The organism is Pelagerythrobacter sp. (assembly GCF_041912895.1).
Taxonomy (GTDB): Bacteria; Pseudomonadota; Alphaproteobacteria; order Sphingomonadales; family Sphingomonadaceae; genus Pelagerythrobacter.
In genome coordinates this window covers 56,848-224,192 of the sequence record NZ_JAYSGI010000004.1, presented here as the reverse complement: position 1 = coordinate 224,192, position 167,345 = coordinate 56,848, and the positions used below count along the sequence as shown (strand labels likewise).

General features: G+C 68.8%; 156 protein-coding genes, 2 tRNA genes and 1 pseudogene (1 of these 159 running past the window's edge). 69 read left to right on the top strand and 90 right to left on the bottom strand.

Annotation, left to right across the window (positions count from 1 at the left end; genetic code table 11):
- On the top strand, positions 1-1,526 hold a 1,526-nt coding region (locus tag ACE3QC_RS13045), incomplete at its 5' end, for a phosphoenolpyruvate carboxylase (RefSeq protein ID WP_374408915.1).
- Positions 1,527-1,677: 151 nt separating this feature from the next.
- On the opposite strand, the gene ACE3QC_RS13040 is transcribed toward ACE3QC_RS13045, so the two are convergent.
- The gene (locus ACE3QC_RS13040; protein WP_374408913.1) at positions 1,678-2,691 is read right to left on the bottom strand and encodes a LacI family DNA-binding transcriptional regulator; all 1,014 of its coding nucleotides are present in this window, start codon (positions 2,689-2,691) and stop codon (positions 1,678-1,680) included.
- 129 nt (positions 2,692-2,820) lie between these two features.
- Here ACE3QC_RS13040 and zwf point away from each other — a divergent pair, with 129 nt between their 5' ends.
- From zwf to ACE3QC_RS13020, 4 genes are all read left to right on the top strand, one after another.
- On the top strand, positions 2,821-4,260 hold the full coding sequence (zwf, locus tag ACE3QC_RS13035) for a glucose-6-phosphate dehydrogenase (protein WP_374408911.1): 1,440 nt from the start codon (positions 2,821-2,823) through the stop codon (positions 4,258-4,260).
- Between the two features lie 177 nt (positions 4,261-4,437).
- Complete coding sequence (edd, locus tag ACE3QC_RS13030; RefSeq protein ID WP_374408909.1) at positions 4,438-6,246, top strand: phosphogluconate dehydratase; 1,809 nt, start codon at positions 4,438-4,440, stop codon at positions 6,244-6,246.
- 1 nt (position 6,247) lies between these two features.
- The gene (gene eda / locus ACE3QC_RS13025) at positions 6,248-6,862 is read left to right on the top strand and encodes a bifunctional 4-hydroxy-2-oxoglutarate aldolase/2-dehydro-3-deoxy-phosphogluconate aldolase (protein WP_374408907.1); all 615 of its coding nucleotides are present in this window, start codon (positions 6,248-6,250) and stop codon (positions 6,860-6,862) included.
- 82 nt (positions 6,863-6,944) lie between these two features.
- Positions 6,945-7,652, top strand: coding sequence for a L,D-transpeptidase family protein (locus ACE3QC_RS13020; protein WP_374408905.1), 708 nt, complete (start codon positions 6,945-6,947; stop codon positions 7,650-7,652).
- Between the two features lie 4 nt (positions 7,653-7,656).
- Here ACE3QC_RS13020 and tilS read toward each other — a convergent pair whose 3' ends face one another.
- The 5 genes from tilS to ACE3QC_RS12995 all read right to left on the bottom strand — a co-directional run bounded on the left by tilS (position 7,657) and on the right by ACE3QC_RS12995 (position 13,149).
- The gene (tilS, locus tag ACE3QC_RS13015) at positions 7,657-8,538 is read right to left on the bottom strand and encodes a tRNA lysidine(34) synthetase TilS (RefSeq protein ID WP_374408904.1); all 882 of its coding nucleotides are present in this window, start codon (positions 8,536-8,538) and stop codon (positions 7,657-7,659) included.
- Between the two features lie 88 nt (positions 8,539-8,626).
- On the bottom strand, positions 8,627-9,556 hold the full coding sequence (locus ACE3QC_RS13010) for a tol-pal system YbgF family protein (RefSeq protein ID WP_374408902.1): 930 nt from the start codon (positions 9,554-9,556) through the stop codon (positions 8,627-8,629).
- A gap of 153 nt (positions 9,557-9,709) precedes the next feature.
- Entirely contained in the window at positions 9,710-10,540 is an 831-nt protein-coding gene (locus tag ACE3QC_RS13005) for a helix-turn-helix domain-containing protein (RefSeq protein WP_374408900.1), read from the bottom strand.
- A 134-nt stretch (positions 10,541-10,674) separates the two neighbouring features.
- Entirely contained in the window at positions 10,675-12,945 is a 2,271-nt protein-coding gene (ptsP, locus tag ACE3QC_RS13000) for a phosphoenolpyruvate--protein phosphotransferase (protein WP_374408898.1), read from the bottom strand.
- Between the two features lie 48 nt (positions 12,946-12,993).
- Positions 12,994-13,149, bottom strand: coding sequence for a YdcH family protein (locus tag ACE3QC_RS12995; RefSeq protein ID WP_374408896.1), 156 nt, complete (start codon positions 13,147-13,149; stop codon positions 12,994-12,996).
- A gap of 164 nt (positions 13,150-13,313) precedes the next feature.
- Between ACE3QC_RS12995 and ACE3QC_RS12990 the strand changes: the two genes are divergently transcribed.
- Positions 13,314-13,511: a YdcH family protein gene (locus ACE3QC_RS12990; RefSeq protein ID WP_374408895.1), complete on the top strand. Its 198-nt coding sequence runs from the start codon at positions 13,314-13,316 to the stop codon at positions 13,509-13,511.
- A gap of 139 nt (positions 13,512-13,650) precedes the next feature.
- Positions 13,651-14,112 carry a DUF1465 family protein gene (locus ACE3QC_RS12985; RefSeq protein WP_374408893.1) on the top strand — a complete coding sequence of 154 codons (462 nt, stop codon included), beginning with the start codon at positions 13,651-13,653 and terminating at the stop codon, positions 14,110-14,112.
- Between the two features lie 4 nt (positions 14,113-14,116).
- Here ACE3QC_RS12985 and glpK read toward each other — a convergent pair whose 3' ends face one another.
- Entirely contained in the window at positions 14,117-15,580 is a 1,464-nt protein-coding gene (gene glpK / locus ACE3QC_RS12980) for a glycerol kinase GlpK (RefSeq protein ID WP_374408891.1), read from the bottom strand.
- Between the two features lie 78 nt (positions 15,581-15,658).
- On the opposite strand from glpK, the gene ACE3QC_RS12975 reads away from it, so the two are divergent.
- The 5 genes from ACE3QC_RS12975 to ACE3QC_RS12955 all read left to right on the top strand — a co-directional run bounded on the left by ACE3QC_RS12975 (position 15,659) and on the right by ACE3QC_RS12955 (position 21,830).
- Entirely contained in the window at positions 15,659-16,531 is an 873-nt protein-coding gene (locus ACE3QC_RS12975) for an MBL fold metallo-hydrolase (RefSeq protein WP_374408889.1), read from the top strand.
- A complete protein-coding gene (locus ACE3QC_RS12970) occupies positions 16,516-17,226 on the top strand; it encodes a DUF4230 domain-containing protein (RefSeq protein WP_374408887.1) in 711 nt (236 codons plus the stop codon). Before ACE3QC_RS12975 ends, ACE3QC_RS12970 begins: the two co-directional genes overlap by 16 nt.
- A gap of 64 nt (positions 17,227-17,290) precedes the next feature.
- The gene (nadA, locus tag ACE3QC_RS12965; protein ID WP_374408885.1) at positions 17,291-18,280 is read left to right on the top strand and encodes a quinolinate synthase NadA; all 990 of its coding nucleotides are present in this window, start codon (positions 17,291-17,293) and stop codon (positions 18,278-18,280) included.
- A gap of 83 nt (positions 18,281-18,363) precedes the next feature.
- Positions 18,364-20,478: a prolyl oligopeptidase family protein gene (locus ACE3QC_RS12960; RefSeq protein WP_374408883.1), complete on the top strand. Its 2,115-nt coding sequence runs from the start codon at positions 18,364-18,366 to the stop codon at positions 20,476-20,478.
- A gap of 38 nt (positions 20,479-20,516) precedes the next feature.
- The gene (locus tag ACE3QC_RS12955; protein WP_374408881.1) at positions 20,517-21,830 is read left to right on the top strand and encodes a DUF2254 domain-containing protein; all 1,314 of its coding nucleotides are present in this window, start codon (positions 20,517-20,519) and stop codon (positions 21,828-21,830) included.
- On the opposite strand, the gene ACE3QC_RS12950 is transcribed toward ACE3QC_RS12955, so the two are convergent.
- Positions 21,827-22,744 carry a DMT family transporter gene (locus tag ACE3QC_RS12950; RefSeq protein ID WP_374408880.1) on the bottom strand — a complete coding sequence of 306 codons (918 nt, stop codon included), beginning with the start codon at positions 22,742-22,744 and terminating at the stop codon, positions 21,827-21,829. The genes ACE3QC_RS12955 and ACE3QC_RS12950 overlap by 4 nt on opposite strands.
- Before the next feature lie 53 nt (positions 22,745-22,797).
- Here ACE3QC_RS12950 and ACE3QC_RS12945 point away from each other — a divergent pair, with 53 nt between their 5' ends.
- Positions 22,798-23,901, top strand: a complete 1,104-nt coding sequence (locus ACE3QC_RS12945; protein WP_374408878.1) for an alkene reductase — start codon at positions 22,798-22,800, stop codon at positions 23,899-23,901.
- A 2-nt stretch (positions 23,902-23,903) separates the two neighbouring features.
- Here ACE3QC_RS12945 and ACE3QC_RS12940 read toward each other — a convergent pair whose 3' ends face one another.
- Together ACE3QC_RS12940 and lipB are read right to left on the bottom strand one after the other, a co-directional pair.
- Positions 23,904-24,239, bottom strand: a complete 336-nt coding sequence (locus ACE3QC_RS12940) for a hypothetical protein (protein ID WP_374408876.1) — start codon at positions 24,237-24,239, stop codon at positions 23,904-23,906.
- 2 nt (positions 24,240-24,241) lie between these two features.
- Entirely contained in the window at positions 24,242-24,913 is a 672-nt protein-coding gene (lipB, locus tag ACE3QC_RS12935; protein ID WP_374408874.1) for a lipoyl(octanoyl) transferase LipB, read from the bottom strand.
- Positions 24,914-24,981: 68 nt separating this feature from the next.
- Here lipB and ACE3QC_RS12930 point away from each other — a divergent pair, with 68 nt between their 5' ends.
- A complete protein-coding gene (locus tag ACE3QC_RS12930; RefSeq protein ID WP_374408872.1) occupies positions 24,982-25,797 on the top strand; it encodes a hypothetical protein in 816 nt (271 codons plus the stop codon).
- 46 nt (positions 25,798-25,843) lie between these two features.
- Here ACE3QC_RS12930 and ACE3QC_RS12925 read toward each other — a convergent pair whose 3' ends face one another.
- Entirely contained in the window at positions 25,844-26,470 is a 627-nt protein-coding gene (locus ACE3QC_RS12925) for a class I SAM-dependent methyltransferase (protein ID WP_374408930.1), read from the bottom strand.
- Between the two features lie 122 nt (positions 26,471-26,592).
- Here ACE3QC_RS12925 and ACE3QC_RS12920 point away from each other — a divergent pair, with 122 nt between their 5' ends.
- Entirely contained in the window at positions 26,593-27,969 is a 1,377-nt protein-coding gene (locus tag ACE3QC_RS12920; RefSeq protein WP_374408870.1) for an MFS transporter, read from the top strand.
- On the opposite strand, the gene arsC is transcribed toward ACE3QC_RS12920, so the two are convergent.
- Positions 27,966-28,310 (bottom strand): arsenate reductase (glutaredoxin), encoded by a 345-nt coding sequence (gene arsC, locus ACE3QC_RS12915; RefSeq protein WP_374408868.1) that lies wholly within the window; start codon positions 28,308-28,310, stop codon positions 27,966-27,968. The genes ACE3QC_RS12920 and arsC overlap by 4 nt on opposite strands.
- A gap of 2 nt (positions 28,311-28,312) precedes the next feature.
- Positions 28,313-28,867 carry a (2Fe-2S)-binding protein gene (locus tag ACE3QC_RS12910; RefSeq protein WP_374408866.1) on the bottom strand — a complete coding sequence of 185 codons (555 nt, stop codon included), beginning with the start codon at positions 28,865-28,867 and terminating at the stop codon, positions 28,313-28,315.
- A gap of 79 nt (positions 28,868-28,946) precedes the next feature.
- Here ACE3QC_RS12910 and ACE3QC_RS12905 point away from each other — a divergent pair, with 79 nt between their 5' ends.
- From ACE3QC_RS12905 to ACE3QC_RS12830, 16 genes are all read left to right on the top strand, one after another.
- Positions 28,947-30,293, top strand: coding sequence for an MATE family efflux transporter (locus ACE3QC_RS12905; protein ID WP_374408864.1), 1,347 nt, complete (start codon positions 28,947-28,949; stop codon positions 30,291-30,293).
- Positions 30,294-30,352: 59 nt separating this feature from the next.
- On the top strand, positions 30,353-32,701 hold the full coding sequence (locus ACE3QC_RS12900) for a chemotaxis protein CheA (protein WP_374408862.1): 2,349 nt from the start codon (positions 30,353-30,355) through the stop codon (positions 32,699-32,701).
- Positions 32,701-33,135 (top strand): chemotaxis protein CheW, encoded by a 435-nt coding sequence (locus ACE3QC_RS12895; protein ID WP_374408861.1) that lies wholly within the window; start codon positions 32,701-32,703, stop codon positions 33,133-33,135. Before ACE3QC_RS12900 ends, ACE3QC_RS12895 begins: the two co-directional genes overlap by 1 nt.
- 52 nt (positions 33,136-33,187) lie before the next feature.
- The gene (locus tag ACE3QC_RS12890) at positions 33,188-33,553 is read left to right on the top strand and encodes a PleD family two-component system response regulator (protein WP_374408859.1); all 366 of its coding nucleotides are present in this window, start codon (positions 33,188-33,190) and stop codon (positions 33,551-33,553) included.
- 11 nt (positions 33,554-33,564) lie between these two features.
- Positions 33,565-34,668 (top strand): chemotaxis-specific protein-glutamate methyltransferase CheB, encoded by a 1,104-nt coding sequence (cheB, locus tag ACE3QC_RS12885; RefSeq protein WP_374408858.1) that lies wholly within the window; start codon positions 33,565-33,567, stop codon positions 34,666-34,668.
- On the top strand, positions 34,659-35,537 hold the full coding sequence (locus tag ACE3QC_RS12880) for a protein-glutamate O-methyltransferase CheR (RefSeq protein ID WP_374408857.1): 879 nt from the start codon (positions 34,659-34,661) through the stop codon (positions 35,535-35,537). The genes cheB and ACE3QC_RS12880 overlap by 10 nt, the downstream gene beginning before the upstream one ends.
- A gap of 71 nt (positions 35,538-35,608) precedes the next feature.
- Positions 35,609-37,144, top strand: a complete 1,536-nt coding sequence (locus ACE3QC_RS12875) for a putative bifunctional diguanylate cyclase/phosphodiesterase (protein WP_374408856.1) — start codon at positions 35,609-35,611, stop codon at positions 37,142-37,144.
- On the top strand, positions 37,141-38,502 hold the full coding sequence (locus tag ACE3QC_RS12870; RefSeq protein WP_374408855.1) for a methyl-accepting chemotaxis protein: 1,362 nt from the start codon (positions 37,141-37,143) through the stop codon (positions 38,500-38,502). Before ACE3QC_RS12875 ends, ACE3QC_RS12870 begins: the two co-directional genes overlap by 4 nt.
- Positions 38,503-38,593: 91 nt before the next feature.
- Complete coding sequence (locus ACE3QC_RS12865) at positions 38,594-39,706, top strand: ABC transporter ATP-binding protein (protein ID WP_374408853.1); 1,113 nt, start codon at positions 38,594-38,596, stop codon at positions 39,704-39,706.
- A gap of 41 nt (positions 39,707-39,747) precedes the next feature.
- Positions 39,748-40,779, top strand: coding sequence for a LacI family DNA-binding transcriptional regulator (locus ACE3QC_RS12860; protein ID WP_374408851.1), 1,032 nt, complete (start codon positions 39,748-39,750; stop codon positions 40,777-40,779).
- Positions 40,779-42,035, top strand: a complete 1,257-nt coding sequence (locus ACE3QC_RS12855) for an extracellular solute-binding protein (protein WP_374408849.1) — start codon at positions 40,779-40,781, stop codon at positions 42,033-42,035. Before ACE3QC_RS12860 ends, ACE3QC_RS12855 begins: the two co-directional genes overlap by 1 nt.
- Positions 42,032-42,934 carry a carbohydrate ABC transporter permease gene (locus ACE3QC_RS12850; RefSeq protein WP_374408847.1) on the top strand — a complete coding sequence of 301 codons (903 nt, stop codon included), beginning with the start codon at positions 42,032-42,034 and terminating at the stop codon, positions 42,932-42,934. Before ACE3QC_RS12855 ends, ACE3QC_RS12850 begins: the two co-directional genes overlap by 4 nt.
- Positions 42,931-43,743: a carbohydrate ABC transporter permease gene (locus ACE3QC_RS12845; RefSeq protein ID WP_374408845.1), complete on the top strand. Its 813-nt coding sequence runs from the start codon at positions 42,931-42,933 to the stop codon at positions 43,741-43,743. The genes ACE3QC_RS12850 and ACE3QC_RS12845 overlap by 4 nt, the downstream gene beginning before the upstream one ends.
- A 2-nt stretch (positions 43,744-43,745) precedes the next feature.
- On the top strand, positions 43,746-44,480 hold the full coding sequence (locus ACE3QC_RS12840; protein ID WP_374408843.1) for a hypothetical protein: 735 nt from the start codon (positions 43,746-43,748) through the stop codon (positions 44,478-44,480).
- Positions 44,477-45,832, top strand: a complete 1,356-nt coding sequence (locus ACE3QC_RS12835) for a GH1 family beta-glucosidase (RefSeq protein ID WP_374408841.1) — start codon at positions 44,477-44,479, stop codon at positions 45,830-45,832. Before ACE3QC_RS12840 ends, ACE3QC_RS12835 begins: the two co-directional genes overlap by 4 nt.
- Positions 45,829-46,698 carry an endonuclease/exonuclease/phosphatase family protein gene (locus ACE3QC_RS12830; RefSeq protein WP_374408839.1) on the top strand — a complete coding sequence of 290 codons (870 nt, stop codon included), beginning with the start codon at positions 45,829-45,831 and terminating at the stop codon, positions 46,696-46,698. The genes ACE3QC_RS12835 and ACE3QC_RS12830 overlap by 4 nt, the downstream gene beginning before the upstream one ends.
- 1 nt (position 46,699) lies before the next feature.
- On the opposite strand, the gene ACE3QC_RS12825 is transcribed toward ACE3QC_RS12830, so the two are convergent.
- Together ACE3QC_RS12825 and ACE3QC_RS12820 are read right to left on the bottom strand one after the other, a co-directional pair.
- Positions 46,700-48,202 (bottom strand): glucoamylase family protein, encoded by a 1,503-nt coding sequence (locus ACE3QC_RS12825; RefSeq protein WP_374408837.1) that lies wholly within the window; start codon positions 48,200-48,202, stop codon positions 46,700-46,702.
- Positions 48,203-48,269: 67 nt separating this feature from the next.
- Positions 48,270-51,299 (bottom strand): TonB-dependent receptor domain-containing protein, encoded by a 3,030-nt coding sequence (locus tag ACE3QC_RS12820; protein ID WP_374408836.1) that lies wholly within the window; start codon positions 51,297-51,299, stop codon positions 48,270-48,272.
- A 212-nt stretch (positions 51,300-51,511) separates the two neighbouring features.
- Between ACE3QC_RS12820 and bglX the strand changes: the two genes are divergently transcribed.
- The 3 genes from bglX to ACE3QC_RS12805 all read left to right on the top strand — a co-directional run bounded on the left by bglX (position 51,512) and on the right by ACE3QC_RS12805 (position 57,380).
- Positions 51,512-53,842 (top strand): beta-glucosidase BglX, encoded by a 2,331-nt coding sequence (gene bglX, locus ACE3QC_RS12815; protein WP_374408834.1) that lies wholly within the window; start codon positions 51,512-51,514, stop codon positions 53,840-53,842.
- 4 nt (positions 53,843-53,846) lie between these two features.
- Positions 53,847-55,514 (top strand): sulfatase/phosphatase domain-containing protein, encoded by a 1,668-nt coding sequence (locus tag ACE3QC_RS12810; RefSeq protein ID WP_374408832.1) that lies wholly within the window; start codon positions 53,847-53,849, stop codon positions 55,512-55,514.
- A 72-nt stretch (positions 55,515-55,586) separates the two neighbouring features.
- On the top strand, positions 55,587-57,380 hold the full coding sequence (locus ACE3QC_RS12805; protein WP_374408830.1) for a diguanylate cyclase: 1,794 nt from the start codon (positions 55,587-55,589) through the stop codon (positions 57,378-57,380).
- Here ACE3QC_RS12805 and ACE3QC_RS12800 read toward each other — a convergent pair.
- Both ACE3QC_RS12800 and ACE3QC_RS12795 read right to left on the bottom strand, forming a co-directional pair.
- Entirely contained in the window at positions 57,325-58,734 is a 1,410-nt protein-coding gene (locus tag ACE3QC_RS12800; protein WP_374408828.1) for an MFS transporter, read from the bottom strand. The genes ACE3QC_RS12805 and ACE3QC_RS12800 overlap by 56 nt on opposite strands.
- Before the next feature lie 239 nt (positions 58,735-58,973).
- Entirely contained in the window at positions 58,974-61,007 is a 2,034-nt protein-coding gene (locus ACE3QC_RS12795) for a glycoside hydrolase family 97 protein (protein WP_374408826.1), read from the bottom strand.
- Between the two features lie 161 nt (positions 61,008-61,168).
- On the opposite strand from ACE3QC_RS12795, the gene ACE3QC_RS12790 reads away from it, so the two are divergent.
- The 3 genes from ACE3QC_RS12790 to ACE3QC_RS12780 all read left to right on the top strand — a co-directional run bounded on the left by ACE3QC_RS12790 (position 61,169) and on the right by ACE3QC_RS12780 (position 64,927).
- On the top strand, positions 61,169-62,458 hold the full coding sequence (locus ACE3QC_RS12790; protein ID WP_374408824.1) for a sugar MFS transporter: 1,290 nt from the start codon (positions 61,169-61,171) through the stop codon (positions 62,456-62,458).
- 157 nt (positions 62,459-62,615) lie between these two features.
- Positions 62,616-63,842, top strand: a complete 1,227-nt coding sequence (locus ACE3QC_RS12785; RefSeq protein WP_374408822.1) for an acyl-CoA dehydrogenase family protein — start codon at positions 62,616-62,618, stop codon at positions 63,840-63,842.
- A gap of 14 nt (positions 63,843-63,856) precedes the next feature.
- A complete protein-coding gene (locus ACE3QC_RS12780; protein ID WP_374408820.1) occupies positions 63,857-64,927 on the top strand; it encodes an acyl-CoA dehydrogenase family protein in 1,071 nt (356 codons plus the stop codon).
- Positions 64,928-64,991: 64 nt separating this feature from the next.
- Here ACE3QC_RS12780 and ACE3QC_RS12775 read toward each other — a convergent pair whose 3' ends face one another.
- A complete protein-coding gene (locus ACE3QC_RS12775; RefSeq protein WP_374408818.1) occupies positions 64,992-66,227 on the bottom strand; it encodes a TetR/AcrR family transcriptional regulator in 1,236 nt (411 codons plus the stop codon).
- A gap of 67 nt (positions 66,228-66,294) precedes the next feature.
- On the bottom strand, positions 66,295-68,049 hold the full coding sequence (locus ACE3QC_RS12770; RefSeq protein WP_374408816.1) for a class I adenylate-forming enzyme family protein: 1,755 nt from the start codon (positions 68,047-68,049) through the stop codon (positions 66,295-66,297).
- Positions 68,050-68,361: 312 nt separating this feature from the next.
- Between ACE3QC_RS12770 and ACE3QC_RS12765 the strand changes: the two genes are divergently transcribed.
- Together ACE3QC_RS12765 and ACE3QC_RS12760 are read left to right on the top strand one after the other, a co-directional pair.
- Complete coding sequence (locus ACE3QC_RS12765; protein ID WP_374408814.1) at positions 68,362-69,597, top strand: serine hydrolase domain-containing protein; 1,236 nt, start codon at positions 68,362-68,364, stop codon at positions 69,595-69,597.
- Between the two features lie 11 nt (positions 69,598-69,608).
- The gene (locus tag ACE3QC_RS12760) at positions 69,609-71,648 is read left to right on the top strand and encodes a 3-hydroxyacyl-CoA dehydrogenase NAD-binding domain-containing protein (protein ID WP_374408812.1); all 2,040 of its coding nucleotides are present in this window, start codon (positions 69,609-69,611) and stop codon (positions 71,646-71,648) included.
- 20 nt (positions 71,649-71,668) lie between these two features.
- On the opposite strand, the gene ACE3QC_RS12755 is transcribed toward ACE3QC_RS12760, so the two are convergent.
- From ACE3QC_RS12755 to ACE3QC_RS12720, 8 genes are all read right to left on the bottom strand, one after another.
- A complete protein-coding gene (locus ACE3QC_RS12755) occupies positions 71,669-73,258 on the bottom strand; it encodes an FG-GAP repeat domain-containing protein (RefSeq protein ID WP_374408810.1) in 1,590 nt (529 codons plus the stop codon).
- The gene (locus tag ACE3QC_RS12750) at positions 73,255-74,583 is read right to left on the bottom strand and encodes a spinster family MFS transporter (protein WP_374408808.1); all 1,329 of its coding nucleotides are present in this window, start codon (positions 74,581-74,583) and stop codon (positions 73,255-73,257) included. Before ACE3QC_RS12750 ends, ACE3QC_RS12755 begins: the two co-directional genes overlap by 4 nt.
- 34 nt (positions 74,584-74,617) lie before the next feature.
- Positions 74,618-76,249, bottom strand: a complete 1,632-nt coding sequence (locus ACE3QC_RS12745; RefSeq protein WP_374408807.1) for a carboxylesterase/lipase family protein — start codon at positions 76,247-76,249, stop codon at positions 74,618-74,620.
- A gap of 121 nt (positions 76,250-76,370) precedes the next feature.
- Complete coding sequence (locus ACE3QC_RS12740; RefSeq protein WP_374408805.1) at positions 76,371-77,264, bottom strand: SDR family NAD(P)-dependent oxidoreductase; 894 nt, start codon at positions 77,262-77,264, stop codon at positions 76,371-76,373.
- 94 nt (positions 77,265-77,358) lie between these two features.
- Positions 77,359-78,054 carry a TetR/AcrR family transcriptional regulator gene (locus tag ACE3QC_RS12735; RefSeq protein ID WP_374408803.1) on the bottom strand — a complete coding sequence of 232 codons (696 nt, stop codon included), beginning with the start codon at positions 78,052-78,054 and terminating at the stop codon, positions 77,359-77,361.
- Between the two features lie 56 nt (positions 78,055-78,110).
- Positions 78,111-79,658 (bottom strand): long-chain-fatty-acid--CoA ligase, encoded by a 1,548-nt coding sequence (locus ACE3QC_RS12730; RefSeq protein WP_374408928.1) that lies wholly within the window; start codon positions 79,656-79,658, stop codon positions 78,111-78,113.
- 11 nt (positions 79,659-79,669) lie between these two features.
- Entirely contained in the window at positions 79,670-81,331 is a 1,662-nt protein-coding gene (locus ACE3QC_RS12725; protein WP_374408801.1) for a carboxylesterase/lipase family protein, read from the bottom strand.
- Positions 81,332-81,360: 29 nt separating this feature from the next.
- Complete coding sequence (locus tag ACE3QC_RS12720; protein ID WP_374408799.1) at positions 81,361-83,658, bottom strand: TonB-dependent receptor; 2,298 nt, start codon at positions 83,656-83,658, stop codon at positions 81,361-81,363.
- Positions 83,659-84,018: 360 nt separating this feature from the next.
- On the opposite strand from ACE3QC_RS12720, the gene ACE3QC_RS12715 reads away from it, so the two are divergent.
- Genes ACE3QC_RS12715 through ACE3QC_RS12705 form a run of 3 tightly spaced genes read left to right on the top strand, consistent with a single transcriptional unit; the run spans position 84,019 to position 89,496 of the window.
- Positions 84,019-85,008, top strand: coding sequence for an efflux RND transporter periplasmic adaptor subunit (locus ACE3QC_RS12715; RefSeq protein ID WP_374408797.1), 990 nt, complete (start codon positions 84,019-84,021; stop codon positions 85,006-85,008).
- Positions 84,998-88,099 carry an efflux RND transporter permease subunit gene (locus tag ACE3QC_RS12710; RefSeq protein WP_374408795.1) on the top strand — a complete coding sequence of 1,034 codons (3,102 nt, stop codon included), beginning with the start codon at positions 84,998-85,000 and terminating at the stop codon, positions 88,097-88,099. Before ACE3QC_RS12715 ends, ACE3QC_RS12710 begins: the two co-directional genes overlap by 11 nt.
- Entirely contained in the window at positions 88,096-89,496 is a 1,401-nt protein-coding gene (locus tag ACE3QC_RS12705; protein WP_374408793.1) for an efflux transporter outer membrane subunit, read from the top strand. Before ACE3QC_RS12710 ends, ACE3QC_RS12705 begins: the two co-directional genes overlap by 4 nt.
- A 9-nt stretch (positions 89,497-89,505) precedes the next feature.
- Here ACE3QC_RS12705 and ACE3QC_RS12700 read toward each other — a convergent pair whose 3' ends face one another.
- From ACE3QC_RS12700 to ACE3QC_RS12670, 7 genes are all read right to left on the bottom strand, one after another.
- Positions 89,506-90,369 (bottom strand): ferredoxin--NADP reductase, encoded by an 864-nt coding sequence (locus ACE3QC_RS12700; RefSeq protein ID WP_374408791.1) that lies wholly within the window; start codon positions 90,367-90,369, stop codon positions 89,506-89,508.
- A 38-nt stretch (positions 90,370-90,407) separates the two neighbouring features.
- The gene (locus ACE3QC_RS12695; RefSeq protein ID WP_374408789.1) at positions 90,408-92,084 is read right to left on the bottom strand and encodes a glycosyltransferase family 2 protein; all 1,677 of its coding nucleotides are present in this window, start codon (positions 92,082-92,084) and stop codon (positions 90,408-90,410) included.
- A gap of 18 nt (positions 92,085-92,102) precedes the next feature.
- A tRNA-Lys gene (locus ACE3QC_RS12690) sits at positions 92,103-92,178 on the bottom strand.
- On the bottom strand, positions 92,169-92,705 hold the full coding sequence (gene folK / locus ACE3QC_RS12685; protein ID WP_374408787.1) for a 2-amino-4-hydroxy-6-hydroxymethyldihydropteridine diphosphokinase: 537 nt from the start codon (positions 92,703-92,705) through the stop codon (positions 92,169-92,171). Before folK ends, ACE3QC_RS12690 begins: the two co-directional genes overlap by 10 nt.
- Positions 92,690-93,541: an N-carbamoylputrescine amidase gene (aguB, locus tag ACE3QC_RS12680; protein ID WP_374408785.1), complete on the bottom strand. Its 852-nt coding sequence runs from the start codon at positions 93,539-93,541 to the stop codon at positions 92,690-92,692. Before aguB ends, folK begins: the two co-directional genes overlap by 16 nt.
- A 10-nt stretch (positions 93,542-93,551) precedes the next feature.
- Positions 93,552-94,307, bottom strand: coding sequence for an SIMPL domain-containing protein (locus tag ACE3QC_RS12675; RefSeq protein WP_374408783.1), 756 nt, complete (start codon positions 94,305-94,307; stop codon positions 93,552-93,554).
- 7 nt (positions 94,308-94,314) lie between these two features.
- Complete coding sequence (locus ACE3QC_RS12670) at positions 94,315-95,169, bottom strand: class I SAM-dependent methyltransferase (RefSeq protein WP_374408782.1); 855 nt, start codon at positions 95,167-95,169, stop codon at positions 94,315-94,317.
- A gap of 109 nt (positions 95,170-95,278) precedes the next feature.
- On the opposite strand from ACE3QC_RS12670, the gene msrA reads away from it, so the two are divergent.
- Positions 95,279-95,818, top strand: coding sequence for a peptide-methionine (S)-S-oxide reductase MsrA (gene msrA, locus ACE3QC_RS12665; RefSeq protein WP_374408780.1), 540 nt, complete (start codon positions 95,279-95,281; stop codon positions 95,816-95,818).
- A gap of 55 nt (positions 95,819-95,873) precedes the next feature.
- Here msrA and ACE3QC_RS12660 read toward each other — a convergent pair whose 3' ends face one another.
- Complete coding sequence (locus tag ACE3QC_RS12660) at positions 95,874-96,755, bottom strand: OmpA family protein (protein WP_374408778.1); 882 nt, start codon at positions 96,753-96,755, stop codon at positions 95,874-95,876.
- Positions 96,756-97,043: 288 nt separating this feature from the next.
- Positions 97,044-98,282, bottom strand: a complete 1,239-nt coding sequence (locus tag ACE3QC_RS12655; protein ID WP_374408776.1) for an RsmB/NOP family class I SAM-dependent RNA methyltransferase — start codon at positions 98,280-98,282, stop codon at positions 97,044-97,046.
- A gap of 55 nt (positions 98,283-98,337) precedes the next feature.
- Between ACE3QC_RS12655 and ACE3QC_RS12650 the strand changes: the two genes are divergently transcribed.
- A complete protein-coding gene (locus tag ACE3QC_RS12650) occupies positions 98,338-98,496 on the top strand; it encodes a DUF1674 domain-containing protein (protein ID WP_374408774.1) in 159 nt (52 codons plus the stop codon).
- A gap of 57 nt (positions 98,497-98,553) precedes the next feature.
- On the opposite strand, the gene ACE3QC_RS12645 is transcribed toward ACE3QC_RS12650, so the two are convergent.
- The 4 genes from ACE3QC_RS12645 to ACE3QC_RS12630 are packed head-to-tail and all read right to left on the bottom strand — an operon-like array spanning position 98,554 to position 104,269.
- A complete protein-coding gene (locus ACE3QC_RS12645) occupies positions 98,554-99,957 on the bottom strand; it encodes a cytochrome P450 (protein WP_374408772.1) in 1,404 nt (467 codons plus the stop codon).
- Between the two features lie 42 nt (positions 99,958-99,999).
- Positions 100,000-101,022, bottom strand: coding sequence for a ferrochelatase (gene hemH, locus ACE3QC_RS12640; protein WP_374408770.1), 1,023 nt, complete (start codon positions 101,020-101,022; stop codon positions 100,000-100,002).
- The gene (locus tag ACE3QC_RS12635) at positions 101,019-103,301 is read right to left on the bottom strand and encodes a molybdopterin cofactor-binding domain-containing protein (protein WP_374408769.1); all 2,283 of its coding nucleotides are present in this window, start codon (positions 103,299-103,301) and stop codon (positions 101,019-101,021) included. Before ACE3QC_RS12635 ends, hemH begins: the two co-directional genes overlap by 4 nt.
- Positions 103,302-103,303: 2 nt before the next feature.
- Entirely contained in the window at positions 103,304-104,269 is a 966-nt protein-coding gene (locus ACE3QC_RS12630) for an Mrp/NBP35 family ATP-binding protein (RefSeq protein ID WP_374408767.1), read from the bottom strand.
- A 74-nt stretch (positions 104,270-104,343) separates the two neighbouring features.
- On the opposite strand from ACE3QC_RS12630, the gene hflK reads away from it, so the two are divergent.
- From hflK to ACE3QC_RS12615, 3 genes are all read left to right on the top strand, one after another.
- Positions 104,344-105,507: a protease modulator HflK gene (gene hflK / locus ACE3QC_RS12625; RefSeq protein WP_374408765.1), complete on the top strand. Its 1,164-nt coding sequence runs from the start codon at positions 104,344-104,346 to the stop codon at positions 105,505-105,507.
- Position 105,508: 1 nt separating this feature from the next.
- Positions 105,509-106,354 carry a protease modulator HflC gene (hflC, locus tag ACE3QC_RS12620; protein ID WP_374408763.1) on the top strand — a complete coding sequence of 282 codons (846 nt, stop codon included), beginning with the start codon at positions 105,509-105,511 and terminating at the stop codon, positions 106,352-106,354.
- An 85-nt stretch (positions 106,355-106,439) separates the two neighbouring features.
- Positions 106,440-108,005 carry a Do family serine endopeptidase gene (locus ACE3QC_RS12615; RefSeq protein ID WP_374408761.1) on the top strand — a complete coding sequence of 522 codons (1,566 nt, stop codon included), beginning with the start codon at positions 106,440-106,442 and terminating at the stop codon, positions 108,003-108,005.
- Positions 108,006-108,073: 68 nt separating this feature from the next.
- On the opposite strand, the gene ACE3QC_RS12610 is transcribed toward ACE3QC_RS12615, so the two are convergent.
- The 5 genes from ACE3QC_RS12610 to ACE3QC_RS12590 all read right to left on the bottom strand — a co-directional run bounded on the left by ACE3QC_RS12610 (position 108,074) and on the right by ACE3QC_RS12590 (position 112,483).
- Positions 108,074-110,269, bottom strand: coding sequence for a PBP1A family penicillin-binding protein (locus ACE3QC_RS12610; protein WP_374408759.1), 2,196 nt, complete (start codon positions 110,267-110,269; stop codon positions 108,074-108,076).
- A gap of 97 nt (positions 110,270-110,366) precedes the next feature.
- Positions 110,367-110,765: a peptide-methionine (R)-S-oxide reductase MsrB gene (gene msrB / locus ACE3QC_RS12605; protein WP_374408757.1), complete on the bottom strand. Its 399-nt coding sequence runs from the start codon at positions 110,763-110,765 to the stop codon at positions 110,367-110,369.
- 44 nt (positions 110,766-110,809) lie between these two features.
- Positions 110,810-111,481 carry a glutathione S-transferase family protein gene (locus ACE3QC_RS12600; protein WP_374408755.1) on the bottom strand — a complete coding sequence of 224 codons (672 nt, stop codon included), beginning with the start codon at positions 111,479-111,481 and terminating at the stop codon, positions 110,810-110,812.
- A gap of 79 nt (positions 111,482-111,560) precedes the next feature.
- Positions 111,561-112,025 carry a hypothetical protein gene (locus tag ACE3QC_RS12595; RefSeq protein WP_374408754.1) on the bottom strand — a complete coding sequence of 155 codons (465 nt, stop codon included), beginning with the start codon at positions 112,023-112,025 and terminating at the stop codon, positions 111,561-111,563.
- Positions 112,026-112,105: 80 nt separating this feature from the next.
- Complete coding sequence (locus ACE3QC_RS12590; RefSeq protein ID WP_374408752.1) at positions 112,106-112,483, bottom strand: hypothetical protein; 378 nt, start codon at positions 112,481-112,483, stop codon at positions 112,106-112,108.
- A 107-nt stretch (positions 112,484-112,590) separates the two neighbouring features.
- Here ACE3QC_RS12590 and ACE3QC_RS12585 point away from each other — a divergent pair, with 107 nt between their 5' ends.
- The 5 genes from ACE3QC_RS12585 (at position 112,591) to ACE3QC_RS12565 (ending at position 116,879) form a co-directional block, all read left to right on the top strand.
- Entirely contained in the window at positions 112,591-114,021 is a 1,431-nt protein-coding gene (locus ACE3QC_RS12585) for an NAD-dependent succinate-semialdehyde dehydrogenase (protein ID WP_374408750.1), read from the top strand.
- 140 nt (positions 114,022-114,161) lie between these two features.
- A complete protein-coding gene (locus ACE3QC_RS12580; protein WP_374408748.1) occupies positions 114,162-115,274 on the top strand; it encodes an S-(hydroxymethyl)glutathione dehydrogenase/class III alcohol dehydrogenase in 1,113 nt (370 codons plus the stop codon).
- 23 nt (positions 115,275-115,297) lie between these two features.
- A complete protein-coding gene (locus tag ACE3QC_RS12575) occupies positions 115,298-115,696 on the top strand; it encodes a VOC family protein (protein WP_374408746.1) in 399 nt (132 codons plus the stop codon).
- A 3-nt stretch (positions 115,697-115,699) separates the two neighbouring features.
- Positions 115,700-116,554 (top strand): S-formylglutathione hydrolase, encoded by an 855-nt coding sequence (fghA, locus tag ACE3QC_RS12570; protein WP_374408744.1) that lies wholly within the window; start codon positions 115,700-115,702, stop codon positions 116,552-116,554.
- A 13-nt stretch (positions 116,555-116,567) separates the two neighbouring features.
- On the top strand, positions 116,568-116,879 hold the full coding sequence (locus tag ACE3QC_RS12565; RefSeq protein WP_374408743.1) for a YdeI/OmpD-associated family protein: 312 nt from the start codon (positions 116,568-116,570) through the stop codon (positions 116,877-116,879).
- Positions 116,880-116,938: 59 nt separating this feature from the next.
- On the opposite strand, the gene ACE3QC_RS12560 is transcribed toward ACE3QC_RS12565, so the two are convergent.
- From ACE3QC_RS12560 to ACE3QC_RS12550, 3 genes are all read right to left on the bottom strand, one after another.
- Positions 116,939-117,763: an alpha/beta fold hydrolase gene (locus ACE3QC_RS12560; protein ID WP_374408741.1), complete on the bottom strand. Its 825-nt coding sequence runs from the start codon at positions 117,761-117,763 to the stop codon at positions 116,939-116,941.
- Positions 117,764-118,182: 419 nt separating this feature from the next.
- Positions 118,183-118,776, bottom strand: a complete 594-nt coding sequence (gene metW, locus ACE3QC_RS12555; protein WP_374408739.1) for a methionine biosynthesis protein MetW — start codon at positions 118,774-118,776, stop codon at positions 118,183-118,185.
- Positions 118,769-119,869, bottom strand: coding sequence for a homoserine O-acetyltransferase (locus ACE3QC_RS12550; protein WP_374408738.1), 1,101 nt, complete (start codon positions 119,867-119,869; stop codon positions 118,769-118,771). Before ACE3QC_RS12550 ends, metW begins: the two co-directional genes overlap by 8 nt.
- A 113-nt stretch (positions 119,870-119,982) precedes the next feature.
- Between ACE3QC_RS12550 and hisC the strand changes: the two genes are divergently transcribed.
- The gene (hisC, locus tag ACE3QC_RS12545; RefSeq protein WP_374408736.1) at positions 119,983-121,083 is read left to right on the top strand and encodes a histidinol-phosphate transaminase; all 1,101 of its coding nucleotides are present in this window, start codon (positions 119,983-119,985) and stop codon (positions 121,081-121,083) included.
- Entirely contained in the window at positions 121,080-121,985 is a 906-nt protein-coding gene (locus ACE3QC_RS12540) for a prephenate/arogenate dehydrogenase family protein (RefSeq protein ID WP_374408734.1), read from the top strand. Before hisC ends, ACE3QC_RS12540 begins: the two co-directional genes overlap by 4 nt.
- On the opposite strand, the gene ACE3QC_RS12535 is transcribed toward ACE3QC_RS12540, so the two are convergent.
- Genes ACE3QC_RS12535 through ftsE form a run of 4 tightly spaced genes read right to left on the bottom strand, consistent with a single transcriptional unit; the run spans position 121,979 to position 124,861 of the window.
- Complete coding sequence (locus tag ACE3QC_RS12535) at positions 121,979-122,677, bottom strand: lysophospholipid acyltransferase family protein (protein WP_374408733.1); 699 nt, start codon at positions 122,675-122,677, stop codon at positions 121,979-121,981. The two genes, ACE3QC_RS12540 and ACE3QC_RS12535, sit on opposite strands and share 7 nt — an antisense overlap.
- Positions 122,674-123,201: a YdcF family protein gene (locus tag ACE3QC_RS12530; RefSeq protein ID WP_374408731.1), complete on the bottom strand. Its 528-nt coding sequence runs from the start codon at positions 123,199-123,201 to the stop codon at positions 122,674-122,676. Before ACE3QC_RS12530 ends, ACE3QC_RS12535 begins: the two co-directional genes overlap by 4 nt.
- Positions 123,198-124,130, bottom strand: a complete 933-nt coding sequence (locus tag ACE3QC_RS12525) for a cell division protein FtsX (protein ID WP_374408729.1) — start codon at positions 124,128-124,130, stop codon at positions 123,198-123,200. Before ACE3QC_RS12525 ends, ACE3QC_RS12530 begins: the two co-directional genes overlap by 4 nt.
- Positions 124,127-124,861 carry a cell division ATP-binding protein FtsE gene (gene ftsE, locus ACE3QC_RS12520; protein WP_374408727.1) on the bottom strand — a complete coding sequence of 245 codons (735 nt, stop codon included), beginning with the start codon at positions 124,859-124,861 and terminating at the stop codon, positions 124,127-124,129. The genes ACE3QC_RS12525 and ftsE overlap by 4 nt, the downstream gene beginning before the upstream one ends.
- Before the next feature lie 156 nt (positions 124,862-125,017).
- On the opposite strand from ftsE, the pseudogene ACE3QC_RS12515 reads away from it, so the two are divergent.
- The 3 genes and pseudogenes from ACE3QC_RS12515 to ACE3QC_RS12505 all read left to right on the top strand — a co-directional run.
- Positions 125,018-125,113, top strand: a pseudogene (locus ACE3QC_RS12515) (MJ0042-type zinc finger domain-containing protein); the annotation flags it as partial.
- Positions 125,114-125,221: 108 nt separating this feature from the next.
- Entirely contained in the window at positions 125,222-125,809 is a 588-nt protein-coding gene (locus ACE3QC_RS12510) for a thioredoxin (protein ID WP_374408926.1), read from the top strand.
- Between the two features lie 129 nt (positions 125,810-125,938).
- A tRNA-Leu gene (locus tag ACE3QC_RS12505) sits at positions 125,939-126,025 on the top strand.
- A gap of 57 nt (positions 126,026-126,082) precedes the next feature.
- Here ACE3QC_RS12505 and ACE3QC_RS12500 read toward each other — a convergent pair.
- Positions 126,083-127,366 (bottom strand): multidrug effflux MFS transporter, encoded by a 1,284-nt coding sequence (locus tag ACE3QC_RS12500; RefSeq protein WP_374408725.1) that lies wholly within the window; start codon positions 127,364-127,366, stop codon positions 126,083-126,085.
- 64 nt (positions 127,367-127,430) lie between these two features.
- Here ACE3QC_RS12500 and dinB point away from each other — a divergent pair, with 64 nt between their 5' ends.
- Positions 127,431-128,576: a DNA polymerase IV gene (gene dinB, locus ACE3QC_RS12495; RefSeq protein WP_374408723.1), complete on the top strand. Its 1,146-nt coding sequence runs from the start codon at positions 127,431-127,433 to the stop codon at positions 128,574-128,576.
- Here the strand turns inward: dinB and ACE3QC_RS12490 are convergent.
- From ACE3QC_RS12490 to ACE3QC_RS12470, 5 genes are all read right to left on the bottom strand, one after another.
- The gene (locus ACE3QC_RS12490; protein ID WP_374408721.1) at positions 128,571-129,038 is read right to left on the bottom strand and encodes an NUDIX domain-containing protein; all 468 of its coding nucleotides are present in this window, start codon (positions 129,036-129,038) and stop codon (positions 128,571-128,573) included. The genes dinB and ACE3QC_RS12490 overlap by 6 nt on opposite strands.
- Entirely contained in the window at positions 129,026-129,646 is a 621-nt protein-coding gene (locus ACE3QC_RS12485; RefSeq protein WP_374408719.1) for a 6-phosphogluconolactonase, read from the bottom strand. The genes ACE3QC_RS12490 and ACE3QC_RS12485 overlap by 13 nt, the downstream gene beginning before the upstream one ends.
- Before the next feature lie 70 nt (positions 129,647-129,716).
- Positions 129,717-130,178, bottom strand: coding sequence for a Dps family protein (locus tag ACE3QC_RS12480; protein WP_374408717.1), 462 nt, complete (start codon positions 130,176-130,178; stop codon positions 129,717-129,719).
- A gap of 101 nt (positions 130,179-130,279) precedes the next feature.
- Positions 130,280-130,843, bottom strand: a complete 564-nt coding sequence (locus ACE3QC_RS12475) for a hypothetical protein (protein WP_374408715.1) — start codon at positions 130,841-130,843, stop codon at positions 130,280-130,282.
- A gap of 15 nt (positions 130,844-130,858) precedes the next feature.
- A complete protein-coding gene (locus tag ACE3QC_RS12470) occupies positions 130,859-132,184 on the bottom strand; it encodes an alkaline phosphatase PhoX (RefSeq protein ID WP_374408713.1) in 1,326 nt (441 codons plus the stop codon).
- A 211-nt stretch (positions 132,185-132,395) separates the two neighbouring features.
- Between ACE3QC_RS12470 and ACE3QC_RS12465 the strand changes: the two genes are divergently transcribed.
- On the top strand, positions 132,396-132,827 hold the full coding sequence (locus tag ACE3QC_RS12465) for a hypothetical protein (RefSeq protein ID WP_374408711.1): 432 nt from the start codon (positions 132,396-132,398) through the stop codon (positions 132,825-132,827).
- Here the strand turns inward: ACE3QC_RS12465 and ACE3QC_RS12460 are convergent.
- The 19 genes from ACE3QC_RS12460 to ACE3QC_RS12370 all read right to left on the bottom strand — a co-directional run bounded on the left by ACE3QC_RS12460 (position 132,794) and on the right by ACE3QC_RS12370 (position 148,551).
- Positions 132,794-133,429 carry a response regulator transcription factor gene (locus ACE3QC_RS12460; RefSeq protein WP_374408709.1) on the bottom strand — a complete coding sequence of 212 codons (636 nt, stop codon included), beginning with the start codon at positions 133,427-133,429 and terminating at the stop codon, positions 132,794-132,796. The genes ACE3QC_RS12465 and ACE3QC_RS12460 overlap by 34 nt on opposite strands.
- Before the next feature lie 164 nt (positions 133,430-133,593).
- Positions 133,594-133,968: a flagellar protein FliS gene (locus ACE3QC_RS12455; protein WP_374408708.1), complete on the bottom strand. Its 375-nt coding sequence runs from the start codon at positions 133,966-133,968 to the stop codon at positions 133,594-133,596.
- Positions 133,969-133,972: 4 nt separating this feature from the next.
- Complete coding sequence (fliD, locus tag ACE3QC_RS12450; protein WP_374408706.1) at positions 133,973-135,394, bottom strand: flagellar filament capping protein FliD; 1,422 nt, start codon at positions 135,392-135,394, stop codon at positions 133,973-133,975.
- 30 nt (positions 135,395-135,424) lie between these two features.
- Positions 135,425-136,558 carry a flagellar biosynthesis protein FlhB gene (locus tag ACE3QC_RS12445; protein WP_374408704.1) on the bottom strand — a complete coding sequence of 378 codons (1,134 nt, stop codon included), beginning with the start codon at positions 136,556-136,558 and terminating at the stop codon, positions 135,425-135,427.
- A complete protein-coding gene (fliR, locus tag ACE3QC_RS12440; protein ID WP_374408702.1) occupies positions 136,555-137,340 on the bottom strand; it encodes a flagellar biosynthetic protein FliR in 786 nt (261 codons plus the stop codon). The genes ACE3QC_RS12445 and fliR overlap by 4 nt, the downstream gene beginning before the upstream one ends.
- A complete protein-coding gene (locus tag ACE3QC_RS12435; RefSeq protein WP_374408700.1) occupies positions 137,337-137,612 on the bottom strand; it encodes a flagellar biosynthetic protein FliQ in 276 nt (91 codons plus the stop codon). Before ACE3QC_RS12435 ends, fliR begins: the two co-directional genes overlap by 4 nt.
- A 10-nt stretch (positions 137,613-137,622) precedes the next feature.
- Complete coding sequence (gene fliP, locus ACE3QC_RS12430; protein ID WP_374408699.1) at positions 137,623-138,378, bottom strand: flagellar type III secretion system pore protein FliP; 756 nt, start codon at positions 138,376-138,378, stop codon at positions 137,623-137,625.
- Entirely contained in the window at positions 138,375-138,662 is a 288-nt protein-coding gene (locus tag ACE3QC_RS12425; RefSeq protein ID WP_374408697.1) for a flagellar biosynthetic protein FliO, read from the bottom strand. Before ACE3QC_RS12425 ends, fliP begins: the two co-directional genes overlap by 4 nt.
- Positions 138,662-138,988, bottom strand: coding sequence for a flagellar motor switch protein FliN (gene fliN / locus ACE3QC_RS12420; protein ID WP_374408695.1), 327 nt, complete (start codon positions 138,986-138,988; stop codon positions 138,662-138,664). Before fliN ends, ACE3QC_RS12425 begins: the two co-directional genes overlap by 1 nt.
- The gene (locus ACE3QC_RS12415) at positions 138,985-139,899 is read right to left on the bottom strand and encodes a FliM/FliN family flagellar motor C-terminal domain-containing protein (protein ID WP_374408693.1); all 915 of its coding nucleotides are present in this window, start codon (positions 139,897-139,899) and stop codon (positions 138,985-138,987) included. Before ACE3QC_RS12415 ends, fliN begins: the two co-directional genes overlap by 4 nt.
- Positions 139,896-140,495: a flagellar basal body-associated protein FliL gene (gene fliL / locus ACE3QC_RS12410; protein ID WP_374408691.1), complete on the bottom strand. Its 600-nt coding sequence runs from the start codon at positions 140,493-140,495 to the stop codon at positions 139,896-139,898. Before fliL ends, ACE3QC_RS12415 begins: the two co-directional genes overlap by 4 nt.
- Positions 140,496-140,530: 35 nt before the next feature.
- A complete protein-coding gene (locus tag ACE3QC_RS12405) occupies positions 140,531-141,871 on the bottom strand; it encodes a hypothetical protein (protein ID WP_374408689.1) in 1,341 nt (446 codons plus the stop codon).
- A gap of 32 nt (positions 141,872-141,903) precedes the next feature.
- Entirely contained in the window at positions 141,904-142,329 is a 426-nt protein-coding gene (locus ACE3QC_RS12400; RefSeq protein WP_374408687.1) for a hypothetical protein, read from the bottom strand.
- 2 nt (positions 142,330-142,331) lie between these two features.
- Positions 142,332-143,642, bottom strand: coding sequence for a FliI/YscN family ATPase (locus ACE3QC_RS12395; RefSeq protein WP_374408924.1), 1,311 nt, complete (start codon positions 143,640-143,642; stop codon positions 142,332-142,334).
- 14 nt (positions 143,643-143,656) lie between these two features.
- Complete coding sequence (locus ACE3QC_RS12390) at positions 143,657-144,259, bottom strand: FliH/SctL family protein (RefSeq protein ID WP_374408685.1); 603 nt, start codon at positions 144,257-144,259, stop codon at positions 143,657-143,659.
- Complete coding sequence (gene fliG, locus ACE3QC_RS12385; RefSeq protein WP_374408683.1) at positions 144,252-145,268, bottom strand: flagellar motor switch protein FliG; 1,017 nt, start codon at positions 145,266-145,268, stop codon at positions 144,252-144,254. The genes ACE3QC_RS12390 and fliG overlap by 8 nt, the downstream gene beginning before the upstream one ends.
- A complete protein-coding gene (gene fliF, locus ACE3QC_RS12380; protein WP_374408681.1) occupies positions 145,268-146,905 on the bottom strand; it encodes a flagellar basal-body MS-ring/collar protein FliF in 1,638 nt (545 codons plus the stop codon). Before fliF ends, fliG begins: the two co-directional genes overlap by 1 nt.
- Positions 146,906-146,908: 3 nt before the next feature.
- The gene (gene fliE, locus ACE3QC_RS12375) at positions 146,909-147,289 is read right to left on the bottom strand and encodes a flagellar hook-basal body complex protein FliE (RefSeq protein ID WP_374408679.1); all 381 of its coding nucleotides are present in this window, start codon (positions 147,287-147,289) and stop codon (positions 146,909-146,911) included.
- On the bottom strand, positions 147,286-148,551 hold the full coding sequence (locus ACE3QC_RS12370; protein ID WP_374408677.1) for a sigma-54 interaction domain-containing protein: 1,266 nt from the start codon (positions 148,549-148,551) through the stop codon (positions 147,286-147,288). The genes fliE and ACE3QC_RS12370 overlap by 4 nt, the downstream gene beginning before the upstream one ends.
- A gap of 230 nt (positions 148,552-148,781) precedes the next feature.
- Here ACE3QC_RS12370 and ACE3QC_RS12365 point away from each other — a divergent pair, with 230 nt between their 5' ends.
- The gene (locus ACE3QC_RS12365; protein ID WP_374408675.1) at positions 148,782-149,846 is read left to right on the top strand and encodes a flagellin; all 1,065 of its coding nucleotides are present in this window, start codon (positions 148,782-148,784) and stop codon (positions 149,844-149,846) included.
- A 957-nt stretch (positions 149,847-150,803) separates the two neighbouring features.
- Here the strand turns inward: ACE3QC_RS12365 and ACE3QC_RS12360 are convergent.
- From ACE3QC_RS12360 to flgB, 13 genes are read right to left on the bottom strand one after another with little or no spacing between them, the layout of a single operon-like run.
- A complete protein-coding gene (locus ACE3QC_RS12360) occupies positions 150,804-151,634 on the bottom strand; it encodes a flagellar motor protein MotB (protein WP_374408673.1) in 831 nt (276 codons plus the stop codon).
- Position 151,635: 1 nt separating this feature from the next.
- Entirely contained in the window at positions 151,636-152,499 is an 864-nt protein-coding gene (motA, locus tag ACE3QC_RS12355) for a flagellar motor stator protein MotA (RefSeq protein WP_374408671.1), read from the bottom strand.
- A 28-nt stretch (positions 152,500-152,527) separates the two neighbouring features.
- Positions 152,528-153,439, bottom strand: coding sequence for a flagellar biosynthesis protein FlgL (locus tag ACE3QC_RS12350; protein ID WP_374408670.1), 912 nt, complete (start codon positions 153,437-153,439; stop codon positions 152,528-152,530).
- 4 nt (positions 153,440-153,443) lie between these two features.
- Positions 153,444-154,772, bottom strand: coding sequence for a flagellar hook-associated protein FlgK (gene flgK / locus ACE3QC_RS12345; protein ID WP_374408668.1), 1,329 nt, complete (start codon positions 154,770-154,772; stop codon positions 153,444-153,446).
- A 2-nt stretch (positions 154,773-154,774) separates the two neighbouring features.
- Entirely contained in the window at positions 154,775-155,104 is a 330-nt protein-coding gene (locus tag ACE3QC_RS12340) for a rod-binding protein (RefSeq protein ID WP_374408666.1), read from the bottom strand.
- A complete protein-coding gene (locus ACE3QC_RS12335; protein ID WP_374408664.1) occupies positions 155,101-156,198 on the bottom strand; it encodes a flagellar basal body P-ring protein FlgI in 1,098 nt (365 codons plus the stop codon). Before ACE3QC_RS12335 ends, ACE3QC_RS12340 begins: the two co-directional genes overlap by 4 nt.
- Before the next feature lie 11 nt (positions 156,199-156,209).
- Positions 156,210-156,878 carry a flagellar basal body L-ring protein FlgH gene (locus tag ACE3QC_RS12330; protein WP_374408662.1) on the bottom strand — a complete coding sequence of 223 codons (669 nt, stop codon included), beginning with the start codon at positions 156,876-156,878 and terminating at the stop codon, positions 156,210-156,212.
- Positions 156,879-156,901: 23 nt separating this feature from the next.
- On the bottom strand, positions 156,902-157,690 hold the full coding sequence (gene flgG, locus ACE3QC_RS12325) for a flagellar basal-body rod protein FlgG (RefSeq protein ID WP_374408661.1): 789 nt from the start codon (positions 157,688-157,690) through the stop codon (positions 156,902-156,904).
- 28 nt (positions 157,691-157,718) lie between these two features.
- Complete coding sequence (locus tag ACE3QC_RS12320; protein WP_374408659.1) at positions 157,719-158,459, bottom strand: flagellar basal body rod protein FlgF; 741 nt, start codon at positions 158,457-158,459, stop codon at positions 157,719-157,721.
- Positions 158,460-158,464: 5 nt separating this feature from the next.
- Positions 158,465-159,277: a flagellar hook-basal body protein gene (locus ACE3QC_RS12315; protein WP_374408657.1), complete on the bottom strand. Its 813-nt coding sequence runs from the start codon at positions 159,275-159,277 to the stop codon at positions 158,465-158,467.
- Between the two features lie 19 nt (positions 159,278-159,296).
- Entirely contained in the window at positions 159,297-159,581 is a 285-nt protein-coding gene (locus tag ACE3QC_RS12310; RefSeq protein WP_374408655.1) for a flagellar hook assembly protein FlgD, read from the bottom strand.
- Entirely contained in the window at positions 159,578-159,985 is a 408-nt protein-coding gene (gene flgC, locus ACE3QC_RS12305; RefSeq protein WP_374408653.1) for a flagellar basal body rod protein FlgC, read from the bottom strand. Before flgC ends, ACE3QC_RS12310 begins: the two co-directional genes overlap by 4 nt.
- A 2-nt stretch (positions 159,986-159,987) precedes the next feature.
- Positions 159,988-160,341, bottom strand: coding sequence for a flagellar basal body rod protein FlgB (gene flgB / locus ACE3QC_RS12300; protein WP_374408651.1), 354 nt, complete (start codon positions 160,339-160,341; stop codon positions 159,988-159,990).
- A 189-nt stretch (positions 160,342-160,530) separates the two neighbouring features.
- On the opposite strand from flgB, the gene ACE3QC_RS12295 reads away from it, so the two are divergent.
- From ACE3QC_RS12295 to ACE3QC_RS12255, 9 genes are all read left to right on the top strand, one after another.
- The gene (locus ACE3QC_RS12295; protein WP_374408922.1) at positions 160,531-161,175 is read left to right on the top strand and encodes a MotA/TolQ/ExbB proton channel family protein; all 645 of its coding nucleotides are present in this window, start codon (positions 160,531-160,533) and stop codon (positions 161,173-161,175) included.
- Complete coding sequence (locus ACE3QC_RS12290) at positions 161,172-161,648, top strand: hypothetical protein (protein ID WP_374408650.1); 477 nt, start codon at positions 161,172-161,174, stop codon at positions 161,646-161,648. The genes ACE3QC_RS12295 and ACE3QC_RS12290 overlap by 4 nt, the downstream gene beginning before the upstream one ends.
- A gap of 5 nt (positions 161,649-161,653) precedes the next feature.
- Positions 161,654-162,163: a flagella basal body P-ring formation protein FlgA gene (locus ACE3QC_RS12285; protein ID WP_374408648.1), complete on the top strand. Its 510-nt coding sequence runs from the start codon at positions 161,654-161,656 to the stop codon at positions 162,161-162,163.
- Between the two features lie 78 nt (positions 162,164-162,241).
- A complete protein-coding gene (locus tag ACE3QC_RS12280) occupies positions 162,242-162,532 on the top strand; it encodes a flagellar biosynthesis anti-sigma factor FlgM (protein ID WP_374408646.1) in 291 nt (96 codons plus the stop codon).
- Entirely contained in the window at positions 162,529-162,870 is a 342-nt protein-coding gene (locus tag ACE3QC_RS12275) for a hypothetical protein (RefSeq protein ID WP_374408644.1), read from the top strand. The genes ACE3QC_RS12280 and ACE3QC_RS12275 overlap by 4 nt, the downstream gene beginning before the upstream one ends.
- A gap of 120 nt (positions 162,871-162,990) precedes the next feature.
- Positions 162,991-163,806 (top strand): lytic transglycosylase domain-containing protein, encoded by an 816-nt coding sequence (locus ACE3QC_RS12270; protein WP_374408643.1) that lies wholly within the window; start codon positions 162,991-162,993, stop codon positions 163,804-163,806.
- A gap of 26 nt (positions 163,807-163,832) precedes the next feature.
- Entirely contained in the window at positions 163,833-165,911 is a 2,079-nt protein-coding gene (locus ACE3QC_RS12265) for a flagellar biosynthesis protein FlhA (protein ID WP_374408920.1), read from the top strand.
- The gene (locus tag ACE3QC_RS12260; protein ID WP_374408641.1) at positions 165,908-166,636 is read left to right on the top strand and encodes a sigma-70 family RNA polymerase sigma factor; all 729 of its coding nucleotides are present in this window, start codon (positions 165,908-165,910) and stop codon (positions 166,634-166,636) included. Before ACE3QC_RS12265 ends, ACE3QC_RS12260 begins: the two co-directional genes overlap by 4 nt.
- A 34-nt stretch (positions 166,637-166,670) precedes the next feature.
- Positions 166,671-167,345, top strand: partial view of a sensor histidine kinase gene (locus tag ACE3QC_RS12255; RefSeq protein WP_374408639.1) — the 5' portion only. Its footprint extends 1,593 nt past the window's final position; only the first 675 of its 2,268 coding nucleotides appear in the window; the start codon lies at positions 166,671-166,673; the stop codon falls past the right edge of the window.

Here is a 167,345-nt window from a genome sequence, read left to right as displayed (position 1 = left end):
CCACCGTGCTCGCCGCGCTCTATTTCGCGCGCCTGTTCGGGATCGAGGACAAGGTCGACGTCTCGCCGCTGTTCGAGACCGAGACCGCGCTGGAGCACGGGGGCCGCTTCCTCGACGCGCTGCTGGCCGAGGACATCTACCGCGATTACGCGAAGGCGCGCGGCCGGGTGTGCATCCAGACCGGCTTTTCCGACGCGGGGCGCTTCGTCGGCCAGATCCCCGCCAGCCTCGCGATCGAGCGGCTGCAGGGCCGGTTGGCGGAAGCGATGGCGGCGAACGGGCTGACCGATGTCGCCGCGCTGATCTTCGACACGCACGGCGAAGGCATGGGCCGCGGCGCGCATCCGGGCGGGTTCGCCGACCGGCTCGAATGGCCGCTCTCCCCCTGGGCGCGGCGCCGGTTCGCGCGCGCCGGCATCCGGCTGGAGCCTGAGGTGAGCTTCCAGGGCGGCGACGGCTACCTGTTCTTCGCCAATCCCGAACTGGCGCTCGCCACGCTCACCCGTATCGCCGAACTGCGCCCGTCCGAAACCGACGCCGGGGCGCCCGCCGATCCGTTCTACCGCCGCACCGACCTCAGCCTCGATTTCTACCGCGCGATCCGCGATCACCAGCACGAGCATCTGGAAAGCAAGACCTACAGCCGCGCCGTCACCGCGTTCGGCCTCGGCCTGCTGAACGCCACCGGCAGCCGCGTGGCGCGCCGCCAGTCGGACCTCAACGCCGACCGCGAGATGAGCCTGCGGCAGATCCGCGCGATCCCGCACAACGCGATCCTCCAGCAACTCGGCTATCCGGTGAACGTGATCGCCGGGCTCGGCAGCGCGGCGGACAGCAACCGTGAGGAAATCGCCGAACTGCTGGGCGAAAGCGCGCGCGGGCGGCAGATCGTGCGGCTGGTGCGCGCGTCGAACGCCCTCGCCAGCATCAAGACCGTCGCGGCCTATGGTGAACTCTACAACTCGGCCTATTGGGCCAGCCGGACCTATCGCGGGACCGAGGGGCACCTTGCCGAAGCCTGCGCCGCGCTGGCCGAATATCTGGTGAAGGACGACCGCGCGGGCGTGTTCCGCCGCCTCGCCTCGCGCCTCAGGATCGACGCGCTCAAGCTACACAGGCTGCTCGGCCTGCTGCCCGACGAAGCGCCGATGGCGGGTCGGGAAGACGTGCGCCGCCGGATCGGCGTGCTCCAGGCGCTGCGGCTCGCGCTGCTCCAGCACATGTTCCTGCGCGCGGTGGCGGTGCCCGCGTTCAGCCGCGCGAACGACATCAGCCGCGGCGACGTGATCGAGATGGTGCTGACGCTGCGGGTGGACGAGGCGCTGGCGCAACTGCGCCGCGCGTTCCCCACGCGCTTCCCCGCGCCGTCGGACTACGTGCTCGACGAGCCTTCGGACTACCCCGATCACGGCGCGGGCGGTTACGCCACGATCGAGAACGCCTTCATCGCTCCGATCGAACGCGCCCATGCGCTGAGCCTGCGCATCTCCACCGCGATCGCCAACGAATTCGGCGCGCACGGGTAACCCTCGATCCTCCCCATCGACTTGCGATGGGGAGGTGGCAGCGAGCGCGCCAGCGCGCGATGACGGAGGGGCGAAGTAATACGATACCCCTCCACCCCGAGCCGCTTCGCGTCTCGCGGTCCCCCTCCCCATCGCCAGACGATGGGGAGGATCAGGAACGGGCCGTGCTGCCTCGTGCGGTCAGCGACACCGGCACGCGGCGCGGTGCATCGTCGCCGTTGGCGAACAGGGCATCGACCAGCAGCGAACCGGCCGCCGCCGGGTCCGGGGCGATGGTGGTGAGCGAAGGCTGCGCGAAACGGGCCGCGGGCAGGTCGTCGAAGCCGATCAGGCCGATCTCGCGCGGCACCGCCACGTCACGGCGCGCCAGTTCTTCGAGCGCGCCCAGTGCCATCGCATCGCAGGCGGCGAACACCGCGTCGGCCTGCCCGCCCCGCTCCAGCCAGCCGGCCATCGCTATGCGCCCTTCCTCCTCGCGCGTGGCGCCGTCCTGCGTGACGACGAGGCTCGGCGTCAGCCCGGCGGCGCGCATCCCCTCGCAATATCCTTCGTAGCGTTCGGCGAACTGGTGCTGCGGCGAATCGATCGCGCCGAGGAAGCACGGCGCGCGGTAGCCCTGCGCAAGCAGGTGCTCGACCGCCATGCGCCCGGCGGCGACGTTGTCCGAGCGGACCCATTCGAGATCGTCGAACGGCCCGCCCCAATAGACCACGCGCCGCCCTTCGCGCTCCAGCCCGCGGAAATAGTCCCACGCCGCGCGGTTGGTGGTGGTGCCGATCACCACCAACCCGTCCGCCCAGCCGCGTTCCTCGTAATGGCCGAAGAAATTCTCGTCGCCCGCCTGGAAGGATACCAGCGTTTCGAAGCCGCGCTCCGACGCGGCGAGGCAGACGCTGCCGAGCAGCATGTAGGAGAAGGGGTTGATGTCCGCCGCGGTCTGGCCCGGCCGGCAGATCACCACGACCGCCAGCGTACCGGTCGATCCGCGCCGCAGCCGCGCGGCGCGCTCGTCGACGAAGTAGCCGATTTCCTCCGCCGCGCGCAGCACGCGGGCGCGGGTCGCCTCGGTAATGACTTCGGAGCCCGCCAATGCGCGCGAGACGGTGGACTGGCTGACGCCCGCCCGCTCCGCCACGTCGATCGAGGTCGGCCGCCGTTTGCTCATCGCGCCCCTATCGGCAAGAGCGCGGAAAAGCGCAACCCGGCGAAGGCACGAAGCTGAATATGTATGCGGCGCACTGGCACCGCGCCGCGCGCATGCCTAGACAGGTAAGATGAGCGAGAGGCGCGCAGCATGAGTTTCACTGCGGACCGGCTGGTCCTGTTCGGCGCAACGGGCGACCTGGCGCAGCGGATGCTGCTGCCTTCGCTGTGCGCCCTCGACCACGACGACTTGCTCGCAGATGATCTGAAGATCGTCGGCACCGCGCGGTCGGACATGAGCGATGCCGAATTCCGCAACTTCGCGCGCGAGGCGCTGGAGAAGTTCCTGCCCGCCGGGCGGCGCGGCGGGATGGCCGATTTCCTCAACCGACTGACCTACCAGCCGCTCGATGCGACCACGCTGGAAGGGTACGAGGAACTGGCGGCCAAGGTCGGCTCGCCGAAGCGCGGCACCGCGATCTTCCTCTCGACCGCGCCCAGCCTGTTCGAGCCGACGATCCGGGGGCTTCAGCACGCCGGGCTGGACGGGCCGAACGTGCGCATGTGCCTCGAGAAGCCGCTCGGCACCGATCTCGCGACGAGCTGCGAGATCAACGACGCGGTCGCCGCGGCCTTCCCGGAAGAGCGGATCTTCCGCATCGACCACTACCTCGGCAAGGAAACGGTGCAGAACCTGCTGGCGCTGCGTTTCGCCAACATCCTGTTCGAACCGCTGTGGAACGCGGCGCATATCGACCACGTGCAGATCACCGTGGCCGAAACCGTCGGGCTGGAAGGGCGCGTGGCGTTTTACGACGATGCCGGGGCGCTGCGCGACATGGTGCAGAACCACATGCTCCAGCTGCTCGCGCTGGTGGCGATGGAACCGCCTGGCAACTTCGACGCGACCGCCGTGCGCGACGAAAAAGTTAAGGTGCTGCGCGCCTTGCGCCAGGTGGCCGAGGGCGAGACGGTGACCGGCCAGTACCGCGCGGGCGCGATCAAGGGCAAGTCGGTCCCCGGCTACGACGAGGAACTCGGCAAGGATTCGGGCACGGAAACCTTCGTCGCGATCAAGGCGCATGTCGACAACTGGCGCTGGAAGGGCGTGCCGTTCTACCTGCGCACCGGCAAGCGCCTGCCCGAGCGGACGACCGAGATCGTGGTCCACTTCCGCCCGATCCCGCATTCGATCTTCGAGGACAAGGGCGCGCGGGTCCACGCGAACAAGCTCGTCATCGGCATCCAGCCCGAAGAGAACATCACCCTCTCGCTGATGACCAAGGTGCCGGGATTGGACCGCGAGGGCATCCGGTTGCGCTCGGTGCCGCTCGACATCGCGATGCCGCACGCCTTTTCGGGCGCGGTGCGGCGGATCGCTTACGAACGCCTGCTGCTCGACCTGATGGAAGGCGACCAGACGCTGTTCGTCCGCCGCGACGAGGTGGAGGCACAGTGGGACTGGATCGACGCCATCCGCGCCGGATGGGACGAGCAGGCGCTGGAGCCGCGCACCTACGCCTCGGGCACCTGGGGCCCGAGCGCCGCGATCGCGCTGGCGGAGCGCGACGGGGTGACCTGGCATGAGTGATTGTCGGATCACGCGGAGACGCGGAGGCGCGGAGGAAGTGCGCTCCCCGCTCCCCTTGTCATCCCCGCGAACGCGGGGATCCAGGGTCCGCCGTTCCTCCATGGATTCCCGCGTTCGCGGGAATGACAGAAAGGATAGGGACGCCCCCGCGCACCCAAGCAACCGAAAGGAGGCCGCATGACCCTCCACGACACCGTCCACCGCGTCACGCAGCGCGTGATCGCCAATTCGCGCGACAGCCGCGCCGACTATCTCGAACTGATGGCGCGCGAGGCGGACAACCGCCCCGATCGCGGGCAGGTCTCGTGCTCCAATCTCGCGCACGCCTACGCCGGCGCGCTGGAGGATCAGGAGGCGCTGAAGGCCGATCGCGGGCCGAACATCGGCATCGTCACCAGCTACAACGACATGCTCAGCGCGCACCAGCCCTACGGCCGCTATCCCGAGCGGTTGAAGATCTACGCGCGCGAGGTGGGCGCCACGGCGCAGGTCGCGGGCGCGACCCCGGCGATGTGCGACGGGGTGACGCAGGGCGAGACGGGCATGGAACTCAGCCTGTTCAGCCGCGACGTGATCGCGCTCTCCACCGGCGTCGCGCTCTCCCATGCGATGTACGACGGGGTGCTGACGCTGGGCATCTGCGACAAGATCGTGCCCGGCCTGCTGATCGGCGCGCTGCGCTTCGGCCACCTGCCGTGCATTTTCGTCCCCTCCGGCCCGATGCCGAGCGGGATCGCCAACAAGGAAAAGCAGCGCGTCCGCCAGCTCTATGCCGAAGGCAAGGTCGGGCGCGACGAACTGCTCGAAAGCGAGCTCGGCAGCTATCACTCGCCGGGCACCTGCACGTTCTACGGCACCGCCAATTCCAACCAGATGATGATGGAGATGATGGGGCTGCACATTCCGGGCAGCGCCTTCGTCCAGCCGGGCACCAAGCTGCGCCAGGCGCTCGACCGCGAGGCGGTGCACCGCGTCGCGGCGATCGGGCAGGACGGCGAGGACTACCGCCCGCTCGCGCGCTGCGTCGACGAGAAGGCGATCGTCAACGCCGCGATCGGCCTGCTCGCGACCGGCGGATCGACCAACCACGCGATCCACATTCCGGCGATGGCGCGCGCGGGCGGCATCGCGTTCGACTGGGACGACCTGTCCGAACTGTCGACCGCCGTGCCGCTGCTCGCGCACGTCTATCCCAACGGATCGGGCGACGTGAACGCGTTCCACGCGGCGGGCGGCATGGGCTACGTCATCGGCGAACTGCTCGAAGCCGGGTTGGCGCATCGCGACCTGCTGACGGTGAGCACGGGCGACCTGTCGGGCTATTCGCTCGAGGCGGGGCTCGACGGCGACACGCTGGCGTGGCGCGATCCCGGCCCCAGCGGCGATACCGAAATGCTGCGCCCGGCCGCCGAGCCATTCCAGCCCGATGGTGGGATGCGGCTGGTGCAGGGCAACTTGGGCCGGGCGTGCTTCAAGTCCTCCGCGGTGGAGCGGGAGCGCTGGACGATCGAGGCGCCGTGCCGCGTCTTCCAGACGCAAAAGGAGGTTGCCGAGGCGTTCAAGGCGGGCGAGCTCGACCGCGATGTCGTGGTCGTGGTGCGCTTTCAAGGCCCGCGCGCCAACGGCATGCCTGAACTGCACAAGCTGACCCCGCCGCTGGGCGTGTTGCAGGACCGCGGCTACCGCGTCGCGCTCGTCACCGACGGGCGCATGTCGGGCGCGAGCGGCAAGGTGCCGTCGGCGATCCACTGCACGCCCGAGGCGCTGGGCGGTGGGCCGCTCGCCAGGCTGCGCGACGGCGACGTGGTGCGCCTGTGTGCCGCCACCGGCGAGCTTTCGACCGATGCCGACCTCGACGCGCGCGATCCCGCGCCCGACCCGTCGCCCGACATGGGCACAGGGCGCGAGCTGTTCGCCATGTTCCGTAATTTCGCCGACGGCGCCGAACGCGGCGGCTCGGCCATGCTCGCCAGTGCAGGACTTTGACATGACCGATATCGCCACCCTGATGAAGACCGCGCCGGTGATCCCGGTGATCGTGATCGACGACGTGGCCCATGCCGCGCCGCTGGCCGAGGCGCTGGTCGCGGGCGGGTTGCCGGTGCTCGAGGTCACGCTGCGCACGCCCGCCGCGCTCGACGCGATCGCCGCGATGAAGCGCGTGCCCGGCGCGATCGTCGGCGCGGGCACGGTGACCAATCCGCACGAGCTCGACCAAGCGCTGGCGGCAGGCAGCGAATTCATCGTCTCGCCCGGCCTCACCGAGCCGCTCGCGCGCGCGGCGATGGAGCGCGGCGCGCCGTTTTTGCCCGGTATCGCCAGCGCGGGCGACGTGATGCGCGGGCTCGACCTCGGCCTCACGCATTTCAAGTTCTTCCCCGCGATGGCGGCGGGCGGACTGCCCGCGCTGAAGGCGCTCGCCGCACCGTTCGGCCAGTGCCGCTTCTGCCCGACCGGCGGGATCGGGCCGGACAACGCCGCCGAATGGCTGGCGTTCGATCCGGTGCTGTGCGTCGGCGGGAGCTGGGTGGCGCCGCGCGGCGCGCCCGATGGTGCGGAGGTCGAGCGGCTGGCGCGCGCGGCGGCGGCGCTCGCGCGTTAACTTTTGCCCGGTCCGCGTCCCCCAGCGGGACGCTTGAACCGCGGGGCTGGTGGTTAACGGGGCGGCGGCGCATAGTCGCCGCATGGACCCGATGCTCAAATGGATCGGCGGCGCGACCGCCGCACTCGTTCTCCTCTTCGGCGGCGCTGCTCTGGCGAGCGGCATGATGGAGCGACCGGAGACCGCGACCGTCGCGGCCGACAAGGCTCCGTCGCTCGAACAAGCGATCCCGGTGGATGCGGCGGCCATCGCAACGGTGGCGGAGAACGGTCCGGCCCAGGTTCCGGTGGAAACGCCGCAGCCGGTTGCAGCCGCCGCGGCTAGCGACACCTTGGTCATCAAGCGCATCCTGCCGATCGAGGGCCCGATCAAGTACGGCGAGTGGCATTGGGACGACGAGGGCGTGCCCCCCGGCCCGCTGGTCATCACCGTGGACCTCGATGCGCGCGTGATCTCGGTGTTCCGCAATGGCTACGAGATCGGCGCGGCGGCCGCGATGCTCGGCACCGATGCCCATCCCACTCCGACCGGCACCTTCCCGATTATCAGCAAGGAACGCCACAACGTCTCGGAGAAATACGGCAACGCGCCGATGCCGTGGACGCTGCGACTGACGCATGACGGGATCGCGATCCACGGGGGTTCGCAAGTCGAAAACGGCTATGCCAGCCACGGCTGCATCGCCATCCCCGACGAACTCGCCAGCCGCCTGTTCGCGGTGGCGAAGAAGGGCGACAGGGTCGTCATCACCCGCGGCGAGACACTGGCGATGGGCGATACGATTATCTGACCGCCTACCCCTGAGCTGCACTCCTCGGCGGTTCGGGCACGATCAGCCAGCCGCCCTCGGCGCAGCGCGCGGCGGCGCCGCCGCAGTTGCCGGACGCGCCCCGCATCAATGCATCGTCGAGCGCGGCCACCGCGCTCCCACGCGGAGCGCCGCCCAACAGGCCGATCGCGCGGGCGAGCACGCGCAGGCGCACCGCGCGCGGGGCTTGGGGGCGATAAAGATAGCCCCTACGCGACTTATCCTTCCGCTCTTCCACCCGCTCCGCCCACTCGCGCTCGGCCGCCCAGCGCAGCGCGTCGTCGGCATCGGCCAGATGGTCCGCGCTGCGTGACAGCGCCAGCGGGTCCAGCCAGTCCGCATCGGCGAGCGCGCGGCGGATGCGGACACGGTCGAAGCGTTCGTCGCGATTGGAGGGATCGTGTGCCGGTTCCAGCCCGGCAGCCTGCACCACCGCGGCCAGTTCGGCGCGCCGCCAGCCGAGCAGCGGACGCAGCAGCGGCAGGTCACCGCCCGGAACCCGCGTCGTCGCACGCACGCCGGCGAGGCCCGAGACTCCGCTCCCCCGGTTGAGCCGCATCACGAGGGTTTCCGCCTGATCGTCGGCATGGTGCGCGGTCGCCAGCGCGTCGAGCCCGCGCCCAAGCGCCCACGACTCCAGCGCGGCGTAGCGCGCCTGCCGGGCGGCATCCTGCACATTGCCGCGCGCGAGTTCGACGCGCAGCGTATCGTGATGGATGCCGAGCCGGGCGCAGACTTGCCCCACCATCGCCACTTCGCTGGCGCTTTCGGGGCGCAACCCGTGATCGACCGTCGCCGCTGCGATCGCGCCGGGCATCGCCGCGTGGGCGAGCAGCAACAACGCCAGACTGTCGGGCCCGCCCGACACCGCGACCCCGAGCCGCGCGGCCCCATCGGGCGCGACGCGGGCGAGGTCGGCGCGGAAGCGCTCTACGAGGGTCGGATCGATCGCCGCGTCAATTGCAGGTCACCTTGCCCCGGTTCGCCTCGTACTGGCTCGACAGCCGGCCCGACGCGATCGCCGGGTAGGTGTCGGCGAATTCGGCCAGCGCGATGCAGGCGCGGCTGGTGTCTTGCGAAGCGATCATCGCCTCGGCGAGATAGAGGAGACTGTCGGGCGCGCGCGCGCCCTGCTTGTCCGACTGGTAATTGCGCAGGAACCACGGCGCGGCCTCGGCCGGCTTGCCCCCGTCGAGATAGGCGCGGCCGAGCAGGTTGCGCCCGTAGGTCGCGCGCCAGTGATTGGGATACTTCTCCACGAACAGCGCGAGCTGCTGTTGCGCCTCGGGGTAATAGCCCGCTTCCCACAGCCGGAAGCCGTAGGAATATTCATCGTCCGCGGCATCGTCGGTCTGCGGCTTGGCGATCGCCTGCACCGCGGCAAGGCGTTGTGCGCTCGGCCCGGTCGCCGCGGGCGGCGGCGGAGGCGGCGGCGGTGTGGAGGCGCCACCGGTCATCGCCGAGAGATTGCCCTGCGAAGCACTGGGCGCAGCGTCGATGCTGGGCGCCGGCGCGGTGCGCGTCACCTCCAGCGCGGAGAGCCGCGTTTCCATCTCGTTCAGTGAGTTGGCGTTGCTCTCGGTCTGCGCGGTGAGCGACTGGATCTGCGATTCGAGCGCATCGAGCCGCGCGAGGATGTCGGTGACCGCCGTGGACGTCGGTGCGGCGGCTGTCGGCTGCGCGGGTGCGGTGCCCGAAATCTCGGGCTGGAAGAACCGCCCGTTGCTGCCCGGGAACACGCTGCGCTGGAGCGCGCGCACTTCCGCCTCGATCTTGCGCAGGCGCGCTTCCGCGTTGCCGTCCTGCGCCAGCGCCGGGGCCGACGTCGCGCCGACCGATACGATGGCCAACGCACCGAAGAATGCACGGGTCGTGCGGTTGATCATGGTTAACGCGCTCCTGTCCTTAAACCCCCGACATTCAGCCACCAAGCGCCCGAACGGCCGCTGAATGAGGGCGATTCCTGCCGCATGCGCGGCGCAGTGTCGAGGGTTTTGCAATGGTAAATCGTGGGAAAGTCGGTCCGGCTTACCCGCCGATCAGGGCTGACCGGCCTCCGCCGGGCCTGCACTTCCCTCTCCGGCCTGCGCTGTCTCGCGCTCCAGCAGCGCTTCCGCCGTCACCGGCACATCGCGCACGATCTCGTCCACTTCGGACAGTTTCGGCACGCTGCGCCCGCCCACGGTGATCGCCAGCGCATAGGGGCGGCCGGTCCAGATTTGCGGGCCTTCGGCATCGGCGGGGACGGTGTAGGTCTCGCCTTGCGCCATCTGCTTCTGCATCAGCTGCTCGCCGTTGGCGTCGTAGAACTTGACCCAAGTGTCGGGCTGCAAGGCGGTGAACACGACCGGGCCCGACGGGGCGGGCGCGGTTGCCGGAGCCACCGCTGCCGCCTGCTGCGGTGCCTGCGCCTTTTCGGGAGCCTTGAGCGGACCGGGGCCCGCACCGGGATAGAAGTAGTCCTTGAAATAGGCGAACCCGCCGGCGACGAGCAGGATCGCGGCGAAGGCGCTGAACCAGGCGAGCCCGCGGGTCGGCACGCGTGCCGGATCGCCCGGCTCGAAGCTGCTGGTGCGGACCGCTTCGCGCGTTTCGGACATGCCGAGCTCTTCGCGCACCTCCCGCGCGATCTCGCGCTGATCCAGCCCGACCGCCTTGGCATACGTGCGCGAGAAGCCGATCGCGTAGGTCCGCGCCGGCAGGGCCGCAAAATCGCCCTGCTCGATCACTTCGAGATGGCGCAGCGGAATGCGCGTGTCCGCCGCGAGCTGATCGAGCGAAAGCCCCGCCTGCTCGCGTGCACGGCGCAAGCGCTGGCCCGCCCCATCCAGCGGCAGTTCCCCTGGATTTTCGTTTGTTTCGTCCGACATGCCGTCCCTAAGCGTACCCGAGTATCGCGGCGTGTTCACCTTTAGCGCGAACAAGGGAGCATGCGCTACCCTGTCAAGCCGACCTTTTTCACCGGCGCGCGGTTTGCGACGGGGCGGGCCTCACGCACGGCGGATCAATCGAGGTCGATGCCGTGCCCGACCGCCCATTCGGTCATCGCCGCGCGCATGTCGGGCGGCGGGGTGGCGAGCCACCCCTGCATCGCCTTCTCCAGCTCGCGCAAGTCGACCTGGCGAACCAGTTCCTTGATCGGCCCAACAGAAACCGGCGTGATCGAAAGGCGCCGGAAGCCGAGGCCGAGCAGTGCAAGGGCCTCCAGTCGCCGCCCGCCCATCTCGCCGCACACCCCGAGATCGACCCCGCTGCCCACCGTCGCCTGCGAAATGCGACGAAGGAAACGCAGGATCGCCGGGCTCAGCCAGTCGTAACGCTCGGCGAGCTTGGGATTGGCGCGATCGGCGGCGAACAGGAACTGCGTGAGATCGTTGGTCCCGATCGAGAGAAACGAGACGCGCGGCAGAAACAGGTCGAGCACTTCGGCGAGCGCAGGCACTTCGAGCATGGCGCCATAGCGAATCGCTTCGGGCAGGAGCTTCTTGCGCCGGCGAAGATAGGCGAGCTGGCCGTCGAACACCGCTTTGGCCGCGTCGAATTCCCACGGCTCGCTCACCATCGGGAACATGACGTAGAGCGAGCGCCCGGCCGCCGCCTCGAGCAGCGCGCGCGCCTGCGCCTTGAGGAGCCCTTCACGCTCCAGCGCGACGCGCAGCGCGCGCCAGCCCATCGCCGGGTTCTCGTCGTGCTCGAACTCGGTCTCGCGCAAGTAAGGCAGCGCCTTGTCACCGCCGATGTCGACGGTGCGGAAGACCACCGGCTTGTCGCCCGCGGCATCTAACACGTCGCGATAGAGGCGGAACTGGCGCTCGCGCTGCGGCAGCGTGGCCGAAACGAGGAACTGGAATTCGGTGCGGAACAGGCCGATCCCGTCGGCGCCGACCAGCGCGAGCGACGAGATGTCGTCGCGCAGCCCGGCGTTCATCATCACCTCGATCCGCGTGCCGCAGCGGGTGAACGGTTCGACGGCGCGCAGTTCGGCGTAGATCGCCTGGCGCTCGCGCGACTTGGCGAAGCGCGTGTCGAACGCCTCTATCACCTGCTGCGCCGGGCGGGCCACGGCATTGCCGTTGTCGGCATCGAGCAGGACGAAATCGCCTTCCTGCACCACCCCGCGCAGGCCGCGAACCCGCCCGAGCACCGGCACGCCCATCGCCCGCGCCACGATCACCACGTGCGCGGTGAGCGAGCCTTCCTCGAGGATCACGCCCTTCAGACGCCGGCGATCGTATTCGAGCAGCTCGGCCGGGCCGAGGTTCTTCGCGATCAGGATCGCGTCGCCGCGCAGCCCCTGCGTCGCGGCGGTGCCGAGCTGGCCGGAGACGATCCGCAGCAGTCGGTTGGAGAGATCCTCCAGATCGTGCATCCGATCCTGCAGCAGCGGATCGTCGATCTCGCGCATGCGCATGCGGGTGCGTTGCTGGACACGCTCGATCGCCGCTTCGGCGGTGAGGCCGGCGTCGATCGCCTCGTTGATGCGCCGGCTCCACCCTTCGTCGTAGGCGAACATCTTGTAGGTCGCGAGGACCTCCTCGTGCTCGCCCCCGACGCCGAATTCGGCGCGGTCGGCCAGGTTGTCGATCTGGTCGCGCATCCGGTCGAACGCGCGATAGACCCGCTGGCGCTCGACCTCGATATCCTCGGCCATGACCTGGTCGATGGTGATGCGCGGCTGATGATAGACCGCGGTGCCGCTGGCCAGCCCCTTGACCAGTTGCAGGCCGGTGATCGTGGCCGGCCCGGTATCGACCGGGACGAGGCCGCGCGCCTCCTCCTCGTCGATCAGCTCGTTGTTGGTGATGAGCTCGGACAAGACCATGGCGGTGGTCTGCAGCGCCTCGATCTCGATATCCTCGTAGCGGCGCGGATCGACGTGCTGCACGCACAGCGCACCCACCGCGCGCTCGCGATAGACGATCGGCACGCCCGCGAAAGAGTGGAACTTCTCCTCGCCCGTCTCGGGCCGGTACTGGAAGTCGGGGTGCGCCTTGGCCTCGGCGAGATTCAGCGTCTCGACGTTTTCCGCCAGCGTGCCGACCAGCCCTTCGCCCACCGCCATGCGGGTGACATGGACCGCCTCGGCATTCAGCCCGTGCGTCGCGAACAGCTCGAGCATGCCCTCGCGCAGGAGGTAGATCGAGCAGACCTCGCTATCGAGGCACTCCGCGATGATATCGACCACCTGGTCGAGCTTGCCCTGCGCATGGAGGCGCGAGGCCATGACCTCGTGCAGGCGGGTCAGGATCTGGCGGGCTGCTGCGGCGGCGCTCATGCGAGCGGCCTATAGCACCGCAGCCCCAATAGGAAGCGCCTCGCGCGGTCAGCTGACCGACAGCTCTTCCTTGATCCTCAGTTTCTGCCGCTTGAGAGCCTGGATCGTCGCCGCGTCGGGTGATGGCCGGTTGAGTTCGGCGCGAAGCTGGGCTTCGAGACCGGCATGCTTGTTCTGCAGGGCGCTGGCGTGGGACGATACCATTTGGCTCTCCTTGGTTGTGCGACCGGGGAGCGACTCGCTTTCGCGGGCGAGCCGCGTGATGTCATAAGACCACAACGCGCGCGGCTTGCGAAGTCCCGAGATTGCGCATTCCGACAGGACCGGGCAGATGCGCGATGAACTGATCTGGCGGGAACGGGGCCCGGATGAACGAGCACGAATTGCGCAAGCGCCTGGCCACGCTCAGGATCGAGCACCGCGACCTCGACGCGGCGATCGACGCCTTGCGCGCGAGCGGATCGACCGACCAGCTCCAGATCGCGCGGCTGAAGAAGCGCAAGCTGCAACTGCGCGACCAGATCGCCGCGGTCGAGGACGAGTTGCTGCCCGATATCATCGCCTGACCGCGCGCAACGGCGATCGCCGGAATCTTAATCATCGGCGGCAAAACCGTCCCGCGATGGCACAGTCTCGAAACGGGAAGGGATAACCCCAACGCAGCCGCTGTTCGCGCGTGCGCCGGTGCGATAGCCGTGCACGACCATGGGGGCACATGCGGACATCGGCCAGGCGATCATCGAATCGCTCTATTGCGAGGCGCTGCTGCTCGCGGACGACGTGCGCGCCGCGTTCGACCTCTCCCGCCGGGGCGCCTCCGTGCCCGACGACGACATGCTGCGCCTTTCGCTATCGGTGGAAGGGCTGCGCACGACGACGCGGGTGATGCACGTGCTCGCCTGGCTGCTCAACCAGCGCGCCTATTACAGCGGCGACATGAGCGAATTCCAGCTGCGGCGCCACGGCCGGCTGCCCGAAGATCGCCTGGCCGATCCCGAAAACCTCGCCTGGCTCGAACCCGATATCTGCGCGCTGATCCGGGCGAGCGAGAGGCTCCATGCGCGCGTGGCCCGGCTCGACCGTGCCTGGCGCGACAGCTTCGCGATGCATCCCGCCGCGGTCCTGCGCCTGCGCGAACGGCTGGGCCGCGCGGTGGGCGGAAGCTGACCGGCTAGACTGCGGCGAGCGCCTTGCGCCAGCGGACCAGGCGTTCTTCCCTGACTGCGCCAGCCATCGCCGGTTCGAAGCGGCGCACCTTGCCGCGCATCGCGCCCGCCGCATCCTCCAGCGAAGCGTGCAGCCCCGCGCCGACAGCCGCCAGCATCGCCGCGCCCAGCGCGGTGGTCTCGACGAAATCGGGCCGTTCCACCGTGACCCCCAGCATGTCGGCCAGGTCCTGCGCCATCCAGTCGTTCGCGCTCATTCCGCCGTCGATCCGCAAGGTCTGCCACGCCGTGCCGTCCGCCGCGAAGGCCTCGGCGAGATCGTGCGTCTGGTGCGCCATCGCCTCCAGCGCCGCGCGCGCGATCTGCGCCCGGCCGCTGGCGAAGCTGAGACCCGCGATCACGCCGCGCGCCTCGGCCCGCCAGTGCGGCGCGCCGAGGCCTGACAGCGCGGGCACGACCGTGACCCCGCCGCTGTCGGGGATCGAACGGGCGAGCGCCTCGGTCTCGGCGGCGGTCGAGATCAGGCCGAGCGTGTCGCGCAGCCACTGCACGAGGCTGCCCGCGACGAACACCGAACCCTCCAGCGCATAACGCCGCTCGCCGCCGCGCTGGGTCAACACGGTGCCGAGCAGGCGGTGTTCGGAGCGGGGCGGCACATCGCCTTGGTTGGTCAGGACGAACGCGCCGGTGCCGTAAGTGGCCTTAGTCTCGCCGGGCGAGAGGCACGCCTGCCCCACGGTCGCCGCCTGCTGGTCGCCCGCCAGTCCGCAGATCGGGATCGCGCTGCCGAATAGCGTGGTCTCGGCGAGTGCGCCGTGCGTATCGACGACTTCCGCCAGCGCCGCCTGCGGCACTTCGAACAAGTCGCACAGCCCGGCGTCGAACTGCGCGCCATCGAGTGGCAGCAGCAGCGTGCGGCTGGCGTTGCTCGCATCGCTGACGAACGCGCCGCCCGACAGCTTGAACACCAGCCACGATTCCACCGTGCCGAGTGCCAGTGCCTTGCGCTCCGCCGCCGCGCGCACCGCCGCGTCGTTGTCCATCAGCCAGCGCATCTTGGTGGCCGAGAAATAGGGATCGAGCAGCAGGCCGGTGCGGCGCTGGACCTCGCCCTCGTGCCCCGCGTCCTTCAGCGCGGCGCACAGATCGGCGGTGCGCCGGTCTTGCCACACGATCGCGCGGGCGAGCGGTTCGCCGGTGTTGCGATCCCACGCGACCACCGTCTCGCGCTGGTTGGTGATGCCGATCGCGGCGATCGCATCCGCGCCGCCCGCCTTCTCCACCACCTCGCGCGCGCAAGCGAGCGTGCGCTGCCAGATCTCGCCCGCGTCGTGCTCGACCCAGCCCGGCTGCGGGTAGTGCTGCGTCAGTTCTCGCTGGGCGACGTGGTGCAACGCGCCGTCCGCGCCGAACAGCATCGCACGGGTCGAGGTGGTTCCGGCGTCGAGGACGAGGATACGGTCGGACATGCCGCTATCTTAGCCACGGAACGCAGCGCAGAGCCAGCCGCCTCGACAGCCCGCCTTGCGCTCCCCATATGGCTTCGCATGGCAGGCCCGCCCCCCAAGCCCTGGCCGACCGGCGAGGTCGAGCGCCCCGAACCGCTGGTGCGCCGCGTGCTCGCACCCAATCCCTCGCCCTACACCTATACCGGCACACAGACCTATATCGTGGGCGACGCGGACCGGGTGGCGGTGATCGACCCCGGCCCGGACGATCCGCGCCATATCGCCGCAATCCGCAGCGCGCTCGGCGATGCGGAAATCGCGGCGATCATGTGCACCCACACCCACCGCGACCATTCGCCCGGCGCGCGACCGCTCGCTGCCGAAACCGGCGCCCCGGTGGTCGGCTGCGCGCCGCTGGTGCTCGACGATTCGGGTCCGCGCGCCGATGCTTCGTTCGATCGCGACTACGCGCCCGACCGGGTGCTGGAGGATGGCGAGGCGATGACCGGCCCGGGTTGGACGCTCACCGCGCTTCACACCCCCGGCCACACCTCGAACCACCTGTGCTTCGCGCTGGAGGAAAGCGGCGCGCTGTTCACCGGCGACCACGTGATGGGCTGGTCCACCAGCGTCGTCGTCCCGCCCGACGGCGACATGGGCGCCTACATGGCGAGCCTCGAGCGGCTCCACGCGCGCGAAGACCGGGTCTATTATCCGGCGCATGGCCCGGCGGTAGAGAAGCCGCGCCAGCTCGTGCGCGGGATGATCGGCCATCGCCGCCAGCGCGAGAACCAGATTCTGCGCATTCTGGGCGAAGCGCCGCATTCGGCGGCAGACTTCGTGCCGCGCATGTACAAGGGGCTCGACGCCCGGCTGCACGGCGCGGCGGAGATGAGCGTGACCGCGCACCTGCTCGATCTGGAACGGCGCGGGCTGGTCGGCCGTTCGGGAGACGTATGGCAAACCCTCTGAAACCCCGCAGCCGCGAGCGCGACGGCATCGAACCCGAAGTACGCCGCGAGCGCCCGCTCGCGCTGGTGCAGGCCGTGCCGCGGCTGATCGTGATCGGCCTCATCGCGCTCGCCGCGTGGCTCGGCTGGCGCGCGTTCTTCTATCAGGAGGAAGGTGATCCGGTCGGCAGCGCCATGCTCGCGTTCGAGAAGCAGAACTCGCTCACCGTGTTCTCCTCGCGCTTCGAGGTCGTAGCCGAAAGCGAGGACACGCGCGGCGTGCTCGGCCTGCCGGTGCTGCGCTCGCGGCAGGCGATGATCCTGCCCGCCTCGGTCGAATACCGCGTCGATCTGTCGCAGATGGATCGCGAGCGAATGGCATGGAACCCGCAGACGCAGCAGCTTTCCGTACGCCTGCCGCAGCTCCAGACCACGCGCCCCAACCTCGACGAAGCGCAGGCGCGGGTGTTCCAGGACGGCGTGTTCATCACCCGCGACGCCTCGCGCGATCTTAGCCGCAACAATTCGCAGCAGGCCGAACGCAAGGCGAGCGAGTTCGCGAAGAACCCGGAAATCCTCGCCCTCGCCCGCACCGCCGCGCGCGAAGCGATCCGCCAGAACCTCGCGATCCCGCTGCAGGTCGCCGGCTACGACCGCGCGACCGTGACCGTCACTTTCGATGGCGAGCAGGCGCCGGCGGCCCTGCCCGCGCAATGAACGCGCTCGCCATGCCCGCCTTCGCCACTATATGCGCGCATCGACGCGCCTTTCGGGACGAACCATGACCGCACTCGACACCAGCCTGCCCACCGGCACCGACCTGCTCGCCGAGATTGATCGCCTGCGCAAGGAGCGCAATGCGGTGATCCTCGCGCATTACTACCAGACGCCCGACATTCAGGACTTGGCCGATTTCGTCGGCGACAGTCTGGAACTGAGCCGCAAGGCGGCCGATACCGACGCGGACGTGATCGTGTTCTGCGGGGTCAAGTTCATGGCCGACACCGCCAAGATTCTCAGCCCGGAAAAGATCGTCGTGCTGCCCGATATGGACGCCGGGTGCAGCCTTGAGGATTCGTGCCCGCCGGAAAAGTTCAAGGCCTTCCGCGAAGCGCACCCCGACCACATCGCGCTGACCTACATCAACTGCTCGACCGAGGTGAAGGCGCTCAGCGACGTGATCGTCACCAGTTCCAGCGCGGAGACGATCATCAGCCAGATCCCCGAGGACCAGAAGATCATCTTCGGCCCCGACCGGCACCTCGGCGGTTATCTCAGCCGCAAGTTCAACCGCGACATGCTGCTGTGGCCGGGCGTGTGCATCGTGCACGAGGCGTTCAGCGAAACCGAATTGCTGAAACTTCAGGAGCAATATCCGGGCGCGCCGATCGCCGCGCATCCCGAATGCCCGCCGACGATCATCGACCATGCGGACTATGTCGGCTCGACCAGCGGCATCCTCCAGTTCGCGCGCACGTTCGAGGGCGATACGCTGATCGTCGCGACCGAGCCGCACATCATCCATCAGATGGAAAAGGCGATCCCCGAGAAGAATTTCATCGGCGCGCCGGGCGCGGACGGCAACTGCAGCTGCAACATCTGCCCCTACATGGCGCTCAACACGATGGAGAAGCTCTACGCCTGCCTGCGCGATCTCGAACCGCGCATCGAGATCGAGGAAGGCCTGCGCCTCAAGGCCAGGCAGAGCCTCGACCGGATGCTCGAAATGGCCAGCGGCACCATCGGCAAGGGCGATCTGGGGAAAGTTTGAGCGGCCGGAGTTCGCCGCCGCCATTGCCCTGACCCGCGCATCTGCCTAGCAAGGCGGCGAATTTCCCCGAGGAGAGCCGCCGCATGATCGCCCGCCTGACTTTCGCCGCCCTGGCGATGACCTCCGCCACCGCGCTGATCGCGCAGGATGCGGCGAGCGACGATCCGTATATCTGGCTCGAGGAAATCCAGGGCGAGCGCGCGCTGGCCCAGGTCGAGGAATGGAACGCGGAGACCGAGGCCAAGCTGGTCGGCGAACCCGAATTCGCGATCGCGCAGGCATGGGCGCGGCAGATTCTCGACGACGAGCGGCAGATCGCCATGCCCACCGCGATCCAGGGCGATCAGGTCACCAATCTGTGGCGCGACCAGGACAACCCGCGCGGGTTGTGGCGCATCGCCGCGCTCGACGGCTATCTCGCGGGCGAACCCGAATGGCGCGTGCTGATCGACGTCGATGCCCTCGGCAAGGAAGAGGGAGAGAGCTGGGTCTGGCACGGCGCCAACTGCCTTGCGCCTGAATACACCCGCTGCCTCGTCTCGCTCAGCCCCGGTGGGACCGATGCCGACGTGGTGCGCGAGTTCGACGTGACCACCGGCGCGTTCGTCGACGGCGGCTTCACCCTGCCCGCGGCGAAATCGAACGTCGCCTGGTTCGACGCCGATACGCTGATGGTCGGCACCGACTGGGGTGAGGGGTCGATGACGACCTCGGGCTATCCGCGCCAGATTCGCCTGTGGCAGCGTGGCGCCGATCTCGACGCCGCGCCGCTGGTGGCCGAGGCGCCCGAAGACGCGGTGAGCGCGGGCGGCTTCTCGATTCTCGACGGCGAGACTCGCTGGCGCTTCGCCAACGTCTCGCCCAGCTTCTGGACCAACACCGTCAGCCTCGTGCGCGAGGATGGCGAGACGGTCGCCCTGCCGCTGCCCGAGGATGCCGAATTCCAGGACGTGCTGGGCGGGCGGATGATCGCCAAGCTGAACTCGGCGCTGGAGGCAGGCGGCACGACGTTCCCCGCCGGATCGCTTGTCTCATGGCCTCTGGCGGAGATCGCCGCGGGCGGCCAACCCGCGCCTTCGCTGGTGTTCACGCCGAGCGATTCTCAGGCGCTGGAGGAAGTCGCCGCCTCGGACAGCAAGCTGTGGATCAAGCTGCTCGACGACGTGTCGGGCAGGCTCGTCGCGCTGACGCCCGGCGCGAACGGGTGGACGCGAGAAGCGATCGAGCTGCCCGACAATTCCACTCTCTCGCTCGCCGCGACGGCGGGCACCAGCGACATGGCGCTGGTGACGGTCGAGGGAATGCTCACACCGCCGACGCTCTACGCCGCGACGCCGGGCGCCGCGCCCACGGTGGTCGATGCGATGCCCGCGCAGTTCGATGCTTCGAAGTTCACGGTCGAGCAGCGCTTCGCCACCTCGAAGGACGGCACCAAGGTGCCCTACTACATCGCCCGGCCGAAGGACGCCGAGGGGCCGCTGCCCACGCTGATGCATGCCTATGGCGGCTTCCGCGCGGCGCAGACCCCCAAGTATCTCACCGCCGAGCCCTATCGCAGCGGCCCGCTGTCGCTGTTCTGGCTGGAGGAAGGCCATGCCTATGTCCTCGCCAACATTCGCGGCGGTGGTGAATACGGGCCGCGCTGGCACGAGGATGCCCTGCGCGAGAAGCGTCAGAACAGCTTCGACGACCTCCACGCCGTGGCCGAAGACCTGATCGCCAGCGATCTCGCGGTGGCGGACGGGATCGGCATTTCGGGCCGTTCGAACGGCGGCGTGCTCGTGGGCGCGGCGGCGAACCAGCGGCCCGACCTTTACGGCGCGGTCATCTCCGGCTCGCCGCTCGACGACATGAAGCGCTACAACCAGCTGCTCGCCGGCGCTTCGTGGATGGCCGAATACGGCAACCCCGACGTGCCGGAAGACTGGGCGTTCATGAAGGACTGGTCACCCTATCAGAACCTGCGCGCGGTGGAGGGCTATCCGGCGACGTTCTACTACCTCTCCACGCTCGACGACCGGGTGCATCCGGGCCATGCGCGCAAGATGACCGCACGGCACCATGAACTGGGCCAGACGGTCTATTTCCACGAATACCGCGAAGGCGGCCACTCGGTCGGCGCGGACCATGCCGAGGATGCCAAGCGTGCCGCGCTGCTGCTGACGTTCCTCAACAAGGAACTGGCCGGGATCGACTAGGGGCAACCGATCGCCTGTCGGTGCGTTGAGCGCGCATGATGGCGGACATTCGCTGGTTGTGGTCGCGGATCAACGCGAACTACTGGTTCTATCCCGCGCTGTTCTCGATCGTCGGGGCGGTGCTGGCCTTCGCGTTGATCTTCGCGGACCGGGCGGGGGCGGCGGATCTGCTCAACGATTCGGAGTGGATCGTCGCCGCGCGGCCCGAAGGCGCGTCCAACATGCTGACGGTGATCGCCGGATCGATGATCGGGGTCGCCTCCACCGTGTTCTCGATCACGATCGCCGCGGTCGCATATGCCAGCGGCACTTACGGCCCGCGCCTGCTGACCAATTTTATGGAGGACAAGGGCAACCAGCTGAGCCTGGCGACTTTCATCGGCACGTTCGTCTATGCGATCACCGTGCTGCGCACCGTGCGCAAGGAGGACGAGGCGACGACCGCGGCGGGCAATGCGGCGGATGCGCTGCCCGGCTTCGTGCCGCAGCTCTCGCTGCTGGTCGCCTATCTGTTGATGGCGCTGTCGGTGGCGGTGCTGGTCTATTTTTTGAACCACGTGCCCGCCAGCATCCGCATCAATTCGGTGCTGAAGGGGATCGGCAACCGCCTGCTGCGCGATATCCGCGACAACTATCCCGAGGACGGCGATGGCGGGGAGCTCGAGCCGGGGCCCGACGGCACGCCGCTGCCGACCGAGAGCACCGGCTACGTCCAGCTGATTGACTTCGCGGAGCTGGAGGACGTCGCGAAAGATGCCGACAGCACCCTCGCGCTGGAAGTGCGCACCGGCGATTTCGTTCATCCCGGCATGGCGCTGGTGCGGGTATGCGAAGGCATCGGCGACGAGGACCTGGAAAAGCGCACGCGCGCCGCGTTCACCCTCGGGCCCAGCCGCACGCCGACGCAGGATCCGCAGTTCCTGATCGACGAACTGGTCGAGATCGGGCTGCGCGCGCTTTCGCCGGGAATCAACGATCCGTTCACGGCGATCACCGCGCTCCACTGGCTCGGCGCGGCGACCGCCGAACTCGGCCGGCGCGATCTGCGGCGGCGGTGCGAGGATCATCTTGAAAGCGAACGCGTGTATCCGCTGCCCGATACTTTCGCCCATTTCCTCCAGCGCGGGTTCGGCGGCATGCGCAGCGCGGTCGCGACCAGCCCCCATGCCGCGCTGGTGATGCTCGACACACTGCGCACTGCCGCCGCTCCGGTCGGCGATCCGGCCCGGACGGGGATGCTTCATGCGGAAGGCACGCGGCTGATGGAACAGGCGCGGATTGCGCTGGGCGGGCCCGACCTGGCCGAAGTCGAACAGCGCTACGCGATCTTTCAGCAGGCGTTCTGGCGCTAGCTCGCGACTGCGCGGGTCGCGCGCGGCTCGGCGAGCTTGGCGAGCAGCAGCGCGCAGGCGACCAGCGCCATGCCCGCCATGTCGGGCAGGCCCAGCACCTCGCCGAACGCCAGCCAGCCGACCGCCGCGGCGATCGCGGGCTGGGTCAGCAGCGCGACCCCGATCACCAGCGGCGGAAAATGGCGGAGCGAGAATACCAGCAGCCCCTGTCCGATGACCTGGCTCGACAGCGCGAGGCCCGCGACCGGCCACCAGCCGGCGTCGCCCGGCCAGACCGGCTCGCCCAGCGCGAGCGCGATGACGAGCAGCACGGGCGCGGCGGCCAGCCCGACCAGCAGCAGCACGGTCCACTGGCCCAGGCTCGCGCGCGCCTTCTGCGCCGGGATCAGGTAGAACGCGTAGAACACGCCCGCGAGCAGGCAGAACAGGTCGCCCACCAGCGTGACCGTCGAGATGTCCATGCTGCGCCCCATCAGGATTGCCGCGCCGCTCAGCGCCGCGCCCATCGCCAGCCACTCGCGCCCGCCCGGCATCCGCCGCAGCGCGATGAGACCCCAGATCATCAGGATCACGCTGCCCGCGTTGCCGAACAGCGTGGCGTTGCCCAGCCGGGTGCGCTCGATCCCCACGTGCCAGCTCGCCAGATCGAGCGCGAAGAACAGCCCGGCGGCGGCAACCAGCAGCGCCAGCCGCCGGTCGAGCGGCTCGGGCGTCCGCGCGCGCCAGGCAAGCAGCGCGATCACCGGCAGCGCCAGCGCCATGCGCCAGAACCCGGCCGCGACCGGCCCGGTATCCGCCATCCGCACGAACCACGGCCCCAGCGCGAGCGTGGCATTGCCGGCCAGCAGCGCGGCGAAGTGCCAGGCGCTCGCCTGATAGTTTTTCTCTGCAACCGGTTGTGTTGCGCGCGCCATACCCGGCCCCTAGCTCCGATCGCGAAAAGCGACAGCAAAAAGGATTGCCCCATATGCACGATGCCCTGTTTCAGCCGTTGACGATGGGCGCGCTGGAGGCGCGCAACCGCGTATTCATGGCCCCGCTCACCCGTGGGCGCGCCACCCCGCCCAGCGTGGTCCCGAACGACATGATGGCGACCTATTATCGCCAGCGTGCCAGCGCTGGGCTGATTATCAGCGAGGCGACCGGGATCAGCGTTGAAGGCCTCGGCTGGCCTTCGGCGCCCGGCGTGTGGAGCCAGGAACAGGTCGAGGGCTGGAAGGCGGTGACGCAGGCCGTCCACGAGGAAGGCGGGCTGATCGTGCTCCAGCTGTGGCACATGGGCCGGCTGGTCCATCCCGATTTCCTCGGCGGCGAACCGCCCGTCTCCGCCAGCGCGACCACCGCGCCCGGGCACGCGCACACGTTCAGCGGGCGCAAGGATTACGAGCAGGCGCGCGAGCTGTCGGTCGAGGATATCGCGCGTGTGGTCGCGGATTACCGCAAGGCCGCGCAGAACGCGAAGGATGCCGGGTTCGACGGCGTGCAACTGCACGGCGCGAATGGTTATCTGGTCGACCAGTTCCTGCGCGATTCGACCAACCTGCGCACCGACGAATACGGCGGCAGCCCGGAGAACCGTGCACGCTTCCTGCGCGAAGTGCTGACTGCGCTGATCGATGTCTGGGGCGCCGACCGCGTCGGCCTGCGGCTCAGCCCCAACGGCGAAACGCAGGGGTGCGACGACAGCGACCCGGCGGCGACGTTCGGCGCGGCGGCACAGGTCGCAGAGGATTTGGGGATCGCTTTCCTCGAGCTGCGCCAGCCTGGCCCCGAGGGCACGTTCGGCAGCACCGAAGTGCCCAAGCAGGACGCGGTCATCCGCGAAATCTATGCCGGGGCGCTGGTGCTCAATTCGGACTACGGCGCAGAACAGGCCGAAGCGGATATCGCCGAAGGCCGCTGCGAGGCGGTCAGCTTCGGCCGCCCGTTCATCTCCAACCCCGACCTGCCCGATCGCATCCGGCAAGGCGCCGGTCTCGCGCCCAACGTGAACGTGCCGCAGAGCTGGTATACGCCGGGGCCCGACGGATACATCGACTATCCGGCGCTGGACGAGACCGTTTCGGCCTGAGCCTATTCGCCTTCGCCGTCCCCGTCCGGCGCGGCCGGTTCGGGCTCGGGGGCCGGTGTTTCGGGTTCGGAGGCGGGCGCGTCGGAGGCGGCGTCGTCCGCCGGCTCCGCAGGAGCGTCGCCCTGGTCCTGCGCTTCGCCATCCGTGCCGAGTTCGGCTGGATCGTCGCGCAGCGGGGGCGATTGCGACTGCACGGTGTCGAGCGGCAGCATCGCATCGCTGATCGTCCCGCCCAGCACCTCGCCTTCGGCCGCGGTGCCCTCGGCGGCGTCGTCCGCGCCCGAATCGCAGGCGGCGAGCGCCACCACCAGCATCGCGGCTGCAATCGTCTTTCGCATCGTCATGCCGTCACTCCACAGGCGCGCGCGAGCCCGGACAGGAACCCGTCGGCGCGCGCCGCCAACGCCCAATCCCATTCCTCCGGCGCAACCGCAATCCCCAGCCGCGCCAAGCTGGTGACCCCGTATTCGGCGATGCCGCACGGCACGATCCCGGCGAAATGCGCGAGGTCGGGCGATAGGTTGACCGAAAATCCATGCATCGTGACCCATTTGCGCACGCGCACCCCGATCGCGCCGATCTTGGCCTCGCTGCCGTCGATGTCGCGGGTCCAGATGCCGATGCGCCCTTCGGCGCGCCAGCTCTCGACCCCGAAATCGGCCAGCGTATCGATCACCCAGCCTTCGATTGCATGGACGAAGCAGCGCACGTCCTTCCCGCGCCGGTTCAAGTCGAGCAGGACGTAGCCGATCCGCTGCCCGGGGCCGTGATAGGTATAGCGCCCGCCGCGCCCGGCCTCGACCACCTCGAAGCGCGGATCGAGCAGTTCGGCCCCGTCCGCGCTGGTTCCCGCGGTGTAGACCGGGGGGTGTTCGAGCAACCAGATCAGTTCGCCCGCCTCGCCCGCGCCGATCGCCCGGTTGCGCGCCTCCATCTCCGCCAGCGCGGCGCGATAGGGCACCGGCGCGGTTTCGCGGCGCCATTCGATCTCAGGCTGGGCATTGCCGGACATTGCCGATTGCGTGGCGCGCCCCGCCCGGCTTATCAAGGGCAAAGATTTCGCCGAATGAGGGGTCGACGATGAAATTCGATATGGGACGCGCCTGGAACGAGGCGACCGCGCTGATTTCCGGCAACAAGGAGCTGCTCGCGGTGATCGCGGGCATCTTCATCTTCCTGCCGAACCTGGCGCTCGCGCTGTTCGTGCCCGAGATGATGACCGGGCCGGCCGAGGTCAATCCGGAAGATCCGACGGCGGCGATGCAGGCGTTTTACTCCGAATACGGCGTGTGGTTCGGTCTGCTCACGATCGTCCAGTCGGTTGGCACGCTGTCGCTGCTCGCGCTGCTCCACGATCGCCGGCCCACCGTGGGCGAGGCGATGCGCACGGGGCTGGTCACGCTCCTGCCCTATATCGCGGCGCAGCTGATCCTGGTGGTCGTGCTGTCGATAGTGCTCGGCGTGCCGATCGGGCTGGCGGTCGCCGCCGGGGGCGTGACTGGCGGCGTGCTGCTCGGCCTCCTCGCATTCGTGGTGTTCGTCTACGTGATGGTCAAGGTCTCGCTGGTCTCGCCCGAGATGGTGCTCGGAGCGAACCTCAATCCGCTGACCGCGCTGCGCAATTCGTGGCGGCTGACCAAAGGCAACAGCTTGCGGCTGTTCGGCTTCTACCTGCTGCTGCTGATCGGCGTGATCGTGGTCGGCGCGGTGATCGGCATGATCTCGGGCCTGTTCGTCGCGATGCTGGGCCAGAACACCGCCGGGCTGCTGGTCGGCGGCGCACTCAACGGGTTGCTCGGCGCGATCTGGAGCGTGCTGCTCGTCTGCGTGCTCGCCTCGGTGTACAAGCAGCTCGCCGGCCCTTCGGCGGCGGCCGTTAGCGAAACGTTCGAGTAGAACTATGGAACTGGCGGCGGGGGCGATGCGTGCCCCGCCGCCGCGATCAGGCGGCTTCGTCCTTCCAGCCCCAGAAGAGCTGGCACGGCAGCACGTTCCACAGCTCGAACCCCTGTTCGATACGAGCGAAGTGCTTCGCCATGAAGTCGCGCGCCGCGCTGCTGAACTGATAGACGAGGAACGCCCCGCCCGGCCGCAGCACCTCGTGCGTCGCCTCGGCGATAGCCGGGCCGACGCCGTCGGGCAGCGTCGAGAACGGCAGGCCGGAAAGTACGTAGTCCGCCTCTTCGTAACCGATCGCACGGACGATTTCCTGCACGTCCGCCGCCGACCCGTGGACCGCGACGAAGCGCCCGTCGGTGATCGTGCGCTTGAGATAGTCGATGTACAGCGGGTTGGTGTCGATCACGAGCAGCTTGCCGTCGCGCGGCAGCCGTTCGAGGACCGGGCGGCAGAACGTGCCGACGCCGGGGCCGTATTCGACGAACAGGCGGCACTCGTTCCAGTTGACCGGTTCGAGCATCTTGCGGATCGTGAAGCGCGACGACGGGATGATCGAACCGACCATCTTCGGGTGCTCGACGAAGCCGCGGAAAAAGACCCCCCATTGCCCGAACGCCCTGCCGATGCGATCGCGGAGCCGGGCGCGCGGCCGGGCCGCCAGTTCGTTCATTTGCGACAAGAAATCGTGCCTCGCTCGATTGCGGATATGCGCCATGGTGCGGCAACGGCGCGGAATTCGCAAATCCGCGGGCGTATTGCAAGCGTCCCGCGGCAGGCCTAGCGACAGGCGCGATGGCCGACAGCGATCCCGCCCTCCCGACCCACTCGACGATCGAGCCCCCCGCACAGCCGATTTCGCGCGGGCGCATGGTGCTGCTGTTCCTCGTCATGCTAGTCACCGCGGCGGGCAACACCGCGATGCAATCGGTCATGCCCTCGGTCGGCACGGCGCTGGGCGTGGCCGACGTGTGGATCTCGATCGCCTATACCTGGTCGGCGCTGTTGTGGGTGATCTTCGCTCCGATCTGGGCCCGCCGGTCGGACCGGCGCGGGCGCAAGGCGATGATGGCGATCGGATTGCTCGGCTTCATCGCCTCGTTCGCGCTGTGCGGACTGGTGCTGATGTTCGGGCTGTGGGGCGCGATGTCGGCGGCGACGACGCTGATCTTCTTCGCCGCCGCGCGCAGCCTCTACGGCGGATTCGGTTCGGCGGCCCCGCCCGCGGTTCAGGCCTACGTCGCCAGCCGCACGCCGCGCGCCGAGCGGACGCAGGCGATGGCGCTGATCGCCTCCAGCTTCGGGCTCGGCACGGTGATCGGCCCGGCGCTGGCTCCGCTGCTGATTTTTCCGGCGACCGGGCTGGTGGGCCCGTTCTTCGCCTTCGCGCTGGTCGGGGTGGCCGTGCTCGTCGCGCTGCGGCTGCGGCTGCCCGACGATACGCCGAGCTATGCCGCGCGCGGGCAGGTGATCGCGGCGCCCTTCAGCGCGAACTCGAACCCGAGCGTCGCGCGCGAGGAGGACGGCGAGGAACGGGCCCATGGCGTTGCGGCGGCGACCGGCCCCGAGGATATCCCCGACCTCTCGTGGCGCGACCGGCGGCTGCGGCCGTGGCTGGTCGCCGGGCTGCTGGGCGGACACGCGCAGGCCGCGACGCTGGGCATCATCGGCTTCTTCATCCTCGACCGGCTGGGCCTGCGCGACGATCCGGCGGGCGGCACCGGGCCGATCGGGCTGATCCTGATGTGCGGCGCGATCGCCACGCTGCTGGCGCAGTGGGGCCTGATCCCGATGCTCAAGCTCGGCCCGCGCGCTTCCACGCTGTGGGGCATGGCGCTGGCGATGGTGGGCGTGCTGGTGTTCTCGGTCGCGCAGAACCTGCACACGATCGCGCTGGGCTTCGCGGTCGCCTCGATGGGCTTCGGGCTCTATCGCCCCGGCTTCACCGCCGGCGCCTCGCTCGCGGTAACCCGCGCCGAGCAGGGGCAGATCGGCGGCATCGTCGCCTCGGTCAACGGCGCCGCCTATATCGTCGCGCCGGCGGCGGGCGTGTGGCTCTACGGCCATCACCAGTGGATCGGCTTTGCCGCGATCTGCGTGCTGGGCGCCGCGGTGTTCGTCGTCGGCTGGCGCTCGCTCCAGGCGGACGAGACGCTCGAAGCGCGCGACTAGAGGATTTCCTCGATCCGTTCCGGGGGGCGGCACAGGCGCACGCCCTTGTCGGTTTCGACCAGCGGGCGCTCGATCAGCTTGGGATCGGCGGCCATGGCCTCGATCACGGTCTCGTCCCCGGCCTCGGTGAGCCCACGTTCCTGCGCATCGGTGCCTTGGGTGCGCAGCCCTTCGCGGGGCGGCATTCCGGCATCGCGATAGAGTTGCGCGAGCTTCTCGCGGCTCGGCGGGTGCTTGAGATACTGGACGATCTCCAGCTCGATATCGTCGCGAGCGCGCAAGGTTTCGAGCGCCGCGCGCGACTTGCTGCAACTGGGATTGTGCCAGATCGTGGCCTTCATCGTCATTCTCCTCGATCGCCGTCCGGTGCTGCCATCGCGGGCACTTCGTCCGCGGCATCCTCCGCGCTGATGCCGGGCGCGGGCGCGGCGCTGATCCGTTCGACGCGGCGCGCCACGCGCCCGGCGCGCTGCACCGCGCGCACCAGCCGGGGATAGACCCCGCAGCGGCACAGGTTGGGGATCGCGGCCTTGATCTCGTCTTCCGAAGGATCGGAATTCTTCGCGATCAGCGCAGCGGCCGCCATCGCGATGCCCGGCGTGCAGAAGCCGCACTGGATCGCCTGTTCGGCCACCAGCGCCTGCTGCACCGGGTGCGAACGATCTCGGCTCAGCCCCTCGATCGTGGTGACGTAGCGCCCTTCGGCCTCGGCGAGCGTCACGATGCAACTGCGCAGCGCCTCGCCGTCGACGATCACCGTGCAGGCGTGGCAATCCCCTTCTCCGCAACCGTACTTGGTGCCGGTGAGGTTGGCCGCGTCGCGCAGTGCCCACAGCAGCGGCGTGCGCGGGTCCATCGCGAAGTTCACGGGCCGGCCGTTGACGGTGAGCGCGGTCATCGCCGCCGCCTATCGCACGGCGCACGGCAGGCGCACAAGCGGCCTAGGCAAATGGCAGGCCCGCCGCTATCGGCGGCGCATGAGCGAGACGGCCAGGCTGACGCGCGGATCGATCCGCGGCCATCTCGTGACCCAGACCCTGCCGATGATCGTGGGTGTCGCGGCGATCATGTCGGTCGGGTTGATCGACGCTTATTTCATCGGACAGCTCGGCAGTGCGGAGCTTGCCGCGGTCGCCTTCGTGTTCCCCGTCACCATCGCGCTCTCCAGCCTCGGCGTCGGCGTCATGGTGGGAATCAATTCGGTGATCGCCCGCGCATTGGGCGAAGGGGATCGCGACCGCGCGGCGCGGCGGGCGAATTTCGGCGGGGTGTTCGCGGTCGGGCTCGGCGTGGTGCTGGGGCTCGCGCTCTATCTGCTGCTCGACCCGTTGTTCCGGCTGATGCAGGCATCCGACGCGCTGCTGCCGCTGATCCGCGAATACATGGCGCCCTTCGCGCTGGGGATGCCAGTGCTGCTGTTGCAGATGGCGCTCAACGGCGTGCTGCGCGGCCAGGGGGAAGCGCGGGCGACGTCGTTCGTCGCGCTCACCTATGCCGGGGTGAACTGGGCGCTCGATCCGATCCTGATTTCCGGCGCGTTCGGGATCGAGGGCTTCGGCGTGGCGGGCGCGGCCTATGCCACGATCATCGGCTATGCACTCGCCATCGTGATGGCGTTGTGGCTGATCGGCCGCAGCGCGCTACCGATCCGCCCGGCGCTGATCCGCGAATGCCGCTTCGCCGAATCCGCCCGGGCGATAGCGCGCGTGGCCGGCCCGGCGGCATTTTCCAACGCGATCAATCCGATCGGGCTGTCGGTGCTGACCGCGCTGCTCGCCGCGCAGGGCGAGGCGGCGGTGGCCGGCTTCGGCGCAGCCGGGCGGTTGCAGAGCTTCGCGGTCGTCCCGCTGCTGGGCCTGTCGGGCTCGATCGGCGCGATCGTCGGGCAGAACTGGGGCGCAGGCCAGGCCGACCGCGCGCGCCGCGCGATGCTGGAGGCGGGCATGTTCTGCCTCGGTTACGGCCTAGTCCTTGCCGTGGTGCTGTTCGCGGCGGGCGAATGGTTCGCCGGGTTCTTCACGCGCGATCCGGCGGTGATCGCCGAGTTCGACAGTTACCTGCGCATCGCGGCATGGGGCTATGCCGGGTTCGGCGTACTGATCGTGGCCAACGGCGCGCTGAACGCCGTCGATAAGGCGGGCTGGGCGCTGACGCAAAGCTTCGCGCGCGTATTCCTGGTCATGCTGCCCTTCGGTCTGCTGCTGCGCCCGGTTTGGGGCGCGGAGGCGATCTATGCGGCGGAGCTTGCCGCCAACGTAATCGGCGGTGCGATCGCTGCGCTGATCGTATGGCGCGTATTGCGGCGTTTTCCCGGCCGCGCGTGACCTTTCATTAACCATCGCCCGCCATACCCATCCACGCACACCGGGGGGTATGGGGCTAGATGGACGAACTGCTGGCAGACTTCGTGGCCGAAACCCGCGAGATGCTCCAGGCGATCGAAGGCGAGATCGTCGCGTGGGAGGCCGACCCGGCCGACCGCGCGCGGCTCGACGCCATCTTCCGGTTCGTCCACACGGTGAAGGGCAACTGCGGCTTCTTCGATTTCCCCCGGCTCGAACAGCTCAGCCACGCGGCCGAGAGCGCGCTCAGCGAAGTGCGCGCCGACCGCCGCCGCGCGAGCAGCGGGCTGGTCACCGCGGTGCTCGCGATCATCGACCGGATCAGCGACATGATCGACGCCATCGACGCGGGCGAGAAGCTCCCGCCCGGCGGCGACGAGCGGCTGATCGCGGCGCTCGAGCCGGGCAACGACGACGACGACAGCGAGGCCATCCAGGCCGGGGATCTGGCCGGGCCGAAGGCGGCGCGCCAGGCGAGCGGCACACGCTCGATCCGCCTGCCGGTCGAACTGCTCGACCGGGTGATGAGCGGAGTGTCCGACCTCGTCCTGGCGCGCAACGAACTCGCCCGGCGGCTGCGCGAGAGCGGCGCCGATCCGGCACTGGAAGGGCCGTTCGAGCGACTTTCGACGATCCTCGACGGCGTGCGCGAGGGCGCGACGCGGATGCGCATGCAGCGGCTCGAGCATCTGTTCGGCGCGCTGCCGCGCATGGTCCGCGACCTGTCGGCCGAACTCGGCAAGCAGGTCATGATCGATCTCGAAGGCGGCGACGTGGAGCTCGATCGCGAGATGATCGAATCGGCGCGCGATCCGCTGACCCACATCATCCGCAACGCGATCGACCACGGGATTGAGCCGCCGTCGGCGCGCCTCGCCGCAGGCAAGCGTGAGATCGGCATGATCACCGTCTCCGCGCGGCGCACCGGCAACCACATCACCATCGCCGTCAGCGACGACGGCCGCGGCATCAGGCTCGCCGGCCTGCGCGACAAGGCCGTCACCAGCGGCGTGATCGGCGCCGGCGAAGCCGCCGCGATGACCGAGGAGCAAGTGCTCGAACTGATCTTCGCCCCCGGTTTCTCGACCGCCGAGCAAGTCAGCCAGGTCTCCGGCCGCGGCGTGGGGATGGACGTCGTGCGCGCGAATATCGAGCGGATCGGCGGCAGCGTGGAGGTCTCCAGCACCGAGGGCAAGGGCACGATCGTGTTCCTCCACGTGCCGCTCACGCTCAGCATCGTCGAGGGGATGACCGTGCGGGTCGGCGCGCAGACGCTCGGCCTGCCGCGCTCGTACATCGTCGAGATCGCCCGCAGCGCCTCGCGCGCGATCGATGTCGAACGGCTCGGCGACGGCATCTTCCTGACTTTCCGTGGCGAGCGTGTGCCGTGCCTCGATCTCGCCGAGGTGCTCGGCTTGCCTGAAGCGGTCGATCTCGACCGCGCGACGTTCGTGTTCGTTCGGCTCGTCAGCGGCGACCTGTTCGCGCTGGCGGTGGACCGCGTGCTCGACAATGCCGATTTCGTGCTCAAGCCGCTGCCGCCGGTGCTCTCCGAGATCGGGCTGTTCGGCGGGACCGCGCTGCTCGACGACGGGCGCCCGATCCTCAAGCTCGACGTGCCCGGCATCGCCGAGCGTCACGGCCTCGCCAGCCATGCGCGGATTCGCAGCGCAGCGCCCGAAGCCGCTGCCGAAAGCGCCGCCGCGCCTGCGGAACAGGCAGTGGTGTTCACCGATTTCGCCGGGCGGCGGCGCGCGATGCGGATGCGCCCGATCCAGCACATCCACAGCCTAAAGTCGGCGGACACCCAGGCCGCCGGTGCTGGCATGCTCGCCGCGGTCGACGGATCGATCCTGCCGCTGCTCGGCGCCCAGCCCGCCGATCTCGCAGACGATACCTTTGCCGCGCTGCGGCTGGGCGACGGCGAGGCCGAACTGCTCTACGCGGTCGCCGCGATCGTCGACACGGTCGATCTGCCCGCCGCGATCACGCTGCTGGAGGGCGACGACGAACTCGAAGGCAGCGCGCTGATCGACGGCACGATCGTCGGCGTGATCGACGCGCACCGGCTGTTCGCCCGGCACGGCCGCGCCGCCGCGCCCGCGCGCCGCCCGACCTGCCGCCTGCCTGGCGCCGACCCGTGGGTCACGGGCTTCCTCGAACCGCTGATCCGCTCGGCGGGATACGATGTTCTGGCCGGCAACGACGGCGGCCAGGCCGACATCTCGATCGTGCTCGACGACCGCGGCGAACCGGGCGCCGCAGGCACCGTCGTACGCCTGCGCTCGCAGCCCGAGGGAGGCGAAAGCGACGGCGCGGCGAGCGTCTATCGCTACGACCGCGACGGGCTGCTTTCCGCCCTCGCCCACGCCCGCGCCGGAGCACGCTGATGGACGACCTGCTTCTCCTCACCCATATCGGGGGCCGCCCGGCGGCCTTTCGCGCGTGCGACATCCGCTCAATCATCGAACTGGGGGAGATCACCCCGGTGCCGCGCGCCCCGGCCCATGTGGCCGGGCTCGCCGCATTGCGCAGCCGCCCGCTCACCGTGATCGACAGCCGCGCCGCGCTGGCGATCGATCACGCCAAAGCCGCGCCCGACGAGCGCGCCCCGGTGGTGGAAGCGGACGGGCATTCCTACGCGCTGCTCGTCGACCGGGTGAACGATGTCGTCTCCGCGATCGGCCAGCCGATCTCCGCCGCCGCCACGCTCGGCCCCGAATGGACGCGGGTCGCCCAGGGCATGATCGAAACTACCGCCGGGCCGGCCATCCTGATCGATGCCGCCCTCCTGATCTCGGGCCCGCAGCGGGCCGCCGCTTAAACGATTGGTTACCCGCATCGGATAAGCGGGAACCCGAACAAGGATCGCACAAATGAAGAATTGCCTGATCGTCGACGACTCGCGGGTCATCCGCAAGGTTTCCCGCCACATCCTCGAATCGCTCGGCTTCGCGGTGGACGAGGCGGAGAACGGCGAGATGGGCGTCGCTCAGTGCGAGAAGGCCATGCCCGATCTCGTTCTGCTCGACTGGAACATGCCGGTGATGACGGGAATAGAATTCATCACCCACTTGCGCCGCATGCCCGGCGGCGACACGCCGAAGGTGGTGTTCTGCACGACCGAGAACGACGCCGCGCACATTCGCGAGGCGATCGGCGCGGGGGCCGACGAATACGTGATGAAACCGTTCGACCACGAAACCCTGCAGATCAAGCTTCAGCTCGTCGGCATGGCCTGAGGGCTTTCACGATGGGCTCCGGCAGCACCATCACGGCCAGCGTCGCCCAGCCAGCCTCCGCGGCTGCGCCGATCCGGGTGATGATCGTCGACGATTCGCTGACCGTGCGCGCGGTGCTCGCCAAGATCATCGCGCCCGAGCTAGGAATGGTCGTGGTCGGAAAGACGGGCAGCGCGGAGAACGCACTGTTCGACCTGGCGAAATCGCCCGCCGACGTGGTCCTGCTCGATCTTGAGATGCCCGGCATGGGCGGGCTCGACGCGCTGCCGCGCATCCTGGCGGCGAATCCGGGCACGCAGGTGCTGGTGGTGTCGTCGCTGACCGTGGCAGGCGCGGAACACACGCTGTCCGCGCTGTCGATGGGCGCGGCCGACACGATGCTCAAGCCGCGCGCGGGCGAGTTCGGGGACAGCTATCGCAGCGTGTTGCTGGCGAAAATCCGCGCGCTCGGCCACCGTAGCCGGGCGGGCGGCGAGACGGCCGAGATCTTGCCCCCTCCCCCGCTCCTCGCGCGCAACAGCATCGGCACTCCGCTCGAGATCGTCGGCATCGGCGCATCGACCGGCGGGATTCACGCGCTCTGCATCCTGCTGCGCCAGCTTCCCCGCAAGATGGCAGCACCGATCCTCGTCACCCAGCATCTGCCGGCCGCGTTCACGCCGGTCTTCGCGCGCCAGCTCGAACTCGCCAGCGGCCGCACCGCGGTGATGGTCGGCGACGGCACCGCGATCGAAAGCGGGCGCATCCACATCGCGCCGGGCGACGGGCACATGATCCTGCGGCGCCGGGCCGGCCGCCTCTCGGCGACGACCGCCGCGTTCAAGGTTGCCAGCGGCTGCATGCCCTCGGTCGATCCGATGTTCGAGAGCATGGGCGATGTCGCCGGGGGCGGCGCGCTCGGCGTGGTCCTTTCGGGCATGGGCCGCGACGGCGCGGTCGGCGCCGCGAGCCTTGTGCGCGCGGGCGGCAACGTGATCGCCCAGGATGAGGAAAGCGCCTCGGTCTGGGGCATGCCGCGCGCGATCGCCGAAGCAGGCCTCGCCTCCGCGATCCTGCCGCCCGACAAGATCGCGCTGCGGATCGCCGCTCATGCCGGAGAAGCGGCATGGACGTGACCCCGATCTCGCACAGGATCATCGCCGACCTGCTGCAGCGGCACACCGGTCAGCAACTGACCGAAGGGCGGCTGTGGCGCATCGACAGCGCGCTCGCCGGGCTGTTCCGCGAATACGGCATCGACAACGCGGACCAGCTCGTGTGCCTGCTCGCCACGGACGACATGGGCGAACTGGCGCGCAAGGTGGTCGAGGCGCTGCTCAACAACGAGACCTATTTCTTCCGCGACCTCCAGCTATTCGGCCAGCTGGCCGAAACGGTGCTGCCCGATCTCGCCGCGCGGCGCGCCGCGAGCCGGCGGCTGTCGATCTGGTCGGCTGGATGCTCGACCGGGCAGGAGGCGCTGTCGCTGGCGATGCTTTTCGTCAACCGGCCCGAGCAATGGCGCGGGTGGACGATCGACATTCTCGGCACCGACGTTTCGGCGCGCGCGGTCGCGGCGGCACGGCGCGCCTGCTACACCCAGTTCGAAATCCAGCGCGGCCTCGGCGTTGCGCAGATGCTCAAGCATTTCAGCGAGACGCCGCGCGGGTGGGAGCCCGACCCGGCGCTGCTCGCGCCGATCCGTTATCGCGTCGGCAACCTGCTCGACGCGCAGGCGCGGCACGACCGGTTCGATCTCGTGCTGTGCCGCAACGTGCTGCTCTATTTCGATCAGTCGACCAAGGCGCTGGCGTTCGATCGCCTGTGCGAAGCCCTGCGCCCGGACGGCTGGCTGATGCTCGGCGCGGGCGAAACCGCGAGCGGCAAGGCCGGCGCGCTCGCGCCCACCACCGGCGTGCAGGGGCTCTTCCGGCACGGCGGCGGACCGCACCCGATCGCAGCACCGCGCCGGCCAGCGGCCAGAACGGCGACGGCGGCACGGTAAATCGCACTGTAACGCTTCCTTAGGGCCGCGGGGCTAACGTCTTTCGCACAAGGGGTTTGGGGTCGACGCGGGTGACGACTGAGGCAGAAAAAAGCAGCTTCGCGCCGCGCCTTCTGGTGATCGTGCCGCTCGTCGTGCTGACGGCGATTTTCGCGACGATCTCGCTCGGCCTGCTGCTCAACGACGACTTCCCGCTCGCCGAGGCGTCGCCGCTGATTCTGGGCGGCGTCGCGATCTACGCGATCGCGGTCGTGCTGCTGCTGCGCTTCGGCTTCGCGCATGTCGCCCGGCTCGAACGGCTCGGCATGACCGACAGCCTCAGCCGCCTGCCCAACCGCCGCGCCCTGCACCAGAACGTGTGCGAGGGCGCACGGTCCGGGCAGGAGATCGCGGTCGCGCTGGTGGACCTCGACGGGTTCAAGATGATCAACGATCTTTACGGCCATGCGGTCGGCGACCGCCTGATCCGGGAGATCGCGCGAACGCTGCGCACGCTGTGCGGCGGCGAAGCGGTCGCCTATCGGCTCGGCGGCGACGAATTCGCGCTCAGCATGACGGGGCCGCTCGCCGGCACGGTGCTCGAAGGCATGTGCCGCAATGTTCTCGACACGCTGTCGCAGCCGATCGCGATCGAAGACCGCCGCATTCCGATCGGCGCGAGCATCGGCCTGGCGCGCTGCGAAGCGGGCAAGGCGATCGAATCCTCCGAACTGCTGCGGCGCGCCGATGTCGCGATGTACGTCTCGAAGCGCGGCGGCAAGATGCGCTGCACCTGGTTCAAGAGCGAATTCGACCGCAGCCTCGAGGCGATGCGCGATCTCGACAACGAGCTGCGCGCGGCGCTGCTGAACGACGAATTCCGCGTCCATTACCAGCCATTGGTCGACGCGCGATCGCATTACGTCGTGGCGGTCGAATCGCTGTTGCGCTGGGACCGGCCCGACGGGCGCGCGATCACCCCGGCGGAATTCATCCCCATCGCGGAAGAATCGGGCCTCATCAACGCGATCGGGCTGTGGGTGCTCAAGCGCGCGTGCAGCGACGCGCTGCCGTGGAACATCAAGCTGTCGGTCAACATCTCGGCCGCGCAGCTGCGCAATCCCGAGTTCCCCTTCCAGCTCGGGCAGATTCTCGAAGAGACGGGGCTTCCCCCCGAACGGCTCGAGCTCGAGATCACCGAGACCTGTCTCGTGCTCGATCCGGTCGTCGCCGAACGCAGCCTCGATCTCGTCCGCGGGCTCGGGGTCGACGTCGTGCTCGACGATTTCGGCACCGGCTACGCCTCGATCGGCTTTTTGCGCCAGTTCCGGTTCGAAAAGCTCAAGCTCGACCGGTCGCTGGTGGTCGATTCGGCGATCGACGAAAGCTCGCGCGCGATGATGCTGTCGAGCATCTCGATGGCACGTGCGCTCAAGATGCGGGTCACCGCCGAAGGGGTCGAGACCGCTGACCAGGCCGCGATGGTCCGCAGCGCGGGCTGCGACCACATCCAGGGCTGGCTCTATTTTGCGCCGATGCCTTCGAGCGAAGTGGCGCAACACCTCGCCCGGCCCGTTTCCGAAAGAACCCACGCGGCGGTCGAACGCGCCGGAAGGAAAGTAGCATGAATGCCCATACCCGGATCGTGGCCTCCGACGAAATGCGCGACGAGATCGAACGCATCGCTCTCGCCGAGACCGCGCATGCCGCCGACCCGCAACGGTTGCCACTCCGCCGCTGGTTCGACGACCAGCCGCTCTCGCGCAAGATCGCGCTGGTCGGCGGCGTGCCGCTCGCCGGCATGAGCCTCGCCGCCGCGCTGGCCTGGTTCGGCCTCGGCGCGAACGACGCAGGTGCGATCGCCGGCATGCGCTGGGCGATCGCCGGCGTGGTGGTCGTCACGATCGCCCTCGGCGTCGGCGCCATCCGCGCGATGACCGTCGACACCTCGGGCCAACTGGCGAAGTTGGCCGACGACATGTCCGCGCTCGCCGCCGGGCACCGCGATTTCACCATCGCCGGGATCGGGCGGCGCGACGAGATCGGCGAGATCGCCCGCGCGTTCGAGGTCTTCCTGAAATCGGGCCACAAGCTGGACGAGATGTTCGCCAGTCGCCGCAGCGAGCGCGAGCGGCGTGAAAAGGAAGTGAGCGCCTTCGCCCGAACCTTCGAGAGCAGCGTGGCCGGAGTCGTATCGAGCGTCGGCGCGGCTTCGGCGCAACTCCAGGCGACCGCGAGCTCGATGGCTGCCGCCGCCGAGGAGGGCACGGCGCAGACCCAGCGCGTCGCACAGGCGATGAGCGAGGCGTCCGCGGGCGTGACCGCCGCCGCCGCCGCGTCCGACGAATTCGCGATGTCGATCGGCGAGATCAGCCGCCAGGCGGCCCATTCGGCCGAACTCGCGCGGCAGGCGACCGGCTCGACCAAGCAGGCCAACGATACGATTTCCACGCTGTCGGCCACGGCGGAACAGATCGGCCAGGTGGTCGAACTGATTTCCACCATCGCGCGGCGCACCAACCTGCTGGCGCTCAACGCGTCGATCGAGGCGGCGCGGGGCGGCGAAGCGGGACGCGGCTTTGCGGTGGTCGCTTCCGAAGTGAAGGAACTGGCGTCGCAGACCGGGCGCGCGACCGAGCAGGTGGCGCAGCAGATTCGCGCAATCCAGGAATCGACCGGCGCCAGCGTCGGCGCCCTGCGCGCGGTCGAGGAACAGGTCCAGCAGCTCGAAGCGACTGCGGTATCGATCGCGTCGGCGGTCGATCAGCAGTCGGTCGCGGGGCAGGAACTGGCGCGCAACATCGATCTCGCCGCGCGTGGCACCACCGAAATCAGGTCGAATGTCGAACAGGTGCGCGAAACCGCGCTGTCGACCGGTGCCGCCGCATCCCAAGTGCTCGCTTCCGCGACCGAACTGGAGGATCAGGCCTCCGCTCTGCGCACGCAGGTCTCGCGCATCATGCAGGTGATCCACAAGCGCCGCTGAGCGCGCTGCCCAAAGATGGTTGGTGCGCAGGCCCCGCCGGCGCTATGACCGCCCGCGAACGGGCACGCGCGCCTGCGGATGGGAGAGACAATTGCCGGGTGCAACCTTGTCCGGTGTCGGCAAGCGTTTCGGGCCGTCGGTGCTGTTCGACAGTTTCGACCTGACGATCGGCGACGGCGAATTCGTCGTCCTGGTGGGCCCCTCGGGCTGCGGCAAATCCACCTTGTTGCGGCTGATCGCGGGGCTGGAAGCGCCCGACAGCGGCGAAATCGCGATCGGTGAGCGGCGCGTGGACGGGCTGCCTGCGGGCGAGCGCGGGGTGGCGATGGTGTTCCAGACCTACGCGCTCTATCCGCAGATGACGGTCGCGCAGAACATCGCCTTCCCGTTGAAGATGGCCGGGCGCCCGAAGTCCGCCATCGACGACAGCGTGGCCCGGGCCTGCGAACTGCTCGGGCTCGGCGGCCTGATGCACCGCAAGCCGGCCGAGCTTTCGGGCGGCCAGCGCCAGCGGGTCGCGATCGGCCGCGCGATCGTGCGCGAGCCCGCGCTGTTCCTGTTTGACGAGCCGCTGTCCAATCTCGACGCCGGCCTGCGCACGCAGATGCGGCGCGAATTCGCCGAACTGCACGCGCGGCTGAGCGCCTCGACGCTCTACGTCACCCACGACCAGGCCGAGGCGATGGCGCTCGCCGACCGGATCGTGCTGATGCGCGACGGGCGGATCGAGCAGCAGGGGACGCCCGAAGCACTCTATCACCGTCCTGCGACATTGTTCGCCGCCGGGTTCTTCGGCCAGCCGCCGATCAACACCCTGCCCGGCCGGATCGTTCGCGCCGACACGCGCGGCACCGCGATCGCGCTGGGCGGCGGAGAGGCGGAAACGATCGTGCTCGGCCCGCTCGCCGAACCCGTGTCGCCCGGGACCGACGTGACCGTAGCGGTGCGGCCCGAGGCCCTGACGCTCGAGGCGGGCGGAGGCCGCATCCCGCTCGCCCCGCGCCGCGCGGCGTTCGTCGAATGGTTCGGCGGCGAGCGCCACGTCCGGCTCGGTGAAGACCCTGGCGGGCTCGTCTGGCGCACTGCGGGAGACACGCCGGTCGCAGCCGGCGACACGGTGGCGCTGAACGTTCCCGCCGAAGCCGTACACCTGTTCGCGAGCGACGGCGGCGCCCTCGGGCGCGCGCCATTGCCCAACCTGTGAAAACGGTTACATTATATGTCGACGGGTGAGAGAGGGGTACCATGGTCACGATTCGGGACGTAGCGCGCGAAGCCGGCGTGTCGGTCGCGACCGTCTCGCGCGCGCTCAACGGGCACACCAACGTCACCAAGGCGACGCGCGAGGCAATCGAAGCGGCGGCCAAGGACCTGAAGTTCGTGCCCCATTCGGGTGCGCGCAGCCTGACCAACCGCCAGACGGACACGATCGGCGTGATCCTGCCCGACCTGTTCGGCGAGTTCTTCTCCGAGGTTATCCGCGGGATCGACCGGATCGCGCATGGCGCGGGCAAGCACCTGCTGCTCGGCAACATGCACGGCAGTTCGCACGAGACCACCGGCGCGATCCGCGCGATGCGGGGCCGGGTCGACGGTCTGCTGCTGATGCCGCCCGATTCCACCGCCGAGCTTCTTTCCGAGCACCTCGACCCCGGCATCCCGACGGTGCTGCTCAACGCGCAAGGGGGGGAGAGCGACGTGCCCTTCGTCGCGGTCGACAACTACACCGGCGCGCGCGCGATAACCGAGCATCTGATCGCGCGCGGCGGCAAGCGCATCGTCCATATCGCGGGGCCCAAGCACAACCGCGATGCGCGCGAACGCCTGCGCGGTTTCGGCGACGCGATGCGCGAGCATCTCGGCGAGCGCGATCCGGTCGTCCTGCCGGGCGATTTCACCGAGAGCGCCGGACAGGAAGCCGCGCGGCTCCTGCTTGCAGGGCAAGTGCCCGCTGACGCGGTCTTCGCGGCCAACGACGTCATGGCCGTCGGCCTCATCTCGGTGCTCGACAAGGCAAGCATCCGGATCGGCAGCGACATGCTGGTCGCCGGGTTCGACGATATTCCGCTCGCCCGCTACATCACGCCCCGGCTGACGACGATGCAATCGAACATGGCCCAGCTCGGATCGACCGCGGCGATGCTGCTGCTGCGCATGCTGCGCGGCGAGCAGCTGGGGATGGATCACGGCGTGGTGCTGTCTCCCACGCTCGCCGAGCGCGGATCGACCGCCAGCAGCGGGCGCGAGGAGATCGGCGCGCCGGCCGGCGCGGCCTGATGCCCGGCCCGATCCATGGGCGACTTTCGCGGCGAGGCCTGCTTTCCGGCGGCCTCGCCGGCGCGGCCGCGGCGGCGCTCGGCGGCTGCGCGCGGGTGCCTGATGCGCCGCGCTTCTGGGCGATCGGCAACGAGGCCGCCAGCCTGCCGGCGCTGCTCCCCCGGCTCGGGCTCGGCCATGTCGAGATCCAGGCGCTGCCGTGGTCGGGCGCGCATCAGAAGCTGCTGACCGGCTATGTCGGCGACGCGCTGCCCGACTTGGCGCAAGTCGGCAACAGCTGGATCGCCGAACTCGCCCTGCTCGGCGCGCTCGATCCGGTGCCTGCCGATGTCGTATCAGCTTCCGGCCAGTTCGATGCGGTGCTCGCGAGCAACCGGATCGGCGGGCGGCTGATGGCGAGTCCGTGGTACGTCGATACGCGCGTGCAGTTCTACCGCACCGACCTGTTCGCGCAGGCCGGCTACGCCGCGCCGCCGCTCGAATGGCAGGCGTGGAAGGCCGCGCTCGCCCGCATTCGCGCGCGCGGTACGGAGTTCGGCGTGCTGCTCCCGCTCGACGAATTCGAGCACCTGCAGACCTTCGCGCTGTCGGCAGGGGCGAGCTTCCTGCGCGAGAACGGCACGCGCGGCGCGTTTTCCGAACCCGAATTCGTCGCGGCGCTGGGGTTCTACAAGTCGCTGTTCGACGAGCGCCTCGCGCCGGTCGTGGCCGGGGCGCAGATCGCCAACCGCTGGGCCGAATTCGCGCGCGGCTGGTTCGCCCTCTATCCGTCCGGCCCCTGGATGATCGGCGAGATGCGCGAACGGCTGCCCCCCGACATGCAGGGCCGCTGGGCGACCGCGCCCAACCCCGGCCCGGGCGGCGCCGGAGCCGCCGCGCCCGGCGGATCGAGTCTGGTGGTGTTCGCCGCCAGCGGCCGCAAACGGCAGGCGTGGGATATCGTGCGCCGCCTGCTCGAACCGGGCGCGCAGATCGCGCTGCACCACGCGACCGGCAACCTGCCCGCGCTGCGCCCCGCATGGCGCGCGGCGGATCTCGCCGGTGATCCGGTGGTGGCGCCTTTCGCCCAGCAGCTCGAACTCGCGCGGGCTTTGCCCAAAGTGCCGGAGTGGGAGCGCGTGGTGACCGAAATGCAGGTCGTCGCCGACCGCATGGTGCGCGGCGAATTCACCGTGCGCGGCGCCGCGGCGGAGATGGACGCACGGGTCGACGCGGTCCTCGCCAAGCGGCGCTGGATGATGGAACGCGCGGCATGAGCGGCGCGCTCGCCCGGGCCGAACGGCGCGCCGGATGGCTATTCAGCGCCCCCGCGCTGATCGCGGTCGCGCTGTTCTTCGTACTGCCGACGGTCGCCTCGCTCGCGCTCAGCCTGACCGACTTCGATATCTACGCGCTCGCCGACATCGGCAACCTGCGCTTCGTCGGGCTGGCGAACTACGCCGCGCTGCTCGCCAATCCGCTGTTCCTGACCGCGCTCGGCAACACGCTGTGGTTCGCCGCGCTCGGCGTCCCGCTGGTGGTGGTGATCTCGCTGTTCGCCGCGATCCTCGTCAACGAGCGCACGGTCGCCTGGCGGCCGGTGTGGCGCGTGGCGTTCTTCGCACCGTACGTTGCCACGCTGGTCGCGGTCGCAGTGGTGTGGAAATACCTGCTCAACACGCGCTACGGCCTCGTCAACTACGCTCTCGGCGGGCTCGGGCTGCCACCGGTCGACTGGCTGGGCGATCCGCGCTGGGCGATCCCGTCGATCACCCTGTTCGTGGCGTGGAAGAGCTTCGGCTTTGCCATGCTGATCTTCCTCGCCGCGCTGCAGACGGTCCCGCGCGAGCTGGACGAGGCGGCGCGGATCGACGGTGCGGGCTGGTGGGCCCGGCTGCGCTATGTCACCCTGCCCGCGATCGCCCCCGCCACATGGCTGGTCGCGATCCTGACGGTGATCGCGATGTTCCAGCTCTTCGCCGAGCCTTACGTGATGACCGAGGGCGGCCCCGCGCAATCGACCGTTACCGTGCTCTACCTGATGTTCGAGGAAGGCTTCCAGTGGTGGAACCTCGGCATGGGCGCGGCGGTGGCGGTGGTGCTGTTCGGCTGCATCCTTGCCGCCGCGCTGGCCCCCGCGCTCGCCATGCGGCTGATCCGGGGGCGCCGGGCGTGACTGCCGGACGCGTCATGACCGCGCTCGCCGCGCTGTTCGCCGCGCTGACGCTGGCGCCGCTGGCGTGGATGGTCTCGGTCAGCCTGATGCAGCCGGGCGCGGCAGGGCAGTTTCCGCCGCCGCTGATCCCCGCAGACCCGACGCTGGCCAACTATCAGGCACTGTTCGCGACGCAGGGCATGGGCCTGTTCCTCGTCAACAGCCTGCTGATCTCCACGCTGGCGACCCTGCTCGCGCTGGTGTTCACCCTCCCCGCCGGATACGCCTTCGCCAAGCTGCGCTATCCGGGACGCGGCGCGACGGTGCAGGCGCTGCTGGCGCTGTTGCTGATCCCCGGCCAGATCGGGATGCTGCCGCTGTTCCTCGAGCTGAAGGCGCTCGGGCTGGTCAATTCCTACGCCGGGGTCCTGGTGCCCTGGCTCGCCGGGATCGTCGGCATCTTCCTGGTGCGGCAATATGCGCTGGCGATCCCCAACGAACTGCTCGAGGCCGCGCGGATCGACGGGGCGAGTGAATGGGCGATCTTCCGCCACGTGGTGCTGCCGATCCTGCGCCCGGCGATCGCCACGCTGGCGCTGTTGGTGTTCCTCGGCAGCTGGAACGATTTCATGTGGCCGCTGATCGTGCTGTCGGACCACGATCTCTACACCCTGCCCGTCGCGCTCGCTTCGCTGGGCCGCGAGCGCGCGCAGGATATCGAACTGATGATGGCCGGATCGGTGGTGACCACCGTGCCCGTGCTGGTGATTTTCCTGGCGCTGCAACGCCAGTTCATCGGTGGCCTGCTCGCCGGAAGTGTCAAAGGATGACGATGAAACGATTGCTCCCCCTCGCCCTGCTCCTGTCCGCCTGCACCGGCCATGGCGCGATCGCCTCGACCCCGCCCGAGCCCGGCCAGCATCCACAAGCGGCGGTGGCCGCAGGTGGGTACGAATACCAGCTGTTCCTGCCGCAAGGCGCTGCGGACGCGGCATCCGGCGAGCGCTGGCCGCTGCTGATCTTCCTGCACGGTTCGGGCGAGCGCGGCAGCGACATCGCCAAGGTCAAGGTCCACGGCCCGCCCAAGGTCGCCGACCGCGATCCGGCGTTCCCCTTCATCCTCGTCTCGCCCCAGCTTCCGGCGGAGGAGGACTGGGATCTCGCCAAGCTCGACGCGATCGTGGATCGCGCGATGGCGACGCTGCCGGTCGATCCGGCGCGCGTCTATCTCACCGGGCTCAGCCGCGGCGGGCACGCCACCTGGCGCTGGGCGGCCGAGGAGCCGACGCGCTTCGCCGCGGTCGCGCCGGTCGCCGGGCGCGGCAACCCCGGCACCGCCTGCCGCCTGATGGACCTGCCCGTCTGGGCCTTCCACGGCGATCGCGACGATGTCGTCCTGCCCGAAGGCAGCTTCGCCATGTCGCGCGCGATCCGCGCCTGCGGCGGGCGTCAGGCGCGGCTGACGATCTATCCCGATCTCGGCCACAACGCGTGGGACCCGGCCTACGACGATCCCGCGCTCTACCAGTGGCTCCTCTCGCACTCGCTCGAAGGAGATACGCAATGAGCGGTTTTCCCGCCGATTTCCTGTGGGGCGCGGCAACCGCCGCCTACCAGATCGAAGGCTCCCCGCTCGCCGATGGCGCGGGCACGAGCATCTGGCACCGATTCACCCACGATCCGCGCCTGATGATCGCCACCGGCGACACCGGCGACGTCGCCTGCGACCACTACAACCGCATGGAGGAAGACGTTCAGCTGATGAAAAAGCTGGGCCTTCAGGCCTATCGCTTCAGCATTTCGTGGAGCCGGGTGCTGCCCGACGGCACCGGGCGGGTGAACGAGGCGGGCCTCGATTTCTACCGCCGCCTCGTCGACCGGCTGCTCGAAGCCGGGATCGAGCCGCTCGCCACGCTCTACCACTGGGATCTGCCCGCCGCGCTCGACGATCGCGGCGGCTGGCTCAATCGCGAGAGCGCGGAATGGTTCGCCGAATACGCGGGCGTGATGTTTCGCGCACTGGACGGCAAGGTCACGAAATGGGCCACGCTCAACGAACCATGGGTGGTCGCCGACGGCGGCTATCTCAACGGCGTGCTCGCGCCCGGCCACCGCAGCATCTTCGAATGCGCGATCGCCAGCCGCAACCTGATGCGCGCGCACGGCCGCGCGGTGCAGACCTATCGCGAAATCGGCGCGCACGAGATCGGGCTCGTCATCAACATCGAGCCCAAATATCCGGCCAGCCAGAGCACCGAAGATCTCGCCGCCACCGCGCGCGCGGATGCCTACATGAACCGGCAGTATTTCGATCCCGCGCTGCTCGGCACTTGTCCCGAGGAGCTGCGCGACATCTATGGCGAGGCGTGGGAGGATTGGTCGGCGGAGGACCTTGCGCTCGCCTGCCAGCCGCTCGATTTCGTCGGGATCAACTACTACACCCGCAGCGTCGTCCGCGCCTCGGACACCGCCTGGCCGCTGTTCGCCGAGCGCGTGGTGCAGGAAGGCGCGCAGCACACCGAGACGGACTGGGAGGTGTTCCCCGAGGCGATGACGCGCACGCTGGTGTGGTTTCGCGAACGCTACGGCGACCTGCCGGTCTACATCATGGAGAACGGCGCCGCTTTCTCCGACCCGGCGACCAGCGAGGCCGGCGGCATCGCCGACGACGACCGCTGCCAATATCTCGCCGAGCACATCGCCGCGGTGCGCGACGCGATCGCCGCCGGGGTCGACATCCGCGGCTACATGGTGTGGTCGCTGTTCGATAATCTCGAATGGGCGCTGGGCTATGCCAAGCGTTTCGGCATCGTCCACGTCGACTACGAGACGCTCGCGCGCACGCCCAAGCACAGCGCCCGGCTCTATCGCCGGATCATCGAAAGCAACGGCAAGCAACTCGACCGGGAGGCCGCATGACCCGCATCTTCACCCTCATCGCCACGCTGCTGCTCGCCGCCTGCGCGCACGTTCCGTCCACGAGCACCGGCGAGGCTGGCATCCGCGCGATGACGTTCAACATCCGCCTCGACATCGAATCCGACGGAGCCAATGCGTGGCCGTATCGCCACGCGATGGTCGCCGCGCTGATCCGGCGGCAGGCGCCAGACCTGCTCGGCACGCAGGAGGTGCTGCTCCACCAGAAGCAGTATCTGGAGCAGGCGCTGCCCGGCTACACCTTCGTCGGCGTCGGGCGCGACGATGGGGCCGAGGGCGGCGAATTCTCGCCGCTGGCATGGCGCAGCGACCGGTTCGAAATGCTCGATTCGGGCACCTTCTGGCTCTCGCCGACGCCCGATGTGCCGAGCAAGGGCTGGGACGCCGCCCTGCCCCGCATCGCGACCTGGGCGCTGCTGCGCGACCGGCGCAGCGGGCGGACGGTCCGCGCGCTCAACACGCATTTCGACCATGTCGGCACGGCGGCGCGGGCGAGCGCGGCGCGGATGATCGCCGAGTGGGCCCGGCAGGGCGACACGCCCACGGTCGTGATGGGGGATTTCAACGTCCCGACCGGCAGCGAGCCCTACACGGTGCTCGCGACCACCGCGCAGAGCGGCCTCGCTGATGCGCGCGCGATCAGCCGCACCCCGCCCTACGGCCCGTCCGGCACGTTCACCGGCTTCGACATCACGGCCGCGCCCGAAGCGCCGATCGACCACGTGTTCGTGACCGGCGATTTCACCGTCGACGCCTACGCGGTCGTCACCCAGCATCGCGAGGGGCGGCTGCCGTCGGACCATTATCCGGTCGTGGTGGACCTGACCCCGCGGCCCGGCGGCGGCTAGCCTATTCGGCCGGCTGCTCCAGCCAGCCGCCGGTGAAGCCGAGCCGTTCGAGCCCGCGGCGGATATGCGGGTTCTGCCGCATGGTGCGCCAGATCAGTCCGCTGCGCTCGTTCTCGAGCATCGCCAGCATCGCGCCCTGGTCGATCCCCAGATGGTCGCGCGCGATCCAGCCGCGCTCGGCATCGACGGTGCCGCTGCCGCTGCCCGCATCGACGAACGTGTAGCTGGGGTTGAAGGCATCCTTGAAGCCGTACTTCGTGTAGAGCGCCTCGCCATAGGTTTCGCGCATTTTCATCAGCGCGGGGATCGTCACCTCGGGCGCGAAGGGGATCGAGCCCCCGGCCGCGGTGGGCACGATCGTGCCGTCGTCCACGACCCGGATCGCGCTGACGCCGCGCGCGGTATAGTCGTGGAACTGGCGCGGCACGCCGTTCACCTCGCGGCCATTGGCCGCGCCGCCCGGCCCGTCGGACGCGGTCCAGCCCCAGATGTCGCCCGAATAGCCGACCCAGTCGTTCGGATTGTCGATCCCGTAGGCGCGCTGGCTCAGCGTGGCGCGGCGGCTGTTCTCGAAATAATCGATACCCTTGGACGCTATGAATTCGTCGCGGATGCCGCGGAAATCGACCCATACGTGGCTGTACTGGTGGCCGAACATAGGCTCGAACTGGAGATGCTCGTAGCCGTAGTAGCTGCCCCAGTCCTTCTCCAGATCGGCCGCCCAGCCGGTATCCCACGCTTCCTGCGACACTGCGTGCGTCGGCGATCCGGCGGCGAGGATGTAGACGAGCATGGCTTCGTTGTAGCCGACCCAGTCGTGCGGTTCGCACTGGCCGCCCGGCGCGCCTTCGGGGCGCCAGCCCATCGTGATCGCCTTGGCGCTGCCGCCGTTGCCCGAAGGTCTCTTGCAGTTCTCGCGCTGGGCGAACGTCCAGTCGACCCGGCGGTAGATTCTCTCGGCGAGGTCGCGGATCTCCGCCTCGACCGGCGTGTCGCCGTCGAAATAGCTTTGCGCGAACAGCACGCCGCCGAGCAGCAGCGTGGTGTCGACGGTCGACAGCTCGGTGTTGCGGAAGCGCGTGCCGTCTTCGTTCTTGAGGAAATGGTAGAAGAAGCCCTTGTACCCTGAATAGCCCGCCGGCTCGTCCCCTTGCGGCGCGTTCCAGTAGAATTCCAGGCAATCGCGCGTGCGTGCAGCCGCTTCCTCGCGCGAGACGTAGCCGCGCTCGGCCCCGATGCCGTAGGCGGTCAGCGCGAAGCCGGTCGCCGCGATCGACGAGAACGGATTGCTCGGCCACCGGTCGGGCGCAAGGCACCGCTCGGTATCGGTGGTGTCCCAGAAATAGGCGAAGGTCCGGCGGGAGAGGTCTTCAGAGAAAGCCTCGACCTGAGCCTCTGAAGGGGCGGGTGCGGCTGTCTGCGCAAAAGGACGATCCGCGTGTTGCATCGTGCAGGCCGTCAGCGCGGACGAAACGGCAAGCAGGGGAAAGAATATTCTCGTCATGGAGACCCTGGAAAAATTCGAGCGCAGCCTCTCGCAGATCAGCCGCGCCCGAAAATGCTTGCTGATCTTAGAACTCGAAACCAGCCGACAGCTTGAGCGTGCGGGGCGGACCGTTGGTGCTGAACGAATTGAGGTTTCGTTCGCCGGTCGTGCTGATGAAGCTGTTGTAGTTGCGATCGTTCAAAGCGTTGATGATATCGGCACGGACGTAAATTTGCGTGTCGTCACTGATGAATTTCAGCTTGAGATCCTGCGTGACGGCGAGGTCCAGCTGACGGAAGCCCCACCGGTCGCCATTGCCTTCGGTCTGAACCGTATCGACGACCACGGGCGGTTCCCCTCCGATCGTGCGAATGAAGCGGTTCAGGTAGCTCGGCGAGGCGATCTGGAACTTGCCCGAAAGGGTCGTTCCCGTGGGAAGATCGACCGAACCCGCCATCACGAGCCTGTGCTTGCGCAGGCCGCTCGAAGTCTTGACGGTGTAGTCGTCCAAAGTGGGAAAATCGAACGAGAAGTACTCGCCGAAAGCCCGGTTCTCGGTCGCGTCCGTATAGGTATAGGTAGCCGACAGGTTCCACGGCGATGTGGGCGTATACCGCTTGACCAGCTTGAAGTGGAACGCGTCTTCATCGGTCTTCAGTCCGTTTGTGCCGATAATGATCGACCCGAAGCCCGGAGGGGAAAAGCCGAAAGGCGAGCCCGGAACTTCAGGCGGCGGAGTGAAGAAGCTGCCATCGGGTCGACGATTGCCCAGCAGATAAGCAAACCCATCGCGGCTCTTGATGTGCCGGTATCCCACTTCCACGTTCAGCGAGTTGGTGAGGTCACTACGCAGGCCGAGGCTGAACTGGTCCGAATAGGGAATCTTCAGATCGTTGTTGATAAGACGGATTCCGCGGCCGCCTCCGGCACCGGCGCCAGCGAGCAGTTGCTGGCGGCCTTCTTCGGTGAGGTAGATCGGATCGAACGGGACACAGGTCGGGCTCGGTTCGCAATCGTTTTCAGGGTCGCCGGTCAAGAACTGGAATGTGCGCGTGCTGTACGCGTTGATGCTGATTTCCTGAGCGATGAAATCGAACTGATTGCGATCGTAGGAACGACCATAGCCGCCGAAAAGGACGAGGCGCCCTTGGTCCATTATTTGGTAGCTGAAACCGACCCGCGGCTGGAACGCGCCGGTGAATGCGCTGCGCTGCGTTCCGTCAGTTATATAGTCATTGATATCGTATTCGACACCGGGCTGGTAGATATTCGGGTAGTTTTCGGGAGACACACCTTCGATCACGTCAGCCGGCGTCACCCAGTCGAGGTACGACGGAGTTTCTTCGTAATCCCAACGGATACCGAGGTTAAGCGTCAGCCGGTCGTTCACCACCCAGTCGTCCTGGATGTATACGCCGAACTGCCAGTTATCGGAAATTACCGACGGCGTTCCCTCTCCCGTCGCTGCACCGAACTGGACTTGATACGGTATCGTCGTGTTGAAGCCGCCTTCGGGAAAATTGACGTTGTACGAATATTGCGGGTTGAAGAAGTTCTGCTCGACCCGGTCCAGCCGCACCCACTTCGACTTCACGCCCGCCTTGATGGTATGATTCTCGAAGCCGATCCAGGTGAAGTCGTTCTGGACGCTGTACCCTTTTTGCCCCTTGTCCTGGAAGTTGGCGCTCCCACCGACACGCAGCAATTGCGCACGCGTGAGATTGTTGCCCGTTACGGGGCTCACCCCTGTGTAGGTGTAAATCTGACCCGGGATGAAGTTCTGTGGGCGGGGCGAATAGAAGGCTTCTTCGTAGGTTAATTTGAAATCGTTTACGAAATTATCGCTGGTGTGCTCCCAGCGAAGCAGGCCGCGCTTCTCATCCACATCTTGGGACGCCGCCGCTTCTTCCGCAGTACTTCCGCTACTGAGAAAAACGCCTGTTTCGTTGCGATACTTGCCGGAAACCTCGATGAGATCACTGCTCGTCGGCTGGAAGGTCAGCTTGCCGAAGAAAAGGTCTTCGTTGAACTCACGTTGGGTCGGCCCGAAGAAACCCTGGAATTCGGATGGAAAGAAGCTGACCGGGAAATCCGCGCCCGGCTCGATGGTGACCGGAAGGCGGCGACGTTTGCCCTCGTAAGTGCCGAAGAAGAATAGAGTGTCTCGAATGATCGGACCGCCAAGCGCGCCGCCGAACTGGAGATCCTTGGTCTGCGCCTTTTCCCGCCCGCCAAATTTTTCCAGCGGGGTTTCCGCGCGCATACTGGTGTCGGTGTAATCGATAAACCCCGTGCCATGAAATTCGTTCGTGCCCGATTTGGTGCCGGCAGTGATCGCAACGGAACTGACCTGATCGAATTCCGCCTTGTAGTTGGAGCTGATCACGCGATATTCACCAACCGCAAGCTGCGGGAACGGGTTTCCTTCGGAACTATCTTGGCCGGTAACGCCATTCTTGAGGACATAGTCCTTCTGGCCGACACCATCGATGTAAACGTTGACCGTACGACTATTCTGCGCGCCACCCTGGATGCGCGATTGGCCGTCCGGATTTTCGAACACCACACCTGGCGCGAGATCGGCAAAGGCGAGGAAGTTACGGTTGTTCTGCGGCAAAGTCTCGATCTGGCGTTCGGTAATATTGGCCCCGACCTCGCCGCCTTCCAGCGTGCGGATGCGACCGGCCGTCACGAGAATTTCGTTGCCGGAACCACCTTCCGCGACCGAATCGGGAACCGTTTCCGCCACAGCGATATCATCGAAGTTTAGGACCGCATCCTGCGCGATGAGCAGCGTGAACTCGTCGGTCGTGCGAATGCCGTCGGGCGTCGTGATTTCCAGACGATAGGTGCCGGGACGGAGTTGCGCGAAATTGTAGGATCCGTTGGCAGAAACCGTAACGGTACGGCGAATACCCGTCGCGACCTCGACCGCCGTGATCTCGCTCGCGCCGGTCACGTTACCGCGCAGTGAGGCGCTCGATTCCTGCGCATGCGCCGGCGCGACCAGCGCCAGCGACATCGCGCCGCCGGCGGTGCCGATGGCGAGGGCCGCGGCCAGCTTGCGGGCGAAACGCGGGCCTGCGGCGTGCGTGCGAGAATTCTTCAGAGTCATCGATGTCCTCCCCTGTCCGGCCGCCTTGAGAACGATCCGGCACCTGCGCGAAAAGACAGCCGGGCATCGAAGCCGGGCTGCCGAATCAAGTTTCTGAATAGACTTGTAACCGGTTTCATATGGCCTGTATAGCCTCGACCACAACGCCGAATCCGGCATAGGTATGCACAGTTCCGCACCGCGGCATCGCGGGCGGAAACAGGGAGAAGACGATGATCAAGCCCGCCAACATCCTGCTTGCGAGCGTCGCGGCGCTGGCGCTCGCCGGATGCGCGACGATCGCCCAGCCCTCCGCGCCGGCCACGGCCAGCGCCACGGCGGGCGCGGTCCCGATCGAACCGGCCCAGCCGACGTGGGCGCAGGCCGATCCGGAGATGGACGCCTTTCTCGACGATCTGATCGGCAAGATGACGCTGCAGGAGAAGATCGGCCAGCTCACCCTGCTCACCAGCGACTGGGAATCGACCGGGCCGACGATGCGCGAAGGCTACCAGCAGGATATCGCGGCGGGCCGCGTTGGCGCGATCTTCAACGCCTACACCGCCGACTACACGCGCGAACTGCAGCGCATGGCGATCGAGGGCACGCGGCTGAAGATCCCCCTCCTGTTCGGCTACGACGTGATCCACGGCCACCGCACGATCTTCCCGATCTCGCTGGGCGAAGCGGCGAGCTGGGACATGGAGGCGATCGAGAAATCGGCCCGGGTTTCCGCGCAGGAGGCTTCCGCCGAAGGCATCCACTGGACGTTCTCGCCAATGGTCGATATCGGTCGCGACGCGCGCTGGGGCCGCGTTTCGGAAGGCGCAGGCGAGGACGTATTCCTCGGCAGCAAGATCGCGAAGGCGCGCGTGCGCGGCTATCAGGGCGACGATCTCGCTGCGACCGATACCGTGCTCGCCACCGCCAAGCACTTCGCCGCCTATGGCGCGGCGCAGGCGGGCCGCGATTATCACACGGTCGACATTTCCGAACGCACGCTGCGCGACACCTACCTGCCGCCGTTCAAGGCCGCGGTGGACGAAGGCGTCGCCACGTTCATGACCTCGTTCAACGAATACGACGGCGTCCCCGCCAGCGGCAGCAAGTACCTGCTGACCGACGTGCTGCGGCACCAGTGGGGCTTCGACGGCTTCGTCGTCACCGACTACACCTCGATCAACGAGATGGTGCCGCACGGCTATTCGAAGGATCTGGCGCAGGCGGGCGAGCAGGCGCTCAACGCCGGGGTCGACATGGACATGCAGGGCGCGGTGTTCATGGAGAACATGGCGCAGTCGCTCGAGGAAGGGCGCGTCGATCAGGCGACCATCGACCGCGCGGTGCGCCGCATCCTCGAAATGAAATACCGCCTCGGCCTGTTCGAGGATCCCTATCGCTATTCGGACGAGGCGCGGCAGCAAGCCACGCTCTACAAGCCCGAATTCCTCGAGGCGGCGCGCGACGTGGCGCGCAAGTCGATGGTCCTGCTCAAGAACGAGGGCGACGTGCTGCCGCTGGTCGGGCAGGCGCAGTCGATCGCGCTGATCGGCCCGCTGGCCGACAGCAAGACCGACATGATCGGCAGCTGGTCCGCCGCGGGCGACCGCGAGACGCGGCCCGTCACCCTGCTAGAAGGCTTGCAGGCGCGGGCGTCTGACGGCGTGAAGGTCGAATACGCCAAGGGCGCGAGCTACGCGTTCGAGGACGAAGGCAAGACCGACGGCTTCGCCGAGGCGCTCGCGCTGGCCGAACGGTCGGACGTGATCGTCGCCGCGATGGGCGAGCGGTGGGACATGACCGGCGAAGCCGCCAGCCGCACCACGCTCGACCTGCCCGGCAACCAGCAGGCGCTGCTCGAGAAACTCGTTGCGACCGGCAAGCCGGTGGTGCTGGTGATGCTCAGCGGCCGCCCCAATTCGATCACCTGGGCGGACGAGAACGTGCCCGCCATCCTCCACGCCTGGTATCCCGGCACGCAGGGCGGGCACGCGGTGGCGGACGTGCTGCTGGGTGATTACAACCCGTCGGGCAAGCTGCCGATGACCTTCCCGCGCAATGTCGGGCAGGCACCGATCCACTACGACATGAAGAACACGGGCCGGCCGATCGAGCTAGGGGAGCCGGGGGCGAAATACGTCTCGCGCTATCTCAACACGCCCAACGATCCGCTGTACCGCTTCGGTCACGGGCTCAGCTACACCGACTTCGCCTACTCCCCGGTCACGCTTTCCGCCCCGTCGATGGGCGCGGGCGGATCGATCACCGCGAGCGCCACCGTCACCAACACCGGCGACCGCGCGGGCGAGGAGGTCGTGCAATTCTACGTCCGCGACCTCGTCGGCTCGGTCACTCGCCCGGTGCAGGAACTGAAGGGCTTCGAGAAGGTCATGCTCCAGCCGGGCGAAGCGCGCACGATCAGTTTCACGATCGAGCCGAAGGACCTCGCCTTCACCCGGCAAGACATGAGCCACGGGTGGGAGCCGGGCGAATTCCGCCTGTGGATCGCCCCGTCCTCGGGCGCGGAGGCGAGCACGCCGGTGACCTTCACGATCACGGAGTAAACCGATGAAGCGCAGCCTGCTCGCCTTCGCCACGATCGCGGCGCTGGCGCTGGCCGGCTGCGCTACTCTCCCCGCCGAAGCGCCCTCTGGTACTTCGCCGCCGCAGCAGGCCCAGCGGCCGCCGAACATCGTGTTCATCATGTCGGACGATCACGCCTACCAGGCCATCTCGGCCTACGGGGGCGAGATCGGCCGCATGGCGCCCACGCCCAATATCGACCGGCTCGCCGCGAACGGCGCGATCTTCACCAACAGCTACGTCACCAACTCGCTGTGCGGGCCGAGCCGCGCGACGATGCTGACCGGCCAGTTCAGCCACCTCCACGGCTTCACCCGCAATGGCCAGCGATACGACAACGGCACATGGAACTGGGTGCGCGAACTGGGCGAGGCGGGCTACGACACCGCGCTGTTCGGCAAGTGGCACCTCAACTATTCGCCCGAAGGCGCAGGGATCGGCGCGTGGAAGGTGCTCGACGATCAGGGCAAGTACTACAATCCCGACATCATCTCGCCCGATGGGCGCGAGGTCGTGGAAGGCTATGCCACCGATCTCGTCACCGATTACAGCCTCGACTGGCTGAAAAACGGGCGCGATGCGGAGAAGCCCTTCGCCCTGCTGATCCACCACAAGGCTCCGCACCGCAACTTCATGCCCGCGATCCGCCACCTGCAGACCTACCTCGGCACCGAGTTTCCCGTGCCAACCAACTACTTCGACCACTACGACGGCCGCCCCGCCGCCGAGGCGCAGGAAATGAACATCTACGAGGATATGTACGAGGGGCATGACCTCCACATGACTGAGGCGGAAGGCTCGCCCGCGCTCCGCTACGACCGCTGGCCCGACGATTTCGGCCGCATGACCCCCGAACAGCGCGCCGCGTGGGATGCGAAAATGCAGGCGAGCAACGACGAGCTGAACGAAGCGGGCCTGACCGGCCGCGAACTCGCGCTATGGAAATATCAGCGGTACATGAGCCAGTACCTCGGCACCGTTGCCGCGGTGGACGATGGGGTGGGCCGCGTGCTCGACTGGCTGGAGGCGAACGGGCTCGATGACAACACCATCGTCGTCTACACCTCCGACCAAGGCTTCTACCTCGGCGAGCATGGTTGGTTCGACAAGCGCTTCATGTACGAGGAATCGCTGCGCACCCCGCTGGTGATGCAGTACCCCGGCCATATCGCCCCCGGCACGCGGGTGGAGGCGCCGGTGCAGAACGTCGACTACGCTCCGACCTTCCTCGACTACGCCGGCCTGCCCCCGCGCACGGCGATCCAGGGCCGCAGCTTGCGCGAGGTGGCCGATGGCCAGCCCCCCGCCGACTGGCGCGAGGATATCTACTACCACTACTACGAATACCCGGGCTTCCATTCGGTCCGCGCGCACTACGGCGTGCGCACCGACCGCTACAAGCTGATCCGCTTTTACGGTGACATCAACCAGTGGGAATTCTACGACCTGGCCACAGACCCGCAGGAAATGCACAACCGCATCGACGACCCCAAGGTCCAGCCGCTCGTCGCCGAGCTGAAAACGAAGCTGGAAGCCCTACGCACGCAATACCGCGACAGCGACGGCCCCGCCGTGCGCGACCCGTTGACGGCGGTTGCGAAGGGGCGGCGCGATGCTGAGGCGGCGGCGGGGATCGACCACCACGCGCACTAAGCGGCGATCACAGCCCTCGCACAGCGGAAGCGGCGCGGTTAACGGCATCATAAGCATCCCGGCCTAGCATCGGTGGATGCTTCGGCGCGAACTTCGGCGGCTGCTTTTCGCGGCATTCCTGCTGCTGACGCTGCTGATTCCATCGATCGACGGAACGGCGCGCGCGGCGGGCTCGGCGGAAATCGGCAGTTCTTGCTGGGCGTCCGGCAGCCTGTCCGAGGATCCGCTCCTGCGCGATCCGCATCGCGCTGGACTTGCAGCGATGCCGATTTCTCGCTCGAGGGCGAGCGTGTTCTGCTCCGCTTCGAGATCGGCTCGGAGGCTCCCGCCCCCCAATTCCTGCTGTCGCGGCGCAGCGCGCTTCAGGCAGTGCATATGGTCGCCATCGATCGCGACGGAGCCGTGCGCCGGTCCACCGTTCCGGCGGCTGAACTCGCAAGCTCGATGGTGGGCGGCTATTTCAAGGCATCGCTGCCGCAAGTGACGCCCGCGACGAGGCAGGTCGTGGTGGCGTTCGACCGGCCCAGCCACCGGATGACCCTCGAACGGGCCTATCTGGCGCCGGACGACGGCCCGGGCGGCACATACCACATACTCGCTCTCCTGCCCCTGGCGGCGCTTGCGGGCATGCTTGCCATGCCGCTCATCTTCAACGCGGCGTTCTACCGGATTTTGCGCGAGCGGTTCGTCCTCTGGCATTCCGCGATGACGCTTTCGCTGCTGCTGACCATCGTGGTCTCGTCCGGACTGGCCGTCGCGATGTTCGATCCGCCGGCGATGACGCTGAGCTGGATGGCCACGCTGGTCTTCGGCGCCGCGATCGCATCGGGGCTGATGTTCACGCACAGCTTCGTCGAGCCCGGCTACATGCATCCGCTGCTGCGCCGGGTGTTGCCCTACGCCGCGATTGCGGCCTTGTCGCTGAGCACGCTGCACGCGGCGTTTCCGTTCGTCGCACGGCCGGTGCAATCGACGCTCTACACCGCGGCGTTCGCCCCGATCCTCGCCATCTTCATCCTGTCGGTTGCCGACGCGCTGCGGCGCGGCAGCCGGGCCGCGAAGTTTCAGGCGATCGGATACGCGCCCATGGTCGGGGTCGGCCTCGTCCGCCTGACGACGGGGGTGATCCCCTCACTGGAGAGCGCCGACGCGATGATGCTGTTCTACATCGGTTGCGTGTGGGAAGTGCTGTTCACCACGCTCGGCGTCGCCGACCGCTTCATGACCATCAAGCACGACCGGGACGGCGCGCAGACCAAGGCCGATTTGCTCGAATCGTTGTCCGAGCTGGACCCGCTGACCGGCCTGCTGAACCGCCGCGCGCTCGATCGGCATTTCCCGCACTTGCGCAACGACGGCTTCAGGATGCTGGCCGTCGTCGACGTCGACCATTTCAAGGCGATCAACGACAGGCATGGCCACGCCGTGGGCGACGAGGTGCTGAAGGCGGTGGCGAACGCGCTCCGGGCAGGACCGGACGTTCACGCATACCGGATCGGCGGCGAGGAGTTCCTGCTGCTCCTGCGCGGCGACGATGCGGGCGCGCAAGCCGAGCGGAGACGACAGGCCATTCCCGCGATAGTCGCCGACGCGGTTCCGGGGGTCCACCTGCCGGTGACCGCCAGCATGGGCATTGCGGGCATGTCGAAAGACGCCGCGGACGAGGATCTGGCCACCCTGTATCGACGCGCCGACAAACTCCTGTACGAAGCCAAGAGCGCGGGGCGAAACCGTTCCAGAGCCATCCTCGGGCGGCCGTCGGATCGCGCGACTGCGCCAATCGACCGGAGGCCGATCTCTCCCGAGCCGCTCAGCCGCCCCTCCCGGGCGGCACTTGGGCAGTTTCGCCACCATCCGCAGGGTTGAGCCCCGCAAAGCCCTTCGCCACCCTTTCCTCGGGGTCGGCTGAAGGTTCGGGCCCGCCCAGATAGGTCGCCGATAGCTGCCGGTACTGCCGCGAGCGGAACGCGATCAGCGTCACCACCACGCCCAGCGCGCCGGTCACGCTGAATACCAGCGCCATGCCGCGCTCCGGCCCGATGCCGTACCAGTCGCCCACCGCCTCCGCGCCCGCGCCGGTCGTCATGAAGGGGATGGCGAGGAACTGCGTGAGCGGGCCGATCAGGAACGCGGTCAGCGGCGCGGCGGATTGCTCGACCGATTGCGCGAAGCCGAACACGCGCCCCTGCCGCGCATAGGGCACGACCTTCTGCAAGGTCGTCTGCTCCGCCGCTTCGGCATAGGGGCCGAGGAACAGCCAGATCACGCAACCCACCGCCAGCAGTGCGACCGAGGACTGGATCGTGAACACGCTCGCCACCGTCCACACCGCGAGGTTGACGAGCAGCAGCGTGCGCAGCGGATTACGGCCCAGCCCGGTCTTCGCGATGGTCAGCCCGCTGACGATGAACGAGCACGAGGCGAGCGCCCACAGCATCCCCCATTCCTGCACCTCCATCAGCGACAGGCCGTAGGCGTCCATCAGCGCCATGAACACGCCGCCCAGGAAGTTGTTGAAGGTGCTGAACAGGATCAGCGCGAACAGCCCCGGCACCGCGCCGACCACCGCGATCGCGCCCTTGAGGTCCACCTGCTTGCGCTCGCCCGGCGCGGCCAATTCCGGCTCGGGATCGTCGATCCGCACTGTCAGCAGGTGGAGGAAGACGATCGCGGTCAGCCCGATCGCCAGTGCCAGCGTGCCGCGAATGCCGTCCCACGCGACGAGGAAGCCGCTGATGCCCGAAGTGAGCAGGAAGCCGATGCCCGTCGCCATGCCGACCAGCCCGTTCGCCTTGTCGCGCTCGCCTTCCGCGATCAGCGCGGTGACGAGGGTGGGCAGCGCGATCATGCGGAGGTTGCCGCAGATCACCGCCAGCATGACGAGGAAGATGAAGCCCCACAGCGCCGCGCCGTCCGCTTGCGACAGCGCACCTTCGGGGATCAGCGCATAAGCCGCGAGCGAAGCGCCGTAAAGCACGAACGAGCCCGCGCTCGACGCCAGCATGATCGCCTTCTTGCGGTGATGATCGACAAGGCTGCCGAACCAGATCGCGAAGCCGGCGGTGAACAGCAGGTAGATGCCGCCGATCATGCCGGTCACGAACACCGACCGCGTTTCGAGGAAAGCCCAGAAAATGAGCGCGAACCAGACCGTGAAGTTGACCACGTTCTGCATCAGGTTGTTGGCGAGAATCAGGTGGAAGGGCGCGATTCGCGACATCGGCCGGCTATCGCCCCGCCCGAGGGGGCGCGCAAGCCGGAGAGGCAGACGGCGCGCCGGGCGGAGGGCATTTTCCTACACGCCGTGGCCCTGCTAGCGGTGTTCGCCAACGCTCTTTCGCATCGTCGATCACCGCGCAAATACCCACCCGAAAAGCCCCGCGGATTTTTTGCGCCTAGACAGTGTAACATCCGGTCCATGTGTTCTGTATCGGCGACGAACCGTGTTGCTTTCGGGTGTTACTCCACCGGACGCAGCGACAGGCCGAAGCCGCCGCCGCGTTCCATCGTCAGGGTCAGCGTGTCGTCCGCCGAGACCTCGCGCGTTTCGCGGACCATGGCGAAGCGGTCGCCCTCGATGCCGCCGCCTTCGCCATCGCGCCAGATCTCGGCGGTATAGCGCGTGCCTTCGGGCAGGAACGAGAGGTCGATCGGCACCGCGCGCCGTTCGTGATCGGTCACGCCGCCGATCCACCAGTCCTCGCCGCCGCGCCGGTGGCGCGCGACGACCGCGTATTCGCCGATCTCGCCCGCGAGCACCTTCGTCCGCTCCCAATCGACCGGCACCTGCTCGATGAACGCCAGCGCGTCGGGATGCTTCACGTAGTTCTCGGGCAGGTCGGCGGCCATCTGCAGCGGCGAGTAGATCACCACGTAGTCGGCGAGCTGGCGCGCCAGGGTGTTGGGGATCGCCCGACCGTCGCGCCCCTCGAGGCTGACGATGCCCGGCGTCAGGTCGAACGGGCCGGAGAGCATCCGGGTGAACAGCAGCGTCGGCTCGTGGTTCGGGGGATTGGGCGGCTCGCCCCAGGCGTTGTACTCGGTGCCCCGCGCGCCCTCACGGGTGACGAGGTTGGGGTATGTGCGCCGCATCCCCGTGTCCTTGATCGGCTCGTGCGCGTTGATCGCGATCTCGTGTTCGGCCGCGCGCTCGGCGACCAGCACGTGATGGCGCGCCATGTACTGCCCGTCGTGGTATTCCCACTGCTCGGTGCCGTCGGGGTCCTCGCGCAGCACCATGCCCGCGTCGGCGACGTAACCGGTCTTCACCGCATGGACGCCGTGCCGCTGGTAGTAATCGAGCGCTTCTTCGAGCTGGCGTTCGTAAAGCCCGGCGTTGCCCGCCGTTTCGTGGTGGCCCATGATCTCGACGCCCTTGGACGCGGCATAGGTGGCGATGCGGTCCATGTCGAAATCGGGATAGGCCTCGGCGAACTCGAAGTTGCGCCCGCTCTCGCTCCACCAGCCTTGGTTCCAGCCTTCGACGAGCACCGAGCCGAAGCCGTGCTCGGCGGCGAAATCGATGTAGCGCAGCGTGTTCTCGGTCGTCGCGCCGTGCTTGGGGCCCTCGTTCCAGCTCCACATGTCGAGGTGCATGCCCCACCAGATGCCGACGTACTTGTGCGGCTTGACCCAGCTCACGTCGCCGAGCCTGTTCGGCTCGTTCAGATTGAGGATCATGTCGGAGGCGGCGTAGAGCGCGGGCGCATCCTCGCCGATCAGCACGGTGCGCCATGGGGTGGCGAAGGGCGCCTGCCGCCGCACCTTCCACGGCTGCGACGACGGCGCGAGCCGGGTGCGGAAGCGCTGGCCCTCGATCCGCTGGAGCCAGAAGCCCGAGTAGTCCGCCAGCGCCGCCTCGTGGATCGCGATGTGCAGCCCGTCCTCGCGGCGGAAGGTGATCGGCGAATGCGCGGTGCCCACCTCGCTCGCCGGCGTGTGATTGTAGAGATACTCGTAGCGGTTCCACGCGCCGCCGGGGATCCACCAGGCCTCGGCGTCGCCCGCGATATTGAACTCGGTCAGCTCCTCGTCGATGCGGACGTCGGCGAGCTGGTCCTGCTCGGGAAACTCGTAGCGAAAACCGACGCCGCTATCGAACACGCGCGCGACGAGATCGATCGTGCGCCTGTCGCGCCCCTGCTCGACGATCGGCACGCGCATCTCGCGATAATCGTTAGCGACCAGCCGGCTCTCGCCCCACGGCTGCTCCCAGGTCTCCGAATGTGTGCTGCGGCGCGCTTCGCCGAGCTTCATTCCGGCCTGCCACTTGCCCGCGCCGCGCAGCATGAAGCCCAGCTTCGACGGCGCGATCACCGGCTCGCCGTCGCGCGTCACCGACCACACCGGCGCCTGCTCGGCGGTGGCGAGCGTGAAGCACACCCGCTCATCCGGCGAGCATTGCGTATGCGCCACGTCATCCTGCGCCGCGGCGGCCGAGGGCATGCCCAGCGCCAGTCCAGCCGCCAGCAGGGTACACGACAGGCCTCTCATGCGAATTCTCTCCCTATGCGGCTCGACGCGACTACGTATGCGAATTGACGGCGGCGCGAATTCCCGAGATGACCTGTGCCGGAATAGAAAAGTGCGTGCAACCGGTTACACGGTTCGTTAGACGGCCGGAAAAGCACGTGCACTCTGGGAGTAACGCGAAAATGGCCATGGCACCCGAAGTCGCCTCGAGCACCAATCCGAGCACGGTGGAGGACGACGGCCAGCACGTGAACGCGCCCGGCCTGCAATATTTCGTGTTCGGCCTGTTCTTCATCTTCGGCGGCATCACGTCGCTCAACGATGTGATCATCCCGAAGCTCAAGGAACTGTTCACGCTCAGCTTCTTCGAGGCTTCATTGGTGCAGGTGTGGTTCTTCGTCGCTTACGCGGTGGTCGGCATTCCGGGGGCCAAACTGATCAAAAAGATCGGCTATATGCGCGGAGCGGCAGCCGGTCTGGTGACGATGATCCTGGGCTGCCTGATGTTCATTCCCGCGAGCCAATCGGCGGTGTTCGGGGTTTTCCTGGCCGCATACTTCGTGCTCGCGACCGGCGTGGTGCTGGTCCAGATCGTTGCCAATCCGCTGATCAGTCTGCTCGGCCCTGCCGAAACGACCCATAGCCGGCTCACCTTCGCGCAAGGTTTCAACTCGCTCGGCACCACGATCTTCCCGTATTTCGGCGCGATCCTCATCCTCGGCAGCCTCGCCACGGTGACTGCAGCCGAGCTCTCCGGCGCCGAACTGATTGCCTATCAGCAGGCCGAATCCCAGGCGATCGTCAACGGATATCTCGGCCTCGCCGCCGCCATCGCGGTGGTAGCAGGCGTGGTCTGGCTCTTCCGCAACCGGCTCAAGGGAGAGCGGCATGAACAGACCAGCTTCGTCGAAGGCGTCGCGCTGCTCAAGCGCCCGCGCTTCGGTTATGGTGCGGCGTGCATCTTCCTCTATGTCGGCGCGGAAGTCGCGATCGGCAGCTTCATCGTCAACTACCTGATGCAGGCGGATGTCCTTGCGCTGCCCGAACAGGATGCCGGCAAGCTGATCTCGCTCTATTGGGGCGGCGCGCTGGTCGGGCGCTTCATCGGTTCCGGCCTGCTTCGGGTCGTCAGCCCCGGCCTCCTGCTCGCCACCGCGGCGACCGGCGCGATCGCCCTGATCGCGATCTCGACCAGCACGACCGGTACGGTATCCGGCTATTCGCTGCTCGCCGTGGGCCTGATGAACTCGATCATGTTCCCGACGATTTTCTCGCTCGCCTGCGAGAAGCTGGGGCCGCGCGCTGCGGACGGGTCGGGCATCATCAACGTCGCCATCGCCGGCGGCGCGGTGATCCCGGCGCTCTACGGCCTGATTGCGGACGCCACCAGCCTCGCCACCGCGCTGATCCTCCCGGCGATCTGCTATGCGATCATCGCAGGCTTCGGCATCTTCGCCCGTCGCCCCGCCTGACCGGCGTCGGCCCGGGCCATAACCATCGGTCGTTGCCCGGCGCCACGCGCGCCGCGGCAACAATCGACTTGCTCCTCTTCGAGTATGGGGTATGCCGGTCGGGCATCGTCGGCGATACGGCCCCCGGCGGACCGGCCCGACAGACGAGGAGAGACCGATGGCGACCCAGCCCGACCTGAAGGCGCCGAGCGCCGACGACGCCTTCCGCGAGGAGGTGCGTCAATTCCTGGCCGCGAACTTCCCGCCCGAACTCAAGGGCGCGAACAACGCCCTCGCGAGCGTGGAGGGCCCGACGGAAGAAAGCGAAGCGCAGCGCCAGTGGCGCGAGGCGATGGGCGCTCGCGGCTGGGGCACGCCCACTTGGCCGAAGGATTACGGCGGCGGCGGGCTCGACCGCAGGCAGGCGCGCATCCTTGACGAGGAGATGACGAAGGCGGGCGCGTGGAACCCTATCGGCGGTATGGGCGTGATGATGTTCGGCCCCACCCTGCTCGAATACGGCAGCGAGGAGCAGAAGAAGGAACACATTCCCCCGATCGCCCGCGGCGAGATCCGCTGGTGCCAGGGATATTCCGAGCCCAATGCCGGCTCCGACCTCGCCAACCTACAAACCACGGCGGAGGCGGTTTCCGATCCGGTGGGGGGCGATCACTACCTCATCAACGGCCAGAAAACCTGGACCAGCGGCGGGCAGTGGGCCGACAAGTGCTTCTGCCTCGTGCGCACAGACCGCAGCGACAAGCACAAGGGCATCAGCTTTCTGCTGATCGACATGGACGCGCCGGGCGTCGAGGTCCGCCCGATCCAGATGATCAGCGGCATGAGCCCGTTCTGCGAAACCTTCTTCACCGACGTAAAGGTGCCCAAGGAAAACCTCGTCGGCGAGGAAGGCCAGGGCTGGACGATCGGCAAGCGCCTGCTCCAGCACGAACGCACCAACCTTTCGGGCGGCGGCGCGCTGGCGCGCATGATGGGTGCGAGCCTGGCCGACATCGCGAAGAAGTATGTCGACACAGACGACAGCGGCGCGATCGCCGACAAGGTGCTGCGCGACCGGATTGCCGATTTCGAAATCCGCTGGAGCGCCTTCCTGCTCACTGCCCGCCGCGCGGCGGAGGAAAGCAAGGCGGCCGGCGGCGTCAGCGAGATCAGCTCGGTGCTCAAGAAACTCGGCACCAAGCTCGGGCAGGAGCGCGCCGAACTGATGATCGAGATCATGGGCCTGCAAGGTCTCGGCTGGGAAGGCGACGGCTTCGCCGATGCGGAGCTCGCCGGAGTGCGCGCCTGGCTTTTCGGCAAGGCGACCACGATCTACGGTGGCTCCACCGAAATCCAGAACAACATCATCGCCAAGCGTGTGCTCGGCATGCTCGACCACCAGTAAGGGACACCAGGGACATGGCGGTTCTCAACGAAGAGCAGGAAATGCTGCGCGACATGGCGCGCGATTGGGCGGCGAACGAAAGCCCGGTCTCGGCCTTCCGCAAGGTGCGCGCGAACGCGGCGCCTGAGGCTTTCGATCGCGAAGCCTATGGCGCAATGGCGCAGATGGGCTGGACCGGGGTGATCGTGCCCGAGGAACACGGCGGATCGGACTTCGGCTGGCTATCGGCCGGGCTGGTGATCGAGGAACTGGGCAAGACGCTCAGCGCGAGCCCGCTGGTCGCGAGCACGCTCGCCGCCGCCGCGATCGTGCTCGGCGGGAGCGAGGCGCAGAAAACGAAGTGGCTGCCGAAACTCGCGAGCGGCGAGACCATCGGCACGCTGGCGATCGACGAAGGGCCGCGGCACGATCCGGCGAAGATTGCCACCAAGGTTTCGGGCGGAAAGCTCTCCGGCACCAAGGCTTTCGTGCACGAAGCGCACGGCGCGGACCTGTTCGTGGTCGCCGCCGCCGATGGCCTCTACCTCGTCGAGAAGGGCGACGGCGTTTCGCTGTCGGACCGCAAGCTGACCGATCAGCGCAGCCATGCGGAGGTAGTCTTCGATGGCGCGGCGGCCGAGAAACTCGAAAGCGGTGGCGACGGCCTGCTCGAAGACGTGCTCGACCGCGCGCGCATCCTCACGGCTTGCGAGATGCTCGGAATGGCGCAGGCGGTGTTCGACACCACGCTCGACTACCTGAAGCAGCGCGTGCAGTTCAATCAGGTGCTCGCGACGTTTCAGGCGTTGCAACACCGGATGGCCGACCTGTTCGGCGATCTGGCGATGATGCGCTCGGCGGTCGAGGGCGGGCTGCAGGCGCTCGACGGCGGCTTCGGCGTGCCGCGCGCGGCCGCGATCGCCAAGGCCGAAGCGAACCGCGTGCTCCACGCCATGAGCCGCGAAGGGGTGCAGCTCCACGGCGGCATCGGCATGACCGACGAATACGACATCGGCTTCTATCTCAAGCGCGCGCGCGTGCTCGAGGCGAGTTGGGGCAGCACCGCCTATCTGCGCGACCGCTTCGCGGCGATCGGCGGCTATTGAGGCGATCGCCGGCCCGGCCGCTGCGGCCGATCTTCCGTGTGCGCGAGCCGCGCAACCTCGTACCTTACGCCTCGACCGGCGCGAGCAGGCCCGACGACAGAGTCGAGATGTAAGTGCGGATCGCCAGTTCGGGGTCGCCGAACCGCGCCGCCCAGTTGCGCGCCTCGTAAGCGCCATTGAGGGTCGACATGAGGATCTGGCTGGCGATGAGCGGATCGATCGCGCGCACCGATCCGTCGGCAATCCCGTCGATCAGCATCCCCGCAAAACGCCGCGCGAGGCGGTTGGAACGCGTGACGACGTCGACCTTGTGCTCGCTTTCCAGCGCTTGCAGCGCCGTCGTGCGCAGCAGCGGCATGGCGTCGAAGAACTGCATTTCCAGCAATTCGCCGAGCACGCTCGACAGGCGCGCCCAGTGGTCCGCTTCGATATCCATCCCCGCCATCTGCGCCGCCGAGAGCCGGTCGTAGCTGCGCTGGAAGCACGCGAGCACGAGATCGTCCTTGGCATCGTGGTGGTGGTAGAAACTGCCCTTGGTGACGTTGAGCGACCTGGCGATGCGGTTGACCGAAGCGCCGCGATAGCCGCGCTGGTTGATGGTGACCGTCGCCGCGCGCAGGAACTCGTCGTTCTGAGTCGGCTTGGCATCGCCCTGCGTACGCCAGCCGCCGTTCTCCAGCCGCTGCGGCCGCCATTCACCCGCCCTGGCCGGAATGCCGTGCGCGAGAATGTCGAACATCCGTTCGCTCACGCGCGGGAAATCGAGCGTGGAATAGCGCAGCGACCACACCGGCCACCACATCACCGCTTCGAGCAGAACATGCGCGCGCGCGGAATGGAGCGCGCGCTGGCGGTCGTTCGCGGCATCGCCGAAGAACCGGCGCACGAGGTCGACCACCTCGCGGTATCGGGCCAGCAACGGCGCCTGCGCCTCGGGGTCAAGCGTGCGGATTTCCGACAGCGCGGTCAGCAGCCCGCTCTCGCCGTGGCGGATGCGCGCGCGCAGGGCGACATGCTCGGCGATGTAGCGGCGCAGGCGGGCCGCCGGGTCGGGCTCGGCCAGCGCATCGGCCGCCATCCGCTCCATCAGGTCCAGCGTCTCCTCGTAGACGGCGACGACGAGCTGTTCCTTGCGCGAGAAGTAATAGGTGATGCTCGTGGCGTTGAGCCCGATCGCGCGCGCGACGTCGGACAGCGTGGTCGCCTTGACCCCGGCTTCGTTGATAAGCACCGAAGCGGCATGGATGATGGCCCGGCGCTTCTCGCCGAACCGTGTCGTCTCCGCACTCCTGCTCGCCATCGGTTCCCCCCGGGATTTCAGGTTCGTTACATCAGGCCAGGCGAACGTGCCAAGGCGGGCCGGGCAGCTATCCCCCCTCGAACAGCGCGGCGAGATCTTTCTTGAGTATCTTGCCGTTGGCGTTGCGCGGCAGGGTTTCCTGGGTGAATACCACCCGCACCGGCACCTTGAACTTCGCCAGCCGCTCCGCCACCCAGGCCTGCAGTTCGCTCTCGCTGGCGCTGGTACCCGGCGCGAGGTGGACGACCGCGGCCGGCTCCTCACCCAGTTGCAGGTGCGGCAGGCCGATCAGCGCAGCGTCGGTGACCGCCGGATGGTCGTAGAGCACGTTCTCCACTTCGGATGAATAGATGTTCTCGCCCCCGCGGATGATCATGTCCTTCGCCCGGTCGACGATGTAGCAGAACCCTTCCTCGTCCAGCCGGGCGAGGTCGCCGGTACGGACCCAGCCATCGATGAAGGTTTCGGCCGTGGCATCGGGATTGTTCCAGTAGCCCTTGACCACCATCGGCCCGCGCGCCCACAGCTCGCCCACTTCGCCGGCGGGCATTTCCGTTCGGCCATCCTCGTCCATGATCTTCAGGTCCGCGACGGCCACCGGCGGCCCGCAGCTGTCGGGGCGGTTGAGGTAGTCCTCGCTCGAATGGCCGGTGACGGTGGCCATCGTCTCGGTCATGCCCCAGCCGTTGCCGGGCAGCGCGCCGAAGACTTCGCGGATCTTGCGCACCAGCTCGGGCGCGGCGGGCGCGCCGCCATAGGCGATCGCTTCGATGCTGGAGAGATCGTAGTTCTTGCGCGCCGGGTGCTCGATCAACTGCCAGGCGATCGTCGGCACCCCGCCGGTGGCGTTGACTTTCTCGCGTTCGATGATCTCGAACGCCTGCACCGGGTCCCACTTGTGCATGAAGATCAGCGTGTTGCCCGCCGCGATATTCCCCATCAAACCGGCCGAACAGGCGGTGACGTGGAACAGCGGGATCACCGTCAACCCGACCTTGCGCGCGGGTTCGGGGATTTCCTCGCCGCGGCGGAGCACCGCGCAGGCGGCGTTGTAGCCGCTCGACATGATATTCGTCGTGAGATTGCGGTGGGTGCCGAGCGCACCCTTGGGATAGCCGGTGGTGCCGCTGGTGTAGAAGATCGTCGCATCGTCCTCCGGGGCGATCTCGGCCTCGGGCAGTTCGGCTTGCGGCAGCGCGGCGTAGTCCTTCGGCGTCCCGATTACCCCTTCCAGCAGCTCGGCCCCCTCCGGCTCACCTTCGCAGCGTGCGACGAGCACCGTCTCGAGGTCGGGACATTCGGCGCGGTGCGGCGCGATCCGGTCCCACCGCCCGCCGTCGCACACCAGCAGCCTCGTGCCCGAGTTGGCCAGGCCGTAAGCAAGTTCCGGCCCCGTCCACCAGGCGTTGAGCGGCACGGCAATGGCGCCGATCGTGACCGCGGCGAAAAACGCGACCGGCCATTCGGGCAGGTTGCGCATCGCCACCGCCACCCGGTCGCCCTTGCCCACGCCGCGCGCGCGAAACTCGTGCGCCAGCGCCGCCACCGCGCGGAACCAGGCGTCGTAGGTGACGCGCTCGTCCTCGTAGATCGTGAATTCGCGCTCGCCGTGCGTCTGCCCCAGTAGAGCTATCGCGCGCAGGTTCGGCGGTGCGTTCTTCCACGTGCGGGTCGGCACACCGCATATATCGACCGTCGCCATTTCGAACGGCTGGCCCGGCGCCGTGAGGATTTCGCGGCATTTCTCGCGCGAGATTGCGGGCCATCCTTCGGGCGGACTCCAGCCGAGTGCGGACGCGAGATCCGGCGCATTCGTGGCCATCGTCAAAGCCCTCCGAGCGAGCCGGCGACGATCTGCCTTGAGGCTTCGGTCGACCCCGCTCCGAACCGCGGCGGAAAGAGCGGCATGCGGGCGGTGGACACGATGGCGGCGTCGCGCATTCGGGCAGATCCTCTCGAAGTTTCGCTTTTGCGATTGATCGCCGGGAATTTATGCAGAAGGCGGCATCCGTGGCAAGGTGCAACCGGCCACTTTCTGAAATTCAGGTACGAGTTTTCAAAAGCGCGCGGAATGCGCTACTTTCAACCGTCAGAAAAAAAGGTATGCCCGATCGGGAGCGATGCGGGAGAGAGCATGATCGAATTGGCGGATGCGGCCGGGCTCGGCTTCGATCCAGCGCGGCTGGCGCGGATCGACGGCTTCCTGGAAGATCAGTATATCGACAGCGGGCGCTTGCCCAGCGCGCAAGTCCTGGTCGCACGCGATGGAGTGCCGGTGCACTACGCGCACTTCGGCACGCTCCGCGCCGACGGCACCGCGATGCGCGAGGATGCGCTGTTCCGCATCGCCAGCATGACCAAGCCGATCACCTCGATCGCGTTCATGCAGTTGGTGGAACAGTGCAAGGTCGCGGTGGACGATCCGGTCGCGCGCGTACTTCCCGAGTTCGCCGAGATCGGCGCCTATGCCGGCGGCGGGGGCGCGGTGCCCTTCGCCCCCACCCGGCGCGGACGGCCGATGCGCTTCGTCGACCTGCTCACGCACATGTCGGGGCTGACCTACGGCTTCCAGAACCGCACCAGCGTCGATGCCGCCTATCGCGAGGTAGGGTTCGATTTCGCGCGCGGGAACCTGACGAGCGACGACTATGTCACCCGGCTGACCGAGTTCCCGCTGGAGTTCGAACCCGGCACGAGCTGGAACTACTCGGTCTCCACCGACGTGCTCGGGATCGCGGTGGAGCGGCTTTCCGGCATGCGGCTGGGCGACTATTTCCGCCAGCACATCTTCGAACCGCTCGGCATGAAGGACACCGGCTTTCGCGTTGCCGAAGGTCAGGCGGATCGCTTTGCGGATGCCTACGCGTATCGCCCCGGCGAGCCGCCGAAACTGGTCGATCGGGCAGCCGAGAGTCGCCTGCTTGGCGAAGGTACGTTCGACAGCAGCGGCGGCGGGCTGATCGGCACGATCGCCGATTACCACCGGTTCTGCACGATGCTGCTGAACAGGGGCGAGCTCGGCGGCGCGCGGATCGTCGCGCCCAAGACGCTGGACTTCATGACCGCCAATCACCTGCCGGGCGGCGTCGACCTTACCCAAATCAGCCGCAGCCTGTTTTCCGAAGCCAACAACGCCGGAACCGGGTTCGGTCTGGGCTTCGCGACGGTCGTCGATCCGGCGAAGACGCTGATGCCCGCGAGCAAGGGCGAATTCTACTGGGGCGGCGCCTATTCGACCGCCTTCTTCGTCGATCCGGTGGAGCGGATCACCTGCGTCTTCATGACCCAGCTCTACCCCTCGTCCACGTATCCGGTCCGCCGCCAGCTCAAGACGCTGATCTATTCCGCGCTGACCGCCAGCAACGCCTGAAGGAGCCTGCCATGACATCGCCCATCCGCACCGAACGCGACGAGAACGTGCTCGTCATCGTGTCCGATAACCCGCCGGTCAACGCGCTCGGGCAGGCCGTGCGCGCCGGTCTCGTCGCAGGCATCGAGGAGGCTCTCGGCGACGATTCGATCGAGGCGGTCGTGATCCGGTGCGACGGGCGCACGTTCTTCGCGGGCGCCGACATCACCGAATTCGGCAAGCCGCCGCAAGTGCCGAGCCTGCCCGAAGCTCTCGACCGGCTGGAGGCGAGCGACAAGCCGGTGGTCGCCGCGATCCACGGCACAGCGCTGGGCGGCGGATGCGAGGTGGCGCTTGCCTGCCACTACCGCGTGGCGGTGCCCAGCGCGAAGCTGGGGCTGCCCGAGGTCAAGCTCGGCCTGATCCCCGGTGCCGCGGGCACCCAGCGATTGCCGCGGCTGGTCGGCGCCGAAGCCGCGCTGCCGCTGGTCGCGATCGGCGATCCGATTCCCGCGAAGAAGGCGCAGGCTATCGGTCTGGTCGACGAAATCGTCGGCGAGGACAGCCTGGCGGCGGACGCCGTCGCCTTCGCCCGATCGAAGATCGGCCAGCCGGCGCCGCGCGCGTCGGACGGCGACGCCAACCGGGATGGCGTGAAGAACCCGGCGATCTTCGACGAGTTCCGCCAGAAGAACGCGCGCAAGATGCGCGGCTTCGATGCCCCCAACGCGGGGATCGCAGCGGTCAAGGCGGCGGGCGAACTGCCCTATGCCGACGGCGTGAAGAGAGAGCGCGAGCTGTTCGCCTCGCTGATGGGCGGCACGCAGTCGAAAGCGATGCGGCATTATTTCTTCGCGGAACGCGCCGCCAACAAGATCGACGACGTGCCCGCCGACACTCCGCTCATCCCGGTGAAGAAGGTGGGTGTGATCGGCGCCGGCACGATGGGCGGCGGGATCGCGATGAACTTCCTGTCCGCCGGCATTCCCGTCACGATCCTCGAAATGGCGCAGGACGCGCTCGACCGCGGCGCCGCCACGATGCGGCGGAACTACGAGAACACCGCCAAGCGCGGCCGGATGACCGCCGATCAGGTCGAAGCCGCGATGAGCCTGCTGACGCCCACGCTCGATTATGCCGATCTCGCCGATTGCGACCTCGTGATCGAGGCGGTCTATGAATCGATGGACGTGAAGAAGCAGGTCTTCGCCAAGCTCGACGAAGTGGTGAAGCAGGGCGCGATCCTCGCCTCGAATACCAGCTATCTCAACATCGACGAGATCGCGACCGCGACGCAGCGGCCCGGCTATGTCCTTGGCCTGCATTTCTTCAGCCCCGCCAACGTGATGAAGCTGCTGGAAATCGTGCGCGGTGCCGAAACGCGCGACGACGTGCTGGCGACCGCGATGAAGCTGGCGAAGAAGATCGGCAAGGTCGCCGCCGTTTCGGGCGTGTGCCCCGGCTTCATCGGCAACCGCATGCTCTCCAAGCGTCAGGAGCAGGCAAACCAGCTCATCATGGAAGGCGCGAATTATTGGGACGTCGACGACGTCCTGCTCGAATTCGGCTTTCCGATGGGGCCGTTCCAGATGGGCGATCTCGCCGGGATCGACATCGGCTGGCACCGCGATCCGTCGAAAGTCACCACCGTGCGCGAAGCGCTCTGCGCCGCAGGCCGCTTTGGCCAGAAGGCGGGCAAGGGCTTCTACGACTACGACGAGGCGCGCAACCGCACGCCGTCCGACGAGGTGAAGGCGATCATCGCCGATTTCGCCGCGAAGGAAGGCAACGAGCAACGCGACATATCGAAGGACGAAATCCGCGAGCGGCTGCTTTACCCGATGGTCAACGAAGGGGCGAAAATCCTCGAGGAGAAAATGGCCCAGCGCGCCAGCGACATCGATGTCGTGTGGATCAACGGTTACGGCTGGCCCCTCTACACCGGCGGCCCGATGTTCTGGGCCGACACCGTAGGGTTTGATACGGTCGTCGCCGGGCTCGAGAAGCACGGCCTGCCGGTCAGCGATCACTTGCGGGCGAAAGCCGCCGCCGGGGCGCAGTTCACCGGCTGATCCCGACGGATCGCGGCAGCTCAGCTGCCGGCGGCAGGATCACCGCGCTTGTTCGGCGGCACCAGTGTCGCGTCGCGCTCGTAGCGGTCGATCCAGTCCGCCGGCGGCAAGGGGAGCGCGCGGCTCTCGTCCTCGCGGGCGGGCCGGAACGAACGGACCGGCCGGGGCGAGCGCACCTGCTCGAGCCAGAACACACCGTCGAAGGCGCCGCTGTTGCCGCGCGTGCCGACGAGGTCGAGATCGCCGTCGCCATCCATGTCGCGCGCGATGAACTGGTCGAACATGCCGCGCACCCGCCGCGAGATGTCGTGCCGGGTCCATTCGCCGGCGGGATCGCCGGGGTTGGCGAACCACGCGATGCGGCCCACCGTGGAGGCGGACGTAACGTGCGGATGGTCTTCCTCGCGCGTGGCCGGGGTGTAACCGCCGCGCAAGATATTGAGCCCCGAATAGCCGCCGGTAACCGCATCGAGATCGCCGTCTCCGTCGATATCGGCGAGCTCGATCGCGATCACCGCGTCGGGCCGAATGTCGCCGATGCGGTGATAATCCCACGTGCCGTCGAGCGTGGTGGGCTGGCGTAGCCAGGCCAGCGCCGGAAGCCCGCCGGGAGCGCGCGGATCGCCGCATTTCTCGGTCACGGCCACGACGAGATCGAGCCTGCCGTCGCCACCGAGATCGCGGAACTGCGACTGAAAGGCGCCGGATGACACGGTGCAGCCGGGCGCATCTTTTCCGGTCGCCCCGATAACCACCGGATGCGGCGCGATTTCCACGCTTCCGGTATCGGAAACACCCTTGTTTTCGAGCACGTACATCTGCTCGTCGAGCCGCGCGGCGGCGAGGATGTCGAGATCGCCGTCTCCGTCGATATCCACCGGCATCGCGGTATTGGGCACGTCGCGCGCGAACAGCACCTGTTCCTGCCACGTCTCGCCATCCAGCGGATCGCCTGCGATCATGAACAGCGAGGTCGTCCGGTCGGCGCGCGGGGCCGAGGGGTCGACGATGTCGCTCGCGCCCTTGTTGGCCGCGACCACGTCGGCCCGGCCGTCTCCGTCGATATCCGCGACGAACACCCGCAGCCACGAACCGCGCCCTTGCGTCACCCGCGGTATCGCGCTGCGCCAGCCACCCTCGCGGGCTGCGGCGGAGGAGCCGGGGTTGTGGAAATAGGCGAGGTGCGCTTCCTCGCTGGCGGCGACGAGATCGGGCCAGCCATCGCCGTCGAGATCGCCTACCGCGACATCCTCGATCGCGGCGACCACATCGCCCGAGGCCACCGTCACCAGATCCCAGCGATCGGGGTCCGCGCTGCCGAAGGCGATGCGCAAATGGTGCGAATCCTCATGGACGGAGACGATGTCCATGAACCCGTCGCGATCGATATCGGCGATCTGCAAGCCGTCGCCGCCGCGAAGCGCGAGCCCGCCGTTGACGCCCTCGTCGTCCACGAGGTGCTCGCGCCATGTGATGTAGTTGCCGCCGGGCGTCGTGGCACGGGTCGGCGTGTCCGCCACGCTGGCCGATCCGCTCGCCAACCCGCCACCGGAAACGCAACCCGCCACCAGCAGCGCGGCGAGCACGGGAAGAGCCCGCCTCACCGTCATGCCGGTCTCGCGGTCGGGCTTGCAGCAAGATCGGCGCGAATATGCCGCGCGGCGAGCAGATAGTGCAGCACGCCCCACAGCGACGCAACGCAGCCCACCAGCAGCATCGCCGTCGCCAGAGCGCCCTCGGCGCCGTTCGCGGCAAGCGTATCGCTGATCATCCCGACGATGACCGGCCCCAACCCGAGCCCGATCAGGTTGATGAAGAAGAAGAATATCGCCGAGGTCAGCGCGCGCATCCGCAGCCCGACGAGGCCGTGCGAAACCGCCAGCGCGGGGCCGAGGTACGATGCCGACAGGAAGTGGAACAGGCCCGTCAGCAGCAGTGCCAGCGTCAGGTTGCCGGTGGTCAGCATGACCAGCAGGACGGGGGTGATCGACAGCAGCAGGATGGCCGAACCCCAGACGTACCAGCGCCGATCGCGCTGGCCCAGCCGGTCGGCCAGCCAGCCGCCGAAGAACGATCCCGCACCGCCGCCGAACCCGGCGGTCAGCGCCATCCACACCCCCAGTTCGGCCAGCCCGATCTCGTGGTTGCGCAGGAAATACGACGGCAGCCAGTTGCCGACGCCGTAGATCACCGTCGCCTGCAGGCTCCCGGCGAGCGCGAGATTGCGAAAGGTGCGGCGCGACCACAGGAAGCGCATGACCTCGAGGAAGGGCGGCGGATCGCCCGCTTCGGCCTCGCGCTTTTCCGACCAGCCCCGGATCGGCTCGCGCACAACGAGGCGCAGGAAGATCGCCACCGCGATCCCCGGCAGGCCAACCACGAAAAACGCGGTCCGCCAGCCGAATGCGTCGGCGATGAAGCCGCCGAGCGCGAAGCCGGTGAGAATACCGATGTAGATGCCGACCGAATAGATCGAGAGCGCGGTCGCCCGTTCCTTCTCCTCGAACATGTCGGAGATCATCGAATGCGACGGCGGGCTGCCCCCCGCCTCACCCACGCCCACGCCGATCCGCGCGAGCAGCAGGTGGGTGTAGTTCTGCGCCAAGCCGCTCACCGCGGTCATGCCGCTCCACACCGTCAGCGCCAGCGCGATAATGTTGCGCCGCACGCCGCGATCGGCCCAGCGCGCGATCGGGATGCCGCACGATACGTAGAACAGCGCGAAGGCGAAGCCCGACAGCAGGCCGAGCTGCGTGTCCGACAGTTCGAGCTCCAGCTTGATCTGTTCCTGCAGGATCACCAGCAACTGGCGGTCGACGAAGTTCAGCGCATAGACGAGCGTGAGGATCGCCAGCACGAAATAGCGATAGGATTTCCGCGCATACGGCGTGGAGGCGGATGCGCCCTCGGGCGCATTTGCGGTGGCATCGATCATGCTGCGGACACTCCCCGATTGAACCTGTCTCTTGTCATTGCTCGCCCTTCGGCGCGGCGCCGAGGCCGATCGCCAGGCCCCACGCCTCGCCCGCCGCCCTGCGCTGCGCGGCGAACGCCTCGTTCAGCTCGAACATGCCGGGGTATGGATCGCGCGACGCCTGCGCCGTGCCGTCGAACAGCATGTAGGACTGGCCCGAAGCATAGGCCGGCCAGGCGGCATGGCCGGGCGACCGCGGCTGCCCGTCACGCGCGAAGCTGGTCCAGTAATCGAGCATCGCGTTCGACAGCGCCGTATCGCGTTCGCCCCCGGGGGCAGGCCAGCGAGGCGGCAGATCGCCGGGATCGAAGTTGCCGAAGGTGAACGGCACTTCGGAGGCGTGAAAACCGCAAATGTCGCGCGCCTCGGCCGCCGGGTAGCAGTGATCGAAGACGTAGAGATACGAAGGCACGCCCGCCTCGGCTTGCTTCATCGCGAGCCGCTCCGCCGCCCAGCCGTAGATGCCGTCGCGCAGCGCATCGAGCGCCGACTGCTCGCCACCCGAAGCGGGGTAGAGCCGCAGGAATTCGGGCGCGAGATCGCCGTAGCCCTGCCCGATCCGCCGCGCATATTCCGCGGCATCTTCGGGGATATCGGGCAGGAAGGCGCGCTGGGTGCGGACCTCGTCGCCGTTGAAGCCGACGATCAGCGGCACCTGCGCCTGCTCGCCGCGATCGAAGGTGTCGACGATCTGGCGCGGAAGAATCTTGCCGTCGATCGTCCCTTGCGCGGGGAAGCCGGCCGCGCTGGTCCGGTCGATCACTTCGCGCGCGCTCAGCGAACGGGCGGCAGCGATGTTCTCGGCCCCCAGCGCGCGCAGCGCCAGCCCGCCGATCGTTTCCGCGGACGGCAGGCCGTTGGCGGCCTGTGAGAGTTCGGGAAAGGCGCGGCTGTTCGGGCTCTGGACGATGGCCTTGTCGAACAACCCTTTCGCGCGCGGCGAAGCCAGCAGATAGGTGGCGCTGAGTGCGCCCGCCGATTCGCCCATGATCGTGACGTTGCCCGGATCGCCGCCGAATGCCGCCGCGTTTTCGCGCACCCAGGCGAGCGCGGCGATCTGGTCGAGCAGTCCGTAGTTGCCGGAAATTTCGTCCGCCGATCCAGCGCTCAGTTCGCGATGCGCCAGCCAGCCCAGCGCGCCGAGGCGATAGTTCAGCGATACGAACACCACCCCGCGCCTGGCGTAGACGCCGCCGTCGTAGAGCGGCGCGCTGCCGGCACCGGTGCGGAGCGAACCGCCGTGGATCCATACCACCACGGGTGCCTTGCGCGCCGCCTCCGGCGACCAGACGTTGAGCGTTAGGCAGTCTTCGGACTGCTCTGCGGGCGGATCGTTGTAGATGCTCTGGCCCGGCACTTCGGGCTGCACGCAGGCCGGGCCGAAGTCGCGCGCGCTCTTCACACCCTGCCACCGCGCGGCGGGGGCAGGCGGCGCCCACCGCAGCTCGCCCACCGGCGGCGCGGCATAGGGTATGCCCTTGAACACCGCGATACCGGAATCCAGCGTGCCGCCGACCTCGCCCGATGTGGTAGATGCGATCGGCCCGGCTGCACCGGCGGAAGGAGCCGCGACCGTCGTGCACCCGGCGAGCAAGACCGCGAGGCCCGTTGCAGCGGCGGCCGCCACGTGCCTCGTCGAACCAGCGCCTTTCGAAGCGCGCGGCTTGCCTGCTGCGTACATTCGGTCCTCTCCTTCCCATTCTGCCCCCGGCGGCTCCGCGCCGCTCTCCAGGCATCGATTCCCGCCTCTAGTTGGCCACGGCCATCGCCTCGCTGTCGCATCCGGCCGCGGCGATCTCGCGTTCGGCCTGGGTGAAACCGTAGGCGGGCACGATTTCGCCCGAGCGATCGGCGATCCGCGACCATCCGGCGGCGACCGCCGGAGCAGCATCGGCGCGCTCGCCGATGTGGATGCCTTCGGTCAGGGTCACGTGCGCGGCCGCGAAATGCCCCGCGCCCGCGCACAGGATCGCGCGGCTGGGCGCCTCGTCGCTCGCGAGGTGAGCCACGCCGGGGCTGACCAGCGCCGGATCGAGGCACGCCAGCGCGTCTTCCGACAACACGCCACCGGTCATCTGCGTCGCCGCGGTGGGGGCGAGGCAATTAACGCGGATGCCGTATTTCTCGCCTTCGATCGCGAGTGTCTGCATCAGGCCGACCAGCGCCATCTTGGCCGCGCCGTAATTGGCTTGTCCGAAGTTGCCGTAGAGGCCGGAGGACGAGGTGGTCATCACAATCCGGCCATGCTTCTGCGCGCGCATCGTCTCCCACACCGCCTTGGTGCAGATCGCCGCGCCCATCAGGTGTACGTCGACGACCGTGCGGAAGTCGGCGATGTCCATCTTGGCGAAGCTCTTGTCGCGCAGGATGCCGGCGTTGTTGACGAGGATGTCGATCCGGCCCCAGCGGTCGAGCGTCTCGGCCACCATCGCGGCGACGCTGCTTTCATCGGTTACGGAAGCAGCCACGGCGATCGCCTCGCCCCCCGCCGCGCGGATTTCCTCGGCGACGCCCTTGGCTGCATCGCGGCCGAGGTCGTTGACTACCACTTTCGCCCCGTGCCGCGCCAGTTCCAGCGCGTGACAACGGCCAAGCCCACCGCCCGCACCGGTAACGATCGCGATCCGACCCGACAGATTCATCCGAACTTCTCCCTCGTCGCCCATAACAGTAATTCACCAGTGAGTTAACAAAAATCCGAGCACAGCGGCACCCGCTTGCATCCCTTGCTCGCGCTCAGCCCGCTCGCTGGTCGCGTCTCTCGTTGCAGATGTCGCGGAAGCCCGCGGCCATGAACCGCGCCATGCGCACTTTGACCGCCTCGTAATCGTCCGACCGGCACAGCCCCTCGGACAGCTTGTCGATACGCCCCGTGCGCGCGAGCGTGAGCATCAGCGCGCCGGTGACGAAGTGGTAGCCCCAGAAGATGTCTTCCGCGTCCGCGTCGGGTAGGGCGCGCTTGAGGATTTCGATCAGCCGCAGCACGACGGGATCGAAATACTTGTCCATGAACACGGCGCCTTCGGGGCTGTTCGACGCCTGCGCGCCGAACGCGCCATAGTTCTTCCAGCCCTCGCCGCCCTGGATGTAGAGATCGAGGTCGGTATCGAGGAAGGCGTGCAGCGCGCCCTCGATCGTCGGCCGATCGCCGGCTTCCCTGTCGTAATCCTCAAGCGCCTGCATCCGCTTGTCGATCGTCACCGACGCGCGCCGGGCGAACACCGCCTCGAACAGCGTCTGCTTGTCGTCGAAATAGTAGTTCACCAGCGTGTGGTGGACGCCAACGCGCTTGGCGACATCCTTCAGCGTCACGCCATACAGCCCGTGGCGCGAGAACAGGTATTCGGCGGCGTCGAGGATCTGCTCGGTCGTCTCCGCGCGCCGTTCCGCCTTCGATTGCGGCTTGGTCCGCGGTTTCCTGGCTGCCGGCAAGGTGCGCCCCTTTTCAACTCTGGCCGCACGCGCGACCGCAAGATCGGATATTGTGCTCACGCCCTGCTATATTCGGTTCGCAAGCGCAACTTGTCGATCTTGCCCGTCGCCGCCAGCGGCATCCGGTCGAGCCGCACGATCGCGTCGGGAACCCACCAGTTCGCCACCCGCCCTTGCAGTGGCGCGACCAGTTCCTCGTCGCTGGGCGAAGCGTCCTCGCGCAGTTCGACGAGCAGCAGCGGCCGCTCGCCCCATTTCGGATCGGCCCGGCCGATTACTGCGGCGAGCGCGACTTCGGGCAGCGAGGCGACCAGCGCCTCGATCTCGGCCGGGTTGATCCACTCGCCGCCGGACTTGATGAGTTCCTTCGATCGTCCGGTAATCTGCAGATATCCCGCTTCGTCGATCGTGGCGAGGTCGCCCGTATCGAACCAGCCGCCCTTCGTTGCGAGTTCGTCCTGCCCGAAGTAACGCGCGACCACGGACGGTCCGCGGACCCACAGGTGCCCTTCGGTGCCGCGCTGCTCGGGCAGCGGATCGCCGGCGTGATCGGTCAGCAGCAGGTCCATCCCCTGCGCCGGGCGGCCCGAACGCGACGGGTCGCGCGGCTTTGCAGCGGGCGGCGTGGCGGTGCCGAGGGGGGAAAGCTCGGTCATGCCCCAGGTCGTCTGCACCTCGACCCCACGCTCCTCGATCCGCGCCATCAGCGCTGGCGGCATCGGCGCGCCGCCGACCATGATCCGCTCGAGCGAGGGCAGCTCCGCCCCGCTTGCGTCGAGATGGTCGAACAGGCCGAGCCAGACCGTGGGCACGCCGACCGCGATCGTCACCCCTTCCCCGGCGATAAGCTTCGCCAGGCTGGCGCCGTCGGCATGACGGCCGGGCAGCACGAGCTTCGCCCCGGTCGCCGGCGCGGCGAAGGGCAGCCCCCAGGCGTTGGCATGGAACATCGGCACCACCGGCAGCACGACATCGCGCGAGGTCATCCCCGTCACGTCGGCCTGGAGCTGGCGCAAGGTGTGCAGATAGTTGGCGCGGTGGGTGTAGGTCACGCCCTTGGGCGCACCGGTGGTGCCCGACGTGAAACACAGGCCGCATGGCGTGTTCTCGTCGAACCCGCCCCAGGCGACCTCGCCCTCGGCAGCCTCGACGAGAGCGTCGAGCGATTCGTCCGGATCGTCGGCATCGCCGTCGATCACCAGCACGCGCCCGAGATGCGGCGCTTCCGCCGCGATGGCGCGCGCGAGCGGAGCGAGGTCGGCGCTGGCGATCAACACCGACGCTTCGGACTGGCGGACCATCCACGCGAGCTGATCGGCGAGCAGCCGCGGGTTGAGCGTATGGCACACCGCGCCCATGCCCATGATCGCATACCAGCTTTCGAGATGGGCCTGCGTGTTCCATGCGAGCGTCGCCACCCGGTCGCCCCGCCCGATGCCGAGCCCGGCGAGAGCGGCCGAGACGCGCTTCGCTCGCTCGCGCAGCGCGGCGTAGCCGATGCGCGGGGTGATCCCGTCGTCGAGTGCGGTGACCACCTCGGTCCGGGGATGCCACTTCGCCGCATGGTCGAGCAGCTTGTCGAGGGTAAGCGCGTAGTCCTGCATCGCGCCGTCGGTTACCGGCATTGCGGCGCTTTCGGCGGCAGCGGCGGCGAGATCACGCCCACGTTCCAGTTCCATTGTTGATCGCCTGCCGCGCGGCGGCGGCAGACGGTTTCCTCGTAGAGATCGTAGCGGTCGCCGAGCACGTCGCGGGCGATCGACGGCGTGTCGTCGAACACCATGAAGGCCTCGTCGCCGCCGAACCGCGGCCAGTCCGGATGCCCCTCCGCGACCGGCATGCCGGTGCGCGCGAACGAGGCCCAGTAACCCACCATCGCATCGGACAGCGCCCGCTGCCCCTCGGTACGCGGGATTTGCGGCCAGTTCCCCGGTGTCTCCCAGATCGTGCCGAACATGAACGGGATTTCGGACGCGTGGAAGGCGTGCAGTCCGGCTTCGTCCGCAGCCGGATAGCCGTGGTCGAACAAGTAGAGATAGGCCGGCGCGCCCGCTGCGGCGTGCTTTTCGCCCATGCGCTGGGCGGTCCAGCCGTAGAGCGCGTCGCGCCCCGCCGCCAGCAGGCTCTCGTCGATCGTGGCCGACGGATAGGCCGCCAGATAGCGATCGGCGCTATCGCCGTAGGCGGCGCGGATCTTCGCCTCGTATTCCTCCGCCGTGGCGGGCGCGGGCGGCAGCAGCCGTCGCAGCGAACGGATCTCGCCGCTGTTGAAACCGGCGAGCAGCGGCACCTTCGCCTGCTCGCCGCGATCGAAGCTTTCGACCGTCTGCCGCGGAAGCACTTTGCCGTCGACCGTCGCCCAGGTCGGGTAACCCGCCGCGGTCGACCGGTCGGTCAACTCGCGGGCGCTCATTGCGCGCAGATCGGCGATCCCTGTAACGTCGAGCTGATCCTGCAGCCATGTCCCGATCGACTCCGCCGAGGGATGCCCGTGCCGGGCCTCCTTCAGGGCCGGCGTCGAAACCATGTACGAGCTCTGCATCACCGCCTTGTCGAACAAGCCCTGGGCCGGCGGCGAGGTCATCAGGTACATCACGCTGAGCGCGCCGGCCGATTCTCCGGCGATGGTGACGTTACCGGGATCGCCGCCGAACGCCGCGATGTTGCGCTCGATCCAGCGCAATGCCTCGATCTGGTCCAGCAAGCCGTAGTTGCCCGATATCCCCTCGCGCGATTCCGCGCTCAGTTCGGGATGGGCGAGAAAGCCAAGCGCGCCGAGCCGATAGTTGAGCGACACGACGATCACGCCTTGTTCGGCGAGGTGCGATCCGTCGTATATCGGCGAGTTGCTTGCGCCCCCGACAAGCGCCCCGCCGTGGATCCACACGAACACCGGCGCGCCCTGCGCATCCTCGGGCGCCCAGACGTTGAGCGAGAGGCAATCCTCGCTCATCGGTCCGAAATCCTCGGCATAGATGTTGTTGGCGGTGGGGCGCGACTCCGGCTGGAAGCACGGCGCGCCGAATTCGCCTGCATCGCGCACGCCGTCCCAATCCGCCTTGGCGACCGGCGGCTTCCACCGCAGGTCGCTGACCGGCGCTTCGGCATAGGGAATGCCACGGAACACGGCGACACCGTCTTCCGATACCCCTCGCAGGCCTCCGGCGGGCGCATCGACCACCGGCCTTGCGTCACCGACGGCGGGCACGTGCGCGCAGGCCGTCAACGCCAGACCGGCAAGCCCGGCTAACAGATACGCGGCGCGACCCGATATCATCGTACTCTCCCTTTTGGTTTCGCCGCGCATCAGAACGCGTAGTCCAGCCGCACGCCGAAGGTCCGCGGGCGCATCCGTGCGTAGCGGCTGTCGAGGAACGCTTCCGGGTGAACGTAAGTGATCGAATCGTCGTCGAGCAGGTTTTCGACGTAAGCGGTGATCCCCACGGCGCCCAGCTTGGTGCCTGCGAACAGGTTCACGTTGGTCCAGGCGTCGGTGAAATCGTAGGTCGGCGCGACCGCGTTCGGGTTACCCGGCACGTTGGGGAACTGGTTCGGGAAGGACCCGACGTGCGAGACGTTGACCGAGGCGAAGGCGTCCGCCCCGTCGCCGATCGCGAAATCGTAGCGTAGCGTGCCCGATCCCTGGAACTTCGGCGAGGCGAGCCGGGTGCCCAGTTCCGCACCGGAAATCGCCGCCTCGACCGGTGTCAGTTCGGTGACCTCGGCATGGTTGAACGATCCGTTGACCGCGAGGCTGAGCCCGGTGACGGGACGCGCCACGACCTCGAATTCAAGCCCGTAGCTTTCGGCTGCTCCGATGTTGGTGGCGAACTGGATCGTGTCCGAAACGCGGTTCGCCTGGACCTGGATATCCTGCCAGTCGATGAAATAGGCGGCGAGGTTGGCGGTGAGATCGCCGCCTAGCCAACGCCCCTTCACGCCGAGCTCGTAGTTGGTCACGCTGTCCGAATCTGCCCCGTCAGGAATGACGATATCGGTCGGATCGATCGCGCTGACGAGGCCCGCCCGCGCGTTGACCACCGGGGTGCGGAAACCGGTCGATATCGTGGCATAGGCCGTCAGCTCGGGCACCGGTCGCCACGACGCGCTCGCCTTGTAGGACAGGCGGTCGTCGGTGACCTTCAGGCCCTCGGCATAGGGTATCGGGGTGACGGTGACCGGCACGTTGGTCAGCCCGAGCAGCGCCAGAGTCAGGTAATTGCTGTTGTAACCACCGGCGCGGGTGAACGACTGCACTTCGGTCTGGCCGTAGCGCAGACCGCCGGTGATCCAGAAATTCTCGCCCAGATGCAGCGTCGCTTCGCCGAACCCGGCGATCTCGGTCTGGTCGGTGTAGGAATTGAAGCGCTGGTAGTATTCGTCGGGCAGCCCGGTCAGCCCGCGCGCGTCGAGGAATTCCTGCGTCGAGCGGTACTCGAAATCGACCGTGCGGCGCTTATCGTAGTAGAAGAACCCCGCCACCCACTCGAACGGGCCCGAGTTCCGCGACACGAGCCGCGTTTCCTGCACGAAGAGATCGTCGAACCCGTAGGCGTCGAGCGCGAACGGGAAGGCCTGCGCAAACGTGCCCGCCAGATCGACGTAGAACGAGGCGTCGTAGTCCGACAGCGTGGTCGAGCTGATCAGTTCGGCGAAATCGAATTCGTAGGTGGCGGTGATGTTGTAGTTGGTGAGCTTGCCCTGGAACAGGTCCGGCCGGTCCGAATTGCGCACGAACTTGCCGAGCGCCGGATTGGTCAGCGCAGAGTCGGCGGGCTTGCTGTTCTCGTACGAGGCGAGCAGCTTCACCGTCATCCGCTCGCTCGGCTGCATCAGCAGCGCGATGCGGCCGCCGTAGGCCTCGAGGCTGTTGGCATTCTCCACCCCGGTGCCGATGTTGTCGACCCAGCCGTCCTCGTTGCGATAGTAGCCGGTGGCGCGCAGGCCGAGCTCGTCGGTCATCAGCGGCACGTTGATCATCGCGTTGTAGCGCTGGCGGATGGAATCGGAGTTGATGAGCCCGAGATCGGCGCTCGCCGAAGCTTCGAAATCGTTGAGATCGGGGCTGCGGGTGATGATCCGCATCGCCCCGGCGAGCGAGTTCGATCCGAACAGCGTCCCCTGCGGCCCGCGCAGGAATTCGACGCGCTCGACATCGTAGAGGTTGGGATCGAGGATCGTCGAGTTGCCGTTCGCCGAGATCGGCAGTTCGTCGATGTAGATCGCGACCGCGCTCTGCAGCCCGGCGCTGTAGCCGTTGGTATTGATGCCGCGGCTGGTGAAATTGTTGAAGTTCTGGGTCGGCCGGTTGACCACGATACCCGGCGTGTTCTGCGCGATGCCTTCGTAGCCGACGATGCCAAGATCATCGAGCTCCTCCTGGCCGAACGCGGTCACGCTGAGCGGCACGTCCTGCAGGCTCTGCTCGCGGCGGGTCGCGGTCACGATGATGACATCGTCGTCCCTCGCCTGCGCGGTCGGGGAGATTTCCTCTACCGTTTGCGTATTGGGCTCTTCCGGTTCCGCCGCGTCCTGCGCCAAGGCAACACCCGGTAAGCTCGCGACCGCCACCGCAGACGCGGAGGCCCAAAGCCATCCCTTCATCGTCACTCTCCCATCGATCGCGCCGTTATGCCTGGCGCCTTGGCCGTAAAAATACGCAAAAGCGGATCGCTGTCAACATTCACTATCGCGAGCGTGAATAACTTTTTGAAATCAGCGATCAGGCTGCTCGGCGCAGCCGGCCGGCCGCTTTCGTTCGCTTGGCCGCCGCGCGCCGCGAACGCCGGAAGCCCGCGCGAATCATCGTGAATCGAAAAAGATTTCTCGCAGCATCTGTTACAGGTGCACGGCGCTCGCTATGCGAGCGAAATGGCCGAAAATCTGCTCCGGATTGCGACCCTTGCGGGACTGCTGTCAGTGGCTGCGTGCTCCGCATCCGAGCCGGACACCGAGCGCGCGTCCGTGCCCGTCGTCGCCCAGCCGGTGGCGATGCTGCCCGAGCAGCTTTCGATCGAGGCGATCGGCACCGCGCGCGCGCAGACATCGGCGGAAATCTTCCCCGAAACCGCGGGCCGCGTGACCCGGGTGCTGTTCTCCGCCGGCGACTACGTGCAGCGCGGCCAGCCGCTGGTCGAACTCGACGCGCGGCAGGAGCGGCTGGCGGTGGAAGCGGCCCGGGTCCAGGTGCGCGAAGCCGACCAGTTGCTCGGCCGCTATCGCCGGATCGAGGATACCGGGGCGATCTCGGCAAGCCAGATCGAAGCGGGCGAGACCGCGCTCGCCTCGGCCCGGGTGGCGCTGGAACAGGCGCAGACCGCGCTCGCCGACCGCACGGTGCGCGCCCCCTTTTCCGGGCACGTCGGCCTGACCGAGATCGATCCCGGCGACCGGGTGAACGATACCACGCCGATCACCCAGCTCGACCAGCGCGGCACGCTCTATGTCGACTTCTCCGCGCCCGAGGCGGCGTTCAATCCGCTCAGCGAAGGCCAGGTCGTCCAGGTGACGCCGTTTGCCGATCCCGGCCGGCAGATCGAAGCGCGTATCGTCACCACCGACAGCAGGATCGCACGCGAAAGTCGCGATTTCATCGTGCGCGCCGCAATCGCCAATTCCGACGACAGCCTGCGCCCGGGCATGAGCTTTCGCGTCGCCTTCGCCAGCAACGGCGAGACCCGTCCGGCGGTGCCGGAGGAAGCCATCGTCTGGGGCGGCGAAGGTTCGCACCTGTTCGTGGTGCGCGACGGCAAGGCGCGGCGGGTGCCAGTGACGATCACCGCACGGCGCGAGGGCCTCGCGTTCGTCGACGGGCGGATCGCGGCGCGCGACCGGATCATCGTCGAAGGCGTGCAGAAGGTGCGCGACGGGCAGGAGATTCGGCTCGTCCGGCCCGCCGCGCCGCCCGCGCGCGAAGCCGAACTGCGCCCGACCGGTGCCGGCAATGGCGGATAGGTCCGATCTCCCGATGCTCGCGGTCAAGCGGCCGCTGCTCATAGGGGTGCTCAATCTCCTGTTCGTGATCGCCGGGCTCGCCGCGCTGCTCGGCATCGAAGTGCGCGAATTGCCCAACGTCGATCGCCCGATCGTTTCGGTTTCCGCGACACTGCCGGGCGGCGCGCCCGAAACGATGGATGCCGAGGTGACCAGCGTGCTGGAGGATGCGGTCGCGCGCGTCACCGGGGTGCGGCAGATCAATTCCTCGAGCGAGGAGAACAATTCACGCGTCCGCGCCGAGTTCAATCCCGGCGTCGACCTCGACACCGCAGCTTCCGACGTGCGCGAGGCGGTCAGCCGGGTGACCCGTGACCTGCCCGAGCGGGTCGAGCAGGTGAACATCGTCAAGGCCGACGCCGACGCTCAGCCGATCATGATCCTGGCGGTGTCGAGCGACCGTTACGGAGAAGCGGAACTGACCCGCGTGGTCGAAAACGACGTCGTGCCCGAGCTGCTCACCGCCGAGGGCGTCGCCAGCATCGAACAGTTTGGCACGCGCGCGCTGCAGATGCGCGTGTCGGTCGATCCGGCACGGCTCAATCGCTACGGGCTGACGCTGAGCGATGTCGCCGCCGCGCTCGAACAGGCGCCGTACGACGTGCCCGTCGGCTCGTTCCGCTCGAACGCGCAGGAACTGGTCGTGCGGGCCGAAGCGAGCGCGACCGACCCGCAATTGATGCGCGACGTGATCATTTCCGGCAACGTCCGCGTCGGCGACGTCGCCGAAGTCGGGCTCGCGCCGGCGAACGCCACCAACTTCGTTCGCCTCGACGGGCGCCCGATCGTCGGCCTGGGGGTCGTGCGGCAGGCCAACTCGAACACGATCCAGATTTCCGATTCCATCCGCCAGTCGGTCGAGCGCGTGAACGAGCGGTTCGAAGGCGTGAACATCTCGGTCGTGTCCGACGATGCCGATTTCATCCAGATTTCCGTGCGCGAGGTTCTGATCACCCTCGGTTTCAGTATCGTGATCGTGATCGCCACGATGCTGGCGTTCTTCGGCTCGTGGCGCGCCACGCTGGTGCCGAGCCTGACGATTCCGGTGGCGCTGGTCGGCGTTGTGGCCGCCATCTGGGCGATGGGCTTCTCGATCAACCTGCTGACCCTGCTCGCGCTGGTTCTCGCCACCGGCCTCATCGTCGACGATGCGATCGTCGTGCTCGAGAACACCCAGCGGCTGCAGAACAAGGGGCTTGGCCGCCGCGCCGCCGCTGTGGTCGGCACGCGCCAGGTCTTCTTCGCCGTGATCGCCACGACCGCCGTGCTCGTCTCGGTCTTCGTGCCGATCAGCTTCCTGCCGTCGGAAGTCGGGCGGCTGTTCCGCGAATTCGGCTTCGTGCTTTCGGTTGCGGTGCTGATCTCCTCGTTCGTCGCCCTGTCTCTCGTCCCCGCATTCGCTGCACGGCTCGATCTTACCAGCGGCGACACCGAACCGGGCCGCCTCGCCACGTGGGGCGGGCGCGTGCGCGACCGCTACGCCGCAATGCTCGCCTGGTGCCTCGATCGGGCGAAGTTCGTCGTCCTCGGCGCGGTCGTGATCGCGGGCCTGACCGGCCTGCTCTACGGCCAGCTCGACAACGAGCTCGTGCCCGACGAGGACCGCGGGGTGATCGAGGTCGACGCGACCGGGCCCGACGGCGTCGGCCTCGAGTTCATGGACCGCGAGCTCGACGAGGTCGAGCACGTGCTCGCGCCCTATCTCGAAAGCGGCGAGATCGAGAGCACGTTCTCGGTCGTCGGCCGCTACGATCCCAACCGCGTGCGTGTGACCGCCGAACTCGCCGACTGGAGCGAGCGCGAACGCAGCCAGACCGAGATCGTCGACGAGCTCAACGGGCCGCTGGCGGAGATTCCCGGTTCGCGCGCCGACGCGAGAGGCCGCGGCACGTTGAGCTTCGGCGGCGGCGGCGACGAAATCGAGGTCGCGCTCACCGGCGGCGAATACGAAAACATCTATCGCTCCGCGCTGGCTCTGGCCGAGGCGATCGACACCCAGTCCAGCATGCTGTCCAATCCCGACGTGTCGTACAAGCCGACCCAGCCGCAGCTCTCGGTCCAGATCGACCGCCGGCGCGCGTCCGACCTCGGCGTCGATCTCGACGATCTCGCGCAGACCTTGCGCGCGATGGTGGGGGGCGACGACATCGTCGATCTCAACGTCGACGATCAGGCCGTGCCGATCTTCCTCACCTCGCAGGCGGTCACGGTCACCAACCCTTCCGACCTGCGCAACCTCTACGTTCGCACCGAGAGCGGCGGCCTCGTGCCGCTGTCCAGCGTGACCCGCATCGTCGAGCAGGGGGTCGCAGCTGAGCTCAACCGCACCGAGCAGCGCCGCGCGATCGAGGTGACCGCAAACATCGCCCCGGGTGTGCCGCTGCGCGACGCGGTGGACGAGATCGGGCGGCTCGCCGAAGCCACCGTGGCGGACGACATCGACATGCTGCTGCAGGGGGAAGCGGAAAGCCTCGAGGAAACCTCGAACGACGTGCTGCTGACATACGTCTTCGCGCTGGTGATCGTGTTCCTGGTGCTGGTCGCGCAGTTCGAAAGCCTGACGAGCGCGCTGGTCGTCCTGCTCACGGTGCCGTTCGCGCTGGCGGCGGCGATCCTGGCGCTGTTTCTCTCGGGCATCTCGCTCAACATCTATTCGCAGATCGGGCTGGTGATGTTGATCGGCCTGATGGCGAAGAACGGCATCCTCATCGTCGAATTCGCCGATCAGTTGCGCCATCAGGGGCGCGACGTGCGCCAGGCGGTGGAGGAAGCCGCGGCGATCCGCCTGCGCCCGATCGCGATGACGCTGATCTCGACCGTGGTCGGCGCGGTGCCGCTGATCCTCGCCGGCGGCGCCGGCGCGGAAGCGCGGCAGGCGATCGGCTGGGTGATCTTCGGCGGGCTCGGCATCGCCGGGGTGTTCACGCTGTTCCTGACCCCCGTAATCTATCTCGGCATCGCGCGCTTCGGCCAGCCGCGCAGCGTCGATCTCGAACGCCTGCGCGAGGAGATCGAAGAGGTCGACGAAGACATGACGATGGCGCCCGCATGATATCGGTCCGCGTAGTTGCCATGCTGGCCGGCGCGGTGGGGCTCGCCGGCTGCGCGAGCATATCCGATACCCCGCCCGAGGCGCGTATCGTGGCGCCGGTGGTCTATGCGGCCGATCTGCCGCCCGCCGGATTGGCCGAGGAATGGTGGAAGGGGTTCGAGGATCCCGCGCTCGATGCGCTCGTCGAACGGGGTCTGGCGCAGAACCTCGACATCGCCGCGGCGCAAGAGCGGCTGCGCGCCGCCGAAGCGGTGCTCCGCGCCGAGCGCGCGGACCGCCTGCCGACGATCGACGGCGCCGCCGAAGTGGGGGTGGAAGCCGGCGACGACAGCGACGGCGTAACCGCCGAGGCCGGACTTTTCGGCCTGTTCGATCCCGACCTCTCGGGCCGGCTGGCCGCGGAAATCCGCGCCGCGGCCGCGCAATATGCCGAGGCCGACTATCTGCGGGCGGACCAGCGCCGGATCGTCGCAGCGGCCATCGCCAGCCAATATGTCGAATACCGGCGCACCGGCGCGCAGCTCGTCCTGCTCGAGGAATCGACCGCGCTGCAGGAACAGACGCTGCGGATCGTGACCTTGCGCTTCGAGGCCGGTCTCGCCGCCAATCTCGACGTGCGCCGCGCAGCCGCCGACCTCGCCCAGACCCGTGCGCTCAGAGGATTGATCGAGATCGCGCGCGCCGAGGCCGAACACGCTTTGGCGGTGCTGGTCGCCGAACCGCCCGGGACGCTGGCGCTGCCCGCGGGCGACGGGATAGACGCCATCCCCGCGTATGGGCGCGGCCCCGAGATCGGTGTCCCGGCCGACTTGCTGCGGCGGCGCGCCGATATCCTCGCGGCGGAAGCCCGGCTCGCGCAGGCGGCGGCGCAAGTGGGGATCGAGCAGGCCGACTTGCGCCCTTCGCTCACCATACCGGGCTCCATCCTGCTCGGCGACGGCACGGCGGACGGCCTGTTCTCGGGCTTTCTCGCCACGCTCGGCGCGGCGCTCGACCTGCCGCTGTTCGACGGCGGCCGGCGGCGGGCCGAAGTCGCGGCCGCGGACGCCGAGCTCGATGCGCGCTTCGCCGAATACCGCCAGGCCTTTCTCCTCGCGCTCGGCGAGGCGGAGAACGCGCTGGTCGCCATCGGCGCCTACGGAGAGCGCGGCGAAGCGCTCGCCGAAGCGATCGAGCAGAGCGAGACCGCGCTCGGCCAGTCGAACGCGCTCTACCGGGAAGGGCTCGCCTCGCTGTTCGACGTGCTCGATGCGCAGCGCCAGCTCATTTCCAGCCGGCAGTCGCTGCTCGACAATCAGGCAGACCTTTCGAGCGCGCACATCGCGCTCCATCTCGCCGCCGCCTCGAGCGACACCGACGGGCCGTCCCGCGAACAGGCGGCCCGCGGCCAGCCGTAGGCCGCGCGGCTATCCGACGAAGGCGCGCTCGATCACGAACTGGCCGGGCTGCGAATTGCTGCCTTCGACGAACCCGCGTTGTTCCAGGTCTCTGGCGTGATCCTTGATCATCGCCATGCTCCCGCACAGCATCACCCGATCGGTGTCGGGCACGAAGCGGGCCGGTCCTCCGACACGCTCGAACAGCCGTCCGTCCTCGATCAGCCGCGCGATCCGGCCTTGCGTGCGGAACGCCTCGCGGGTGACGGTCGGCAGATAGTGGAACTGGAGCAGCGCCTCGTCGCGCACCAGCGGATCGCCCGCGAGCTGGGTTTCGAGAAGCTCGCGATAGGCGAGATCGGCCACGTTGCGCACCGAATGGACCAGCACGATCTCCGCGAACCGGGAATAGACATCGGGGTCGCGCGCGAGGCTCATGAACGGAGCGATCCCCGTGCCGGTCGAAAGCAGGAACAGGCGGCGGCCCGGCAACAGGGCATCGGTCACCAGCGTGCCGGTCGGCTTCTTGCCGAGATAGACCGGATCGCCCACGCGGATATGGCGCAGCCGCGAAGTGAGCGGGCCATCCTCGATCTTGACCGACAGGAATTCGAGCTCGTCGCTGTAGCCGGGGCTGGCGATCGAATAGGCGCGCAGCAGCGGGCGTCCGTCGTTGGGCAGGCCGACCATGACGAATTCGCCCGAGCGAAAGCGGAACCCCGGCGGGCGGCTGATCGAGAACGAGAACAGCCGATCGGTCAGATGCTCCACCCGCCTGACCGTCTCAACCGCCAGCGCCGCGCTGGGGCTGAACGCATCGCGCTCGATGGGCTGATAGGTCAACGTTTCGTCCCTTGCCAATTCGACCTCGGCCGTTTTGCGAGTGATTATCATTATCGTCAATTACGGGTAGTGTCGCCGGCGGTCAACAGCTATCGTAGCTGACAGCCTTGGATCCGCACCACGAAGCGCTCGCTGAAGGGGCTCAGCGAGGGGTGGTGGAACGGGTCGACTGCGGTTCCGCCCGTCCCCCAGCGCCGCTTCAGCGCAGCCAGTTCGCCCGCGAGGCGCGTGGCCCCGGCGCGATCGCGGTCGAGGCCGCGCGATACCGATTCGTGGTGCACGAGCGTCGCGCGCGGCTCGTACAGCGACTGCCAGCCACGGCGGTTGAGCTTCAGGCACAAGTCCACGTCGTTGAACGCGACCGCGAAGTTCTCCGCGTCGAATCCGTCCACGGCGAGAAACCGGTCGCGCCGCACCACGAGGCACGCCGCGGTCACCGCCGAGACGAATTGCGGCAAGGCGTGGCGGCGGAAATAGCCCGGTTCCCCCGGCAGCAACAGCCGGTGGGCGTGCGCCGCGCCGCCGCCGATCCCGAGCACCACCCCGGCATGCTGGATGCGTCCATCGGGATAGAGCAGGCGCGCCCCGACCGCGCCGACGTCGGGCCGCATGGCCTGCACGGCCATCGCCGCCAGCCAGTCCGGCTCGGCGATCTCGATATCGTTGTTGAGGAAGCACAGCAGCTCGCCCGATGCCGCATCCACCGCGCGATTGTTCATCGCGGCGAAGTTGAACCGCCCGGGCTGGCGCAGGACGCGGACGCAGACCGGGTCCAGCGCGGCGAGGTATTCGAGGGTCGCGGGATCGTCACTGTCGTTGTCGATCACGATCGTTTCCACCCGCCCCGGATAGGCGGTGCGGGCGACCCCTTCGAGGCACGTCCGGAGCAGATCGCAGCGGTTGCGCGTGGGCACGATCACCGTGACCGGCGGAAGCTCTGCCGTCCCCACCTGCGCCGGCGGGGGCTCGGCCGGAGCGGGCCGGGCGCGCCGGTGATGCAGCACGCGGCGCAAGTGAATCGGAGCAGCCGGCGCTCGCGCGATCACGCGGCGGGTGAGCGCGGCGGCCCAGTCGTCGGCGGGCAGGTTCGCCACTTCGCGCCGGTCCGCGCGCAGGATCGCGGCGCCGCTCGCGTAATCGAGCCAGCGGTAGAGTTCGGCGTTCCAATCGGGCTTGAAATGCGGCTCGGCGCGTCGCCCGCGCGCATCGAGGATATCGTCGTCGGCATAGATCGCTCGATCGTCCGGTCCGGCCCGCGCGGCCGCGGCGCGATAGGACGCCCCGGCCCCGGCGGCGAGGCGATCCCCGGCAGCCATCGGCAGTAGCCACCCGCCGCGCTCGAGCGCTCGCTCCGCGACGCTTGCATCCGGCGCCTGCCCAGCGGGCACCAGCGCGCTGTCGATCCCTTCGGCGGCGAGGCTGGCGAGCGTCCGATCCTGCCCCTCGCCTGCCACAACCAGCGCCAGGATCGCGACATCCCGATGCGCCGGTGCCGGCACGGGCTGAACCTCGCGGTCCCCGCCCTGCGCGAGCCAGAGGCGATAGGCCAGCGCCGAGCGACCGAGCAGCGGCGCAATGACCGATCGGGCCCGCAGCCGCTTGCCGAGCAGCCGCCACCACCCGGCCAGCAACGCCGCTCGCGGCGCGATGCGCAGTGCATCGAGGCGAACCGCCGCCTCCAGCAGCAACCGCCGCGCACTATCGCTCCATCCGGGTCTGGCGTTCGACACGATCCGGTTCACCTCGTCGACGGTCGCGGATGCCATCGCGATCAGAAAACGGAGTGGTGAGCCCTGCTGGGTTCGAACCAGCGACCTACTGATTAAAAGTCAGTTGCTCTACCGACTGAGCTAAGGGCCCACACCGCGCGTCTGGCACGCCGGGGCCCTAGGCAGCGCGGTGGAGCGGGTCAAGCGGGCTTGCAACCGGCGCAGCGTCAGGCCGGTCAGCGGATCGCGCCAGCCAGGGGCGATCGCGGCGGCGGGGCCGAGCACGAAGCCGCGCTGGCGGAAGGCCGGGTGCGGGATGACGAGGCCGGGCGCGGCGAAGGCGCCGCCGCTCCACAGCACGATATCGAGATCGAGCACCCGCGCGCGCCAGCGCTGGCCGCGCCGGGTGCGGCCGAAATCGGCCTCGATCGCCTGCAGGGCGGCCAGCATCGCCTCCGGCGCCAGCGCGGTGCCGACCAGCGCGGCGGCGTTGGCATAGCGGCGCTGCGAGGGGCCGAGCGGCGCGCTGTCCATCACGGGCGATGCGGCGATGAGATCGAAGCGCTCGCCCAGCGCGCCGAACGCCGCCGCAATCACCGCGCGCGGCGCGCCGTGGCGCGGGTGGCGCATGTTCGAGCCGAGCGCGACGAGGTAGCGCTGCGTCAGACGTCCTCGCACAACCGGCCGTAGAGCTGCGGGCGCCGGTCGCGAAAGAACCCCATCCCTGCGCGGTGCTTCGCCGCCTGGGCCAGATCGATCTCGGCGACCAGCGGGCCGCTTTCGCCCGCGCCGTATTCGCACAGGAAATCGCCCCATTCGTCGGTTACGAAGCTGTGGCCGTAAAACGCCTGCCCGTCTTCGCTGCCGATGCGGTTGGCGGCGATCACCGGCATGCAGTTCGACACCGCATGCCCCAGCATCGCGCGGCGCCACATGCGGCTGGTGTCGAGATCGGCGTCGTAGGGCTCGGAGCCGATCGCGGTGGGATAGAACAGCAGCTCCGCCCCCATCAGCGCCATCGCCCGCGCGCATTCGGGATACCACTGGTCCCAGCAAATCCCGACGCCGATGCGCGCGCCGAATACGTCCCATACCTTGAACCCGTCGTTGCCGGGGCGGAAATAGTACTTTTCCTCGTAGCCCGGTCCGTCGGGGATGTGGCTCTTGCGATAAGTCCCCATGATCGCGCCATCGGGCCCGATCATGGCGAGCGTGTTGTAATAGTGGTGCCCGTCGCGCTCGAAGAAGCTCGTCGGGATCGCCACGCCGAGCTTTTCCGCCAGTGCCTGCATCGCCACGACCGAGGGATGCTCGGCGGTCGGGCGGGCGAGCGCGAACAGCGCCTCGTCCTCCACCTTGCAGAAATAGGGGCCGGAGAAGAGCTCGGACGGCAGGATCACCTGCGCGCCCTTCCCCGCCGCTTCCTCCACCAGCGCGGAGACGGCGGCGATGTTCTCCCGCTCGTCGTGCGAGGAGAGGTCGAGCTGGAGCGCGGCTACGGTGATCTTGGCCATGCGCGCGGGCTTATTTTGGCCGCAGAGCGAAGTCCACCTGGATATAGACGTCCGACCGGGTGGTGCCGACCATCATGCCGGGCGAGGCCTGCTCGGGCGCGACCACCGGCGGGGGCGCGGTGTTCTGAACCCTCGCCATCGTCGCGTCGCTCGCCATGTCCGCCCCGCGCAGCCAGGTCTGCCCCTGCGTGCCCCCCGCGTCGCGGATGTAGAGCACGCGGCTGACCTCCATGTCCGCCGCTTCGGCATAGGCTTCCGCCCGCTTGCGCGCGGCTTTGTATGCGTCGGCATAGGCGAGGTTGGCGGTCGCTTCGGGATCGGACATCGAGAGGTTGGGGCCCGACACGATGTTCGCCCCCGCCTCGGTCGCCGCCGCCACCGCGGCACCGGCCTTGTCGGGATCGCGCAGCGTCACTTCGACCACGTTCGAGGCCTGGAACTGGCCGCGGCGGTCGCCCCAGTCGATCCGTCCGACATTGACCACCCGCGTCTGGATATCGTCCTCCGCCACGCCGAGCTCTCGCAGCGCGGCGACGATTTCGGCGATCTTCTCGCCGTTCGCCGTGCTCGCCGCCTCGGCGCTGCGCGCCCAGGTCTCGATTCCAGCCTGGAACTGCGCGCGGTCGGGCCGCGAATCGGCCTGCCCGCTGGCGCTGACCGACAGCAGTGTCTCGCCATGGTCGACCCCACGCACATCGTCGGCGCGATCGCCGCAAGCTCCCAGAGCAAGCGGCAGCGCGAACAGGGCGATCGTGCGCAGGGTCATCTCCGGCTCAGAGCTTGCGGAACAGCAGCGTCATGCGGTCGCTTTCGCCGAGGCTCTTCAGGTCCTCGCGCTTGGTGCCGAGCGTGGGCGGCATTTCCCACACACCCTCGGGATGGTCGGCGGTGTCCTGCGCATTGGCGTTGATCTCGCTTGCCTCGACCAGTTCGAAGCCCTGCCCTTCGACCAGCGCGATCACGTCGGCCTGCCGCAGATAGCCCTTGCTGCCGTCGGCATAGTCGTCCGCCGCTTCGGCCTTCGCGCGGTGCTGGACCACGCCGAGCATCCCACCGGGCTTGAGCAGGCCGTGCATCCGCTTCAGCTCGCTTTCGGCCACGCCGCCGCTTATCAGGTTGTGCAGCATGCGGATCAGCAACACGCGGTCGAGCGTGCCGTGTTCGGCCTCGGGCACGGCGTCGAGCGTATATCCGGCGGTTTCGGCGGCGGAGCGGCCGGTCCATTCCTCCACTTTCGCGGGGAAGGCGGCGGCCCCGTCGCGCAGGCCGGTGCGAGCCTTCTCGTCGAGCGAAGCGCCATTGGCGGAGCGCCACAGGCCCACCAGCTTGCCATCGGCGCTCAGATAGTTGCCGAGCACGCGCGAGTACCATCCGCCGCCCGGCGCATATTCGCCCACCGCCATGCCCGGCTCGACCTGGAAGAACATCAACGTCTCGACCGGGTGGCGGAACTGGTCGCGCGCGCTGTCCGCCTCGCGGTTGGGGTTGGCGAGCGCCGCTTCGAGCGCGGCATGGCCGGCATGGGCCTGGGCCCCATGCGCGGCCCCGTGGCCCGAATGATCCTGCGCCAGCGATGGCGCGGCGAGCGCGATGGCAAGGGGGGCGGCGGCGGCAAGCAGGAAGCGCATCGGATTTCTCTCCCGGAGATATGGTGGCGCGCAGTCTAGCCGCTGGCCGGGCGATGACAAGCGGCCTCGCGCCACCTATCTCGCTCGCAAGCAAAGGAGATTTTCGAAAATGGCGAGCAGCGAACAGGCGATCATCGCGGGCGGATGCTTCTGGTGCACCGAAGCGGTGTTCCGCGACGTGATCGGGGTGAGCGAGGTCGAGAGCGGCTATATCGGCGGCACGGTGGCGGACCCGACCTACAAGCAGGTCTGCACCGGCGACACCGGCCACGCCGAGGCGATCCGGGTGACCTACGATCCGGGAACGATCACCCTTCCCGAAATCTACGACGTGTTCCTCGGCACCCACGATCCGTCGCAGCTGAACCGGCAGGGCAACGACGTCGGCACGCAATACCGCAGCGCGATCTTCCCATTGGACGACGCCCAGCGCGCCGAGGCCGAGGCCGCGATTCAGCGCTGGAATGCCGAGCACGAAGGGCAAAGCGCCGTGACCACGATCGAGGACGCCTCGCAGTGGTATCCGGCGGAGGACTATCACCAGGAATACTGGGACGGCGAAGGCCAGCGAAACCCCTATTGTCTCGCGGTCATCCCGCCCAAGCTGATGAAGCTGCGCAAGAGCTTCGCGGAGAAGGTGAAGGGATAAATCCCCTCGCGCGCATGACGAACGGGGGCGGGCACCATGCCCACCCCCGCTTCGATCAGATCCCGTCGACGCTCTTGCTGACGAGGATGTTCACCGCGACGCGGCGGTTCTGCGCCTTGCCCTGCTCGGTGGTGTTGTCCGCCAGCGGGTCGGCTTCGGCCATCCCGGTGGGGGTCAGCATGCGGTAGGGTTCCCAATCGCACGCCTGCTGGAGATAGTTGACCACGCGGGCTGCGCGCTTCTCGCTCAGCTCCTGGTTGATCTCCTGGCTGCCGGTCGAATCGGTGTAGCCGATGACGAGCAACAGCGCGTTCTCGGTCGCATTGGCTTCGGCGGCCGCAGCGCAGAGATTGGCCTCGGCCTCGGGCGAAAGATCCGCCTTGCCGACGTCGAAGTTCACGTTGGTCGTGCCCTTGACGTTGTACTTGTCGATATCGCCCACGCGACCACGCAGGGCCTCGGTCGCGGCGGTCTGTTCGGCGAAACCTTGTGCGGTTCCGGTGGCGATCATCGAGGCGGTCCTCAGATCGCGGCTCTTCAGGTCGATCCGCTTGGCGATCAGGCCGTCGCCGAACTGAACCGTCTCGACCTTGACCGGCAATCCGTTGAGCAACGCGTCGGTCGCGAGCGTGTCGCGCGAGAGACCCAGGAAGCCACCGCTGGACTTGATTTCGGTTACGTTGCCCACGGCGACCGCGGTGTTGGTGCCGTCTTCGCCGGTCACCTGCATCCGCTCGCCGCTGCGCGCGGAGATGATGCCTTCGATCTCGGGGCCTTCGGGCAGGCCGGAAAGGTCGTCGGGCAGCGAGCCGTAAACGGTGGTCGCGTATTCGCCCTCTTGCGGATACTGCTCCTGCGCGGAAAGGCCGGCCGAAACCGGAACCGCGAGCAGGGCCAGCGCGAAGATACCGCTCGGTTGCCTGGACAGGATATTCATTACGCTACTCCTTGATCTACGCCAGCCGGTCTCCGGCCCATCGCGGCCTTGCTTCGCCCGCCCCCCGGTGATGGTGTATCCGGCTGTAGAACCCCCTTCGCTTCCCAAAAGATGTGCGGCGGGAAAGCCGCGATCGAGCCGCCACGCAAAGCATGGCTGCCGGGCGTAACCGGGCCATCCGGGGAATGTTCCGGGCGAGTCAGGTGATGCAGCGGCGATCCGGGCGGCCCGTGCGGTAAAGCGATGCCGGTCACCCGATCGGCATCGGCGCGCGCGCCGCGCCTTCGGTCACTCCGCCTTGCGCCACCGCGCGACGAAGAAGCCGTCGAGGCCGCCATGGTCCGCCAGCATGCCGGGACTGGTCCGCAGCCATCCTTCGGCGGTGGCGGCAAGCCCGCCGGGCAGCTCCTCGCCCCGGATCGGCAGCGGATCGAGCGCGACCTCGGCCGCGCGGCCTTCGCCCTCTTCGCGCTCCATCGAACACACCGCGTAGACCAGCACGCCGCCGGGCTTCAGCCATTCGGCCGCGCGCGCGAGCAACGCCGATTGCAGCTCGGCCATCTCGGCGATCTGGCGCGGGCCGATGCGGTGGAGCACGTCCGGGTGGCGGCGCGCGGTGCCGGTGGCGGTGCACGGCGCGTCGAGCAGGATCGCGTCGAAACGGTGCTTCGGCTCCCACGCCAGCGCGTCGGCGCGCACGACGCCCGCCTTCAGCCCGGTGCGCCCGAGGTTGTCGCGCAGCAGCTCCAGCCGCCGCTTAGAGACGTCGAGCGCGGTGACCTGCCAGCCCGCCGCCGCCAGTTGCAGGGTCTTGCCGCCCGGCGCGGCGCAGAGGTCGAGCGCGTGGCGGCCCTCTCCCGCACCGAGCAACCGGGCGGGGAGCGAGGCGGCGAGATCCTGCACCCACCATGCGCCTTCCGCGAAACCGGGCAGCGTCTCCACCGCCGCGCCGCGCGGCAGGCGCAGATGGCCGGGCGCAAGGCTCTCGGCGGCAAGCTGGTTCGCCCAGTGCGCGGTTTCGGAGGGGTCCCGCAGCGCGAGATCGAGCGGCGGCGGCTCGGCGAGGCCGGGCGCGGCCTCGTCCGCCAGTGCGCCCCAGCGCTGCCGCACCGCTTCGGGCAGCGTGGGCGCGGCGGGCAGCGTCGCGGATTGCTTGGTCAGCGTGGAAAACACCCCGTGCGCCAACCGGCGCGGGCCGCCCGCGAGCAGCGGCAGCGCGGTCGCGATCACCGCGTGCGGCGGGGTGCCGAGGCGCAGCCATTGCGCCAGCATCAGGCGCAGGACCATGCGCGGCTTGGCGTCGTCGGGCAGCCGCTGCCTCGTCGCGCCGTCGATCAGCGCGTCGACATCAGCGAGCCAGCGCAGCGCCTCGCCCGCGATCGCGCGGGCCAGCGCCTTGTCCTCGGGCCTGCGCACGTCGCCGGTGGCGGCGGCAAAGCTCTGGTCGAGCGTCTCGCCGCGGCGCAACACGGCGTCGAGCAGGCGAAGCGCGGCGCGGCGCGCGTGGATACCGGGGGGCTGGGCCATCGCGCGCGCCCTACCCCCGCTTGCAACCACGCGCCAGTGGGCGCATCTTGCCCGCATGACCCAGCGCGCCACTCAGCGACCCGAAACCTTCGAAAAGCCCGCCTACTGGACCGATACTCCGCCGCCCAGGCCCGAACCGGGCGAGGTGGACGAGAAGCTCAGCCCCACGCGCTACGGCGATTGGGTGAAAGACGGCATCGCGATCGACTTTTGAGGCTTGGCCCTTCTCAACTGCGACTAGCCAGCAAGCTGGCATAGCTTGGAGAGGGGCTCACAGCTCCCTGAAACTCACCCGCAACCCATCCTTCGGGCGCGGGATCGGCCACGGCTGCCACTCGGGCTCGTAGCCCGGCTCGATCGCGATTTCGTAGCGGGTCAACACCTGCGCCATCAGGATCTTCACCTGCATGTAGGCGAAGTGCAGCCCGATGCACATGTGCGCCCCGCCGCCGAACGGCACCCAGGCATACTTGTGGCGGGCCTTCACTGCTTCTGGCGTGAAGCGCAGCGGATCGAAGCGGTCGGGATCGGGCCAGTGCTCTTCCATCCGGTGGACGTATTGCTGGTTGATCCCCACCGGCGTACCCGCCGGGATGCGATAACCACCGAACTCGAATTCGCGCAGCGCGCGGCGCGGGGTGGAGGGCACCGGCGGGATCAAGCGGAGCGATTCCTTGAATGCCATCTCGGTCAGGTCGAGCTTTGCCAGATCGTCGTAGCCGACATCGTGCCCGCCGCCGGTGATCGCGGTGATCTCGGCGCGCAGCCGTTCCTGCCACTCCGGGTGCTTCGCCAGCAGCCAGACGAGCGTGGTGGCGGAGGAGGTGATGGTGTCGTGCGCGGCCATCATCAGGAAGATCATGTGATCGACCACTTCGTCCACCGGCAGCATCGTGCCGTCCTCGCGCGTGGCGGTGGCGAACTGGCTGAACATGTCTTGCCCGCCGCCCTCGGCACGGCGGCGCAGCGTTTCGCGGATGAAATAGTCGACCAGATAGGCGCGGCCCTTCACCCCCTTGCGCATGGACGTGAACGGCAGCGGCGCGCGGATCGGCGCGACCGAGGCCTGCACCATGTCGACGAAGGCGCGGTTGATCCGGTCCGCCTCCGGCCCCCACGGAATGCCGATGAAGCTGTCCGCCGCGAGGTCGAGCGTCAGCTGCTTGATCGCCGGGTAGAACAGCATCGGCGCCCCGCTCCAGCCTTTCACCGCATCAGCGATCCCGCGATTGAGGCTATCCGCGTAATGCCGCATCGGGCCGGGCTTGAAGGCGATCGACAGCGCGCGCCGGTCGGCCCGGTGGTGATCGAAATCGAGCAGCATCAGCCCGCGCGGAAACAGCAGTTCGAGGATCGGGCCCCAGCCCTGTTCGGAGGAGAACAGCCGGTCGCGGTCGAACAGCACCAGCTCGTTCGCGTCGGCGCCGACCAACGCGACGTTCCACCCGCCAAACGCCTTGTTGCGATAGACCGGGCCGTAGGTCTCCACCATCCGGCGGGTGAAGCCGTGCGGATCGGACAGCATCCTGAAGGTGTTGCCGAACACCGGCATCCCGCCTTCGCCGGGAATATGCGCGAGATCGGCTTCGGTCAGCACCCCTTCGCGCCAAGTGCGCGGCTGCGCGGCGGGAACCGGGGCGTGGGGGGACGGGCTGGGCTGGGCAAGCGTGGCCATGATCTGCCTCCTTACTTACCCCAATGTAAGTAATTCGGCGCGCTAAATCCACCCCGCAAGTTCGCGCCGCACCAGCCCCTCCAGCATCGCCATCCCGGCATCGCCGGCGTTGAGGCACGATAGCGCGGCGAAGCGTTCGCCGCCTGCGCCGAGGAACTGGTCGCGGCCCTGCAGCGCGAGTTCCTCCAGCGTCTCCAGGCAATCGGCGGAGAACCCCGCTGCGGCGACCGCGATCCGTCTGGTGCCTTTGTGTGCCTCGGCGATCAGCGTCGCGTCGGTCGCGGGTTCGAGCCATTTTGCACGGCCGAAGCGGCTCTGGAACGTGGTGTCGATCCGCAAGTCCCGCCGCGCCAGCGCCTCGCCCAGCAGCCGCGCGGTCTTGCGGCAATGGCAGTGGTAGGGATCGCCGAGTTCGAGCGTGCGCAGCGGCATACCGTGGAAGCTGAGCAGCAGCACCTCGGGCGCGAAGTCCAGCGCATCGATCTGCGCGCCGATATCGCGCGCGAGCGCGGCGATATAGGCCGGATCGTCGTGATAAGGGGGCAGCGTGCGCAGGCTCGGTTGCCAACGCATTGCCCGCAGCTTGTCCGCAGCCTTGTCCACAACCGTCGCGGTCGTCGCGGCGCTGTACTGCGGATAGAGCGGGGCGAGCAAAATGCGCTCGCACCCCGCGTCTATCAGCGCCTGCAATTCGTCGCCGATCGCCGGATTGCCATAGCGCATCGCCCAGCGCACCCGCGCCGCATCGCCCAGCCGCGCCTGCAACGCGGTTGCCTGCGCGGCGGTGATCGCGGCGAGCGGCGATCCGGCGTCGGTCCACACCTGGCTGTAGGCATGGGCGCTCTTCTTCGGGCGCGTGGTCAGCACCAGCCCGCGCAGGATCGGCTGCCACACCAGGCGCGGAATCTCGACCACGCGCCGGTCGGAGAGGAACTCCGCCAGATAGCGCTTCACGCTCTTCGCATCGGGCGCGTCGGGCGTGCCGAGGTTCACCAGCAGCACGCCCACGCCGCCGCTCGCCACGGCTGCGTGATCGCGCGGCAATCGTTGTTCCTGCCAGGTCATAGCCCGCCCGATAGCAGCGGCAGGCGCCGCAGGCGAAGCCCCGTTGCCGAATGCAGCGCATTGGCGATCGCGGGCGCCGCCACCGCCACGCCCAGCTCGCCCGGATCGAACGGCGGCGCGTCGCTGGCGATGAAATCGACCGCGATCTCCGGCGCGTCGGTCAATACCGGCAGGTTCAGCGCCGCCAGCCGCCCCTGCACCGGCAGGCCCTGCCGGTATTCGACCGCCGCGCCCAGCGCCTGCGCCATGCCGAACACCAGCCCGCCCTCGATCTGCTGGCGCGCCACGTCGAGGTTGACGATCCGCCCCACATCCACCGCCGCGGTCAGCCGCGCGACGCGCACGCCGCCTTCGTCCTGCCGCGCGGTGGCGACGCAGGCGATCCGCCCCCCGCCCGCCGCATCGCCGATCCGGTGGCAGGCGAGGCCCTTGCCGCTCTGGTTCTGCCCGCCGTCCCACTCCGCCAACCGCGCCGCGCGCTGGAGGCATTCGACCATCCGCACGTCGTCGCCGAGCATCGCGATCCGGTACGACAGCGGCTCACGCCCATGGCGCGCGGCGAGCTCGTCGATGAAGCATTCGAGGAAGAACGCGGTGTAGCCGTGGGCGTTGCCGCGCATCCGCCCGCTCGGCAGACCGGTCGCGACCGGGATATGCTCGACCGCCGCATCGGGGATTTCGTAGAACGGCAGCGCGCCTTCGGCGATCATCGGGTCGACCTCGCCCGCGCTGTCCGCCAGCGCCGCCTGCGCGGTGCGGTTGTCGAACAGGCGGCGGCCGAATTCGCGCGCGGCGGGCTGCGCGGCGAGCCGCACCTTCAGCGCCGCGATCTGCCCCTCGCTACCCGAAAGCCGCGCGGAAACGATCGCCGAGACCGGCGCGCGCGGCCGCCCGGCGAGCTGTTCCTCCCAGCGCGACCAGACCAGCTGCACCGGCCGCCCGTGCCGCTCGCCCACCTCGCGCGCGATCAGCGCGGCTTCGATCGCGTGGTCGTGCTCCAGCCGCCGGTCGAAGCTGCCGCCCGCCGCCATCGGATACAGGATCGTGTCGGAGGTGGAGATGCCGATCGCCCCCGCCGCCGCGCGCCGCGCGCGCTCGGGCGCCTGACTGGCGATCCACAGTTCGAGCCGCCCGTCGGCATAGCGCGCGGTGGCGCTCGCGGTTTCGGGCGTCGCGTGCGCGGCGGGCGCGACATCGTAGCGCAGCGCGAGATCGGGCGCCTCGGCCCAGTCGACGCCCTCACCGCGCGCCGCCACCACCGTGCCCGTCCCGCGCCGGATCGCGGCGTCGAGCGCTTCCTCGACCGCGTCGGAATCGAGCGGGCCGGTCACGCGGAAGCGCGGGCGCATCGCTGCCAGTGCGCGCTCCGCCGCCCACCAGTCGGTCGCCACCGCGGCGAGCCAGCGCTTGCCCTCGATCACCTGCACCAGTTCGCGCATTCTCGCGGCGCGGCGCGGGGAAAAGCCGGACAGCACCGTATCGCCGACCGGGCCATGCTTGATCGCGGCATAGACCATGCCCGGCAGCCGCACGTCGCCGGCGAACAGGAAGGTGCCGTCGACCTTGGCGGGCAGGTCGAGCCGGGGATACGACGTGCCCGCGTCCGCCTCGCCCGGGATCGGGCGCTCGGCGGCGAGTTGCGGGCGCAGCGGCAGCGGGTCGGGCGGCGTCTGTTCCGCCGCCTCGGCCGCGAGCGCGCCGAAGCCCAGCCGCCGGTCGCCGTGCCGTACCAGCCCGGCCTCGGCCTCGCATTCCTCCCACGCGACGTCCCAGCGTTCCGCCGCCGCCATGCACAGCGACGCCCGCGCCATGGCCGCCGCCTCGCGGCAGGGCAGTTCGTGCGCGGCCAGTGTGGTGCCGTCGGCGGTGGCGGTGAAGCGGCTCGCCTCGGCGAAGCGGCGGGCGACCAGGTCTTCGGGTTCATCGGCGAGACCCGGCAGCAGCGGCATCCACAGCGGCGCCCACTTCGCCGCGAGCGGCACGTTGGCATAGGCTCCGCTGACCGGCGCGGGCTCGACCGCGATCTGCCGCCAGTCCGCCCCCAGTTCGTGCGCCACGACTTGCGGCAGCACGGTCGTCACCCCCTGCCCCATCTCGAGCTGCGGCACCGCGACCGTCACCACCCCGTCCTTGCCGATCTTCAGCCACGCGCCGAAGGCGTGCTCGCCGCGTCCGGGCGCGAGCGGTTCGGCGAAGGTGCGCGGGCGCAGCGCCCAGGCGACGAGCAATCCGCCGCCGACCGCGCCGCCGATCAGCACGCCGCGGCGGCTGACACGCATCGTCAGGCGCCGGGCCCGTCGAGCAGCGCGGCCAGTTCCGCCGCGATCGCGCGGAACGCCGCGCCCTGCGGCCCGTCTCCGGCGGCGGGCGGCGCGCCCGCATCGCTCGCTTCGCGGATTTCCAGCGCCAGCGGCACCCGGCCGAGGAAAGGCAGCCCCGCCTCGCCCGCCGCCGCTTCCGCGCCGCCCGCGCCGAACGGATCGCTGACCTCGCCGCAATGCGGGCAGGCGTATCCGGCCATGTTCTCGACCAGCCCGAGCACCGGCACCCCGCCCTGCTCGAACAGCTGCATCGCCCGGCGCGCGTCGATCAGCGCGAGATCCTGCGGGGTGGAGACGATCACCGCGCCCGCGGGCTTGAAGCGCTGGAGCATGGTCAGCTGCACGTCGCCCGTGCCCGGCGGCAGGTCGACCAGCAGAAGCTCCGCATCGCCCCAGTGCGCGTCGATCAGCTGGCCCAGCGCGTTGCCCGCCATCGGCCCACGCCAGGCGATCGCACGGCCCGGCTCCACCAGATGGCCCATCGACAGCACCGGCACGCCCCATTCGCTCGTCACGGGCACCAGCTTGTTGTCTTCGGCGACCGGGCGCTCGCCTTCGTTGGCGAGCAGCTTGGGCTGCGAGGGGCCGTAGATGTCGGCATCGACGATCCCGACCTTGCGCCCCATGCGCGCCAGCGCGACCGCGAGGTTCGCCGTCAGGGTCGACTTGCCGACCCCGCCCTTGCCCGATCCGATCGCGACGATGCGCCGTTGCGGCCGGTCGGCCATCATCGCCACGCGCACGTCGGAAACGCCCTCCGCCATGCCGAGCACGTCCTTCACCGCCGCTTCCAGATCGGCGCGCGCCGAGGCGTCGAGGCCCGAGGCGTCGAGGATCGCGGTCGCCACGCCGTCACGCGCTTTCAGCGATTGCACCCGGGCGGACAGCGCATCGGGCAGGCGGGCTTTCAACTCCTCGTCGGTCATCGTCCGCGGTCCCTAGCAGCAAAATCGCGCGCGCAACCCCTGTTTTTCCCCGCGCCGCGACCTATAAAGACTGCATGGACGTATTGGGCGGATTGCAGAAACGCATAGCGCTGGCGATGGCCGGCAAGGGGCCGTGGGGCGGCAAGCAGGGCGGCGGCAAGGCCGAAGATCCCGGCGAAGCGCCCGGCGACGGGTCGTCTCCGGGCGACAAGCCGCGCGGGCCGCGCAACCCGTGGCTTCCGCCCGGCGGGGGCGACGAGCCGCGCCGGTCGGCCAATATCGAGGATATCTTCAAGCACCGCGGCCCCGAAGGCCCGCGGCGGCGCGGCGGCGGGGGCGGCGGCCCGCGCTTCCGCCTGCCCGAAGGCCCCGGCGGGCGAAGCTGGTTCCCGCTCGCGATCGCGGCGATCGCCGCGATCTGGCTGTTCGCCACCAGCGTGCATCAGGTCGCCCCGCGCGAACAGGGCGTGGTGACCTGGCTCGGCGGCAAGTATTCGCACACGCTCTCGTCCGGGCTCAACTTCACGCTGCCGTGGCCGATCCAGATGGTCGACGTCGAGAACGTCAGCCAGATCCGGTCGGAGAGCATTCCGGGCACCGGCGAGGAGAAACTGATCCTCACGGGCGATCAGAACCTCGTCGACCTGTCGTATCTGATCCGCTGGAACATCAAGGATCTGAAGCAATTCCGCTTCCAGCTCGCCGAGCCCGAGGAAACCATTCGCGAAGTCGCCGAAGCGGCGATGCGCGCCTCGGTCGCCGAAATGGAGCTCGACGACGTGCTCTCGGGCGCGGGACGCGCCGATATCGAGGCGCGCGTCACGTCGCGCATGCAGGAACTGCTCGACGCCTACCGCGCCGGCGTGGCGGTGCAGGGCATCGAGATCGAGAAGACCGATCCGCCCGCCGAAGTGATCGAGGCGTTCAAGGACGTGTCGGCCGCGCAGCAGGATGCCGAAACCGCGGTCAACTCGGCGCGCGCCTATGCCCAGCGCGTCATGGCCCGGGCCGAAGGCGACGCCACCGCGTTCAACCGGATCTACGAGGAATACCGGCTGGCGCCTCAGGTGACGCGCCAGCGGCTCTATTACGAAACGATGGAAAGCGTGCTGAGCAAGACCGACAAGACGATCATCGAGGCCGATGGCGTGACGCCGTACCTGCCGCTCCCCGAAGTGCAGCGGCGGTCCGCGCCGCCGCCCCGCGCACCGTCCGTGACCGCGCCGGAGGGCCAGTGACATGACCCGCATCTGGCAGGACCATAAAGGCAGCGTCATCGCGCTCGGCATCGCATTGCTGGTCGCGCTGTCGTGCGTCGTCATCGTGCCCGAAACGCACCAGGGGGTGGTGATTCAGGCGGGGCGGCCCGACCGCGTCGCCAACCGCTTCGAGCCGAACACCGAATTCGGCAACACCGGCGCGGGCATCGTGCTGCGCATCCCCGGCTACGAGCGGGTGCAGATGATCGACAAGCGCATCCTCGACCTCGACATGGAGCGCCAGCAGGTGCTTTCGAGCGACCAGCAGCGGCTGCAGGTCGACGCCTATGCGCGCTTCCGCATCATCAACCCGGTGCTGATGGTCGAGAACGCCGGTTCGGAGGAAATCCTGCGCAACCAGCTCTCGCCGATCCTCACCTCGGTGCTGCGGCAGGAGCTCGGCCGGCGGCCGTTTTCCGCACTGCTCACCGCGGAGCGCGGCACTGCGATGGCCAATATCCGCGACGCACTCGACCGCGAGGCGCGCAGCTACGGCGCGCAAGTGATCGACGTGCGGATCAAGAGCGCCGACCTGCCCGACGGCGCGCCGCTCAACGCCGCCTTCACCCGGATGCAGACCGACCGGCAGGAAGAGGCCGCGACGATCCGCGCGCAGGGCGAGAAGAACGCGCAGATCATCCGCGCCGAGGCCGAGGCCGACGCCGCCGCGACTTACGCCGCGGCCTACGGCAAGGACCCCGAGTTCTACGATTTCTACCGCGCGATGGAGAGCTACCGGCGCACGTTCCAGCAGGGCGAAGGCCAGAGCTCAATGATCCTCTCGCCCGACAACGAATATCTGCGGCAGTTCCAAGGCGGACGCTGACCCGGAACGCGAACATTCAAGCCGCGTTCAGGGCCGCACGCCATCTATCCCTCGCGGGACTGGCAACCGCCTCGAACATACGCAAATGAAGAGGAAGCATAAGGAAGTGAAGCCCGTGAAATATGCCTATGGCCTGACTTCGGCACTTCTCGTCGGCGGCGCGGCGATCTCGCTCGCGACCGGCCAGCCCGCAGGCGCGCAAGTCGCCCAGAACGACGAGAGCCGCATGGCCGGCGCCGTTCCCCGCGCCGGCGCGCCCGAAAGCTTTGCCGACCTCACCGCGCAGCTCCAGCCCGCGGTGGTCAACATCTCGACCACCCAGCGGGTCGAAGTGCAGTCGGCCAATCCCTTCGCCGGCACTCCGTTCGAGGGGCTGTTCGGCAGCCGCGGCGGCGGATCGCAAGAGCCGCAGTATCGCGAGGGGCAGTCGCTCGGCTCGGGCTTTGTCATTTCGGCCGACGGTTACATCGTCACCAACAACCACGTCATCGCCCCCGCGGGCCGCGCGACGGTGGAACAGATCACCGTGACGATGCCCGACGGCACCGAATATCCGGCCGAACTGGTCGGCGCGGACCGACAGTCGGACCTCGCGGTGCTCAAGATTTCACGCGATGAGCCTTTCCCGTTCGTCGAGTTCGGCGATTCGGAGCATTCGCGCGTGGGCGACTGGGTGGTCGCGATCGGCAACCCGTTCGGGCTCGGCGGCACCGTCACCAGCGGGATCATCTCGGCGGTCTACCGCACGCCGCCCACCGGCGGCGTCACCGGCGCCTACGACCGCTACATCCAGACCGACGCGAGCATCAACCGCGGCAATTCGGGCGGTCCGCTGTTCGACATGCAGGGCAACGTGATCGGGATCAACAACGCGATCATCTCGCCGACCGGCGGCAGCGTGGGCATCGGCTTCGCGATTCCCGCCGACATCGCCGCGCCGATCGTCGCGCAGCTCCGCCGGGGCGAACGCGTCGAGCGCGGCTATCTCGGCGTGTCGCTCGGCCCGGTGAACGATGACATCGCCGATTCGGTCGGCCTCGATCGCAGCGTCGGCGAATTCGTCCAGATCGTGCGCGACGGCGACCCCGCCGCCCGCGCGGGCATCCAACCCGGCGACATCATCGTCGAGGTCGGCGGCGAGACCGTGACTAACGATCGCAGCGTGTCGTATATCGTCGCCAACACCGCGCCGGGCACGACCCTGCCGGTCACGCTGTACCGCAACGGCGAACGCCGCACGGTCAACGTCACCGTCGGCCAGTTCCCGACCGACGAAGCGCTGGCGCAGGAGCAGGAACAGTTCGACCTCGAGGCCGAACCCGAAGCGACCGACGAGCCGCAGACCGGCGCGGTCGCCGAACAGCTCGGGCTGCAGGTGATGGATCTGACGCCCGCGATCGCACGCCAGCTCCGCGCGCCCGCGGGCACGCAGGGCGTCGTGATCGCGGCGGTGGATCGCGGGTCCGACGCGGGCCAGAAGGTCACCCGGGGCGACATCATCCTGAGCGCGAACTACAACGACGTCGCCACCGCCGCCGATCTCGAGCGGATCGTGCGCGAGGCGCAGGCGAGCGGACGCGAGGCGGTGCTGCTGCGCATCCAGCGCGTCGGGGCCCAGAGCCCGTTCTACGTGCCGATCCGCCTGCGCTGACGCGCGGGACGGTTCCGCCGACGAAAAGGCGAAGGCCCTTCCGCGCTGCGGGAGGGCCTTTTTCGTAGCTACTCGCCGCGCCGCGTGCCCGCGGGGCTTTCCTGCGGGCCCTGCGGCGGGAGGACGCGGAAGCGCACCGGCGGCGTCTGCGCGGGGCCCGGCGGCTCGCGCCCGGTCGCGCGATCGAGGAAATCGTCGCTCGCGGCCTGCCCCGCGCCGCCATTGTCGCCGCCCGATTGCGGGCCCGATGGCTGGGACGGGGGTTGCCGCGGGCGATCGGCGGGCGGCGCCTCGCCCTCGATCGGGAACGGGAATTCGCCCGGCTCCTCGGGCATGCCGGGCTCGATCAGGTTGCCCTGCTCGTCGATGTAGTAATAGTCGTCCGGCTCGCCGTAGTAATATTCGTCGTCGGGTTCGAGCTGCCATTCGGGCAGTTGCAGCTCGGTATCGAACTGCTCGACCGGCCGGTCCTTCACGGCATAGCGCATGTAGGCGGCGAACGCCTGCGCGGGCGCCCGCCCGCCCTGCAAACCGGGCACCGGATCGGCGTCGTCGCGGCCCATCCACACCCCGGTGGTGATCCCGCTGGAAAAGCCGAGGAACCAGCCGTCCTTGTTCGAATTGGTCGTGCCGGTCTTGCCCGCGACCGGGCGGCCGATCTGCGCCGCGCGCCCCGTCCCGGTGTTGACCGTGGTCTGCAGCAGGTCCGTGATGCCCGCCGCGACATAGTCCGGCACCAGCCTGGTCGAGCGCGCATCCTCGTGTTCGTAGAGCGTCTCGCCCTCGGTCGTCGTTACCTTGACGATGCCGTAGGGTTCGACCGAACTGCCGCCCGCAGAGATCGCCGCGAAGGCGCGCGCCATGTCGATTACGCGCACTTCGGAACTGCCGAGCACCATCGCCGGATAGGTCGAGATCGGAGTGGTGATGCCGAAGCGCTTGGCCATCGAGGCCACCGTGCCGAAGCCGACTTCGTTGCCGAGTTGCGCGGCGACGGTGTTCTTCGAATAGGCGAAGGCCGCGCGCACGTCGATCTCGCCGGCATAGGTGCCGCCCGAATTGCGCGGGCTCCAGCCGTCGATCGTCACCGGCGCGTCGACCACCCGGTCCTCGGGCGTGTAACCGGCTTCGAGCGCGGCGAGATAGACGAACAGCTTCCACGCCGATCCCGGCTGGCGCACCGCCTCTGTCGCGCGGTTGTAGTTGGTCTCGACGTAATCGGTCCCGCCCACCATCGCCAGGATCGCGCCGTCGCGGTCGAGGCTGATCAGCGCGCCTTGCGCGCCGGACGGGGTGTTGGACTTGATCGCCGCAGTCGCCGCGCGCTGCATGCCGACATCGATCGTCGTCCACACCTCGATCGGCTCGAAGGTTTCGGGCAGCAGGATGTCGAGCTGCGGCAGCGCCCAGTCGGTGAAGTAACGCACCGAGTTCTGGCTGCGGTCTTCCTTGAGCTTGACCGCCGACGGGTCGACGTTCGCTTCGCTCGCCGAAATGCGCCCCTGCTCGCGCATCAGCCGCAGCACTACGTTGGCGCGATCGACGGCGGCATCGACGTCGGCGGTCGGCGAATAGCGGCTCGGTGCTTTGACCAGCCCGGCGATGATCGCCGCCTCGGCGGTCGAAAGCTCGCTCGCCGGATGGCTGAAGAACTTGCGGCTCGCGCTGTCGATGCCGTAGGCACCGCCGCCGAAATAGACCTTGTTGAGATAGAGCTCGAGGATCTGCTCCTTCGAGAACTTCCATTCCAGCGCCATCGCCAGCACCGCCTCGCGCAGCTTGCGGTCGAGCGAGCGATTGGAATTGAGAAAGATGTTGCGTGCGAGCTGCTGGGTGATCGTGGACGTGGCGGAGATGCGCCGGTCGTCGGTCATCGCCACCCACAGCGCGCGGGCAAGGCCGTAGGGGTCGACCCCGAAGTGCAAGTAATAGCGCCGGTCCTCGACCGAGATCATCGCATTCTTCATGACCTCCGGAATTTCGGAGCTGTCGAGCCATTCGCCGTAGCTGGGGCCGAGTTCGACGATCTCGGTCCCGTCTCGCGCGCGTACCACGATCATCTGCGCGGTCTGGGTCGCGCGCAATTGCTGGTAGCCGGGGAGCGAGCGCGCGGCGAAGGCCACCGCGAGGCCGAGGAACAGGACGCCGAGCAGCGCCAGCCCGCCGCCCCAGATCGCCAGCCGCCGCGCCCACAGCTTCCACCCGGTCGTCTCGCGCTTGCCGGTCGACTTGGCGGCCTTCCGCCGGCTGCCACGCTTCGCCATCTGTACTCGCTTATCTTACCCTGGGCCGCAGCCCGTTTACCCGTCGCGTAGGCGTTGCATAGGCCAGTTGTAACCCGGCGTGAACGGGGTTGGCGCGTTATTCTTCAGGCGTGAAATCGAGCGCCGCCGAATTGATGCAGTAACGCAAGCCGTCGGCGCCCGGTCCGTCGGGAAAGACATGGCCCAGGTGCCCGGCGCATTTGGCGCAGGTGACTTCGGTGCGGACCATGCCGTGGCTGGTGTCGCTGTGCTCCTCCACCGCATCGCCGGCGGCGGGTGCGGTGAAGCTGGGCCAGCCCGATCCACTGTCGTACTTGTCGCTGCTTTCGAACAGCGGCTGGCCGCAGGCGGCGCAGCGGTACTCGCCCGCCTGCTTGTTCTTGTCGTACTTGCCGGTGAAGGCGCGCTCGGTCCCGCCTTCGCGCAGCACGCGATACTGCTCGGGCGTCAGCCGCTCGCGCCATTCGGCGTCGGTAAGGTTCATCTTGTCGGGCATGGTGATCTCCTTGGCAGGAGATATGGGAAGCGCGGTGCGCGCGGTCAAACGTCCAGTTCGGCGTAGTGGCGCGGCGGCTGGATCACTTCCATCCGTTCGGAGAGCAGCGGGCGGAACGAGGGGCGGCTCTTGAACACCGAATACCACCCGCGCGTCTGCTCGTGCCCGCTCCAGTCGATCCCGCCGAGATAGTCCGCGACCGAGATCTGCGCCGCGGCGGCGAGGTCCGCCAGGCTCATCGTCGCGCCTGCCAGCCAGGTGCGGTTGTCGACCAGCCAGTCGATATAATCGAGGTGCCCGTGCGCCAGCTTCATCGCTTCGCGCAGCACGCGCGAATCGGGCGGCTGGCGCAGCACCAGGCGCTTCTTCATCCGCTCGTGCAGCAGCGGCATGGTGACGTCGCCGAAGAAGTTCTCGTCGAACAAGGCGACCAGCCGGCGGATTTCCGCGCGGTTGGTCGCGGTGCCATTGATCATCGGCGACTTGTCCACCGTCTCCTCGAAATATTCGCAGATCGCGCGGCTGTCGGCGAGCGCGATCTTGCGTTCGGGATCGTGCAGCACCGGAGTGCGCCCGGCCGGGTTGAGCGCCCAGAACGCGTCGCTCGCGTCCCACGGGTTCTCGCGCCACAGCTCGTAGCCGACGCCCTTCTCGCTCAGCAGCAGGCGGACCTTGCGGCTGAACGGGCAGAGGGGAAATTGATAGAGGCGCCACATATCGGAGGCCGCTCATGCCCCAAGCGCGGCGGGGCGTCTACCGGTGCGCGGCCCGCGATGCGCGATTATGCGCATCCGTCTACGGCGTGCGGCGCTGCGCTTCCTCGATCCCGGCGCGCAGGCGTTCGGCCATCTCGCCCAATGCGGGGCGCATCGCCTCGATGCTGCCCGCCATCGCCGCCATCGCGCCCATCGCGCGCGGCAGTTCGCGCGCCGCTTCGGCCGGGATGTCGCCCGCCTGCGGGTTCATGCTGCGCAAGGTGAGATCGGGATCGACGCTGCCCGGCGCGGCGCCCGTGGCTTCGGCCAGCGGCGCGACGAACGGCGCGAGCGGCAGGTCGAGGAGAACTTCGCCGAGCACCGCGATCGTCGCGGCCATCTGCTCCTGCGCGGCGGGGTCGGCGAGCCGCTGTGAAAGCGGCGCTTCGTACTGCGGTTCGGCATCTTCGTAGCCGTCGTAGTCGTAATAATCCCCGGCCGGCTGGGCAGACGCCGCGGCGGGCAGCGCCAGCACGGCAGCGGCGGACAAGGCGAGAATACGCATGGGCTTTCTCCATCGGGTTCGCGCGGGGTACTGCCGCGCGCCGCCTGACCGCGCCGTGAACGTTGCGGCGAACCGTGCCATCAGAGCCCCGAAGCGTCGAGCAGTAGCAGACACGGCGGCATGACCTCGGCCAGAGCGCCGGGCTCGCCCAGCGCGGTGATCTCGTTCGCCAACAGCGCGGCGACTTCCTCGCGCGTCATCCCCGTCTCGTCCATCATCTGTGCCGAACTGCGGACGAAGAACTCCCGCCCGCGCTCGCCCAGCGGCGGCCATTCGGCCATCGCCGGATCGCCCCGCGCCTGCCCCTGCGCCACCAGCGCGAAGGCGACCGAACAGCGCAGCGCCGTCTTCTGCTGGACGGTCGGCTCGGCGGCGGCGCCATCGGGGGCGGTCTGGGCATGGGCCGCGGGAACGAGCGCGGCCAGCGCGAGTAGGACAGGCAAGGCAGATCGTTTCATGACACCGCCCCTATAGCGTGGACGATGAATGCTTGCCTACCACGCGGTTGACGCACTCCGCGCCCGCCGCCATTTCCTCCTCGCACGACATCAGGAGCTTTCCACCCATGGCCGACTATCCCACGCTCAACCTCCTCATCGGCGGCGACACGCTTGCGGGCGGCGGCCGCGAAACGAGCGAGGTGGACAATCCGGCCACGGGCGAGACCATCGGCACCCTGCCCCACGCCACCGCCGCCGATCTTGATACCGCGCTCGACAACGCCAAGGCGGGCTTTCGCGAATGGCGCGACACTTCGGCCGACAAGCGCGCCGCGATCCTCGCGAAAGCCGCCGGGCTGATGAAGGAGCGCGCGGGCGACATCGGCAAGGTTCTCACCGCCGAGCAGGGCAAGCCGGTCAAGGAAGCGACCGGCGAAGTGATGTACGCCGCGATGCTGCTCGAATTCTACGCGGGCGAGATCAAGCGCATCTACGGCCGCACGATGGTTCGCCCGGCGGGCCAGCGGGTCGAGGTGCAGTATCACCCGGTCGGCCCCGTCGCCGGGTTCGCGCCGTGGAATTTCCCCGCGATCAACGTGATGCGCAAGATCGGCGGCGCGCTGGCGGCGGGCTGCTCGACGATCGTCAAGCCGTCGGAGGAAACGCCTGCCACCGGCCTCGCGCTGGTCCAGGCGCTGCTCGACGCGGGCGTGCCGGGCAACGTGGTGCAATGCGTGTTCGGCGAGCCCGACGCGGTCAGCCGCCACCTCCTCGCTTCCCCGATCATCCGCAAGCTGACCTTCACCGGCTCGACCAAGGTCGGCAAGCATCTGGCGAAGCTGGCGGCAGACGATCTCAAGATCACCACGATGGAACTGGGCGGCCACGCCCCGGTGCTGGTGTTCGACGACAGCGACATCGACAAGACGCTCGACGCCATGGTCGGCGCCAAGTTCCGCAACGCCGGGCAGGTCTGCGTCAGCCCCACCCGCTTCCTGGTGCAGGAGGGCGTGTTCGAGAAATTCCGCGACGGATTCGCCGAACGGGCGAAGGCGATCAAGGTCGGCGACGGGATGGAGGACGGCACGCAGATGGGCCCGATGGCCAATTCGCGCGGGCTCGATTCCATGGAAAAGCTGCTCGGCAACGCGCAGGAAAAGGGCGCGAAACTGCTCGCCGGCGGATCGCGCATCGGCAACCGGGGCTTTTTCCACGAGCCGACGGTGCTGTCCGAAGTCCCGCTCGACGCCGAGATCATGAACGAGGAGCCGTTCGGCCCGGTCGCGCTGGTCAATCCCATGGCCGGCGAGGATGCGATGATCGAGGAAGCGAACCGCCTGCCCTACGGCCTCGCCGCCTATGCCTGGACCAACGATCCGGCACGCCGCCGCCGCCTCGCCGCCGAGGTCGAATCGGGCATGCTCGCGATCAACGGCGCCAACGTCTCGGCGGTCGATGCGCCGTTCGGCGGGGTCAAGTGGTCGGGCTACGGCAGTGAGGACGGGCGCGAGGGCGTGATGGCCTGCATGGTGCCCAAGACCATCCACGAAGGCTGATTTCGTCCTTCGAGACGGTTCGGCCTGCGGCCTCACCTCCTCAGGATGAGCGGAGATGGACGATAATCGCTCATCCTGAGGAGCCGAAGCCGAATGGCTGAGGCGTCTCGAAGGGCCAGTGCATAACGGAGAATGCCAATATGAAGACCCGCGCCGCCGTCGCCTTCGAGGCGAAGAAGCCGCTCGAAATCGTCGAGCTCGACCTCGAAGGCCCCAAGGCGGGCGAGGTGCTGGTCGAGATCATGGCGACCGGCATCTGCCACACCGACGCCTACACGCTCGACGGACTCGACAGCGAGGGGCTGTTCCCCTCGGTGCTCGGGCACGAGGGCGCCGGGATCGTGCGCGAGGTGGGCGCGGGCGTCACTTCGGTCGCGCCGGGCGACCACGTGATCCCGCTCTACACGCCCGAATGCCGCCAGTGTAAATCGTGCCTGTCGGGCAAGACCAACCTGTGCACCGCGATCCGCGCGACGCAGGGCAAGGGGCTGATGCCCGACGGGACGAGCCGCTTTTCGCACAAGGGGCAGACGATCCATCACTACATGGGCTGCTCGACCTTCTCGAACTTCACCGTCCTGCCGGAAATCGCGGTCGCGAAGATCCGCGAGGACGCGCCGTTCCAGACCAGTTGCTATATCGGCTGCGGGGTGACCACCGGCGTCGGCGCGGTGGTCAACACCGCCAAGGTACAGCCGGGCGACAACGTGGTCGTGTTCGGCCTCGGCGGGATCGGCCTCAACGTCATCCAGGGCGCGCGGCTGGCGGGCGCGAACATGATCGTCGGCATCGACCTCAACCCCGAACGCGAGGAATGGGGCCGCAAGTTCGGCATGACCCATTTCGTGAACACCACGGGCATGAGCCGCGAGGACACCGTGGCCAAGGTGGTCGAGCTGACCGACGGCGGCGCCGACTACACCTTCGACTGCACCGGCAACACCGAGGTCATGCGCACCGCGCTGGAAGCGTGCCATCGCGGCTGGGGCACCTCCATCGTGATCGGCGTGGCCGAAGCGGGCAAGGAAATCGCCACCCGCCCGTTCCAGCTGGTGACCGGGCGCAACTGGCGCGGCACCGCGTTCGGCGGCGCGCGCGGCCGCACCGACGTGCCTAAGATCGTCGACTGGTACATGGACGGCAAGATCGCGATCGACCCGATGATCACCCACGTGCTTTCGCTGGAAGAGATCAACCAGGGCTTCGACCTGATGCACAAGGGCGAGAGCATCAGGAGCGTGGTGGTTTACTGAACCTGCGACAAGGAGAGAGCGACATGTTCAATCACGTGATGGTCGGTGCGAACGACCTCGACCAGTCGAAGCGCTTCTACGACGCCGTGCTCGGCACGTTGGGCTTTTCGGGCGAGGCGATCCGCAACGAAACCGCCAGCGGCCACACCCGGCTGTTCTACATTCACGACGGCGATACCTTCTGCGTCAGCGAGCCGATCGACGACCAGCCCGCCACTGCGGCGAACGGCGGCACGATCGGCTTCAAGTGTTCCTCGCCCGATCAGGTGAAGCAGTTCCACGATGTCGCGGTGGCGAACGGCGGCACCTCGATCGAGGACCCGCCGGGCCTGCGCGAAGGCAGCGCGCTCGGCCCGATGCACCTCAGCTACGTGCGCGATCCGGCCGGCAACAAGCTCTGCGCGATCCACCGCGGCGGCTAGGCCATGACCATCGAAACCGTCAGCACCAACCGCGCCCATGGCGGGACGCAAGGCGTCTATCGCCATGCCTCCGCAGAAACCGGCACCGGGATGACCTTCTCGGTCTTCGTGCCCGATCGGGTGGCAAAAGCCGGGGGCGCCGCGAAGCTGCCGGTGCTGTGGTATCTCTCGGGCCTCACCTGCACCCATGCCAACGTCACCGAGAAGGGCGAATACCGCGCTGCCTGCGCGGAAGCCGGCGTGATCTTCGTCGCGCCGGACACCTCCCCACGTGGTGACGATGTGCCCGATGCCGAGGACGAATACGATTTCGGCAAGGGCGCGGGCTTCTACCTCGACGCGACACAGGAACCGTGGGCGAAAAACTACCGCATGCGCAGCTACCTCGAGCGCGAGCTGCCCGAGGTGATCGCGGCGCAGTTCCCGATGGCCGACATGGGCCGCCAGTCGATCATGGGCCATTCGATGGGCGGTCACGGCGCGCTGACCATCGGCCTGCGGAACCCGGAGAAATTCCGCTCGATCAGCGCCTTCTCTCCCATCGTCGCGCCCAGCGAAGTGCCGTGGGGCGAAAAGGCGTTCGGCCGCTATCTCGGAGACGACCGCGCCTCGTGGCGCGAATACGACGCCGTCGCGCTGATCGAAGACGGCGCCCGCCACGATCACCTGCTGATCGACCAGGGCACCGGCGACCAGTTCCTCGTCGAACAGCTGCGCACCCACCGCCTCGCCGAAGCCTGCCAGTCCGCCGGCATCGACGCCACGATCCGCTTGCAGGCGGGCTACGACCACTCGTACTACTTCATCGCCACCTTCATGGCCGAGCATGTGCGCTGGCATGCGGAGCGGCTCGGATAGGGAGAATCCGGCGATGGCGGATTTCGCGCAGGGGACGGTCCACACCGCGCCCGAAGACTTCGAGCAGGCGATCCGCGCGGACCCCGCGGTGCTGGCGCTGTGGGACGGACTCACCCCGCTCGGCCGCAACGAGTTCCTCTGCTGGGTCGAAGACGCGAAGAAGCCCGCGACCCGCGCCCGCCGCATCGAGCGCACCCGCGAGGAACTGCGCGAAGGCAAGCGCCGCCCGTGCTGCTGGGCCGGATGCATCCACCGGACCGACAAGGCGCCGGGCAAGTGGCAGCAGGCCGTGCTGGTCGAAAAGCGCGGACGGCGCGGTGGCTAACGCTGCGATAAGAACTGTGCGTGAAACGCGCCCGCCGCAAATACGACGGGCGCCAGTACTCATCCTCGCATGAATTCCAGCAGATCGTCGCCCAGCCGCTCGGTCTGCGTCGCGAACACCGCGTGGGGTTCGCCATCGTACTCGATCAGCTTCGCGCCCGGCACCTTTTCCGCCACCTGACGGCCCGTCGCGTCGATCGGGACGGTCTTGTCCTTGGTTCCGTGGATCACCAGCGTCGGCACCGTGAAGCTCGCCAGATCGGGCCGGAAATCGGTGTCGGCAAAAGCACCCGCCGACTTCAGCGTGGCCCATTGCGCGCTCATCATCGTGGTCATCCAGGCCCAGTGTTTCTCCTCGTCGGAAACCTTTTGGCTCGCCCAGCCGTCACCGTAGAAATCCTTGAAGAAATCGGTGAAGAAGCCCCGGAAATCGGTCTTCATGCCTTCCGTCATCTCGTCCAGCGTCGACTGCGGAACGCCATCGGGATTGTCATCGGTCTGCTTCATGAACGGGACCACCGAGCTGACCAGCGCCACCCGGCTCACGCCCTTGCCTTGGTGCCGGGAAAGATAACGCGCGATCTCGCCGCCGCCCATGGAGAAACCGACAAGGCCGACATCGGAAGAAAGGCCGAGTTCGGCCATCAGATCGGCCAGATCGTCGGCGAACGTATCGTAATTGTAGCCGCCGGGGGCGTGATCCGACCGCCCGAAACCGCGCCGGTCGTAAGCGATCGCCTTGAACCCGGCATCGGCGAATTTCATCATCACCGGGTCCCAGCTATCGCCCGACAGCGGCCAGCCGTGGATGAATATGACCGGGCGGCCCTCGCCGACATGTTTGTAGCGGATACGGGTTCCATCGCGTGTCTCGAAAAAGGGCACGGGCATTCCTCTCAGTGAGTTGATTACACTGGATCAATTGCGATGCAGGGCAATCGTTCCGTCGCCCCGAACGGGCGGTTTCCTACATGCCCCGCGCCCGCTAACCTGCGCTCTCTGCTCTTTCGCATCGTGACGACCCGGCCGAGGATCGCGCAAGGCGACACCGCCGCGCCCCAAGGCGACGCTTTTCGCGCGCAAGGTGACACTTTTGCGGCCAAGGCGACGCCTTTTCGCGCAAGGCGACATTCTTTGCCCTGGACTGTGTAACACGCGGTCCATGTCTCGCCCGGTGAAGGGCGAATCGCCAGCCTTCGACCCTCTCTTGTCATCCCTGCGAAGGCGGGGATCCAGCTACCCTTTGCGACGCGCGTTACGTCAGCTGGACCCCCGCCTTCGCGGGGGTGACGAACACGAGGTGCCTACCGCCGCACCTCGAACAGCGCGTACTCCGCGCGCCAGTTCGCGCCGCCGGTGCCCACCTCGCGGTCGGCGGTGAAGAACCAGCGGTTCTCGATTGCCACGCCGAGCGCGGCGGTGAGCGCCTCGAAGTCCTTCACCGTGACGTGGTGGATGTTGGCGGTTTCGTACCAGCTGACCGGCAGGTGGCGCGTCACCGGCATCCGGCCGCGCCGCATCAGCGCCCAGCGCATCCGCCAATAGGCGAAGTTGGGGAAGGAGACGAAGGCGCGGCGGCCCACGCGCAGCAGTTCGGCCAGCATCCGGTCGGGGCGCGCGGCGGTTTGCAGCGTCTGGCTGAGGATCGCGACGTCGAACGCGCCGTCGGGGTAGAAGGCGAGATCGCGGTCGGCATCGCCCTGCACCACGGAGAGGCCACGTGCCACGCAGCGCTCGACCAGCGCCGGATCGATCTCGATCCCGCGCGCGTCCACCCCCTTGTCGCGCCGCAGCGCCGCCATCAGCGCGCCGTCGCCGCAGCCGACGTCGAGCACGCGCACGCCCTCGGGCACCTGCTTCGCGATGACCGCGAGATCGGGGCGCAATTGCTCAGCCATCGAGGAACCCCTGCACCACGCGGTCGAGCGCGGGCACGTCGAGCAGGAAGCTGTCGTGGCCGTAGGGCGCCGAAAGCTCGACGAAGCTGACCGGAGCGCCAGCCGCGTTGAGCGCGTGGACCACGTGGCGGCTCTCGGCGGTGGGATAGAGCCAGTCGGTGTCGAAGCTGACGAGGCAGAACCGCGCGCTGCTGCCCGCGAAGGCATCGGCCAGCTTGCCGCCATGCTCCTCGGCGATGTCGAAGTAGTCCATCGCGCGGGTGATGTAGAGGTAGCTGTTGGCGTCGAACCGCCGCGTGAACCCGCTGCCCTGATAGCGCAGGTAGCTCTCGACCTGGAAATCGGCATCGAACCCGAAGCTCTTCGCCTCCCTGTCCTGCAACCGCCGCCCGAACTTCTCGGTCAGGCCCGCTTCGGACAGGTAGGTGATGTGCGCCGCCATCCGCGCCACCGACAGGCCCGCGTCGGGGGCCGTATCGTGCGCGTAGTAGTCGCCCTCGCGCCAGTCGGGATCGGCCATGATCGCCTGTCGCCCGACCTCGTGGAAGGCGATGTTCTGCGCCGAGTGCCGCGCGGTGGTGGCGATCGCGAGCACCCGCGCCGCGCGCTCGGGGAAGTTGGCGGCGAGACTCAGCGCCTGCATCCCGCCCATCGACCCGCCGACCACCGCGTGCAGCCGCGCGATCCCCAGCCCGTCGAGCAGCGCGACGAGGCCGCGCACCATGTCGCGCACGGTGATCACGGGGAAGCGCATGGCATAGGGCTGGCAGTCGGGGCCTGCGCTGGCGGGCCCGGTCGAGCCCATGCAGCTGCCGATCACGTTGGCGCAGATGACGTGATAGCGGTCGGTGTCGATCGGCTTGCCGGGGCCGACCATCCGCTCCCACCACCCCGGCTTGCCGGTGACGGGATGCGCGCTGGCGAGGTACTGGTCGCCGGTCAGCGCGTGGCACACGAGGATCGCGTTGCCCTTGTCCGCCGCAAGCTCGCCGTAGGTTTCGTAAGCAATGCTCGCATCCGCCAGCGCCTGCCCGCCGTCGAGCGGGAGCGGGGCGGGAAGCGCGTAGCTCCTGGAAGGCGTCGCGGTGGCCATGGCGGCGCGGGGATTGGGGGCCGCCCGCGCGCCTGTCAACACATTGGCCCATGGTCGGCCAAAGGAGGATTTGCTTCGTTTCGCCGCCGCCGCGGGTTATGCGCCCCGCCACCATGCCCGACCAGCCGACCCGCAAACCCTGGATCGAAGCGATCCACGCCTACGTGCCCGGCCGCGCGACGGGGGCCGACGGGCGCGAACTGGCCAAGCTCTCGGCCAACGAGAACCCGCTCGGCACCAGCCCGGCGGCGCTGGCTGCGCTTGGCGAAGCCGCCCCACCCGCGCGCTATCCCGACCCCGACGCTCGCGCGCTGCGGCAGGCGATCGGCGAACTGCACGGGGTCGACCCGGCGCGGATCGTCTGCGGCACCGGCTCGGACGAACTGCTCAACCTCGCCGCGCAAGGCTATGCCGGGCCGGGCGACGAGGTGCTGTTCACCCGCTACAGCTTCGCGGTCTACGACATCGCCGCCCGCCGCTGCGGTGCGACCCCGGTCGAGGCGGCCGACGCCGACTACGCAACCGACGTCGATGCGCTGCTCGGCGCGGTGACCGAACGCACCCGCGTGGTGTTCCTCGCCAACCCGAACAACCCGACCGGCAGCTACCTGCCCGCCGGCGAAGTCGCGCGCCTCCACGCCGGCCTGCCGCGCGACGTGCTGTTCGTGCTCGATCAGGCCTATGCCGAATACCTCGCACCCGAGGACGACGACGGCGGGCTCGCACTGGCGGCGGCGCACGACAACGTGCTCGTCACCCGCACCTTCTCCAAGATTCACGGCCTTGCGGGCGAGCGGATCGGCTGGGCCACCGGCGCGCCCGAGATCGTGGACACCCTCAATCGCATTCGCGGCCCGTTCAACGTGACCAGCCACGGACAAACCGCCGCGCTCGCCGCGCTCGGCGATCACGGCTTCGTCGAGCGTTCGCGCGAGCATAATGCGGAGGAACGCGCGCGCTTCTCGCAGGCGATCGAAGCGCTGGGCAATCACGGTCTGCGCGCGCTGCCGAGCAAGGCGAACTTCGTGCTCGTGCTGTTCGAAGGCGCGCTGACTGCCGCCGCCGCGCTCGACGAACTTGCCGAGGCAGGCTTCGCGGTGCGCCACCTTCCGGGGCAGGGTCTCGGCCATGGCCTGCGCATCACGGTCGGTACGCGCGAACAGATGGATACGATCGCGGCGACTCTACGCGAACTGGCGGAGGCCGCGCGATGAGCATCGAGCGCGTTGCGATCATCGGCCTCGGCCTGCTCGGCGGCTCGGTCGGCCTCGCGGTGGCCGAGCACCTGCCCGGCGTCGCCACCACCGGCTACGACGCCGACCCCGACGTGCGCCGCCGCGCCGCCGAACGCGGCCTCGTCGGCACCGTCTGCGACACGCCAGAGGACGCGGTGGCAGAGGCCGACCTCGTCGTGCTCTGCGTGCCCGTCGGCGCGATGGGCGCGGCGGCACGCTCGTTCGCAGCCGCCCTGCCCGAACCCGCGATCGTCAGCGATGTCGGCTCGTCCAAGCAGTCGGTCGGCCAAGCGCTCGCCGAGGCACTGCCGGGCCGCTGCGTGATCCCTGCACACCCGGTTGCAGGCACCGAACGCAGCGGGCCGGACGCGGGCTTTGCCAGCCTGTTCCACCGCCGCTGGTGCATCCTCACCCCGCCCGCCGACGCCGACCCGGCGGCGGTGGCGCAGCTATCCACCTTCTGGGAAGCGCTCGGCGCGAAGGTCGAGACGATGGACGCCGCGCACCACGATCTCGTGCTCGCGGTCACCAGCCATATCCCGCACCTGATAGCCTACACCATCGTCGGCACCGCGTCGGACCTCGAGGACGTGACCCGCAGCGAGGTCATCAAGTATTCGGCCGGCGGCTTCCGCGATTTCACCCGCATCGCCGCGAGCGACCCGACGATGTGGCGCGACGTGTTCCTGACCAACCGCGACGCGGTGCTCGAAATGCTTGGCCGCTTCACCGAAGACCTGACCGCGCTCCAGCGCGCGATCCGCCGCGACGACGGCGAGGCGCTGTTCGACCTCTTCACCCGCACCCGCGACATCCGCCGCTCGATCGTCGAACAAGGCCAGGACGACGCCCGCCCCGACTTCGGCCGCGCGGATCACTGAGCGGCAGGCTCGATCCCGTTCAGCGCGTTGATCGCCTCGGTCACGCGCGTTTCCACTTCGGCGCGCGGCAGGCCCGGTTCGATCGCATCGCCAAAGCGATAGGTGATCGTGCCCGCCCGCTTGAGGTGGCGGTGATAGAGCGGGCCGCTGTTCACCGCGACTGGCACCACCGGCAGGCCGAGCAGCTTGTAGAGGCCCGCGAAGCCCGCTTGCAGTGCGTGGCGCTCGCCGTGCGGTACGCGGGTGCCTTCGGGAAAGATCACTAGCGGGCGGCCCTGCGCCGAGTAGGCCCGCGCCGCCGAGACCATCGCGCGTAGTGTCCGCGCGCCGCCGTCGCGCGCCACCGGCACGCAGCCGTAGGCCGCCGCCGCCCGCCCCCAGCCGGGGATGCCGAACAGCTCGCGCTTGGCGAACGGCACCGGCCATTCGAACAGGCACGGCGCGTCGATCGCCTCGAAGAAGCTCTCGTGCCGGACGGCGTAGAGCGCGGGGCCCGCGATCGGCGCGCCTTCCACGCGCACCCGGATGCCGAGAAACGCGCGCGCGCAGCCTCTGTGGAAGCCGCACCAGCCCGCCACGACCTTGCCCAGCGCCGGGCGGCTCAACGGCGCGGCGATCACCGCGGCGAGCACATAGGCCACGCTGCCGAGGTAGAACGCGAGATAGAAGGCGAGATTGCGCAGCAGGGTCATGCCACGATCCGCGCCGCGGTGCTGGCGAGCAGCTTGTGATATTCGAGCACGAGGATGCGCAGCGAGGGTTGCGAGGGCACGGCGTCGCGCACCACCTCGACCCCGTCGGGCAGGGCCTCGGCGATCTCGCCCGCCGCGCGGCGCATGTGCCAGTCGGTGGTGACGAGGCGCAGCGAGCGCACCCGGCGGCGCGAGACCCAGCGTGCGGTTTCGGTGGCGTTGCTGCGCGTGTCGACCGCCGCGAAGCCGAGCGAGACGCAGCATTCCATCACGTCCATCGGCACGCCGAACTGCTCGGCGAACTCGGCCGGCTTCACTTCGGGATCGACGCCGGTGACGAGCATGGCCCGCGCCTCGCCCGATCCCAGCACCGCCAGCCCGCGCTCGATCCGGCCCGCCGCGCCGGTGGGCACGATCACCGCATCGGTGCGCGCCGCGCCCGCCGGGCCCGGCAGCGCGACCGCGAACCACAGGAAGCCCAGCGCCCATGCGATGAGCACGGCGGCGGCGGCCCGGCGGATCACAGGATCCGCCTCAGCGCCGCGAGCACCGTCAGCCGCGCAGTCGCCATCGCGATGCCGACCCCGGCGAGCGGAATCGCCGCGAGTGCGATCCAGTCGGTCACCGACAGCCCGCCGCCTGCGATCATGCCCGAGCCGAGCGCGGCGAACTGCCGGCCCAGCAAAGTCGTCGCGACGGTGCCGATCGCCAAACCCACCACGCCGCCGAGCACCGCGTCGTAGCCGATCGAGCGCTGGAAGATGCGCGCGATCTGCGCGTCCGTCCCGCCGAGCAGGTGGACGATCTCGATCGTGTCGCGGTTGCCGCCCAGCGCCGAGCGCGCCGCGAGCCACACCGCCGCCGCGCTCGTCAGCGCGAGCAGCACGACCAGCGCGATCGCCAGCCACTGGAGCGAAGCGATCGCGCCGAACACCGGCTGCAGCCAGCCCGATTGCGCATCGACCCGGGCGCCCGGTGCGGTTTGCACCAGCCGCGCCTGGAGCCGTGCGATCGCGGCATCGTCGGCCGCGCCGCGCAGCCGCACATCGATCAGCGCCGGGACCGGCACGGTGGCATCCTCCGCCCCGACGCCGAGCCACGGTTCGAGCAGCGCCTCCAGCTCGCTCTCGGGCACGCGCCGGTGGCTGGCCACTTCGGGCGCGGCGGCGAGCACGCGCTCGGCGGCCCGTGCCTGCCGCTCGCGCTCGGCGGGCCCGGCCTCCACCACCTGCACGGTCGCGCCGCCGGAAAGCTCCGCGCGCGCGGCCTCGGTCATGTTCTGCAGCGCGAGGCCGCCCGCCGCGGCGATCACCGTCAGCGCGACCATGATCGCGATCACCCACGGCATCGGCCCGGAAAGGCGCGCCTGCGGCACCAGCCGCGCGGCGCGCTCGCCGCCGAACTTCGCCCGTCCGCGGCCGAGCGCACGATCGAGCACCGGGGGCCGCTTCACGGCTGCACTCCATCGCGGCGCGCGGCGCGCGGCGGATAGCGCAGCGCGCCGGTGGGATCGGACAGGCGCCCCCGGTCGAGCCGCATGATCAGCGAATCGGGCACTTTCTTCAGCAGGTGAACATCGTGGGTCGCGACGACGACCGTGGTGCCGAGCCGGTTGAGCGCCTCGAACAGGCGCAGCAGCTTCAGCGCCATGTCGGGATCGACGTTGCCGGTCGGCTCGTCCGCCACCAGCATGTCGGGCCGGCCGATCACCGCGCGCGCGATCGCCACGCGCTGCTGTTCACCGCCCGAGAGCGTGGCTGGCCGAGCGTGGTGCCGGTGGGTCAGCCCGACCCAGTCGAGCATGTCGGCGACCGGCCGCGCCACATCGGCTTCCGGCACGCCCGAGACGCGCAGCGGCAGCGCGACGTTGTCGAACGCCGAGAGGTGCGGCACGAGGCGGAAATCCTGAAACACGACGCCCAGCCGCCGGCGGAACGCGGGCAGGCGCGCGCGCGGCAGGGTGATGACGTCGGTGCCGAACATCCGGATCGCTCCGCGCGATGGACGCTGCGCGAGGTAGAGCAGCTTGAGCAGCGAGGTCTTGCCCGCCCCGCTCGCCCCGGTGAGGAAATAGAAGCTGCCGGGAAAAAGCGTGAACGAAACGTCGCGCAGCACCTCGCCGTCGGTGCCGTAGCGCAGCCCGACGTTGTCGAACGCGACGATCTCCGCATCGGGATCGGTCATGGGCGAAACGGGGGTCGCGCGGTCGGGAGAAGGCAAATCGGCATCTGCGCGCGGCTATAGCGGCGCTTCGATGTGGAAAAAAGCCGCTCGCACGCCTCCTCCACGCCGGGCGAGCCTTGTTGCGATTCGCACCGCGCCGTAAGAACCGAGATTGCAATGATCATCGCCTGTCCCGCCTGCGCAACGCGCTATGTGGTTCCAGACAGCGCCATCGGCGTGGACGGACGGACGGTTCGCTGCGCGAAATGCCGGCACAGCTGGTTCCAGGAAGGCAGCGGCGCGGACCTGCCGCCAGCTCCGGTCGCCCCGCCACCACCCCCTCCTGCGCCTGTCCCGGAGCCCGTTCCGCAAGCGGCTCCCGTGCCGGAGGCTGTCGAGGAGCCCGTCACCGCCCCACCGCCCCCGCCGGAGGATCACGCCGGCGAACCATTGCCGGACGAATCGCCTGCCCCACCTGCTGACGAGGCCACCGACGATGGCTATTCCCCCTTCGCCGCCGAGCCGCCCTTTCGCCCGCGGCGCAACCGGCTACGGATATGGACCGCCGCCGCCGCGGCGTTCGCGGTGCTCGCGCTCGGTACGATCGCCGCGGTCAGCTACTGGGGCCTGCCCGACTGGGTTCCGGTCAGCCGCCCGACCTTCGCGGTGGAGCAGCCCGACCTCGTGCTCGAATTTCCGGCCGACCAGCAGGACCGGCGCACGCTGCCCAACGGCACCGAATTCTTCGGCGCGAGCGGCACGATCACCAACGTCGGTCGCGAGACGCGCAGCGTGCCTTCGATCCTCATCGTGATGCGCGATGCGCGCGACCGGATCGTCTACAGCTGGGAAGTCGCCCCGCCGCAGCCGCGCCTCGCGCCGGGCGAGAGCATGACGATAAACGAAGCGGTGACCGACGTTCCCAAGTCCGCCAAGTTCGCCGAAATCGGCTGGAAGCCCGGCCGATAACTCCAACGCGCCCGGCCTCGTCGGCCCAATGCGCGTAGCCTCGCGTCAAACCGCTTGCGGAGCCCGCAGCCTGTTGCTAGTGGCGCGCGCCTACCCCCCGGGGCGCCTCCCGCGCCCTTGTGACTGAGTGCGGTCGTGGCGGAACTGGTAGACGCGCAACGTTGAGGTCGTTGTGGGCGAAAGCCCGTGGAAGTTCGAGTCTTCTCGACCGCACCAATCCCCTGGTTATAAACGGCCCACGCGCCGTCCGTGCTTCGTCGAAAGTCGCGGCGCTCAGTCGTCGTCGCGCACGGGCGGGGCGAACAGCGCGCCTTTTTCGCTGATCAGCACGAACACCAGGCTCAGCACCGCCGTCACCAGCAGCGCCGCCGCCAGCGGCCGCGCGGTGCCGTCGTAGGCATAGCCGATGCCCGAGCCCAGCGCCGCGCCGCTGGTCATGCGCAGGAAGCCCTGCGCCGAAGAGGCCGCGCCGGCGATCTGGCGAAAGGGCTGCATCGCGATCGAGCCGAAGTTCGCGCCGATGAAACCGAGAAGGCTCATGTTCGCGGCCATCAGCGGCACGAAGGTCCACAGGCTCTCGTCCGGCTGGCTGGCGAACCACAATTGCGCGGCGGCGACGGCGATGAACGCGAACAGCGCCACATGGCTGACCCGGCGCGCACCATGGCGCTCGACGATCCGCGAGTTCGACCAATTGGAGATCGCCATGCAGCCCGCGCAGATCGCGAAGATCAGCGGGAAGCTGTCGCCCGCACCGAAGGCCTCGCCGATTAGCTGCTGGCTGGAATTGATGAAGCCGAACAGGCCCCCGAACACCAGCGCGCTGCCGATCGTGTAGCCGATGGTCTGGCGCAATGCGACCGCGCGGACCATGTTGCGCGCGATCGTGGCGAGGTGGATCGGCTGGCGGTCGCGGGCGTGCAAGGTTTCGGGCAGGCGGAAGAACACCCACGCGGTCATCACCATGCCCGCCCCGGCCATCGCGGCGAAGATCCAGCGCCAGTCGCCCGCCAGCACCAGCACACCCTGTCCGATACTGGGCGCGACGGCGGGCACGAGCAGGAAGATCACGAAGATCAGGCTCATCATCCGGGCCATGCGGTCGCCGCCCACCCGGTCGCGGATAATCGCGGGCGGCAGCGCGATGATCCCCGCCGCGCAGAACCCGTGCAGCCCGCGCAGCACCACGAGCGTCGCGAAATCGCTCGCCAGCGCGCAGGCGATCGACAGCGCGATATAGGCGGCGAGCGCAGTGAACAGCACCGGCCTGCGGCCGTAGCGGTCGGCGAAACTGCCGGGGATCAGCGTGCCCACGCCCGCCGCGAGCAGGTAGACGCCGACCACGAACTGGCGCTGGTTGCCCTGCGCGCCCAGTTCGCCCGCGATGGTATCGAGCGCGGGCAGAATCGCATCGATGCCGAAGGCGTTGAGCGCCATCAGCATCGCCATCATCCAGATCAGCTCGCGCTCGCCGACGGGGCGGTGGCGGGCGAGGCTGGAGGGGCGCCGGACGTCGCCGTCGTCATCGTCATCGGCCGTCAGGGTTTCATTTCGCATCTGCACAAAAGCGCCTGTGCGCCGAACGGTTCCGCTTTGCAACCGGGTGGCGTATCTGCACCCGATGGACGATCCCGCCCCGGACGACGACGCCCGCGACGACGCCGGCAATGCCCATGGCGATGAGGCGCAGGGCCTGCGCAAGATCATCCATGTCGACATGGATGCCTTCTTCGCCAGCGTCGAACAGCGCGACCATCCCGAGCTGCGCGGGAAGCCGGTGGCGGTCGGCGGATCGGGCGGGCGCGGGGTGGTCGCGGCGGCGAGCTACGAGGCGCGCAAGTTCGGCGTGCGCAGCGCGATGCCTTCGGTCACCGCAAAGCGCCGCTGCCCCGACCTGATCTTCGTGCGCCACCGGTTCGAGGTCTACAAGGAGGTTTCGCAGCAGATTCGCGCGATCTTCCGCCACTACACCCCGCACGTCGAGCCGCTGAGCCTCGACGAGGCCTATCTCGACGTGACCGACGACATTCGCGGGATCGGCTCGGCCACGCGGATCGCGCAGTTGATCCGCGCGGCGATCGCCGAGGAAACGCGGCTGACCGCCAGCGCCGGGGTCAGCTACAACAAGTTCCTCGCCAAGATCGCCAGCGACCAGAACAAGCCGGACGGGCTGTGCGTAATCCGGCCGGGCGAAGGCGCGGCGTTCGTTGCCGCGCTGCCGGTGCGCCGCTTCCACGGCGTCGGGCCCAAGGGCGCGGAGAAGATGGCGCGCCTGGGGATCGAAACCGGGGCCGATCTCGCCGCGAAGGACATCGCCTTTCTGCGCGCCAACTTCGGCAGCTTCGCCGACTATCTCTATCGCGCCGCGCGCGGGATCGACCTGCGGCCCGTGCGCACCAACCGCATCCGCAAGTCGGTCGGCGGCGAGCGCACCTACCGCGAGGACATTTCCAGCGGGCACGCGCTGCGCGAGGCGCTCGACACCATCGTCGACATCGTGTGGGACAGTATCGAGCGGGCGCAGGCGAAAGGGCGCACGGTCACGCTGAAGATGAAATACACCGATTTCCAGATCGTCAGCCGCGCGAAGAGCCTGCCGCACAACGTCGCCGACAAGGCCGAATTCGCGAAACTGGGGCACGAACTGCTCGACGCGCTGTTGCCGCTGCCGCTGCCGATCCGGCTGATGGGGCTCACGCTCTCGAACCTCGAAGGCGGCGATGCGAAGGAACCGCCGCGCGACGACGCGCAGCTCTCGTTGCTATGACGGGCGGCGCCACAGTTCCAGCCGCTTGCGCGTGCGCGGGCTGAGCGGCTCGGGCAGCGAATGCGGCGGGAACAGCCGCGCTTCCAGTACCTCGCGCCGGTCGGGGGCGGGCACGTCGCAAATGCGCGTGGCGAAGACGTGGACCCGGTTCGGCGCGCCGAACGAGGTTTCCTCCTGCACCCCGAGCAGCGTCATCGCATGCGCCTCGCACCCGGTTTCTTCCAGGAGTTCGCGGCGCGCGGCGTGCTCGGGCTCCTCGCCACGGCGGATGCCGCCCGCGGGAAACGACCAGGCGGCCGCGCCGTAGCTCAGCCGCACGAGCAGGACCCGGTGTTCGATATCGCTCGCGATCACTACGCAGCCGCGCAGTTGCGGCTTCATGATCCGCCGCCAGCGCCCACGCACGGCATGGGCGAGCGGGAGCGCCGTGCGGTGCAGCGATGCGGGGATCAGGCGAAGCACGTAACGGGCTGATCGGCCGCCGCCAGCAGCCGCGCGACGGGCAGGTCGTGCTCGCCGCGCATCGCCGCTTCGAACACTGCGCGCTTGTCGTCGCCGCGGATGACGAACATGATCGCATCGCTGGCGAGCAGCGCCGGCAGGGTCAGCGTCACGCGGTCGAACGGCGCTTCGGGCGGCAGCGGATCGGGGGTCAGCCGGCGGATCGGCGCGGGATCGTCCACCCGCGGATCGGTGTTCGGGAACAGCGAAGCGACATGCCCGTCCGCCCCCATGCCGAGCCACGCGAGCGCGAACCGCGGCACCTGCTCCATCTCGCTCAACGTGACCACCTCGGCGCCCAGCGGTTCGAGTGCGGCGCGAATGCGCCCGGTGTTGCTCGCGGGATGATCTTCGGGGACGATCCGGTCGTCGCCTGGCCAGACGAGCAGCCGCGACCAATCGAGCGCACGATCGCGCAATCGCTCGAGGATCGGAAACGGGGTTGATCCGCCCGGGATCGTCACCGCCGCCGGCCCCTCGCGCGCTGCAAGCGCCGCTTCGAGCTTGCCGCCGAGCCATTCGGCCACCCGGGCATCATCCGCGCCCGCTATCAGTTCCACATCGACCACGTGCGCCCGAATAGCACAAAGCCCGCCCCGGCCAAGCGCCGAGGCGGGCTGTGCGGTCGATTTCCGCAGCCTATTTCAGCGTCTGCGTGAGGAACCAGACACGTTCCTCGGCCTGATCGATCCAGTCGTCGACCACGCCGCTGGTGGCGTTGTCGCCCACGTCTTCCGCCGCCTCCTTCACCGCGTTGAGGCGTGTGTGAAGCTTGCGGTTGTCGTCGCGCAGTTCCTTGACCATCGCGTCGGCTTCCAGCGTGGCGTTGTCCTGATCGGCCACATCGGTCGCCTTGGCGATCGAGCCGATCGAGGTCAGCGTCAGTTCGCCGTTCTTGCGCACGCGCTCGCCGATCAGGTCGACCGTGCCGATCAGCTGCGCAGCCTGCTCGTCGAACAGCAGGTGCAGATCGCGAAAGCGCGGGCCCGCGACGTGCCAGTGGAAGTTCTTGGTTTTGACGTAGAGCGCCAGCGTATCGGCCAGCGCGCCGTTCAGCGCGCCGACCAGCGCCTTTTTCGAATTGTCGCCCGTCTTGCTCATGGGGTGTCCCTCCTGTTCAGGATGTGATGTTCACCTGACCAATGGGCGAGCGGGCAATCGGTTTCGCCGCTTATGGCGGTTTCAATAATCGCCTGTTGCGATCAATAACTTATGCCGCGCGCATCCAGCGCGGCCACCACCGCCATCGCCAGCGCGAACGCCGCTAACACCAGCCGCACCGCGCGGATCGGCAGGCGCCGCACGGCGTCGTCGCCCGCTGCCCAGGCGGCCGCGAGCGCGAGCGCGCCGCCCAGCGCGCCGCCGATGCCCGCGAGGACTGCGCTGCCACCGAACGCGGCGATGGCGAACACGAGGAAGCGCGCGCCGTCGCCGAACTGCCGCGCCATCAGCACGATCACGATCGCCGCGAGCGAGCGGGTCGGCTCTTCAGGCGGCTGGTAACGCGCGGGCCAGGTCAACTCGATCGCGGCGAACAACAACGCGATCGCGACCAGCATCGTCTTGCCCGGCCCCGGCAGGATGCCCGAGACGACCTGCCCCGCCAGCGCCATCGCGAAGGCGGACAGCGCGGCGCTGGCGATCGCCGCGGCCAGCACCCCCGGCCCCCGGCGCGAGGCGCTGGAGAAATGCGCGACGATCCGCTGGTCGCGGCTGCCGATCGTGCCGAGCAGGACCGCGATGAAGGCGAAGAACAGCGAAGGCATGCGCTCGTGCGCCGCCTAGGCGATCCAGGGCCCGGTGATCGCGAAGGTCCGCGTCGGGCTGTAGGCGTTGACGAACAGCGTGCGCCCGTCGGGCGAGAAGCACGCCCCGGCCCACTCGGTCTGCATGTGTAGGAAGGCGAGCGGATAGGCAACGCCATCCGGCGTGATCCCTCGCAAATGGTTCTCGACCACGTCGGTGTACTGATCCTCGCACACCACCAGGTGGCCGTTGGGGCCGACCGTCAGGTTGTCGCCGTAGTTGAACTGGTCGGGCGCGGTCGATTCGAAGAACAGTTGCAGCCGGTCCGCCGCCCCGTCGCGGCCGGGCACGAGACGGAATATCTGCCCCAGCTTCGCCCCGCCGCCGCTGGTGCAGCAGAAATAGAGCTCGCCTTCGCCCATGTGGATGCCCTCGCCGCGCGCGAACAGCGTGGCGCCGGCCGCCGCGCCGCGCAGGCGCAGGTCGTCTTCGGGCGCCTCGACGTCGTCGAGATCGATCCAGCGGACGTCGGCCCAGCCGCCCGTTGGCATCGGCGCGCCTTCCCAGTTGCGCGTATCGGTGGGGGCGTCGACGATCGCCAGCGCCTGCAGCTTGCCCCCTTCGGCCAGCTTGCCGCGCACGTTCGGGATGAAGCGGTAGAGCAGGCTGTCGTCGCGATCCTCGGTCTGGTAGACGATCCCCGTCGCCGGATCGACGCAGGCGGCCTCGTGATTGAAGCGGCCCATCGCCTTCAGCGGCACCGGATCGACGAGGCCCGGCGCATCGGCGGGCACCTCGAACGTGTATCCGTGATCCTGATTGATCCGCCCGTCCGCGCGCACCGGCGCTTCCTCGCAGGTCAGCCAGCTGCCCCATGGCGTGACGCCGCCGGCGCAATTGCGGATCGTGCCCGCGAGCGAGCGGTATTCGCGCTCCACCACGAGCGTCTCGGCATCGAGCACCAGAGTCGTCGTACCGCCGGGCAGCGGGACGAGGCTGCGCGCGACGATGTCGTAGGCCGGGCCGGAGACCCCGCCGCCATCCTTGCCCGGCACCAACTCGTGATTGCGGACCAGCGCCAGCTTGCCGCCGCCCAGATCGAAGCAACCCATCCCGTCGGCCGCGTCGGGCACGGTGAAGCCGTCGCTCATCGCATCGCCGAGGCGCGAGATCACCCGGTACGAGAAGCCTTCGGGCAGGTCGATCACGCCCGCCGGATCGGGGCGCAGCGGACCGTACCCGGCGGCGGCGACACTCGGCCTGCCGGCCATCATGGTCGAGCACCCGCTCGCCGCGAGCGCGGCAAAGGCGCTGCCGGTGGCGGCAAGGAACGAGCGACGGTCGGCGGCAAGCGTTGGCATGGCGATAATCATCCGTGAAGCGATCGTGTTGTGCGGCGATGCGATAGCAGTGTGAAGCTCGTATGACACCACCCTGGATGCCGCCGGGAACCTTCGCCCGTGTCGCGGATTCGTTCCCGAAATGCGATCCGAGATCAACTTGCCGCAAGGGGATTCCCGCCCGCCGCTAATGGGTGTATACCTGCGGGGAAACCTGCAGGGGTCTGCCCCGATGGAATCGCGTGAGCACGCCTGTCTCGATGCGGTGACCTGGTTCGAAAGCCTGATGCGGCTTTCCGACATGATGGCGACCGGCGTGCCGCTGGAAAACTGTCTGCGGCTGTCGCGCCATCTCGCGATACTAGCTCCGCCACCCTATGCCGCGATGGCCCGCAGCACGCTCGACGAGGCGGCGTTCGAAGCCCTGCTCGAACGGCGGGCGTTCGAAACCGCGGCGGTCGCGTTGATCGGGACCACGCTACCGGGCGAGGCGATGCCGCGCGGCGGCGGCGCGAAGGCGCAGGTCTGGCCGGATGCCGCTACAAAAGACGCAAGACCCGGCGCGCTGGCGCTCTCGCTTCTCCAGACATGGCTCGGGTCGATGCTGGCATTGACGCCGGGCCGGCCCGCTCAGCCGACGGGCAGCTGCCACAAGTCGGCGTAGATGCCGATCCGCACCGCGTCGGATGTCGATTTGGCATCGAGCTTGCGCATCACGTTCTTGCGATAGATTTCCACGGTACGCGGGCTGAGATCGAGTTCGGCGGCGATCTGCTTGTTCGAATTGCCGTGCAGCAGCGATACCAGCACGTCGTGCTCGCGGCCGGTGAGCTGGCCGACCGAGGCCTTGGCTTCGGCCTTCGCCTGCTCGACCTTCCCGCGGCGGTCGCCTTCTTCGCGCAGACGGGTCAGCGCCTCGGCCAGCAGCGCGTCGTTGAACGGCCAGCCCAGGTAATCGATCGCGCCCTCGCGCATCGCGCGCACCACGCGCTCGGCCTGCGGTGCGGCGGAATACATCGACACCGGATAGTACCGGCCCCGGGCGCGCAACTGCACGAGCAGCGCGGCCAGATCGCACCGCTCCGCATCCTCCACCATCAGCACCGAACCGGTCGATGGCAGGATGCGCAGAAACTCCGCCGCGTCCTCGTAGATTTCGGCGTGGACATCGCGCGCGAAGAGTTCGCGCGAGATTTCCGCCCGCCGGCGCGAGTCGCAATCGATCACATGCACGGGGGAATCGCCCGCGATGCCATTCACTTGCATGCAACGCTCACCTGAAACGCTTGCCCCACACTCAGGTTCGTGAAATGCCGCGCCCGGCCGAAATCCCCCCTCCGGCTTCGCGCGCGATCGAACCCCCGTTCGGGTGGCGCAACTAACCGATTGCCCGGCCTATCGCAATCGCAAATCGGTGAAGGCCCTGGCCGTCAGCCCGGATCGCGCAGAGCCGTAGCGATCTCGAGGAAGTCGTTGCGTACCGACGTCAGCAGAGCGGGGTCGAAATCGGTCACGCTGGCGAGCACCGCCTGGCGCGCCGCGCCGTAGACCTGAAGCAGCGCCTGCGCGAGCGGTGCGTCGCGGTCGACGCCCATCTCGAGCGCGGTGATCGCGGTCAGCGCGCGGGTCAGCGCCTTGCTGCGCAGCGCGGGATCGCGCCGCTCCTGCGCGAACTGCGCCGAGCCCAGCGCGGTGATCGCCTGCTCGAGGCACAGCTGCACCAGCGCGGCGGAATCGCCGCCCTGCACCCGCGCGTCGAACGAACTGCGGCGATAGGCTTCCTGCGGGTTGTTGAGCGCCAGCATCGCATCAGTCCTTCGAAGAGTTCCACGCGTCGATCTGCGATTTCAGGAACGACAGCGTCGATTGCGATTCGCCGATCCGCACATCGGCCTTGGCGAAGCGTGCGACCATCGTGGCGCGCAGCCGCTCCTGCTGGTCGAGCAGCTTCGCGGTGTCGTCCGATACTTGGGTCGATTGCGTCTGGTAACGCGCGATCGACCCGGCGAGCGAGCCCGGATCGCCGGTGGTGGAGGCCGAGCGGGCGATCTTGTCGACCGTCGCATAGACGCCGTAGAGCCCGCTGGTGAACATCGCCGCCACGCCCGCCGGATCGCGCTCCAGCGTGGCCTGCAGCCGTGTCTCGTCGAGCCGGAACGTGCCGTCGCGCTCGATCGCCAGACCGAGGTCCGACAGCGTGCGCGGCGCGCCTTCGGGGGCGTTGGGCATCACGACCATGCCGGCGAGACCCGACAGCGTGCGCTTGAGCGCGCGTGCGCCCGGATCGCGCGACAGATCGCCCCCCATCGGATCGGTCGCCGTATTGAGATCGCCGACAACCTCGTTGATCGCGCCGACCAAGTCCTGCATCGCCGAGGCGATCGTGCCGACCGGGCTGGGAAAGGCGATCGTCGTCGGCGCGCCGGCGTTGGTGCCGGTCAGCTTGAGCGCCAGGCCCGGCGCGACCATGCCCGCGTCGTTGGTGCGGCTGGTCATCGCCAGCCCGTCGAGCTTGAACTGCGCGTCCGCCGAAGCGGCCAGCAGACGCGCGGGATCGCTGCCGTTCTGCGGATTCCACGCCAGCGCGGCGAGGCCCTCGGCGCCCGGTGTTTCGGTCGCTTCGATCACGAAGCCGCTGCGTGCGCCCTCGGCGCCCTTTACAACGAGTTGCGCACCCTGCGCGGTCTGCGCGACGTAGGCCGTCAGCCCGGCGCGCTTGGCGTTGATCGCGATCGCCACGTCGGACAGCTTCGCGCCCGGCGCGATATCGATCGTCACCGCCGCCTGCGCGGTGTCCCCGGCAAAGCTTTCGCCGCTAGTCTCGCCGAAACGGAACGTCAGCGAGCCCGCACCGACCGGCGCCGCCGCATCGGCAAAGGCCGGGCTGGCCAGCGTTTGCCCGCGTGCGAGCGCGAGAACCTCGAGGCTGTACGATCCCCTGCCCGCCGTGCCGATCGGGCTGGAGACGGCGGCGACCGATCCGTTGGCGATCTGCGGCGTCACCGCCAGATCGCCCGCACGGACCCGTTCGCCCAGCGCGCTCGCCAGCAGCGAGAGCGAATTCTTGAGCGCCGAGGCGGTCGAAATCTGCCGGTCGAGCGTCTCGCTCTTCTCCGTCAGGCGGTCGTTGCGCAGCGCGAACTGCGCGGTGGCGAGATCGCTGGCCAGCTTGGCCATGTCGATCCCGCTGCCCGCGCCGAGCCCGACGATGATGGAGGATGCTGCGCTCATGCGAAGGAGAACGGCGTTTCGCGCATGGGCTTAAGGGGCGACCCGGCCGTCCGCGTCGAAGCGCAGATCGACCGGCACCTCGATCGCGGGCAGCGGGCGCTGCTCGCCGCGCTTGAGCGAGAACACGAAGGCGAGGACCGAAGCGATCGCGGCGTAAAGCTCCTCGCGGATCGTCTGGTTCTCGCGCGTGGTGTAATAGACCGAGCGGGCGAGCTGCGGGATTTCGAGCATCGGCACGCCGTATTCGCGCGCCAGTTCCTTCATCGCCGCCGCCTTGTCGCCGCGCCCCTTCGCCAGCACCAGCGGCGCGGCCGCCCGATCGGGGTCGTAGATCATCGCCACCGCGAAATGGGTCGGGTTGGTGAGCACGAACTGCGCCTCGCGCATCGCGTGCGCCACGCCGCCCGCGGCGATCTCGCGCTGGCGCTGGCGACGGTGCGCCTTCGCTTCGGGCGAGCCGTCGCTTTCCTTGTGCTCGTCGCGCATTTCCTGATGGCTCATCTTAAGGCGCTGGTTGCGGCGGATCCACTGGATCGGCACGTCGATCAGCGCGATCACGATCAGCCCCGCACCCAGCGCGAACAGCAGCGAGGTGACGAGGCCCCAGGCGGCGGTGAGCTGCTGCGACAGGTTCCCGCCGCCCAGCCCCATGATCGCATCGAGCCACGACTTGCCCCACACCCACGCGATCGTGCCCAGCAGCGCGACCTTGAGGATGCCCTTGCCCATCTCGATCCAGCCGTTGGGGCCGAACATGCGCTTGAGGCCCGACAGCGGATTGATGCGCGAGCCCTTCCACGCCAGATTCTCGTTCACCCAGCGCCCCTCGCCCGCGCCGAAGCCGAGCTGGGTGACGAAGGCGAGCACGATCATCGGCAGCGCGATCGTCACGATCGGCGGCAGCGCGGACAGCAGGCCGGCGGCCATCATCGAGCCGGGCTGGAAATCGCGCATCTCGCCGTTGTCGAAGATCAGGCTCTCGCGGGCGAGCGCGCTCAGCTCGCCCAGCAGCCACGGCCCGGCGAACGTCAGCCAGGCCGCGCCGAACAGGATCGCGGCAGCGGTGGTCGCTTCCTTGGAGCGGAGGACGTCACCCTTCTTCGCCGCGTCGCGCTTGCGCTTCGCGGTCGGCTCGAAAGTCTTTTCGCCGGCGGTCTCGCTCATCGCACCAGCACGCTCGCGGTCTGGTCGATCGACACCTCCACGATGTCGCCGAACTGGTCGTAGATCATCGGCGCGGCCACGATCAGCGCGGCGATGCCCGCCAGCACGCCCGCCGGCAGGCCGAGCGCGAACAGGTTGAGCGCGGGGGCCGAGCGGCTGAGCACGCCGGTGACCATCTGCACCAGCAGCAGCACCAGCGTGATCGGCAGCGCGATGCGCACCGCCGTCTCGAACATGACCCCGGCGAAGCTCGCCACGCGGGCGAACCCGTCCGCGCCCATCCACGTGTCACCCGGCGGGAAGGCGCGGTAGCTTTCCACCAGCAGCGCGATCCAGTGCAGGTGCGCGCCGAGCGCGAGGAAGATCAGCGTCAACACGATGGTGAAATACTGGCCGAAGGCGGTGGTCTGCCCGCCGCCATTGGGATCCGCGGCCATCGCCATGCTCATCCCCATCGCCCCGCCGATCACCTCGGCGGCGATCGTCGGCGCAGCGAAGGCAACCTGAAGCACGAAGCCGAGCGCAAGGCCGATCGCGACCTCGCCCGCGACCGCCATCAATCCGGCGGCGGAAAACAGCGTCTCGGGCGGAGTCACCGCGGGCAGCCACACGCCGACGAAGATCGCCAGCGCGCCGGTAAGGCACACGCGCACCGTCATCGGCACCGAAGCGGCGCCGAAGAACGGCGCGGCGACCAGCCCTGCGCCGATGCGCGTCATCAGGAAAACAATGCCCCAGAAATCCTGCTCGATCGCGCCGAGGCCGAGATCGAGCGCGTTCATCGCACCCCGATCCGGGCGATTTCCATGAAGATTTCCTGCATGAAGTCGGTCAGCAGCGCCATCATCGACGCGCCGAACAGCACCAGCACCAGCGCGACCGCGGCCAGCTTGGGCACGAAGGTCAGCGTCTGCTCGTTGACCGACGTGGCGGCCTGGATCAGCCCGATGACGAGGCCGATCGCGAGTGCGGCAAGCAGCACCGGCGCTGCCACCAGCGCGGTAATCCACAGCATGCGGTCGGCCAGGGACAGGAGGATGGGAAGCTCGTCCATCATCAAGCTCCTAGGCGAAGCTCGATGCGAGCGAGCCCATCAAGAGCGCCCACCCGTCCACCAGGACGAACAGCAGCAGCTTAAACGGCAGCGAGACGAGCATCGGGCTCATCATCATCATGCCCAGACTCATCAGCACGCTGGAGACGACGAGGTCGATCACCAGGAAAGGCAGGAACAGCATGAAGCCGATCTGGAACGCGGTCTTCAGCTCGCTCGTCACGAAGGCGGGCAGCAGGATCGAGAACGGCACATCCTGCGGACTGGCGAACTGCGGCGCGTCGGCGATATCGGCGAACATCTGCAGGTCGCGCTCGCGCGTCTGGCGGATCATGAAGGCGTGGAATTCGTTGCCGGCCAGCTCGATCGCCTGCTCGGCGTTGACCTGCCCGGCGGCATAGGGCGCGATGGCGGTGTCGTTCACCCGCTCCAGCGTGGGCGCCATGACGAACAGCGAGAGGAACAGCGACAGCCCGATCAGCACCTGATTGGGCGGCGACTGCTGGAGGCCCAGCGCCTGCCGCAGGATCGCGAGGACGACGATGATCCGCGTGAAGCTGGTCATCATCAGCACCAGCGCGGGCAGGATCGTCAGCAGCCCCATGACGAGCAGGAGCTGGAGCGACATGCTCAGCGGCTCGCCGCCCGCGCCGCCCAGCTCTCCGAACGCGCGGTCGAGCGCGCCGGGAACGGCGGCCTGCGCCTTGGCGGCGGCGGGCAGCGCGAGCGCGGCGAGCGCGCCCAGGATGGCGGAAAGCCGCTTCATGCCGCGTGCTCCTCCAGCGCCGCGGCGCGCGCGGGCGCTTCGGCGAGGCGGGTCAGTCCGGCGCGCGAGGTCGAGACGAGGATCTCGCGCCCGTGGAATTCGATCACCGCGAGACGCATCGTGGGCGAGAGCATCGTCGTCTCCACGATCCGCACGGCCTTGCCGCCGCCGCCCTGCGGCGCGCCGAACTTGCCCTGCATGCGCTGGGCGAGCTTCAGGCTGCCCCAGATCATCAGGCCGATCAGCGGCAGCAGGATCAGCAGCTTGAGGATGTACCAGCCCATCAGGCGATGCCTTCGGCCTGCGCGGCGGGGGCGACCTCGATCGGCGGCGCGCGGCGTTCGCGTGGGCTCGCGGCGCGGTTGTCGCCGGCGAGCTCGAGGATGCGCAGCCCGAAACGGTTGCCTTCGGCCACGACCTCGCCCTTGGCGATCAGCTTGCCGTTTACCAGCACGTCGAGCGGCTCGTCGGTCAGCCGGTCGAGCATGACCACGCTTTCTTCCGCGAGGTCGAGCACTTCGCGCAGGTTCATTTGCGTGCGGCCGAGTTCGACCGTGAGGCGGACGTCGATGTCCTGGATCAGGCCGAAGCCCTGGGTTGCGTCGGTCATCGGGATTCCCTTTCGGTGATTTTTTGGCCGGTGAAAGTCTGAGTGATCTGGAGCGCGACCTGATCGTCCACTTCGCCCACCGTGCCGCGGGCGATCACGATCTCGCCCACCTGCAACGGCACGCTACGCGCGACCATGATCGGAAGAACGGTGCCCGGCGCGATGGCCGCCAGGCGGTGAAGCGGCATATCCATGTCGACCAGCCGCGCGCCGGCGGAGAGCGGCAGGTCGGCGAACGGCGCCTCGTCGATCCCGCGCTTGCGGCGGCTGGCGGGGGCCTGCGGGGCCGAGGCGCTGCGCGGCAGGAGCGAAGACAGCGCCGCGGTTTCGAGCGCCAGCACGATGCGCCATTCCCGCCCGCGCGAAGCGACATCAAGCGTCAGCACGGTGAGCTGCGCCTCGGGCGTGAACGGCGCGCGCCGATCGGCCACGGTCGCGTCGTCGGCGCGGAAGTCGAGCCCGCCCAGTTCGCCCGCGATGGCCGTCAGCACCTGCTTCTCGAACCGGCGGGCGAGCAAATCCGCGGTGTGCGGCAGGCGCGGCGGCAACGGATCGCCGATCTCGCCGGTGCCGCCGAAGGTGCGGTCGAGCTGCTCGAGGATCGCGCGCCCGTCGAGCGCAAGGAACAGCACGTGGCCCGCCATCCCGAACAGGTGGCGGCTGGTGGCGACGAGCGGCGCGCACGCGCCGGCCAGTTCCGATCCGGCGATCGCGCGCGTTCCGGCGGAGGCGATCTCCACCTGGGCATCGTCGGCCACGGCGGAGACGCAGGCGCGCAGCGCCCCGGCGAGCCGCGTGCCGAACGCCGCGAAATCGGGGCCGAGGTCGACCTGCGTCTCGCGCCGGCTCAGCAGCGCGTCGCAATGGCTCGCGGCGCGCCGCGCCGGGGTGGAGGCCGGGCTGCGGGTCATTGGACGATGAAGGTCCGGAAATAGACGTTGTCGACGCCGCCGAAGCCTTCACGCTCGACCAGCACCTCGTTGACCGCGTCGGTCAGGCGCTTCTGCAACCGCGTCTTGCCGGCGCTCGTCATCACTTCCTCTTCGGGCGTGTCGGCCAGTTCGACGAGGATGCGCGAGCGGATCGCGAGCTGGTGCTCGTCGAGCCACATCAGCACGCGCCCATCGCGGTGGGTCGAAGCGGCGAGGCTGACCTGCATCAGCCCGTCGCTGTCCTTGAGGTTCGAGGTGAAATCCTCGACGAAGCTGTAATAGGCGGTGCGATACTTGCTGCCGCCCTCGCCATAAACGAGCTCGCCACTTTCCTCGCCGCCCTTGGGTGCGGGCGGCGCGTAGGGGTCTTCCTCGCCCTTGACGACGAACTGCGGGCCGGCTTCCTTGGCTTCGGCATCGGCGGTCTGGATCACGCCGGCGGCCATCAGGCCGAACACCGTGCCGCCGCCCACGCCCGCCAGCATCACGCCGAGCAGCGCGATCTTGAGCAGGGCCTTGCCCTTGCCGCCCTTGGCCTTGCCACCTTCGGCCGCCTTGTCCTTCTTGTCACTCATTCCGCTGTCCTCGATGGAAAAGATGGGTCGCCCGGTCAGGCGAAGATGCCCGAGCGGCGCTCGCCGCCCCGGCTGGATTGATCGCTGGCGCCGGAGCCGCGCTGCTGGTCCTGGCGCTCGTGCCGTGCGGCATTGCCATTGCCATTGCCGTTGGCGTTGCCGCCGTCGCGCTCGGCCGCCGCGCCGCGCGCCGAACCGTTGGTTCCAGCCTGCTGCTGCTGTGCGCTCGCGGTGCCCGGGTCCGCCTGATTGAAGGCCGGGCGGTCGGCCACGGCAGCGGTGATCGCGCGATGCGCGTCGGGGTCGGCGGCGGAAAGCTGGACCGCGATCTGGCCGTCGCGGCGCTGGTCGAAGCGCAGCGAAAGCTCGCCGAATTCGGCATGGTCGATCGCCAGCGTCGCGGTCTTGGCGGTGATCGCCTCGCGCGCGGCGGACAGGCTGTCGACGATGCGGCCGAGCTCGCGCGCGACCTGCGTTTCGAGACCCGGACGCGCGGCGGCGACCGGCTGCGTGCCCTCGGCACCGAGCGGAGCCGGCGCGGCGGCGAGTACCGGGGCGGGCGATGCGGCAGAAACCGGGGCCGGAGCGGCCTCGGCACCGGCGCGGGAAAGCGGCTTCGGTCCGGCTTCGGGGGCAGCGCGCTGCTCGTCCGAAGGATCGCGCTGGGCCGGCCGGTCGCCGGTCTGCGGAGTGGCCTGCTGGACGGCAGCGGTGTCGCCGCCTCTCGCGACGGTCGCAGGGGCCGTTTCGCGCGCGGCGGCCGGCTGCTCGGCTGCGGCAGGCAGCGGTGCGACCTGGAGCGAAACCGCCGGGGCGGATGCGGGTTCGGCGCGCGCGGCGCCTTGAGGTACGGGCGCATCCGCGCGGTGGTTCGCCGGGGCGATCGTCTGCCCGGCGAGGAATGCGGGCGCGGCGGCTTGCGCCGGCGGGGCGGTTACGGTCGCCGGGGCGATGTCTTTCGATACGGCGCTGGCCGGGCTGGCGACGGCGAGTCCATCGGGCAACGCGGCAGCGTTTTCCACCGCGATCGTCGTGGTGGCCGGAGTGGCTGGCGCTACCGGGGCTGCTTCGGTCGAACCATCGGCGGGAGCGGCAAGAACCGGCAGAGCGGGCGGCAAGATATTGCCGGTCGCGGCAAGCGCGCTGCCGGGATCGGCTTCCGCGTCGCTCCGGGCGTCGACTTCGCCTCCTTCGGCGGCCTCGCTTTCATCGGAGGGAATTGCGGCTGTTTCGGCACCGGCTTCCCCGTTCCCCAGCATGGCGAGCAGCGCGGAGAAACCGCCGGTTTGCGCGCGATCGCAGTGCGCGGCGGGCGCCGCGGGGCCGGGCTCGCTGGTCGCGGGAAGCTTCACCATGGACAGGAGTTGGGAAATCATCGGGCTGCCGTCTGCGGTTGTGTCCCGCCCGGCTATTCAAGATGCGTGCCAGTTTTCCGTGCTGCGGCGGGTTCCTGCTTCGCCGAGCGCTCCCCGATCGCGCGGGCGAGGTCGCGGCGGCTGTCCCCGGCCTTCTGCAAGCGGCGATCGGCGACTGCCAGATCGGCCAGCCGGTCGTCCGCGGTGCGCCGCGCATCGGCGGCCTGCCGCGCGGCGGTGGCGCCCAGATCGTGCAGGTGGCTGCCCAGCATGCTCGCGCCGCGTAGATCCGCGCCGTCGCGCGCGGTGTCGCGCAAGGCATAGAGTTGCGAGAGCGTGCGCGTGCGCTCGGAAAGCTGTTCGAGCTTCTGCCGCACGGCTTCGGCCCGGTGCGCCTCGGCGGCCGCCTGGCGGTGTTCGGCCGCGCGCATCCGCTCGATCAGCACCGCGCGGCGCAGGCGGCCCTTATCGCCCGTCATCGTCAGGCGTCATCGCCGATCAGCGCTTCGAGCGCGGCCACGGCATCGCCGAGCGATACCCGCTCGCCCGTTTCCTGCTTGAGGAACGCCGAAATCTGCGGATGGAGCGCGATCCCCCGGTCGATCAGCGGATCGGCCCCGGCGCGATAGGCGCCCATCAGCAGCAGGTCGCGATTGCTTTCATAGGCGGAAACGAGCGCGCGCAGCTTGCGCGCCAGTGCGTTCTGCCGCGGGTCGGCGACGTCGCTCATCACCCGGCTGAGCGAGGCGCCGACGTCGACCGCCGGATATTGCCCGCGCTGCGCGAGATCGCGCGACAGCACGATATGCCCGTCGAGGATCGAGCGCGCGGTGTCGACCACCGGATCGTTCTGATCGTCGCCGTCGGCAAGCACGGTGTAGACGCCGGTGATCGAGCCGCCGCTTTGCGCCGAATTGCCCGCGCGTTCGACCAGCTTGGTCAGAGTGGAGAGCGCGCTGGGGGGATAGCCGCGCGCCGCGCCCGGTTCGCCGAGCAGGATGCCGATCTCGCGTGCGGCATGTGCGATGCGCGTCAGGCTGTCCTGGATCAGCAGCACGCGCAGCCCCTGCGCGCGGAAATATTCGGCGAGCGATGTCGCGAGCAATGCGCCGCGCAGGCGCAGGTTCGCGGCATGATCCGCGGGCACCGCGACCACCGCGGTGCGCGCCGCAGCCTCGCCCTGCATGTGGCGTTCGACGAAATCGGACACTTCGCGCGCGCGCTCGCCGATCAGGCCGACCACGACGACGTCGGCCTCGGCCCCGTGCGCGATCATGTCGATCAGCACCGACTTGCCCACGCCCGATCCGGCCATGATGCCGACCCGCTGGCCGACGCCGAACGTGGTCAGCGCGTTGAGCGAGCGGATGCCGGTGTCGAACGGTTCGCGCACGCTCGCACGGTCGAGCGCGCCCACGCGCCTGCCGCCCGCGGGCCATTCGGCCATCGAACGCAGCGGCGGGCCGCCGTCGATCGGATCGCCCAGCCCGTCGACCGCGCGGCCGAGATAGGCCGGGCCGACCGGCAGCATTCCCGGCCGCCCTTCGGGCCGCACCGGCACGCCGGGGCGCAGCAGCACGCTGTCGCCCAGCATCATCATCATCGTGCGCCCATTGCGGAAGCCGATCGCCTCGGCGGTGAGCGTCGTGCCCTTGCCGTCGTCGATCCGGCACAGGCCGCCGATCGGCACCGACAGGCCGCTGACCTCGATCAGCCCGCCGTCGCAGGCGGTCACCCGCCCGAACCGGCGCGGCTGCAGGTCGAGCGGCGGCATCGCCAGTTCCCCCAGCATCGAATCGAACTGTCTCAGCACTCGCGGAACGCTTCCTCGAGGATGCGGCGCCACTGCGCGGGCCCGTCCTCGATCCCGCCGTCCTCGGTCTCGATGCGCAGCGCGCCGCGCTCGATCGAGGCATCGGCGACGAGCACGACGTCGGCGGGCACCCGGCCCTCGACCAGCGCGAGATCTTCGGGATTGAGCAGCACCCGCCGCTCGTCCTGCGCGCGCTGGAGCATGGCGGTCGCCAGATCGATCCGCGCGGCCAGCCCCTCGGCATCTATCGCCAATGGCATCACGGTCCGTTCGCACAGGGCAAGCACCGTCAGCCGCAGGCGTTCGCGCAAGTCGGCCGCGCTCCCCGCATCGAAGCGCGCGAAGGCGAGTTCGATCGCAGCACGCTGGCCATCGCGTTCGGCTTCGCGCCGCGCGGCCTGCGCTTCGGCCTCGGCGCGGCCTTCGGCCAGGCCGCGGCGGTAGGCTTCGGCCACCGGATCGTGCGCGGGCTGTTCCGAACGCTCGGCGGCAGGTTGCGCACAATGCGCGGAAAATCGGGGATCGCGCGCGAAGCCGCCGCCGCCGCGCAGGCGTTCGAGCGGGAGCACGATCCTGGCCGCACCGGCGCTAGACATAGTCGTCGTCCGCCCCGCCGCCGAACACGATCGTGCCGTCTGCGGCGAGCTTCTTGGCGGTCGCGACGATCGCCTTCTGCGCCACCTCGACATCGGCGCGCTTGATCCGTCCGCGCTCCTCGATCTCGTCGCGCAGGCCGTCCGCCGCGCGGCTCGACATGGCGCCGAAGAACACTTCGCGCTGATCTTCCTCCAGCCCCTTCAGCGCGTCGATCAGCAGTTCGCTTTCGACCTCGCGCAGCAACTGGCCCATCATCTGGTTGTCGAGCTCCAGCAGGTGCTCGAACTTGAACATCTCGCTTTCGAGATCCTTCGCCAGTTTCTTGTCCAGCTTGCTGATGCCCGGCATCACGCGTTTTTCCACGCTGCGCGCGGCGCTGTTGATGATCCCGGCGGCTTCGCACACCCCGCCCATCGCGAGCGTCGCCTTGCCGTGGGTGCCGGCGATCTTCGCGGCGAGCGTTTCTTCCAGGATCGCGATCGCTTCGGGCGACACCGGGCCGAGCCGCGCGATGCGGTGGACCACCGGGGTCTGCAATTCGTCGGGCAGGCCCGCCAGCACCGCCGCGGCGATCGCCGGGTCGAGCTGGACCAGCAGCACCGCGATCGCCTGCGGATGTTCGTCCTGCACCAGCGGGATCAGCACGTCGGGTTCGAGCCACTGCGCGATCTCGAGCGCTGGGGTGCGCGGCTGTTCCTCGGGCGGCGCGGCGCGGCGCATGATCGCATCGGCCTTCATCTCGCCGACCGCGCCGGTCATGATCCGGCGCACGCTGTCGACCCGGCCGTGGGCGGAGATGCCCGAATTTCCGGCGGACGCGGCGAAGCTGGCGATGGCGTCGGCGATCACGCCGGGGCCGATCTCGCCGATCTCGCACATCTTCGCGCCGAGCGTGCGCAGTTCCTCGGGCGAAAGCCCGGCGAGCAGGCGCGCGGCCTCCTCCTCGCCCAGGAGCATGACCATCACCGCGGCGCGGTCGGGCCCGTCGAAGCGGAGCGGCGCGGCCATCAGGCGACTCCCTGCGTGGAGCGGTTCTCGCCGAGCATCCGGCGCAGCGCCTCCAGCGCGTCGTCGGGCTGCTCGCGCACGATCCGCTGCGCCAGTTCGATCTGGGCGGAAAGCTGTTCGCGGTCGGGCTCTGCCGCCATCGGCTGGGCCGCGAGGCGGCGTCCGGCGGGCAGCGGCATCGCGCCTTCACCCTCGGCATCCTCGTCTTCCGCAGCGTCCTTCGGCCCGGTCAGCGCGCGCACGATCGGGCGGGCGACGAGGAACAGGACCAGCAGGACCGAGATCAGCGCGACGAGGTTGCGCACCACCATGGCGAACCACGGCGCTTCCCAGAACGGCGGCTCTTCGGCCACGACCGGCTCGAACGGGCGGACGACGACCGCGACGGTATCGCCCCGGTCGGTGTTCGCGCCCACGGCGGCGCCGACGAGCTGCTCGAATTTCTTGAGATCGGCGGGCTTGGCGCCCTTCAACGCATCCTGGTTGAGCGCAACCGCGACCGAGAGCCGCTTCACCCCGCCCGGCGCGATGTTCGACACCGCGACCTCGCGGCCGAGTTCGTAAGTGCGCGTGGCGCTGCTTTCGCCCAGTTCGCCCGGCACGGCTCCGGCCTGCGCCGGCTCGCCCTGCGGCGCGCCTTCTTGCGCCTGCGCATCGGCCGGCGGCATGTTGGTCGTCGCGCCGGGCACGCCCGCCGCCACTCCGGCTGCCGCGGCGGTCGAGGTCTGCGTCGTCTCGCGCCGCACCGCGCCGTCCTTGTCGTAGCTTTCGCGCGCCGAGGTCACTTCGCTCATGTCGAGCTCGACCTGGATTTCGCTGGAGAAGTTCGCCGCGCCCACCATCGGGGTCAGCAGCTGGTCGACTTGCGAGCGCAGCTTGGCTTCCATCCGCGATTGCAGCGCGAGCCCGTCGGCGTTCTCGCTCTCGGGTTCGGACAGCAGGCGACCATGCTGGTCGACGATGCGCACCGCGTCGATCGACAGCCCCGGCACCGATCCGGCGACGAGGTTGGCGATCGCCGTCACCTGCGAATCGGCGAGCTGGCGCCCGCGCGCCATGCGCAGCATGACCGAGGCGGTCGGCGGCGCGCTCTCGCGCACGAATACCGAGCGTTCGGGCCGCGCGAGGTGCACGCGCACCGATTCCACCCCGTCGATTTCCTGGATCGTCAGCGTCAGGTCGCGTTCCTGCGCCGCGCGCAGCCGGTCGCCTTCGAGCGTCCGGCTCGCGCCCATCGGCAGCGAGTTGAGCATGTCCTGCCCGCTTTCGGGCGTGGCCAACGCGCCGTCCGACGCGACGACCATGCGCGCGCGGTAGAGGTCGTCCTCGCCCACGGACAGCGTGCCGGTCTGGTTGTCGATCGTGTAGTCGATCGCTGCGGCGTCGAGCGCGGCGACCACGCCCGCGCGTTCGGCGTCGCCGAGCGAGGAATAGAGCACGCGCTGCGGCGCGGGCGAGAGCGCCGCCCACATCAGCGCGAGCACGCCGATGCTGGCGAGCCCCGCGAACCACGGCAGCGCTTTCCTGACCGCGGGCTGCGCGACAAACGCGCCCAGCCGGTCCTTGAACGCGCCGCCTCCGCCGAGCTGCGAGAGCATCGGATTACGCGCGGGTTGCGCAGGAACGAGATCGGCCATCTATCAAATCCCCATCCGCATGATGTCCTGATACGCGGACAACAGCTTGTTCCTGACCTGCAGCGTCGCCTCGAAGGCGATGCCGGCTTCCTGCCGCGCAAGCATGACCTTCGCGATGTCGGTCACCTCGCCGCGCTCGTATCCCGCCGCCAGTTCCGACGAGCGCGACTGCGCGGCATTGACGCCTTCGAGCGCGCCCTTGAGCGTCTCGGCGAAGCCGCCGCCCGCAGGCTCGGCCGCGGGTGCCTGAATGCCGCCCGCTTCGCGCGCCTGGTGGATTTCCTGCAGCGTGCCCGAGCGTTCGAGGATCTGCTGGCGCAGCGCCATGATCTGCTGGACGGAGCCTGCTCCGCCCATTCCGCCGATTCCACCGACCCCGCTCATCGCCGGCCTCCGACGGCCAGCCCGGCCTCACGGAACGAAGCGAGACGGTAGCGCAGCGTGCGCTCCGAAATGCCGAGCTGACGCGCGGCCTCGGCGCGCTTGCCGCCACAGGCGTCGAGCGTGTCCATGATCGCGCGCGCTTCGGAAAGCAGCACCACTTTCGCCAGGTTGGCTCCGGTCGCGGCGGGTTCTTCGATTTCGGCGACAGGCGCAGGCTCGCTCGCCCGTTCGACCAGCCGCGCGGGGCGGTCGAACACGATGTGCGCGGTGCCGATTGCTGCCTCGCCCGTCGCCAGCACCAGCGCGCGGCGCATGACGTTTTCCAGCTCGCGGATATTGCCCGGCCAGCCATGCTGCTTGAGCATGGCGATCGCACCGTCGCTGAGCCACGGCACCTGCGCGCCGGGCTGGGTGTGGCGCAGCAGCATCGCGAAAGCGAGCGGAACGATGTCGGTCGGCCGCTCGCGCAGCGCCGACAGCGTCATGGGAAAGACGTTGAGGCGATAGAACAGGTCGGCGCGGAAGCGGCCTTCCTCGACCTCCAGCGGCAGGTCGCGGTTGGCGCAGGCGATTATCCGCACGTCGACCTTGACCGGCGTGGTCGCGCCCACCGGCACCACTTCGCTTTCCTGCAGCGCGCGCAGCAGCTTGGCCTGGAGCGACAGCGGCATCTCGGCGATCTCGTCGAGCAGCAGCGTGCCGCCCTCGGCCGCGCGGAAGAAGCCTTCACCCGCAGCATTGGCGCCGGTGAAGGCGCCCTTCTGGTGGCCGAACAGCAGAGCTTCCAGCATCGTTTCGGGGATCGCCGCGCAGTTGACCGCGACGAACGGCTTGCCGCCCCGCGCGCTGCGATTGTGGATGAACTGCGAGAGCACTTCCTTGCCCGTGCCGGTCGGCCCGTTGATGAGCACCGGGATGTCGGTCTGTGCGAGGCGGTCGGCGAGCGCGAGCACTGAAATCGATTCCGGGTCGGCCGCGACCGGTCCGCCGCTCGCCGCGGCCAGCGCCACGAGCGCGCCGAAGGTCGCTTCGGATACCGGATCGGCATATGTCAGCCGCGCGCCGGTGCCCATGCGTTCGATCGCGGGCGCATCGGCGCGGGCCAGCGCGATCGCGCCGGGCACGCCGCGCAGCCCCCCTTCGGCATGATCGGCGAGGTGTACGGCCTGCGAAGGGAACAGCGAGGATGCGATCCCCGCGAACTTGCCCGCCAGCGGCGCATGAACCTTTTCGAACCCTGCGGTCCGCTCGATCGATCCCATATCAGCCCCCTGCTGATTAACTATGTTCCGTCCGGGAGCTGTAATGGCGGGGGTAAGGGCAAGATCGACTTAATGGTTAACGGTGAAGGCCACTTAAGTAGAAATACTTAGGCAACGATTTTTGTCGAGCCCCTCTAAAAATCCGCCGGGCGGCGCCGGTCTGGGTCGAAGCTGCCACCCATGACGGGGTCTCGGGGCAGCCTTCGAAGACCATTGTGGGAGTTTGAACAATGTCCGTTATCAACAGCAACATCAATGCGATCAAGGCGTCGAACGCCTCGGCCGCCGCCAACAAGGCGCTCGGCACCGCCATGGAGCGCCTGTCCACCGGCAAGCGCATCAACAGCGCGAAGGACGACGCCGCCGGCCTCGCCATCTCGACCTCGATGACGTCGCAGATCCGTGGCATGAGCCAGGGCATCCGCAACGCCAACGACGGCATCGCGCTGGCGCAGACGGCCGAAGGGTCGCTCAACGAAGTCACCAACATGCTTCAGCGCGTCCGCGAACTGGCCGTGCAGAGCGCCAGCGGCACCTACTCGAACGACGACCGCACGAACCTTCAGGCGGAAGTCACCGAGCTGACCGCGCAGATCAGCGACATCCTGACCAAGAGCGAGTTCAACGGCGAGAAGCTGTTCACCGTCAGCTCCGATGCCGCCGATGCCAAGAGCTTCAACATCCAGACCGGCTCGAAGTCCGGCGACTCGGTCACCGTCAAGGTCGACGCGCTCGACTTCGCGGCGATCGTGGGCGGCGCGACCGAAGCGGTCGACGCTCAGACGCAGGACGGCGACGGCGTGTACACCGTGCAGGCGGGCGACAATTTCGTCGGCCAGACGCGCACCGCGACGGCGGACGACGAGACGAACGGCACGATCGGCGGCGCTTCGCCGACCGAGGGCGACGAATACACGCTCCAGGCCGGCGACGTCATCTACCTGGCCGATGGCACCGAAACCCATGCCGCCGTTGCGGCCGGCACGTCGGACGGCCTGTCGATCGAAAGCGCCGCGACTGCCAGCGCCGCTCTCGCCACGCTCGACACCGCGCTGAAGGACGTTTCGACCGTCCGCGCCACGCTCGGCGCGTCGCAGAGCCGCCTCGAATCGGCGGTGAACGACCTGACCAGCAACGTGACCAACCTGTCCGACGCGCGTTCGCGGATCGAAGACGCCGACTATTCGGCCGAAACGACCGCGCTCGCCAAGGCACAGATCCTCAGCCAGGCTTCGACCGCGATGCTGTCGCAGGCGAACCAGAGCGCGCAGAACGTTCTCTCGCTCCTGCGCTGATACGCCGAAGCATTCGGCTTTCGAGGCCCGGCGGAGCGATCCGCCGGGCCTTTTTTCGTGCGCGCTCTTCGGGGTCGGCAGCTCGCCGTTCCTTCCGCGCATCAGCGGACACTCTTGACCAAACGAACCATATAGGTTATATGCCCCGCCGCCTGCTGGACCTCACCTCAGGCGACGAGGATCGGGGCGGGCGCCATGTCGGCGGCGCTTCGTCTCTACTCCGCTGCGCGATCGGCCATGTGTCTGTCGCGTAGCGGCGCGGCCGGTGCGGTTGGCGTGCGATGCAATTGGTTTCGGGTGTTTCTCGACCCCTCAGGAGCCGGAAGCTTGCTCGCTTCCGCCGGAAGCCGGGAACGGATATTCGTGGTGGCACGATCGCCCGTCTGCCTGCCACAGCGCAGGGGCCTCGGCGGTTCGGCGCGCACCACGCGCTGGCGCGGCGGATCAGCCGCGGGGCGAAGGCGGGCTTTTCGCGAGTCCTGACCGCCTTCGCCCGCCGTTCCTGCGACCCACAGGATCGAACCGGGCCTTCACCGCGGCGGCGGCGGGGCAGCGGACCTGCATGCGGCGAACCTCACGCCGTGCGCATCCGGCGGTCGTTCGCGAACGAGCAGCCGACCGCCCGACCCCACCCGCGCGCATGCCCCCGGCATGCCGCATTGGCCGCGCGATCCGAGTTTCCCACGGCGTCACGGTCCGGGCTCGCCGCCGGATGCTTTCTTGTGTCTGGTTCACGCAGAGCTCGCGGAGGAGCAGAGACCGCAGAGAAGAGGGGTTCACACGAAGGCTCGAAGACACGAAGTTGTTTTTCCTGCGGCGAAGCCGCATTCAAACTTTCCGGCGCCGCGCCGGAAATCGATGCGCCTGCGGCGCGGACACATGCGGCATCTTCGTGCCTTCGTGTCTTCGTGTGAACCAAACCTTCTTCTTTTTCTCCGTGCTCCCGCGAAGCCAGGCTCATTTGGCGAGCAGGATCGACATGCGCCGGTTGCGCGGGTCCTGCGGGTTCTTCGGGATCAGCGGCTCGCGGTCGGCCACGCCCTCGATCCGGCGGAAGCGGCGTTCGCCGATCCCGCTGCGCATCAGCGCTTGGCGGGTCGCTTCGGCGCGCCCGGCGGAAAGCGACCAGTTGTTCGCCTGTGCCCCGTCCTTCCACGGCAGCGAATCGGTGTGTCCGCGCAGCGTCAGCTGGCCCTGCTCGGGCCCGACCGCAGTGGCCAGCGCGCCCAGCAGGTCGGCTGCGTCGTTCGTCAGCACCGTGGTGCCGAGCACGAACATCGAGAAGTCGGCGTCGTCGATCAGGTCGATCCGCACGCCTTCGGTCGTATCGACCATCCGCACCTGCTGCATCAGCCGCCGCAGACGTTGGCTGGCCTCGAGTTCCGCCTGCATGCGTTCGCGCATCCGCTCGCGCGCGGTGCGCATGCTTTCCTTCGGCCCGCCCTGCGCGTCGCGCGGCACGGTGATCGTGCGCGTGCCGGTCTGCCCGGCGCGGTGCGGATAGTTGTCGGGATCGACCAGCGATGCGCCGCCGAGCAGGCCGTTCGCACCCGCGCTCTGTTCGCGGGTCTTGACCAGCGTCGGCGTGAAATAGTCGGCCAGCCCCTTGCGCTGGTCCTCGGTGGTAGAGCCGAGCAGCCACAGCAGCAGGAAGAACGCCATCATCGCGGTCACGAAGTCGGCGTAGGCCACCTTCCATGCGCCGCCGTGGTGTCCCCCGCCCTCGACGATGGTGACTTTCTTGACGATGATCGGCGGCTGATCGTTGCGCCCGGCGCGGCTGGCCATCTCACCTGCCCCGCAGGCTGTCGAGCAGTTCCGACAGGCCCGGGCGGAACGCGTGGCCGAGGCCCGAACGCGCGCTTTCGACCACCAGCGGCTGCGGATAGCCGTTGAGCGAAGCGATGATGACCTGCTTCACCGCGTGGAAAATCTGCTCGTCCTGGTCGACGATCTGCTTGAGCCGCGAGGCCAGCGGGCCGACGATGCCGTAGGCGAGCAGCACGCCGAGGAAGGTGCCGACCAGCGCCGAACCGATCATTCCGCCCAGGATCGCGGGCGGCTGGTCGATCGAGCCCATCGTCTTCACCACGCCGAGCACGGCGGCCACGATGCCCAGCGCGGGCAGCGCGTCGGCCAGCGACTGCAGCGCGTGCTGCGGCTCGCGCAGCTCGTGGAAATGCGTCTTCATGGCGTTGTCCATCACGTCTTCCACCGCGTGGGTTTCCAGCGTGCCGGACGACACCACCAGCAGCGTCAGCGTGTCGCACACCAGCGCGATCAGCGGCTTGTTGGCGAGCAGGTTGGGATAGGCCGCGAAGATCTCCGAATCCTCCGGCTTCTCGACATGGCTTTCCAGCGCCACCGGCCCTTCGGTGCGCATCAGCTTCATCAGCCGGGTGGTCAGCGCGATCGCGTCGATATGGTCCTGCCGCGAGTGGCGCGGCCCCTTGAAGATCTTCTTGAACGAGCCGCCGATCGCCTTCAGCTCGTGCAGCGAGTTGCCCGCGATCAGCGCGCCGATCGCGGCGCCGCCGATGATCATCATCTCGTGCGGCACGGCCTCCATCACGGGGCCGAGCGCGCCGCCGGTGAGGGCGAAGCCGCCGAACACCATGACGAGCAGGACGACGATACCGATCGCAGCGTACATGTCTTCGTAACCCTTGTGTTTTTCGTTGTCAGCGCAGCATGTCGAACAGCGTCAGGTTCGCCAGCCGCACGAAGCTGGCCTGGCTCGCCTCGAGCACCGTCGTCACTTCCTGCAGCCGGGTCATCGTCGCCGCGAGGTCCGCGCCGCCGATCGCCTGCTGTTCGTCGGCGACCAGTTCGGAATTGGCCACCCGGCGCTCGTTCATCAGTTCGACCCAGCCCATCCGCGCACCAATCACGGTCTGCCCGGTGGTCACCTTGTCGAGCCCGGCGGACAGGCCCGCCAGCGCATCGCGGCTGGCCGCGGTCTGGTCGCCCTCGCCCTGCAGCGCGGCGGCGAGGTTGCCGAGCACCGCGAACAGATCGGTCTGCACCCCGTCCACCTCGAGCGAGAGCACTTCGGGCCCGGTGAGCGCGGGTACGACCGACTGCCCCTCGCCCAGATCGACCCCGTCCTTCACCGCGGTGCCGACGTAGGCATAGGCCCCGTCGACCAGTTCGTAGGCTGCGCCCGCCGCCTGCCCGCCGAACAGCGAATGCCCGGCGCTGTCGCGCGCGTTCGCGACCAGCAGCAGGCTCTGTTGCAAGTTGGCGATCTCGGTGCCGATCGACAGGCGCTGCTCGCCGCTCAGCGTCTCGTTCGCGGCGCGGGTCGCGAGTTCCTGCGCGCGGATGACGAGGTTCGCGACCGAGCCGAGCGCGTTGTCGGTCAGCGCGAGGTCGTTCGTCGCCACGTCGGAATTGCGCTGGTCGATTTCCGCCAGCCGCTCGCTGCGCGCGAGCGAGCGCAGCCGCGCGGCGGCGACCGGATCGTCGGACGAGCGCGACAGCCGCTCGCCGGTGCCGATCTGCTGCTGCAGCGTCTCCGCCTGGGCGCGCAGGGTCGAAACCTGGCGCGTCGCGCGCTCGTAGAATGCGCCGGTGCTGAGGTTCACGGTCACGGCATCACCTCAAGTTCATCAGGGTGTCGAAGATCTGGCTGGCGACCTGCATCGCCCGGCCCGAGGCCTGGAACGCCTGCTGGAAGCGCATCAGGTTGGCCGCTTCGGTGTCGAGGTCGACCCCGGCCTGCGCCTCGAGCGAGATGCGCGCCGAAGCGGCGATCGAATCGAGCGCGTCGCGCGTCACCGAGCGGCCCGAGACCGCACTGGAGACATCGAACAGCAGCCCGTTCATCGATTTCGCCGCGCCGCTGTCGTCGAGCGCCTGGCGCAGCGCCGCGAGGTTCGAGCCGTCGAGGCTGCCCGCGGGTGCGCCTGCCGGAGCCGTCGCCAGCCCCGCGCTGTCGGTCATCGTCACGCGGATGCCCGCCGCGCCCGCGCCGGAGAAGATCGGCTGGCCCGGCGTGCCGTCGAGCGCGACGCCCGAGGCCTGCACCGCGTTCACCGCGCCGGAAATCGAATCGGCGATCGTGTCGAGCCGCGCGCGCGCGTCGGCGCCCGCCTGCAGCGCCAGCCCGGCACCCGCGAGCGAACCGCCGGCCGGCTGGACCGCCGCGCCGCCGACCGCGAAGGCGATCGTGCCGTCGGCTTCGGTGGACATCGACAGCGGCGTGTGCTCGCCGCCCGCCACCATCGTCGCGCCGCCAGGGGAAACCGTGACCGAACCGTCCGCCGCGAAGGTGGTCTTGATGTCGGTGATGCCGCTCATCCGTTCGAGCAGCGCGTCGCGCTGGTCGAGCAGCGAGGCGCGGTCGCTGCTGCCAGCCCCGGCGCGCGCCAGACGGATGTTCACCCGCGCCAGCTCGCCGCCGATCACGTTGGCCTCGTCGACCCGCGCGGCGGCATCGAAGCGCAGGCCCTCGCCCGCCGCATCGAGCGTATCCACCGCGATGTTGAACTTGCGCGCGAGCGTATCGGCGCCCGCGAGCACGGCGGCGCGCAGCGAGGGATCGGTCGGATTGGTCGAGAGCTGCTGCAACGCGCCTTCGAGCTCGACGATCGCGCCATAGACGCCCGACTGCTCGACCGAGGCCTCGATGTTCTCCAGCCCGCGCAGCTCCGTGTCGGCGCGCGCGAGGTCGCTGCCGGTCCGGCGCACCTCGGCTTGGCGGAACATGTCGGCGTTGCGGTCGATGCCCGAAACCCGCACGCCCGAAAGCGACAGGTCGCCCACGCGGCCCTGCCCCCCGGCGGCGGAGACTTCCTCCATCCGCGCGCTGCGCCGGACGTAGCCGTCGCTCGAGGCGTTGGCGATGTTCTGCGCGGTCACGTCGAGCGCGGCCCGCGCCGCGCGCGCACCGCTGGCGGCAATCGAGAGGAGGTCGGATGCCATCGTCAGTTCGCTCCGCTCGTGCCGGTGCCATCTATATGACGCGCGAGCTGCGCTTCGATGCTTTCGGCCATGCCGAAGGCGCCGGTGCCCGAAGCGAGCTCGGCGAAGCGCGCGTCCTGCATCTCGCGGAAGGTGTCCGCGCCGCTGCTGCCGAACAGCTCGTCGCCGCCGAAATCGGTCTTGCGCGCGGCGGCGAGCATCTGGCGCACGAAGATCGCCTCGAACTGGCGGGCCGCTTCGGCCAGTCGTTCGCGATCGCTGCCGCCCGGCGCGTCGGCCGAGACGATCGCCTGGCCCGCGTTCGCGCCTGCGAGGGAGATCGCGCCGGTCATATGATCACCATCTCGGCCTTGAGCGAACCGGCCTGCTTCAGCGCCTCGAGGATCGCCACGAGGTCCGACGGCGAGAGGCCGAGCATGTTGAGCCCGTCCACCAGCTCGGCGAGCGATGCGCCCGGTTCGAGCAGCGTCACGCGGTTGCCTTCCTCGTAAGCATCGATCGCGCTGTCCTGCTCGATTTCGGTCTGGCCGCGGCTGAACGGTGCGGGCTGGACCACGGTGGGGTTCTCGTCGATCCGCACCACCAGGCTGCCGTGGCTGATCGCGGCCGGCGACAGGCGCACCGCGCTCGATATCACCACCGTGCCGGTGCGGCTGTTGACGATCACTTTTGCGGCGGCTTCCGCCGGGTCGATCGCCAGCATCTCGATGTCGGCCATGATCCCGGCGCGCTCGTTGGCGCCGGAGGGCAGCCGCAGCGCCAGCGTCACCCCGTCCTCGACCGAAGCCATCCCGGGATAGCGCGAGTTCACCGCGTCGCGCACTCGCGTGGCGGTGAGGAAATCGGCCTGGTAGAGGTTCCAGCGCAGCACGTCGCTGCTCTCGAATCCGGTCGCGACCGCGCGTTCCACGCTCGCCCCGTCGGCGATGCGGCCCACGGTCGGCACGTTGACGGTCAGCTTCGATCCGTCGCGGCCCGACACGCCGAGCCCGCCGACCGCGAGGTTGCCCTGCGCCATCGCATAGACCTGCCCGTCAGCGCCGTAGAGCGCGGTGAGGATCAGCGCCCCGCCGCGCAGCGACTTGGCCTTGCCGATCGCCGACACGGTGACGTCGACCCGTTGGCCGGGCTTAGCGAAGGCGGGCAGATCCGCCGTCACCATCACCGCAGCGGCGTTCTTCAGCGCCGGGTTCACGCCCGGCGGCAGTTGCAGCCCGAAGCGGTCCGACACGCCGCGCATGGCCTGGGTAACGTAGGCGAAGTTGTCGTCGCCCGAGCCGTCGAGCCCGACGACGATGCCGTAGCCGGTAAGCTGGTTCGAGCGGACCGACTGGAACGCGCCCAGATCGCGCACGCGCTCGGCCGAAGCCGGGGTGGCGATCGCGGTCGCGAAGGCGGCGAGGGCGAGGATCAGGTGGCGGATCATGGCGCGGCCTCTCAGAACGGAGTCACGAGGTTGAAGAACTTCGACAGCCAGCCTTCGCGGCTCGCGCGCTGGACCGCGCCCTTGCCCGCGTAGGTGATCCGGGCATCGGCGATGCGCGGCGAGGCAATGGCGTTGTTCTGGTCGATATCGGCCAGCCGGATGATGCCCGAAAGCTGGATCCATTCCTCGCCCTGGCTCAACTGCATCAGCTTTTCGCCGCGCACGAAGGCCGTTCCGTTGGGGCGGACGTCGGCGATGGTCACGGTGATGTCCCCCCGGAAGGTGTTGGTCTGGGAAGCATCCCCCTGTCCCTTGAACGACGACTGGCCCGAAGAATTAAGGACGTTGGGGTCGAACGAGAACGGCCCGGTGCTCGGCGGCGAGAGCGAGAAGCCGCCGTCGCGCCGGGTGTTGGAGCTGGCCGACTTCGAGGTCGCCGTGCGTTCCAGCAGCACCACGGTCACGAGATCGCCGACGCGGCTCGCGCGGGTCCCGTTGTAGAGCGGGCTGAAGCCGTTCGCGGGCTGGAAGATCGCGCCGTTGGCGGGCGCCTGCGCCATCGGCGGCGCGGGCGGCGGCGGCAGCGCGGCGTGGAAGCCGGGCGCGCGCTCGCCCCCGCAGGCCGCGAGCGAAAGCGTGGACGCGGCAAGCACGGCGGTGCGGAAAAACGTGCGGTTCATGGTGTTTCTCACAGCGTCTGCCCTCAAAGGGTCTGGTTCGCGTTGCGGAGCATCTCGTCGACCGACGAGACCATCTTGGAATTGATCTCGTAGGCGCGCTGGCATTCGATCATGTCGACCAGCTCCTCCACGATGTTGACGTTCGAGGCTTCGAGCATGCCCTGGCGCACGTGGCCGCGCCCCAGTTCGCCGCCCGGCCCGAGCTGGACCGCGCCGCTGGCGGCGGTCTCGACCAGGAAGTTGTCGCCGATCGCCTGCAGGCTCGCCGGATTGGCGAAAGTGGCGACCTGGATCTGGCCCAGTTCGGCCGGCTCGGCCTCGCCCGCGATCTGCGCGGTCACGATGCCGTCGGGCGAAACCGCGATCGCGCCCGCGCCTTCGGGCACGGTGATCGCGGGCTGAACCGTGTAGCCCTGCTGCGTGACGAGCTGCCCTTCGGCCGAGCGGGTGAAGTTGCCCGCGCGGGTATAGCCGAGCTGCCCCCCGGGCAGCTCGACCTGGAAATAGCCGTCGCCGTCGAGCGCGAGGTCGAGCGCGTTGTTCGTGGTGCTGAGCGCGCCCTGCGTCACGATCTGGCTGGTCGACTGGATCGCCACACCGGTGCCGAGGTTGAGCCCGGTGGCGTAGGCGGTCTCGCCCGACGAGCGCTGCCCCGCGACCCGCGCGTCCTGATAGGCGAGCGTGGCGAAGTTAGCGCGATCCTTCTTGAAGCCGGTGGTACCGACGTTCGCGAGATTGTTGGCGATCACGCGCATCCGCGCATCCTGCGCCTCGAGCCCGGTGCGGGCGACCTGTAGAGCGGAAGTTGGCATTGTCGTGGTCCTTTCTTCGGCGAGCCATTCAGCTCAGGCGCATCAGTTGCGCGCCCGCCTGGTCGCAGTCGCGCGCGGTGGCGATCAGCTTGCTGCGCATGTCGAACAGGCGCTGCGCGTCGATCATCTCGACCAGCACTTCGGTCGGCTTGACGTTCGATTGCTCGAGCGCGCCGGTGATGACGGTCGCTTCGGCGTCGGCCGGGAGCACGCCCCCGCCCTCCACCCGGAACAGGCCGTCCAGCCCCTTCGCGATCGGGCTGCCCTGCCATCCGGCGAGCTTGATCCGCCCGACCTCCACCGGGGGCGCGTCTGCCGCCGCCGGGTCGGTGGTGCTGACCACGCCATCGGGCGAGATCGTCGTCTTCATCCCCAGCGGCACGGTGATCGGGCCGGCGTCGCCGATGACCGGCAACCCCTCCCCGTTTACCAGCGCGCCGGTGGGCGAGATCGACAGATCGCCGCGGCGGGTATAGGCCTCGGTGCCGTCGCTCGCCTGGACCGCCATCATCGCCTCGCCCTGGATGTATAGGTCGAGATCGTGCCCGGTCCGGGTCATCTCACCCGCCGCCATCACCGCCCCGCGCACTTCGGCGCGCTGCAACGCGCGCACCTCCAGGCTGTCGCCCTCGATGGTGACGGGCCGCTGGTCGAGCAGTTCCGCGCGAAAGCCCACCGTCTGGGCGTTCGCCATGTTGCTGGCGATCACCCGCTGGCGTTCCATCGAGGCGTTCATGCCCGACAGGGCGGTGTAGATCAGGCGGTCCATGGGGATCAGGTCCTCAGGTTGATGACCGTCTGCGAGATCTGGGTCGCGGTATCGATCGCCTTGGCATTCGCCTGGAAGTTGCGCTGCGCGGTGATCAAGCCGACCAGTTCCTCGGCAATGTCGACGTTCGAACGCTCGAGCGCGCCCGACATCAGCTTCCCGTACTGGCCGTTGCCCGGCGAGCCGTATTTCGCTTCGCCCGAGATGCCGGTCGCTTCCCAGTTCGACGAGCCGATCTGCTTGAGTCCGGTCGGGGTGATGAACGAGGCGAGCGCCACGCTGCCGACCGCGGTGACCGAGCCGTCGGCGTACGATGCCGACACCGTGCCGTCCGCGCCCACCGTCACGCCGACGAACTCGGCGCCATCGGCGTTGACCGGGGCGATCTGGGCATCGACCGGCGTGGCCGAGGTCACGGTGCCGTCGGCGTCGGTCGGGAAGACCTGCAGGCGGTTGGTGCCGCCATCGGTGATGTAGCCGCTCTCGTCCATCTCGAGCGCGCCGTTGCGGGTATAGACGGTGCGGCCGCTGTCGGCGGCCTGCATGGTGAAGAACCCGTCGCCGGTGATCGCGAGGTCGAGCGCCGAGCCGGTCTGTTCGATCGGGCCGAGGCCGAAGTTCTGCGTCACCGCTTCCACCGTCGCGCCGATCCCCTGGATCATCCGCGGGTTGGTCTGCGCCGAACCGGCGACGATGTCGGCGAACTGGGTGTTCCCCTTCTTGAAGCCGTTGGTTTCGACGTTGGCGATGTTGTGGGCGATGACGCCCAGCTCGGTCTGTGAATTCTTGAGACCGTTCAGCGAGGTGTAGAAAGACATGTCGTAAGCTCCTCTTGCGTCATTCGGAGGGGGTGGCGGCCGCCTGGGAGGCGGCGAGAACGTCGAGCTTGTCGGAAATCTGCCGGAGCGTGTCGCTCATCTCGGTGATCCCCGACAGCGAGGAGAACTGCGCCATCTGCGCCAGCATCTCCTTGTTATCGACCGGGTCGAACGGGTCCTGCTGCTGGACCTGCACGGTCAGCAGGCGCAGGAAATCGGCTTGGCCGAGCGCGGCGTAGTCGCGCCCGGTGGTCGCGCCGGCGGCAGCTGCCCCGGCGGCGGAGTTGATCGCTGCTACGGTCATTTCATCCTCATCGTTTCGAGCATCAGCTGCTTGGCGGTGGACATCGCCTCGACCATGTTCTGGTACTGGCGCGAGGCTTCGAGCATCTCGACCATCTCGGCGTTCTCATCGACCGGGCTCGCCCAGACGTAGCCGTTGGCGTCGGCCAGCGGATGGCCGGGTTCGTGGCGGCGCACCGGCGCGACGTCGGCGCGCTGGACGCCGCTCACGTTCACCGTGCTCATGCCGGTCGCGGCGTCGAGCTGTTCGGCGAAGACGGCGCGCAGCGGGCGATAGGCCTCGCCCTCGCTCGCCGCGACGCTGCCCGCGTTCGCGAGGTTGGAAGCGGCCGCGTTCATCCGCACCAGCTGGGCGGACATGGCGCGCTGGCCGATGTCGAACATGGTCATGGGGCCGGACGACATCGTCACTCGCCCTTAATCGCGCGCGTGAGGGTTTCGACCCGTCCGCGCAGGAAGCCGAGGGTGGCGGTATAGGCGACCGCGTTCTCCGCGAACTCGGCCTGCTCGGTCGCCATCTCGACGGTGTTGCCGTCGAGGCTGGGCATTACCGGCATGCGGTAGCGCGTGGCCGATCCGATCGCCGCTTCGCCATCGGCGCCGCCCATGCGCGCCTGAAGCGCGGCGGCGAAATCGACGTCGCGCGCCTTGTAGCCGGGGGTCGCCGCGTTGGCGATGTTCGATCCGAGCATCCCCATGCGCTGCGAGCGGATTTCCAGCGCCGCGCCGTGAATGCCGAAAAGGCCGTTGCCGTTGCTCATGACAGTCTCCTGACGTGTTCGGGCCCTATCCAGCAAAAGGCGTGCCAGTTCGCATCGGGAGCCATCTTTGCCGGGGCACCGCACTCGGCGGGCGGCAAGCGCTTGCCGGAAGCGGCAAATGTCCGCCGGGGGCTGAATGGCGCGGCGGCAGCGGCGTTCTTCCGTTGCAAGGAGATGTCCGTGGACTTCATGCAATTGCTCGATCCCGTCGCGGCAGCGATCGTTTTCGGCGGCACACTCACCGCCACACTGCTGCGCTGCGGCTGGCGCGACGTGCGCGCCGCATTGACCGCGCTCGTCGCGCTGCCCACCCGCCCGTTCGATTCGGGCCGGGTGCGCAGCGAGTTGGCCGCGCAAGTGCGCGAGATCGACCGCGACGGCATCCTGCGCGCCGAGCCGCATCGCTTCGGCGATGGCGCGTTCGACGATCTCAGCGACGCGCTGATCCGCCACCGTTCGATCGCCGCGCTGCATGACGAACATGCGCGCCAGCGCAGCCGCCGCCAGCGCGGCGCGGAGATCGCCGCGAACGTCCTCGGCGAAGCGGCCGACCTGGCCCCGGTCCTCGGCCTTGCCGGAACGCTCGTCGCGCTCGGTGGCTTTTCGGCCGGGGGCGACGCGGACTACGCGCGCTCGATCGGGACCGCGGTGGTCACCACGCTTTACGGCCTCGTCTTCGCCAACTTCGTGTTCGGCCCGCTGGCCGGCGCGGTGGCGCGGCGCGCGCGGGCCGAGGAACGCGAGCGGCAGGAACTGCTCGACTGGCTGGCCGACGCGGTCGAACGCTCGATCCCGCGCCATGCGAGCCCGTCCGAGGCGCAGGCGGCGGCATGATCGCCGGGGCCTCCCGCAGCGGTTGGCAGACCACGCTCGCCGATCTCGCGCTGATCCTGTTCATGGTCACCGCCGCGGCGATGGCCGAGACGTCCGATGCGTCCGCGCCCGAGCCCGTCCCGGTGGCCGGCGCGCCGGTTCCGGCGGGCGGCGAGCCCCTGGCGATCTACCGCGCCGCGCCCGGCGCACCCTCGCTCGGCGCATGGCTTTCGGGCCAGCCGCGCGACGACCGCCAGCATCTCACCATCGTCGCGCGCCACGCAGCGGGCGATGCGGCGCAATCCATGCGCGGCGCGCTCGCGCTGGCACGCGAAGCCGAAGCCGCGGGCCGCACCGCGCGGATCGTCGTCGAACCGGCCGCAGCCGCCGACCTGATCGCGGTGCTCGACTACGACGGGCGCGAGTCTGGCACGGCGGTTGCAAGGCCCCCGGCATCCACCAACGGGGCGGCGCGCGCCGCCAACGAGAGGTAGCACCGATGCGTACGATCAAGACCTTCATCGCTGCCGGCGCCGCCGGCGCCATCGCAGCCGCCGTCCCCGCGCTCGCCGCCGGGTTCCACGATCCCGCGAGCATCGACCGCGAGGTCGCGCAGTTCACCGGTGCGCCGCAGGGCGCGGCCGGCGGCGCGCGCCTGCCGGTCGACCGCCGGCTCAAGCTCTCGCAATGCCCGATGCCGCTCGCGCTCGAATGGTACGGCAGCAGCAACCAGACGGTGCTCGTGCGCTGCCCGATCTCGGGCGGCTGGCGCCTGTTCGTGCCGGTTTCCGGCGGCCCCGGCAACGCCCGTGCGGAGCCGATCGTCGCGCGCGGCGAAGCCGTGTCGATCGCGATCCAGGGCAGCGGCTTCACCGTATCGCGCCAGGGTGAGGCGCTCGAAGCGGGCGCCGTGGGCGACTGGATCAAGGTGCGCCCCGTGGGCGAGAAGCGCGATCCGATCCGCGCGCGGGTGATCCAGCCGGGCCGGGTCGGCATGGAATTGCCGTAAGCGGCAAATTTCTGCGGGATGCCTTAAATTCCCGCGCAAGCCGCCGTCCTCAGTTCCGCAACACAATGGAGCGGACCGATGGACCGGATCGACAATCAGGGGACGGAAGCGATCGCCGCTCGCCCGCGGGCACGCGCCGCCGCGCCCGTGGCGCGGTCGGAACGGGTGCGGCCGGTTGCCGCCGATGCCGACCAGACCGGCGCCGCCGCCCTCGCCGCGGTCGGCCTCGCCGGAACCGAAGCGCCCGTCGACCACGCGCGGGTCGACCGCATCCGCAACGCGATCGAGCAGGGCCGCTACCTGCTCGACCCGCGCAAGACCGCCGACGCGATCATCGCAGGCGGTTTCATGTTGAGGAACGAGCGATGACCACCGACATGTCCCTGCAAGACGCGCTGCGGCAACTGCTTGCCCTGCTGGAAAACGAGCGGCAGGCGCTTGCCGGTCTCGACCTCGATTCGATCCGCACCTGCTCGGACGACAAGCTCGGGCTGTGTGAAGCGATCGAGCGCAAGGCCTCCGGCCCGCTCGACGAGGAATGCCGCGGCCTGCTCGACGCGGTCACGCGCCTCAACGAGATCAACCGCAAGATCCGCAACCTGATCGCCGCCAACGTCGAAGCGCGGCTCGGCTCGCTCGCCGGGCGCATCAGCCTCTACGGCGCGGGCCGTCCCTCGGTCGCGCGCGAGATCCCCTACCACGCCTGATAGGTACGACTGAGCCGTTCTGGCACACCTCTTGCTTGAACCCCGGCGAGTGCAATCACGCCGGGGGCATCCTTGCCAGAGGTCACATCAGTTCAAGCCAGCGCAGCGCGGCACGGCGACGTGCAGGGTTCGATCGCGCGCGCTTCTGCCGCCACCGGGGTCGATTTCGACTACCTGCTGGCGCAGGCGAAGATCGAATCGAACCTCGACAGCGGCGCCCGCGCGCGCACCTCGAGCGCTTCGGGGCTCTATCAGTTCATCTCCTCGACCTGGCTCGAGACGCTCGACCGCCATGGCCGCACGCACGGGCTCGACTGGGCCGAGGCGGCGATCACGCGGCAGGGCGGGCGCGCCAGCGTCGGCGATGCCGGAATGCGCGCGCAGATCATGGCGCTGCGCTTCGATCCCGAAGTTTCCTCGCTGATGGCGGCCGAACTCGCGCGCGACAACGCGGGCGAGCTGCGCGGCTTCCTCGGCCGCGAACCCGACCATGCCGAACTCTACCTCGCGCACTTCCTCGGTTCGGGCGGCGCCAAGGGCTTCCTCGGCGCCTTGCAGGACAATCCGCTCGCGCCCGCCGCTTCGCTGTTTCCCAAGCCCGCGCAGGCCAATCCGGGCATCTTCTATGCCGGGGGCCGCGCGCGCTCGGTCGGCGACGTGATGGCGCTGGTGCGCGACAAGGTCGAACGGGCCAAGGACGGCAGCGGCGGCATTCCCGGCATCGCATCGCCCGGCGGCTACATGCCCGCGACGCCCGCCGCCGCCTTCACGCATGCCCGGCGCACGTTCACTGCCGAACCAGCCCCGGTCGCCCCGCGCCCCTCGATGGCCGAAACGCTGCAGGCGACCTTCGGCGGCGGCAGCGACGGCCTCGGCGGCCGCGCGGCGCGCCAGGTCGGTGAGGCCTACGGCAAGTTCAGGGCCTTCGGGCTGTGACCTGGCGCAGCTTCCTCGCGCCTTCGATGGCGCTGCCGGTCGGCATCCTCACGATCATCGTGCTGATGGTCGTGCCGATCCCGCCCATGATGCTCGACGTGTTCTTCGTCCTCAACATCGCGCTTTCGGTCGCGGTGCTGATGGCGGCGATGAACGCGGAAAAGCCGCTCGACTTCTCCTCCTTCCCTTCCGTCCTGCTGTTCGCGACGCTGCTACGCCTCGCGCTCAACGTCGCCTCCACCCGCGTCGTGCTGATGAATGGGCACGAGGGCGAGGCTGCGGCGGGCAAGGTGATCGAGGCGTTCGGCGCCTTCCTGATCGGCGGCAACTTCGCGGTCGGCCTGTTCGTGTTCATGATCTTGATGATCATCAACTTGGTCGTCGTCACCAAGGGCGCGGGCCGCGTGTCGGAAGTGTCCGCACGCTTCACGCTCGACGCCTTGCCCGGCAAGCAGATGGCGATCGACGCCGACCTCGCCGCGGGCCTGATGACCGCCGAGGAAGCCAAGGCCCGCCGCCGCGAGATCGCGACCGAGGCTGACTTCTACGGCTCGATGGACGGTGCAAGCAAGTTCGTGAAGGGCGACGCGATCGCGGCGCTGCTGATCCTGCTGGTCAACATCGTCGCGGGTTTCGTGCTCGGCATGGTTTCGCATGGCCTCTCGGCGAGCGAATCGGGCGCGCTCTACGTCACCCTCGCGGTGGGCGACGCGCTGGTCGCCTCGATCCCCGCGCTGCTGCTGTCGATCGCCGCCGCGGTGATCGTCACCCGCGTGTCCGACACCCGCGACCTCACCGGCCAGATCGGCGGGCAGTTCGCGGAACCCGGCATCTGGCTGCCGGTCGGCTGCATCCTCGCCGCGATGGGCTTCATCCCGGCGATGCCGCAGACCGTCTTCCTGCCGCTCGCCGCGGTGGCCTTCGCGCTGTGGCGTGTGCTGAGCAAGCGCAAGAAGTTCGTCCCCGCCGCCGAGCCCGCGCCCGCGCCCGATCCCACCCGGATCGCGATCGAGGACGTGTCGGAGCAGGCGCTGGTCACGGTCGAACTCGGCTTCGGGCTGGTGCACCTCGCCGACGAGAAGCGCGGCGCGCCGCTCGTCGCGCGGCTCACCGGGCTGCGCCGCCAGCTGTGCCAGGCGTTCGGCTTCGTCGTCCCGCAATTCCGCATCCGCGACAGCTTCGACCTCGCGCCCGACCGCTATCGCATCACGCTGGGCGGCGCACCGCTCGGCTCGGGCAGCCTGCGCGCCGACCGCCTACTGGCGATCGACACCGGCGACGCGGGCCAGCTCGGTCCGCTCCCGGGCGAAGCGACGCACGACCCGAGCTTCAACTGCCCGGCGGTGTGGATCGACGCCTCGGCGCGCGATCTCGCGGTGGCCGAGGGCTACCTGGTGGTCGATGCCGAGAGCGTCGTCGCCACCCACGTCAACCAGCTTCTCTCCGCCCGCCCGCAGGACCTGCTCGGCCCCGACCAGGTGCGCGAACTGCTCGACATGGTGCGCGATCGCCACGCGCAACTGGTCGAGACGATCACTCCGCAGCCGCTCTCGCTCGCCGCGATCACGCGCCTCCTGCGCGCGCTGCTCGCCGACGGGATCACGCTCGCGCATCCGATCCCGGTGCTCGCGAGCCTGTCGCAGGCCGCGCAGCAGACGACCGAGCACGAAAAGCTGGTCGACATGCTGCGCGCCGATCTCGGGCCGATGCTCGTCGGCAGCCTGTGCCCGCCCGACCAGCGCCTGCCGGTCATCACGCTCGCGGCCGAACTGGAAGAGATGGTCGTCGGCGGAATGCACGATCCGGTCAGCGGCAACGTGGTGATCGAACCCGACCTCGCGCGCTCGATCGGTGAGCGGATCGCGGCGATCCTGGCCGAACGCCCGGCTGGCGCGGGCACCCCCGCGCTGATCGTCCAGCCGCGCGCCCGCCGCCCGCTCGCCGGGCTGCTGCGCCTGCGTGCGCCGGGCTGCGCCGTTCTCTCGATCAACGAATTGCCCGTCGCGCAACCCATCGAGGTGATCGCGGTCGTCGGCGGCGAGAACGGCGCCGCGCCGCCCATCGCCCCGACGCAGGAAACCGGCATGGAGGCCATGGCCGCATGAAGCTCGACCATTCGCATTTTTCCGCCGCGGAGGCCTATCGCGAGCCCGTCGGCGACCGGGTGACCCGGTTCCTGCCGATGGTGCGCAAGCTTGCCTGGCACCTGTCGGGCAGCGGGGGGCCGACGATCGACGTCGAGGACCTGATGCAGGCCGGGCTCGTCGCCCTCACCGAATGCGCACAGCGGCACGATTCGCCGAGCGACGACGGCTTTGCCGCCTACGCCAAGCTGCGCGTGCGCGGCGCGATGGTCGACCTGCTGCGCAGCGCCTCGCCCGATCCGCGCGGCGCGCGGGCTAGGCGACGCATGATCGAAGACATGAAAACGAAGCTGCACGGCGAGCTGGGACGCGAGCCTTCCGCCGCCGAACTCGGGGAAGGGCTCGGGATGAGCACGAACGACTATCTCCGGCTCGAAAGCGAGCTGGCGGAAACGCGCATCGCCTCGATCGACGAATGCTATTCCGAAACCGACGTCGCCTTCGCTTCGGAAGAGCCCGACGCCGAGCGGCAGGTTCTCCAGCGCGAAGACCGCGAAAGCCTGATCGCCGCGATCGGATCGCTCGGCGATCGCCACCAGCTCGTGATCCAGCTTTATTTCGTCGAGGAACTCAATCTGTCGGAGATCGCCGCCGTGCTGTCGGTCAGCGTGCCGCGCGTTCATCAGCTCAAAGCCGCCGCGCTGGCGCAGATGCGCAAGGCGTTGGCGGCGATCGACATGAATTGACAACCCGGTCGGGCCGGGCAAGACTTCCGGTCCGATGCAACAGGGGGGTTGGATCGTCGCCTTGGGGGCGCTCGTGCTGGCATGCATGCTGGCGCTTTCGCCGCGTCCCGCCGCGGCGCAGGAACCGCTTTCCGTAGCCCAGCTCCAGCCCGGCGAGGACGCGCCGCCGGTCGCCCCCTATGTCCGCTACTCGAAGGATCTCGGCGCGGTGGGTGCGTTGTCGCCCGCACGCATCCTGACCGAACCGATGCGGCCGATCGCGGGGCGCGCGGTCCATTTCGGGCCTCCGGGCCAGCGCACCGCGATCGCGCTCGGCGTGCGCAACGCGGGCGACCGCGCGGGAAGCTGGATCCTCACCACCGGGCGCGGTTCGCTCAGCTATTTCCGGCTGTACGAAATTTCCGGCGACCGGCTGGAGCTGTTGGTCGACGGCACCGACCCCGCGGCGGCGAGCGAGAACTTGCGGACCTACCAGGCGTTCAGCACCGAGCTGGTGCTCGAGCCCGGGCAGGAGAAGACGATCGTAATCGATTTCCTGTCCGACAATTCGACCTACATGCCGCTGCGGATCGAGACCTACGGCACTTTCTTCCAGGATCGCCGTGCGAACATTGCCATGGTCGCGGGCGTGGTGCTGGGTGTGGGCGTGCTGGTCTTCGTCAACTTCCTGTTCTTCTCCATCACCGGGCACCGCGAATTCGCCTGGCTC

What these genes read in the sequence shown, in the direction of transcription:
- ACE3QC_RS12710 (WP_374408795.1), top strand. Translation starts at nt 84,998, where the DNA reads ATGGCGGATAGGTCCGATCTCCCGATGCTCGCGGTCAAGCGGCCGCTG.
- ACE3QC_RS12880 (WP_374408857.1), top strand. Translation starts at nt 34,659, where the DNA reads ATGGACGTGACCCCGATCTCGCACAGGATCATCGCCGACCTGCTGCAG.
- ACE3QC_RS12280 (WP_374408646.1), top strand. Translation starts at nt 162,242, where the DNA reads ATGGACCGGATCGACAATCAGGGGACGGAAGCGATCGCCGCTCGCCCG.
- ACE3QC_RS12820 (WP_374408836.1), bottom strand. Translation starts at nt 51,299, where the DNA reads ATGACTCTGAAGAATTCTCGCACGCACGCCGCAGGCCCGCGTTTCGCC.
- cheB (WP_374408858.1), top strand. Translation starts at nt 33,565, where the DNA reads ATGGGCTCCGGCAGCACCATCACGGCCAGCGTCGCCCAGCCAGCCTCC.
- ACE3QC_RS12425 (WP_374408697.1), bottom strand. Translation starts at nt 138,662, where the DNA reads ATGGGCTGGTACATCCTCAAGCTGCTGATCCTGCTGCCGCTGATCGGC.
- ACE3QC_RS12770 (WP_374408816.1), bottom strand. Translation starts at nt 68,049, where the DNA reads ATGGCCACGAATGCGCCGGATCTCGCGTCCGCACTCGGCTGGAGTCCG.
- ACE3QC_RS12405 (WP_374408689.1), bottom strand. Translation starts at nt 141,871, where the DNA reads ATGATTTCCCAACTCCTGTCCATGGTGAAGCTTCCCGCGACCAGCGAG.
- ACE3QC_RS12970 (WP_374408887.1), top strand. Translation starts at nt 16,516, where the DNA reads ATGGCAAACCCTCTGAAACCCCGCAGCCGCGAGCGCGACGGCATCGAA.
- ACE3QC_RS12750 (WP_374408808.1), bottom strand. Translation starts at nt 74,583, where the DNA reads ATGATCGATGCCACCGCAAATGCGCCCGAGGGCGCATCCGCCTCCACG.
- ACE3QC_RS12285 (WP_374408648.1), top strand. Translation starts at nt 161,654, where the DNA reads ATGCGTACGATCAAGACCTTCATCGCTGCCGGCGCCGCCGGCGCCATC.
- ACE3QC_RS12470 (WP_374408713.1), bottom strand. Translation starts at nt 132,184, where the DNA reads ATGCCAACGCTTGCCGCCGACCGTCGCTCGTTCCTTGCCGCCACCGGC.
- ACE3QC_RS12395 (WP_374408924.1), bottom strand. Translation starts at nt 143,642, where the DNA reads ATGCTGGGGGAACTGGCGATGCCGCCGCTCGACCTGCAGCCGCGCCGG.
- ACE3QC_RS12480 (WP_374408717.1), bottom strand. Translation starts at nt 130,178, where the DNA reads ATGAGCAAGACGGGCGACAATTCGAAAAAGGCGCTGGTCGGCGCGCTG.
- edd (WP_374408909.1), top strand. Translation starts at nt 4,438, where the DNA reads ATGACCCTCCACGACACCGTCCACCGCGTCACGCAGCGCGTGATCGCC.
- ACE3QC_RS12955 (WP_374408881.1), top strand. Translation starts at nt 20,517, where the DNA reads ATGGCGGACATTCGCTGGTTGTGGTCGCGGATCAACGCGAACTACTGG.
- ptsP (WP_374408898.1), bottom strand. Translation starts at nt 12,945, where the DNA reads ATGAGCGCCGCCGCAGCAGCCCGCCAGATCCTGACCCGCCTGCACGAG.
- ACE3QC_RS12275 (WP_374408644.1), top strand. Translation starts at nt 162,529, where the DNA reads ATGACCACCGACATGTCCCTGCAAGACGCGCTGCGGCAACTGCTTGCC.
- hemH (WP_374408770.1), bottom strand. Translation starts at nt 101,022, where the DNA reads ATGACCTGGCAGGAACAACGATTGCCGCGCGATCACGCAGCCGTGGCG.
- fliR (WP_374408702.1), bottom strand. Translation starts at nt 137,340, where the DNA reads ATGAACGCGCTCGATCTCGGCCTCGGCGCGATCGAGCAGGATTTCTGG.
- ACE3QC_RS12755 (WP_374408810.1), bottom strand. Translation starts at nt 73,258, where the DNA reads ATGACGGTGAGGCGGGCTCTTCCCGTGCTCGCCGCGCTGCTGGTGGCG.
- ACE3QC_RS12900 (WP_374408862.1), top strand. Translation starts at nt 30,353, where the DNA reads ATGGACGAACTGCTGGCAGACTTCGTGGCCGAAACCCGCGAGATGCTC.
- lipB (WP_374408874.1), bottom strand. Translation starts at nt 24,913, where the DNA reads ATGTCCGGCAATGCCCAGCCTGAGATCGAATGGCGCCGCGAAACCGCG.
- ACE3QC_RS12460 (WP_374408709.1), bottom strand. Translation starts at nt 133,429, where the DNA reads ATGCAAGTGAATGGCATCGCGGGCGATTCCCCCGTGCATGTGATCGAT.
- ACE3QC_RS13040 (WP_374408913.1), bottom strand. Translation starts at nt 2,691, where the DNA reads ATGAGCAAACGGCGGCCGACCTCGATCGACGTGGCGGAGCGGGCGGGC.
- ACE3QC_RS12830 (WP_374408839.1), top strand. Translation starts at nt 45,829, where the DNA reads ATGACCCGCATCTTCACCCTCATCGCCACGCTGCTGCTCGCCGCCTGC.
- ACE3QC_RS12705 (WP_374408793.1), top strand. Translation starts at nt 88,096, where the DNA reads ATGATATCGGTCCGCGTAGTTGCCATGCTGGCCGGCGCGGTGGGGCTC.
- ACE3QC_RS12295 (WP_374408922.1), top strand. Translation starts at nt 160,531, where the DNA reads ATGCAATTGCTCGATCCCGTCGCGGCAGCGATCGTTTTCGGCGGCACA.
- fliE (WP_374408679.1), bottom strand. Translation starts at nt 147,289, where the DNA reads ATGAGCGGGGTCGGTGGAATCGGCGGAATGGGCGGAGCAGGCTCCGTC.
- ACE3QC_RS12635 (WP_374408769.1), bottom strand. Translation starts at nt 103,301, where the DNA reads ATGCGTGTCAGCCGCCGCGGCGTGCTGATCGGCGGCGCGGTCGGCGGC.
- ACE3QC_RS12340 (WP_374408666.1), bottom strand. Translation starts at nt 155,104, where the DNA reads ATGACCGGCGCGATCTCCCTCGCAGGCGCGAACGCGGGCCAGGCGATC.
- bglX (WP_374408834.1), top strand. Translation starts at nt 51,512, where the DNA reads ATGATCAAGCCCGCCAACATCCTGCTTGCGAGCGTCGCGGCGCTGGCG.
- ACE3QC_RS12890 (WP_374408859.1), top strand. Translation starts at nt 33,188, where the DNA reads ATGAAGAATTGCCTGATCGTCGACGACTCGCGGGTCATCCGCAAGGTT.
- ACE3QC_RS12595 (WP_374408754.1), bottom strand. Translation starts at nt 112,025, where the DNA reads ATGCGTATTCTCGCCTTGTCCGCCGCTGCCGTGCTGGCGCTGCCCGCC.
- zwf (WP_374408911.1), top strand. Translation starts at nt 2,821, where the DNA reads ATGAGTTTCACTGCGGACCGGCTGGTCCTGTTCGGCGCAACGGGCGAC.
- glpK (WP_374408891.1), bottom strand. Translation starts at nt 15,580, where the DNA reads ATGTCCGACCGTATCCTCGTCCTCGACGCCGGAACCACCTCGACCCGT.
- dinB (WP_374408723.1), top strand. Translation starts at nt 127,431, where the DNA reads ATGGACGATCCCGCCCCGGACGACGACGCCCGCGACGACGCCGGCAAT.
- ACE3QC_RS12370 (WP_374408677.1), bottom strand. Translation starts at nt 148,551, where the DNA reads ATGGGATCGATCGAGCGGACCGCAGGGTTCGAAAAGGTTCATGCGCCG.
- ACE3QC_RS12950 (WP_374408880.1), bottom strand. Translation starts at nt 22,744, where the DNA reads ATGGCGCGCGCAACACAACCGGTTGCAGAGAAAAACTATCAGGCGAGC.
- msrA (WP_374408780.1), top strand. Translation starts at nt 95,279, where the DNA reads ATGGCGAGCAGCGAACAGGCGATCATCGCGGGCGGATGCTTCTGGTGC.
- ACE3QC_RS12840 (WP_374408843.1), top strand. Translation starts at nt 43,746, where the DNA reads ATGAAACGATTGCTCCCCCTCGCCCTGCTCCTGTCCGCCTGCACCGGC.
- ACE3QC_RS12415 (WP_374408693.1), bottom strand. Translation starts at nt 139,899, where the DNA reads ATGACCCGCAGCCCGGCCTCCACCCCGGCGCGGCGCGCCGCGAGCCAT.
- ACE3QC_RS12465 (WP_374408711.1), top strand. Translation starts at nt 132,396, where the DNA reads ATGGAATCGCGTGAGCACGCCTGTCTCGATGCGGTGACCTGGTTCGAA.
- ACE3QC_RS12585 (WP_374408750.1), top strand. Translation starts at nt 112,591, where the DNA reads ATGGCCGACTATCCCACGCTCAACCTCCTCATCGGCGGCGACACGCTT.
- ACE3QC_RS12945 (WP_374408878.1), top strand. Translation starts at nt 22,798, where the DNA reads ATGCACGATGCCCTGTTTCAGCCGTTGACGATGGGCGCGCTGGAGGCG.
- ACE3QC_RS13020 (WP_374408905.1), top strand. Translation starts at nt 6,945, where the DNA reads ATGGACCCGATGCTCAAATGGATCGGCGGCGCGACCGCCGCACTCGTT.
- msrB (WP_374408757.1), bottom strand. Translation starts at nt 110,765, where the DNA reads ATGCCCGACAAGATGAACCTTACCGACGCCGAATGGCGCGAGCGGCTG.
- ACE3QC_RS12870 (WP_374408855.1), top strand. Translation starts at nt 37,141, where the DNA reads ATGAATGCCCATACCCGGATCGTGGCCTCCGACGAAATGCGCGACGAG.
- flgB (WP_374408651.1), bottom strand. Translation starts at nt 160,341, where the DNA reads ATGAGCAACGGCAACGGCCTTTTCGGCATTCACGGCGCGGCGCTGGAA.
- ACE3QC_RS12835 (WP_374408841.1), top strand. Translation starts at nt 44,477, where the DNA reads ATGAGCGGTTTTCCCGCCGATTTCCTGTGGGGCGCGGCAACCGCCGCC.
- motA (WP_374408671.1), bottom strand. Translation starts at nt 152,499, where the DNA reads ATGTACGCTGCGATCGGTATCGTCGTCCTGCTCGTCATGGTGTTCGGC.
- fliD (WP_374408706.1), bottom strand. Translation starts at nt 135,394, where the DNA reads ATGAGCGCAGCATCCTCCATCATCGTCGGGCTCGGCGCGGGCAGCGGG.
- ACE3QC_RS12500 (WP_374408725.1), bottom strand. Translation starts at nt 127,366, where the DNA reads ATGCGAAATGAAACCCTGACGGCCGATGACGATGACGACGGCGACGTC.
- ACE3QC_RS12660 (WP_374408778.1), bottom strand. Translation starts at nt 96,755, where the DNA reads ATGAATATCCTGTCCAGGCAACCGAGCGGTATCTTCGCGCTGGCCCTG.
- ACE3QC_RS12265 (WP_374408920.1), top strand. Translation starts at nt 163,833, where the DNA reads ATGGCGCTGCCGGTCGGCATCCTCACGATCATCGTGCTGATGGTCGTG.
- ACE3QC_RS12700 (WP_374408791.1), bottom strand. Translation starts at nt 90,369, where the DNA reads ATGATAATCACTCGCAAAACGGCCGAGGTCGAATTGGCAAGGGACGAA.
- ACE3QC_RS12905 (WP_374408864.1), top strand. Translation starts at nt 28,947, where the DNA reads ATGAGCGAGACGGCCAGGCTGACGCGCGGATCGATCCGCGGCCATCTC.
- ACE3QC_RS12435 (WP_374408700.1), bottom strand. Translation starts at nt 137,612, where the DNA reads ATGGACGAGCTTCCCATCCTCCTGTCCCTGGCCGACCGCATGCTGTGG.
- ACE3QC_RS12925 (WP_374408930.1), bottom strand. Translation starts at nt 26,470, where the DNA reads ATGAACGAACTGGCGGCCCGGCCGCGCGCCCGGCTCCGCGATCGCATC.
- ACE3QC_RS12535 (WP_374408733.1), bottom strand. Translation starts at nt 122,677, where the DNA reads ATGACCCTGCTGCGCAATCTCGCCTTCTATCTCGCGTTCTACCTCGGC.
- ACE3QC_RS12390 (WP_374408685.1), bottom strand. Translation starts at nt 144,259, where the DNA reads ATGTCTAGCGCCGGTGCGGCCAGGATCGTGCTCCCGCTCGAACGCCTG.
- ACE3QC_RS12260 (WP_374408641.1), top strand. Translation starts at nt 165,908, where the DNA reads ATGAAGCTCGACCATTCGCATTTTTCCGCCGCGGAGGCCTATCGCGAG.
- ACE3QC_RS12590 (WP_374408752.1), bottom strand. Translation starts at nt 112,483, where the DNA reads ATGAAACGATCTGCCTTGCCTGTCCTACTCGCGCTGGCCGCGCTCGTT.
- ACE3QC_RS12675 (WP_374408783.1), bottom strand. Translation starts at nt 94,307, where the DNA reads ATGACCCTGCGCACGATCGCCCTGTTCGCGCTGCCGCTTGCTCTGGGA.
- ACE3QC_RS12645 (WP_374408772.1), bottom strand. Translation starts at nt 99,957, where the DNA reads ATGGCCACGCTTGCCCAGCCCAGCCCGTCCCCCCACGCCCCGGTTCCC.
- ACE3QC_RS12920 (WP_374408870.1), top strand. Translation starts at nt 26,593, where the DNA reads ATGGCCGACAGCGATCCCGCCCTCCCGACCCACTCGACGATCGAGCCC.
- ACE3QC_RS12575 (WP_374408746.1), top strand. Translation starts at nt 115,298, where the DNA reads ATGTTCAATCACGTGATGGTCGGTGCGAACGACCTCGACCAGTCGAAG.
- ACE3QC_RS12400 (WP_374408687.1), bottom strand. Translation starts at nt 142,329, where the DNA reads ATGACGGGCGATAAGGGCCGCCTGCGCCGCGCGGTGCTGATCGAGCGG.
- ACE3QC_RS12730 (WP_374408928.1), bottom strand. Translation starts at nt 79,658, where the DNA reads ATGCAGGACTACGCGCTTACCCTCGACAAGCTGCTCGACCATGCGGCG.
- ACE3QC_RS12315 (WP_374408657.1), bottom strand. Translation starts at nt 159,277, where the DNA reads ATGTCTTTCTACACCTCGCTGAACGGTCTCAAGAATTCACAGACCGAG.
- flgK (WP_374408668.1), bottom strand. Translation starts at nt 154,772, where the DNA reads ATGGCATCCGACCTCCTCTCGATTGCCGCCAGCGGTGCGCGCGCGGCG.
- ACE3QC_RS12475 (WP_374408715.1), bottom strand. Translation starts at nt 130,843, where the DNA reads ATGCCTTCGCTGTTCTTCGCCTTCATCGCGGTCCTGCTCGGCACGATC.
- fliN (WP_374408695.1), bottom strand. Translation starts at nt 138,988, where the DNA reads ATGACCGACGCAACCCAGGGCTTCGGCCTGATCCAGGACATCGACGTC.
- ACE3QC_RS12565 (WP_374408743.1), top strand. Translation starts at nt 116,568, where the DNA reads ATGGCGGATTTCGCGCAGGGGACGGTCCACACCGCGCCCGAAGACTTC.
- hisC (WP_374408736.1), top strand. Translation starts at nt 119,983, where the DNA reads ATGCCCGACCAGCCGACCCGCAAACCCTGGATCGAAGCGATCCACGCC.
- ACE3QC_RS12360 (WP_374408673.1), bottom strand. Translation starts at nt 151,634, where the DNA reads ATGGCCAGCCGCGCCGGGCGCAACGATCAGCCGCCGATCATCGTCAAG.
- ACE3QC_RS12740 (WP_374408805.1), bottom strand. Translation starts at nt 77,264, where the DNA reads ATGAATCTGTCGGGTCGGATCGCGATCGTTACCGGTGCGGGCGGTGGG.
- ACE3QC_RS12630 (WP_374408767.1), bottom strand. Translation starts at nt 104,269, where the DNA reads ATGACCGACGAGGAGTTGAAAGCCCGCCTGCCCGATGCGCTGTCCGCC.
- ACE3QC_RS12615 (WP_374408761.1), top strand. Translation starts at nt 106,440, where the DNA reads ATGAAGAGGAAGCATAAGGAAGTGAAGCCCGTGAAATATGCCTATGGC.
- ACE3QC_RS12825 (WP_374408837.1), bottom strand. Translation starts at nt 48,202, where the DNA reads ATGACGAGAATATTCTTTCCCCTGCTTGCCGTTTCGTCCGCGCTGACG.
- ACE3QC_RS12720 (WP_374408799.1), bottom strand. Translation starts at nt 83,658, where the DNA reads ATGAAGGGATGGCTTTGGGCCTCCGCGTCTGCGGTGGCGGTCGCGAGC.
- ACE3QC_RS12810 (WP_374408832.1), top strand. Translation starts at nt 53,847, where the DNA reads ATGAAGCGCAGCCTGCTCGCCTTCGCCACGATCGCGGCGCTGGCGCTG.
- arsC (WP_374408868.1), bottom strand. Translation starts at nt 28,310, where the DNA reads ATGAAGGCCACGATCTGGCACAATCCCAGTTGCAGCAAGTCGCGCGCG.
- flgC (WP_374408653.1), bottom strand. Translation starts at nt 159,985, where the DNA reads ATGTCGTCCGGCCCCATGACCATGTTCGACATCGGCCAGCGCGCCATG.
- ACE3QC_RS12910 (WP_374408866.1), bottom strand. Translation starts at nt 28,867, where the DNA reads ATGACCGCGCTCACCGTCAACGGCCGGCCCGTGAACTTCGCGATGGAC.
- ACE3QC_RS12775 (WP_374408818.1), bottom strand. Translation starts at nt 66,227, where the DNA reads ATGGCGAGCAGGAGTGCGGAGACGACACGGTTCGGCGAGAAGCGCCGG.
- ACE3QC_RS12610 (WP_374408759.1), bottom strand. Translation starts at nt 110,269, where the DNA reads ATGGCGAAGCGTGGCAGCCGGCGGAAGGCCGCCAAGTCGACCGGCAAG.
- nadA (WP_374408885.1), top strand. Translation starts at nt 17,291, where the DNA reads ATGACCGCACTCGACACCAGCCTGCCCACCGGCACCGACCTGCTCGCC.
- ACE3QC_RS12310 (WP_374408655.1), bottom strand. Translation starts at nt 159,581, where the DNA reads ATGACCGTAGCAGCGATCAACTCCGCCGCCGGGGCAGCTGCCGCCGGC.
- fliG (WP_374408683.1), bottom strand. Translation starts at nt 145,268, where the DNA reads ATGGCCGCGCCGCTCCGCTTCGACGGGCCCGACCGCGCCGCGGTGATG.
- ACE3QC_RS12655 (WP_374408776.1), bottom strand. Translation starts at nt 98,282, where the DNA reads ATGGCCCAGCCCCCCGGTATCCACGCGCGCCGCGCCGCGCTTCGCCTG.
- ACE3QC_RS12335 (WP_374408664.1), bottom strand. Translation starts at nt 156,198, where the DNA reads ATGATCCGCCACCTGATCCTCGCCCTCGCCGCCTTCGCGACCGCGATC.
- ACE3QC_RS13010 (WP_374408902.1), bottom strand. Translation starts at nt 9,556, where the DNA reads ATGATCAACCGCACGACCCGTGCATTCTTCGGTGCGTTGGCCATCGTA.
- ACE3QC_RS12670 (WP_374408782.1), bottom strand. Translation starts at nt 95,169, where the DNA reads ATGCGCTTCCTGCTTGCCGCCGCCGCCCCCCTTGCCATCGCGCTCGCC.
- fliF (WP_374408681.1), bottom strand. Translation starts at nt 146,905, where the DNA reads ATGGCCGATCTCGTTCCTGCGCAACCCGCGCGTAATCCGATGCTCTCG.
- ftsE (WP_374408727.1), bottom strand. Translation starts at nt 124,861, where the DNA reads ATGACCGATCCCGATGCGGAGATCGTCGCGTTCGACAACGTCGGGCTG.
- ACE3QC_RS12290 (WP_374408650.1), top strand. Translation starts at nt 161,172, where the DNA reads ATGATCGCCGGGGCCTCCCGCAGCGGTTGGCAGACCACGCTCGCCGAT.
- ACE3QC_RS12725 (WP_374408801.1), bottom strand. Translation starts at nt 81,331, where the DNA reads ATGATATCGGGTCGCGCCGCGTATCTGTTAGCCGGGCTTGCCGGTCTG.
- ACE3QC_RS12765 (WP_374408814.1), top strand. Translation starts at nt 68,362, where the DNA reads ATGATCGAATTGGCGGATGCGGCCGGGCTCGGCTTCGATCCAGCGCGG.
- hflC (WP_374408763.1), top strand. Translation starts at nt 105,509, where the DNA reads ATGACCCGCATCTGGCAGGACCATAAAGGCAGCGTCATCGCGCTCGGC.
- ACE3QC_RS12320 (WP_374408659.1), bottom strand. Translation starts at nt 158,459, where the DNA reads ATGGACCGCCTGATCTACACCGCCCTGTCGGGCATGAACGCCTCGATG.
- metW (WP_374408739.1), bottom strand. Translation starts at nt 118,776, where the DNA reads ATGGCTGAGCAATTGCGCCCCGATCTCGCGGTCATCGCGAAGCAGGTG.
- ACE3QC_RS12580 (WP_374408748.1), top strand. Translation starts at nt 114,162, where the DNA reads ATGAAGACCCGCGCCGCCGTCGCCTTCGAGGCGAAGAAGCCGCTCGAA.
- ACE3QC_RS12850 (WP_374408847.1), top strand. Translation starts at nt 42,032, where the DNA reads ATGAGCGGCGCGCTCGCCCGGGCCGAACGGCGCGCCGGATGGCTATTC.
- ACE3QC_RS12985 (WP_374408893.1), top strand. Translation starts at nt 13,651, where the DNA reads ATGGGGGCACATGCGGACATCGGCCAGGCGATCATCGAATCGCTCTAT.
- ACE3QC_RS13005 (WP_374408900.1), bottom strand. Translation starts at nt 10,540, where the DNA reads ATGTCGGACGAAACAAACGAAAATCCAGGGGAACTGCCGCTGGATGGG.
- ACE3QC_RS12695 (WP_374408789.1), bottom strand. Translation starts at nt 92,084, where the DNA reads ATGGCATCCGCGACCGTCGACGAGGTGAACCGGATCGTGTCGAACGCC.
- ACE3QC_RS12795 (WP_374408826.1), bottom strand. Translation starts at nt 61,007, where the DNA reads ATGAGAGGCCTGTCGTGTACCCTGCTGGCGGCTGGACTGGCGCTGGGC.
- ACE3QC_RS12990 (WP_374408895.1), top strand. Translation starts at nt 13,314, where the DNA reads ATGAACGAGCACGAATTGCGCAAGCGCCTGGCCACGCTCAGGATCGAG.
- aguB (WP_374408785.1), bottom strand. Translation starts at nt 93,541, where the DNA reads ATGGCCAAGATCACCGTAGCCGCGCTCCAGCTCGACCTCTCCTCGCAC.
- ACE3QC_RS12600 (WP_374408755.1), bottom strand. Translation starts at nt 111,481, where the DNA reads ATGTGGCGCCTCTATCAATTTCCCCTCTGCCCGTTCAGCCGCAAGGTC.
- hflK (WP_374408765.1), top strand. Translation starts at nt 104,344, where the DNA reads ATGGACGTATTGGGCGGATTGCAGAAACGCATAGCGCTGGCGATGGCC.
- ACE3QC_RS12940 (WP_374408876.1), bottom strand. Translation starts at nt 24,239, where the DNA reads ATGCGAAAGACGATTGCAGCCGCGATGCTGGTGGTGGCGCTCGCCGCC.
- eda (WP_374408907.1), top strand. Translation starts at nt 6,248, where the DNA reads ATGACCGATATCGCCACCCTGATGAAGACCGCGCCGGTGATCCCGGTG.
- ACE3QC_RS12785 (WP_374408822.1), top strand. Translation starts at nt 62,616, where the DNA reads ATGGCGACCCAGCCCGACCTGAAGGCGCCGAGCGCCGACGACGCCTTC.
- flgG (WP_374408661.1), bottom strand. Translation starts at nt 157,690, where the DNA reads ATGCCAACTTCCGCTCTACAGGTCGCCCGCACCGGGCTCGAGGCGCAG.
- ACE3QC_RS12995 (WP_374408896.1), bottom strand. Translation starts at nt 13,149, where the DNA reads ATGGTATCGTCCCACGCCAGCGCCCTGCAGAACAAGCATGCCGGTCTC.
- fghA (WP_374408744.1), top strand. Translation starts at nt 115,700, where the DNA reads ATGACCATCGAAACCGTCAGCACCAACCGCGCCCATGGCGGGACGCAA.
- ACE3QC_RS12550 (WP_374408738.1), bottom strand. Translation starts at nt 119,869, where the DNA reads ATGGCCACCGCGACGCCTTCCAGGAGCTACGCGCTTCCCGCCCCGCTC.
- ACE3QC_RS12445 (WP_374408704.1), bottom strand. Translation starts at nt 136,558, where the DNA reads ATGAGCGAGACCGCCGGCGAAAAGACTTTCGAGCCGACCGCGAAGCGC.
- fliL (WP_374408691.1), bottom strand. Translation starts at nt 140,495, where the DNA reads ATGAGTGACAAGAAGGACAAGGCGGCCGAAGGTGGCAAGGCCAAGGGC.
- ACE3QC_RS12760 (WP_374408812.1), top strand. Translation starts at nt 69,609, where the DNA reads ATGACATCGCCCATCCGCACCGAACGCGACGAGAACGTGCTCGTCATC.
- ACE3QC_RS12800 (WP_374408828.1), bottom strand. Translation starts at nt 58,734, where the DNA reads ATGTCGCGAATCGCGCCCTTCCACCTGATTCTCGCCAACAACCTGATG.
- ACE3QC_RS12365 (WP_374408675.1), top strand. Translation starts at nt 148,782, where the DNA reads ATGTCCGTTATCAACAGCAACATCAATGCGATCAAGGCGTCGAACGCC.
- ACE3QC_RS12780 (WP_374408820.1), top strand. Translation starts at nt 63,857, where the DNA reads ATGGCGGTTCTCAACGAAGAGCAGGAAATGCTGCGCGACATGGCGCGC.
- ACE3QC_RS12930 (WP_374408872.1), top strand. Translation starts at nt 24,982, where the DNA reads ATGAAATTCGATATGGGACGCGCCTGGAACGAGGCGACCGCGCTGATT.
- ACE3QC_RS12455 (WP_374408708.1), bottom strand. Translation starts at nt 133,968, where the DNA reads ATGCTGGCGCTCAACAACCCGCAGGAAGCCTATCGCCGCAGTTCGTTC.
- fliP (WP_374408699.1), bottom strand. Translation starts at nt 138,378, where the DNA reads ATGAAGCGGCTTTCCGCCATCCTGGGCGCGCTCGCCGCGCTCGCGCTG.
- ACE3QC_RS12650 (WP_374408774.1), top strand. Translation starts at nt 98,338, where the DNA reads ATGACCCAGCGCGCCACTCAGCGACCCGAAACCTTCGAAAAGCCCGCC.
- ACE3QC_RS12860 (WP_374408851.1), top strand. Translation starts at nt 39,748, where the DNA reads ATGGTCACGATTCGGGACGTAGCGCGCGAAGCCGGCGTGTCGGTCGCG.
- ACE3QC_RS12540 (WP_374408734.1), top strand. Translation starts at nt 121,080, where the DNA reads ATGAGCATCGAGCGCGTTGCGATCATCGGCCTCGGCCTGCTCGGCGGC.
- ACE3QC_RS12960 (WP_374408883.1), top strand. Translation starts at nt 18,364, where the DNA reads ATGATCGCCCGCCTGACTTTCGCCGCCCTGGCGATGACCTCCGCCACC.
- ACE3QC_RS12975 (WP_374408889.1), top strand. Translation starts at nt 15,659, where the DNA reads ATGGCAGGCCCGCCCCCCAAGCCCTGGCCGACCGGCGAGGTCGAGCGC.
- ACE3QC_RS12330 (WP_374408662.1), bottom strand. Translation starts at nt 156,878, where the DNA reads ATGAACCGCACGTTTTTCCGCACCGCCGTGCTTGCCGCGTCCACGCTT.
- ACE3QC_RS12790 (WP_374408824.1), top strand. Translation starts at nt 61,169, where the DNA reads ATGGCCATGGCACCCGAAGTCGCCTCGAGCACCAATCCGAGCACGGTG.
- ACE3QC_RS12855 (WP_374408849.1), top strand. Translation starts at nt 40,779, where the DNA reads ATGCCCGGCCCGATCCATGGGCGACTTTCGCGGCGAGGCCTGCTTTCC.
- ACE3QC_RS12895 (WP_374408861.1), top strand. Translation starts at nt 32,701, where the DNA reads ATGGACGACCTGCTTCTCCTCACCCATATCGGGGGCCGCCCGGCGGCC.